Origin of the sequence: Xylanibacter muris, assembly GCF_013166605.1 — a bacterium.
Lineage (GTDB): Bacteria > Bacteroidota > Bacteroidia > Bacteroidales > Bacteroidaceae > Prevotella > Prevotella muris.
In genome coordinates, this window is the sequence record NZ_JABKKF010000001.1 from 1 (window position 1) to 230,686 (window position 230,686).

Sequence of the window (230,686 nt, forward strand, 5' to 3'; positions counted from 1 at the left end):
CTTGTATTCAGCCTTGACAGCCTCGTCAAGGTAAATACGAATAAGGGATGATTCCTCTTCCACACGTACAACTTCAAAATTCGAAAGTATTTCAGATGGCAGAATTAATTGTGCCAATGCCAATAGCCCTTGAGTGTTCATGATGCAAAGGTAGCACTTTTCGGATAAATAAAAGAAACTCCCCCCGGTTTGGCGGATGAGCCGAAAGGAGGGCTCAGTAGAAAATCAGTGGGGGAAAGCAAATAAGTTTGCCAAGCGAAAAAGGGGTCAGCCGATTTTCTACTGCCCCCATATTTTGGGTCAGCCGACAATCGGCCGACACGCAAACCCGCAGGCTCTGAATCAATGGGCTCAACGGAAACGTCCGTTTGTTGCTTTCATCCTCCATGTAGGGACGTGCCTTTGGCACGTGTCAGGCGGAAAAGCATCCTCCAATAAAATAAAGGTATGCATTATCCACATCGCAGACTCTTAATATTACCATACATCTTTCCTTTGACACGTGCCAAAGGCACGTCCCTACATATAGGATGAAGCCCCTCCTAACATCCTCAAAGGGGAGGAAAAGGGATGAAATGTGGAAGTATCAGGTGGATATCCAAGAAACTACCACATGTAGGGACATCGCTTTGCGATGTGTACAATGTAATTGTATGCTAAAAACGGGATTGTTCATTAAGGGATTGTTCCGTTTGACACGTGCCAAAGGCACGTCCCTACTTGAGGATGAAGTCACTCCGGCTTTCTCTCCCCTTTCGGGCAACCAAAAAGGCTTTTACCATATACTAATGTAATAAAAATTCGCAACCTTTCTTTACTTCTCTCTCACTCTTTTTATAACATTCATAAAACACTGATATACAACACGTTAGGAATAATAAAAATCACATTGAAAATGAATGGCCTATTCATTAAACGAGAACAGGCTATTCACGGTCGATGAACATGCCATTCACTGAGCATGAACATGCTATTCATCGCAAGAGAATTTTACATGTATCCTTATATGTAAAGACATTTCAAAAACACACGCTTAACTTTTTGTCGTCAAGACACAAAACAAACACAATCCCATGACACACCGCATAGGAGGATTTCAAATCACGCCCGTATCCGAAATCACTCCCTCATAAACTATATTTCTAAAAAAAACGATATTTTTTCGTTTTTATAAATATATTATATATATTTGCATATAATTATAATCCTTACGTATTTTAAAGAATAATATGCCAGCAATGATTAAAAATAGGATAAGGTCTATACTTACCTGCGGACTGATGATGTTTTCCTGCATCTCGGCACAAGCTGTCATTGGCTACTCCGAACCAAGAACGGTAGTACAACCGGACGGAACGGAAGTAACGCTGCAGCTCTTCGGCGATGAGTTTTATAACTATACTATGACTGCCGACGGCTATACGGTCGTGTTCAACGATATTACCCGGGCATGGGAATATGCCACACTATCGTCCGACGGAAGGATCGTATCCACCGGTCTCAGTGCCGCCGACGGCAAAAAAGCCCCAATGTCCGCAAAGGGCCTGCGCCCGAAACTAACGCAAGCACAAAGACAAAACATACGGGAACACGGCATATACAAACTGAAAACAGGTCAATATGACTATAGTAAGTTTCGCGGCCTTGTGATTCTCGTGGAATACAACGACGCTCCGTTCTCACGCGATGACATCCACAACATATTCGATGAAATGGTTAACAAGCCGGAATACACCGGCTACATGACCGACAACCTCATACCAAGCAAGGTGGAATATACCGGCTCTGTGCGTGACTACTATTATGAAAACTCAAACGGTATGTTCAATCCTCAGTTTGACGTGGTCGGACCGGTAAGGATTGACTATTCGCAGCATTATGCCCGCAAGACATCCGGCGCACAGACCCTTGTGACCGCCGCACTTCGCGCCGCCGACCAAATGGTGGACTATAGCCTCTACGACACCGACGGCAACCGCGAGGTAGACATGGTGTATTTCATCTTTTCAGGCGGAGGTTCAAACTTTTCCGGCAACGACGAGACACTTATATGGCCCCACGCATCGACAGTCATGAATCTTAGTCTCGACGGTGTGTCGTTCGGACGCTACGCATGTTCAACCGAGCTTTACGGTGACCCGTCCAACAAGATCCTTGACGGCATCGGCACAATATGCCATGAATTCAGCCATGTGCTCGGTCTGCCCGACCTATACGACGTTGATTATGAGACAGGAGGCCAGTCTGTGCACCCCGCCAAATGGTCGGTGATGGCAAGCGGCTCTTATCTGAACAAAAGCCGCACACCATGCGGATACTCCCTGTTTGAACGCTACGCGCTCGGATTTGCCTCACCGAAACCAATAACCAAGGCCGGTGAGTACAGCATCACGCCACTCAACGAAGGCATGACACCCGACGGATGCCGTATCAACTCATCAGTGGAAAACGAATACTTCCTTCTCGAAAGCCGCATAAAGACGCGGTGGGACGAGTATCTTCCAGGAGAAGGGCTGCTGGTTCACCGCGTGGACTCCACAAATGCAGCCGTATGGGAAAACAACAAGATTAATGCGACACCGCAACACACATACTATACCCTTCTACGGGCCACTCCCAAGACCGTCCCCACCACAACAGGCATGACAGTGACAGACAGTGACGGAGACCCTTTCCCGGGAAGCGGCAATGTGACGGAACTCAACAACACGACAAACCCATCGCTGCGCTCATGGACAATGTTGTCCACACCTCTTATCCTTGACAACATCACACAAGCCGATGACGGTAGAGTATATTTCAGCATAAAGGCCGACAACGTGCCTACACTCATGGAAGACTTTGCGGCAATGCTGCCGACCACAGGCAATGCACAAGACATACAGGGACGTTTCACGACATGGAATCTCACCAAAGGTGCAAAGATAGAACTTGCGGAAGAAACAGAAGAGACAATGCTGACAACCATAAAAGGCTCTGAGGTGGAATGCGCCGCCATAGACGCAACAGTGGAAAACGTGGCCATACGGGTGAACAACGCCACAACATCGAATGCGATTTTCCGCCTTTATTACTCAACAGGCAAGGGCTCGGCATGGATTCCGGTAAACACCGTCGAAGGCACGGCCAACCCTTCGGTACGTCATGGTGAGACAACAACCATACATTATAATACAGGGTTGCTTGAGAAACCGTCTTTCCGACTGGTGCAATTCACCGGAAGCGCTTCGGCACGCTGCATCGTGGAACGTATGGAAATAGGACTCAAGCCCGGAACAGAATCGGGAATCGACAACACCACCGTAACAGTACATGCAACAGACGATGGGCCGAAATGGTTCAGCATTGACGGACGCCGGATCAACAGCCCCGTCACCCCGGGAACCTACATCCAAGTGAACGGAGGCAAGGCAAGAAAAATACAAATATCAAATAACAAATAAACTCAGAATATACCAGGAACAAGAATTGCTGTCCGAAAAACTGAGGACACGGACGCAATGCTTTCCTGGTTTTTATAATAACCAACGTTCCTCAGCCAATAACAATTATGAGAAGAATCACAACTTCTTGGCTTTTGGTATTAGGCATGCTCGCAACAAACCTGACCGCCTGGGCACAGACAGAAAGACTGTCGGCCGTGGCCGAACTTGACGGCACAGCCGCCAAGGCAGCAACTGCGACAACGGGTTCTAATTCTTTCAAGCTGGAACAGCCTCAAGGCAAGTTCTTGCTGAAAGTGCCGGAACAAAACCTTCTTAATGCCGAAAAGAAAACATCACCGATACTCAAAGGCAGATCGGTGAAGGCAGCCGAACCGCAAACAGCCGACATCAGCGGATACTACGTCGGCACGTATCTGACACTCGCAAGCGGAAGTTTCGACGGAGGCTCTACGATGCAGGTTGTACCTGACACGGAGGGAGACTCGCTGACTATCAAGAACTTCTGGAACGGATGCAATGTACGCGCCCATTACGACAAGACTACGTCAACGGTCACCATTCCACGTCAGTATATGCTGACCGACGAATCGTTAGGGCAACTCGACATTGCCGCAACACAACCAACCGGAGCACCGGACTACAATACCCAGATTACCGGTACCGTGAAATCAGGAGGCATTATCGACTTCACACAGGCATGGTGGGGCATCTATGTTCAAAAGGCAGGAGCCAACAAAGACAAGTTCGTTGCCGCCTACTACAACCTGGCAATGGGCAAACCTAACGGAACGATGATGTACAAGACAGCGTCAGGGCAACAGGCCGGCTACTACGTCATCATCAACCAGACATCACCCAATATGCTGACGGTGACAAACATCTTCAACCGCGGTCTGGACATTGAAGTCAAGCTCAACCGCAACCGCACGGCAGAAATAAACAACCAGGTTGCATTCATCAACGCTTCAGGCTCATGGACAATGATCAAGTGCATCGAGTTTAACGAACAGGGCAACCTTACAAATTATTCACCTGTAATCACCATAGAAGAGGCTGCGGCATCAAACAACAACACCCTCTCATGGACAGACTGGTCAATATTATGTGCAGAGGCAAAATCATTCGCAGGAAGACTGACCGATGCCAGGCTCACGGCTGACACTCCATGGTCTTATCCTGAATTGAGCATAAACGACTTTGAAGGTGAAGGAACCGTTGAGAATCCATATCTTATTTCATCTCTCGACCATCTTATTCTTCTTGCCGACAAGGTGAACAACGACGACAACTATGTCGGTGTTTCCGGCAAACAGACATACACCCGCACATACTTGGGCAAGCACTTCGCCCTTACCAATGACATCGACATGCAGAACTACTCCTTCGAGGCCATCGGAAAAAACTGGAACCAGCGTTTTGCAGGCTCATTGGACGGACGCGGTCACACGATCAGAGGTCTTAACGTAAACGGCGGCGGTGACTCATACGCCGGTCTGTTCGGCATTTGCGACACAACAACCGTCATAAAGAACCTCACAATGGAATCTCCTGTCGTATCAAGCACCTACTTCAGCGCAGGTGCTGTGGCGGCATGGTGCATCGGCTCCATTGAAAACATAACTGTAAACAATCCTAACGTCTCCGGGGCACGCTCGGGCAACGGTGCCGTTGCGGGTATCGTATCCGGCAAGATGGAAAACTGCCACGTCACCGGTGGCATCGTGATGGGAACAGGCTTCCTGGGCGGTGTCGTGGGTGAAGTTCACGGAGGCATCCACAACTGCTCGGCCGTAGGAACAAAGGTCTGCATCACAGGCGACAGCAGCCCTTCCGGAGGAGTTGCCGGAAACATTCTCGATGCAGACGGCTCCGACCTCTATTTCAGCGGTCTGATGACTTATGCAAACCTGGCGAACGACAACGGCCAGATCATCGGAGGTGTTGTAGGTACGCTTCAGAACGTAGCCTTGAGAAACTCATTCTCATCGGGCGTTGTGCGCGGCTACAGCTCACAATCGCAAATCGGAGGCGTTGTAGGTATACTTTCAAGCGGTACGGTTGAAAACTGCTACTCTTCAGGTATGCTCCACTGCTATACAAGAATGGGCGGCGGCATCGTAGGACAGATACAGCTCGGTTCATCAAAACTCACACCGAAAGTTATCAACTGCTACACATCCGCAACTGTCGAAGTGGAGACATACCAGTACGACCGCAACAACTGCTGCGAGGTCATCGGCAAGATATTGGACGGAACAGATCCTGAATTGACAAACATCTACTACGACAAGCAAGTGACAGACTTCGGTTCAATCCGTTTCGGTACCACAACAGCCGAACTGACATCGCCAAACGGCCCGAAAGGCTTCTCTTCAGATGTATGGACATTCACAGAAGGCGCATATCCGCGCATAAAGACACTTGCAGAGACAGAGGCTGCCAAATACAGTGCCTCAGCCGTAGTGATGAGCGCAGGAGACAGCTTCAAGAAAATCTCCAACAATACACCGCTCACAGCTTTGGGCAACACTGTTTTCTGCATCTCAAAAGGACAGAATCTCTACACCGAGGGCCACTATTCAAAGATTGCCGGCAACAATACCCTTGAAATAGGAACGGAATTCGGTACAGACACTCTCTACGTCATCAACGGTGATGTGCAGACATATCATTTCGTAAACATCGCTCCTATCCCATTCGAGGGAGCCGGCACAGCCGAGTCTCCTCTGCTCATAAAGACAAAGGACGACCTCATCAAGCTCTCGGAAGCCACAACGGCAAAACGCCAGACTTTTGACGGAATGTATTTCGCCATGACAAATGACATCGACCTCGAACTTGACCCCGCATTCGACGGAATATGTGCTGACGGCTCGGCCGGCGCGGCATCAATCAAGTTCCAGGGAATATTCGACGGTCAGGGACACACCATCGAAAACGTATTGATACCCAACCGTGTTGTATGGACAAAAGAACCCACTGAAACATCGGCAGGCACTCTTAACACATCGGCATGCCGCACCATGGGAGGTCTTTTCGGCCGCCTCGGTGAAAGCGGTGTCGTTCGTAACCTCAGCATCGGAGCCGGTTCTAAATTTGAAATGTACGGTACTTGCGCGGCGTTCGTGGCGTCACTCGACGGCACAGTGGAGAACTGCCGCAACTATGCCGATGTCACCGGCTACTCATGCTGGGTAGGAGGTATAGCAGGCATGGTGAACAAGGGAGGAAGAATTATCAACTGCTACAACGCAGGAAACATCCGCACCGGATATGCTAATGTAGGAGGTATAGCAGGTTCTACAAACGGAATGATAGAGAACTGTGTGAATACCGGTGACATCTCTGCTTCCGACATCTGCACAAATTATCTGAAACAGCTTCAGCGTGCAGGAGGTATTGCAGGCGGCAGTAACGCGTCTTCCATCAAGAACTGTGTGAACTACGGAACCGTCTACGCACAGAATAACAACGCAGGCGGTATATGCGCCTCTATGGAAGGCACATCTACGGCAGGATCGGCCAATGACAACATCGTCAGCTGTCTCAACCTCGGAAACGTATACTGCGGCAATAAAGCCACAACAGGAGCCATCCTCGGTCTGAAAGGTACGAAAAACGTTGAGAACGTTTACTTCGACGCACAGACAACAGGCATCAAGGCCGGTGCTAACTCCGATATAGAGAATATGAACGGCATTGAGACAGAAATCCTTATCTCCGGCCAGGCCCTCGAAGGTCTGACAACCGAAATATGGGATTATCAGGCCGGCATGTATCCCGCCCTGAAGGCATACGCGGAGGAGACAAAGGTTGCAGCGGCACGTAAGGTCATAGCCAAGGCCGCTACAGGCGATATCTTCACAGAACTCTCAAGCGATGTCGAGCTTGGTGATGGAGCCACATGGACGCTCGCCGACGGCAAGACATTCAAGATTGAGAACGGCAAGCTCATCGTTCCCAAGAACGTTAGTGCAATCGTTGCAGACACTCTCGTGGCTGTAAACGGAGCTGACGTGCGCCGTCCGATGTTCATACAGGCTCTTCCGGCCATGCCTCTCACAGGCGAAGGTACAGCAGAAAACCCGTATCTTATCAATAATGTGGACGAGTGGAACGCTCTCGCGGCATATATGGACAACACCGGCAAGAACCTGAGCGCCAAGACTGTCAGGATTACAGCCGACCTCGACTTCACGGGCAAGACTCCTTCCCGCATAGGAGCCGACGGAATAACAGTAATGGCCGGTACCGTTGACGGTGACAACCACACGATAAAGGGCTTTGAAATCAATTCAATAGCCAATACAAGCTGCGGCCTTTTCGGAACCATCGATGCAGGTGCAACAGTCAAGAACCTCATATTCGAAGGCACAGTAAACGGAACACATACATTTGCCAACCCTGTTGCAGACAAGCTTTACGGAACACTTGAAAACATTGTATCAAACGTTGCCGTGACGACAAACAAGGCTAATGTATCCGGAGTTGTCGGCAATGCCTACACAGGAGCAGTGCTCAACGGTGTCGTATTCAGCGGCTCGATAAAGAGCGGCATGGCATCCATAGGCGGTCTTGTAGCCACCGGTGCCGCAGGAGTGACATACAGCAGCTGCGAGTTTAACGGAAAGATCGAGCAGACCGGATCATACACCAAGGCGACAGCTGTCACCATCGGAGGATTTGTTTCAAGCTCCGGTGCGGCAACGTTCGAGAATTGTAAGAGCAACGGTGAGATTACCGTAGCCACACCTGAATGGGCACACACCGTGGCCGGATTCCTCGGCAATGCGGTAGGCGCCAAGGGCAACGGTCTTTACACCTTCACATCATGCTCCAACGCCACTTCTATCAGTGCGGCAGGAAAGGTTGCCGGATTCATTGCCGGTGGACCCACCTCAAGCTCTGCAGCCGCCAACGCACAGTATGTGATGACGGACTGCCACAACACAGGTGACATATCTGCCGTTTCCACAAAATCACTCAGCACAGGATATCCTACAGCGGGTCTCGTGACATTCTACACACCGGGCTCATCGTTCACACGATGCTACAACACCGGTACAATTATCTCCAACTTCAACGTCTATGCCGGAGGTATAGCAGGACAGACACAGGGTACACCAGGCTCGTCCACAACTCCCGACGAGGCTTCGTTCACCGACTGCTACAACGAAGGATCCATCATTGCCGACGGTAACCAGGGCGGAGGTATCACAGGTGCCGCATCAGGAAAGGTTATCTTCAAGAACTGCTACAATACGGCCGACATCGAAGGCAACCGTATGGTCGCAGGTATCACCTCACAGTTTGCAGGCAACGGCCCGCAGATGATCAACTGCTACAACACAGGTAACATCACCGGCAAGACCGACCGCGTAGGAGGCCTTATCGCATGGGGTTCACCTGTCGACGGTCTCGTAGAGGGATGCTGGAACACCGGTAACGTATCATCGCTCAGCGAAGTACAGTCTACGGTAACGAAAGACAATCCTTCTTATGAGATTGGCGGTCTGGCAGCTAACTCAGGTGCAACATTCAGGAACTGTTACAACGCAGGCAACGTGAAAGGACTTGCACGCGCAGCCGGTCTCGTGGCCACACCTGAAAAGAACAAGACACAGTTCATCAATTGCTACAATGCAGGCAGGATTGACGCTCCGGCAGACTCCTGCGGATCTATCGTAGGCGTATCCATCACCAACGGCAAACAGTGGACTGCCGACAACAAGATGGATAACACCTGGTATCTCGACATCAACAGCAGTGACAACGACGAGGCTTTCGACGCAAAGAAAATCTCTGCCAAGGAACTTGCAGCCCTCGACCTCGGTGAAGGTTTCACCTCACCAGACGACTATACCTATCCCGTAGTGAAGACTGCCGCCGATAATGAGGTTGCATTGTTCCACGCTGCCGAACTAATCCTCGCAGACGACAATACCTTCACTAAGGTGACCAAGGATTTCAACGTGGGAGGAACCCCTGTAGTGAAATGGTCAAGCGACTGCGCAAGCCTCGTGTTCAACGGCAACTCGGCACAGTTTGAGAAGTCTGTATCCGGCACGGTTGTCGTTACGGCCACAGCCGGTGAACTGACAAAGACTTACGAGCTTACCGTAGACTTCACCTCCGGTATCGATGCCATCGGTGCCAATGGTTCTGAAAATGTTGTCAGCCGCAAGTTCTTCAATGCTGCTGGTGTTGAAATAGCTGCTCCGCAGACAGCAGACGGACAGGTTTATATGGTGATTGAGAAACTCAACGACGGAACAACACGTGTGATCAAGATTGCAAACAAGAAATAAACAGCAAACCAAATGCAGAAGCAATTCATTTTGACTATGCTTAGGCAAAACGTTTATTGAAAACAAAATGATCCATAGGGATTATAAACACTCAAAGAGGGGTGGAACTGTCCGGTTCCACCCCTCTTATTTTTAACAACACCAGAATTCTCCCACCATTTCCATTTTCAAGACTGTCAGAAATGAAGTGCACCTTAAAAGTTTTTATTTAACTTTTAAGGTGCACTTCATAAAACATCCACGAGTAGGGACGTGCCTTTGGCACGTGTCAGGCGGAAAAGATCCTCCAATGATTATACCTTAATAATATGTGATTGTTTTCTGCAGAGTCCTTCCACGGATAATGCCATCGCTTTGCGATGTGTATAATAAATCGAGGTGTGTGGTCGTTTACCGCCTGACACATGCCAAAGGTATGCCCCTACATTACATGATTATACACTGGGTCACAGACATTCAAAAAAACGGTTCCAGACTTCGTCACTCAAAAAGTCACGAAAAACTTTTTAAAACGCTATTTCTTTTTCGGCTTCTTCACAAGCTTGTACGCTGCGGTGAGCATTATGTACCGCGGAATGCAATTGTATAAAGTCTCGGTACGTCCCTGTGCGTTTATGACGTAGCGCACGTTCGACAGCTGATGCAGCAGGTCGAACATCTGAAGCTTCGCCGTGAGACATCCCTTGAAAAATGAGCGGGTGAGCTGCGCGTTCCATACAATATCATCGGTGTTCATCTTGCCGCTGCTATAGCCTCTGCGGCTGAACATGTTGATGTCCGTGGCCAAACAGATGCCTGTTCCGGGAACGGTATACTGAATGTTTCCGCCATACTGATAGTCGTATGTGTCTATGCCGTACATGTTATCGAGGTTGCCCCTGCTGTTGCGCATCACAAGCTTCGACACCAAGGCAGCAGAAAACAGTCCGCGCCGATAGCTCAGCTTACCGTTAAGGCGCGTATATATATTCGTCACTTTGCTGAGCACGTCGGCATCCGTATCGTATGCCACGCCGAAATCCACGCTGCGCTCGTATTTCACACTTCCGCTAAAGTCTATCCTGAAACGTTTCCGGCTGTCGAGAGGACACTGCCACCCTCCTTTCAGGCTGCCGCTCCAGCATCCGTTCACATTGTCAGTCATGTAGGTATATGCGCCGGTAAATGAATTGTATGTCGTACGCGTGCCCCAGGCGTTATGAAGAAACAGGAAGTCGAAACCTACATAGAACGAAGCCCCGGTGGAATCATTCGTGAACGTCATCTGCCCGCTTCCCTTATGACGTGTGCGTCTTTTCAGGGAGGGATTGCTGAGCCTCACGGACAGAGGGTTCCTGTCATCCGTGGACGGCATCAGATTAAGGAAATCCGGCTGAAAAACATCAAGGTCATACCTTAGCGATATGGGATTCTTTCCGTATGTATAGATACTTGCGTATGGCTCAAACGCAGTATATGAGCGTTGGGCAACGGTGTCAAGTGCCATGCGCATATAATGCATGCGTTCATCCGTACGTTTTACAGGTATGGTTATGTTCACAGTTCCGTTATCTGAATTTCTCGACAGTCTAAGAACAGCTCTGAAGTCCCGTTCCATGGTTGACACAAACCGGCTGTTGCCGGCATCAAGCACCGACATCAGGGAATCATGCGTTGACGGGAGCAGCCATTGCTCTTCATAACGGTCATCGCCGAGAAGGTCGAGACGATAATGACTGTTGCGGTCTCTCCCATACTCCTGCCTATAAGACAGTCCGGAACCCATTCTCCATCTGCTCGGCAGCACAAATGTGTATTCCGCTTCTCCATAATATGAGTATTTGTCGCTGACAGCCTCAGAGAATGTATTACGCTTGTCTGACTCTCCTGCTGCAGAATAAAAGATATTGCTGGAACCGTATGTTTCATTAGGCTTTCCGTGGAAATAATAGCCGGAAAGATTGAATGAAAGACAGTCGCCCCATTTCAGTTCCTTGAACCAGTACAGATCCTGGCTGATACTGACATGTCTGTTCTTGGACCTGCCAAGCCTGTTGATGCTGTTCATATCCTGTGTTCCTGATGTAGAGTCACGCTGTGACGACTCTTCCCTGCTGCTTCCTCCGTATACAACAGTGTACAACCTGAGCCCTGCCTTTTTCAGGAACAGGCCGTTGCTGATATTGAAGTTGAAATTTCTGCTCCTTGAAGCCGATGAGCTGCCCTTATATATGTTGCCTTCCGTGGCAAACGTCTCCGACATTCTGTTCATCACGTTGTCTGCATCCTTCCATGTCAGAGATACGTTCATATTTTCATTAACACTCTTGTCTTTATCCTCTGTATTAAGGGAAATGCCGGTCTGACGTGTGGCAAGCAGTCCACGGGGCATATCGGAGGGTTTCCATTCTCCATCGCCTCCCGGTCTGCGGTCCTCGTTTACATTGTTCATATTGACAAAAGCCGACACACGGGTATGGTCATCGTAATATAGTCCGAACGCACGTCCCATCCAGCGTTCTTCCGTGCCTGCTCCCATCTCCGAATTCACTATATACCCACGGGCATATTCACGCTTCAAGCTGACATCCATCACATAGTCCTTCTTCTCTATCTCACGTCCTGCCAATTCGCTTTTCTCCGAGGTCTTGTGATATACCCTGACATCCTTCACCGTGAAATACGGCAGGTTGTCAAGCATCATCTTGTTATCGCCCTTGAAGAAATCCTTACCGTTGAGCAGCAAGTTGTCTATCTTCTTTCCGTTGACATAAATGTCACCGTTGTCCTTTATTTCCGCACCGGGCATCTGGCGGATAAGGCCGTCAAGCATCGAGCCTTCTGGCAGGTTGAACGCCGCGGCATCGTATACTACGGTGTCGCCCTTGTATGCAATCTGCACCCTCGTGCCCGTGACCACGACCCCCTCAAGGTCTATGTTTCTCATTCCTTCGTCGTCTTTCCGTTTCATAAGGATGCGCGGTATCTCCATCTGGTATTTCCGGCCCATGTCTTTCAGCTCATAGTCAACATAACAGTCCTCATATCCTTCAAGCGTTGCCTTCAGAATATACTTTGCCTCTATCCGAGGTACAATGAAATTATACCATGAGAATGACCTGGTTTCGCTTGCATAGCATGTAACAGTGTCTATGACAGTGGAGTCACTGCCCATCAACGTGATAAAGGGAGCAAGCTTCCCCTTGGTAAACGCATCGTATGCGTGACCGTAAATCTCGACCGTCTTTCCTTTTTTCTTTTTAGCGGATCCAGTGTCCGCCGATGCCGCAACGGCCGTCAGCATCATGATTATGGCTATCAGCAGTTTCATTTATATGACTGGTATGGTTATATACGTTTATTCCCCGAAAATTTCTTCTATTTTTCTTTTCAGCGGGTTTCCGGTAAGCCCCGACATCACTATACGCCCGTCAGGACCGATAAGGACAAATTCCGGTATTGACGTTATTCCATATTCCTCCAATATCTTGTTTCCCGTCCAACGTCTGAGCGTTGAAAGGTGTGTCCAATGCAGCCCACGCTTCGTCACATAGTTTGTCCAGTCCTTCCGGTCGTTGCTTATTGCAATGCCGATGATGTTAAGTCCCTTGTCGCGATAGCGTCTGTTAAGAATCTTCAGCATCGGGAAGTCTTCACGCGACGGCCCGCTTTCCACCATCCAGAAATCCAGCAACACATAGCCCTTGCCTACATATTCGCTTAAACGGTGTGGCATTCCGGCCGTATCGACAAGCTCCACATCCCTATACATCGTGCCAGGCAGACGTTTCTTCATATTTCTATAGAAATTCCATACAGGCTGCATCGACACGTGTGAGGCGTATGCCTTTGTGCTGTCAAGCAGTGTTGTCAGGTCTTCATATTTCATCACGGGATATTCACGTGCAAGGTAATATGCCGCTATGGGACTGTCCATATTGTCTCTTATGAATCCCCTGACCGTCGCCCCAAAGCTGTCTATAAGCCTGAGCATGCCATCCTCGTCGATGCACTTGGGACTTGTACCTATCATCGAATTATATTTTCTTGCCTCACGCACATAACCGTACTCACGGTTTTGGCACTCGGCAAACTTCATGTTCAGCGGCGAGGCCTCGACCACACGCCGTGTCATATCGACAAATACCGGCACCGTGTCGGCAATGAAAACATAGCTGTTGTTCTCACCGTCGGTTATTTCCATAAACTGACCGGGCATCACCTTATCCTTAAAGCTGAAACTGCCATCCTTGCCGACAGGTATGCTCAGGGTATTATAGTAAGATGAGAAAGAAGACAGCTGCCTGACGGCAAGCGAGGTTGTTCCCGGCATGGCTATGCCGCTCACGCTCCACTCCCTGACATGCTCCGACATCGTATCCGGCAAATTAATCCGTTCATATACAGTTCTTGCATGATAAACGTTGTTCATGAATCTTCTGTTGTTGTTCATCCCGGCATACGGGACAATTCTGACCTTGATTCTACTTCTTATTCTGTGTAAGGCTTGCGACACTATCGTGTTTATACGCCCCGGATTTACACCACTCTCCATCTTTAAGGCTATGGCCTCAATTTCACCATATTGTTTTTCCGTAAGCATACCTGAGAAGTCTGATACAATCTTATTCAGAAAATATACCGCCACATCGCACCCCTGCTCATCATTGTTGTTACGGTTTGTCTCATACATGCCGGCAACATACTTTACCTTCTCACGCATAACAGTGAACTCTGTCGAATCAACCGGCTCCATGTCTTTCATGTTCTTACTCATTCCCGGTATATATGTATCGTTAAGATTGTCTATTCTCCAATGACTGCCCTCCATCTTTATCAGACACCCGTCAACGGCATGACACAATACGGAATCCTTGTCATAGAACACATCCGGCATCCACATCACGGCATAGCATGTACGGAAGTTGTCTGGTCCGCTGAACGTGACGAAACGGAAATTGCAGTCGTCTTTCATCTTATAGTTGAAATTAATACGGCTCCAGTATGTGTCGGGCCACGAGAATGACAGCCATCCGAACGGCGGATTGCCTTCCTCCGGATCATGTGAAAGTATCATCGTACTCCCGCCCGCATTACGCAGGAAAGCCTCATCAAGCTGTGCAAGCGGCTTGGGCATAGGATATTCTCCGCCATTGGATTTGCCGTATACATACTTGAAGTACCATACGTAATGTCCGACACCCGGATGCGACTGCATTGTCTTTATTTCCTTCGACCCTATAAACTTGTCAAACGCCCTCTGCATATCACCGGCATATTTTCCGGCATTCTTGCCCGCCATACAGCAGACTGCCACAGAAAGCAGTGTTATTGTCATTAATACTTTTTTCATATCTATTCGTATTCATTGTCCATATTGTGTGATTCTTCATTCCTTGCCTGCCTTGTAAGGTCGTTGACAATTATCCTGTTCATCAGTTTCTGAAACCGCTTGTCCGCCTTTATTATCTGTTCCACATGCGAAAGATACACGCTGTCGTCAATATTCGCAAGATCATGCTCCATACGGTCTATCAGCATCTCCATGCTGTCTGCCGCAGTCATTTCCGTAGCTTTCTTATCAGACAATTCAGCAACATCCGCAAGCGCTTCAATAGCAATTTCCTTTCCGTCCGAAGCCGTTGCCGCAGCAACCATCCTGACTGCGGCCTTATCCGTTGACGCTTCTGTGCCGGCCATTTCGTCTGCATGAATCCCCGGCTTACGTACTGCAATGATGTCTGTGCCGGCCGTGTTCGCCTCAGTAGATTCAACATGAGTGCCAGACTCCTTGGACGGATGTGTTGCCAGACTTGAGCTTTCAGCCATCTCAGACATCATATCCTTATGTATGCCTTTGTTGCCAAAGTTCATCCAAGCCATAAATACCAGTCCCACAAATACGGCGGCAACAGCCCATCTCATAAATGTAATGCGCATTCTCCGTTTCCGCATTATGCTGTCATATACACCGCTCTCATCTTCACCCTGCAATACCTCTGCATTGTTATCGGCCTTATCAACAGGGAGGGGGCATATTATATCCATCAATACACGCTGCTCTTCAGTTACACCTGTATGCTTCTGCAGCTCATGTTTCAATAGCTCATAAAGCCTGCGCTCCTCATCAAGAGAGGTCTCCCCCGCAAGAAAAAGCTTGGTCAGAAGTTCTATTTCACTTGTTGATTTCATATTTTTCAACCTGTTTTTAAAATTCCACTTGTTTTCTTATCATATCCAGCAGTTTCCGCCTTGCCGTGCTGAGCATCGCGCTTATCGAACGCGGTGACGTTCCGGTGACGGCACTGATCTCCGCAATATCCATACTCATCTCATGACGCATACGGTAAAGACGCTGCTCTGTCTTTGTAAGCCTGCCTATGGCCTGCTCGAGAATCCGCCTGTTGTCATTTTCCTCCAATGTCGTCTGTTGTGCGGTATACGTGCCGGAATAGCCCGCGGCGGTCTTCCTTGTATTCTGTCTGCGCCATTCACTCACACAAACATTCTTTGCCATCCTGACAGCCAATGCCTCTGCTCCAAGCCCGGCATCTATCCTGTCACGCATACCCCATAGCCGCATGAGCACTTCCTGTGCCACATCATCGGCCATGTCGCAGTCGTTGAAGAATGCCTTCCCTATCGAATAAACCTTGGGACGAAGCACATGTATGATATGTTCAAACTCTTTCTCTGTCATAACTCTGTCTTATATACGGACAGAAGACATGTATGTTAAGTTAAACATACATGTTTTTTCAAATATTTCCTAACATAAATCAAAAATACAGCTTTTTAACGAAAATAAGTCATGGTTGTCATACATTTATCCTCAAATGAACGATAAAAGCGACTTCTCAAAACAGGAACTGACACATTCTCAAACCTTTTGACTATAATCGGGAAATTTATGAATATCCCGTTAGAAGTCAGACAACCGCGTATACGCTCCCCAAAGCAACACCCCTGTCTGGGGTGATACCGGCCAACCGAAAGCATTGCCATAACCTGAAAAGGCAGGATAAGATTCAAAGGTATGCGGAATTACAGCAATAAACGGAAATGTTTTATACATACCGGTCTGTAATTCGGAAAAAATATCTAAATTTGCACTGTGATAAACTGCGCCTCAGCCGGTTTTAACCAGCTGAGGGTATTGCCGAGCGCATCATCTTTCATGACATCTGTATAGTAAACATCTATGGTACTGAACTACATCTGGATATCTTTCTTTATAACAGCCTTTGTCATAGCTCTTGGAAGACTTCTATTCATGGGAGACATATCCGTGTTTCCGGCAATGATGAATTCTACATTCCAATCATCAAAGACCGCATTTGAAATTTCCCTCGGACTTACCGGAGTGTTGTCGCTCTGGCTCGGAATAATGAAGATAGGCGAGAAAGGAGGCCTTGTCGACTTCCTCGCAAAAATGCTCAGTCCGGTGTTCATAAAACTCTTTCCCGAAATACCGAAGGGACACCCGGTGACAGGAAGCATATTTATGAACATTGCCGCAAACATGCTCAACCTCGACAATGCCGCCACCCCACTCGGGCTGAAAGCCATGGAACAGCTACAGGAGCTGAACACGAAGAAAGACACGGCATCCAATCCTATGATAATGTTTCTGGTACTGAACACCAGCGGACTGACAATCATACCTGTGAGCATACTCGTATACCGCGCTCAAATGGGAGCCGAACAGCCTACAGACGTGTTCATACCGCTGCTATTGGCCACATTTTTCTCCACACTGGCAGGAATAATCATAACCAGCCTGTATCAGCGCATCAACCTGATAAACCGCACCGTCATCACCACTCTCGGCGGCATGTGCATTTTTGTGGCGGCAATAATATGGGGGTTCAGCCAACTGGACAAGGACATGATGAACACAGTGAGCACAACAGCGGCCAACATTCTCCTGATGACAATAATCATCGGATTCATCATTGCAGGAATGCGAAGGAAAATAAACGTATACGATGCGTTCATCGAAGGAGCAAAAGAGGGATTTACCACGTCAATACGCATAATTCCGTATCTCGTTGCCATACTTGTGGGAATTGGTGTTTTCCGTGCATCCGGAGCAATGACATTTCTCGTGGAGGGCATAAGATATACCGTCGAGGCCTGTGGAATGAACAGCGACTTCATCGGTGCACTGCCAACGGCTTTGATGAAGCCTCTTTCGGGAAGCGGTGCACGCGGAATGATGGTAGACGCAATGAGCACCTACGGCGCAGATTCGTTCGCCGGACGTCTGAGCTGTATTTTCCAAGGCTCGACAGATACTACATTCTACATTCTGGCCGTTTATTTCGGGAGCGTGGGAATACGTCACACGCGTCATGCCGTAGCATGCGGCCTACTTACCGACTTGGCCGGAGTAATAGCTGCGATGGCAGTGGCTTATATGTTCTTCGGATAGTATTATTATAAAGCTAAATAAACGTATTCAACATCATGGCAAGTTTGAAAAGTCTTGCAAAAGACACGGCCATATACGGTCTGTCAAGCATTATAGGGCGTTTCCTTAATTATCTGCTCGTGCCGCTATACACGGCAAAGTTCGCTGCCTCCGAAGGCGGCTACGGAGTGATAACCAACATATACGCATACGTGGCACTGCTGATGGTGATACTCACATACGGCATGGAGACAACATTCTTCCGCTTCTCGAATAAGGAACATGAGAACCCTCAAACCGTATATACCACCATTCTGACGACAATAGGTTGCACATCACTGATCTTCTTTATAGCGGTACTCGCCTTCATCACTCCTATATCACAGGCTATGGGATACGGCGACCACCCGTCATACATCTGGGTGATGGCAGCCACAGTGGCGCTGGATGCCTTCCAGTGCATACCGTTCTCATGGCTCCGGCAGAACAGACGGCCAATAAAGTTCGCTGCGCTGAAGCTGCTGTTCATTATCATGAACATCGTTCTCAATCTGACATTCTTCCTGTTGCTTCCGGCCTTGTATGAAAAATATCCCGAAACCATATCCGCCGTCTATGATCCGACGGTTGGCGTGGGCTATGCCTTTTACATAAACCTGGCATGCACAGCCACCATAACCTTGTTCTTCCGTAAAGAACTCACAGGTTTCAGATATGTCTTCGACAGCCGGATGCTGCGGCGGATGCTGTCATACAGCTGGCCTATACTCGTGCTCGGAATCGCGGGAATACTAAACCAGACCGCCGACAAGATTCTCTTCCCTTATATATATAAGGCACAAGACGCAAACGAACAGCTCGGAATATACGGTGCGGCATCAAAGATTGCAATGATAATGGCAATGATCACACAGGCATTCAGATATGCCTACGAGCCATTTGTGTTCGGAAAATCTGCCGACAAAGATAACCGTGCCACATACGCAAAGGCAATGAAATACTTCGTCATATTCACCCTGATGGCATTCCTGACAGTCATAGGATATATGGAAATACTAAAACACATCATCGGAGCTGACTACCGTGAGGGGCTCAAAGCCGTACCAATTGTCATGGCCGCAGAAATAATGATGGGCATTTATTTCAACCTGTCGTTCTGGTACAAACTCATTGACAAGACGATATGGGGAGCATGGTTCTCCGGAGCGGGATGTGCCGTACTGATAATAACAAACGTTGTATTCGTACCGCGATACGGATATATGGCATGTGCATGGGCCGGATTTGCAGGATATGCCACAGCAATGACACTGTCCTACTTTGCAGGACAAAAATATTATCCGATAAACTATCCATTGAAAGACATGGCCGGCTACATTGTCCTTGCCGGCATATTGTTTGCCTGCATGCAATGGAGCAACTCAAACCTGCCTGTATATGCGAAGCTCGCACTGAACACGCTACTCATCGGGACATTCGCGGCATACCTCATAAGGAAAGACTTCCCCCTGAGTTCGCTGCCCGTGATTGGGAGAAAACTCGGAAAAAGATAACGGACAATCATACATGGAGGTATAAACAGCGTATACACAACCTTTACTTCCCCGTGAAACCCCATAAATATTGAACATTAATCTAAAATAAACCGCAAGCCGAACGCAAAAGCAAAATTCATCCAGACTATGCCGAGGCGGAACGTTTATTCAAAACGAAGTTTAAAATAAAAAACAAAATGAAGAAATCAACATTGATTCTCGCGGCCGCCCTGTCGGTGGCCACTGCAAAGGCAGACGAGGGTATGTGGACTCTCTACAATCTTCCGCAGGCTGTATTCAACCAGATGCAGGCCGAAGGATTCTCAATGCCCTACGACGCATTATACAATGGCAATAACGCCATAAAGGATGCCGTCGTGAACTTCTCCGGCTTCTGCTCGGGAGTGGTAGTATCACCCGACGGCCTTGTATTCACCAACCACCACTGTGGATTTGAAGCTATCAGAAGCCACTCTACGGTGGAACACGACTACATGCTGAACGGATTCTATGCAAAGACATTTGCAGATGAACTGCCCAACAAAGACATGTTCGTGAGCTTCATGGTGAGCCAGAAGGATATCACCGGATATCTCGACAGCCTCGGAATAAACAAGCTTATTCCATCAAGACAGGCAGTATTCCTCGACTCTATCGAGAATGTAATGAGCAAGGACGTGAAGGCAAAGGACTCCACACTGCGCCTCGAGATAAAGCCGTTCTATGAAGGCAACAGATACTACGCCACAACCTACCGCGACTTTACCGACCTGAGACTTGTTTTCACAATCCCGAAATCTATGGGCAAGTACGGAGGAGAGACAGATAACTGGATGTGGCCGCGCCAGACATGCGACTTTTCAGTATTCCGCATCTATGCCGACCCGAAGACCAACGGTCCGGCAGCCTACAGTGAGAACAATGTTCCCTACCGTCCCGCCACATGGGCTCCGGTGTCGCTACAGGGATACAAGGAAGGCGACTTTTCCATGACAATAGGCTATCCGGGCAGCACAAGCCGATACCTGTCGTCATACGGAATACAGGAACGCCGCGATGCAAGAAACGAGCCGCGCGCACAGGTACGCGGAGTGAAACAGGATGTGATGATACGCCACATGCGCGCCAATGAGGCCGTACGCATCAAGTACGACTCTAAATACGCTCAAAGTTCCAACTACTGGAAGAACTCAATAGGAATGAACAAATGTATCGACAGTGTGGGACTCATAAGACAGAAGAGCGAGTTTGAGGGCAAGATACGAGCATACGTGGATTCAACAGGCTATCTTAAAGGCAAGCTGGACTTCAACCTCATGGAGCGTCTTTACAAAAAACGTATAGACATCATTCATGCACGCACGCTCTTCACCGAGACTTTCTACGGAACAAACGAACTCGCATCACGCGCGATACGAGTACACAACGGAATGGAAGTGAAAGGCCCGAAAGACAAACCGTCCAAACAGTATGTGGAATTCAAGGACAACAGCGACAAATGGGACGCGGCTCTCGACAAAGAGGTATACGCTGTTCTGCTGAAGAACTACCGTGACAAGGTGGATGCAAAATATCTGCCGGAGTTCTATAAGACCATCGACACAAAGTTCGGAGGCGACTATTCCGAATACGTGAATTATCTATGGAACAAATCTATACTGATGAAGAAAGGTGCGAAGATATACATAAACAAAAAGAATTTCAACAAAGACCTCGGTGTGGCAATGGGACTCGACATCACTACCATATTCGCAGAACTGACAGCCCCACTTAAGGAAATCACCGATTCCATCGATGTTCAGGAACGTTACCTCTGTGACGCGAAAATACGCATGGAACAGGACATGCCGCACTACAGCGATGCCAACTTCACAATGCGCCTGAGCTACGGACAGGTTGGAGGATTCATGCTTGGTGGCAAGCCATCAGGCTACTATACAACTGCCGAGAGCCTGTTGGCAAAAATGAAAACCGGTGACAAAGTGATCGATTACTTTGCAGAACCCGTAATGCACGAGCTTATGGGCTCGAAGAATTTCGGAAAATATACCGACAAGGAAACCGGCAAGCTTCAATTGTGTTTCCTTACCAACAACGACATCACAGGCGGCAACAGCGGCTCACCGATGTTCGACGGCAAGGGACGCCTCATAGGACTGGCATTCGACGGCAACTGGGACAGCCTCTCCGGTGACATCTTCTTCGACTCAAAACTGGCACGCTGCATCGGAGTAGACATACGCTACATGCTCTACATGATGGACAAATGGGGACATGCCGACAGACTGTTGAAGGAAATAAATGCAAAGTGATAACATTTATATAAAGATTACTGTGAAAAAAACATTTGTTTCATTTCTTTTACTAAGCGTGAGCAGCTCCGTTGCCTTTGCAGGCACGAAGCTGCTCACTTCGCTTTACGACAGAACCGTGACAGACTCCACACTCGTCTATCCCGGAAACTTCCACCCATTACCTCAAGCCGGTGACACTTTCTGGCGCGACTCCGTGCCGGAAACGATACGCAACAGCTATATTGCATACGGAGAAAAATACCTTGGAAAATCATGGCCGGCACTACCCGTCACGGAATTCGCCCGGTTCAAGGGCGACGGTAACCGTACTGGCTACGAGCAACTGTCGTTCAACCGCAGAAGACAACTCGCAGCACTCGTCATGGCAGAAATCACTGAAGGCAGAAAACGTTTCGTGCCCGACATAATAAACGGCCTGCACTGCATTCTGGAAGAGACATGGTGGGGCATTCCTGCACACTACGGCAAGAACATTCCTACGTATGAAGACCAGACTGTAGACCTTTTCAATGCAGAGACCGCGGGTCTTATAGCGTGGACGGCATATATGCTTAACACGGATATAGAGAGCTTCTCACCACAACTGCGCAAACGCATAGACAATGAGATAACACGCAGGATCCTGCGGCCGGCCGCAAAGACAGACTACTGGTGGAAACGTGCCGGAATGAACTGGAACCCGTGGATAGCAAGCAACTGGCTCGCATGCATACTTATATGCGAACATGACCGGAAGCAGCAGACAGAAGGCGTGGCACAGATTATTGCCGCACTCGATTGTTTCATCGATTCCTATCCGGCTGACGGAGGATGCGACGAGGGTCCCAACTATTGGGATCGCGCGGCAGCATCGCTGTTTGACTGTCTGAATCTCCTAAACCTTGCCACAGACGGACGCATCGACGTGAGCGACAATCAGAAAATAAAGGCCATGGCTGCATACGCATATAAACTATATGTAGGAAAGGGACGCTGCGTAAACTTTGCAGACGCCAACATAAACACCATGGCGCTTCAGCTGAACGTGGCCTATCCTTTCGGATTGTATATCGATGACCCCGTCATGAAACAATTTGCCGCATACATAGCACACAAGAAGGATTTCGCACGCCACGCAGCCGAAATATACGACAATAGCGGCAACTGGCCAGCACTTGCACGTGAGCTGTTTCTTATCAGAAACGTAAACGGACTTATAAAAGAAGAACCGCGCGAACCGCTGCTCAAAGACGTATGGCTGCCCGACCTGCAGATTATGACCTCCCGAAGCCGCAATCTGTTCGTGGCCATGAAAGGCGGAACGAATGGTGAAAGCCACAACCATAACGATGTGGGAAGCTTCATCGTATATACAGACGGCTCACCGCTTATTGTAGACCCGGGTGTGGGAAGCTACACGGCAAAGACATTCAGTAAACAAAGGTATGATATATGGTCGATGCAGTCGCAGTATCACAATTTGCCGATAATCAACGGCACAGGGCAGAAAGACGGTAGACAATATGCCGCCTCCGAAGCAAAATATTCCAAAGGACGGCTAAGCATCGACATAGCAAAGGCATATCCGGAAGAAGCCGGTGTAAGACAATGGACACGCGAACTGAAAATGAACGGCAAACATGGTATTGAAATAACCGAGACTTATCTTCTTGACACAATGCGCACGCATCCGCAAATTGTACTGATGTGCGCAATGTCCCCCGACACGTCTGTTCCCGGAATAATAAGGCTTGGAAAACACCGTGTGGAATACGACCCCTCACAACTGTCGTTAACATCATCCGGCATTGATGAGCTTCTTGACGAAAAACTCCGGGGAATATGGTCGGACGGACTATACAGAATTGTAATGACAGTAAAGTCGGAAAAGACAGGAGGCAGAATTAAATACAGTATAAAATAAAAGTATGGGATGTAGCTTTTAATATAAAAAACGTCCGCACCGTGTGGAATACCACTACGTTACGGACGTTTTTTTATATATGTATATGAATTATTTCTTCTTGGGGTTTCTCCTTGCCCATCCCTCTTCCGAGAAATCCGGCTCCTCGCCAATCAGCTCCACATTGTTTCCTTTGAAGAACTGGCGCCAGTCATCCTTACGGCCGCTCTCCGGCACTGTATCCACCTGCTTTCGTCCGCGCTTTTTAGAGCCTTCAACATTATCAGAAACACGCTTCTTCGAACGCTTCACATAAGCCTCTTCACTATTATTGCGGCCACGCTTTCCGCCTCCGGTAGAATTTTTTCGCCCGCCATCACGGCTGTCGGCATCATTACATCTTATCTCACGGCCCTTGTATACAGTTCCGTCAAGAGCGCGCATCACCTTGTCCGCATCCCTCTCCGGCACTTCTATATACGATATCTTGCTCAACAAATCTATATGGCCTATCTCCTGACGCCCCTGCACGTGCTTGTTGACATACTGCATAACCTCGCCCGGATAGAATCCGTCTGCCTTACCTACATTCAGGAACAAGCGCCTATAGCCCTGTTCTGCCTTACGGTGCCCACGTTGCCCGGTTTCACGCTTACCGTTACCTCCGCGCTCTTTCTTGCCGCCACGCTCGGAACGCGACTTGGAAGAAGGCTTCTCTATCTCAGGTGCGTCTGCATAATAGGCAAGGAAACGGCCGAATTCACGGCTTACAATCTTCTTTATGATGTCTTCCTTGTCGATAAACTCAAAATGACGGTTGATTTCCACCATGAACGGTTCTATCTCCTCATCGTTCACATCGACCTTCACAATCTCATCCATAACCTTATAGAGCTGCTTGGTGCATATCTCTTTCGATGTAGGTATGGCACCTTCCACAAAAGCCTTTCCGATTTCCTTCTCAATGGCCCTCATCTTTGACTTTTCACGTGTGTGCATTATCGCAATTGACGTTCCTTTCTTTCCTGCACGTCCGGTGCGTCCGCTACGGTGGGTGTAGCTCTCTATGTCATCCGGCAACCCGAAGTTTATCACATGTGTAAGGTCGTCAACGTCAAGTCCGCGCGCCGCCACATCAGTGGCCACGAGCAACTGTGTAAGATGCTGACGAAACTTCTGCATCGTGAGGTCTCTCTGCTGTTGGCTGAGGTCACCGTGCAGCGACTCTGCATTATAGCCATCATGTATGAGTTTATCGGCCACTTCCTGTGTCTCACGCTTCGTACGACAGAAGATGATGGCGAATATCCTTGGATAATAGTCAACAATACGTTTCAAGGCAAGATACTTGTCCTTGGCGTTAACCATATAGTATATGTGATTTACATTTTCCGCGCCCTCATTGCGGCTTCCCACAACAATCTCTTTGTGGTCATGAAGGTAGCTCTTTGCTATCTTCTCTATCTCGCGGCTCATGGTCGCTGAGAAAAGAAGTGTGTTTCGGTCTTCCGGCACACCTTCGAAAATCTCATTAATACTCTCTGAGAAACCCATGTTAAGCATCTCGTCAGCCTCGTCAAGCACAACATTGTATACGCTGTCAAGTTTCGCAACACCACGGTTCATAAGGTCTATAAGACGACCAGGAGTTGCAACGATTATCTGTGCTCCATGACGCAGTGAGCGTATCTGGTTCTCAATAGACGTACCTCCATATACGGCCACAACGTTGATGCCTTTCATAAACTTGGAAAAATCCTTCAAGTCATCGGCTATCTGTAGACAAAGCTCACGCGTGGGGCTTAATATCAGTGCCTGAGTATCACGGTTCTGCGGATCCACACGTTGTAGAACCGGTATGCCAAATGCAGCGGTCTTTCCCGTACCGGTTTGAGCCAGTGCGATTACATCATTACGGTTACCAAGCAAATAAGGGATTACTTCCTCCTGAACGGGCATAGGATGTTCAAAGCCCAATTCCTCAATGGCTCGGCGAATCTCTTCGCTGACGCCTAATTCTTCAAATGTCTTCAATCTAAAAAATAATATTATTTCGGTTGCAAAGGTACATGAAATAACGGACAACACAAAACAAATAGGCATTTATATTTCATAACAATACAGGATTTTTACATAAAAACAGTACGGATAAATAATCAAGTACAATCAAAAAAACAACAGAAACGTTTTTCGTTAAGCCTGATAAGAAATATTCATACAAGTTTTGATATTACCGTGGCGAGAAAAGGCAGGATGAAACCCAACCTTTCAAAGAAACAACACACGAAGTGCGGAAAATATAACCTTTACATACTGAAACGTAATACCTCATGCCTTCCGATTCAAATCGGAAAGCATGAAAAGACAAGCATCATCGCCTGAAATCTATATTTCAGCAATTGTAAAACACAACTTCTATCAAACACCTAAAAGCATTCTCCGCCAAGCACATCACAGCTCTCATGCCGCAATATCTCCATACAACGGGGCAAGTCATTAGGACGTATTATCACATGAGCCTCATTGCCCTGCGCAAAGGCATACATATATTCGATAAAAATATCGTGGGCAGCAAGTTTTTCCATAATAGCCGACAAAGATCCTGCCACATTGGAACAATTCAAGCACACCACATCAGTAAGCATAACGGCAAAACTGGCCTCACGCAAAACTTCCACAGCTCTGCACGCATCAGACACAATAAGACGAAGTATACCGAAATCTGTCGTCTCCGCCATACTGAACGCATGCATATTAATTCCGTTTCTTGCCAATATCTTGGTGACTTCGTTAATACGTCCGGCTTTATTCTCCAAAAACACGGACAATTGCTTAATTGTCATATCCATAGAATTTTCAGTTCAATTTACGATTGTCTGTCACATGTTTCCCCTTCCCCTGACTACGGGCTATGCTGTTTGGCTCCATCAATTTCACATCGGCACTGATAGAAAGAACGCTCTTCAGTTTATCGGTCAACATTTTTTTCATAGCCAGCATCCGGCCTATATCATCGGAAAAGTAGTCCTGGCGAACCTCCACCTGAACCTGCAAGGTGTCAAGGTTGTTAACACGATTCACCACCAGCATATAATGCGGTTCAAACTCCGGCATCTCCAATATGACGCTCTCCACCTGAGACGGGAAAACATTGATGCCTCGTATAATAAGCATATCATCGCTTCGTCCCATGATACGACCCATACGCACATTAGTCCGTCCGCAGGCACATTTTCCCTCCATCAGCGAACAAAGATCTCTCGTGCGGTATCGCAGCAAAGGCATGCCCTCCTTTGTAAGAGTGGTGAATACAAGCTCTCCTTGCCGGCCATTCGGCAACAGTTCCAACGTATCGGGGTTAATAATCTCGGGGTAGAAATGATCTTCATTGACGTGCGAGCCATGCTGCTCCTGACACTCATAAGATACCCCGGGACCCATTATCTCACTCAAACCATACAGATTATACCCCTTTATTCCCAAACGTTCCTCTATTTCGCGGCGCATATTTTCAGTCCATGGCTCTGCACCGAATGCTCCTACCCGCAAGTCGATATCTTCCTTTGTCAATCCCATCTTATCCATCGTCTCCGCCAGATAAAGCGCATAGGAAGGTGTACAGGCAATACCGGTAATATGCAAGTCACGGATGAGGCGGAGATGCTTCTCTGTGTTGCCCGTAGAGGCTGGTATGACAGTAGCCCCCAAGTTTTCCACACCATAATGTGCCCCTAACCCACCGGTAAAAAGACCATAACCATAACTGACCGAGAAAGTGTCTTTCCGAGTAATGCCGTAAGCAGCCAGACTACGTGCCATTACCTCCGACCAAACAGACAAATCCTTACGGGTATAGCTCACGATAGTGGGATTACCCGTCGTACCCGAAGAGGCATGCACACGAACTATCTCCGACTGCGATGCGGCCTGAAGTCCATAAGGATAGTTGTCACGCAAATCCTGTTTGGTGGTAAACGGCAGTTTCACGATATCCTCTATCGTGCGAATGTCATCCGGATACACGTCCATCGCCTGCATCTTATTCCGGTAAAACGGAACATTATGATACACCAACTCTACCAGCTTATGCAGGCGCTTTCCTTGTAAGCTGCTCATTTCATCGCGGCTCATACATTCTTTATTACTGTTCCATATCATGGTCTGTTCTTATGAATTTAATATAGATAATTCAACACTAATCCTTAAAAAGAAAACTTTAATATAAGGTCTACACATCCCCTGTATAACAAGACACTGTTTCTTCGGATATCTTAAAAACGCGGCTTCACATACCCGCTGACAGCCGTGCCTTGAGACATGGATGCTTACACCGTAAAAGGAACGGTTCCTTTGCGGAATGTCTTTTTAAATGACATTTCAAAACCAACACGGGCCAAAGATAGCAAAAATATCGCAAAAACCGTACGTTCTTATATCATTTTTCATTATTTGTCATACTGAGGAATACAATATTTCCCATATACTAACGGTCAAATACGGAGCAGTGATGTATATTTACATAAAACAACCGTTTCCATTATTTCTTCAAAATGCATACGTATATGAGCGGGTTTACTTATCTTTGTACCAGAATTAACCATATAAACCATATATTTTATGAAGATTTGTGTGTTTTGTTCGGCAAACGACAACCTTGACCCCGATTATTTCAAAATGACAGAAGAACTCGGCAGTTGGGCCGCACGCAACGGACATACCATTGTATTTGGAGGAACGGACATGGGACTGATGGAATGTGTGGCCAAGGCTGCACACGACAACAACGGAAAAACAATCGGTGTGGTACCGTCCAAGGTGGAAGACCGCGGACGCGTGAGCCGACACCTGGACGTACACATACCTTGCGACAACCTTTCCGACCGCAAGACTCTGATGGCCGCACAAAGCGATGTTTTCATTGCACTGCCGGGAGGCATCGGCACTCTCGACGAGATATTCACCGTGGCGGCATCCGCCACGATAGGATATCACGGCAAACCTGTGATCCTTTATAACATGAAAGGATTCTGGAACAGCCTCATCGCAATGATGGACGACCTGACCGAAAAAGGCGTAATGCGCGGAAACTGGAGAAACAATATCAAAGTGGCAGAGACATTCGGGGACATCAAGGAAATTACAGGCACCCTTTGAAATACGGATATACCGCAAAGTATTCCATAATATAAAAACGATACTTTTATGATGAAGAAGTCAATATTCTCTCTATCGTAAAAGTATCGTTTTTATATTTTCTGTCGGTCTTTATTATCTATAAAGCATCACCTGTTCCCATATCCGCCAACAGCAATCAATTTACCTCCTACAACATACATCCCTGCAGGAAGCCCTTTCACAGCCTCGCCACGGCTTACCTGCCTGCGCACACATATTCCCTGAAGAGTATATACATCCACCGAAACGTCTTCACCTGAGATTATATCCTGAACGGACAACGGTTCCGAATAATCATCGGCATTTGTAAGATATACTTTATCGATAATGAGCGGTTTGCCGCCTGTAGACCAGAATCCCACTATATAGACATGTGACGGATCAAACTTCACTTTTGTGCCATCGTCTTTTGTCTTGTAGGCCTCATGCAACTTCACCACCACCTGACGGCTGCCTCTTATGTCGTATGTTGCCGGTTTTGTCCAATAACTGTTCTCATCAAAAAGCCTCAACGAGAAACTGCCCGACTCACTGTTGCCAAACTTCGCCACAAGATATTTATATTCCGATAAATCCACACCGTTATTATATGTCCAGCCTCCAAAACCATATTTTCCGGTTATGAGCGTACGGGTGTTTTCATTGAATGAACCAGTTTCCCATATATTAGGGTTAAACAATGCCGATGTCAGCGGGAATGTAGTGGCAATCACCTTTACCGTGCGTGAGCAGTTGTGGCCGAGAGGCCCCGTATAGCTCACCGTAACAATACTCTCACCGTCTTTCAGTGCCTGCATGCGCCCGTTTACAATACTGACAACACTCGGATCTGTGTTCTCATACTGTGCCGCCATTGTCACGTCCTCGGTATGACCGTCAGCATATACGGCCTTCACGGCAACGGACGAGGATGTGCCGGTGAGAAGCGTCACTTCGTCTCCACCGTCTATGGAAAGTTCTTTCAACGTGAGCGATTCCTCACTATATCCGGTAAACGAATTGTCGTAATAGAAAGACTCATCGTATGCCGGCTCCGTCGAGAACCAGTCAACATCCACATATCCGCCGAGACTTGCCGTCGCATAATTGAATATGGCAAACTTATTGCCTGTAAACACCGTCAGGTTATATTTCATCTCAAACTCATCGCCAAACCTTCTATAATCCGTATTGTCCGTACTATACCAGAATGTGGCTTTGGAGGTATTGTAATCCGTCACGGTACGCAGATATATCACATCACCTTCCACGGCAGGCCCTGTAAGCTCTTTCTTTCCATCGGCCGATGTCACCTGTGATACCCCATATACAATATGTCTTTCACCACCGATAACCTTCACACCTATGAATGCGTAAGGATCCTGAAACACCGCCAGGCCGGCAATATCTCCTTCCAACATAGAACCGGTCTCCATCTTCACCGTTCCGTATGAGCCGGCAAGGTCTTCACCATAGCCCATTATCCTCTGCGTAAGCGTATTCTTAGCCTCATGCAGTGCTCCGGACACACTTGCCGTATGCATTCTGAGATATCCGGCACGCTCGGTAAGCGACCACCTCGACTTATCGGGATTATGATTCCATCCCCACTGCATACCAAGACGGTAATGTCTGAAATTATCATTTGTCGGTAATGAACATATAGGATAATCCCTGCCTACCGACGGCTTCCTGTATGTAGTCACCCCCTTACCATTCTCGCCTATCTCCGGCCATCCGTCTTTCCATGTCACAGGCTGCAGGTTCGGAAGACGTCCGTAAGCGCCACGGTCTGCAAAAAGCATTGTCCACCACTCTCCCGTCTGTGTCTCTACGAGCGCACCCTGATGGATGTTGCCGTCGTCTATCAGTTTTTTCTCTTCATACGGCCCGTAGATGTCTTTCGAACGGAACACAGTCTGGAACGCAGGCCATCCGCCATATGTGGCATAAATATAATAATACCCACCTATCTTATACAGTTTGCTGCCCTCAAGGCCTTCACGGAATGAGAAAGAGGCTACCTCCTTATCACCGCCAGGCACTTTATTGAAGTCTTCGTCCACCTCGGCAATACGGAGTTTGTTAATACCATACACAACGTATGTCTTTCCGTTGTCATCAAACAAAATGCCCGGATCATAGAATCCTTCCTGAAGTTTTTTCATTTCCCAATCCCCGTCGATGTCCGTGGCCGTAAGCAGATAGCCGCCTTCGTCAAGCGTAGAGAACAGCATATAGAACTTGCCGTCATGATACTGGAGAGCCGTGGCCCACTGTCCGTGGCCGTAACGGTTCTGCCCGTTTTCAAGATTATATGCGTCCGACAGCTCTATTCGTTCAAGCGGATTGCAGCAATATTCCCAGTTCACAAGATCACGTGATTTCAAGATTGTTGCTCCCGGGAATATGTGCATCGTTGTGGATACCATATAGAACCAGTCACCGACGCGTATCACATCCGGATCGGGGAAGTCTGCAAATATCACAGGATTGGTGTAGGTTCCGTCTCCGTTATCGCTATGCGACCGGTAAGTGAAATCCGGACGTGGATAATTCTCCGTTGCATAATCGATATACCAATGATATACAGGCCACGGACAGGCCTCCGGATCCGTAAGGAAAGTATATTCCTCCCCTGGAGCGGGAGCCTCGTCCTTGAACTTTGCAAGCCATTCAGGCCCCGTGAAGAGCAGCCAGCTCACATTCCCGGAATCATCCGTGATTTTCTTGAAGTTGGCTCCGAATCCGCTGCCTCCAGCCGTTCCGGTATGTTCCTTACCCCACGATGCATTATACTTCTCATCCGCCCAGTCCATCTCTGTGACACAGATTGGCGCAAAATCGGCCACGGGCTTGACATCATCATCCCATCCTTTCTGGAAATTAGCATAACCGTTGCCGCTGCCAAACCATCCCGGATAGATATGCACTGCATAGCCAATGTTGGAACCCTCGATGGGATTTACCGCATAACCTTTATAAAGAGACTGGTAGCCCAAACCCGGTATCCATAAGATATTATCACATCCCTGAGCACGTATAATGTCAACGATCTTCTGAAAATACTCTTTCAATTTGTCAAAGTGTCCCTGAGACGATGCACCGTAAGTCCCGTCCGGACCAAGAATATTTATCGGTTCATTGGCAAGCTCAAACATGATATTCGGATGATTCCTGAGTTTCGGGTGTGAGGCCACGATCTTCCATACCCGCTGAAGATATAAATGATATGAGTCGTTCACCTTTATTTTCTCCGGACATACTCCCGGCGGACGCATGACAACATATAGTCCCTTTGACACTGCATATTCCGCCATGGGTATGAAGACCTGATCGAGGTATTTCTCAAACCTGACGCTGCTGTAAGCCGAAATGTCGTTCTCACCCGTTGTAGGTTTTCCCGGCACATTAGACCAATACGGATCCATGTGCATACGCACAAAATTCATTTTCCATCCTGCCTTCATTATCTCATCGATAAGTCTCTTGTTATACTTAAGACATCCGGCAACATCATAGTTGGTCCAATACTTGCCATGCTCGTTAAACCAGGGGCTGTATGTCTGTGCAAAACCATGAAGGTTAACAATATTTCCATGGCTGTCCTTAAGATAGCGGCCTTCAACACGCAACCTCGGCATAGCCATGCCTTCCCATGCCCGAAGTTCAGCAGATATAACGAGCAGACACAGGAACATTAAAAAACGGTTTAATGTTTTTTTCATAATGCATATAATATTTTTGTATTCTCCTTGTAAATAATCCAGCATGTAAGAACATTGCTCTGCAATATTACAAAATAAATCCGAAAGACGTATACAGGAAATATTTCCTGTATATGACATAAAACATTTACAAAAACTTATGAAACATTATTTATAACAGAAAAGCATCATCATCCGCTTTCAACCTGTCAATACAAGGAACAAGCCATATTCCTTAACCATACTGCCACGGCCGTTCTTATATTCTGAATTCAAAAACCTTATAAAAATATTTCATTGATATGAAGACAATGTTTGTGTAAAGCCCGTTCCTGCGGCATGCCTTTACATCCTCCTTGGTTATTAGCAGGCGGTTTTTCGCGTTCTTAGTGCTCATTCCTCCCGTACGCATTGTCACGAAGTCTTTCTTTATATATCCTGTCTTTATACGGTGCTTATACAACAGGCGTACCATGAGGTCGTAGTCCGACGCAATCTTGTAGTCGAGCGAGAACACACCGTATTTACTGTACACATCACGCCTTACATAAAATGACGGATGTGCAGGCATAAAGCCGAACCGCAGCAGCCACGGACGAAACACGGCACTTGAGTAATATCGCACGCACTTGTCGGGGTTCTTTTCATTTATGAAGTGTATGTCACCGTATACGGCGTCTGCGTCATTATGACTGAAGAAGCCCGCAATGACGGAAAGGGAATCATCGGAGGTATAGTAGTCATCGGAGTTGAGAATGCCCACCACATCACCAGTAGCCATGCCTATTCCCTTGTTCATGGCATCGTATATTCCCTTGTCCGGCTCGCTTATGATGTGCATTCTGCCTTCGAACATAGGTTCGTAACGCCTTAATATATCCAATGTCCCGTCTTTGGAGCATCCGTCAATAATCAAATATTCTATATCCTTGAACGTCTGCCTGAGCACCGATTCTACGGTGTCGGCTATCGTTGCCCCGCTGTTGTATGTTGCTGTTATAATGGAAATCTTCATGGTTAACCTTGATTGTATGGCCTTACTGTTTGAAAATGCGGAATATATTTCAGTTGTTTCTGACATTTTCCGCCCCTAATATACTCAAATAAAGTTTCTTGTATTCCTCATACGTCTTATCCCAACAAAATCTCTGTGAATTGACCAGACCATCCTTAATTGTCCGCTCCCTGTATTCCGAATCGAAAAGCAGCCTTACCTTCTCAGCAAACTCACAACAATCCTCCGTATCGGCCAACAAGTCTTTATTACCAATAACTTCGGGAATAGACGATCTGTTCATCGCTATTACGGGACATCCGGCTTTTTGAGCCTCAATCACAGGAATGCCAAATCCCTCATACGAAGAGGGATAAATAAGCGCAAAGGCTTTATTGTATATCTGATTTAATTTCTCATCGTCGATAAATCCTAAGTCTGAATAGTTATTTCCTATATAGCTGTTTACAAGCATGATTTCCTTATCCGACAGTCTCTTACCTATAATCAACAGCTTCATATCCACTAATTTAGCGGTTTCCAACGCAATATCAAAATTCTTATATTTGTCGCGCCCGCCAATGAACACCAGGTATTTTTCATCCGTATCATTATATCTAAGCTCTTCATCAAGCATCCTGAATGACTTTCCCACTCCATTATAAATCACCCTTATCTTGCTTTCATCTACCTGCGGAATGAATTTCAGCAGATCTTTTTTTGTATTCTCAGAAATACAAATCACATAGTCAGACTTCCGTATGGAATAACGCTTGCTTATACAATGAACCCATTTGGAAATGCCGTGTCTGAAATACTCATAGGTAAAATCATGCACCGTCAGAATATTTACGGCTTTCCTGTTACGGCAGATCCTGTAATAGGTTGAATGAAATATGAAAGTTGTTTTTGACTTTACCTTCACAGACAGGTATCTCCTGAGTTTCAGCCCTTTTACCTGGCAGTATCTTACTATTCTTGCTGCAGGAATATTGAGTTTGCCGTAATACTTATTTTCTGACGTCGCATCATAATCAACAAAGCCCACATTGTCGTTGTTTTCCAGAAAACGTTTCATCAACTCATACCAGACAACGGATATTCCTCCGGAACGTTGCCAGTAAAAGATAATATTGTCAAATATGATTTTTTCCATAATACATCGTCTAAAAAACAAAAATAAATCTTATATCCCTTTGTTGTATCGAAAACTTTATTGAATAAACAAACAAATAAATCTGTGTCAACAAATAAAGCCACATTCCCTTCCGGCGCATGAGTATCAGGTATGAACGTCTAAGGTCTCTAAATCTGCTCTTTTTTTTCTCAAAACATTCTCCACGCATGTAGAAGTTCAGTGTATGATTCATCCTATAGTCCAAAACAAACAGCTCATTATGCGTAGAGTCATATTTGGACATAAAGTCATTATCCGTAAAATAAAACTTTATTCGTTCATCATAGCCCTCAAATCTTTCTTTCAAGTATTCTGCCTTTATAATCATTCCGCTGTTTATCGCCGTAATGTCCTTACATTTTATGCGCCCTGTCTTTATATTCTTTATATAATGCCCTTTGAATCTTCTCAAGACAGCCGGACTTACTACAGTGTCATTATTATAGATGACAGGAAGAAAAAGGTCTATGTCTTTGTTTTCGCTTATTGCAAGTGAGCATTTCCCGAAGAGTTCCGAATCGAAAACAGAATCATCGTCCAATATTATTAAATACTCCTCACTGCGAAGTTTTTTAATCGTTTCGTTATAAATCTCAGACAAAGGCTTGTTTCTTCCATCGTTATATGCGTATTGATATTCTAATCCCTTTAACATATAATCCAACTTTCTCTTCTGAGTATCGTCTAATTCATTCTTGCTGTTATCACAGACAAGACACCTCATGTTAGTCTTGAACCTGTCATCCGTATTTGCCAACGAGACAATGGTTGAAGACTCTTCGGGATTTTTATTGTATATGACAATTAGAATAAAAAAGGAAGGGATGGTCATTTTTCTTATTTTTAATTTGACATGGTTGTTTAAGGGAATTGGCAACATATATCACCGTAATCCTGTTCTTATCTCACCGCACTTTCATATACTCTTATTATTTCCCGGCCTATGGAATTCCAGGATCTGTCTCCTTTTGAATAATCAAGCCGTATGTTCTCCGACATATTTTCCAGCGTGCCGCCTGTCAGCATCATATCCGCCGCATCTGCCAGTGCCATGCTGTCGCATGGAGCGACAAGCATGCCGTGCCTGCCGTCGTCTATCATCTCATGCAATGCTCCTACCTTGGTGGCAAGCACAGGCTTGTCAAGCGCGAATGCGGACATCACCACACCGCTTTGTGTAGCGTCCCTGTATGGGCAGCAAACAAACTTCGAATGATAAATCAAAGACGAAAGCTCGTTGTTTGTTATAAAACGGTTTATAAAGATTACCTTTCCGCTCCGTATGTAAGGTTGTATATCAAAATCCGGTGTTCCTCTTCCGGCTATCACAAGCTTTATACCGGGATGTTTTTCTATTATCGCATCCATTGCCTCCACAATGTATCTTACACCCTTATACGGAAGTATAGATCCTATAAACAATATATAGTCTCCTTCTGCCAAAGGAGATGTCACGGGAATATTCTGCAAATGAGTATATATACTGAGTCTCGACATTTCCACATCCGAGCTTTTGATATGGTATCTGTTTTCAAATTCCCGTCTCTGGGTATTGTTCAACAATATAAACTTATCTGTGCGTTTAAACGTGGCCCAGCGTTTGAACCTGTCTCTCAGCGTCTCGTCATTTGAATGAGGTATAGGGTCATGTACAGTCATTACAAACGGTTTGCGCAACGTATACAACTGGTAAAACGGATAGTCAAGAGGCCATGTAAGGTGTATCAGGTCAAAATTTCGAGCACATAGTTCTTTCCGCAGCTTATATGCCAATAAGAATGTGCTTGGAGCATAACTATGGGCGACAGGCATGTTTACCACCCTTACCTTTGACAGATCAATATATTGCGAAAGAACTGTCAATGCAGGATAATCCGATGCCTTAAGCACTCCGCATACGTCTCTTATCTCATTGATATCTATTATGCCGCCTTTTTTTGTCCTGTCTGATATTATCAGATAGTATGTTATATCCATTCCCTGACCGATGAGTTCACTGATGAGCGGTGAGTCACAGTCTGAAAAACTTGTAAATGATATGTACGCTATTTTCATTTCTTATTGGAATTAATCTGTTTTATTTCAATGAAGTTCTTGTTAAAAGAATTCATTCTCACCTCGTATGAATCCGCAGTTCCTAACAGCCAGTTTTGATATTCCATGACTTTTTCCGCTGTTGATGTATATGTGTTGAACAAGAATACAAAGCTCATAAAACTAATGAACAGCCGACGGTTGTTCACATAATAACAGCACTTTATCAGATAACCGCAAAGTATCCAGAAAGAGAAAGAGAAAAGTATGCCTATTCGTTTGCTCATTTCCGAGAACTCGCTTGTAAGGTAAGAGCCGACAATGTATATCAACAGGGCATTTATGAATATACGGTTATGTGGTGACATTTCCTTTAGTTTGTCATAATAGAAAAAGACCATCATGGTGATGATAAAACGCTGCAGAAGCATGAAACGTGAGACTCCGAACATTCCGAAATCGGAGTAGGCTTCAATCTTGGCGGCAAGAATCTCGTTGTCTATACCCATTGCCTCCGCAAGTTTCAGCACTATCGCCACATTGGAGAAAAGCACGGCATTACTTACCAGCACCGCTGCAAGAAACACCCATTTGTTTATATTCCTGTTCAAGATGAAATACATTGGTATATAGACGATAGACGAGAAATGTATGCCTGTGGCTATTGCACACAACAGCAGATACCTGCCTATTCTCTTTTCCTCGATATACGGTATGGCGTTCAGGAAAATGAACATCGCCATGGAATTGCGCATAAGGTTTATCGATATTTCAAAACCGTTGAACGCCACGTATGTCGCCAATGCAAAGAGCACGCTGATGCTGTATTTGCTGAAGAAACGCACAAGAAGCGCAGTGTTTATGGCGGTATGCACGAATGCCATGAAATAGTAGTCGTCAAAAAGAGTCTTGCACGTAAGCTCATAGATAAGCCATAGCGGCTCCGAATGCTTGAAATAATCATACATATACAAGTCGCTCCAGCTTATCTTGTCAAATACGACAGCATATAGTGTCCAGTCATGCCATATATAACCTCTGCAACCGAAAAATACCAGAAACACGGCAATGCCGAGATTGGTCAGATTACGGCACAGTGCCTCATCCTCTTTCTTCTCACTGACAATAACCGCCAGGACAAGAAGGAAAATAAAAAATATAAGATATGGAATGGAATATATCATCTGTGTCCTGTATATATACTTTATGTGAACCACAGCCACCCGTGGCAATGATAGTCGAGGTTGGGGTTTCGCGTACCTATCTTCCTTGCCGGTATACCACCGACAATCTCATAGTCGCCCACGTCCTTTGTCACTACGGCTCCTGCCGCTATCACCGCACCGCGTCCTATCGTGACTCCCTGCAGCACGGTACATCCCACACCCAGCCAGGCATAATCCTTTATTATTATGGGCTTGAATATCCCCATGAAATCGTGAGACTGGGCGTCATGGCTGCCGGTAACCACATTCACATTATGAGATATCGAAACATTGTCACCGATGGTAATCCTGCCGCGGGCATCTATAAGACACCCCCTGTTTATGTGGCTGTACTCTCCTATCGTCAGCAGATTGGCATTCATGAAATAGCACTTTCTCATGATAAACGAACCTTTGCCTATTCTCATCTTTCCAAGCCGTAGCAACGGGCGGCGCAGTGTCCAGAAAGGAATATGCGGACAAATGCCGTTTATTACGTACTCAAGTATAAAACTGTATATAAATTCAGTCAGCCTGCTGTTAGCCTTCAACACATTCAGCATCTGCACCAGCATGAACAGCAGCCTTTTTGCATCAAACCTTGAACCGGAAGTGATCTTATAGTTATACCATAGATTCATATAAGGACGGTTCGACACCCCCTCAAGAAGATATTCCTCAATAAACACGTCCGTCTTCCTGAACACAAATCCGTCTTTGTAAAGACGATGAAGCATTTCCCAGTCAAGCGCATAACCCAGCGCCTTCTTCTTTGACACATCATAGAGGTAGCGTTTGTGTACGGATGCCTTTATCAGCGATGAGCCGTGACGGAATGTCGGGGTATAATCCAATCTCGAAACATCACCGTCGGCAAAGCGGTTGTACTTGAACCTGGGATGCACCTCCACGCTGTTTCCGTATATCACGTCGGCCTCAGTGCCTGCAACAGCTTTCATGACGTCTTCCAGCGACTTGTCCGAACAATACATGTCACCACTGTTAAGTATGTTTATCCAGTCGCCTGTGGCATGGGCTATGCCTTTGTTCATCGCCTCATATATGCCACCGTCGGGCTCCGAGCACCAATATGCCACACGGCCGGCATATTCACGGATGATGTCTGCCGTGCCGTCGGTCGAACCTCCGTCTATCACAATGTATTCCTTGTCTTCCCATGTCTGTGAGAAGAAGCTTTCCATTGTCTCGCGGATGTGCCCCACATCGTTATATACCACCGTTATTACGCTTATCTTGTTGCTCATAGTTTCTTTCTTTTTTCATTGCAGACTTACTCGTCCCAAATGCCGTGCGCCCTGTTGTTTGCCAACAACCTGCACTGGTACAGATGAACAAGCGACATAAACAGATACACAACACACATGCTTACGGAAATACCGTAGATGCCATAATCTCCTTTCACAAACAGGCAAACCGTAGCCAGATACATAACCGTGCCTGCAACGGATGTTATTATCTGCACCTTTATCTTATTAAGACCGTTTATCAGATAAGTGACACAGTTGTTGAAATTGAACATACATACGTATGCAAATACAGATACGGATACACCTAATGGAATTTCGACACTGCCGCCAACCCATTTCTTGAAAAACCAGCCGCTTACAGACAATATGAATATGCCCAGCACAACGCTTGCCACCCATAGGAGCACCGATTTTCTGAATATTTTCCTTATCCAGGCATAGTCTCCCTTTACCGCGGCATCGGTATATGCATTCCACAGCGGTGACAGTATTATGGCATATACTATTATCAATATATTGAAAATCTTGTATGATATATTATACACCGTGACCTGCTCCGGACCGCAATAGTGCGATATGAGAATGTTCGCAGAACCGAAAATGACAAGACAACTCGTTATCTGTATGACAAAAAAGCCCAGCCCCTTGCCCACTATATTCCTCGCGGAACCGATGTCTATGCTCCTGATGTCGGGCCTGAGCTGAGGATATCGCCTTATCAGCGGTATTGCAGCGAACATGAACATCAGTGCCGGAATGCCAGTGATTGCCGTCACTATATATATGAGATGAGGCTCTGTAGTCCTTGTGATGACATAGACAACAACAGCGGATACTATCTGGCCTATGAATATTATGAAATCGTTCACCGCATATCTCTGCATGGCGATATACACCATACCGATATTCTTTGTGACAAACTGTATAAGAGAAAATGTCACGGCCACGGCCATGACGCAGGCCAAGGACCTTCCGTCAACGGATTCGGTATTGAAAATATGATTAAGGTCGAGCCTGAACAAGGCCGCCATGGATACAACGCCCATGATGACCGCAATGACGGTAAGAAGAAACATTGCGGTGCTGAAATAAGCCCGAGCCTTCACATAGTCATTGCGCGAGAGAGCTTCGGAAAGATAATTCCTCATACCATTGCCAAGTCCGACATCAAAAAAGGCAAACCAGTACAGAACAGATGTCATGGCCATCCATATGCCATAATTCTCCGAGTCAAGATAGTCTAACGTAATAGGTACCATCACTAAAGAGCAAGCAAGCACACCCGCTTTCATCACGGCGGTTGCCATTGAGTTTCTGACAACAGTCCGGGTACGCCCGTCGAGGGACGACAGTCTGCCCTTGATTTTACGGTAAATCATCTGCCGATATATAATACGATATACTACTCTTTTCTTTTCCCTAAAAGGTCTCTCATGAACAACACCCACGCGGCATCGGCCATGACTGCAAGGAACACTGTCATTATCACAATCATCATCTTCGACATGCCCGATGCCTTATAAGGCATCTTCGCCGACTTGATTACCGTATATGCGGGAGTCCGTTCCTGTATCTTTGCCTTGGCCGACTGCATCTGCACAGCCATCTGGTTCATCAGCGTGAAAGCTGTCTGCATATCGTTTTCAAGCTCATCGCGCCTGGCCCTGTATACCTCAAGCTGCACATCCTGATTGGCATCGCAATAACTTGCGTATGCGTTCTGTGCCTTTTGGTATTTTGCCTTTGCATCGCTGTGCAGCCCTGCATAATAGTCAAAGTCTATGCGCGCCTTCTTCGTACGGTATGCGGTGATGTAGTTCTGGAGACGCTTCTGCAGCGTGTCGGCCATGATTGCCGCCACGAGCGGGTCCTGGTCGGTGACGGATATTGTTATCACACTCGTCTTCTTGTCGACAGCACAGCCTATACTCTGTGAAATGGCCTTGCACATATCGTCTTCCGTTCTTGAAATCTTGAACGGGTCGACCTTACCGCCTGGTTTTCCAACCGTGTCCTTCGGCTTCATCATCTCGGCAAGCCATACCTTGGGATACTGCCAGAAAGCCATTCTGGTGTCTTTTGCAAGATGATTGAAATATGTACGTTCCGTATCGTCTTTCTTCAATCTCACCGGAACAGTGAACAGTGTCTGTATAAAATCATTGGATGTAAGTATCTCGGGATAAATCTCCGGATAGATGGCATCCATGTTTTTTCCCGTGTTGCCAAGGTCTATGCCGAACGATGATGCCATGTCCGCCAAATTGCCCGACAAGCCAAGACCGCCTGCCGACAACTCGGGTGCCAGAACAACGTCTGATGTATATATCCTCGGTGTCGACAGGGCTATTATCACTCCCAATACCATTCCCGCTGCAACGGATATCGCAAGCGGTTTGCGCTCTTTCAGCACTGTCGTAGCCGCAGATATCAAGTCGATTTCTCTTGTTTCTTTTGTCTTTTCCATGTTCTTCAGCATGTTAAACAGATTGCATGCAAATAAATGACTGTATTATTTATTATTAATGCAAAGGTAGCGTTTTTTCCTAAAAAAAATCAGATTTCATACCACTATTTGTTTCTTACGCAACAATTTGCAGTTCTGTTGAAATCAAAGACAGCCGCAGACGTCGGATAACCACATTAAAGACATCGTGTGACAATGTCTGCGATATGCCTTTCTGTATTCAATATATAGAAAGAACGGTGGTATATCAGATTTTATTGCACATCACATTACTTTTGTCAACGGCATCATTCACCGGATCTAAACAAAAGTTGGATTTCATCCATAAAAAACATCACGGCAGTGCATTTTTTTGAAATACTTTTACACTTTAAAGGGTATGTAAAATTCTCTTTCAATGAATAGGCCATTCATGGCCGATGAACATGCCATTCACGAGTGATGAACAGGCTGTTCATTAAGCATGAATGGCATGTTCATTTTCAGCAAACTCTTATCAACTACTAACACATTGAATATCAGCAAATTACAAAGCATTTGAATTTACATTAAAACAAAGCCGGAAAACAGTATGAATTTTTATTACAAACAACTTCCGATAAAAGGACATCGGAAACTGTAATATCCGATTGTGTATGAAATGGAGCTGTGGAAAAACGAACCGCACCACAAGAGTCAGACATAAATACCCCTTGTGGTGCGGTTCATAATCACGGCACTGAACTAATGCTTCTGCATCAATATGCAGTACCTGCTTGCAGAAAATGCCTCACTCTGCCAGAAGCTTCTCTGCCATGGCCTTGCCGAGCGCCTCGCACATGGCAAAAGTCTCGCTATCCAGGCTCTGCCTGATATCGACAGGAGTGCCAACCGGTTCGAAATGCAAACGGGTATCGTTCCATTCCTGTATCTTTGCCACGGCACGGCTCGCCCATCCATGGCTGCCGAACCATCCAAGACAATGATTCTTGATATCACGTCCTGCAAGCTCGCTGAGCAGCACGTCCATCTCGTGATAAAGCCCGGTATTGTATGTCGGAGCACCGACAATAAGCCCACGATAACGGAATACATCGCGGATAATATACGAATGATGAGTCTTTGAAACGTTATACATGACAATGTCTTTCAGACCTGCCTGACTCGCAGCACGCGCAATCACCTCCGCCGCATGTTCCGTATTGCCGTACATGGTACCGTAGCATACCACAAGACCCGGAGCTGTCTCATATCTGCTCATGCTGTCATACATACCGACAACCTTTCCGATATGTTCGTGCCATACAGGACCGTGAGTGGAACATATATAGTCTATCGGCACACCGGCAAGTTTCTTCAAGGCATTCTGAACCGGAGTTCCGTATTTTCCAACTATATTGGAATAATAGCGAACCATCTCGAGCCAGAACGTATCACAGTTTATCTGCGAGTCTATCAATCCTCCGTTGAGGGCGCCGAAACATCCGAAGGCATCCCCCGAGAACAACACATTGCATGAAGTGTCAAGAGTAACCATCGTTTCCGGCCAATGCACCATAGGAGTGAGCACAAACTTCAGCACATGACCGCCAAGTTCAAGCACGTCACCGTTCTTAACCTCAACACAGTTATCATTAACTCCGTAGAAACCTTCCATCATTCCGAAGGTCTTTTTGTTTCCTATAATCTTTATATCCGGATAATACTTCTTTATCAGTGCGATAGAACCGCTATGATCCGGCTCCATGTGATTGATAACAAGATAATCAATCTGACGGTCGCCGATAACCTCATGAATGTTCCTTATAAAAGGCATGAAGAAATCAACTTCCACGGTATCTATAAGACAAACTTTGTCATCGTTTATCAGATAAGAATTGTAAGATACTCCGTCAGGCAACGGCCACAGACCTTCAAAAAGTTCTTTATTACGGTCGTTCACTCCCACATAATAGATTTTATCAATAATCTCCTGCATATTTTTATTTGTTTTGTTTTAGTTCCGCTTTCATACTCTCCCCAAACTCTTTGTCTATGGAGTTTCCGATGCTCTTGCAACAGTTGGCCGAGAACAGTCCGGCACAACACATCAGATTATCCCATTGTTCTTCGGAAAGTCCGGCGATTATCATGTCGCGGGTTATGCCGTAGCGTATAAGGCCATACACAAAACCGGCATTAAAATTATCACCAGCACCGATAGTGCTCACGGTTTCGGTCTTCACCACCGGATATTGTTTCCTGAATCCTCCCTCCGCTCTCAGCTCGACAGGCATCGCCCCCTGAGTATATATAAAGTTTTTGGTGTAGAATGCTATTTCCGAACGGTAGACCTCATCAGGACCGGTTTTTCTGAACATAACCTCAAAATCCTCATTGCTCCCACGCACGATATCGGCATATTCAAAGTTCTCAAGAATGTTTGACGTGACCCTGATCACATCATCGCGGTGCGAGGCACGGAAATTCACATCATAATAGATTATTGCGCCATTGTTTCTCGCATGGTCAAGAAACCCGGCCATCTGAGGGCGTATAACAGGATTTACCGCATAGAAAGAACCGAACATCACAACATCATCGGGCGAAATGTCCGGATAAGTGAAATCCAGTCTGTCATGCGGATGGTCTTTATAGAATATATACTCCGCATCATTATTTTCGTCAAGAAAAGCCAACGAAACAGGCGACTTGCTGTTTGGATAAACACTTATATTGTCGGCATTAACCCCATTTTCCAATAAAAAACTTATAATCCTCCTGCCTACACGGTCATTACCTGTCTCACTTATCAATGTTGCATCGACACCGGCCCGGCCGAGGGATATCAGCCCATTGAACATCGAACCTCCAGGAACAGCCCCGACAGGATTTTCGTTCTTGAATATGATATCCATTATTGTCTCGCCTATACCTATTACCTTGCGCATTTTTCTGATTATAAATAAAGTTCCCGACAGACATTCCGCCTGTTCTTCATGTATATGTTTTCAAATCACTTTTCAGCATGCAAATATCCGAAAAAAAAGGCAAATAACAAACTAAAAAATATTATTTTTGCATCCGCATTATGAATTACAATACCATTACATTGCCCAACGGGCTAAGGATAATACACCTTCATGCCGCATCCCCTGTAGTATACTGCGGTTATGAAATCAATGCCGGAACACGGGATGAAGAGCATGGAGAAGAAGGCATGGCGCATTTCTGCGAGCATATCACCTTTAAGGGAACGGAGAGACGGCGCGCACTGCAAATACTGAACTGCCTCGAAAGCGTAGGAGGCGACCTGAACGCATTTACAAACAAGGAAAGCACCGTATACTATTCTGCGGTCCTAAGCGATCACTTCCAGCGTGCGGTCGACCTGCTCACCGACATTGTGTTCCACAGCATCTATCCGCAAACGGAAATAGACAAGGAAGTTGCCGTGATATGCGACGAGATAGAGAGCTACAACGACTCACCTGCCGAACTTATATTCGACGAGTTTGAAGGGCTTATATTCAAGAACCATCCGCTGGGACACAACATTCTCGGAAAAGCGGAGCAGCTGCGAACATACAAGACTGCGGATGCAAAACGGTTCACATCTAAGTTCTACCGTCCGGAAAACGCAGTATTCTTCGCATACGGAGACATTGATTTCAAAAAGCTCGTATATTTGCTGCGTAAGGCCACCATGGGATTTCCCGAACGCAAACCAATTATCAACAAACACACAGAAACCGTGCTGCCTGTATACGAACCGCAGAACGTCACAGTGGAAAGACATACCCATCAGGCACATGTGATGATGGGAAACAGGGCTTATTCCGTAAACAACGACAAAAGAATTGCATTATATCTGCTGAACAACATCCTCGGCGGTCCGGGAATGAATGCCAGGCTGAACCTCTCGCTAAGAGAAAGACACGGCCTTGTATACACGGTGGAAAGCTCAATGATAAGCTACAGCGACACCGGACTATGGTGTGTCTACTTCGGATGTGACCAACATGACATCAAAAACTGTCTGAGACTCGTACGCCACGAACTGGACAAACTAATGGAGAAACCGATGACAGTCACACAGCTCAATGCCGCAAAAAAACAAATAAAGGGACAGATAGCCATCGCATGCGACAACCGCGAAAGCTTTGCACTCGACTTCGGCAAAAGCTACCTGCACTACGGATGGGAAAAGAACACGGAAAGACTGTTTGCCAATATCGACGCGCTCACGGCAAAACAATTACAGGAAGTGGCCCTTGACATCTTTGCGCAAAATAGGATGACAACGCTCATATACCAATAAAGAATCCCGCAAGGATTACAACCGGGCCATTAGATTCCGGTTGACAACAAAGATGGCTTGCTCATGATAAAAAAGCAAGCCATCTTTAATATTCATCAAAATAATATGCAGCGGAAGGCCTTAATTGCCTTCTGTATTCTCAAGCAGCCCTACCGCCTTCCTCACGATATCGCTATATTCATTCACTATTGCGAAATATTCGCTCATATCCCAAAGGTCACGTGCCACAAGGCCTTTCAACTGCATTTGCAGATAAGGAAGTGTCTGTTCAAGCTCCGCATCATCCTTCGGCTCTATCTTTTGACGACGGGCTTCCGCAAAGATACTGTCCGTAACGGCCTTTGGCACTTCAAAACGTTTCTTGAAGTCATCGAAAGTCTTATATTCCCTTTTCAGTTTCTTGCGATTTTCGTCTATATACCTAAGATTCGCATTTATCAAAATACCCTTGGCTGATATCTGACGGTGGAACTTTGTATATTTGGTAGTATCAAGTGGCACAAAATAATCGGGCATGATACCGCCTCCACCATAAACCACACGGTGCTTACGCAAGGTATAGCATTTGAGCGAGTCTGCAAAATGTATGCTGTCCGCATTCGTAAGCTCGCCATGCTTCAGACGGTTCATCACGTCCATCGCATAATCCTTGCCCTCGCCCTTCACGTATGGCTTCTGGATGCAACGCCCGGCGGGAGTATAATAATGCGCCACGGTGAGCCTTATCATCGAACCGTCAGGCAGGTCTATCGGACGCTGCACGAGGCCCTTTCCGAAAGAACGCCTTCCAACCACCTCGCCACGGTCCTGATCCTGAATTGCTCCGGTCACAATCTCTGCCGCAGATGCGGTATATTCGTCTATCAGCACCACGATACGGCCGTCGCGGAACTTGCCGTTGCCCTGGGCCTTATAGTCGAAACGGGGCGTACGCCTTCCTTTTGTATACACGATAAGATCGTCAGCAGGAAGAAACTCATTGGAAATATTCACTGCTGCCTGCAGATAGCCTCCGCCATTCTCCTGCAGGTCGAGAATAAGGTCCTTCATGCCGTTTTTCTTCAGGTTTTCAAGAGCATCAACAAATTCATTATGCGTGGTGGCTCCGAAATTGCCAATACGTATATAGCCGATTCCCGGACGAATCATATACACGGCATCCACCGATTTGACCGGTATCTTATCTCTTACAACATTAAACGTCAACGTGTCTGAAATGCCGCGGCGCACCACGCCAAGTCTGACCTTTGTTCCCTTTGGGCCGCGCAAACGACGCATAATCTCATCACGAGCCATCTTCACACCGGCTATAGAGGTGTCGTTTACGGTTACGATTCTGTCACCGGCAAGTATCCCCACTTTCTCCGACGGACCTCCTGTAACGGGCTGTATGACAAGCAAAGTGTCTTCCATCATGTTGAACTGAACACCTATGCCGTCAAAGTTTCCGGCAAGAGGCTCATTGAGGGCCTTCACTTCCTTAGGAGTGGAATAAGACGAATGAGGGTCAAGTTTCTCTATCATTCCTCTTATACCGTCTTCTACAAGTTTCTTCTCATCAACACTGTCTACATACAGATTTGTTATCGCCACTTCCGCTATCTGCAACTTGCGAAGAGGACTTTCATTACCCATATCCACATGTATCTGTGCCGTTGCCTCCACAATTGAAAGCAACATGGCTACAGCGGTAATAATCTTTTTCATATCCATACTATAAATATATTATAAGTCTATACAGTCTGTCTCTTCATATACGAAAAACCGTCAGCTTTCAAGCTCTTCAGGACGGTCATCCTCCACTACAAGATTATCTATGATGAAATTCTGCCTCTCAGGTGTGTTCTTTCCCATATAATATTCAAGAAGCTTCTGTACCTGGTCAGTCTTATGAAGCGTTACCTGCTCAAGACGCATTTCCTGTCCTATGAAATTCTTAAACTCATCGGGGGATATTTCTCCCAGACCTTTAAACCTGGTTATTTCGGGATCCGGACCGAGTTCCTCTATGGCACCCACCCGTTCTTCATCACTATAACAATAACGTGTTATGAAATCCGACTTCTTTCCCGTTGTCTGTTTCAGGTCCGCCTCGGCTATTACGGCACGGTTCTTTATCTTCGTACGGCGGTTACGAACCCTGAAAAGCGGGGTCTGCAACACATACACATGTCCCTTTTTAATCAGTTCCGGGAAGAACTGCAGGAAAAACGTAATAATAAGCAGGCGTATGTGCATTCCGTCCACATCGGCATCGGTTGCCACTATCACTTTATTATACCTGAGCGTATCAAGCCCGTCTTCTATGTCAAGTGCAGCCTGAAGAAGATTAAACTCCTCATTCTCATAAACGACCTTCTTTGTCAGCCCGTAGGAATTAAGGGGTTTACCACGCAACGAGAATACGGCCTGGGTGTTCACATCGCGGCTCTTGGTTATGCTTCCGCTCGCGGAGTCACCCTCGGTGATGAATATCGAGCTCTCCTCCTTGCGGTCGTTCTTAACGTCACTGAAATGTATACGACAGTCGCGAAGCTTGCGGTTATGAAGATTGGCTTTCTTGGCGCGTTCCCTCGCAAGTTTTGTCACTCCTGAAATGGCCTTGCGTTCCTTCTCGCTTTCCTGTATCTTCTGAAGCATGGCTTCCGATACATCCGGATGCTTATGGAGATAATTGTCTACCTCGACCTTTATGAAGTCCCCTACATATTTATTGATGCTGACACCGCCTCCCGGCTCCATGGTGAGAGAACCGAGCTTTATCTTTGTCTGACTCTCAAACATCGGCTCCTCCACATTTATGGCTATTGCCGCCACAAGACCGTTGCGGATGTCGGTATATTCGAAGTTCTTTGAGAAGAACTCCTTTATTGTCTTGGCGATATGCTCCTTGAACGCACTCTGATGCGTTCCGCCCTGCGTGGTATGCTGACCGTTAACAAACGAATGGTATTCCTCACCATATTGGTTGGCATGCGTAAAAGCTATCTCTATATCCTCACCCTTTAGATGTATTATAGGATATATCCCGTCGTTTGTCATCGTATCATTAAGCAAATCTTTCAATCCGTTACGGCTCATGATACGGCGGCCGTTATACATTATTGCCAGTCCTGTATTCAGATAGGTATAGTTGCGGAGCATTGTCTCCACAATATCATTATGGAATGAATAGTTGAGAAACAAAGTATCGTCAGGCTGGAAGAAGATATATGTTCCGTTCTCATCCATAGTGTCTTTCGTTGTGTCGCTTATTATCTGTCCGCGTTCGAAAACAACGCTACGCACTTTACCGTCACGGTATGAACGCACTTCAAAACGCGAACTCAGAGCATTCACGGCCTTGACACCAACGCCATTAAGCCCCACACTCTTCTTGAAAGCTTTTGAATCATATTTACCTCCGGTGTTCAATACACTCACCGCCTCCACAAGCTTTCCCTGAGGAATACCGCGGCCATAATCACGCACGGACACACGCAGGCCGGCATCAACACAGACCTCTATACGCTCACCGGCATGCATCTTGAACTCATCAATAGAATTATCAACAACTTCCTTAAGCAGCACATATATACCGTCTTCTGGAAGATTACCGTCTCCCAGACGTCCGATGTACATACCCGGACGGGTACGCACATGCTCCATGTCAGACAAATGCCGGATATTATCATCAGTATATTCCACCTGTAATCCGTCCTGTCTGTATTCTATAATATCGTTTTCGTCCATAAAATAACTAAAGGCATGTTTTAAAATTACACGCAGTTGTTTTGTTAATACTGCCGGAATACTTATTTATATTCCACTAAAGTTTCTTCACATAGCAGCGGCGGCGTTTGTGGTTCTCCGACTCCAGATACTGCCACTGGCTCTGCACATTCTCATTCGTTTCCATTTCAACATGTGTCTCGCCCCACTTGAAACCATATTTCTGATACCATGGAATGAGGTCATAAAACAAAAGGGCATTCGCACCTTTCATACGGTATTCCGGCAAAATACCTATAAGGAGCAAATCAACAATGTCTGTCTTATGAAATTTCAAAGCCCTAAGCACATGCCACCAGCCGAAAGGGAACAAACGCCCGTCGCGACACTTCTGCAAGGCATGCGATAATGAAGGAATGGTGATTCCGACACCTACAAGCTTCCTGTCGGCATTCCAGTCCTCAATCAATGTAATGAGATTCAAATCGGCCATGGGAAGATACATCTTAATGTACTGGTCAATCTGTTTTTGGGTAAGCTGTGAATATCCGTAAAGGTCTTTAAACGTTGCATTAATAACATCAAAAATCTTCTGGCCGTATCCTCCCTCGAATATATCCTTACGGGTAAGCTTCTTTACACGAAGATTATAACGGCTGATGATCATCTCTGCTATCTTGGAAAACTTTTCCGGAATCTTCTCCGGCACAAAAAGCTTATACTCGACATAATCATTGTCTTTTTCCCATCCTCCGATTTTTTCAATGTGCCTGGGATAATAAGGATAATTATAAAGCGTAGCCTGAGTGCCGAGTTCATCAAATCCGAACGTAAGCATGCCTTCCGGATCCATATCGGTAAATCCTAACGGACCGACAATCTCATCCATGCCTTTTGAACGTCCGTAATCCTCAACGGCTTTCAACAGAGCTTCGGATACTTCAATATCATCAATGAAATCAATCCATCCGAAACGTACACGCTTCTGCCTCCAACGCTCATTGGCACTGTTGTTTATTATCGCTGCCACACGGCCTGCCAACTTACCGTCTTTATAAGCAAGATAATACTCCGCATCACAAAAATCAAAAGCGGCATTCTTGTCTTTACTTAAAGTATTCAGTTCGTCATTATATAGATTCGGCACGTCATACTTATCATCCCTGTACAAGTCATAATGAAACTGTATGAACTCTCTCAAGTCTTTCTTATCACTTACTTTTCTTATTATAACTGATGACATTATTGTCTGTTTTTAATACATTAAGAGTGCAAAGATAACGATATATTATCAGAAAAAGAAATAAAAAACAGTAATTTAAGCATTATTGCTTACACATTCACTTAAAAAAACGATTCCCTATAATAAGTATATGACTGCCATCGGAAAGCGTGGTTGCAAAAATATAATCATCACCACCATCGGCTATCCTCAGACGTTTACGTAACGCCGCTACGGATAAAGGGAAATTCCTAACCGTTATGTTTGCCTTCACAATATCTTTCAACACTTCTTTAAGCTCTTTTCTGTTCATTGTAGCTACAGCCCGTATCCTGAAGCTTCGGCCAGGAAAATCCGCGACCAGGCTTTCACCTACAAACAAATGACTATTCACGGCAATCTGTCTTACACCGTATCTTGACTCAATAATACCAAAGCACCCGGCTTTCATCACAGAAGCGTTCGGCTCATAAAGCCACATGCCTTCCATATTCTCCATCAACACTTCACCACGGCATGCTCCCCATTCCTGTGACGTGCCAAGACAATCAGCATAATAATCAACCACACATCCGTCATTTACACAAAACACATGCAACGGCTCTGACACTCCACGCATTATAACAAACAGAAGTTCCTTACATTCATTACCAGCGGAAACAATGTGAACTTCCGTCACGTTATTCCCCAAATCACACACAGCCTTACGCCAGTCAAGCATGGGAGAAAGCTTTATCATCACCATATCTGCCTTGTCAAGAAGCAACGGCATAAGTCCTATGGCATCAGGAGTACAGTCTTTTATGTCATACGTGCGTGCCCCGTTACCGTCACGACGTGCCGGATCAAGATATACCAACGACACATTATCCGCATTACGTATGAATTCCAACCCGTCTCCACATATAATTTCTGCATTGTACAAACCCAATAACGGAAAGTTGTTCTTTGCTATCTTACAAAGAACTTCCTGCCTCTCCACATATACACAACCATCACCGTTTCCGCCGCCTAATGCACCGGCAATAAACGAGAAGTCAACACCGAATCCTCCGGTAATATCGGCAAAAACAATATTACCGGCACATGAAGAGGTTTTACCGGTGACAAGCCGTGCGGCCACAGTCGCCTTATACCGCGCAGATTGTTCTCCGGAACACTGCTCCATTGAAATTCCGGGAGGATATACAATACCTTCAGTATTCCCCCATGACGGAAGTTTGCGCCTTGCAGTCTGCAATCCGGAAATCTGACATAAGGCCTGTTTCATGTCCACTCCTTCCGCTCCGACGTACTTTAAAGCCAGTTGACGCACATCATCACCGGAATGTTTAGAAATGAAATTACGGGTCTGCTCATTCAACAATGCCATACAAATATAATCGTTTTCATCATTTTATGACCTTAAAATATTTCTTTGCCTGGGCCCTTGAACGTAGATTAAAATGCCACCACTCCGTTTTTAACGGCTTAAAACCGGCATATCTCATCACTTCACGCAAAAGCAGACGATTATTATAAGCCTCCATGCTTATTTTCTTTTGCCTTAACAACATTTCCTCTTTATCAATGTGAGACATATAAGTCATATTGTCTACCTTCGTTCCCATAGGTATTGTATCACCGTCAAGACGACACAGTGTTATGTCTACGGCAAGCCCGTAATTATGAAGTCCTCCACCGTTTGCCGGATTACTGACATAAAAACTATGCCCGGTGTTTTTCACTACATCCCACATTTTCTTCTGTATGCTCATCGGACGTGCCGCATCATAAATCTTCAGACTTAAATCCGGCCGCAGTTCCTGCAGACGCTTTTGGGCTTTCACTACAGCACCGGCCGCCAGGGGATGAAGATATGCACGGGTCAAATCGTCATAAAGCACGCGTCCGGTGAAATTATCAGGACGGGTGTACATAAGACTGACTTTTAAGGATTTGTCTAAAGTAAGGACATCAACATAACCGTTGTTTTCCATAGACATCTCTGTTTTTGTAAGATGTCTTTTGCCTTTAAGAGTTTCTTTTATCTGATTCTCTTCCGAATATCTTCCTACAACACTTATGGAAAACACAAACAACATCAAAATTAAAGATTGTATTCTGCACATAAACTATAAATATGATAACACGTATTAAAATATTACATACATAAGCCTCATAAAGCATCAAAGACTGTACATAAGACCTATTCTCGCATCAAACGTATTGGCATTTACATTCTCATGATAACTGTATACTGTCCTACGCAGATAATATGCTGCGGAAAAGTCGAGACTAACATGAGTGCTTAATGAAAACCTGAATGCAGAATTGAAAACCAAAAGCGAGGCATTCCCCTTGTCGCCCTGAGAATTAAGATAAAGAGGGTCTGTATCTTTCAGATTCTTTCCTTCATAGCCTTTCCATGTATATATACGATAGAAATCGGCATTCAATGACAAACTTCCAGTCTTTCCGAATTCCATGAAGGTATTGACTTTGAAACTGAATCCGCTACCCATATTATAGTCACGGTCTATTACATTATAGTAATCGCTGAGAGAACCTCCCAAAAGTATTGCATCAACAAAGATGCGCTGCTCCAGGCTGGTCAGACTTCCTATCTTAGGAAATTTATAAATCAACCCCGGACCTACGGCTGCAGCCTCGGATATCCGGAAAGGAACCTGGCTGCTGCCGTCCTTCACCGGTTGGGAATCATAATAATTAAAGTGCTGATAAAACCCGAATTGGGCTTTCATGTCATTATTGATGTATATAGGAGCACTCCACAAACGGCCTAAAAGATGCATTCCGCTGATCAATGGCTGGTTGGAGCCCATCCCGAAATTGAAATCGGCAGTGAAATAATCATACGGACTGTTTTCCTCATCACTAAAAGGATCACCGTATGCAACGTTGATATTCAAGTAAGGATTTCCCTCGCCACGAAACAACGAGTTGTTATCTGCTATATAACGATAGCCTGCAGCTGCCGAGAATTTCACCGGCAAGCGGTTATAGTCATGATACTTATAATAATCCCTGCGTACCTTCCAGGCATCACCGCTGATGATTCTGTTAATAGCCCTCACCGGACAAACCACCGCACCGACAAACTCTGTAATGAAACGCGGAAGTCCCCGACGACGGTCATCGTATACCAAATCCGATATACGATGGGTTATCTCACCGATACACACTCCTCCTACTGTCGTCGCTATAAGGTCATTTATTGCAGGAGGCTCGGTTTCAAGCATTGTCTCCCACATAAGACTGCCCAAAAAAGAATAAGGCACCGACTCCCAAAAGTTCATACCGTTGCTGCGTGCAGAGTTGAAATAAAGTCCTCCGTGATAAGGATGTGCAAAAAGATTTGTTGAAAACTGATCGTTATCCCATACGAAACCGTTTTTTATATTATGACGTATAGTACTGAAGTTTATCTTGGCAAAGTCTGCATCAAGCACAATCAAATCAAATGCCCACACTCCGGTATTGATTGCCAACGCCTTCAAAGCGGCATTCCACGGATGTTTTTTCTGATTCTCAGGATTGTCAAAGGCATATATGGATTTTCCCGTAGGAGCAAGTTCCGGACGCAAGCCTGACGAAAGACGTAATTCCGACTCCGGTATACCTGCCTCAACGGCCTGTCTCAGATAATGGGAAGCCATACTGTCGACATCCTCGATATTCACCGTATCACTCCCACAAGCCGGCATCTGAGCGGATTCGGGAACAAAAGTGACATCATCTGCCGCATGAATAGCGGCATTTGACAGAAAAACGGATAAAAGTAAGGAAAAGTATTTATACCTCATCATAGTTCTTTTTACATTACTATATGGTTCATATTGATTTTATCGGTTTGACCTCATAAGACGGAACGACACCCCTGCCTCAATAATAGGACGACTACGATAACGCCGCGAATGCCTGTAATACCTTGTATCTCCATATCCGACAGACATGAACGCACCAAAATAGTTGTTTATCCAATATCCACCGTTAATACGTGCCTGAAGCGAATAAAGCCTGTCCGGCCTGTCATCTGAATTTTTCAAGAAAGTCTCAATATGATAATAGCCTATATCACCTCCCAAAGTCCACTTACCGCCTAACTGTATATACTGGCCTACACGATAGAACAATGCTCCGGAAAACTTCTCATCAAATCCCATATAATGTGTTCCAACACCCAGTATCCTGTAAGTGCTCCTGTTTCTGAAACGTACGGCAAGATTTGTTTTCGTCGACGACCCTCCATAAAACATAAGGTCGATACGTGTCTTCGGAGTAATATTCACCAAACCTATCTTGTGAGCCAAAGTATCACGGCTATAGTTAATTATTCCAACCTGAACGCCACGTGGATGGCTCATGCACACATTTACAAATCCCACCTGCGATCCATTAAGTGTATCGGCATAGTTATATGCCGCCACTTGGATGCCACGCATATATGAAGAACAGATATTTGATGCTCCGGAAAACTGGATGCCACGCTTCACCCCCATGGAGATATTTGATATGGCACTTATCTGAACACCCCTGAAAGGAGAAGTGACAGCATTGGTAAGACCTGCCACCTGAATGCCATTGGCCTTATTGGCTATATTTGATACCGTTGCAAGCTGCACACCGCGCATATCTCCATTAACAGATGTCATTATACCGGCAAGCGTGACACCATAGGCTTTGCCATAGCTGAAAGAGGTAAGCCCTCCTATATTCACACCACGCATCTCCTTGTTTGTGAATCCGGTTAACAAACCAAGCTGCACACCGCGCAATGTATCTACGTTTCCGAAAACAGCGAAATTGGAATTACTGTATAAGGATGAATCTGGCTCAAAACGATTGACACCGACTCCGATATTCGGATAACGATGGCGTTCTACAGACTGAGCCATGCTCCCTGCCGTCGAATACAACATAAAGAAAACAACGGTCAGCATAAAGAAAGAATGCCGAAATAAAAATATTATTGTATATCTCCCACTTCTGATAGCCATAACGAATGTTCTGTTTTATATACAAGATAATATAAATGAAAGCAATCAAACTTGATTATAATTGCTTACGAAAAACCTACATGATACAAATATAATGCAGACCAAGTGCAATGAAGTTTTACTCCAAAATGCTTAGGTGCAACTTATCTTATGCAAAGGTATATAAAAAATCGCGATTTTATACGCTATACAAATAAAGAATTTATCTTTTCCTTATAGGAAAAATTATAATCAAACATGAATATAGCCTTATAAAAACATCCAAATGATTGACTGACAAAAAAAGAGGATACCATAAAAAATATGAGTACCCTCTATACTGTGTCAATCACAAAAGATTTTATTCTATATGCCAGACTCTTATTTGGGCTGTGCCGGTATTGTGTCAGCTACAACCATACTGGCAGTTGTTACGGTATCTGGTGCCTGTGTTGCAGGTGCAACTGTTTCCACCGTATCAGAAACCATCTCATTTTCGTTATCTACATAACCACGTCCAGCGAATGCACTACTTACAGCTGTAAGCGCCAATGCAACAATTGTCAAAATCGATAATCTTTTCATAACTGCTTTATTTTAAATAATTGATAATAATGTTGTCTGTCTCACATTAAAAGAATGTGCAACTTGCGTGCCAGAAACGACAGCGGTAATATAACAGATTGAAAATCAACAAGTAACTGATTTTATGCATTTATCACCAATTATAAATAATTGTGGAAATATATGTAGACCATGTGGAAATATTCTACATAAATGTGTGGAATACATCTTTATACGAAAACGCATGTCAGTGATTTATTCCATACTTATCCAACTTATTATACAATGTCTTACGGTCTATGCCCAACAGTCTGGCGGCTTTACTTTTATTACCTCCTGCCGTACTAAGAGCCTCACGTATGTGTGACAGTTCCGATTCCTCATCATAAAGAGGACGTACTGAAAGCGTAGAGGAGGTGATTTGAATGTTAAGATCCTCCGGTCTTATACGGTCGGCTGTAGAAACCAATACCGCACGCTTCACTACATTCCGAAGTTCACGGAGATTGCCAGGCCAACTGTATTTTGCCATAAGCTCCGACGCTTTAGCATCAAAACCAAGTATGTTACGCTCAAGTTCACGGTTTGCCTGCTCAAGGAAGAAATCGGCAAAAAGAAATAAATCGGAACCACGTTCTTTCAAATCAGGCATGCGGATTGTAAACTCATTAATACGATGATATAAGTCTTCACGGAAAGTGCCATTATCTACTGCCTCTGCCAGATTTTCATTCGTCGCACAAATAAGACGAAAATCAACCTCTACCTCGTAATCGGCACCGACAGGCCGTATACGATGTTCCTGAAGAGCACGCAACATCTGTACCTGAACGTCATAACTTAGATTTCCCACCTCATCAAGAAAAAGTGTACCGCCATCTGCCTCAACGAATGCACCACGCTTATCCGATATGGCTCCCGTAAAAGCACCCTTTACATGACCAAAAAATTCTGATGCCGCCATGTCACGCGGGACAGCGCCGCAATCTATTGCCACAAATGGCCGGCCGGTCCTGCGACTGCAATCATGGATTCGGTGAGCAACATGTTCCTTTCCCGTACCACTGGAACCGAGAATGAGCACAGACATCGGTGTTGGGGCGACCAATGCTACATAATCATACAGACGGCGCGAGGCTGTACCGGTGCCGTCAAGAAACTTCTTCTCTTTAGCGGAAGATTTAACGGACGTTGAATCTGCAGGCTTCACTTCCACAGATACCTTTCCTGTATCAGAGCCGGAAGCCTTAAGGGCATCCTTTATTTTTTGCAAAAGAACATCAGGGTGTACAGGCTTGGCTATATAGTCACTTGCTCCAGACTTCATCGCTTGTACGGCATTCTGGACCTCGGCATAATTTGTCATTACTACAAACGGTATTGAAAAACCACGTTTCTGCATCCACTCAAGCAAGAAAAGCCCGTCATGGTCCGGTAAACGTAAATCGGAAAGAACCATGTCTACACCGTCATTATCAAGCAATGTCTTCACAGCAGCAGCCACCGTGCTTGCAGAATTAACCTTAAAACCTTTCTTTATAAGCCACGTTCTCAACATCGTGGAAAAAGTTATGTCATCTTCTACAATTAATATACTACTCATGATTATGGATAAATTTCGACAAAGTTAGAAAATAAATACAATGCCACCGAACTATATTTATATTTTTTCTGAATATATAACATTATTCAAGCCCCGTAATAAAAACACTTATCTCTATGCCACTATATTGTTAAGTTCGGAAAGTATTTTCTCCAACTCAGACAGTATCTTGCAACAATGATCCATGCTTTCCGGAGGAGTGTTTTTCACGCCACGCATTGAGGAAAGTGCACGCAACTGAGGCACAACAGAAGAACCTATCATTGTAAAAACAGGTATCATACGATGGGCAAGCGAAGCCGCTGTTTTCATATCATTACCATACATAGCACTGCGCATCGTGTCTATACTCTGTAAAGTCTGGTCGCGGAACTGACGCAATATAGTCTGCTCTGCCTCAAAATCTCCGTCTGCAAATGCAGTAAGCGCAGCAAAACGGCTGACGGAACAATCATTGGCATCAGGATGCTCCGGAATATCCGGTGTGTCTTTTCCTGCCAGCTTTGTTATTACAGACAACAACATTTTGGTATCTACCGGCTTTGAAAGACGCGCGGCAAATCCTGCCTTCTCAAAATCCGCATCTGCAATACCGTCATAAGCTGTCATTGCCACAACCGGCATATCTCTTTCACCTAAACGCCTTATCAATTCGAAACCATTCATGCCAGGCATCTCTATATCCGTGAGGAGCATATCAGGATTCTGCTCGTCAAGCATGACAAAAAGTTGTTCTATCTGACTACACAGTATTACTTTCCACTTGCCACCAGAGATTCTTCTAAGCATCTCCCCTATAAGCTGCAACTGTATTGTATCATCATCGACAACAGCTATGCGCAATTCACAAATATATGCGGAGGATGCGTCCGGACATGAAGTATCCACCTCATCACAACATGTATTAAAATCAACGGAAGACAAGTCCTGTTCAACTTCCGTCACAGGCAATTTTACAGTAAAAGTGGAACCACACCCGGGAGCGGTATCAAGCACTAAATTCCCGCCAAGAAGATTTATAAGATTACGAGTAATGGCAAGCCCTAATCCCACTCCGTCGATACCCTGCGCACCAGGCAAACGTGTAAATGGCTTAAACACGCGACTACTTTCATCCGCTGACATTCCTTGTCCCGTATCTGTCACCCGAAAACAAAATATATTATCATCCACAGAACCCACAACCGTAACGCTTCCACGAGAAGTATACTTCAATGCGTTGCCTATAAGATTCTCTGCAATCTGCCGTATACGAAACGCATCACCCTTACATACAGCATTGTCGTTCGAAGTATACTCACAAATCAAATCAAGACCTTTCTCCTCCGCACGCAAACGGAAACTCTCCGTACAGTCGCTTAATAACCGGGATGGCGAGAAACTGACCTCACGTACGGCAATACGGCCTTTCTCAAGGAGAGAATAATCCAACAATGCGCCTACAAGTTGCAAAAGATGTTGTGACGACAAAGTTATATTGTGAAGATATTGCCTGCAACGAGGCTCATGTACATGCTGTCTCAATAATTCCGTGAATCCGGTTATCGACGCCACCGGTGATTTTATATCGTGGGTTATCGTAAGTAACAGACGCTCCCTCTGCTCCAAAAGAAGTTCCGCTCGTATACGGGCACGCTCCAAACTTATGCGATAATAAGCAGCAAGACGGCCGTCCCTCCATACAAGAACCGTAAGTATGACAGCCAACAACAATGCCATACAAGCCAGGAATGCCATCTTAATTACTGTTATACGCCGCAGTTCCGAGTCTTTCTCACTCTCCTGTTGCAGCCAATGCTGTTCATCCGCACTGATGCTTGACATTATCTGCTCGGTACGTAATGTCAGTTCCGAACCAACGGCTAACAAAGCTTCCGCCCTTTCCTTGTAACGTGTTATACGTATCTTACGCTGATTCTCCTCATCACGTCCTATATCAACAAGCACCGTTGCAACATCGTCACCGACATTTATATGCCTGGTTATCGTATCACATTCTGTTTTAAGAGTATCAACTTCAATAGATGTTGTGTCCGAGCGTGAACGTCTGAAAACATTTGCCAGACGTTTGAAAAAATTACGTCCGGTCTTTTCCACTACATATGTAACTTTCTTGCCTTCCGTATTCTCTTCCACTCCCGACCGTATCAGCACAGAATCCTTTCCGCTAAGCAGACGCTCCGCCTTTTGCTCATATACATCCAACTGAGGAACATCCTTTACAACACTCAAGAACAAAAGGGTATTCTCACGTCTTTTCTCCAATAATATGCGTAATGAATCTATACGTTGACGCTGATGCGGATCCGAAAGCAGCAACATCATACTGTCTGCATGACAAATAGCCTTGTCTACGGCTTTATCATAACCGTCATAGTCATATAAGGTACCTAAACATAGGGAACGCTCCCTGTTTACCACTTCAAATATACCATGTACAAGTTTGTTCACCGCATTCCAACGTACAGAAACTGTTCTTGACACATCAGCCAGATGAACAGCTGTACGAGTATATCTATATACGAACCATACTGCAATGCCAAGCAACACAATAAAAAAAGCATAGCCAAGCATTACCTTTAAAGGTATATGTGTTTTCTTTCTCATTGCCTCAATTATGATTTATGAATGCATGCAAAATTAACAAAAAAGAAGAAAAACACCAAAATACAACACATATTTACAGCAGAAATACAGTAATCCTATTATATGGATATCAGAAACACCCTGTATCCGTTAATTATGGTTAACAAATAATCGCGCAAAACACATTTTAAAAAACAAGAATAATAAATGTTGTAAATTTATAGCCGGAAACAATAATGTAAATTAATGAAGAAACTATTGAAACAATAAAAACTTTAAAGTATGGTATATTAAAGAAAAACAGATAGCCTGAATATGATAATAAAGACAATACATACAATAAACATGAACTTTTTGGAAGAGTTCGGCATGGCTGATTATTCTAACGGTGATATAATAATAATGGCCGATACTAAAGCCCTTCCACATAATGACTCTCCGTTTCAAATAGACATGATGCTTATCATGGCATGCACAAAAGGCTCTATAAGGTTTGACATCAATGGAGCAACTTATACAGCAAGAAAAGGAGACATTGCGATATTCTCACCCAAGACACTGATAACCAGTCTTAAAGGAACCGATGACTTCAGCTATAGAATTATCGGACTGTCATACAATGCAATACAACATTCTTTGATTGCAAACAAAAAGATATGGAATCTGATGAAATATGTCACAGAAAATCCCATAGTCCACCTTAGTCTGTCAAAACAGGTAATGGCTGAAAGATATTACTCTTTGTTGACATATAAAATGAAACAGAGAGAAACAAAATATCATAAAGAAATGATGAACGCATTACACTTATACATCTTCTATGAAATATATGAGGTGATGGAACCTCTTATTGAAAAGAATACGCCCAAGAAAGAAATACTGAGACAGGGCGACTTTCTCTTCAAGAGATTCATAGAACTGCTGACAATGAGCAAAGGCAAGGAGCGGTCGGTAAACAGATATGCGGAACAGTTATGCGTAACACCGAAATATCTTTCCGCCGTATCCAAAAGGACAAGCGGGAAAACGGCCCTTGAATGGATACATAAATATACTATTGGAGAAATAACACAACAACTAAAATATACCGACAAGACCATAAAGGAGATTTCAGACGGATTGGAATTTCCTAATCTGTCTTTCTTCGGAAAATTTGTGAAATCTCATTTGGGAATGTCACCGACAGAATTCAGAAAGCAGGATAACCTTAAGGAAAGATTCTGATGTCACAAACTCTGCAACTATAAGAATTCCAAATAATAAAATTCCCGGGGTTGTTATTACCTCGGGAATTTCATTATATATGATATCAATTGATCAATCTGCAAGTTTTGCCTTTATGAACTCACGGTTCAGACGCGCAATATTTGCTATCGACTCATTCTTCGGACACTCAGCCTCACATGCACGTGTATTTGTGCAGTTACCGAAACCAAGCTCTTCCATTTTCATAACCATAGCCTTGGCACGTTTTGCAGCCTCTGGACGTCCCTGTGGGAGAAGAGCCAACTGACTTACCTTAGAACTTACGAACAACATAGCCGACCCGTTCTTGCAGGCTGCCACACAGCAACCGCAACCAATACATGTCGCAGCATCCATTGCCTCGTCAGCATCCTCTTTTGGAATAAGGATGGAATTGGCATCCTGAGGCTGGCCGGTACGCACTGTTGTATAGCCGCCAGCCTGAATAATCTTGTCAAACGCAGAACGGTCAACCATACAGTCCTTTATTACAGGGAACGCAGCAGAACGCCAAGGCTCTACTGTTATCACGTCACCGTCATTGAAACGTCGCATATACAGCTGACATGTTGTGGCACCCGTTGCAGGACCATGAGGATGGCCGTTGATATACAGTGAACACATACCACAGATACCCTCGCGGCAGTCGTGATCAAATACAAATGGCTCGTTACCGCCTTCTATAAGTTGCTCGTTGAGAATATCAAGCATTTCAAGGAATGAGGTATCACCTGGGATATCCTTCATCTCAAATGTGTCAAAATGACCTTCTGCCTTTGGGCCGTTCTGACGCCATACTTTAAGTGTGAAACTTATATTCTTGTCCATGATTTATCTAAAATTATTGATTACTAATCAGTTATACAACTCGCAACTTAGTTCTTATAATTACGTGTCTGAACCTTAATTGCCTCATATTCGAGAGGTTCTTTGATAAGTTCAGGAGCTTTTTCATCGCTGCCCTGATACTCCCAGCAACCTACATAGAAGAAGTTCTCGTCGTCACGCTTTGCTTCACCCTCCTCTGTCTGGTACTCTTCGCGGAAATGACCGCCACAAGATTCATTACGTGAGAGTGCATCATAAGCAACAAGCTCACCCATTGTAATAAAGTCACGAAGATGGATAGCCTTGTCAAGCTCTATATTCAAGCCTTCTTTAGTACCCGGAATGAAAAGATTTGTCTCAAACTCCTTGCGTATCTTCTTTATCTTTGCAAGGCCTTCTTTAAGACCTTCCGCTGTACGTCCCATACCTACATGCTCCCACATTACATGGCCAAGCTCCTTATGTATAGAATCAACAGAACGCTTACCCTTTATATTCATCAGACGGTCGATCTCTGACTGAACGGCCTTCTCTGCCGCTTCAAACTCAGGAAGATCAGTAGACAGACGCGGCCATATTTCCTGGTCGGCAAGATAGTTCTGAATAGTATAAGGCAATACAAAATAACCGTCGGCAAGACCCTGCATGAGGGCAGATGCACCAAGACGGTTTGCACCATGGTCAGAGAAATTACACTCACCGATAGCGAACAAACCTGTTATTGTGGTCATAAGCTCATAGTCTACCCATATACCACCCATAGTATAATGGATGGCCGGATAAATCATCATCGGATTATAATACTTCACACCGTTAACCTCATTTGCAAACTCACCGGGGTTGACGTCTGTTATCTCCTCATACATATCAAACAGGTTGCCATAACGCTGACGAACGACATCAATACCAAGACGCTCGATACTCTCCGAGAAGTCGAGGAATACGGCAAGACCTGTATTGTTGACACCGAATCCTTTATCGCAACGCTCCTTGGCTGCACGTGAAGCCACGTCACGCGGTACAAGATTTCCAAATGCCGGATAGCGGCGCTCCAGATAATAGTCACGATCCTCTTCCGGAATGTCACTGCCTTTCTTTGTTCCTGCCTGCAAAGCCTTGGCATCCTCAATCTTCTTAGGAACCCATATACGGCCGTCATTACGCAACGACTCAGACATGAGGGTAAGCTTTGACTGCTTGTCACCGTGTACGGGGATACATGTCGGGTGTATCTGTACATAAGACGGGTTTGCAAAATACGCACCCTTACGATAGCATGCCATAGCTGCTGTACAGTTACATCCCATAGCATTTGTAGAAAGAAAATATGTATTACCGTAGCCACCGGTACCTATTACAACAGCATTCGCAGAAAAACGCTCCAGCTGTCCTGTCACGAGATTCTTTGCTATGATACCGCGTGCACGCCCGTTTACAATAACGACATCTTCCATTTCATAACGTGTATAGAGTTTTACGCGACCGGCATTTACCTGAGCACTGAGAGCAGAATAAGCGCCAAGCAGAAGCTGCTGGCCTGTCTGGCCTTTTGCATAGAACGTACGTGACACCTGCGCACCACCGAAAGAACGGTTGGCAAGCATGCCGCCATATTCACGGGCAAAAGGAACGCCCTGCGCCACACATTGGTCGATAATACTGTTTGAAACTTCAGCAAGGCGATATACGTTTGCCTCACGTGCACGATAATCACCGCCCTTGACGGTATCATAGAAAAGACGATAGACAGAGTCTCCGTCGTTCTGATAGTTCTTTGCGGCATTTATACCGCCTTGTGCTGCAATAGAGTGAGCACGGCGGGGTGAATCCTGGATACAGAAGTTCAAAACATTGAAGCCCATTTCTCCAAGACTGGCAGCAGCACTGGCACCGGCAAGTCCTGTACCTACAACGATAACATCAAGCTTCAGCTTATTCTTGGGGTTCACCAAACGCTGGTGAGCTTTATAATTAGTCCATTTCTCAGCCACAGGGCCTTCAGGAATTCTTGAATTTATTTTTTTATCCATAATTGCTTTATATCTTGATTATGTTTTTACTTAAGCTATAGTCACCTTAGTATTAATAGGCACAGCAAAGGCTTGGCGCAATACCGAACCAGAATGCCAATACTACAACCAGGAACGCCAGCATAAGCAATGTAGTATATACTATGCCGATAACTTTCCAACGATTAAACCAAACCTTGCCATTCCAACCCAATGTCTGCATTGCACTCCAGAATCCATGAGAAAGATGGAACCATATAGCAACAAGCCATACAATGTAAAGAACAGAGAAAAGCGGGTTTGAGAATGTGTCGCTGATATAGGCAAATCCATCTGCCGGATCATGAACGACACTGATACCGGTAACCTCGGCAAACATCATGTTATACCAGAAGTTCCAGAAATGAAGCAACAGTCCGAGCAGCACAACAATGCCAAGGACAAGCATATTCTGGGATGCCCACTCCACCCCTTTAGGCCTTGACGTCACCTCATACTTGGAATTACCACGTGCCTTCATATTCTGCATTGTAAGCAGGAAAGCGTAAACGATGTGAACAACAGCAAGAGCTGCCAGGCCAAGCGTAGCAAAAACAGCATACCAGTTGGCTCCAAGAAATTCACAAATCATGTTGTAACCTTCAGCAGAGAAAAGCGCGACCATGTTCATACAACCATGGAAGGTAAGGAACAGAATCAGCGCAACTCCAGTGACGGACATCACAACTTTTCTACCAATAGATGAATTACATAACCACATAAATGATTGAAATTTAATTATTTAAATGTTAGAATTAAAATTATTCAGACATGGTTTCAAGGCAAAGCAAGCTCTTGAGATAAAACAAGTATCACTACTTGGAAACAGGTATTTAACCTTTACTTTAGAGCGCAAAATTACTATAAATTAATGATAAATCAAAGACTTTTAAGGCAAAAATCAATTTTTATTTTTTAATTTTGCGGCAAAAATATAAAAGCCTGACCTTTAACACCAAATATGCCACAACGAATACATGTCTGACGAATATCCGTCAGAACTACCTGGAGGTTAAAAGCCAAGGCAAGACACAAGTATTATCTAAAAATGATTTTAAACTACGACGTACTGGTTATCGGCGGAGGTCATGCAGGATGCGAAGCTGCGGCAGCTGCGGCAAACATGGGCGCAAAGACATGCCTGATAACAATGGACATGAACAAGATTGCTCAGATGAGCTGCAACCCTGCCGTGGGCGGAATTGCGAAGGGACAGATTGTAAGGGAAATTGATGCTATCGGAGGTATGATGGCAAAGGTTACCGACGCCACCGCCATACAATTCAGGATGCTGAACCTGAGCAAAGGACCTGCAGTATGGAGCCCGAGAGCGCAATGCGACAGAGAGAAGTTTATATGGGAATGGAGAAACATTCTTGATTCAACCGAAAATCTTGACATCTGGCAGGACCAGGCCGACACTCTGATAGTAGAAAACGGCACTGCTAAAGGAGTGCGTACAATATGGGGAGTGGAACTTAGAGCAGGAAGCATAGTGATAACAGCAGGAACTTTTCTTAACGGCCTGTTGCACATCGGACGGCACAAGCAACAGGGAGGACGTATCGCGGAACCGGCAGTACCAAATCTCACAGAGAGCATAACCGCACACGGAATACGCAGCGCAAGGATGAAAACAGGCACACCGGTAAGAATAGACCGCCGAAGCGTACATTTTGAATATATGGAAAGACAAGACGGTGAACAGGACTTCCACCAGTTCAGTTTCATGCCTTCAAAAAAATGCCTTAACCAACTTCCATGCTGGATATGCTATACCAACAGGGCTACTCATGACATGCTGCGCTCCGGATTCGCAGACTCTCCCCTCTACAACGGACAAATAACAAGCATAGGTCCGAGATACTGTCCCTCAATAGAAACAAAACTGAAAACCTTTCCCGACAAAGACATGCACCCGTTGTTTTTGGAACCGGAAGGCGAAAATACAAACGAGATGTATCTTAACGGTTTCTCGTCATCCCTACCCGCAGAAATACAAATTGAAGCTCTACGCCAGATACCCGCATTCAGAGATGTAAAAGTATACCGGCCGGGATATGCGATAGAATATGATTTCTTCGACCCCACCCAACTGAAACATTCGTTGGAATCAAAAATAATCAACGGTCTTTTCTTTGCCGGACAGGTCAACGGCACTACCGGATACGAAGAGGCCGGAGGTCAGGGACTCGTAGCCGGAATCAACGCCGCAATACATTGCAGTGGAGGTGAACCTTTCGTAATGCACCGTGACGAAAGTTATATAGGAGTACTTATCGATGATTTAGTGACAAAAGGAGTTGATGAGCCATACAGAATGTTCACTTCAAGAGCCGAATACCGAATATTGCTCCGACAGGATGACGCTGATGCGCGTCTTACAGAAAAAGCATATAATATAGGAATAGCCAAAAGCGACAGATATAACTGGTGGACTGAGAAAAAGGAAGCAATAGAAAGAATTGAAGAATACTGCAAGACAAAATCAATAAAACCAAAGGATATAAACGGTGCTTTAGAAGCGATTGGTACATCCACACTACGTGAAGGATGCAAGCTGATTGATTTATTGGCGCGTCCACAAATAACCATGAATATTCTCTCTGATATTGTACCGGAATTGAAAAACGAACTTGAACGTCCTGCAAACAGAAAGGAAGAAATAAAAGAAGCTGCAGAGATACGCATAAAATATAAAGGATATATTGAACGTGAAAGAATGGTGGCACAAAAGATGCACCGGTTAGAGAACATAAGAATAAAAGGGCACTTCAATTATAATGAAATGCAACAACTCTCAACAGAAGCACGACAGAAGCTACAGGCTATAGATCCGGATACGCTTGCACAAGCGAGCAGGATTCCAGGAGTGTCGCCAAGCGACATAAATGTAATGCTCGTACTACTTGGAAGATAAATATCAAAAAGCAGACCAGCGTACATATACATAAGAGCAAGCTCCGCGCCCAACCCTACAAAAGTTCCACGTGAAACATTTAAGTAAATTAATTTAATATAACTCATTGATTATGAACAACAAAACACTAATGAACAACCTGCGTTGCATTAAAGATTTCCCGAAGAAGGGCATCAACTTCCGCGACGTCACAACTCTGTTTAAAGACCCGGAATGTCTGCGCATTATGGTGGATGAATTATACGAGATCTATAAAGATAAAGGTATAACAAAAATAGTAGGAATAGAAAGCCGTGGTTTCGTACTTGCATCGGCACTTGCAATTAAATTGGGAGCAGGCGTGGTATTATGCAGGAAACCAGGAAAACTGCCGGCAGAAACAGTACAGGAAAGTTTCACTAAAGAATATGGAGAAGATACGATAGAAATACACAAAGATGCGATTACTTCGGACGACGTAATACTTCTTCACGATGATTTGCTTGCAACAGGAGGCACTATGCTTGCAGCATTTCACCTTGTAGAGAAATTCTGTCCCAAAAACATATTCGTAAACTTTATTATTGAGATCAAGGACGAAGGACTTGACGGAAGAAGCATTTTCAAGAAAGAAACAGAAATAACAACTCTAATAACCGTGTAGAGACACAACACCGTAATTCACACCATAAACCGACCATAAGGTGAATCATCTTCATCGATAATAAGCATACTTGCAGTATCAACAGAAGAGATTCACCTTATTTGTTTATTTTACTTTGTTTGATTCCTGAAAAGAAAGCATTCCCGGCCATCAAAACACGGGAACTTTGTAAACAGGGTATGGAAACAATGTAAATCAATATAACGATAAATCCAAAACCTTTCAGTCATTTCCTCAAAACTACAGTATGGCAAACCATTCGACCATAATCAAACAATTTTCTACATAAACCATAAAGTTTGCAAACAGTACTACAAAGCTTAAATATTGGTATTAGGAAATGCCAGCAAACGAACTTTAAGTGTAAATAAAGAATATTTATCATTCCTCAGGCATATAGTATTACGGATTTTATTTAAATTTGCATTACTAAAAAAAGCGCACAAAAAGAAAAAACACGCACAGGCAAAGCATAAGTTTCACGTGAAACAAAATAATATAAAAACACTTAAAATAAAGTCGTTACGAAGAATGAAAAAAGAAGAAAACGATAAGCGCATTGCATATTTAAAAGGCATCGTAAGCCGACTTCCTGACAAACCGGGAAGCTATCAGTTCTACGATGAAAACAAAGTCATAATCTATGTGGGCAAGGCCAAAAGCCTGAAAAGCCGCGTATCATCTTATTTCCATAGTGAAGTGGACAGATATAAGACAAAAGTTCTTGTAAGCAAGATACATGATATTTCATATACTGTAGTAAACACAGAAGAGGACGCTCTCCTGCTTGAAAACAACCTCATAAAAAAATATAATCCCAAGTATAATGTGTTGCTTAAAGACGGAAAGACATATCCGAGTATATGCATAACAAACGAAATGTTCCCACGCATATTCAAAACAAGAACCATAGACAAGAAATACGGAACTTTCTACGGGCCATACTCCCATTCCGGCACTATGAATGCCATAATAGAGCTAATAAAAAAACTATACCACCCACGTACATGCCGTTTTCCGATAACCAAAGACGGCATAGAGCAGGGCAAGTATAAGGCCTGTTTGGAATACCATATAAAAAATTGCGGAGCCCCATGCATTGGCAAACAATCATTTGAAAGCTACCTCAAAAACATCGCACAGGCAAAAGAGATTCTAAAAGGGAACACACGCACCGTATTAAAAGACATGCGTGAGGAAATGGAAAGACTCTCCCAAGAACTGAGGTTTGAGGAAGCCGAGGAGATTAAACGGAAATATATACTCATAAGCAATTTCGTGTCAAAGAGCGAGGTGGTAAGCCATACTATCGACAATGTTGACGTATTCTCGATAACAAGCGACGGCCAAACCGCATTCATCAACTATATCCACGTCAGCAACGGAAGCATCAACCAGTCATTCACATTTGAATATAAGAAAAAACTCGACGAAACAGACGAAGAATTGCTTTTATTGGGTATAATAGAAATGAGGGAACGGTTCAAAAGCGATTCAAAAGAGATTATCGTACCCTTCGGAATAAACACAAGCCTCGACGGAATAACCATTACCGTACCGCTAAGAGGCGATAAGAAAACACTTCTCGACCTATCCGTAATGAACGGCAGGCAATACAGATTCGACCGCCTGAAACAGGCAGAAAAACTCAATCCCGAACAGAAGGCCGTACGTCTCATGAAAGAGATTCAAGAGAGCCTTAAACTGCCTGAAATGCCTTGTCATATTGAGTGCTTCGACAACTCCAACATATCAGGAACCGATGCCGTGGCGGCATGTGTGGTTTTCAAAATGCTTAAACCAAGCAAAAAGGACTATCGCAAATACAATATAAAGACAGTGGCAGGTCCTGATGACTACGCCTCCATGAAAGAAGTGGTCAGACGCAGGTATACACGCCTGACGGAAGAGTGCCTGCCTCTGCCAGACCTGATTATAACCGATGGAGGAAAAGGTCAGATGGAAGTGGTGAGAGAGGTGGTTGAAGACGAACTGCACCTTAGCATCCCCATAGCAGGACTGGCAAAAGACGACCGCCACAGAACCAACGAGCTGTTATACGGATTTCCTCCAATGGTAGTGGGAATGAAAACAAGCAGCGAACTGTTCCGGCTGCTGACACACATACAGGACGAGGTACACCGCTTTGCCATAACATTCCATAGAGACAAACGTTCAAAGCATGCACTGCACTCAGAGCTTGACGACATAAAAGGCATCGGGCCAAAAACAAAAACGCAACTGATGGCAAAGCTGAAAACAGTGAAAAGAATAAAAGAATCAGACCTGCATACCCTCTCAGAGATTGTAGGACCGTCAAAAGCCGACATAATACATAAGCATTTTAATGAAAAAAGAGAGAAATGAAAGATAAAAGCAAAACAATGATATAATTATTTGAAATAAAAAAACTAATTTTGCATTTACAATCATTGTCTGAAATTCATGCATACAAACAATGCGTATACAGACCATCCCCATAGGATCAAGCTACCCTTAATGCATCATAGAGGCAAAACAAACACACAAAACATAAATGGAAATAAAATGAGAATAGTCATACAACGCGTGAGCCAGGCTTCCGTAGCTATAGACGGGAAAATAAAGTCTGCAATAGGCAAAGGCTATATGATACTCGTCGGAATATGCCGTGACGACACTATTGAAGACGCTGAATGGCTGGCAAAAAAGGTAGCCGCCCTACGTGTTTTCAATGACGACAACGGTGTAATGAACCTGCCTATAACCGACACGGAAGGCGACATACTGGTGATAAGCCAATTCACATTGTTTGCAAGCTACAAGAAAGGAAACAGACCCTCATGGCTGAAGGCTGCGGGACACGAGATATCCATACCTCTCTACGAGACATTCTGCAGACTTCTCGAAAACGAGACAGGAAAGCCTGTATACACAGGCATATTCGGAGCCGACATGAAGGTGGCACTGGTCAACGACGGTCCGGTAACCATCTGCATGGACTCCAAAAACAAAGAATAACATACTATGGAATTATAATATATATGAATAACGAAATTACAATAAAAGAAGCCCAAAGTCAGGTGGACCAATGGATAAAGACGTACGGTGTGCGCTATTTCAGCGAGCTTACAAACATGGCCGTACTCACAGAAGAAGTCGGCGAGATGGCGCGCATAATGGCACGCAAATATGGTGACCAGAGTTTCAAGACCGGTGAGCAACCGGATCTCGGTGACGAGATTGCCGATGTCCTATGGGTGCTTATATGCATAGCCAACCAGACAGGAATCGACCTGACGGAAGAATTCCGCAAGAATATTGAAAAGAAAACCCGAAGGGACAAGACAAGACATATAAACAATCCAAAATTATAACAACCATGACAACAAACCATGAAGGTGAGCACATACATCACCACAACCGCGCCCAGCAAAAGAGCAAATACGAAGAGGCTCTAAGCTGCTATAACACTGATATTAAAGACGATGAAGTACGCGATGCCGTAAGGAGAATCATAGCCGAAAAAGTACATCAGAACGACACTCTTGAAGTAAAGAAATTCCTTATGGGAAGCGTTGAGCTTACATCGTTGAAAACCACGGATTCTGATGACAGCATACTCGCCTTCACGGAAAAGGTAAACGAGTTCGACGCCACCTACCCCGACCTGCCCCACGTGGCCACAATATGCGTATATCCGTGCTTTGCCAAAACCGTGTCTGAGACACTGGAGGTAGACGGAGTGGAAATAGCATGCGTTTCCGGCAGTTTCCCGTCGTCACAGGCTGTAATTGAGGTGAAAGTGGCCGAAACCGCACTTGCGGTAAACGACGGTGCCACAGAGATAGACATCGTCATGTCTGTAGGCAAGTTCCTCAGCGGAGACTATGAGACAGTGGCCGATGAGATAAGCGAGCTGAAACAGGTTTGCGGGGAAAAGAAAATGAAAGTAATTCTTGAGACAGGATGCCTGAAGACAGCAGCCAATATCAAGAAAGCCTCAATCATAGCCATGTATGCAGGAGCCGACTACATAAAGACATCAACAGGCAAGCTCGAACCGGCCGCGACACCGGAAGCGGCATACGTAATGTGCCAGGCCATTAAGGAATACTATGAAAAAACAGGCATACAAGTAGGTTTTAAGCCTGCTGGAGGCCTTAATACGGTGATGGACGCACTCATATACTACACGATAGTAAAAGAGGTCTTAGGCGAGAAATGGCTCACAAACGAGTGGCTCCGGCTCGGAACAAGCCGTCTGGCCAACATGCTTCTCAGTGAAGTAACCGGAGAAGAGACCAAATTCTTCTAAAATACAGTTTAAAACAAGCAATGCCGTCTACACAAAAACAATGACAGCATTTCATACAAAGGCTGCATGCAACAAGACATGCGGCCTTTTTCACGCCCATCCCCTTCTTCAGGGTAAAGCCTACATGCTGCGCTTCACCACATAATCAATATAGGCATTCAGCGACTGCCTTATCACATCATACTTCACATATTTACCAATAAAATCAAGACATAGCGTATGAAACTCGCCCATCTTCTTTTCCGCGTATTCTATACCGCCGTGCTCTTTGGTAAACTCCACCAATACAGCTATCTCCTCCGGGTTCACCGTACGTTGCTTGACCTTATAGGCCAATGCACGCAAAGCATCGTTGCCACCGGAGTTCAGTGCATATATCACAGGCAGGGTAAGCTTTCCCTCGGCCATGTCATTACCTGTAGGCTTGCCTATCTCCCTTGAATCGTAATAGTCAAAAATATCATCCCTTATCTGGAACATCACACCCAGATTCTGACCGAATCTGCCGGCAGCCTCGATTTCCTCGTCACCCGCACCGGCCGAAAGCGCACCTATCACACAACAAGCCTCAAACAGCGCAGCCGTCTTTTGTCTTATCACCCTGTAATATATATCTTCCGAAATGTCAAGATTCTGAATGTTGGAAAGTTGGAGAATCTCCCCCTGTGCCAGTGTACGGCCGAGTTCGGAAAGATATTTAACAATACGGTTATTATCCGTATAGGCCACATGCAGCAATGCTGTAGACAAAAGATAATCTCCCACAAGCACCGCCACCTTATTATTATACACGGCATTCACAGATGCCTGACCGCGCCTCTCACCGCTCTCGTCCACCACATCGTCATGCACCAGACTTGCGGTATGCAACAACTCCAAACCAACCGCAGCATTTTGCGTGACACTGCTTGTTTGCCCGAAATTCCTGGCCATCAGCAATATAAGCATCGGACGCATACGCTTGCCCGCACGCTTACGGATATGCTCCAAAGCCTGGGACAGAAGACCGTCAGTATGCATAAGCGACTGATCAAACAACTTTATAAAATCGCTTAAGTCGCTCTCGATAGGATGTTTTATCAGAGATAATAAGTCCATTTACAATAACTTAACTTCCTTGAACAATAAATTATGATACAAAATTACGCAAAATATTGGGATTTTGGTGGTATTTTTAGTAATTTTACATTTTAAAAGAGATAAAAGTAACTGTTCAAAAATAAATATATGCACAAACTGTTTCTATTAGATGCATACGCCTTGATATACAGGGCATACTATGCGTTCATCAAAAACCCGCGTATAAACTCAAAAGGCATCAACACATCGGCCGTGATGGGATTCGTAAACACACTCAACGAAGTATTGACAAAAGAAAAACCTACACATATAGCCGTAGCCTTCGACCCCTCTGGACCAACATTCCGCCATGAAGCTTACCCTGAATACAAAGCACAGAGAGAGGAATGTCCCGAAGACATTAAAATGTCGGTTCCCATAATAAAAAGACTGTTGAAGGCCATGAACATAAAAATTGTCGAAGTCGACGGATTCGAGGCCGACGATGTGATAGGCACATTGGCTGTCAAAGCCGGGGAAGCCGGTGTGGAGACATATATGCTCACACCCGACAAAGATTACGGACAGTTGGTAAGGGATAACGTCTTTATGTTCAGACCTCGCTTCGGAAATAACGGATATGACACAATGGGACCGAAAGAGATAATGGAGAAATTCAACATATCCACCCCACTCCATATAATAGACCTGCTCGGACTCATGGGCGATGCCTCCGACAATATACCGGGATGCCCCGGAGTCGGAGAAAAGACAGCCGTGAAACTTATCAACGAATTTGGAAGCATCGAAAAACTGCTTGCAGAAACAGACCGGCTGAAAGGAGCTATTAAAAAGAAAATAGAAGAGAACAAGGATAAAATCATATTCTCAAAATTCCTTGCCACAATAAGGACAGATGTGCCTATAGAACTAAACCTCGACGAACTGAAGGTCACAGAGCCAAACGAAGAAGAAACAGGAAAAATTCTTGATGAACTGGAATTCAAGAATCTCAAAGACAAAATCCTTAAAAAGACTGAAAATAAACAAAAAACAGATAATATCCAACTTGATTTGTTTTCTGTTTTTACGACCGACAGGCAGGAAGAACAAAAAAACGCCAGTTTTGAGGACCATAATACGATACCGCACAAATATAAACTGATTGACAATGAGAATGATATGTTGGAAATATGTGATTATTTCATGACAAAAGAATTTCTCAGTTTAGACACGGAAACAACTTCTACTAATGCTTTGGATGCCGAATTGGTCGGATTGAGCTTCTCTGTAGAGGAAAAAGAGGCATTTTATGTTCCCGTTCCGGCAAATCGCGAAGAAGCTCAAAAAATTGTTAATATATTCAAACCGCTATACGAAAACGAAAATATCCTCAAAATAGGACAGAATATAAAATACGATCTGGAAGTGTTGGCAGGATACGGAGTACGCTTGGCCGGAAAAATGTTCGATACCATGATAGCCCACTATCTGATACAGCCGGAACTATATCACAATATGGACTACATGGCGGAAATCTATCTCAATTATAAAACCATACATATCGACGAACTGATAGGCCCCAAGGGAAGAAACCAGAAAAACATGAGAGACATACCCGCAGAGAAAGTCTGCGAGTATGCGGCCGAAGATGCGGACATCACTCTTCAACTGAAAAACAAACTCGAACAGGAATTAAAGAAATACGGTGTTGAGGATTTGTTCTATAACATTGAGATGCCGTTGATGCCCGTATTGGCGGAAATGGAAATGAACGGAGTATGCCTTGACACGGAATCCCTTAAAGAAACGTCAATTATATTGACAACAAGAATGAATGAACTCGAACACCGTATACATGAACTTGCAGGAGAACCGTTTAACATCGCATCCCCCAAACAGGTGGGCGACATACTGTTCAGCAAAATGAAGTTGGTTGAAAAGCCCAAGAAAACCAAGACCGGCCAGTTCATAACAAGCGAAGAGGTTTTACAAAGTATCAAAAGCAAGCACGAGATAGTAGCAGACATATTGGAACACAGAGGGTTGAAAAAACTTCTCGGAACATATATCGATGCCCTTCCCAAACTGAAAAATCCACGTACGGGAAGATTGCACACTTCATTCAACCAGACCGTGACAGCCACCGGCCGACTGTCGTCAAGCGACCCCAACCTGCAGAATATCCCTGTTCGCGGCGAGGATGGCAAAGAGATACGCAAAGCGTTCGTGCCCGAACCGGGATGTAAATTCTTTTCCGCTGACTACAGCCAGATCGAGCTTAGGGTGATGGCTCATCTGAGCGGTGATGAAAACATGATAGAGGCATTCCGCGAAGGTTACGACATACATGCCGCAACCGCTGCGAAAATATACAAGGAAACAATGGACAGCGTCACCCGCGACCAACGCTCAAAAGCAAAAAGAGCCAACTTCGGAATCATCTACGGCATAACCGTATGGGGACTTGCCGACCGCCTCGACATCAGCCGCGATGAAGCCAGACAGCTTATCGACGGATATTTCGAGAACTTTCCGAAAGTAAAGAACTATATGGAACAGTCTAAGGAAACCGCACGCACCAACGGATATGTGGAAACATTGTTTAAACGCCGAAGATATTTGCCGGACATAAACTCCAGAAACGCAACGGTACGCGGATTTGCCGAGCGCAATGCCATTAACGCTCCCATACAGGGAACAGCCGCCGACATCATAAAGGTCGCCATGATAAGGATATACGAACGTTTCAAACGCGAGGGCATACGGTCTAAAATGATACTCCAGGTACACGATGAGCTCAACTTCAGCGTATACCCGGAGGAAAAGGAAAAGGTCGAGAGAATTGTCATCGAGGAAATGCAAAGCGCATTCCCGATGAACGTCCCGCTCGTTGCCGACTGCGGGTGGGGTGACAACTGGCTTGAGGCCCACTGATTCCGATATAAGGATTCAGGCTGTATGCATAAACCCCTCCTAACCTCCCCAAAGGGGAGGGAAAGGGATGGAATGTGAAAGCATCAGGTATATCTGCAAAACCCTGCCACATGTAGGGACATCGCTTCGCGATGTGTAAAACGCTTTTATCATATTTCCATACAACGCCAATGCCTCATACCGAAAACAATGACTATTCACCAGTATTGGAATAAAGCTCGGCCTTGGCAAGCTCGTAGTCGCGTTCTGCCGCAAGAGCCTGCTCCACAGTGTCATAATACATAGATGATTCAACTATATAGTCTACAATAGATATTTGTCCGGCATCAAGAGCCTTGACAAGCAGCTCATTGTTGTTTCTTGCAGAAGCAAGAGTCTCCCGATATCCGTCCATCACACTTTTAAGCCCCGCGGCACGGTCATACAGTTCCTGCAGACGCACATAAAACTGCTCCACGGCATCGGCCTGCCGCGCCTCCGCTGCGGAAACGGCGGCCTTCGCCTGCCTGATCTTGTTTTTGTTTTCCCATAAAGGTATGGATATGCCCACACTTATGCCCTGAAAAGTCTCCTCCATGGTTCTCTCCGACGTATATCCGGCTGAGATATTAGGAAGCCCCTCGGCACGGCTGAGCTTCATCTCTCCCCTGCTCACCTCAGTCTGCTGGCGCACATACTTCAGTGCCGGGCTTTTTGCCTCGGCTGAAGCATACCACGAGTTAAAGTCGGAAGGCATAGGCAAACTGTTGTAACTGCTGTCGTCAAACGCTATGTCGATGCCGCCGTTAAGCCTTCGCAAACCGGCCAGAAGGGCCTTGCGCTCCACCTCCATGCGCGACTTCTCTCCCTTGAGCGAGACAAGGCTGAGCTTTGCCTTATTGTATTCCAGTATTCCGGCATCTCCATTGTCGAGACGTCTCTTCCATGCCGTCTCAAGTTCTGCGGCCCGTGATATGCGTCTGTCGAGTTCTCTGCATACGGCATTATAGTATACAAGCTCAACGCAATAGTTCCTTGCCTCAAGCAATATTGCCTGACGGTCTGCCATATACTGGTATTCCGCAAGACGGTCGCGGCTTTTCGCCATACGCCTTTTCATTCCTGAGACGGTGGCAAAGTCAAACGTCTGCGTGAGTCCAAGGTCCTTCTTCGTACCTATACTGCCCGGACTACCCCACAGATACCCGAACTCCACTTCCGGATTAGGAAGGAATATTCCCGTGCGGTTGCCTATCTGCTGCGCCTTCATGTCGGCACGCAAAGCCTTCAATGTGGTGTTGTTCACGTCTATTTCCGAGACCACAGCGGAGATGTTGTCCTGCGCATTCAACGATGCACATGTAAACACCGCAACAGCAAAACATATAATTGTCTTCATATCATCCTTATCTTTTAAAATATCACACATTCGCTTTTCTCTCCTTATACTCTGCCATATACTGATACATCACCGGAATGACAAACCCGTTAAGCGCCACAGAGCTTATCAGTCCGCCGAGTATCACCTTCGCCATAGGGCTTTGTATCTCGTTTCCCGGCAAGTCACCGCCTATGGCAAGCGGAATGAGCGCCAAAGCCGAAGAAAGAGCCGTCATGAGTATAGGGTTAAGACGGTCTTCCGAACCTTTCATTATACTGTCGTATACTGTCATTCCCTCTGCCCTCAGGCTGTTGTAACGCTCCATGAGCAACATGCCGTTGCGGGTTGCTATACCGAAGAGCGAGATGAAGCCTATTATTGCCGGTATGCTCATTATCCCGCTTGTGACATATACAGCCGCCACACCACCGATAAGCGCAAGAGGCAGGTTGACAAGTATTACCGCAGCCTGCACGAAGCTCCTGAATTCGTTGTAAAGCAGCAGGAATATCACAATCACCGAGAATACTGAAGCTATGAAGATGGTGCGCGACGCGGCCTGCTCACTCTCAAACTGTCCGCCGTACTCTACATAATATCCGTCAGGCAGGCTCACCTCTCTGTCAATCCTCCCGCGGATATCCTCCACCACTCCGCGCAGGTCTCTGCCTGAGACGTTTGCCGACACCACTATCTTCCGTGCCACGTTCTCACGGCTGATGGTGTTAGGACCGGAGGCCGACACCACATCCGCAATGCTCTCCAATGGCACCTTACGCCCGTTGGCGTCCACCATAAGCCTTTGTATGCCGCTTATCGTGCTGCGGCTTGTGTCATCCACCCTCACAGTGAGATCAAAGGCCCTCGTGCCCTCATATACCTGTGAGACGGTCTCCCCGCCCAACAATACATTCACCATACCGGCAAACTGCGGCAAGGTTATCCCATACTCGGCCAGGATGTCGCGCTTGGGCACAATCTTCAGCTGCGGCCTTTCCACCTGCTGTTCCACATTCAGGTCTGCAATGCCCTCTACATCCTCTACCGCTTTCTTTATCTTTCCCCCAAGCTCATACATTTTGTTCAGATCTGTTCCGAACAGCTTTATTGCAATATTGGCTCTCGTTCCCGACAGCATGGCATCTATCCTGTGTGTGATGGGTGCGCCGATCTCTATATTCACTCCCGGGATGGTCTTCATCTTCCTGCGTATCTCCGCCATCACCTCGTCCTTCGACCTCTTCCCGAGCACGAAAGGCGCCTCTATTTCCGAGTTGTTCACGCCAAGGGCATGCTCGTCAAGCTCTGCACGTCCCGTTTTCCGTCCCACTGTCGTTATCTCCGGCACAGAGAGCAGAATTTGTTCCGCGGCACGCCCTATCCTGTCAGACTCCTCGAGCGATATGCCCGGCAGAGTGCTGATGTTTATGGTAAACGACCCCTCGTTGAACGGTGGCAGGAAGCTGCGGCCGAACGAGAGAAACATCGCCATGGCGGCAACAATACATACCGCCACGCTTCCAAGCACCGTCCTGCGATGAGACAAAGCCCGTCCGAGCATTTTTCCATATACGGTTTTCAACCTGATGACAAACAGGGGCTCGCGCCTCACCCCACCGTCACCGGCATTGTCGAGCAGATAACTGCACAGCACGGGAGTAAGCGTGAGGGCCACCACCGTCGATGCGCACAGCGATATTATGAATGTTATTCCGAGCGGCACAAGCATCCTTCCCTCCATTCCTGAAAGAAAGAACAGCGGCAGGAAGCTTGCTATTATTATCATCGTCGAGTTGAGGATCGGCATGCGTACCTCGCGTGAGGCATAGAACACCACGTTAAGAGTGCTGCGCCTCGACTCGGGCGCAAGCATACGGTTTTCCCTCAGACGCTTGAACACGTTCTCCACATCCACTATGGCATCGTCCACAAGAGAGCCTATGGCAATGGCAATGCCTCCGAGGCTCATCGTGTTCACCGTGAGCCCCATCACTTTCAGTGTGACGAGAGCCACAAGTATCGACAGAGGTATCGTTATCAGCGATATCACAGTGGTGCGCACATTCATCAGGAACACGAACAACACTATCACCACGAATATGCCTCCTTCATAGAGCGATCTCGTGACGTTGTCGATAGAGCTGTCTATAAACCGCGACTGACGGAATATATCCGTGCTCACATGCACGTCGGACGGCAGCGTTTTCCGAAGTTCCTCCAGCGAGGCGTCAATCTTTTCCGTAAGGTCGAGCGTGCTTGTGTTGGGCTGCTTGCTCACGGTCATCAGTACTGCGGGCTTTCCCTTGTCCGACGCCAGACCGAGCTTCGGGGTCTTTCCTCCTATTCTCACCTCGGCAATATCACCGACAGTCACGGCCGCACCGCCTCCGGCATCACTCTTCACCACGGCTCGCCTCAGCTCATCCACCTCTGATGTTGACAGCATTCCGCGCACAATATACTCGTTGCCAAACTCATAGAGCACACCTCCGGACGCATTACGGTTCATATCCCTGAGCACAGCAACCGCCTCATCCAGCCCCACGCCATAATGCTTCATCCTGCCCGGACTGAGCATAATCTGATACTCCTTTATGTCACCTCCAATCACCGTCACCTGCGCCACTCCGCCCGTAGACATCAGGCGCGGACGTATCGTCCAGTCTGCTATGGTGCGCAGCTCGAGCATAGATGTGGTGTCGGCCGTAAGACCAACGATCATCATCTCGCCCAGTATCGACGATTGCGGACCGAGTATCGGCTTGCCCACATTCTGTGGAAGCGATGCCGACACTTCGGCAAGCTTCTCCGACACTATCTGGCGCGCACGGTAAATGTCCGTGCCCCAGTCGAACTCAACCCATACTATTGAAAAGCCCGTTGTCGACGACGACCTTACACGACGCACGTCGGTGGCTCCGTTCAGCGCCGTCTCCACGGGGAAGCTCACCAGCCGCTCCACCTCCTCGGGCGCCATGCCTTCGGCCTCGGTCATGACCGTCACCGTGGGGGCATTAAGGTCGGGAAACACGTCCACCTCCATATTCGAGGCCGTATATGTTCCACCGACAACAAGCAACACCGCGGCAAGAAGAACAACAATACGGTTGTTGAGCGAAAATTTTATTATCTTGTTCAGCATATTCTTATCTTTTTTTCACGGATATTACGGATAGTCTCCTGACTTAGAATTCGTTTAGTGTGAGTGTCCGTGGCTCTCCGGCATCACGGCCGACATCGCAGCCAGCTTCACCTGATATGCTCCGCGGACGACAACCTTCTCGCCCGGTTTTAGTCCGGAAAGCACCCTCACGCGCTCTCCGTCACCGTCACCGACCGTCACCTCACGCTTATGATAGTCTTCTGCGCCTTCCCGGATATAGACAAAATAAAGCCCTTGCTCTTCTGTCAGTGCCGACACGGGAACAGACAGCACACCCTCCTGCACATCCGAAAGCAGATACACTTCCACGTATGCTCCCGGCATCACATCGGCAGTATTGTTGAACTCAAATATCACGGGTATATACGGCGATACGCCGCCCGACGCCTTACCATACGACAAAAGCTTCCCGCCCATATTGTCCATACGGTAAACCTTATTGCTGTGCGGCACTGCAAAGTTGGCGTCCTTTATTGAGGCCAACCGCCCGTAGAAACGTTCCGGCACATCGGCCCTGAGCTGCATGCGCCTGTTCTTCGTCACCGTCATCACCGGTTGTCCCACGGAAACATATTCTCCGTTGCCTACCATACGGCTTTTCACGTATCCGCTTATCGGACTGCCCACTCTCACACCCGCAGGTGTCATATTGGCCGCATGCGCCCCGTAAGCCGCACGTGCCTGCTCGTAGCTGAGACGCGCCTGCTCATATTCCTTTTGCGATATTATCCTGTCCTCCACAAGCTTCGAGGCACGCTCATAGTCTTTTTTCGCTGTCTCGTATGCTATCTTTGCCTTTTGCGAGGGATCACCGTCAGTGAGATTTCTCGCAGATATTGTCACGACAGTGGAACCTTTGGCCACAGCCGCACCCTCTGTCATCACGGCCGGCGGATATGATACCACTCCGGCAGATGTGGCTGCCACCACATATTCATCGCCCATGGCAGCCTCTATCTGTCCGCCTGTGCGTATCACCTCCCGGAACTCTCCGGGCGACACAGTCTCCGTCCTCAGCCCTGCGGCGGCCGCCTGAGCCTTTGAGAAATATATCCCCTCATGTGGCACATGCCCTCCTTTCTCGTCACCGCCGGCAGCCACATGCTCCTGATGCCCTGTGCCGGACTCTTCTCCGTCATGACTGTGGCCGCATGACACCAATGCCGCCATAGTTGCCAAAACAAATATATTTAATTTCATTTCCAATGTATTTTTTATGCTTAATCATCATCACTATATCACACACCGCACTCTAACGGTATTGAAAAACTCTAATCAATGAGTTTTATAATTGTTTTCATTTTCGTTGGGAGGTAATGCGGAAAAGAATCTTTCCACCGACAATCCCCGACAATATGTTTGCAAAGATATCAATTAGTATATGCAACCCGGTTGCAAACTTTAAATCCGATGAACGATTCGGGGTAAAAACATATAAGGGGATTCCACTTATTTACGATTATTATTGGTTTATGTTGTAAATATGACATGAAACACGTTTTGTTTGTAATAGAAATTCATAACTTTTCTTGTTACGTTTTCGCACCACTTACCCTATTTTATAAATCATTGATATACAACATGTTACAATAATCAAAAAGTGCACCAAAAATGAACATGCCATTCTCGCTCGATGAACATGCTATTCATCGGTCGTGAATAGCATGTTCATCGAGCATGAATAGCCTATTCATTGAAAGAGAATTTTACAGGCACCCAAATATGTAAAACCATTTCAAATAACACACCGGCAACTTTATCTGAATCAATAATGTGAGCTATAGTAAGATTCAATATGGCTTCAGGCAAGAAAACCTGCGCTATAATAATTTTATTATGAATAATAACAATATTCCGCATCTTTGCTTCCTTTGTATGCCACACTGAAACTTCGACTTGTCTGGATAGGCTTGACAAGGCAAGCAATAAAGTGCGAACTTGTTCGGGCAGTTGTACGGTAGGTTGTCTGGTACTTATACGGTTGACAAGATGCACCGGTTCTGTGATCGGTCATTCGTGGAGGACAGAAGCGTAAAAACGATCGCCACAAATTCGGACTTGACTTTAGAAAAGTATCCCAACGGGATGACAATCAATGCAATAAGCGGACAGACAGGAAATTAAGTTAAAAATATAAAAACACGAAAAACAGCCATGAAATATCTTTGCAATATTGCTTTTTTTAACTATCTTTGAACGCAATAGTCCAACACTACACGAAACCAATAACAACTATATACCAAATAACTTAAAACCAATAGATTATGAAGAAAACAATCATTACTCTTATCATGAGTTGTGCCGTATCCGTATCATACGCACAACTGAAAGTATTCCAAAACGGAAACGTACTGCTGAACTCAGACTGCGACACCGCAAAGTCCGCACTGTCAATTGCCTGCGAAGGGGAAAAGAACTATACAATCAGGTCGCGGACGGACATGAACGGTATAAACTGCGTTGTCGACGGTAACAGCCTCAACTGGGGATTCGGAGGAGACTTCCTTACTTTCTGCGACAATACTAACTTCAGCGTCGGAGTGAAGGGAGAGATACGCTCACAGGGATTCCTGGAAAGAACATGCGGACGCGCATTCGGAGTCATCGGCTCAGCAGGATTCGCAACATCGGGATGGAACTACGGTGTGTTCGGACGACTGGACGGGACTACAAGCGGGGCGGCCGTATACGGAACGACCGACAAGACAGAAAACGGAATAGGGCTAAAAAAGAGATACGCCGGATACTTCAACGGAGAAGTCGGAATTAGCGGAAACCTGAAAGTAAACGGAAGCATCGACGGAGTGCTTATAGGTATGGCCGTTGAGCAGGAAGGGGAAACAAGGATGAACGCAAGGGCAGGAAACGAAACCGCAATGGAGACAGAGACCGTGCACGACAAGCTCACGGGAATATCAGCCGTGGCATACAGGCACCAACTGCCGGCAAAGGCACCGGCAATGGCCGGTGACACAACCCAAACGGTAAGGGGCATCGGAGCAATAGAGGCGCAGAACCTCTCCAAGACACATTACGCACTGTCGGCGGAACAGCTGGAAGCTGTATACCCTGACCTCGTATACACAAAGGAGGACGGAACGAAAGCAATAAACTACATGGAGCTTATACCGCTGCTCGTACAGTCTATCGGTGAGCTTAGCGCAAAGATAGAACAGCTCGAGAATCCATCGGGAAGACAGGCAACGCCGAAACAGCAGGCCGCAACGGCTTGCATAAGCAACTCTTCCATATCGGAGGCTTCCCTCTCGCAAAACAAACCTAACCCGTTTGTCACGTCAACGGACATAAAGGTAAACATCCCGACATCTGCAAACACTGCCATGCTGAACATCTACGACCTTAGCGGGAAGCAGATAAAAGGCATCCAGGTAAACGAACGCGGGGAACATTCCATCTATGTCACTTCAGAAGGTCTCGCACCGGGAATGTATATCTACAGCCTCATCATAGACGGAAAGCTTATTGACACTAAAAGAATGGTTGTAACACAGTAAAATTTTAGCTATGAGAAACTTTATAATATACTACATATATGCATTTTGCGCCATACCTATTATGGCACAAAATACAATACTTTTAAACAATGGCAATAAAATAGATAAAATTGAAGAAACAATTCCTCAACGAAAAATAGAATCTGTTTCTGACGGTGTTGTAATTACATATATATTTGATAAAGCCATATCCATAGAAGATCCAATATACCAAGAAGCATCTATCTTAAAAATAAATGGATTCGGACTTAACGATTCCATTGCAACACCTTCTATTCTTTTCAGATGGGATACTTTCGCCATACCTGCAAATTCTAATATTGCAGTTTCAGTAATAGACAGCTCATTTATCGACTTACCTATTGAACTTGCTCCTGCACGCCCCACCGTATTTGAAAGTAAACATAAAGGGTTTAACAAAGATAATGTGAAACCAATAAATCCTTACACAGGCTTTTTCCCTAAAGCAATCATTTCGTCTTACTATCTAAACAAATACAGAGGACAACCTTTGGCTAATATTTGTATAAACCCATTACAGTATAATTATGAAACTAAAACGACAAGAATATATAAAACAATTAAATATAAAATCACATTCACTACCGATAAGACAAAAAATATAGTACAAACTAAAAGGAGTATAAGTCTTGACGATAACTTTATTAAAAACACTGTTTTAAATAAAGACATTACAAGTCCTTTAAAAGAGATATCTTCCAATTCAACGGATATAACAAAAGATTATCTCATAATATCTGTACCCAAATATACAGATGCTGTAAATAAATTTGCAGAATGGAAAAGGACTTTAGGATTCCGCACCCATGTTTCCATAAGAGATACATGGAGTCCAGAAACAATAAAAGAAGAGGTAAAAAATATTTATGATAACAATGACGCACTATATTATCTTTTAATAGTAGGAGGGCATAATGACGTACCAGCACAACATAGTGAATATAAGACTCCACATTGTACAGACTATTATTATGGTGTAATGGGAGAAGAGAAGAACGCTCTTCCTGATATATATCGCGGAAGACTACTTGTTTCCACTGCAGAAGAAGCAACTATTGTTGTAAATAAAATAATTAATTATGAGAAAAATCCGGTTTTAAATAAAGATTTTTATACCAATGGTCTACATTGCGGTTTTTTTCAAGACAATAACAATGACGGATATGAAGATACAAGATTTATCAAAACATTGGAGGATATAAGATGGTATATGATAGACAACTATCATTTAATAGATGGAAGCTTTGTTTATGAAGCATATTCATCTACAAATCCACAATATTGGAACAATGGGAAATTCTCATTTGGAGAACCATTGCCCTATTATTTGAAAAGGAATAACTACAATTGGGAAGGAAACATTGACGAAATATATGAAAATTTTGATTACGGAGCATTATACGTTGTATATCGTGGACATGGAAATATTGACAGATGGGGGATGCCATCTTTTAGAAATCAAGAAGTGAATCAACTAAAGAATGACAACAAACTACCAGTTATTTTCAGCATTACATGTCTTACCGGTAAATTTGACGACACTACAAGTTGTTTGGCAGAAAATTTCCTCAAAAGAAATGGAGGAGGAGGGGTTGCCGTTTTCGCTGCAACAGAAAATAGCCTTTCTGGGAACAACGATGGTTTGATTTGCGGAATGCTCGATGCAATTTGGCCGACCCCTGGACTTATTCCTGAATTTAGATATCCGTTACCAACACCACCTACGCCTACACCAGAACCAACTTTTCAACTTGGACAAATATTAGAACAAGGATTAAAACGAGGAGAAGAAACTTGGGGAATGAGTCTCGGTGACGCAATAAAATATACAAGAGAAGTTTACCACTGCTTTGGAGATCCAAGTATGCAAATTTACACCCTATTACCAAAAAAATTTACGAACATAGAACTTTTCAAAAATGCAAATTCAATAACAGTAAATACCAATGGAGACATTGCAAATATCGCATTCTACAACAAACTAACAAACAATGTAACAACCTATCAAGGATGCTCTGCCAGTTACACGGGAAACACAGATAACGTTATAGTTTGTGTTTCTGCACATAACAAGATTCCATATATTTATGACCCTACAGACATTTTATATATCCAAAATGAGAATATTGACGGCCCGAAAACTTATAATGCGAATATAATAAAGGTAGGTTCCAATATAACAGACACCAAACAGAATGGAGAAGTAAATTTCAACAGTGGAAAAATAACACTATCCGGCAAATACGTGGAATTAAACGGTGGAACAACAATAAACAAAGGGACAGAACTAAATATTATAACAAAATGAAAACATCAGGACTCTTATTAGCATTACTATCGGCCATGTCGTTTACAGGCATCAAGGCCGACGATACGAACACAAACGATTTCCGTTTGGAAATAACCTATATGTGTACAGATTATTTGGACTGGTTCGTCGCATCCAACTACGAAATGCATTATATTATGGAGGATGTAAGCTTCTTCACAGAAGACGGCAAGACTATAGACGTCAACGGAAAGAAATATCACAAGCTTTACGCAGTCCCTACGGTTTATGATGCACCAATCAACGCACCGCTACGCATGACAGCGGAAGAGGCCATGTACAGGTTTGGAATAAGGATGGAGAACGGCCGGCTGCTCGCCGACTACAACGGCTATATGTCTCTGCTAAAGAACGACAAGACGGGATTCACGCCCCTTGGAGACATCAATTATATTCCATACGAAGTGACCGACGAGGGAGAATTGGTATTGTATGACTTCAACATGAAAACGGGCGACAAATTCCGCAGCGTAGAGGGGCACGACGACATCAGCCTTATAGACATAAAAACGGTAGATATGGCAGAAGGCGACAATAAAAAACTGCTCACATTCAGCAACGGGGCAAAGGTGATTGAAGGCATGGGCTGCATAAACTCACCGGGAATGTTCTTCGGATGGCTCAACCCCGAGACACAGAACGACAACCAGTTTGTGGCAATGAGATATTCGGTAATAACCATGAACGGAAAAGAAACAGTATACTCAACCCCTACAAAAGAGACTGTAAAAGCCACATTCAAGTCGATGCTCGACGGAAAGACACGCTGGAACTTCTACACGGCTACGCTTACCGACAGGAAGCAGATAACCGGAAAGACAGAATATACCATATTTGCAGACAACAACATGACGTCGAAAAACGGGAAAATATACCGCAGTCTGTGCATGACGGGAAACGGGGAGACAAAGCGGTTGCCAGCCATGAGAGAGGAGAACGGCCGGGTGTATGCCGACAGAGAGGAATATATGAGTGTGGCCGGCTCGGGAACGACCTATCCGGCCGTGTTTACAGAATACATACCGTATACGGACAACGAGAGCACAGAACTGACTGTGTATGACTTCAACATGAAGACAGGTGACAAATTGCGCTCGGTGGCCGGCAACGAAGATGTGACAGTAGTGAACGTGAGGGACACTACAACGGCAGACTACAACACGCGCAGGATGCTCATACTAAGCAACGGAACAAGGATTGTAGAAGGAATAGGATGCATCGTATCGCAAACAGTGAAAGAGAACAGCAAGGAAGTTGTCGGAGAAACTGCATTTACAACATTCGGTGATTTCATAAAATACAAAACTCAGGTATATGCCAAAAGCGAAAAAGATGTGATATCCGACATCACAACAGGAATGGATTCTCCTGACATTACAGGAGAAAAAAACAGACAGAAGGAAAGAATATACAACATCAGTGGACAGAGACTTACTCAAAAACCCACACACGGAATATATATCATTAACGGGAAAAAAACAACAGGGAAATAAGGGTAATGTTTCGGTGCATGCCTCTTACATGCACCGAAACACCTACGCCACCGATATTTTAACAAATTGGAAACAATAACAACTATATACCAAATAACTTAAAACCAATATACAATGAAACACCTATTTTTTATATTTACTATATTTGCCAATGCCATATATATGCATGCACAAGGATTCAAACAGGGTTCCCAATGGTCTTACTATCTTCTGGTTGACAATGCAGAAAACACATACGCAGGATTCACCAAATATGAAATAGACGGAACATGCGAGATGAACGGGAAGACATACAACAAACTGTATTCAACAAGATATTTAGGCAACGGACAGTATTCCGACAGGGAGTATGTGCTTGGCCTGCGTACAGAAAACGGAAAGGTGTATGTCTGTCAGGACGAATATAAGAATGTGGGACAGGGAACGGACATATACATGCCTTATCAAACAACAGAAGACAATGAAGTGATTCTGTATGACTTCACACAGAAAAAAGGAGACTTCGTAGGCGTGACAGAAACATGGGGAGAAGATGCAATAGAAGTTGCAAACATTGAAAACACAACATTATTCAACGGTGAGTCACGTAAAAAACTCATGTTGTTTCAAGGATATTGGATTGATGAAAACACACCGGACTACACCATACTCATTGAAGGCATCGGGTGTATAAACAGTCTCGGCCAACTCATCAACTATATCAACGCCATTGACATTCCCACCTACAGACACATGGGAGCATGCCTCAACCTCTACATCGAAGGCAACAGCGTGATATATAAAGCTCCACAATACTCCGGGGACCCCACCCAAGAACATCTCTCATACACCACATACAAGGAAGATCTTTTTTTAAGGACATCGTATCCGGAATAAAAGACATGACAGAAAGCGACAGCATGGGGCAGAATGATTCCAAAGACATTATCTTTGACATTAGCGGAAGAATAGTTTCACAAATCAAGAAAAAAGGCATCTATATACGCAACGGCAAGAAAATAGCAGTGAAATAGAATACACGGAAAGCGTTATTCAACAGCGGCAAACATAACACCTGCCACTAATGATATTTTAACATACCAAATACTTCTTTATACTGATATAAATAGTAACTTTGCAAAAGAATAAAAATAATACGTATTAGAAATGTCATTAAAATGTGGTATAGTAGGACTTCCCAACGTGGGTAAGTCCACGCTTTTCAACTGTCTTTCAAGCGCAAAGGCACAAGCTGCAAACTTTCCTTTCTGCACAATAGAACCAAACGTGGGAGTGATAACCGTGCCTGATGAAAGGCTTACAAGGCTCGCAGAGATTGTGCACCCGGGACGCATTGTGCCGGCAACATGCGAGATTGTAGACATAGCCGGATTAGTGAAAGGCGCATCAAAGGGCGAAGGTCTCGGAAACAAGTTTCTCGGAAACATACGCGAGACAGACGCAATCATACACGTATTGCGCTGCTTCGACGACGACAACATAGTGCGTGAGGGCGGAGCATCGGTAAACCCTGTGGAAGACAAGGAAATAATAGACACGGAGCTGCAGCTCAAAGACCTGGAGACGATAGACAGCCAGCTGGCAAAACAGCAGAAAACGGCTGCCGCGGGAAACAAGGACGCAAAGGTGGCGGTAAGCGTGCTCGAAGCATACCGCGAGGTGCTTATACAGGGGAAAAATGCCCGCACGGTGGAATTTGACAGCAAGGATGAGCAGAAATTCGCACACGACCTGTTTCTGCTCACGGCCAAACCGGTGCTGTACGTATGCAACGTGGACGAAAGCAGCGCAAAGGAAGGAAACGAATACTCACGCAAGATAGAGGAAATAGCAAAGGCCGAGAATGCCGAAATGCTGATTATAGCGGCAAAAACCGAAGAGGACATCGCATCGCTGGAAACATACGAGGACAAGCAGATGTTCCTTGAAGAGCTCGGACTGGAAGAAAGCGGTGTGAACAGGCTTATAAAGAAAGCATACTCATTACTGAACCTCGAGACATTCATCACGGCAGGAGAAATGGAGGTGAAGGCATGGACCTACCACAAGGGATGGAAAGCCCCGCAATGCGCCGGAGTGATACACACCGACTTTGAGAAAGGCTTTATCAGGGCCGAAGTGATAAAATATAACGACTATATACAATACGGCTCCGAAGCAGCAGTACGTGAAGCCGGGAAGATGGGTATAGAAGGTAAGGAATATGTGGTGCAGGACGGTGACATCATGCACTTCAGGTTCAACGTTTAATATCCGTACAACAAACACACAAGACCTATGACACACCTGACAGACTTCATCGTGTGGAATCCCGACCTTACGGCATTCTTCGGAATGCGCTGGTACTCGCTGTGCTGGCTCGTCGGACTGCTCCTCGCCTATCTCATAGTGCGCAACCTGTATAAGCAGCAAAAAATAAAGGAAGAACTGTTCGAGCCGTTATTTGTATATTGTTTCATCGGTATACTTGTGGGAGCGCGCCTCGGGCACTGCCTGTTCTACCAACCCGACTATTATCTGTCTTCGGGAACACATTTCATTGAAATGATTCTGCCGATACACTTCCTGCCGGACGGCGGATGGAAATTCACCGGATATGAGGGTCTGGCCAGCCACGGCGGCACACTCGGACTGATGATTGCCCTGTGGGCATACGTAAAGCGCACAGGTGTAAAGTTATGGACCGTGCTCGACAACATTGCCATCGCAACACCGGTGACGGCATGTTTCATAAGGCTGGGAAACCTGATGAACTCAGAGATAATAGGTAAGGTGACGGACGTGCCGTGGGCCTTCATCTTCGAACGCGTAGACTCTATGCCACGACATCCGGGACAGCTCTACGAGGCCATTGCCTACGCCGCACTATTCTTCATCGGCATGGCATTGTACCGACGGCATCCGGAAAAGGCGGGCACGGGATTCTTCTTCGGACTGTGCCTCGCATACATCTTCACATTCAGATTCTTCATCGAATATACCAAGGATATCCAAGAGGCGTTCGAGGCCGACATGATTCTCAATATGGGCCAGTTGCTCAGCATTCCGTTTATTATAATAGGCGTAGCATGCATGGCTAAAAGCATGAAGAAGACACAATGACTCTTATCAAAAGACTGTTATCGCTGACACTGACCGCCGCAATATGCGGTACGGCCGGTGCACAGCACGGACTTGTGGGTTTCGCCAACTACAGCGACATGGGACTGCAAGGCACTACAGGAGGAGCCGGAGGAAAGACCGTACATGTGACCAAGCGCGAGGATTTATCACGCTATGCCGGAGCCGACGAGCCTTACATAATAATTCTCGATGCAGACCTTAAAGGACATTACGACTACAATGCCAGTCCTAAACAAAAGCATGACGTCATCTCAATAAAAAGCAACAAGACAATAATAGGAGGCGGCAACGGAGCACATCTCGACAGCCTCGGACTTGACATAAAGAACCAAAGGAACATCATCATCCGCAACCTGAAGATAACGAAAGCCGACCCCGATGCAATCTCGTTCAGAAACTCACACCACATCTGGGTGGACCACTGCGACCTTTCAAGCCAAAAGGAAGAACGGGACGAGAACGACGGACTGCTTGACTTTACATACGGCTCAAGCTATCTGACCGTATCGTGGTGCAGGTTTCACGACCACGACAAGACTTCAATCTGCAGCTCGGGAACAAGAAACCTTGCCGACTACGGACGGCAACGGGTGACATATCACCACAATGCCTTCATAAACTGTACGCAACGTAACCCGCGGATAGGCTACGGCCTGGGCCATATATTCAACGACTACAACGAAAGAAACACTCTCTATGCGATAGGTATGTTCGCAAGGGCACGCGTGAATGTGGAAAACTGCTACTTCAAGGACGTAAAATCGGCATTCAACCAAATGTATTCCACCGATTTTGGGAAGAACGATACGTACTGGGGATTTATAAGAAGTACGGGAAACATTTTCGAAAACACAAAAAACAATACAGAGGGCAACAGCAACGGATTTGACGTGTCACAGTATTATCATTACGACTTCGCAATGGACAACGCGTCTGACATACCAGCACTCATTGCAGCAACAGGATGCATTGAAGGTATAGAAAGCGACATCATTCCTTTTCCGGGCGACGGTGCCATAGGCATAACGGACGGCACGAGGATATTCTGCAGCGATATAGAAGGAGCTACTAACTATACATACAGGATAGGAACATCTCCAGACAATATGCAGAATGCCGATCCGGCATCATTCAAGATGAAACCCTCGACAACCTATTACTGGCAGGTGACAATCAACGGAGGAAAGCACGACGGAAAGATTTCCGGGGTGTTCCGATTCAACACGGCAAGCGCCAAAGCCCACTTCCCTACCCCATCGGACGGTGACCGGCATACCGCATTGCGCGAGATAGACAAAGAGGCATCCGCCACACGTTGCATGCCGCTGACCCTGCGGTGGCGCAAGGGATTCGATGCACGCAGCTACACCGTATATATATGCGGAAACAAGAATATGAGCGGAGCCATGATAAAAACGGTTAACACGGAATCATACTGCCCGACGGGACTGAAACAAGGAGAGACGTATTACTGGCGTGTTGACACCAACAGGAAAGACGGCTCTGTGGAAAAGGGTGACGTATGGAGCTTCAAATCTGACATAAGCCATGCCCGCACAGGACGCAACGAGGCTGAACATGCAGTACGCGGAGGACTGTGCTTTCCTGAACGCAATGCCGCTCCGGGATGGATCGCAGCATCAAACGACTCTTGCTGCACAGGCGATCAGGGACCGGGATACATGAGTTTCGTATGGGCCGGGAAGAACGGAACATACGACATCACCACAGCATATTTCGATGAGAAATCAGGTGAGGGAAGCTTCTCTATCTATGTGAACGACAACTGTAAAGACACATGGACTGCCAACGTAAACCGGAATACCATGCAGACACGCACCACACACACCGTGAACCTGAGCCGTGGCGATGAAATAAGACTCGAGTTCAACACCATGAGGAACATGCGGTGCAGGACAGACTATATGGATATAAAACCGGCAGCAAAGAAAACAAGGCATTAAGAAAAAGACTTTTCGGACTATAATGAAATGAGGCGGTTTGTTGTCGGAACCGCCTCATTTCATTGACTATAAAAACTCTTTGACTAAGACTTTCCCCCAACGATTTTCTTTATATCATTAAGTTTGTTAAGAGCCTCCACCGGAGTAAGGTTGTTTACATCAAGCCCGAGAATCTCATCGCGTATCTGGCACAACACAGGGTCGTCAAGCTGGAAAAAGCTCAGCTGCATGCCTTCGCGGCTCTGGGCAATGGAAGAAATGGAACGTGCCGCCCCACCCTGCAGCTTTCCGTCGGCATCCATACCACCCAAACCGCCGACAGCGGCATTATCCGCCTCGAGCTGCTTCAGAATGACCTCGGCACGCTTTACTATACTGCGCGGCATTCCCGCTATTTCAGCCACATGTATACCAAAAGAATGCTCGCTTCCTCCCGGCCTCAACTTTCGCAGGAATATCACCTTGCCCTCATGTTCCTTTACGCTAACGTTATAGTTCTTTATACGCGCAAAATTACGCTCCATCTCGTTAAGCTCATGATAATGTGTAGCGAAAAGCGTGCGCGCCTTAGCCTTGGGATGCTCGTGGAGATACTCCACTATAGCCCACGCGATGGATATTCCGTCGTATGTACTCGTGCCACGTCCTAATTCATCGAACAGCACAAGAGACTTTGAAGATACATTGTTAAGTATATTCGACGCCTCGGTCATCTCCACCATAAACGTCGATTCGCCAAGGGAAATATTGTCGCTCGCACCAACACGGGTGAATATCTTGTCGACCATACCTATACGGGCGCGTTCGGCCGGCACAAAACAGCCAATCTGGGCCATCAGGACAATCAACGCCGTCTGACGGAGCAGAGCTGACTTTCCGGCCATGTTAGGACCGGTGATTATTATTATCTGCTGTTTCTCAGAATCAAGCTCTATATCGTTAGGCACAAAAGTCTCACCCAAAGGCAACTGTGTCTCGATCACCGGATGCCGGCCCTGACGTATGTCAAGAATATCCGACGAATCTATCTCCGGGCGTATATATTTATGCTCCTCCGCAGTTTTAGCAAACGACAGAAGACAGTCTGTTTGGGCTATGACACCGGCATTTATCTGTATCTGAGGGATAAACTCCTGCATTGACAGAACAAGCTCGTTGAAAAGCCTTGTCTCAAGCGAAAGAATCCTGTCTTCCGCCCCAAGAATCTTCTCCTCATATTCTTTCAGTTCCTGAGTGATATATCTTTCCGCATTGGCAAGAGTCTGCTTCCTTACCCACGTGTCAGGAACCTTATCCTTGTATGTATTACGCACTTCAAGATAATATCCGAACACATTGTTATATCCTATCTTCAGACTTGCAATGCCGGTCTCCTCCGTCTCACGTTCCTGTATCTTCATAAGATAGTCCTTGCCGCTATAGGCAATACTGCGCAATTCGTCAAGCTCGTCACTGACACCGCTGCGGATAACGCCACCGCGGTTTATCAGCTGCGGCGGATCGCTTTCCACCTCACGCTCTATCCTCTCACGCAACGATTCGCAAAGGTTCAGCCTCTCTCCCACTCTCTTCAATGCCTCATTGTCGGCATAAAGACATGCCGTCTTTATGGGCTGGATGGCCTGAAGGGCCGTCTTCAACTGGACGACCTCACGCGGAGACACCCTGCCTACGGCAACCTTGGATACGATACGCTCCAAATCACCTATACGGTGCAGTTCCCTGTCGATAAGCTCACGGAAATCCGGCTTCCTGAAAAAATACTCCACGACATCGAGACGCTCCTGTATGGGTTTCTCATCCTTCAACGGGAAAACAAGCCAGCGGCGCAACATACGGCCTCCCATAGGGGATACTGTACGGTCTATCACATCCAAAAGAGACGTCCCGTCCTCCTGCATGGGCTGGATAAGCTCAAGGCTACGGATAGTAAATTTATCCATGCGCACATACTTATCCTCCTCTATACGCGCAAGAGATGTAATATGTCCTATCTGGGTATGCTGCGTCATTTCAAGATACTGCAGTATGGCACCGGCAGCCACCACCCCACTCTTCAAATGATCTACACCAAATCCCTTGAGACTCTTCACACCAAAATGTTTCAAAAGCTTTTGCCTTGCACTCTGGTCGGTAAACACCCAGTCATCAAGCTCAAATGTATAATACCTGTTTCCAAAACAACGCTCAAAATCGGCTTTCCTTCCTTTTACATAAAGCACTTCCTTGGGCTGGATATTTCCAAGAAGCTTCTCAACATAGTCCGCTGTGCCCTCACCGGTAAGAAATTCACCTGTGGAGATATCAAGGAAAGCAACTCCGCATGAACTTTTCCCGAAATCTACAGCGGCAAGAAAGTTATTCTCCTTATAATTAAGCACGTTGTCATTCATGGCGACACCGGGAGTGACAAGTTCGGTGATACCGCGCTTAACAAGCTTCCTTGTCAGCTTCGGGTCTTCAAGCTGGTCGCAAATGGCAACGCGATAACCAGCCCTTACAAGTTTCGGAAGATACGTATCAAGGGCATGATGTGGAAATCCCGCCATCTCCGAGCCTTTTACATTGGCTCCGTTGTTACGTCTGGTAAGGGTAATACCAAGAACTTTCGACGCTGTAACGGAATCCTCGCAATATGTTTCGTAAAAGTCTCCGCAACGAAACAGCAGTACAGCATCAGGGTGCTTTGCCTTAAGCTCAAAGAACTGTTTCATCATCGGGGTAAGACCGTCTTTTTCTTTCTTAGCCATGTACCTCTGATTATAAATATTCCATATTTAAAGCAATGCCTGTATCTCAGCATCAAGGTCTTTTATCTGTAAAGAACGCTTTACAAGATTATTGCCACGGTCGATTATGAAAAACTCCGGTATATTACTGATATTATACACTCTTAACCTTGACGACTGCGCTCCGTCTGCATCACGTACGCTTATCCATGGCAATGCGGATGTCTGCTGTTTCCAGAAGTGCTCGTCAGGATCTAAAGACACCTGATAAAACTCCAATCCACGGTCATGATATTTATTATAAAGCTCACGCAGCATGAGTATACGCTTGGGTGACTCCTTCATGGCAAACAGATGGAAATCAAGCAAGACAACCTTTCCCTTAAGCTCTGTAAGCGATCGAATGTTTCCTTTATTGTCAGGAAGCTGTATGTCTATAAGTCCTGTGGTGGTAACCTTCGCAGGATCTATGGTATTGGAGTTTTGCGAAGAAATGATTCTCTCGTTCTTCAATGCCTCTACCGCAATATTATGCAGGTTGCCAGTACGGAGAGCGTCGGGATAATATGTATCCCAGCAGGTTGCCACTGCGGCAAACACACGTGTGTCGTTCACATCGGCCTGAGGATTAAATATCAGATAGTTTCCAAGAGTCTGGAACAGGGCAAAATAAGATGACGCTGCCTTCGGGTCTTTGAAAATATATTCCGACTTAACAATATTCTTATATTCATACAGCATTTTCTCAAGACTGTCTATTCTTTGCCCACGGCTGAGACCTGTGTTATACTCTAATCCTAACGCACGGTTCTGAAGAGCTATTTGCATCTGCGTCAATTCCTTTATACGCAAACATTCTGACGAACCTTCAATCTCATATCCGGTAGGCATCGTATTATATTCCGCCTTTACCTTTATTGTTTCAGTAGAGTCTACAGACACATTGATTATCTGACCGGCTATTCTCAACCGATAAAAATCAGGAGCTTCCGGTCTTTTGTCCTCAAAAGCAAAAGAGCCGTCCGCATCAAGCTTTACAGAATCAACCGTAACAGGCCCTTGAAGACCCATATTCTCAAAATACAGCACAGAATCCTTTGCACCGGTGATATTTCCTTCCACACGAAACTTCTCTTCTCCGCAGGAAAAGAATGAAAACACAGCCAAAACCATGGCTGCCTTTGATAAAAGATGTCTCATCATTTTTCAAATTTTAGGATGCAAAAATACTGCTTTTTTTTGTCTTTTCAATATATTTTAATGTGAAAGATGTTTTTTACAGATAAAAGCTTTGCCGTTATTGTATTTTTTACTATCTTTGCACCGTTCAGTGGAATGAGGGACTTCGCGAAAGTCCCTCATTTTATTTTAATAACCCCAATAACGCGTATGATAGATAAAAACGTTGTTAAAGAATTAGTAGAAGAGTGGCTGAAGGAAAATGACTATTTCCTTGTGGATGTGATTTTCGCTCCAGGCGACCGCATTATCGTAGAAATAGATCATGCTGACGGTGTATGGATTGAAGACTGCGCGGAACTTAGCCGTTTTATACAAGAACGCCTCGGTGAGGAAGTGGACAACTATGAAATGGAAGTCGGCTCCGCAGGAATAGGACAACCGTTCAAAGTCGTACAGCAATACATCAACTATATCGGAAAAGATGTTGAAGTGATGGATGCGGAAGGCAAAAAGACTCACGGCATACTCAAAGAAGTAAACGAGCCTGAATTTACTGTCACCACAAAGGAAAAACAGCATATCGAAGGCAAGAAAAGACCACAGATAGTGGAAGTAGACAAGACATTTAACATGAATAATATTAAATATACAAAATACTTACTAAGTTTCAAGTAAAGCTATGGCAGCAAAGAAAGAAGAGATAGGTCCAAGCATGATAGAGACCTTTCAGGAATTCAAAGAGACCAAAAATATTGACCGCACCACATTGGTAAGCGTGTTGGAAGAGAGTTTCCGTAACGTTATAGCCAAAATATTCGGCAGCGATGAAAATTTTGATGTCATTGTAAATCCGGACAAAGGCGACTTCGAAATACACCGCAACCGTATTGTAGTGGCTGACGGTGATGTACAGGACGAGAACAAAGAAATATCTCTCACCGATGCACAGAAGATTGAATCTGACTATGAAATAGGAGAAGAGGTGAGCGAGGAGGTCAACTTCAGCAAATTCGGTCGCCGCGCAATCCTTAACTTACGCCAGACATTGGCCTCAAAGATTCTGGAATTGGAACATGACTCTTTGTATAACAAATATAAGGAAAAGGTCGGAACTATTGTAAGCGGTGAGGTTTACCAAATGTGGAAACGAGAAGTCCTTGTCATAGACGATGAAGGTAATGAACTGCACCTTCCGAAAAGCGAACAGATTCCGTCCGATGTTTACCGTAAGGGAGAAACAGTAAGGGCTATAATCGCACGTGTAGACAACGAGAATAACAATCCGCGTATTATCCTTAGCCGTACAAGCCCTCTGTTCCTCGAACGTCTGCTCGAGGCCGAGGTTCCCGAAATAAACGACGGACTTATCACTATACGCCGCATCGCACGTATGCCGGGAGAAAGAGCCAAAGTCGCTGTCGAAAGCTACGATGAGCGTATAGATCCGGTAGGGGCATGTGTCGGTGTGAAAGGAAGCCGCGTACACGGTATCGTGCACGAACTATGCAACGAAAACATAGATGTCATCAACTATTCAAGCAACGTACAGTTGTTTATCCAACGAGCATTAAGCCCGGCACAAGTGTCAAGCATCACTGTAGACGAAGAGAATCACAAGGCTGAGGTATATCTAAAACCGGAAGAAGTGTCATTGGCCATCGGACGAGGCGGAATGAACATTAAGCTCGCATCAATGCTTACAGAATACACCATTGACGTATTCCGAGAAGTCAATGCAGAAGAAGCGGACGAGGAGGACATATATCTCGATGAGTTCTCTGATGAGATAGATCAATGGGTCATTGACTCCATTAAAGCTATCGGTCTCGACACAGCAAAAGCAGTTATTAACGCTCCGCGTGAGATGCTTATCGAAAAGGCAGACCTCGAAGAAGAGACTGTGGACAACCTTCTGAAAGTGCTGAAAGCAGAGTTTGAAGGATAAAAACATTTTAAAGAAAGGAAGAAATCAATCGTATGAGCATCAGATTAAATAAAGTATTACCAGAATTAAACATAGGACTTCAAACGGCAGTTGATTTCCTAAAGACAAAAAAGGAATTGGGCGAGATAAGAGACGACGCCAACCTTAGTACCAAGATTTCCGACGAGCAATATCATGCTTTGGTGAAGGAATTTAAAGGTGATAAGGACATAAAGAACGAGGCGGAGAAAATCTTTGCCAAAAAAGCCAAAGACAAAAAGGCCGAAAAAAAATCTACAAAAGCCGAAGATTTGCTGGGACAACGCCAGCAATTCAAGCCTGTAGGAAAAATCGACCTCAACAGTCTTGGCAAAAAGCCGGAACAGGCATCATCCACACCGTCTGTTGCTACTGAGAACAAACAAGCAAAGGCTGCTGCCGAAAGCCTTGCAAAAGAGAATAAAGCTGAAAATAAAGAAGAGGCTGCAAGCAAATATGAAAGCAGAAACACATCTGCACAGAAAAGCGAAAAGGGACAAACAGCCAATGCTAAAGCCGAAGACAACAAGAAGCAACAGAAACCGGAACAGGAGATAAAAACCCTTAATACAGAACAGCCGAAACAAACACCAAACGAGAAAAAAGAAACAGACACTGTTGCAACGGAACAACCGATGAAACAGGAAGCAAAGGAGTCTCAGGCTGAGACAAAGATATTCACCTTAAAAAGTGAAACGAAACTGGCTCCAAAAGTAAACGTATTGGGAAAAATCGACCTCGATGCCATAAACCAAAGCACGCGTCCGAAGAAGAAAACTAAGGAAGAACGCAGAAAAGAGCGTGAGGATAAACAGGCACAACAGCAAGGCGAACGCAAAAAAAGAGTACGTATAAATAAAGAACGCGTAGACATTGAAGCCGCCGCTCAACAGCAAAGTAACAACAAGAAGAGCAAGAATCGTGGCAGTAACGCAGGAAACAATAACAACAACTCCAATAACCGTCCCGGAAATGACAACAAGCAGGGTGGGGGAAAGCACAACCGCAAAAACCGCAACCAGCCCAAACCTATAGAGGTTAATGAAGAGGATGTTGCCCGTCAAGTAAAGGAAACATTGGCACGGCTTACAAACAAGAGTATAAACAAGAAAGGAGCGAAGTATCGTCGTGAAAAGCGTGAGGCTGTTCAAGAACGCCTGAACGAGGAACTGCGCGAGGAACAGGCAGAAAGCAAGATACTCAAAATCACAGAGTTTGTTACAGTAAGCGAACTGGCAACCATGATGAACGCTCCTGTAAACAAAGTCATCGGTACCTGCATGAGCCTCGGTATAATGGTTTCCATCAACCAGCGTCTTGATGCGGAAACAATCAATATCGTTGCAGACGAGTTCGGATTCAAGACCGAATATGTAAGTGCGGAAGTAAGCGAGGCTATAAGTGTTGAGGAGGACGATGAGAACGATCTGCTGCCACGTGCACCGATTGTTACCGTAATGGGACATGTTGACCATGGAAAGACATCCTTACTTGACCATATACGAAACACCAACGTGATAGCAGGAGAGGCCGGAGGCATCACACAGCATATAGGTGCCTACAATGTGACATTGAGCGACGGACGCAAGATTACATTCCTTGACACACCGGGTCATGAAGCCTTCACTGCCATGCGAGCACGCGGTGCACAGGTGACGGACATCGCTATCATCATCATTGCGGCAGACGACAGCGTAATGCCGACAACCAAGGAGGCCATCGCCCATGCACAGGCAGCCAACGTCCCAATGGTCTTTGCAATCAATAAAATAGACAAGCCGGGAGCAAATCCTGATAAGATACGCGAAGACCTTGCAAACATGAATCTTCTTGTAGAAGAGTGGGGCGGTAAGTACCAGTGTCAGGAGATATCGGCAAAGAAAGGAATAGGGGTTGACGAACTGCTCGACAAAGTACTCCTTGAGGCAGAAATGCTTGACCTTAAAGCAAATCCTAACCGACGCGCTACCGGTTCCGTAATAGAATCATCATTAGATAAAGGCCGCGGATACGTATCTACCGTACTTGTATCCAACGGTACGATTAAAGTCGGTGATGTAGTGTTGGCCGGCACAAGCCATGGACGTATCAAGGCAATGTTCAACGAACGTAACCAACGTATGGAAAAGGCAGGCCCTGCAGAGCCCGCAATCATTCTTGGCCTCAACGGTGCTCCTACAGCCGGTGACCAATTCCATGTGATGGAAACAGAGCAAGAAGCAAAGGAAATCGCCAACAAACGTGAACAACTGCAACGTGAACAAGGTTTGAGAACACAAACCCGAATAACCCTCTCAGACATCAGCCACCGTATTGCACTCGGCTCATTCAAGGAGTTGAACCTTATAGTAAAGGGAGATACGGACGGCTCCGTAGAAGCATTAAGCGACTCCTTCATAAAGATGTCAACGGAAAAGATTCAGGTAAACGTGATACACAAGGCCGTAGGACAAATATCAGAAAACGACGTACAACTTGCCGGAGCATCAGATGCGGTGATAGTAGGCTTCCAGGTACGTCCTTCATCAGCCGCACGCAAACTGGCGGATAAAGAGGGAGTGGAAATCAACACCTATTCCATCATCTACGATGCTATTGAGGATATACGGTCAACAATGGAAGGTATGCTCGACAAGGTGAAGAAAGAGATTGTTACCGGACAGGTTGAGGTACGCGAGGTTTACAGAATATCAAAAGTAGGTACCGTTGCAGGAGCATACGTAACGGAAGGCAAGGTTCACCGTTCAGACAAAGCCCGCCTCGTACGCGACGGTATTGTAATCCACACCGGTGAGATAAATGCACTGAAACGTTACAAAGATGACGTCAAAGAGGTTGCCACCAACTTCGAATGCGGTATAAGCCTTGTTAATTTCAACGATATACTGCAAGGTGACATCATAGAGACATTCACCGAAATTGAAGTCCAGCAGAAGTTATAAAAAACCTCATATACAAGATAAAAGCCTCATAGCCGTTATTTAACAATGGTTATGGGGCTTTTACTTTCTCTCTGCGACACCACTCTCTTAAATAAAGAAAAATGCTTGTATGCCATTTCTTTTTTTAGTAACTTTGCAATCTATATAACCTGCCGTACCCAAGACGATGAGTCTGAAACGGTAAACAAAAATACAATGGAGAATAAGGAGAACAATAAAAACGAGTTTGTTAAAAAAGTTGCGGAACAAAAATATGAATTCGGTTTCACAACAGATGTACATACCGAAATTATAGACAAAGGCCTCAATGAAGATGTGATAAGACTCATATCATCAAAAAAGGGTGAGCCAGAATGGATGCTTGAGTTCAGATTGAAAGCATTCAGATACTGGCAAACACAAGAGCAACCGACATGGGCACACGTACATCTTCCCGAAATAGACTATCAGGACATATCATACTATGCCGACCCAATGGCACAGAAAAACAATCGGAACGAAAAAAAAGAAATTGATCCCGAACTCATGAAAACATTCGACAAGCTTGGTATCCCCCTTGAAGAACGCCTTGCACTGAGCGGTGTGGCCGTTGATGCAATAATGGACTCTGTATCGGTAAAGACAACATTCAAGGAGAAACTTGCCGAAAAAGGTATCATATTCTGCTCCATCGGGGAAGCCATAAGAGATTACCCAGACCTTGTAAGACAATACCTCGGAACAGTTGTACCCTATCGCGACAACTTTTATGCAGCACTAAACAGTGCTGTATTCAGCGACGGTTCATTCGTATATATTCCCAAAGGCATACGCTGCCCAATGGAACTAAGTTCATATTTCCGTATAAACGCAAGAAATACCGGACAGTTTGAACGCACGCTCATCGTAGCAGACGAAGATTCTTATGTATCATATCTTGAAGGATGTACGGCTCCTATGCGTGACGAAAACCAGCTTCACGCAGCAATAGTCGAGATTATTGTAAATGATAATGCAGAAGTAAAGTATTCAACAGTACAGAACTGGTATCCCGGTGATGAAAACGGAAAGGGCGGAGTGCTCAACCTTGTAACAAAACGCGGAGAACTTAGAGGAATAAACAGCAAACTTTCATGGACACAGGTCGAAACCGGAAGTGCCATCACCTGGAAATATCCGTCATGCATATTACGGGGCGACAATTCACAGGCTGAATTCTACAGTGTGGCAGTGACAAACAACTACCAGGAGGCAGACACAGGCACAAAAATGATACATATAGGCAAAAACACAAAAAGTACAATCATTTCAAAAGGAATATCGGCAGGACACAGCCAAAACTCATACAGAGGACTTGTCAGAGCAACATCCAACGCTGACAATGCCAGAAACTACTCGTCATGCGACAGTCTGCTGCTTGGCAGTGAATGCGGTGCACACACGTTTCCATATATGGACATACACAACGATACTGCCATCATAGAACACGAAGCAACAACAAGCAAAATAAGCGAAGACCAGCTGTTTTATTGTAACCAGCGCGGAATACCCACCGAACAGGCCATAGGACTTATAGTAAACGGATATGCAAAAGAAGTGCTCAACAAACTTCCAATGGAGTTTGCCGTAGAAGCCCAAAAACTTCTATCCGTATCACTTGAAGGTACCGTAGGATAAACATCGCAAAAAGAACAGAACATGTCCGACAAACAAGTATATTGATAATACGACATGAAACGGACAACCACTGAAAATATAAATAATAAAGACTATGTTGGAAATAAAAGACTTACACGCAAAAATAGGTGATAAAGAAATATTGAAAGGCATCAACCTCACAATAAACGAGGGTGAGACTCATGCCATAATGGGACCTAACGGCTCAGGTAAATCCACTCTCAGCGCAGTACTCGTAGGAAACCCTCTTTATGAGGTAACGGCGGGAGAGGCCTTATTCCACGGAAAGAACCTTCTTGAAATGAATCCCGAAGACCGTGCACACGAGGGACTGTTCCTGTCTTTCCAATATCCGGTGGAAATTCCCGGTGTATCCATGACAAACTTCATGCGGGCAGCAATAAATGAAAAACGTAAATATGAAGGCAAGGAACCCCTGAACGCCGCGGACTTCTTAAAACTTATGCGCGAGAAACGAAAGATCGTGGAACTCGACAGCAAACTGTCAAACCGCTCCGTAAACGAAGGATTCAGCGGAGGAGAAAAAAAACGCAACGAGATTTTCCAAATGGCAATGCTCGAGCCGAAACTTGCCATACTTGACGAAACAGACTCCGGTCTCGATGTTGATGCGCTGAGAACTGTAGCCGAAGGCGTGAACAAGCTTAAGACTCCGGAAACAAGCTGTATCGTGATAACACACTATGAACGCTTGCTGGAAATAATAAAGCCGGACGTTATCCATGTGCTATACAAGGGACGAATAGTAAAGACCGCCGGGCCGGAATTGGCAAAAGAGATTGAGAAACGTGGGTATGATTGGATAAAAGCCGAACTCGGAGAATAAATATGCACAGCGAAAAACAATACATCGAACTGTATGAGGAATGCAGAGGAATGATAAAAAAACACAGCTCAGAGGTAATGAATACCCTCAGAGACCGTGCCTTTGATGATTTCCGGCGAATGGGATTCCCGTCGAAAAAGACAGAAAGATATAAATACACCGATATAGACAAACTCTTTGAGCCAAACTACGGCTTGAACCTCAAGCGTCTGGATATCCCCGTAAATCCATACGAAGCGTTCCGTTGCGATGTTCCCAACCTCAGCACATCACTATATTTTGTGGTAAATGACGCGTTCTATACAAAAGCTACTCCAAAGACACATCTGCCCGAAGGCGTTATTATCGGATCACTGAAAACAGAGGCAGAAAAAAATCCTGAACTCATTGCAAAATACTACGGCAAGCTGGCCAGGACCGAAGAAGATGCCATCACAGCCTTGAATACAATGCTTGCACAAGACGGCCTGTTGGTATATGTACCAAAAAATGTGATTGTAGACCGTGCCGTACAGGTAATAAACATTCTGCGCTCTGACGTAGACTTGATGGCAAACAGGCGTGTACTCATAATTGTTGAAGACGGTGCGGAAATAAAACTGCTGTTCTGCGACCATGCAGCCGATGACCGCAACTTCCTTACAACCCAGGTTATCGAAGCATACGTCGGAAACAATGCCGGATTAGAACTTTACTGCCTGGAAGAGACACACGCCAAGAATGTAAGGGTCAGTAACCTGTTTATAAGCCAAGAGTCCGACAGCCGCGTAAACCACAATGTAATAACCCTTCACAACGGTGTCACAAGAAACCGTACCGATCTCGTTTTCAACGGTGAGGGAGGGGAGTGCAGTCTGTGCGGATGTGTCATTGCCGACAAGAACCAACATGTGGACAACAATACACTCATCGATCACAAAGTCGGTCACTGCAACAGCCACGAATTATACAAATACGTTCTCGATGACAAGTCAACAGGTGCTTTTGCCGGCCGCATACTTGTACGTAAAGATGCGCAAAAAACCACATCATACGAAACAAACCAGAATATATGCGTAACGAAAGAAGCACGCATGTATACCCAGCCTATGCTTGAAATATATGCAGATGACGTGAAGTGTGCCCATGGCTCTACCGTCGGACAACTGAACGATGCCGCATTGTTTTACATGCGCCAAAGAGGCATCTCGGACAAAGAGGCGAAACTCCTTCTTGAATCAGCATTCATCAATGAGGTCATAGACCGCATGCAGCTCGAACCTCTGCGCGACCGTCTACACCACCTTGTGGAAAAACGGTTCCGCGGAGAACTAAGCAAGTGCGAAGGATGCAAGCTCTGCAAATAAAAGTACAAACAAGGAACACAGCACACTATATGTATGACATTTCCAAGATAAGAAAAGACTTTCCTATACTGTCAAGAAGTGTATACGGCAAGCCACTGGTGTATCTCGACAATGCTGCCACGACACAGAAACCCCTGTGCGTTCTTGATGCCATGCGCGATGAATATCTTAATGTGAATGCCAATGTACACCGCGGAGTACACTATCTCTCACAACAGGCAACCGACCTTCACGAGGCTGCACGCGAGACTGTAAGAAGGTTCATAAACGCACCGTCTGCAAACGAGATAGTATTCACACGCGGCACAACAGAAAGCATAAACCTTGTAGCCTCATCGTTCTGTGACGCATTCATGCAAAAAGGCGATGAAGTGATTGTATCCGTAATGGAACACCACTCAAACATTGTGCCATGGCAGATGCAGGCAACAAAAAAAGGCATAGTTGTGAAAGTCATTCCAATGGACGAAAAAGGCAATCTGATACTTGAAGAGGCAGAAAAACTTTTCACCGGACATACAAAACTTGTTAGCGTGGCTCATGTAAGCAATGTTCTCGGGACTGTAAACCCTATAAAACAGATTACCGCAATGGCACATGCACATAATGTGCCGGTACTCGTAGACGGGGCACAAAGCGCGCCTCATTTCAAAATTGACGTGCAGGACCTCGGATGCGATTTCTTTGTTTTCAGCGGACATAAGATGTACGGACCAACGGGAATAGGCGTGCTCTACGGAAAGGAGGAACTGCTCGACAAAATGCCTCCGTATCAGGGTGGGGGAGAAATGATCGAGAACGTGACATTCGAAAAGACAACATTCGGGAAACTGCCGTTTAAGTTTGAGGCCGGCACACCGGATTATATTGCCACACACGGACTATCAAAGGCAATAGAGTACATTGAGCAGATAGGTATCGACAATATATCCGCCCATGAGCGCATGCTGACAGAATACTGCATGCAACAGATGAAAACCATCGAAGATATGCGTCTGTTCGGAGAATCAGAACATAAAGACGCTGTAGTGTCATTCCTTGTAGGCAATATCCATCATCTTGACATGGGCACTCTTCTTGACCGACTTGGAATCGCTGTTCGCACTGGCCATCACTGTGCCGAACCACTTATGCACCGACTTGGAATACAAGGCACCGTGAGAGCCTCATTCGCATTATACAACACAAAAGAGGAAATTGACGCACTTGTGGCCGGAATAAAGCGCGTCTGCACCATGTTTTGACCCCATCACCCCATTATAATACTTTATGCTTGCACAAAACTATTACACAGGCCTTATAGAAGCCGGATGCGATGAAGCCGGCAGAGGATGCCTTGCCGGAGCTGTGTATGCCGCAGCCGTCATACTGCCGGAAGACTATCACAACAGTATGCTTAACGATTCCAAACAGCTAACATCCAAACGGAGATATGCCTTAAGGGAGGAAATCGAAAAAGACGCTGTGGCATGGGCCGTAGGAACAGTATCACCTGAGGAAATTGACGGCATAAACATTCTCAACGCGAGCATACTCGCAATGCACCGCGCACTCGACAGCCTTAAGATACGCCCGGAAGCAATAATAATAGACGGAAACAGATTCAAGCAATACCGTAACCTTCCACACACCACAATAGTGAAAGGCGACGGTAAATACCTTTCCATAGCAGCGGCAAGCATACTCGCAAAAACTTACCGTGACGATTACATGGACAAGATTGCGCAGGAATATCCCCAATACGACTGGACAAGCAACAAAGGATACCCTACAAAGAAACACAGGACTGCAATAAGGGAATTTGGAATAACACCGTATCACCGTAAAACATTCAATCTTTTAGGTGACGGACAATTGTGGCTGGATTTCTGATTTCACTTTCTCATCTGCAATGCCTTGTTCTCTGCCGCTTCCATAATTTCACGCTCTCCGGGACCCTTGTCGTCAATACCGCAAAGATGCAGAATACCATGAATGATAACACGATGAAGCTCGTCATCATAGTCCTTGCCAAACAACAAGGCATTTGAGCGCACCGTGTCAAGACTTATCACAATGTCACCGTTTATACGGCTTCCGTCATCATAGTCGAAAGTTATAATGTCAGTGTAGTAGTCATGGCCGAGATATTCTTTGTTTATCTCAAGTATTTTCTCGTCATTTACAAACATGTAGCCAATCTCACCCACCTTGCGCCCATACGACTCTGTCACAGACTTTATCCACGCTGTTGTATCACGCTTCCTTATGGCAGGCATCTTCACGCCATCTGAATTATATGTTATCATTGATATATATCTTTATTTATCTTAAATACATCCTGCATAAACCCCACCCATGTCAATGAGGCAAAAACATATCAACATCCTTGCCAAAATGAATGAGCTCTCTCACCATGCTCGAAGAAACACTTTCAAACTCAGGTTCCGAATAAAGCAACAAGGTTTCTATACCCCCTATACGCCTGTTAATATCAGCCTGTTCACGCTCATATTCAAAATCTTTTATGCTTCTCACACCTTTGATTATGAACTGCGCACCTTCACGATGTGCAAAATCTACGGTAAGGTCGCTGTATTGTCTTACCTCTATTCTTGATTCAGCCACATACACATTCTTTATGGCGGCAATCCTGTCCTGAAGGCTTTGCATATACTGCTTACGCTCATTCACCCCCACGCCTATCACTATTCTGTCGAACAACGGCAAGGCGCGTCTCACTATCGCATCATGCCCGATAGTGAACGGATCGAAACTTCCTACAAACACCCCTGTCCTCATTTTTTCCATTTATATCTACAAATTATATCAAATACCACTATATTGTCAGGCATCAAAAAGTCCAGGCTCCATTATATTACCTGAATATGGATTACGTCCGAAATGACGGTAAGCCATTTCCGTAACCATACGTCCACGCGGTGTCCGCTTTATAAACCCCTCCATTATAAGATATGGCTCATATACCTCCTCCACTGTTCCAGAGTCCTCTCCTATCGCAGTCGCAATGGTTGACACTCCCACTGGACCGCCCTTGAACTTGTCGATTATTGTAAGTAATATCTTGTTGTCTATCTCATCAAGTCCGAACTGGTCTATGTTCAATGCCGTAAGGGCAAACTCCGTGATGGCCTTATCTATACGGCCTGTACCTTTTACCTGTGCAAAATCTCTCACACGCCTCAACAGCGCATTTGCGATACGTGGCGTTCCGCGACTGCGACGTGCTATCTCTATTGCCGCATCATCATCAACAGGAACTTTTAAAATACCGGCCGACCGCTTTATTATCCGTTGCAATATTTCGGGTTCATAGTATTCCAGATGAAGGTTTATTCCGAAACGCGCCCTGAGCGGTGCTGTAAGCAATCCGCTGCGTGTCGTTGCTCCAACGAGAGTAAACGGGTTGAGGTCTATCTGTATCGACCGTGCCGACGGCCCCTTGTCTATCATTATGTCTATACGATAATCTTCCATGGCGGAGTAAAGATATTCCTCCACAACCGGAGAAAGACGATGAATCTCGTCAATGAACAGCACATCGTTCTTTTCAAGTGAAGTCAGTATCCCCGCAAGGTCGCCAGGTTTGTCCAGCACAGGACCACTGGTTATCTTGAATCCCACCCCCAACTCATTGGCTATTATGTTGCTGAGAGTGGTCTTTCCAAGTCCGGGAGGGCCATGAAGCAAAGTATGGTCAAGCGGCTCACCGCGATATTTGGCTGCCTCAACAAACACTTCAAGGTTTTCAACCACCTTGGGCTGTCCGCTGAAATCAGAAAACCTCAAAGGCCTAAGCGCGTTCTCAAACTCTTTTTCAGCCGATGATATTCTTTCTTGACGTATATCGAAATCTTCATTCATATTGTTTTACTATATAAAAAAGCCTGCTCATCCGGCATAAAAAACACCGTGAATTGCTTGTTATGGGCAAAGACAGTACGAACCCAACGCAATGAAACTTGTTCTAAATTTCTGAGGTGCCGTCTATCTTTAGTGCAAAGATAATAATTTAAAACGAGAAAGAAAGCAAAACAGAATGCGAAACCGTTGCCATAAATAAAACCTTATCATAAACTATAATGCACATTCTTCAGTCTTTCCCTTGTTTCCTCCATTATTCCTACAAGCTCATCAACGGTACTTGCCCTCAACATTGCTATACGAGTCTGACGGAAGTCCGGAATGCCCTTAAACACCGGACTGGCGGCAAGATGACGGCGGGTATGCAGTATGCCACGATATTCATCAATACGCTCCACGTTTATTCTCAGCTGCTCCTCGAGAATGTCTATTTTATCATCTATTGTTAACGGCAGTTCCTCAACTCCATCAAGCCTTTCTCTCATCTCCTTAAATATCCATGGACGTCCGAAAGTAGCTCTTCCAACCATCACCGCGTCGACACCATACTCGCTAAAGGCCCTTTCCGCCTCCTCTGCCGATGTAATGTCGCCATTGCCTATAATGGGAATACGTATACGCGGATTTCTCTTCACCTCTCCTATCAGCGTCCAGTCGGATTCACCTGTATACATCTGCGCCCGCGTGCGGCCGTGTATCGTGAGCGCCTGTATGCCACAGTCCTGCAATTGCTCTGCAAGCGTTGTGATAACAAGATTCTCACTATTCCATCCGAGACGGGTCTTAACCGTCACCGGAACATCAACCGCCTTCACCACCTCACGAGTTATCTCAAGCATCAAAGGTATGTTCTGCAGCATTCCCGCACCTGCACCTTTTCCTGCAACTTTCTTCACCGGACAGCCAAAGTTCAGGTCTATCAAATCAGGACGGGCCTGTTCTACTATACGTGCAGCCTCAACCATAGAGGCCGTATCACGTCCGTAAATCTGTATGCCGACAGGACGTTCCTCATCACTTATGACAAGTTTATCCACTGTAGACCTTATCGAACGCACAAGCGCCTCTGCGCTTACAAATTCAGTATACACCATTGAGGCTCCGAATCTCTTGCATAAAAGACGGAAACCTATGTCGGTGACATCTTCCATAGGTGCAAGAAAAACCGGCCTTTGGCCGAATTCTATATTTCCAATTTTCATTATCAAGTGTTTTTATTATCCCTTGTAACAATTCCAATTATCTATATCCACACGGTATCATAATGAAGTAATATCGCTGCCCGTATCACAAACTCAGCAGATGATACGTCCCTCCGGCGTATGCCTTCACCACACCCTTCATCTCAAGCCGGAACAGCAGTGATATCACATTGCTTATGACTATGCCCGTCTTTGCACTTATCACATTTGCCTGCAAGTCATTATTACTCTTCAGCAAGTCTGCAATTTTTCTCTCATCATCATCAAGCTCTACAAACAGCTGTCTCTCGATTCCTTTCTGTTTAGCCTCTCCACGAGTTATCTCATCTGTCCATCCGAGTGCGTTTACAATGTCATGTGCCGATGTCACCAACGCTGCCTTGTTATCGCGTATAAGATTGTTGCATCCCTCGGAAGTCTTCACTCCCACAGCTCCCGGATAAGCAAACACGTCATGCCCATACCCTTGTGCCATATCGGCCGTTATGAGACTTCCGCCGCGTTCCTGCGACTCTATGACGACCACCGCATCGCATATTCCCGCCACTATGCGGTTGCGCCTAACGAAATTGACCTTGTCGGCATTTGTCATTGTCATGAACTCGGTAAGCAATCCGCCGTTGCGTACCATAGCCGAGGCCGTTTCCCTGTGTGCTGAAGGATAAAGAGTATCAAGCCCGTGAGCCAACACACCCACAGTACTGTATCCGTTCTCCATTGCCTGTCTGTGGCTTATGACATCCACCCCGTACGCCAGGCCGCTGACAACAAGTATATTATGACTGTATTCACGCAGTCCGGCCATAAGGCTTCTTATCAAGTCACAACCGTATGGCGTACATTTTCTTGTGCCCACCACACTTAGAACCTTTGTACAGTTCAGGTCTGCCGTGCCTTTATAATAAAGAACCAACGGAGCATCCGCACATTCGACAAGCCGCCACGGATAACGGCTGTCAGACATTGTAAGTATGGAAATCCCGTTCCGCCCGGCATAATCAATCTCTGTCTCTGCCCTACGAAAAGCCTCATCCCATTTTTTTAATCCTTCAACAAGCCTCGGTGAGCATTCCGGAAGAACACCAGATATATCGTTACGGTGCTCATATACTGCCATGGCACTGCCCAGCTCACGGTAAAGGGCAAGTGCCGTAGTAAAATTGAAATTACTCAGACGAGTGAGTGCCACGGCATAAAAGGTTTCTTTTTCAGACGTATTCATAAAGTCAAAAACAACGCACGGTCATAATCTTCACTGTTTCCAAGCTTTCCGTCAACAAGACATACAATGTCTATGACACCCTTGAAACAAAGCTTATTGTCTGAAAGCCTGTATATTTCATGATAAAACACATAGCGTATGCCTTCCTTTGTAACATTGAGACATGAACGTAACCCGTCATCACATCTCAACGGTGTTTTATACTGGAGATTCATTCTTGCCACAACCGCATCAACTCCTTTCCTGTGCATGGCTGCAAAGCTAAGCCCGCGCGACTTCAGAAAAAGGTGGCGGGTATGTTCTGTATAGTGCAGATAATTGGCGTTATTTACAATCCCTTCAATATCACATTCATAGTCACGGACCATCATTGTGGTCTCAAATATATAGTCTTTCATCTCTTTAAATATTCATATCCAAAACGACATCTCAGACAGTCTTTCCTGTCGCAATATTCTTTTTTAAGCTGTATAAGCGCCTGGCTGTCACCGGCTGATTCCACATCCATTCCACAGTCACGCCACATACGTATAATACTGTTATTCTCCGCCTTTATACTTTCCAGAAAATCAAATGCACGGTTGCACAGCATTTCGCTCCCGATATGTTTTCCGTATGCGAACAACACCGGCACAACGGTATTTATTATCAGCAGATTAAACGAAAACGGTGAAAGATTCTTTGTGTTTCTTATACTTTCCGAACCGAAAGTATAGTGCGTTTCCCAATATGGGGTGACATGAGTCTTCAATACGTCTGTAAGTTCAGCCATTGTGTTACACTCAATGATACTGCTCAGTCCGGCGGTACGTTCATAGTAGAGATTGGCAAGCTGAGATATACGTATATGCGGAAAATTCTGCGGCCGCAGCCTCATAAACCGCCATATCCTGCTGTCGAGAGGAATGAGACCGAACTTATGTGAGAGGTATTTATATTCGTCTCTCATCTTCATGAGATATCCGTCTTCCATGGCTTCTTTCATATAACGTTCCGACACTGCCGTGTCTGACAGCAGTCCGGCTTGTCCCATAAAAATGGCCTCTATCTGAAATAAATCGTCGCGGTGATGGGCCACGCTGCCCAAAGGCACGTTGAGCGCCCATTGTTCAAATGCGTCACCATTGATTCCAAATCCGAAATTACGCGCCAAAGTGACAAAATACGCATCCTCCCATGAACCGTCTTTCAATTTCACACGATGCTCTATAGCCTTTGTCTTCTGTTCCAAACGCTCTGTCTGGAGAGCTGCCATCCATGAATGCACGGTAAGCCTGCTCAAATCAGGAATTATCCTGTAACATGGCGGATAAGACTCTGTGGCCTGAAGCTGATAGTAATTATCCGCTATCCTCTGAGGAACATCCATCTGCATTTGGGGTATGTACCGCCCTTCTGAGGTAAAAACATCACAGTCTATTGTCTTTGCGACATGAAGAACCACATTGTCGTATGCCTTATCATGATCATGTCCATGAAGATACCAGCCTTTTGAACTGTCATGTATCTCGACATTACCCACCCATACCGTATTGTCAATCCTTACCTTTGCATTGAAAAAATCCGGGCCTGCATTACGGTTGTGAAGTCCGGAATCGATTATTTCAATGCTCTTGCCATCGGTTGTGGTGAGTGCGGCAAGCGGAAACATCCGGTGCTTCCAAGCATAATGCAGCAGTTGTTCCATATTTGTGGGATTTTAACATTTACGATAAACAAAGATAGTGCAAATCGAAGACAATACAAAATAAAAGACACTCCATTCCGTTTTTTTAACTCTAAATCAACGTATTATGGACAAAATTCTGTAACTTTGCAACAGTTTTAATTCGAATTAAATATGAAGATAGCACTAATAGGCTACGGTAAGATGGGAAAGATGATTGAGCAGACAGCCATCAGCCGCGGTCATGAAATTGTTTGTATCATAGACATTGACAACCAAGAGGACTTCAACAGTCCTGAATTTGCATCTGCCGATGTGGCGATAGAGTTCACAACCCCGCATACAGCATACGGCAACTTTATAAAAGCATTCAGTCATAACGTCAAGGTTGTTTCAGGCTCTACAGGATGGATGGAAGAGCATAAGGCCGATGTTGAGCGCATGTGCGGCAAAGAAGGCAAAACCCTCTTCTGGGCAAGCAACTTCTCGATAGGCGTTGCGATATTCTCTGCCGTGAACCGTTATCTTGCAAAGATTATGAACGGTTTTCCTCAATACGGAGTAAAGATGGAAGAAGTACATCATATCCATAAGCTTGATGCCCCGAGCGGCACAGCTATAACTCTTGCCGAGGATATAATAAACAACATCGAACGTAAGGAAAAATGGGTGAAAGGCACTCTTACTGCTCCGGACGGAACAATGTCAGGCAGCGAAAACTGTAATGCCAACGAGATGCGAATAGACTCCATACGCCGCGATGAAGTGCCTGGAATACACAGCGTTTCATACGACAGCGAGGCCGACTGCATCACAATCACACACGATGCACACTCACGCAAGGGATTCGCGCTCGGTGCGGTACTGGCCGCCGAATATACTCAAAATCATGAGGGACTGCTGACTATCAGCGATATGTTTAAATTCTGATTCTACAGTCTGAATACTTTAAACCTGTTATGGAAAAAAAACAAAAACTCAATATGAAAAAACAATGGGCCAAGTTTTCCATTGTAATCATTCTGTATCTTCTGTTTCTTTTATGGCTGGAAAGCTGGCTCGGACTCATTGTCATACCGTTTATATACGATGTATATATCACCAAGAAGATAAACTGGCAATGGTGGAAGGATTCCGACAATCCCGTAAGGACGATAATGTCGTGGATTGACGCTATCGTATTCGCACTTGTCGCCGTATATTTCATCAATCTTTTCTTTTTCCAAAACTATGTAATTCCATCCAGCTCGCTCGAGAAATCACTTCTCACAGGCGACTATCTGTTTGTAAGCAAGATGAGCTACGGCCCACGCATACCGGAAACTCCGCTCACGATGCCTCTCACACAGCACACACTGCCCATACTCGAATGCAAATCATATATAGAATGGCCTCATTGGGACTACAAACGTGCAAAGGGCCTGGGAAAAGTACAGGTGAACGATATCGTTGTGTTCAACTATCCGGCCGGGGACTCTCTTTGTTCCAACATCCGTTATCAGGCCCAAGACTACTATCAACTGTGCTATGGATACGGTTATCAGATTTACTCACTCAATGACAACCTCGACTCACTCAGTGCGATGGAACGTAGGGAGTATTTCAATGTGATATATAATGCTGGTAGAAATTATATAAATGAAAATCCTGTAGAGTTCGGAGAAGTAATAACACGTCCCACAGACCGTCGCGAGAATTATGTAAAACGTTGCGTGGGACTGCCGGGACAGACACTGCAGATAAAAAACCGAATAATATATCTCGATGGGAAAGCCAACAAAGAGCCTGACAATGTACAATATACATACTATGTAAAGCTACGACATTCTCTTTCTGACGAGCTCATGAAAGAACTCGGCATATCCATGGAAGATCTTACAAGCCTTAACACCAACGGATTCATGCCGCTAACCAAACACGCTGTTGCTACACTGGGCAAACGCAAGGACATAGTTGAAAGCATTTCCATTGTGACAGATGCGTCGGAATGGGATATATATCCGCTTAACGGCAACATGCACTGGACAAGAGACAACTACGGTCCTATATGGATACCGGCAAAGGGTGAGAGCATAAAGCTCACATTGGAAAACCTTCCCATATACGAACGTCCTATAAAAGTGTATGAAGGCAACGACCTGCAGGTTAAAGACGGAAAGATATACATCAACGGCAAGCAGGCCGACAGTTATACGTTTAAGATGGACTACTACTGGATGATGGGCGACAACCGTCATAACTCGGCCGACTCACGTTATTGGGGATTCGTTCCTGAAGACCACGTTGTTGGCAAACCTATCTTCATCTGGTGGTCAAGCGACCCCGACCGTAGAGGCATAGACGGTATACGCTGGAGCAGGCTTTTCAGGTTTGTGGATAATATAAAATAGCCTATCACTCTATCTACAAGACCGTTGCCATATCCGGATAAAACTGCTGCTGACCAAAAAAATAATAAGGAATTGAAAACAGCCCTGAATACCATATTGGCATTTGCGGTGGCTATACTTATAATGTTGGCATTCCGCTTTCTGGCGTTCACCATCTATACGGTGAACGGCAGAGAGTTGGAACCGGTATTCAAACAGGGTGACCGCATTATGGTAAACCGCTGGAGCTACGGCTTACGTACCGGCGGAGGACATTCTTTATTTCCTTTCTCCCGCCTTATGCGCAGTAATATAAGACGCGGTGACATAGTTGCTTTCGACAATCCTTCAGACTCTGCCGGAGGTGTGTTCGTATGCCGTTGCAAGGCTTTGCCCGGAGACACGGTGGCAACTCAGTCCGGCCCGTTCATCATACCGGGAAAGGTAAGTTGTGCAAAAGAAGATTATTATTGGTTTGAATCTCTTTCGATAAACAATACTATAGACAGCCGTATGTTCGGCCCGGTACCCGACAGTCGCATAATAGGAAGAGTGGTCACCGTGCTCTACAATCACGATGACAGCTATCCTTTCTATTGCGGATACTCCATACGATGACTTATAAAAACACCTGTTTCTATCTGTTTTCAAATGAAAGCATTATTATCCACAACATATTTCGGCCCCATACAATGGTATCAAAAGCTCAACCGCTACAGCGAAGCGGTGATTGAGCGCTGCGAAAACTATCCGAAACAGACTTTCCGCAACCGTTGCGTAATAGCAACCGCAAACGGAACACAGGCTCTCACAATACCGGTAAGCCGCGAAAATACATCATTAACAAAAGACATCCGTATAAGTGACCACGGCAACTGGAGGCATACCCATTGGCATGCACTTATGAGCGCATACGGTGAGTCTCCGTTTTTCGAATACTATGAAGATGACATCAGGCCGTTTTTCGAACAGCGATGGGATTTTCTCTACGACTTCAACATGGAAATATGCCATAAGATATGTGAACTTATCGATATACGTCCGAATATAATTGAATCTGACATTTATATAAAGAGGGACTTATGTGACAATGCGGATTTCCGTGAATCAATAAATCCGAAACATCCGGAAGATGACCCTGAATTCACACCACACAGGTATTATCAGGTATATGAAGACAGACACGGTTTCATTCCCAATCTCAGCATCCTCGACCTACTGTTCAACATGGGACCAGAAGGTATATTTTATCTTTAGCTTCTCAGAACGGGAAAACCTGAACATCTTATACCTAACATTGGTCCAAACACGATGTTTGTATATATGTTTTTTCATCCGTGATTAGAGATATACCGCTTTTAGCACATGGCAGGCAAAATATATCAAATGACAAATCTAATTAATGGGAATCACACCAAATTGGGATGAAAACACCAACAAAAAGAGGATGTGTCGCATAAATATTCAACACATCCTCTTTCTATAAAAAAACAGAATCTTTATTGAAGATAACTCATCAATACAAATCCTTTGTACTTATATTATCTTTCCACAGATGATCTTTCGGAAACGGTTTTCCGCCCCATGCCTTCTTCTGTGTCCAATCCTCTGCAGGAGCAGTCCAGAAAGGAGCGTCTTCCGGAAGACCAAGAGGCATAAACGCCAGGGAAGCCATATAAAGGCTGCCGTTGTTGGTATACCAATCAGCCAAATCAGGCTGACTTCCACAAAAGCCTATTGTAAGGAAACCTCCGTCATTATAATTGTTCTGACTGTCGAACATACGATGCAGTACAGCTGTCAAAGCCTCCCTCACCTGTCCGCATGTAAGCTCTTTAGGCAAGGTTTGTTTCCATGCCATAAGGGCTAACGGCTGAAGAGCCGCCACACGGTATGTACTTGAACGCCCGAAAACAGGAAACGTGCCCTCCGGAGATATGAAACGCTCGAGAATAACAGAAAAGCGCTGTGCTCTGCGAAGCTCGCGGTCGTAATATTTTTTATAGTCAATGCGTGAATGCTGCTTTCCGTCAATCATGTTCTGAAGGGTTTCAAGATACATGGGATGAAAAACATAGCTTGAATAATAGTCGAAAGCAAAATCCGGACCATCGGCATACCATCCGTCGCCCACATACCACTCCTCAACCTTACGTATGGCTGTGTTAACCCGGAAAATATCGTATGGCGCACCTGTCTTTGCAAGAAAACTCTCTATAGTGGATGAGAATAGAAACCAGTTTGTATAAGGAGGGTCTATACGCCTCAGCCTAGTAAACTCATCTATATACCGCTTCTTCGTCGTATCATCCAACGGCACCCATAATCTTTCATAACCGCGGATAAAACTTTCCGCCAGATAGGCTGCATCTACAAGTGTCTGTCCTTCTTTCCTCCATAAAAGATAGTCGGGTGACGAAGGGTCAACAGCATTCTTATACGAGGCCAAAGCCCATTCCCTAAGTTGTCTGCGCTGTTTTCCCTCTGCCGTATCGTCATCCGGCAGGGCCAGCCATGGAGCAATGCCGGCCATCAACCGGCCGAAACATTCCATATAGGCCACTTTCCTGTTACGTCCGTCCCATGTAGGACTCACCTCAAGCTGCATGTTCTGCTGCAACGTGCCGCGACTCATATTCTCCAAAACCGGCTGTGCCATAGTATAGGCCTGTTGACACCAATATTCACGTGGAGTAAGCTTGGCTTGCTTTTTTGCCGAAACACCTGTAAACGGGATTACCAGCAATAATGATACTAATAATGTATTAAACCGCATAAATTATAAATGTGTATATTTAACTGTTTTAAGTCTTAAGTATTCAAATATCATCAGAAACACATTGTACATTTCCTTAAATCACAAACGTAAAAATCTGCTATTATGCAAAGACAGTGCAAACCGAACGCAATAAAACTTGTTTCAAATTGCCAAGGTCAGTCTATCTTATGCAAAGATAATGAAAATTCCCGATATTTCTATCCGGCAACTTTATATTTCCGAATACTTTTATTCTATTATGACGGTAATGTTCAGATAAATACCTTGGATTTCATCATACCTTTTCTCGCTATGGCAATATTCAAGCAACCTTGATATTGTTAATAGAGCTTACCGAAAACGTTCATTTTCACTGTATTCATCCGGATAGGGGGACGTGACTTCGGCACGTTTCGTATGCATAGACATAAACGTATGATTAAACACTGTACACATCGCAAAGCGATGTCCCTACTTGTGGTTATACACCCAACGTTTCCACACACACTCCCTTTCTCTCCCCCTTTTTTGGGGAGTACGAATGGACTTCTCCTCCGGCTTAATAAAAAACAGCGTGCTTGATAAAATTTTGAAATCTATTTACATTTCAAGTATAACCTAAAATTCACGTTCAATGAACATGCCATTCACGGTCGATGAATGGCATGTTCATCAAGCAAGAATAGGCTATTCATTAAAAGAGAATAGGCCATTCATTTTTAGTACACTTCTTGATGTTACTAACATACTGTATATCAACTAATTACAAAAATCAGCATATTCCATCAAAATCAAGGTAAAAAACTTCACGAATTTTTATTACATAAAATTCATTATACAGTCTTGAAACGTCTTTCGTTCAATACATAATTCTCATATTCATACTCACCATGCCACATATAAAAAATCGTGGCAAGGATTGTCATACTACATCCCTGCCACGAAACAATGTGCCTTAAAACCGGCTTACTTGACTATGATCTTCTTTCCACCTACGATATTGATACCTTTCTGCAGTTTTTCAAGACGCTGGCCTGCAAGATTATATATGGTCTTGTCTGCAGCTTTATCAGCAGTGATTCCGGAAACATCAGATGAACCTGAACCAACAGAGAAATTCTTTATCTCCCACGTACCGGCAGCCTTATCACTGCTTACATATTTGAATCCGACCTTTATCTTCTTGCCCTCATACCCAGCAAGACTTACAGACTGCTTCTCAAACTCAGAAAAACTCTTGCCTTCCGGTATCTCCGGATATGTGATTACAAACTGTTTCCAGTCACCTCCGTCTTCCTTTATCCAAAGAGTGGCTTCATTGGTAACGTCTGCAAAATACTTGCTCACACACTGGTCAAAGCTCAGTGTGCGTACCACTTCAGCAGAAGACAACACAATCCACGGAGACACAAGCCAGCTTTCCGAAGCGATGTTCTTTCCGCTTACGTATGCGGAAGCCTTCATGTATTTAAACTTATCATCGTGCTTCCATACATACGACAAACCTTCACCAAGACTCACATTGTCGAGTGTGAAAGAACCTATGCCAAGCTCGAAAGACTCAGTATAAGGCTCGTTAACTTCAGTCTTTACAGGTTCAAGGACTTTAAGTTCGTAAGAAGCTGTGCCGGCAGCGAACTCATCATTCTCGGCAGTCTTTGCCTCTATCACGACAACACCGGCTCCAACAAGTGAAACAACTCCCGTCTGAGCGTCAACAGTGGCAACATTGGCATCGCCTGATGAATAAACAACATCAGCGGTTGTCTCTTTTGTAAGTGTAGGAGCAGTGAATGCCTCACCCAAAACAGCGGTTACATTTGTTTCGCTGAACTTCAGACCTGCATTCTTCTTTGCCACTGTACCAGACGGCAGGTAAGTCACTTCTATCTTAGTCATACGAACCTGATTTGAAGAGGCTGTAAACACAACAGAAGCCGCATCACCGGTCCATGTTCCAATCTTATCACTATAAGAATATGAACCACCGTTCACTGTAAAACAGCCGGGACCATATTTTGCCGTACCGTTTGCCGTACATGTAACCTCAATTCTCATTATATTGCCAAGAGCAGACTCAACAGTCATTGTCTGGCTTTTATAACAACGGTATTCTTTTCCATTTCCCAAAATACCTTCACCTACAGTTATGGAAATACCGTCTTTTTCCATTTTCACGTTCTTAGCGGCTTCTGCAGTTCCTGCCTTGTCCGTTGTCGCATCGAATGTTACCGTCACCTGAGCACCTGCCATACCGCATATAAGCATAAGCATACTCAATAAAGAATAGCGTAAAGTTTTGTTCATAATTTAAATTTTTATTGATTATAATTCTAATTTTATGCAAATATACGCAAAATATCCATGCATGAAATGCTTCCATATACTAAAAATCCCCCATATTATACTTATTTATATTTTAGATATTTAAAATTTGCACTATACCTTTTTTTTCGTATCTTTGCATAAGATAGGCGGCACCTCAGCAACTTGAAACAAGTTTTCATTGCATTCGGTTTGCACTATCTTTGCATAAGATAGGCGGCACCTCAGCAACTTGAAACAAGTTTTCATTGCATTCGGTTTGCACTATCTTTGCATAAGATAGGCGGCACCTCAGCAACTTGAAACAAGTTTTCATTGCATTCGGTTTGCACTATCTTTGCATAAGATAGGCGGCACCTCAGCAATTTGAAACAAGTTTCATTGCGTTCGGTTTGCGCTATCTTTGCATAACACAAGCCTGCTTCTGTAAAGAAACCGGCACTTTTATCATTATGAGCAAAACAATATCTATAATAGAAACATGGAATATAATTTCAGGGAAATCGAAAAAAAGTGGCAGAAAAAATGGGTAGAACAAAACACCTATCGTGTCATAGAGGATAATAATAAGGAAAAGTTTTATGTACTCAACATGTTTCCGTATCCGTCAGGAGCCGGACTGCATGTTGGACACCCTCTCGGATATATAGCATCCGACATATATGCGCGTTACAAGCGTCTGCAGGGATTCAATGTGCTGAACCCTATGGGATACGATGCCTACGGACTGCCGGCGGAACAATATGCCATCCAGACAGGACAGCATCCTGCCGTAACGACAGTAAACAATATTGCCAGATATCGTGAACAGCTGGACAAGATAGGCTTCTCTTTCGACTGGAGCAGGGAAGTGCGTACATGCGACCCTGAGTATTACCATTGGACGCAATGGGCTTTCCAGAAAATGTTCAACAGCTTTTACTGCAACACATGCGGAAAGGCACAACCTATAGAAAAACTTATCGAACACTTCGAAAAGAACGGAACGGCAGGTCTTGACGTGGCACAGAGCGAGGAACTTTGCTTCACGGCAGAGGAATGGAACACCATGGACGAGACACAGAAGCAGCAGACACTAATGAATTACCGTATAGCATATATAGGCGAGACAATGGTAAACTGGTGTGCAGGGCTCGGAACCGTGCTTGCAAACGATGAGGTGGTAGACGGTGTTTCCGAGCGCGGAGGATACCCTGTAGTACAGAGAAAAATGCGTCAGTGGTGCCTGAGGGTAAGCGCATACGCACAAAGACTTCTCGACGGTCTTGACACTGTCGACTGGACCGACTCACTGAAAGAGACACAACGCAACTGGATAGGCCGCTCAGAAGGTACGGAGGTGGTTTTCTCCGTTAAGGACAGCGATGTGAAATTCACTATATTCACCACACGTGCCGACACGATGTTCGGTGTCACATTCATGGTACTCGCACCGGAAAGCGAATACGTTCCACTGGTCACCGCAAAAGAACAGAAACAGGCCGTCGACGACTATGTGACGGCAACAAAAAAACGTACCGAGCGTGAACGCATATCCGACAGAAAAGTAACCGGAGTATTTACGGGCTCATACGCTGTAAACCCGTTCACGGGAGAAGCGATACCTATATGGGTAAGCGACTACGTATTGGCAGGATACGGCACAGGAGCGATAATGGCCGTACCGGCTCACGACTCACGCGACTATGCCTTTGCAAAGCATTTTAACCTCCCGATAATACCGCTTATCGAAGGTGCAGACATCAGTGAGGAAAGCTACGACGCCAAAGAAGGCATTGTATGTAATTCGCCAAGAAAAGAATGTGCATCCAAGGACGGAGGCTTATGTCTCAACGGTCTTACAGTAAAGGAGGCCATAGCGGCAACAAAGAAATACGTGGCCGACCACAACATGGGACGCATAAAGGTTAACTTCCGCCTGCGCGATGCCATATTCTCGCGTCAGAGATACTGGGGTGAGCCATTCCCTGTATATTATAAGGATAACATGCCTTATATGATTCCTGAAGACAAACTGCCGCTTGAACTTCCGGAGATAGACAAATATCAGCCTACAGAGACCGGAGAGCCACCGCTGGGTCATGCAAGGAGATGGGCATGGGATACGGAAAAAGAAATAGTTGTCGACAAATCCCTTATCGACAACATAAAGGTTTTCCCGCTTGAACTGAACACTATGCCCGGATTCGCAGGTTCATCGGCATATTATCTGCGCTATATGGATCCTAAGAATCCGAATGCCATCGTCGGCAAAGAAGCTGACGAATACTGGAAAAACGTAGACCTGTATGTGGGAGGAACGGAACATGCCACCGGACACCTTATCTATTCACGCTTCTGGAACAAGTTCCTTTTCGACACCGATGTGACATGCATGGAAGAGCCTTTCCGCAAACTTGTAAACCAGGGTATGATACAGGGACGCAGCAACTTTGTATACAGGATAAACTCTGACGACCATTCAAAAGCTCCGGTATTCGTAAGTCTCGGACTGAAAGACTCTTATGATGTCACCCCGATACATGTGGATGTAAACATAGTAAGCGGTGACGTGCTCGATACTGAGGCATTCAGAAACTGGCGTCCGGAATATAACAATGCGGAGTTTATACTTGAAGACGGAAAGTATATTTGCGGATGGGCAGTTGAAAAAATGTCAAAGTCAATGTTCAACGTTGTCAATCCCGACATGATAGTCGAGAAATACGGTGCCGACACACTACGCCTGTATGAGATGTTCCTCGGACCGGTTGAACAAAGCAAGCCATGGGACACAAACGGTATTGACGGATGCCACCGTTTCCTTAAGAAATTCTGGGGACTGTTCTACGCAAACCGTTCCGATGAATTTATGCCGAACAATGATGAGGCAACGCCCGAACAGCTTAAAAGCGTGCATAAGCTCATAAAGAAAGTAACACACGATATAGAGACATTCTCATACAACACATCTATATCGGCATTCATGATTTGCGTGTCTGAACTTGCACAGACAAAATGCCGCAACAAAGAACTACTGAAGACAACCGTGATACTCATGGCTCCGTTTGCGCCTCACATCGCAGAGGAACTGTGGGAAGCATTGGGAGAAAACGGTTCCGTATGCGATGCACAATGGCCTGTATATAATGAGAAGTATCTTGTCGAAAGCCAGATGCAGCTCACCGTATCTTTCAACGGCAAAGCAAGATTCCAGATGCAGTTTGCAGCAGATGCTGACAACAAGACCATTGAGGAATCCGTACTGGCGGATGAAAGAACGGCTAAATATATCGGTGAAAAGAATATAATGAAAGTTATCATCGTACCGAAACGTATAGTGAATGTCGTTATAAAGTAACAGCAAGCCTCGGCATAATCAAAATAAAGTTTGATTATGCCGAGGCTAAACATTTATTCAAAACAAGGTTTAAAATAAACAAGTATAATAAAAAACAATAATTTATGAACAGGCAAATAATACTACGTGAAGCCAAGGACTATTTCAATATAACGTTGGGACTTATGTTATATACCTTTGCCTTTACGGTATTTTTGCTACCTTACGAGATAGTGACCGGAGGTATAGCCGGTATAGGCGCCATAACGTTTTATGCCACCGGTTTTCCTGTACAATGGACTTTCTTCATTATAAATGCTGTGCTGATTGTGGCAGCGTTAAAAGAACTCGGATGGCGTTTTCTGGCAAAAACCATATACGCCACCTTCGCACTTACATTCCTGCTTGACATTGCACAAAAGATTGTAATAATGCCCAACGGGGAATTCTACAAGCTCCTCGGTGAGGGTAACGACTTCATGTCGCTCATCATCGGATGTATGCTCACCGGAACCGCACTTGCCATTGTATTCCTTAACAACGGAAGCACCGGAGGCACAGACATCGTAGCGGCAGTGGTGAACAAACACCACAACATTTCCCTTGGAAAAGTCCTGTTGCTTGTAGACCTCTGTATCATTAGCAGTTGTCTCGCAATAGATACCTTCGGACCGTTTTCAATAAGATGCCAGAAAGTGGTGTTCGGCCTGTGCACCATGTTTGTGGAATGTTCAATGCTCGACTATGTAATGAACTGGCAACGGCAATCCGTGCAATTTCTTATCTTTTCAAAAAAATATCAGGAAATAGCAAACGCCATTGCCATGACGACAGACCATACGATAACCATTCTCGACGGTCACGGATGGTATACAGGAAAGGAAATGAAAGTACTGTGTCTTCTGGCCAAGAAACGGGAAAGCGTACAGATATTCCGCCTTATAAAGTCCATAGATGCAAACGCTTTTGTAAGCCAAAGCAGCGTCATCGGAGTATACGGTGAGGGATTCGACCAGATAAAAGTAAAGATAGACAAAGAAAAGAATAAATGATTACCATGCGTATAGTTTTTGCCACAAATAATAAGAACAAACTCAGTGAGATAAGAAGCATACTGGGCAACAAAGCCGAAGTCCTTTCACTAAGCGACATAGGCTGTCATGCGGACATTCCCGAAACAGGACTGACACTCGAGGAAAACGCCATGCAGAAAGCGGAATATATCTATAATAATTACAATATGAGCGTATTTGCCGATGATACGGGACTTGAAACAGACGCTCTCAACGGAGCACCCGGAGTATACAGTGCAAGATATGCCGGAGGAGAAGGACACGACAGCGAAGCCAATATGACAAAACTACTGAATGAGCTTGCCGGCACGGAAAACCGCAAGGCACGATTCCGTACCGTAATAGCACTGATTCTAAAAAAAGAGGATGCCCCGGCAATGGTTCCCCACGGTCAGGCTACGCTCACAAAAGAATTTGAAGGAATAGTAAACGGAAATATAATAAATGAAAGAAGGGGAGTAGAGGGCTTCGGATACGACCCTGTATTCGAACCGGAAGGATACAACATGACTTTTGCCGAATTAGGTATGGAAATAAAAAACACAATAAGTCATAGGGCAAGGGCCGTAAAGAAACTGACAGAGTTTCTTTCACAATAAAAAACACAGGAAAAACAATAAAACGAAGCTGTATCCCATTATATATATATATCCGAGTATGGAATCCATACCGGATATATAAAATACTAACATAATGAAAGAATATATGAAAAAGGAAACAAACAGTACTCCGGCAATAAGAATCCTTTTATTTTTTCTGCTGTCTATATTTTATGGCACAGTATTGGCTTCAGGAATAGGCACATGGAAAAACTACTTGGCATACAGCGAAATACAACAAATAGAAAAAGCGGGAGACAACCTCTTCGTAATGGCTTCAAACGACCTGTATCAGTATAACATCAAAGACGAAGCAATATATACATACGACCGCACAAACGGGATGAGCGACATTTATATAACAAACATTGCATGGTGCAATGCCGCCGGAAGACTCGTCGTCATATATAAAAACAGCAATATAGACCTTATAAAGACAAACGGCAACATTACCAATCTGTCTGATATATATTCAAAAAACATGACCGTTGACAAAACAATCAACAACATATACATATATTCAAAATATGCATACTTGTCAACAGGATTCGGAGTGGTAAAGATAAATGTAAGCAATGCCGAGGTAAGCGAAACATACATGCTTGACCGAAATATAACATCAGTAGCCGTCAAAGGAGGATTCATCTATGCAAAAGACTCCAATAACGGAGTATTGAAAGCCGCCCTCAATGAAAACCTTATAGATAAAAACAACTGGAACACCGACTATGACACAGATATGAGCATATTCAACAAGGATATGTCTGCTTACAACGAAAACATTGGTCTCGTATCGTCGCTAAAGCCGGAAGGCCCCAAAAGAAACTATACGGGCAAAGTAAAAATCATCAACGGAAAACTATACACAGTCAACGGATTTATAGGTGCAGAGAATCCCGCAACCCTGCAAATGTATGACGGTAACAGCTGGACTTCGTTCGAGACAGACCTGACAGATATTATAGACCACAGGTTTGTAAACCTGCTCGACATAGAGGTGGATCCTAAAGACGAAACCCACGTGTTCGCATGCGGCCAAACCGGACTTTACGAGTTTAAGGACACTAAGTTTGTAAGGGAATACAGCAACTATAACAGTCCGCTCGAAGAGGCATACGACATAAAAATAAACCAAGGACTGACAGATAAGGAAAAAAGAGCATACGTGGAAGTTACGACAATGAAATATGACAACGGCCACAACCTGTGGCTGGCAAATAGCTATGCCGAAAACCACTCCCTTTTCGTAATGCCGCAAGGAAAGACAGAACTCGTATCAAAACATCATGCCAACCTCATGACAACAAATAAAAAGTATTCCATGGCATCGATGTCAAACATGATGACTGACAGAAGGGGAATTATATGGTTCACAAACAACAATTACACAATGCCGGCACTGGCAAAATATTATATACAACAGGATTCATCTGTCGTATATAAACAGGTGATAAACCAAGACGGAACAAAAGCCACGCTGAATGTAGTGCCGGCACTGGCTGAAGATAAAGACGGAAATATATGGATAGGGACAGATGTCGGACCTTTCTATATAAAGTCGACGGATATAGGCAAAAGTCCCGACGACATGACATTCATACAGGTGAAAGTGCCGAGAAACGACGGCACCAACTATGCCGACTATCTGCTCTCAGGAGTATTCATAACCTGTATAGCCGTTGACGGAGCAGGAAGAAAATGGTTCGGTACAGACAACAACGGAGCATATCTCATCAGTGAAGACAATATGACGGAAATCCATCATTTTACAAAAGACAACAGCGGTCTTCTGTCAAACAATGTATCATCCATAGCCATCAACGGTAAGACAGGAGAGGTGTTTTTCGGTACCGACTGTGGGCTTTGTTCATACATAAGCGACGCTTCCGACCCTAATGAGGAAATGGACAAGAATAATGTATACGCCTATCCTAATCCTGTAAAACCTGACTATAACGGCAACATTACGGTTCTCGGACTGAGCTATAACTCTGATGTGAAAATCATAACGGCAAACGGCACACTGGTAGCCGAAGGACGCTCTAACGGAGGAACATTCACATGGAACGGGCTCGATATGAACGGAAAGCGCGTGGCAAGCGGAATATATATGGTAGTGACGGCAAAAGAAGACGGAAGCAAGGGTACTGTATGTAAAATAGCTGTAATAAGATGAAATGACAAAGAAAAGACAAAGATACATAAACCCTCTCACGGTTATATTATTACTGTCGCCATTTATCATTTATGCCCTGTCGAAACTATTGCCTATATCCGATGACTGGACATATTTCACCACACCGTATTATGACTTCGGTGAAGGAGTATACAACAGAATCATACCCCAAATAGGCTACTGGCGTCCGTTCGACGGACTGTTCGGATATGTTTTAAGCCTCAATGACAGTCTGTTCCCTACATTAAACCATATTGCCGTATATTCCGGCCATCTCGGAGGAACAATACTTGTATACCATCTGGCCAGGATATTAGGATTAAAAAGAAGTTCCGGATACATGGCTTCAATATTCTTTTTCATTTCTCCGGGAATGCTCGGCACTGTTCTCGGGATAGATTCCATGAATCAGGTTTACTCACAGCTGTGGGGACTGACTGCCACATGGCTATACCTTAAATCAGACAAATGCAATTATAAAGCGGCATGGATTATATGTGCGCTCATTGCCACACTTGCAAAAGAAAACGGAACAGTATTCCTTATCATTCCGCAGATAATAGCATACGGATTCAACAGGATAAGCCTCAAGACTGCAATGAAAGATTCCGTATATGCGTTGATTGCAATAACAGTATATTTTGCTTTACGCATATACCTTACAGCGGAAACATCGGCCGTTAACGGAGAATACCTCGACAATTCTCTTTTCAGGAAAATAAAAAACATAGGGGTATTCATTGGACTTACATGGTTGCCGCTTGACTATATAAGCCTGGCATATAAGCCTGAACGCAACTATTTTACAGTTGTAATAACACTGTTGCTGTCCATGCCTTTCATAACAGTATTATTCTATCAAAAAAGATATTATGTTATCACAAAGGAATGCCTGTCGCTTATAGTATGCATGCTTATCGCCGCATCGCCGCATCTCGTAACACTGTTCTCCACCATGCACGCATACGCAGGTCTTGGAATGGCCGCACTTATTATATGTTTTCTTACAGACAAGTTCAACACATATAAAACCATAGACAGACTGTTCGCACTGTTCATCCTCTCATGCACGTTCATTGCATGGCATCATTGGCAGAAATCATACGAATCGGGACTGACGGGCAAGAAAATGGCAATGGACATAATTGCCAGAACAGACACACCTGTAAAGAATCTTTGCGTGATAAACGTCATCGGCAACGAGAAGAAGTATTCGTCTTTCTGCGCCATACCGCGTGAAGCATTCGGATGGGGACTGTCACTGAAGCATTATACCGGATACAAATGGCCTGAGAAAATAGACAACATGAACTTCGAAAAATATGACACACTCGAAATAAACCGGTATGCGGACATGATTACCGGACAAGGATTTGAAAGAGTATTAGTGGTTCATGGCGACACCATAGACATAATAAGATAAAACCGCATACAATGGAAAGAGATAAGCAACTTGATGTATACAGGGCGTTGTCTATGATATATATCGTATGCGTGATACATTATGTGTATTGGTTGGATGTGGGCTGTGAGCCGATACGATCGGCATTACTGTTTGAAATGCCTGTCATATTCTTCATTGCCGGTGCGTCACAGTCACTGAAAAAAGATACAGGTAATATTTCTTTTATAAGAATGTTTACGGACAGGGCAAAAAGACTTCTTATACCTTATTATATATACCTTCCGATATTGTATATATGGCTCGCAGCCATGACATTCCTCATACCGGAAAACGGCTGCACGGCAGCGGACATACACAACATAACAACAAAAGACATAATAAAAACCCTTCTCACCGGAGGAAGCACCAATATACCATATTACGGATATACTTGGTTTATATCATGTTATCTCATTATATCAGTATCACTCCCTATACAGAAAAGAATCATTTCCGTTGTTTCCAAACACACATATATCATATTGGCAGCATGCATCATGCTTACGCTTTCATTCATTAAGCTGCCTATAGCCGAGAATGAGATAAAAAACATTCCCTTATACAACTTTTTCTATATAGCAGGATATTTATACTACCGCAACTACTCAATAAAAGCACTATATATAGTAACTGCCATAACATCCGGCATCTGCATTATATGCTTTCACGAAGGCATAATGATACCTATGCAGGACCATAAGTTTCCTGCGGATTTTTATTTTCTCATATTCGGAACGGCATGCCTCGGAATAATTGGCATCTGTCTGAGGAAAATAGACTTACCTTATACAAAAGTGTTGAATATATGGAACACAAAAGGATATACCATATATCTGTATCAAAACATATCGCTATACATGACTATGGCTATCGCATGGCCTATACTTCAGGACATCGAAAACTCAACAATAAAATCCACATCCGCTATTCTTATCATATTTATAGCAAATACACTATTGAGCTATCCGGCATTCTATATGGAAAAAAGAATAAAAAGCATGGTAAATGTAAAATAATAATGTGGAATTTTGTTTCATTCCACCTTTTTCTTCCGTTTTCTTGTTTTTTAGGAAAACAATATTTATCTTTGCATTGTTTTCCACGCCGAGGCTTCTTTAATGATAAAGATAAAAGGGTGGGAAATACATATTTATTAAAAGGCGTTTGCATGACGCTTTGTTCTTGACTGCTGAAACCTGAGAAATTTCAATCTTTTCATGGAACTTAGCAACGGTAGATGCCACGGGTATGATATATATTGATCATTACCACATAATGTCACATCAATTTATAATAAAGTTGGTGTGATAATAATTGTGGTATAATTATATTTTCATATCGGCGTGGGGTCACAGTTGCTCGTTCTGACAAGATGGGCAATCTCAGGGCCTCAGCAGTAGAACGGGTAACAGGTACAGTATCCCGCGCTTTTTATATTTATGGATTAACATTACTTTTTTATTGCTGAATATGGGGATACTATAAGCAACAAAATTCATAAATTAATATGAAAAATTTATTTTTGCTACTTTTAGCCTGTATCAATTGTTTATGGTTGCAGGCTGTGGAACGTATTGCACCTATATTTCCAGACTTTGTGGAACTGGAAAGTGGAAAAGACTATTATCTGTATAATACAGGAAGAGAAAAGTTTCTCACATCAAACGGAACTTCATCTTATGCCTACATAGGAGAAACAGGCGTCCGCACTAATATTCTTTTAGAAGAAGGATTCTATAAAATTAAATTTATATTTAATCAGAAATATCTTTATAGAAATTCTAATTCATTATACATAAATGAAAGTTTTAATAAAAACTATTGCTATTGGGACATTAGAAAAACTGATAATCAGACGTATACAATACAGACACCTCTTGGAAAGAGTTATTATAATGAAAACCAGTATGTCGGAAACAATACTAATAATGACGATACAAAAGTATATCCCAATCTTTCCAATGACAATAACATTGAATGGAAATTTATAGATGGTGATGCCGGTGATATGTATTATGCACGGTTACGCCTATATGATGCATTGGAAGCTATGGACGGAAAAGAATATAATATTGAAAAATTTGAAGAAATATATGCAAATACAAACAGTACCATTGAGGAAATAAACAATGCTGCCGACATTCTCAATAACGCAAATACAATAACTTCTAATTATAATTTTCCTGAATGGAACGACTATCCTATTTTATTCGAATCTTCACCTGATAAAAAATGGAATGCAAATTCTGATAGAATAGAATGTTCAGGTTTAGAATCAGGAACAAGTACTCTTACAGCAACTGTCGTAACAAACAATGATGCAACATTATGTTATGAATTAAATGGCGGAGAAAACTTAAAATTTATAGTAGACGGAAAAGAAAAAAAATCATTTTATTCTAAACAATTAAATCATCAAAGACGCTATTTTTTTGAACTTACTCCCGGTAAGCATATTATTCAATGGACTGCAGAAGAAAGTAATAGCACAATATATTAAAAAAATACAGGAATAAGAAATACTCCATTAATAACAGTGAATCTTCTTGAACCAGGAAGTCTCGGCACAGAAATACTATATAATGTAGATCATATAAAAGATGTGCGGAAACTAAAAATCATAGGTAATATGAATAATGATGATTGGGACAAGATTAAAATGATGAAAGAAAATCTGTTCGCACTTGATTTAAGCGAGACCAACGTAAAAGAAATAGGCAATTCATTCTTTGAATCAGGTTCTGAATGGAAATTTCTTCATTATATAAGTTTACCGGAAGGCATCAGACGTATCGGTAGAGAGGCTTTTTATAATACTTATTTAGATTATATAAATTTTCCTTCCACACTTGAGAGTATAGATTATAATGCTTTTTCTGAAACCAATATAAAATCAGCCATTCTGCCTGATAAATGCTTAAATTTAAGTTCTTATATTTTCAGTAGATGTTATTTTCTTGAAAATACAAAATTACCTGATAGTTTAAAAACTATTCCTGAATTTATGTATCAAAATTGCTATAAATTAAAGAATTTTAAATTACCTGCTGAATTGGAGATAATAGAAAGAAATGCTTTTTATGACTGTTATAATATATGCCTTGATTTTCCTGAAAAATTAAGACGTATTAATAGATCTGCTTTCCAAAATACAAATAAATATGGAGAAAAAACAAATCTTATAATACCTAAAAACGTATCATATATAGAAGAATATGCTTTTTATGGAAGCAACGGATACAATTATGCAGAAATACCTGTAGGATATTCAACAAGTGATAAATATAGAATTTTGCCTTCAAGCATAAAAACTATACGTCTTAATTGTCCTACTGTTGTAAAGGTTTCTCAATCTATTATAGATGATAATCTTCGTCCAAATATAACAATAAAAGTCCCTTCATTCCTTGTCAATTCATATAAACTTGACAGTTATTGGTATGAATTTGGAAAGATAGAAGGCTTTTCTACATCTGAAATAAAAGAATGGGTACTTAACAGCGACCTTGTACTCAACGCTCGTGACAGACTTGACGGAACCCCGTCAATAATAATAAATACAGGAGGAAGCATGAAGATAAACGGAACTGACGGAATGCCTATAGACAGTCTTACAATCAAATCAAATCCAGGGGGCAACGTATACGGACGTATGTTCAGCAATGCCGATGATGTCACGGTATGCGGCAAACTCAACACGGAACTGTTTGTGAAAGAAACAAACAAATGGTATTATCTGTCAATGCCATACGATGTTAGAATCAGCGATATTAAACCTGTTGAAAACAACTCCAAACGGGCAATACGCTACTACGACGGTGGAAACCGCGCGGTAAACGGCGCAAGCGGAAGCTGGAAAAACTTTTCTGACGAAGATATAATACCTGCAGGAACAGGATTTATATTCCAGGCAAGCGAAAAAGGATGGTGGAACATTCCCGCAATGGAAAATGAAACTAAACAATATCTCACATCAAACAACATGTTTGTAAGAGCATTGGCAGCAAACGAATCAGAAAAGAATTCGGACAAAGGATGGAATCTTGTAGGCAATCCATATCAGTGCTGGTATAATATACATAAGCTCAACTTCACTGCCCCAATCACTGTCCGCAACATAAGCAAAAACAGCTATGAGGCATACTCCGTTATTGACGACGACTATGCCTTGGCTCCAAACCAGGCCTTCTTTGTACAGTGTCCTGAAGGGATAACCGATATTTCATTCCCCCTCGACGGCCGTCAGATGACATCTGTAATAGAAAGCCAATCAGGCGCAAAACCTCACGGTACGGCACCTATCGTCCGTACACTTACAGACTTGCAGATAAGCGATGGAACACACACAGACCGCACACGAGTAGTTATAAATGAAAAAGCTCTCACAGGATATGAAGTGACATGCGACGCAGCCAAATTCATGAACGAATCAAATGACATGCCGCAGATATACACATACGACAATGAAGACAATAAATACGCAATAAACGAACGTCCTATAGACAATGGAACGGTAAAGCTCGGATTTATAGCCGGCAACGGAGGATGTTTCACTTTTTCACTCACAAGAAACACTGCATCAAACGTTACTCTAATAGACAATGAGATCGGAACATCCGTAAACCTTATGTCACAGGACTATGTATTTACATCCGATGCCGGAACATGGACTGACCGCTTCGAACTGCGTTTTTCAAACAATGGTACTACAGCCATAAACGAAATGAAAAAAGCAGACATGCCACAAATAGATACTTTCAATGGCGGAATGACCATAACCGGTAATGAAGCGGACATTTATAACATGTTTGGAATAAATGTAGCTCATGCGGAAAGCGGTATCCCCGTATCACTGCCTGCAGGAACATACATTGTAAAAAGCGGAGAGTATAAAGTGAAAGTGATAATATTATAATAAAGAGAATATGCGAATGATAAGATATCTGTCTTTGGCGGTTATGACGGTATTTGCCGTCATTCCGCTATTAGGACAGGATGATTTCAATCCTTCAAGTCCTTCCGAACCCGGTGCTCCGCCAACCAAACTTGTGCTCTTGGCAGAGCCGGCCGACGGAGGAACTTTATATGGAGGAGGAAAATACGTGTCAGAAACAAACATCAGTATAAGCGCATACGCAAAGACCAATTTCAAGTTTGCGGCATGGACTGATACCAAAGGCAATATTATTTCCATCAATTCATCATATATTATATGTAAAGGAACGGATAACGACACGCTTGTAGCACATTTTGATTTCAATCCCGGAAGTCCTGCGGAACCTGTTCCCGGAAGCAATCTTGTATACTACAGACTGGATGTGGAAGCAGGATATGGAGGAAGCGCTTCAGGAGGAGGCCGCTATCAATGCGGAAAACAGGTAAGAATTAATGCAACATGTAATGCAAACTTCGAATTTGCCGGATGGACAAACGATGAAGGCACGTTGGTTTCCATGGAAAAAAACTATAGCTACACAACGAATGCTTTCCCAGAAACCCTTACGGCTAATTTCAAATTCAACCCTAACAGTCCTACCGAGCCTTCCGATCCTATTCTACGTCACAACATAACCGTAGACTGTACGGAAGGAGGCACTGCGGAAAGCAATGCTACTGTTGTCCTGAGCGGCAACAAAGCCTATCTCACGGCAAATCCAAATCCGGGATATCTATTCATCGGATGGTATCTCAATGGCGTTCTCTATACCAAAGATTTGTCTTTTACATACGTTATGGGAAACGAAGACGTGAGCTTCGAAGCTCGTTTTGAATTTAATCCTGAGGCGCCGTCAGAACCTTCACAGCCATCCGACAAGCAATATGCACTGTATCTGATGTCTGAAATAACATTTCCCGGTACGCAAATAGATTGTCCGCTATATCTGACAAGTCTTGCTCCGTTGCACGATATGACATTCCGGCTTACTTTTCCAGAAGAAGCACAACCGGACTGGAACACACTGCAACTTGACGACAAGGCACAAGGATATGCAGTGGAAGTGAACGAGACTGATTCCGCAAATGTATGGCAACTGACCATGACCGGCGGAACAGTGACGGCAGGAAACACAAAACTGTTGAACATAAAGCTCAACGTTCCCGAGACAACAGCCTGCGGCACATCATATCAGGTAAAGATAAACCAGGTATCCGTAACGGAAGAAAACGGAAACACCGTGACTGCCTCTACCAGAAACGGACGTGTGTACGTATATAAGCTCGGTGATAACAACGGTGACGGTGAAATTAATGTGACAGACAAAATGAACACCGTTTTGCATGTTGTGGGAATGACAACAAAAGACTTTATACGTGAAGTGGCGGATGTCAACGAAGACGGAACGCTTGACGTAAGCGATGCTATGGGTGTAATATCCATATTGTTGGATGAATAAAAACATATAAATATGAAAATGAAAAGAATATTACCGATACTTTTCCTGTGCATGCACATCCTTGACATGCATGCTCAGGAAAATCTGCTACAGATAATCCCGCCCGCCAACGGCATTGCCATTGACGACAAAGCCAAGGTATTGGAAATATCGATGAATAATACTTATGATTACCTGGCATTTCAGTTCAGTATCTATCTGCCAGAAGGAATAAAACTGCGCAGTGGAAACAAACCGTTCGGCTCACTTCCCAAACAACGGTTTCCATATACGGAAACTTATGACGAACTGGAAGACGTCACAATAACCGAATTTGCCCATGCCGTGCAGTTCGGACGCCATGAAGACAAGGGATATACTACATTTGCCATAACGCCAAATGACCTTTCATACATAAAAGGCTATAGCGGTACGGTACTGCGAATTTATGTCACCACCGACACTGATATGCAACCGGGCATATATCCCATAAAGTTCAGAAACGTAGTGTTTACCAAGTATGAGAACAAGAAAATGGTATCCGTGAAGGCTCCTGAAGTATCATGCCACATCATCGTAGGCAATCCTTCCATCGGTCATAGTATCGACATGTCGGAATTCACCGGCTATATGCCAAAAGATGTAGGTGCGGCATTCAACGAATGGCTTGCCGGAAAACCTGAAATATCGGAAATCAACCTTACCGGACTTGACAGTACAGGAACACTTCCCAAGGCTCCGAACCCCAATGCCATATACTATGTAAAGGAAGGTTCCGGACTGTATTCGGAATACTCGGAAGCAGACTTGCCAAATATCGTTGCAGGAAACACATGCAATAATCTGTCGCTCACCGACGGCTATCCTGTAAGCATATCAAAATCCTTCACTGCCTGTACGGCATCATATAGCCGCACCGTACTGTCAGCGGGATGGTATACTCTGTATATTCCGTATGCAGCCGATATTCCTGAAAATGTCGAAGTGGAAACATTTGAATCCATAAGCAACGACGGAACATCCGTAATTTTCGTTCCTTCAGAGATTGTTCCAAACGTTCCATGTATATTCAACACAAAATCGACAGAAGTTGAATTTACCTCTGCCAATGCAAACGTGATAGCAACGACGGAACAAGACAATACAGAAATGTTTGTCGGAACATATACGGGAACAGCTCCTGGAGACATCAGCGGATGCTATGCACTGCGAAGCGACGGTTCAGGATTCGGCATTGCCGATGAGACAGCATACGTCACTCCGTTCAGGGCATATATGAAAGCCGAAAGCAATGCGAAGACATTAAGAATCATACACGGCAATACTTCTGAAATTATTGACACTAAATGTACCGGACTGGATATACAGGCGATTCAAGGGGGAAAAGTGCTGATGACTACTGATAAAACACAGGATATAGTAATCTCTACCACAAGCGGACAAACAATTTTCCATGATACACTGTATCCGGAATGTCCATCAAGCATTTCCCTTAAGGCAGGAGTATATATAATAAACAATCAAAAAGTATTAGTAAGATGAAAAAAGAAAAGATATATGTAAAGCCACATATAACGATAATGGAATTGGAAACAGAATCGCTGCTTACATCATTCAGCATAAGCGGCGGAGTGTCCGGTCCTGTAGGAATAAAGTATCACGATCCGGATGGGGATAAATCCATAGAGTATCCTACAATGCATTCGATATGGACCGAAGAATATAGGGAAAAGAACTGGTGTGAATGGTAATACATATATAATGAAATGTGGGGAATTTTGTTCCCCACATTTCATTATATCAGCTTAACTCAAGCATTTTCTTTATAGGCTTCACGGCATCTTCTGCAATATCCTTGTCTACATCAACAGAAGGCCATTCGTATTTGAGAGTATTATAAATTTTTTCAAGCGTGTTCATCTTCATATATTCGCACTCATTACATGAACACGAAGCCCATCCTTCACTTATCTCCGGAGGAACCGGAATAAATCTCTTGTCAGGACATTTGCGCGTCATCTCATGAAGTATTCCTGCCTCTGTGGCAACTATAAACTCATTATCACTGCTCTCTACAGCATATTTAAGCAACACGGCAGTAGAGCCTACAACATCTGCAACCGCAAGGACCGGTCCCTTGCATTCGGGATGAGCAAGAATCTTTGCCGACGGATGATTTTCCTTCAGTCTCATTATTTCCGACACTGAGAAACGTTCATGAACATGACATCCTCCGTTCCATAAAAGCATGTTTCTGCCTGTAACACTGTTTATATATGAACCAAGATTATAGTCGGGACCGAATATAATTTTCTCGTCTTTCGGAAATGTATCGACAATCTGACGGGCATTTCCGCTCGTGACTACAACATCCGTCAGGGCCTTTACGGCGGCAGTCGTGTTTACATAGCTCACAACCTTATATCCCGGATGTTCATCCTTATATTTCTTCAAGTCGGCAGCCTTACATGAGTCGGCCAGTGAACAGCCGGCATTAAGATCCGGAACAAGCACCAGTTTTTCCGGTGACAGAATCTTACATGTCTCAGCCATGAAATGCACTCCGCACATCACTATAATCCTTGCATCGGTCTCCGCGGCTTTACGCGCCAACGCAAGGCTGTCGCCAATGAAATCCGCAATATTCTGTATCTCACCCTGTGTGTAGTAGTGTGCCATGATAACAGCGTTTTTCTCTTCACACATTCTTCTTATTTCCGCTTTAAGGTCTGTACCTTCGGCTATAGGCTCGTTGATATATCCTTTCTCTGTCCACTCGTTTTTCAACATCGTATAAATATATTTATTCTTTTTATTTTTTAATTCAAAAATGAAAATGTTGTATATGATATGCTGTTGATACGTTGATAAAAAAACAGCTCTTTTTCTTGCATATCAAGTAATCAACCCGTGATGTCTGTTTATCATTATATTCTGTTAATGCTTTATTGCTTGAAGTCAGTGATGAACATACGTTATCAACATTTCCACTATGTGATGCAAAATTAATAAGTTTATATCTTTTTCCACCATATTTGAGTTGAAAACTTAATTAAAAGCCAATAATAACCATGTTGATATCCATTTGTCGGGAACATTGTTTTTATAGTGTTTATAACACAATTATTCTATCAATACTTATCAACACGGTTATAAGGATGTTTTCAACACTTTTTGTTGATAAATTGTGTTTTTCATTTTATTTGTCTTATCTTTGTATGTACTTTGTTTATTGCAAAGTTTTTATATTTCAATATACATGATATAGTAATGAGAAAGATAAGAACGGTGGAAATGGTCCGTCTTTCTGTTGATGATTTTAAGAAAGCGGACAAGATGCCTTTGATTGTAGTGTTGGATGATGTTCGCTCAATGCATAATGTGGGAAGCGTGTTCCGTACAGGAGATGCTTTCCGTATAGAGGCAGTGTATATATGTGGTATAAGTGCCGTTCCTCCGAGTGCAGAGATACATAAGACGGCTCTTGGTGCTGAGGACAGTGTGCGGTGGGTGTATTTTAATAATGCCTGTGAAGCTGTTGGAAAGCTTCATGAAGACGGTTATGAGGTTTATTCTGTAGAGCAGGTTGAACACAGCACCAAACTCCAGCATTTTTCTCCTATGAAGGGTAAGCGTTATGCCGTAGTGATGGGCAACGAAGTTAAGGGAGTTCATCAGGAGGTTGTGGATATGAGTGACGGATGTCTTGAAATACCTCAGTTAGGCACGAAACATTCAATGAATGTAAGTGTGACGGCCGGAATAATAATGTATAAGTTTGCAGAATGTCTTATGCTCACAGGTGACAACTGTTGATAACTTTGTTTATTTCATTGTCAATTGTCTGATTGACAATAGTATGATAAATGTGAAACTAATATATAATAATCATATTGATAGGTTTGTCTATGGAAAAATATCAGGCTGACGAACTTCGCTATGAAAACGGCATGAAGTTCAAAAGGTGTGGTCGCAGCGGAGTCTTGCTGCCGAAACTCAGTCTTGGCTTCTGGCATAATTTCGGAGGAGTGGATGACTATGGGCGCAGCAGGGAAATAACCCATTATGCGTTTGACAAGGGGGTGACGCATTTTGACCTTGCTAATAACTATGGTCCTCCTTACGGTAGTGCCGAGGAAACTTTGGGACGTCTTATGGACGACAGTTTCCGGCCGTATCGTGATGAACTGTTTATAAGTACAAAGGCTGGATATGACATGTGGCCCGGACCATACGGCAATTGGGGGTCACGAAAATATCTTATTTCCAGTCTTGACCAGAGTCTTAAGCGTATGAGGCTTGAATATGTGGATTTGTTTTACAGTCACCGTTATGATCCCGATACACCTCTTGAGGAAACCCTTCAGGCTCTTGTGGATATTGTGCGTTCGGGTAAGGCATTATATATAGGTATATCCCGTTGGCCGTTGCATGCTCTTAAAGTGGCTATAAAATATCTTCGTGAACATGATACACCGTTGCTTATTTATCAGGGGCGTCTTAATTTGATGGACAAGTCTCCTTTGGAGGAAGGGATAATAGACGAATGTTCGCGCGAGGGTATAGGCTTTATTTCTTTCTCTCCGCTTGCCCAAGGACTTCTGACAGACAGATATCTCAACGGAATACCTTTTGACAGCAGAATGACAAGAGGAAAATTTCTCCGTAAGGAAATGTTGACAGACGATGTTCTTGCAAGAATAAGACATCTTAATGAAATGGCTGCCCGGCGTAGGGAGACTCTTGCCGAAATGGCTCTTTCATGGATATTGAGTCATGATGCAGTGACCTCGGTTCTTGTCGGAGCGAGCAGTACTGAGCAACTGGAAAAGAATCTTAAGTGTATTGATGCCGGACCTTTTACCGACGATATGCTTGACGCGATGTGATAAAAAAGTCTATAGTGTCAGTCATCGGCCTTAAGATTTTCAACAGATTCCTTATGTGCCGATGCGGCTATGAATATGCTTGCTTCATACAACAGACACATAGGCATGGATACGGCCAGAAGAGTGAACGCGTCTGAAGTGGGAGTTATTATGGCTGCGATTATGAGAATTATCACTATCGCATGTTTTCTGTAGCGGCGCATAAAGGAAGAAGATATGAATCCGAGGCGGGCAAAGAGCCAGGTAAGTACCGGCATTTCGAATATAATACCCATGGAAAGACACATCATTATAAGTGTTTCGATGTATGACTGCAGTGATATCATGTTCGGAACATCTTCTGACACTTGATATGTGCCGAGAAAACGGAATGTAAGTGGAAATATAAGAAAGTAGCTTACCGCCACACCGGTCATGAACATTATATATCCGCTGCCTATTGCATTTATGGCATGTTTGCGTTCGTGAGAATAAAGGGCTGGAGATACGAAGCGAAACAGTTGATATATGATATACGGAGATGCGCATAACACTCCGGCACACATTGCTGTTTTCATGTGTATTACAAACTGTTCGGCCAGTCCGGTGTTTATTAGCTGTACAGAAAAGTCACGGCTGCCGCTTTCACCGAACATGCCGCTCATTTCAAATAAAATCTTATATGTAATGAATCCGTCATCTTTCGGTGCGAGAACGATGGCGAACAGTTCTTCCTTGAACACAAACGCCGCTATTCCGGTCAAGACGGTCACTGCGATAATCCTTATAAGGACATATCGCAGTGCGTCAAGATGTTCCCAGAATGTAAGTCCGTCTGTATCTTTTCTGGCAGTCATTCCTTTTTATCGTCAGGTGTATCCTTTATGTCTTTCTCAATCTCGTTCATTCCATCCTTGAATGAGCGCACACCCTTGCCGATACCTTTCATAAGTTCCGGAATTTTCTTGCCACCGAAGAACAGCAATACAACCAATGCTATAAGTAATACTTCCTGTGCGCCTATACCGCCTATAAACAATAAAACCATTTTATCTATGTATTAAATATTTTATAATAAGCCATCCTCCGAACACTTGCATAAGCATTCCCGGTATGCCTATACGAAAATCCTGCACGGCGTCATATAAATTTCCGAGCATTGCCCATTCAGCCATTGTGCCTGTTGTCTGATAGAAAAGCACTATGGACATCAGTACCGGTATAGATATGTTTTTGAAATGTCGTGCCGCATATCCTGCGCTGACAGCGAGCACTGTTGATTTAAAAAGTATTGCCGGAAGTGCGGAGGTTGCCGGCATACCGAAAAATATGGAATTGACAATAGGTGACGCAACGGCTGTCAGCAGTCCTACACGCCAACCGTATTTGTATGCTGCCACCAATGTGAAGAAATATACTGGCAGCCATATAGCTCCTCCCTGAGGAATTGTGTGAAACATCTGGGGAAGAATAATATTCCCTATTACAAACAAGACTGTTGCAATATATGTTTTCGCACTGTTGAATCCTAATGAGTACAGTTTTATGCTTTTTGTTCTAATCATCTTTATTTATGCTTTCTTATTGTTTCTATAAATTCTTTTATTACAGGAAACATGTCTTTCGGTTCGTATATTCCGTCGCATGCTGTTTCCAAAGGGCATCGTCCCGTTCCTGTTCTGTTTATAATGTGAGGCACTTCCCTGTCAAAATTTATCTCTACGCCTGATGTTTTCAGTAGCATGAGAGCTTGTGAGCTTATGACGTCAGCATATATGGTCTTGACTTTGCCGAGTATCATGAGCGCGGCGGCACCTTTGCCCACCACCTTGTCGGCAATGCTTGCCTTATAGAGATACTCCGGTCTGTTGCAATATATGTCATACAGGTCGGCCACTCCCCTTTGTGTGAAAGTATGTATACCGTTGGCGTTTCTTATTACGCACGAATAGTTACCTTCGTGAAGCAGCGTTTTCAGTTCGTTCATCTGTGATGTACACTTTCCGGTCATTACAGTTTTCCTTGTTTAAGTTTCTCCACATAGTTGTCTATGCGGTGAAGTTCTTTCGGAATGTTTATACGCTGCGGACAATGTGGAATGCATTGTCCGCAACCGATACAGTGGCTGGCCTGCCGCAGTCTTGGAACGCTGCGGTCGTAGCCTATGAGATAGGCCCGGCGTGCCTCACGGTAGTTTTCATCCTGGGAACTTTCCGGAATATTGCCTTCATTGACACATTTGTTGTAATGGAGCAGAATTGCCGGTATGTCTATGCCGTAAGGGCAGGGCATACAGTATTTGCAGTCGTTGCACGGTATTGTCGGAAACTGTATCATCTTATCGGCTGTTTTCTGAAGAAAATCAAAGTCATCTTCATCGAGAGGTTTCAACGGAGAATATGTCTTGAGGTTATCCTGCAGATGTTCCATGCATGTCATGCCGCTCAGCACTGTAAGCACTTTAGGGAATGAGCCTGCGAAACGGAAGGCCCATGATGCCACGCTCGCTTCAGGATCACGTTGCTTTAGCATTGCCATCACATTGTCAGGCACGTTTGACAGACGTCCTCCGAGCAGCGGCTCCATTATCACTGCCGGTATGTCGCGTTTTGACAGTTCGTTGTAAAGATATTCCGCATTGGTATTGGCGGGATTTATCTGTCCGGCATATTTCCAGTCGAGATAGTTGAGCTGGATCTGCACGAAGTCCCATTTATATTTGTCATGTTCTGCAAGCAGGCGGTCAAACACCTTTATATCACCGTGATATGAGAAACCGAGATTACGTATGCGTCCGGCCTTGCGTTCTTCAAGCAGGAAATCCAGAATGCCGTTTTTGATATATCTGTTTTCATATTCCTCCATTCCGTCTCTTCCTCCGCCTATCGCATGCAGAAGCATGTAGTCGATATATTCCGTTTTCAGTTCTTTCAGAGAATTGCGGTACATGGCTATTGATGCCTCGCGGCTCCATGTGTCCGGTGAGAAATTCGACATTTTCGTTGCGATGAAATATTTATTTCTTGGATGGCGTGAAAGGGCTATTCCTGTGGAATGTTCCGAACATCCCTTACAGTATACAGGAGATGTGTCGAAATAGTTTACTCCGTGTTCTATGGCATAGTCGACCATACGGTTTACTGTTTCCTGATCAATCTCGCTGTTGTCTCCTGAGGCGTTTTTTCCGTTTTCAGACGGCAGTCGCATCATTCCGAAACCGAGTACAGACACCTTGTCACCTGTTGAAGGGTTTGTACGCATGGTCATTTTTCCGGATGCTGCATTTCCACTGTTGCTTCCTGTCTGTATGGGATGGTTACCACTACCTTTGCATGCGGCCATTCCTGCCGACACCATTCCTGCCATACCGGCCAGTTTCAGAAACTTCCGGCGTGATATATTATTTTTACTATTGTCTTCCATAATTATTTTATTTACAGTTCACGGTGAATTTCATGTCCCTCAACATATATTGCGCTGAACGGTCGTGCCGGACACAGATTCTCACATGCCCCGCATCCAATACAACGCTCTACATTTACTGCAGGTATCTTTGGAGAATCCGGATTGGCCGCATCAGAAGGAATCATCGTTATGGCCCCTGAGGGACAGTGACGTGCACAATTTCCGCATTCCACCCCGTCTGTCAGTGGTACACAGTTCTTTTTTATCCATACCGCGTGACCTATCTGTATAGATGATTTCATGGCTTTTGTTATAGGGCGTATGGCTCCTGTCGGACATACATTCGAGCATCTTGTGCATTCCGGGCGACAATAGCCCCTCTCGTATCCCATTTCGGGTTGCATAAGTGTGAAGATGTTTCCTGACGGACGCAGCACACCGTTGGGACATGCCGACACACACAGCTGGCATGCCGTGCAATGCTGTGAGAAATGTCTTGTGTTCCATGCTCCCGGAGGAACGATACCTGTTATACGTTCAGGTTTCTGCCTGTCTTCTATTACGGCCAGTCCTCCGTCCACTTTCTTTTGCTGGGCTTTCATTACAGCCGTTGTTGCTGTAAGTGCGGTGAGTGAAAGGAAGTTGCGTCGGCCGGTATCGGCAGATGTGTCTTTTTTATTTATGTCTGCCGGAGATTGTTTCTTTTCGACCGCTGGTTTGTGCCGATAGCTGATGGCAGCCTTACTGCATTTGCCGATACAGTCCATACATGCAACACAACGGCTGTAGTCTATATCATGTTTTCTTACGTCTATGCAGGCAGCCTTGCAGTTTTTGGCGCATAGTCCGCAATTGATACATTTATCTGTATCTATTACCGGTTTTAGCCATGACCATTTCGAGATGAATCCCAAAACGGTTCCTACCGGACATATAGTATTGCAGTATGTACGTCCGTTGCGCCATGCCATTATACATATAATAATGAATGTCACTATTGCTGTTACGAATGTCGGAATGCTTTTTATCCATACTTCCTTTTCATAAAAAGCATAGCTGTCCATGCGTTCTGCGAGATATGCCATTATATTATTGCCGAACTGATATACAGGAGCGAACAGATTGCCGGCAATCCGGCCGTAGGAGCTGTAGGGGGCAATGAGTGCGGCCAGTGATACGAGTCCTGCTGCCATTGCGGCAATGAATCCTAAAAGCATTGCATAGCGCAAGACCGTTTTTGCCGGTGAATAAGAATAGCGGTTTTTCCTTTGTTTCTTTCCCATCCATCCGGCAATGTCCTGCATTATACCGAGCGGACATATCACGGAGCAGTATATGCGTCCGAAGACAGCTGTCAGCAAAAGAAGTAAAATGATAATTCCTGCGTTAAGGGCAAGCACGGCAGGGAGAAACTGTATCTTTGCCATCCATCCCATCCATCGGTGTGCCGTTCCCGTAAAGTCGAGAAACAGCAGTGTGGTGCCGGTGAGGAAGATAAAGGCAAGCAGCAATCTTATTTTACGTAACATAAATATATGGAATTAATTTTTAACTTCGGTGTATGCCGTTTGCAAATTTAAGGAAAAATATCCGTATTCTGTTATATGGAATACGGATATTGCTGTCATTTTCTTGCATTATGTTATTTTCCTGAATCTGCATATTCTGTGTCTGTCACAGGTTCGAGCCATTCGTTGGATGTTTTTTCTCCCGGCACCTCAAATGCAAGATGTGCAAACCAGCTGTCGGCGGCAGCCCCGTGCCAGTGTTTGACGTTTGCTGGTATGTGTATCACTGTTCCTGGCAAAATCTCCTGTACTGGTTTTCCTTCTTCCTGATACCATCCGCGTCCGGCCACGCCTACGAGCATCTGTCCTCCTCCCTTTGTTGCACGGTGTATATGCCAGTTGTTGCGGCATCCCGGCTCGAATGTCACGTTTACAAAAGGAATCTGCGAGTCTGACACGCGTGCCAGCCAGCTTCTTCCGCTGAAATATTTGGCGTATGCGGTGTTTGGCTCTCCGAGGGGAAAAATCATCGAGCGGCGGAATTCCGACATGGCATCATCGCCTTTTATGTCGTCTGCCCATACTTCCTTTGCAAGACGGAATGCACCCCATGCGTTCGGCCATCCGGCATAGAATGCTATATGGGTGAGTATTTCGGATATTTCCTCGCGGGTGACACCGTTTGACTTGGCAAACTGGAGATGATGGGTGAGCGAGGAGTCTGTAATGCCCTTGCCTACGAGCGTGGCTATGGTTATCATGCTGCGGTGATGTGGGCTGAGGCCGGGACGGTTCCATACCTGTTCAAAGAGAACATTATCGTTGAGTTCTGCGAATTTCGGGGCGAATTCGCCCAATTGCGTATGACCGGCAGTCTGTGTTATTTTTTCTTGTGCCATTGTAAACTGTGTGTTAACTGATGATATGAAAAAAAGTATAAAAAGTCTTTTCATGATGTACTGGTGTATTATATTGAGTATATGTCTTTACAGGTTGCAAAGTTATGACGGAAATCATTATGGGAATGTATTCATAATCCTTATATTATTAACATATTTACGGATAGTGCGATTATATGTTTCTTTATTTTGATTTCTGTTTGTCATGAATGAAAGGAGGATGTTGTAAAAATACAATAAGGATATGTGGAAAAGAAAATATTCCCTATCTTTGCATCATGATGAGTAAAGGACATAAAATTATATTGCAAAGGTGGAATTATTTTACCCTGTCGCTTTGTCTGGTGGGAGATATATGGTTGTTTGTAAATACGGTTTTTGACGGTCATACAGGTATTGTCGTATGTCCGTCAAAATTGCTTTATGATATTTCTTGTCCCGGATGCGGTGTGACGCGTGCATGTGTAAGGATTTTGCACGGTGATTTTTCAGGAGGCATTTTAATGAATCCCAATTCACTTGTTATTCTGTTTGGGATGCTTGACTTGCACGTGTTTATGCTTGTGGATTTTATATGTGAAAAGGATTATTTATATAAATGTATAGTAAGACTGGACAGGCTTTTTCAAAACAGGATTATACTTGTTTCTTTTTTTATTTTCGAGCTTATCATAGCTGTCCGCAATAATATTCTTGGAATATGATTTTATTTGTTTTCTCTAATATGATTTCAGAGTGGAATTTGCCATTGAGAGGGGTAAATGACGATATCCATAAAAACGATTGGCAAATGTTAAATGTGTATATAGCCTATATACACTGTGTATGTAGCCCAAATACACTGTGTATGTAGCCTAAATACACTCTGTATGTGGCCCAAATACACTTTTAAGGTTAGCTGTCTGTTTTTCGTATCCATGATTGTTGGGGTCAAGGAAAATGTGTTTTAAAACTGCTGTGTATTCTGTATTATGACATTTTCATGATATGGATATGAGAATGTATCAAAACTAAAATAACCTCTATCATAAGTTACAAATTGTAACTACAGTACCTAAAAGAGTCGTATCAAGCTCTGTTTTGAGTAATGATACGACTCTTCTTTTTGCCTTCAAGGATGTTCAAGTTTCAAATCAAAAGCTCATCTAAGCCGAAATTATGTTTTGACACAACCTCATGTAGGGACGTGCCTTTGGCACGTGTCAGGCGTAAAAACATCCTCCAATAAGTAACCTCTGATATACATTATATATTATATGTTGTTGTATTCTGCATACTCCTTCCACGAGTATGGATATCGCTTTGTGATGTATACGGTGTGTATAATGAATTGGTGTGTGGTTGTTTGTCGCCTGACACATGCCAAAGGCATGTCCCTACCTTGGACAGGGTCTTGCATACCCATCTTATGCTTCCATATTCCCTTCCTTTCTGGAGTTTGGAAGGGCTTCTTCTTTTCAGATTTCTCATTTGACCTGACGAAAAGGTTATTATAAATTGAAGAATACTCCGAATTTCATGTTTATGGCAGGACGGAGTTCTCCTCCCACAAGATATCCTCCGGCATTCAAACCTATTATCCATCCGTTTTTGGTCTGATATTCCGCACCTATTCTTGCGGCAGAGGCAAAACCGTTAAGGGATTTGCTTTGACTTTCAGACGATGCCTTCAGTTCTTCTCCGAAACCGTAACCGGCTAGAATGTCGGCATATATCCATTTGTTGCCTCCGTTGTAGAGATATATTCCCGGTCCGGCACCTATCATATATTCGCGCATGGTGTGGTCGAGCTTAGTTGGCTCACCGGCATAGATACCTTCGTATGTACCGTTGTTTATGCCTCCATGCAACGTGCATGCAGCAAAGAATCTCTCGTTGAATGCATAGCGGCATCCGATGTTGATGTCGTAGCCTGATTTATTGCTCATGTCGTGAAACAATTCATATCCGCCTTGCAGTTCGATGTGAAGATAGCCCGTCTGTGCGCGGCATGTTGCTGCAATCATAAATATGAATATTCCCAATAAAAGGCATGTATGATTGTTGCAGGTTGTTTTCTTTTTCATGACCTGTTGTGTTTTTATTGTGACGGTTATTTTGTTTTAGGATTATATAAATCAGCTATTTTCTGCAACTTGTCAGGCTCAATCTCTTTATTTTCCAACTTGCGGCACAGTTCGGGATCATCGGAAAGATAGTTTATCAGAGATGTGCGCCAATGTTTGCTGCCACTTCCCTGATATCCTATTATCCTTCCGTTTTCATCGCCTTTTTTTCGTGCGATGAATAATATGTTTCCGTTCTGTACGCTGGTGATGGTGAGTGTTCCGTCCTTTGGTATGCTGTATTTATAGCTGCAACAGTAGAATTCAACGTAATCACCCTGTGCCTGTAAGGCCATCCACTGCGGGGAAATTATTTTTTCTTTCTTGGTTGAGAACATTTTATTTGTCACGTATGGATATGCTACGAGATAGTGACATTTATCAGTGTGCGTCTTTTTCCATACTCCGAGCACTGCTATGTCTGTGCTTTTAAGTTTTAGCTTTTGGCCGTCAGTAGTCTTTATACTGAGTTTTTTTGTGTTGCATTTAGGCATTTTTACTCTTCCGGTATATTCTGTGCCGTCTTTCATTACCACTCGTCCCTCTTCTTTGTCTGTAGCGTCTTTTATAACACTGTATATTTGGCAACTGTTAATCAATGGTATGATGAGCATAAAGGGAGAAATGAGTAAGAACTGTCTGATGGAATTCTTTAATCGGTTCATAGGCTTGTTTGTTTTAAATGATTTATAATTAATAAGATATACCATGTATCCGATTGCAAATATATGGAAAAATATTCTAAAAAAGCATTTTGAACATAAATTATAATAGAAAAAAGATATATATTATAAAGACATACATGCATTCCTGTTTTGAGAAATGTGTTTCATATAATTTTGATGTTCCAATTTGTTTTATATTGTAATCATCCAATATATATGGACGTGCTTTTGGCACGTGTCATGCGTATTGTCATTAATGTATGCCTGAACACTGTACACATCGCAAAGCGATGTCCCTACTTGTGGTTATACAGCTAATTTTTTCCCTACACACTACCTTTCTCTCCCCTTTGGGGAGTCGGAGGGGCTTCTTCTTTGTGGGGGTTAGGAGGGGCTTCTTCTTTGAGAAGGTTATGAGGGGCTTCTTTTATCATAAACGTTCCATTTCCAACAGCCATTTTTTCTTTTCCATGCCTCCTGCATATCCGGTGAGGCTACCGTCGGAGCCTATAACACGGTGACATGGTATGATAAGTGATATACTGTTGTGTCCGACCGCCCCTCCGACTGCTTGTGCCGACATGTTTTTTCCCGATTTACGAGCTATGATACCTGCTATTTCGCCATAAGTCATTGTTTGTCCGAAAGGAATAGTGAGAAGAATCTCCCAAATTCTTTTTCGGAAATCCGTAGTTTTCATTAGGAGTGGAGGAATGAAGCCCGGAGATTTTCCGCTGAAATATATGTCGAGCCACCGGCATGTCTGTGTGAACACAGGGAGATTGCGCTCATAATGTTTGCTGCATAGAGTGTCGGCAAAGTATTTCTGCCCGTCAAACCATAATCCGGTAAGTGCTTCACCGTTGCTTGCCATTGTCATTTCACCGATAGGCGAAGTATAGTGTCGGATGTATTCCATTTATGTGTGTTATATTGTTCCGGGTTTCCTTGGGTATTTTTGTCGGCTACAAAGGTATATAAAATCAATGATACTTTCACATAAAACCAAAGATATGGTTAATGATAGACATTTAAAATGTATGGTGTAAAGAAAATTATATTTATATGAAAAAATAATAAGCATAATAAGTGTATAATGAAAAATCCGTATATTTGTCTGTCATGTATTATGGCAGAATTGTTTTTATACGGAACTGTGATAAAAGTTATTTGACAAATGAAAAGATATTCAAGGATATTAAAAATATTTGCTGCCAGGATGAGGCGTTTTCTTATTATGGCAGCCTTGAGAGTGAATTTAGAGAATATATTGTCGTTAGGATACAAGTCAGACATGCCTCAGAAACAACTTGCTGTCGGGTATGCCTTATATGCCGCTCTCGGTGCATTCTTGTTATCACTGCCATTTGCATCTGTTAGTGGCATAAGCATAGTAGACCATCTTTTTAATGCCATGTCGGCATTGTCAACCACAGGCCTTACTTCCGTTGACGTATCGGTAAATTATACTTTTGCCGGACAAATGATAATCCTGTTATTGATACAAATAGGCGGATTGGGTTATATGACACTGTCGTCATTTATAATGCTTGGCATAACCCGTCATCTCGGTTCTGCGAAGAATAATATATTTACCTCTCAATTCTCGTTACCCGATTCGATGTGCGGACAGAGCATGGTGCGTAACATCGTAAAGTTTACATTTTTCTTTGAAGCCTTAGGAATTGTTTTGCTTTATCCATATTTTTTGTTTCATGACGTTGAAAGCCCTTTATGGTCTGCTGTGTTTCATACTATATCGGCATTCTGTACAGCAGGGTTCAGCATATATACCGACAATCTTATGCGGTTCAGGGATGATATATATGTAAATATTGTGATTATGATGTTATGCTATATGGGTGCAATGGGATTTATAATGATGACTGATATAGTGAAAAAGTTCCGGGACCGCAGGTACAGGATAACATTTACTACAAAAATTATTATACGTATAACATGTGCTCTTTCGATGATAAGCACTCTGCATCTTTATTATTGCGAGCCTTCCCTGCAGCAATATGAATGGGGAAAAAGATTCATGATAGCCATGTTCCACTCTGTATCGGCAATGACTACTGCCGGATATAATACGGTAGATCTTTCTCATTTGGTGCCCATATCCATGTTTGTAATGTCTTTTACTATGTATATAGGTGCTTCACCGTCAGGCACGGGCGGGGGATTGAAGTCTACCACTCTTTCTGCCATATATGCCTATACCAAAAACAAACTTGGCTATCGTGGTGACATATCATTGATGAATAATCTTATTCCGTCATACCGTGTTGAAACAGCGCTTACAACTTTTGTCTTATATACATTCGTGTTGTTTTCAGGCATATACCTTATAACAATGTTTGAGCCTGACAGTGCGGATATAATGAAAATAGTTTTCGAGGCGTCATCGGCACTCGCCACCACAGGCCTTACTTCTGGTATTCTTACAATGATAACTGTAGAAAGTAAGATAATACTTATTCTCTTGATGTTTATAGGGCGTGTAGGTGTGATTTCGCTTGGCAATGCCCTGTTAATCCGTTCTCATGAACAGAAACGCATGATGAATGATGATTTAGCCGTGTAGAAGATCCCCTCCGACTCCCCAAAAAAAAGAAGCCCCTCCGACTCCCCAAAGGGGAGAGAAAGGGAGTGTGGGGAAACGTTGGGTGTATAACCACAAGTAGGGACATCGCTTTGCGATGTGTACAATGTTTAGTCGTACGTTAATGCCAATGATTATGACATGTGCCAAAGACATGTCCTTATATGTCGTAACCAAAACTATTCTGCGTGTTTATTCAAATACAAGTATGTGATTTCGGATATGTCTGCTATTATTTGTTCTGTCTCTTCCATGCTGTACTGTGACGATTCTATGAATACTGCTATGGCGTAATGGCTTCCGTCGGGCAGTGATATGAATCCCACATCATTGATGCCCTGCGGGTATCCTTCGGGAGAATCAAAACCGGTGCCTGTCTTATGGCCTATGACTGCATTTGAGTGCATCAATGGTTTTGGCAGACGATTTTGTCCTGTTCGACATGTGTTAAGAGTATGAATAAGAAAATCCTGATAAGGCTTTTGATAAATATTCTCTGTGAAAAGCTTATTTATAAGTATTGCCGCTGACAGCGGATGATTCCAGTTTTCATTACACGCCCCATGCCTTGCAAACATTTCGCGTTCGTTTGCCTTTATGGCAAAGTTCTTTATTCCTATATTCCTGATGTGGCTTTCCGTTTCCTTTATACCTGTTATGCGGTCGAAGAGAATGTCACATGCGTTGTTGTCGCTGTTCTGCAATGAATATCTCAAAAGTTCCGATACGGCCAGCTTCAGCTTCTTTTCTGTATGCGTGTCGCGCATCGGACTGTATGTCTTCTGATGCAGCTCTTTTCTGTTTATTACAATTACGGTGTCAATTGGCGTTCCGTTTTTCTGAAGCGCGTCTGTCACAGCCATAGCCTGATACAGTTTCATCACACTGTTCATAGGATACGGGTAATCATTATTTATACATACGGTGTCGCTGTTTTCCATAATTACGGCTATGCCTATTCTTGCATTACATTTTCTCACGTATGTTTCCAGTTCCTTTTCAAGCGTAGTGTTACCGGCATAGGTTGTTGTTGCCGTTATTGCCATTGTCATAGCGCACAGCAATGCCTTTATAGAGAAAGCTTGTCTTTTCATATATGGTATTATTCAGGATTTTTACATTGTTATACACACTATCTGGACGTGCTCAAGGCACGTCCAGATATGAGTATGTATGAACACAGAAATAATATTGCTTTATATCTGAATATATACGAAACATGTATTATTGTTTCATATCGGAATTTACAAGTTCAAGCAGCCTGTCTACAGCTTCCTCTTCCGGAATGTTCTTTGCCACACATTCCTTTTTACGATAGAGTGATATTTTTCCTCTTCCTGCTCCGACATAACCATAGTCTGCATCGGCCATTTCTCCGGGTCCGTTAACGATACATCCCATGATGGCGATTTTCAGACCCTTCATGTCTTTCGTGGCTTCCTTTATTCGTGCTATTGTTGTGCGCAGGTCGTAAAGAGTGCGCCCGCATCCCGGACAGCTTATATATTCTGTCTTTGTCGTGCGCAGACGTGCTGCCTGAAGAATGCCGAAAGCCGTATCTTCTATTATTTCCGGACATATATCCCCGTTGTTCATCAGCCATATACCGTCACACAGTCCGTCAAACATAAGCGCTCCCATGTCTGCAGAGGCTTCGAGCTGGAATTTCTCCTTATCGGCAGCGTTGTGGGCATACATGCCGCAAAATACAACGGGATTGCTTACACCGGCATTCATCATCTCATGAACGAGCGCGCGCTGCTCTCCGAGACGGTTGCGGTGGTTGCTTATGCAGACAGCCACGATGTCAGGATTGTGGCGCATACATGCGGCATATTCTTCCACGGACACTCCGTATTGCAGCACAAGAAACTTCATGTCAGCCTTTATCTGGCTTATGAACGGTATGGAATTATGGGGGAATATAGGGTATATGTTCAGATGCGGATGAAGTTTTTTCTGTTCCTTATATACCTGAAAGTCGACGATAAATGAGCTTTGCGATACACCGATGCCTTCCGGTATGCTGTTTCCCGCATAGATATAGTCGGCTTTTGACTGCATTATATCCTCTATGCCGTCTTCTTTGCAGTCTGCGGTTCTTATGCTGCTTATGACCACGGGAGGGTTTTCTCCTCCGATATTTCCAATGGCAACGGTTCTTCGGCGTTCCGGGTGAAGATAGTTGAACCCCTTAGCCTCAGTGGCAGGAATGGGAAGATGTCCTGCGCGTTGTGATATATATTCGGTAAGATAGCGTGCAACAGGAATTTCTTTCTCGGGCTCTTCCGACAGAGATACACGTATAGTGTCACCAATGCCGTCGGCAAGCAATGCTCCGATGCCGACAGCGCTTTTTATTCGGCCGTCTTCGCCTTCGCCCGCTTCAGTCACTCCGAGATGCAGCGGATAGTGCATGTCCTCTTCCTCCATCCTGCTTACGAGAAGGCGTACCGACAATACCATAACGACGGTATTGCTTGCTTTTATGGATATGACAACGTTATGAAAATCCTCACGTTTGCATATACGGAGAAACTCCATACAGCTTTCCACTATTCCCTCCGGAGTGTCGCCATAGCGCGACATGATCCTGTCGGAGAGCGATCCGTGGTTTACTCCGATGCGTATCGCCGTATTGTTCATGCGGCATATATTAAGGAAAGGAACAAAACGTTCCTCTATCTTCCTCAGTTCACCGGCATATTCGCTGTTTGTATATTCAATACTTTTGAACGTGCGTGCCGGGTCTACATAGTTGCCGGGATTGATCCTTACCTTTTCCGCATAGAGGGCGGCCACTTCTGCTACGTGAGGATTGAAATGCACGTCCGCGACGATTGGGGCCATATATCCGTCGGCTCTGAGCATGGCGTTTATATTCTTAAGGTTCTCTGCCTCTCTTACGCCTTGTGTGGTAAGTCTCACATATTCTCCTCCGGCGTCTATGATACGTTCCGATTGTGCCACAGATGCTTCCGTATCGTTGGTGGATGTTGTGGTCATCGACTGTATGCGTATGGGATTGTTTCCTCCCAACGGTGTGCCGCCTACGTTTACTTCAGACGACTCACGGCGTTTGTAATTAAACAAGTCGGTCATCAGTTTGTCTTGAAGTTATACTTCACTTCAGCCAGGTCTTTGTTGGCCTTCTCTATCTTTGCCCTCAGTCCGTTTTTGTATGATGCAAGACGTGTTGCAAGCTCTTTGTCGGAAAGGGCCAGCATTTCTACAGCGAGTATGGCTGCATTTTGTGCACCGTTGACGCCTACTGTTGCCACAGGTATTCCCGGAGGCATCTGTATTATGCTGAGCATGGCATCCAGTCCGTCGAGCATACCTTTGATAGGAACACCGATTACGGGCAGGACGGTTGAGGCTGCAATGACTCCTGGGAGCGCGGCGGCCATGCCTGCTCCGGCTATTATTACTTTTATGCCGCGTTCCTGTGCACCGTGGGCAAATTCTTCGACGGCATCCGGTGTACGGTGTGCGGAAAGTGCGTTGACTTCGAACGGAACCTGCATTTCATCAAGAAACTTGCAGGCTTTTTCCATAACAGGCAGATCACTTGTGCTGCCCATAATAATACTTACTGAAGGATTCATAATAATTTTATTTTGTTATTGTTTTAATATTCATTTTATTACATTCCAGAGTAGGGACGTGCCTTTGGCACGTGTCATGCGTATTGTCATTAACGTATGCCTGAACTGACATTGTACACATCGCAAAGCGATGTCCCTACTTGTGGTTGAGTTTTTTTATTTGTATATACATCCAATGTTTCCCTACATGCTCCCTTTCTATCCCCTTTGGGGAGTCGGAGGGGCTCTTTACATTAATAAAATGCCGGCAGCCGATACCGAAAATCCTATACAGAACCCCACAACCACTTGCGACAGGGAGTGCTGGCGCAATATCATGCGGCTTGTTCCCAATATTCCTGCAAGAAGGAATATTATGCACAGCCACCATAAAGGGTTGAAATCGAATATTTCCGCAAAGGCGATAAGCGCTCCTCCCGTTCCTCCTACAGCTGCCGTGTGGGTGCTGATTTTCCACCATGCGTTTATGACGGCACATATTATCTGAACCAACAGGGCAGCGATGAGAATGCTGCCTATGAAATGGGGAATATGCAGTGATTCCATGAAATATATGCATGTGATATAGCATGTTATGGATATTACGTATGGAACCATACGTCTCTCTTTCTGTCCGAGTTCTATCCGTGTCCATCCCTGATGACGTCGATAGAGACGTATAAGGAATGTTGGAATGAGGATGGTGAAAAGATATACGATGGTGAGCACAAATATCTTATAGGTGAAAGGCAACATGCTCAGATAACTTAGGAAGAAGAGTGTCGTCAGTCCGAGAATGGGCAGATAGAACGGTGTGAAGATACCGCTTATGATTTTTGCAACCCATATAATATTTCTTAATCCCATTGCAATTATTATATCGTTGGTTATAATATTTAGAAGCTGTATGGTGTCAGCGTCTGAGGCGTGCTATAGGTATTCCCAATTGTTCGCGGTATTTGGCTACGGTACGCCTTGCTATAGGAAATCCCTTATCTGTAAGCAGTGTCTTTATAGCATCGTCAGACAAAGGATGTTTCTTGTCTTCAGAATCTACGATGTCACGCAAGGCAGTCTTTATCTGTCTTGTGGAGAGCTCCTCACCCTTGTCTGTAACATAGCTGTCGGAAAAGAAGAATCTCAGTGGAAACATTCCCCATCTTGTGAGAGCATACTTGTTGTTGCTCACCCTTGATACGGTGCTTATGGCAAGTCCTGTCTTGTCGGCAATGTCTTTCAGGTTCATAGGTTTCAATGAAGCTTCGTCACCGTCCTCGAAGAAACGGTGTTGCCAGTTTATTATCGCCTGCATGGTTATGGTGAGCGTATTGCGGCGTTTTTTCAGAGCCTCTATGAAATTTTGTGCCGATGCCACTTTGTTTCGTGTGTATAGCAGAGCCTCTTTCACCTGTTTGCTCATGTTCCTGCTGTTGGTTTTGTATTCGTTCATTGTGTCGATGAACGATTGCGACACATGAAGCTCGGGAAGGTCTCCGCTGTTTATTGTGAATGTTATTGTTCCGTCATCATGAGTGTCTATGGTAAAGTCAGGAGTTATTTGCTGCATGTTTTTTCCTGTCACCTCTCCCATCGCCGCTCCCGGTTTTGGATTCAGCCTGCACAGCTCCCGGTTAAGAGTCTCGGCCTGGAGGTCGGTCAGACGCAGTCCTGATTTAATCTTGTCCCAGTGTTTTTTTGTGAACTCGTCGAAGTAGTCTCTTATCACATTTTCCATCAGTTCTTTCAGCCGTGAGTTTTCCTTGCGGCCTATCTGTATAAGCAGACATTCCTGAAGAGAACGTGCGCCAATGCCTGCCGGATCGAAATCCTGAAGTATTTTCAACACATGTTCAAGCTCTTTCGTGCCGGTGTCAATGTTGTGATATATGGCAAGCTCATCGGATATGCTGTCGAGCGGTTTTCTCAGCAGACCGTCATCATCGAGCGAACCGATGATGTATTCCATTATTTCTTTCTGCCTGTCGGTAAGCTCGGTCTCACCCATTTGTTCTTTCAGTGAGTCGTAGAATGAAACGTCATCACCGTATATTATCTCATTATGCTCTTCGGGCGACATGTTGTTTCCACCGTGATAGACAGGCAGGTCCTCGTCGTCGCGTCCTATGCTGTTCAGGGCGTCGTCAAGGGCAGACTGGCGTTCCTCCCTTTCGTTCACGGTAGTAAAATCCTCGTCAGAATCTTCTGCGGAGTGTCTGTCGCTGAAATAGTCATCTGTTTCGTTGTAACTGTCGGGGTTGGCTGTTTCCTCAAGTGCCGGATTGTCATCCATTATAGTGTTTAAATAGTCTGTAAGCTGTGTTACAGGCAGTTCCACCAGCTTGGCGTGCATCATTTGCAGCTGTGTCGCGCTTTGTGTCTGTCTAAGTGCCTGTTCCTGTGTCTGTTCCTGAATCTGACCTTGAGACATAAATGATATGGTGTATAATTAATAAAATGATTTATGATGTTTTGTTTCAGAAGCGTTGTCTCAGTTTCTGAAATATTCCTTGAGCTCTTGTGCATATTCGGTGAGACTTTCGATGCTGCCGTTGCCATAGCGTTGCCATACTTCATGACACGGATATGACAAGGGGTCCGATATGCTGTCTTTATGTGTGATATACGGGTCGCAATGCCGGAATATGCGCATTATCTCCGTCACTCTTGTTGCACTTATGCCTATAAGTTTCGACAGTTCTTTTATTTCCGGTGTTTCCGGAACCATGGTTATCGGTGTCAGTCTGAAATAAAGGTCCAGAATGATTATGAGCATTACCGGTGTTACGTTATCATCGCCTTCCACATGACGGAAATCTTTTTCAAATGTCTCATTGACGTCAACACCGCAGTAAAACTCTTCCGCCATTCCGAATCCGTTCATTTCACGAAGCATTCTGATGGCTCTCGACAAGCGTTTCGGATTATTGACGTATGTGTTCCATATACGTTCTACACGCGGAGTTTCAAGATTGGCAATGACACGCATTTTGGAATGAAGAATCTGAGGATGAATATGCAGCTCAATGCCTAAATCCACCAAAGGTCTGCTGTATATGGCTTTCAGTCCTGCAGGCTTGCGCAGATATAACTGAAGCAACATAAGCCAGTAATCATCCGACCAATTTGTCTGTCTTGCCATGATATTAATAAAATATATACGTAATCCAGTTGCAAAAATACTATTTATTTTCTATATTTGCATCCAAAAGCGACAATTATTTTGTATGAGCCATACGAATGGCCGATAAGCAATATGTCCGGTGTCCGGATTATGTTGCAGTCTGAAAAGGCTTTACAGGAAAGAAAACTTATCACAAATAAAATACAGCAAGATGAAAAAACTATTTGTTTCTTTATTTATCTCATGTCTTGTCTCCGGTTTGCAGGCACAGGCACCGCGTAATGAAATAAAAGAAAACGTAAAACTGTCGGCAAGCAATCTTCTTGCTTATCCTATGCCCAAGAAGCAGCTTACGCCGGCTCCCGATGGATACAGACCGTTTTACATAAGTCATTATGGTCGCCACGGTTCAAGATTTCTTATTAACCCCAAAGACTATACGACACCTATAGATATACTCAGGAAAGCGGAAAGGAATGGAAAGCTCACTCCCCTTGGCACCGATGTGATGAAACGGCTGTGCATGCTTTATGATGAGTCGTATAAGAGACTTGGCGAGCTGACGCCTTTAGGAGCCGTGCAGCACCGCGAGATAGCGAACAGAATGTATAACAGGTTTCCTGAGGTCTTTAAAGGAGATGTCACAATAGATGCCAAGAGTACCGTGGTTATAAGATGTATACTGTCCATGGAGAATGAGTTGCAGGAGTTTGCCCGCCTCAATCCTAAGCTTAACATCATCCACGATGCAAGCGAGCACGACATGTGGTATATGAATTTCAACGACAAGCCACTGTTTAAGAAGCGAATGCCTGAGAAAGCCAAAAAAGCGTATGATGATTTTTGCAGACAATGGGACAGAAGCGAGAATCTTATGAAAAAACTGTTTGCGGACATGGACTACGTGAAAGACAGCGTAGACAGCCATAAGCTTAACTATCACATATTCCATCTTGCATCGGCCATACAGAACTGTGAGTCGAGATACAAAATAACCCTGTATGACCTGTTCAGTGATGACGACTTGTATGCAAACTGGGTCAGAGACAATGCGTCATGGTATATAAACTATGGTCCGAGTCCCTTGAATGGAGGCAGACAACCTTTCTCGCAACGCAATCTTCTAAGGAAAATCATTACGGAAGCCGACAGTTGCCTTGCCCTTCCTGCTCCCGGAGCCACGCTCAGGTTCGGCCATGAGACAATAGTAATGCCGCTCACATGTCTGTTAGGACTTGACGGATATGACCGTCAGATAGACAACCTCGACAAACTGACAGGGAAGGGATGGATTAACTACCGTATATTTCCTATGGGAGCCAACATACAGTTTGTGTTTTTCAGAAGGGACGCAAAGGATAAGGACATACTTGTAAAGGTTTTGCTGAATGAAAATGAAGCGTCGCTTCCGATAAAATCAGATAAGGCGCCATATTATAAGTGGAATGATGTGAGAGACTATTATCTCGATAAACTGGACTCATATAAAGATTAAACGTTATGTAACGTTACTAAATATATATTAAAATAATTTGCGGTATATGTAAAAATTGCGTACTTTGTAATATTATGATGATAATGATTGGGTCATACAACATTAAATTTTAAAAGTCACTATTGGGATATAGATAATCGATAAATATGAAAACCGGTTTTTATGACAAGCATTATAATGTACTTTTGAGTGCAGCCACAATGGTTGGTGATTTTCTTATTTGTGTATTCTTGTATATTCTGTTTATAAAGAAAGCAGGATATTGGGAGTTGCCCGGATTAAGGCAGTCGTTGGTTGTATCTTCAATGCTTTATATCTTTTGCATTTATACAGGCGGTGTGATTCTGTTCAGACGCAATACAAAGAACTACCAGATACCGCTGCTTGTTTTTCGTAACGTGATTTATTATGGTATAGGATATATAATAATAATGAAGCTTGGGCATTTTAGGGTGTTGTCTCCATACGGGCTTTCACTTTTTATTGTATTGCTGGCTGTTTCCTCCACCATATACCGTATGATAATAAGATATTCAGTCCGGATATACCGTTCCCGCGCGGTCAACCGCACTAATGCTATTCTGGTTGGAAGCACTGTCAATAATATGGAGTTATATAGGGAAATGACGGAAGTGTCTTATTACGGATACAATGTGTTGGGGTATTTTGACTATGAGCCTAATCCTGACTTTCCGGAAAAATGTCCTTATTTAGGCACACCGGATGACGTTATAGGATATCTGAAAGAGCATGATGAGGTTGAAGAGCTGTATTGTTGTCTGCCTTCAAAGTATCATGACACGATACGTGGACTCATACATTATTGTACAAACAACCTGATTCATTTCTTCAGCGTTCCGAATCTTCGTAATTACCTGCATAATAGAATGCACTTCTATATGCTTGGCAACGTGCCTTATCTTTCTATCTACAATGAGCCGTTGTCAAGAGTAGAGAACCGTATGATTAAGCGTGTGTTTGATGTTGTTTTCTCTTTAACGTTCCTGTGTACGCTGTTTCCGATAATCTTTATTATCGTGTTTATAATAACAAAGATAACGATGCCCGGCCCGATATTCTTCAGACAGAAACGTAACGGGTTGGACAATAAGGTGTTTTATTGTCTTAAGTTCAGAAGCATGAAGGTGAATGCCGATGCAGACAAGCTTCAGGCAACAAAGAACGACCCGCGTAAGACAAAGTGGGGTGACATTATGCGTAAGACGAACATCGACGAGCTTCCTCAGTTTATCAACGTTCTTATGGGTGATATGAGTATCGTCGGTCCGCGTCCCCACATGCTGATGCATACGGAAGAGTATTCCAAGCTTATAGACAAGTATATGGTGCGCCATTTCGTAAAGCCCGGCATAACGGGATGGAGCCAGGTTACCGGATTCCGTGGTGAGACAAAGGAACTTTCACAGATGGAAGGACGTGTGAAAGGAGATATATGGTATATGGAGCACTGGACTTTCGGTCTTGACATTTATATTATTTATAAGACAATAGCCAATGCCGTAAAGGGTGACAAGGCGGCTTATTAGAATAAACCGCATTGGATATTGCTTTGCGGTGTGTGGCGTCCGGCATTGCGTATAAGGAATAAATTAGGATAAAGTTTGGAAGGCATATATATTGAGTTTCTGCGTTTCTGTATAGACGAAAAGGCGGAGTTAAAGGAAGAATTTCGTGGTATAGACTGGAATTATATGTATGATTTCGGCTATCGCCAGACTCTTTTGGGCGTTTTGTTTGAAGGTGTCAGGCGTCTTCCGCCGGACTATGCCCCGCCACGGCCGCTTCTTATGAAATGGATAGGAATAAGTCAGGCCATAGAGAAGCAGAATATACTTCAAAACAAAAACGTGGCGGCTGTGGTGAGGATGTTTGCCGCAGACGGATTCAGAAGTTGTATACTCAAGGGACAGGGTAATGCCGTTATGTATCCTAATCCGCTTTCGCGTATGCCCGGTGATATTGATGTATGGCTTTGGGGCGGTGACAGGGAAATAATAAGATATGTGAAGAGTAAGGGAGGCGATGGCGGTTTTTGTTACCATCATGCGGAATTTCCTCCTTTTAATAATACAGAGATAGAAGTTCACTACCGTCCGTCATTCATGAATAACCCGCTTCACAACCGTCGTCTTCAGCAATGGTTCCGTGATATGGCAGGACTGCAGTTTGATAATCTTGTACGGTTGCCCCATTCGGGTGACGACGTGGGCGTTGCCGTTCCCGTATTCTCTTTCAATTGTATCTTTCAGATGTCGCATATCTATCATCATCTCCTTCATGAGGGGATTGGATTAAGGCAGCTGCTTGATTATTATTTTCTGTTGAAAAGTCAGGAAAGGCCTGATGCCGGTATAGATAAACTGTTGCGCGGATTCGGCATGTATGGTGTGTCCGGTGCTGTGATGTATGTGTTGAAAGAGATGTTTGCCCTTGACGAGCGCCGGATGGTGGTTCCTCCCGATGAAAGGCGTGGCAGGATGTTGCTTGACGAGATATTCCTATCCGGTAATTTCGGTCATCATGATGACAGGCAGAAATGGATTTACAAGTCACAGGTGAATAGGAATATCGGACGTTTTGTGCGTGATATCCGTTTCTTCGGTCAGTATCCGGGAGAATGTCTGTGGGAACCGTTTTTCAGGCTGTGGCATTTCTTCTGGCGTAAGAATATAGGTCGTTAGGCCTGTTGTTTCTTTACATTTCTTTTGGCATGTATACGGCGACGGTTTTCATTCTTACATAGTTTTCCGATACATACATAAGCCCGTTGTACGGGTTGTCTGTTCCCCATGAGTTTTTCATTATGTAATACCTGGTTCCTTTCCTGTCGCGTCCGATGCCCACTATCGCCATACAGTGGTCGTCGGTGGTTTCGTAGTTTTCAAAATGTTTCTGTCTGATTTCTTGTATATTGTTCTTTCCATAATCTTCATCCAGTTTCGCGATGCCTTTTTCAAATGAGAATCCTGGTTCTGAAATGTCACCCTCCCAGCACACTCCATGGCCTTTTCTCACGGCATTGTCTATGAGTGACATCATGGTGTCGAGCGGTACGTTGTAGAATGTGTTCCGCTCCCAGTTGTCCTCTGTCTCCAGTACAAATCTGTTGTAGAATTTATGGTGTGTGAAACTCGTTATCGCCTCATATTCCCCCGGGGCGCATACGCTTCGTGCAAATTCTCCGGGGGTGTATTCCGCACCATACATAAATACGTGTTCAGACGGATAGCCGAGAGCCCTGTCTATCATGTCATCCACTTTCTTCCCGTAAAGTTTTAACCCAGCCCTGTGTCTTACAGCCGCTTCGGAGAGCATTCTCACCCTGTTGCACAATACAGTATAGTTTATATTCTCTCCATATCCGTAGGAATAGTCCGGCACAGCCCCATGCCGTTCAATCAGGTTTATCAGAGTCTGCCCCATGCCCCGTGTGGTAAATGTAGTCTTTCCTCCTGTAAGATAATAGTTGCGGTAGTTGTCTCTTAAAAGGCTTCTCATCACGTATGCCACTGAAAGGCAGACCGAATCCCCTCTCATTAGATGTTCCGTCTCTATGGCCGACAGCATGGCGTATGCCCAGCAGTTGCAACTCCTTCCCTGATTCCTCACTGGGGTATATTTGTTCATCACATCTATTGTAAACTGTTCTTGTTCATCGCCATGTCCGGGTTTTTCCATTCCGCATCCATGAAATACGATGGTCATCGTCATCATCAGTATTATTCCTGCGTATCTGTTATGTAAGTATGGTGTCATTTTTATTTTAGTCAGATCATAAATCCTGTTTATTATGCAGTGCAAACATAATGCTTTTCCGGCATAATACAAAATCCAGGGTTGTGTTTTTATCTTTGTTGATGCAGTTTGTCTTACGGAAAGCACTGTAATATTGCCATTTCCGTTAGTCATGCCGTGTTGTTTTATTGTTTTAGTGTTTCATTATGGAAATATATAATGAGCGAGGATAAAAGTCATGGGCTGTTTCATGCAGTTGTTAATAGGTTATCAATAACTGTAAAATTGTGTTGTGTGCGCACACAAATATTGACTTAGGTCAAAATAAATATTAAAACAGAAAAAATATAAGGCCAAAATCATTGCAGAATAGAGGAAACTTAATATCTTTGCAACGTAATAAAATATTGTAAATAGTTATTAAGGTATAAGTGACAGATTGTTAGGATATACATTCATTTAGATAGGTTAGTTTTAGTTATTAGGTAAAGATTGTATTATTTGATTAGGTTTTTTAGTTATTTTGGTAAAGTAAGATTGATTAATTCAGGATTCCAAGGTGTTGGACCGAGGGTAAAAAGGATTTGTTGAAAGGGTAACAAAACAACAAGACACAAGATGAACAGGCAAAGCCGGGAGGCTTTGACCTGAAAAGAAAGGAGGATAGTCGAGAAAAATAAGATTCGTTCTTAATGTTTCAAGACTATCATTAAAGAAAACATTAGTATTTTAATATCAGTGCAGCTCCCGGAATTATTTCCGGGGGCTGTTTTTATTTGTGCATACGGTGTATTATTAATATGACACGTGCTAAAGATGCGTTTCCACATTCGGAGGTAAAATCCACCTGTTTTTTATATACCGGATTTCATCCTACCTTTTCTCGTCATGGTAATATTCAAGCAAATTTGATATTGCTCATTTGGCTTATCGAAAATGTTTGTTTTTTCCCTATTTTATGTGTATCCTAAAATAATGAAAACCATAAAACATAATTATTATGACAACAGTCAAGTTGAAATTCCGTCCGTCGGCAGTTGCCGGAAGAGAAGGAACACTGTATTATCAGATAGCCCGTCACCGTGCTGTCAGTTGCGTAAAAACACCGTATCGCATATATCCGGATGAGTGGGACAGCGGTTCCGGTATTATTTGCAATGGGAATGTGAAAAGCCGTATGCCGTTTCTTCAGCTTGTAAGAGACTGTGTCGGCTGGGAATTGAGACAGATAAGAAATGTTGCGTTACTGATGGAAAGGCGTGAGAAAGAATCCGGAGAGACAGTTCTCATGTCAGACATCCTTGCTGCCATACGAAGGATAAAGCCCTGTCAGACGGTGTTTGTTTTCATGCAGTCGCGTATAACCCGTCTTATACGTATGAATCGCATAGGCACGGCAAACACCTGCTCGTCAACATTGCGAAGCTTCATGCGTTTCAGATGCAACGAAGACCTATCCTTTGAATCTGTAACGGCCGAGATGATGGTAATATATGAGAAATATCTTCAGTCGCACGGACTTCTGCGCAACACCACCTCTTTCTATATGCGTACCATGCGCACAGTATACAATCTTGCCGTAGAACAGGGGCTTACTGACGATAAAGATGTTTTCCGCAACGTATATACAGGTTTCGACAAGACAGACAAGCGGGCCATATCATTGAAGGACATCAAGGCAATAAGGCAGCTCGACCTTTCGTTTTCCCGCTCCCTTTCATTTTCCAGAGACCTGTTTCTTTTAAGTTTCTATATGCGCGGAATGCCTTTTGTGGATATGGCATATCTTAGGAAGTCAGATCTCAAAGGCGGTTTCGTGGTATATTGCCGTAGAAAAACCCGCCAGCGGCTAACCATAAAATGGGAATTGCAGATGCAGGCAATCATAGAGCGTTATGCGGGAGAAACATCATCCACACCATATCTTCTGCCGATAATAAGGACGGAGGATGGGATGGAATACCGGCAGTATCAGTCGGTGCTGCACAATGTGAACCGTAGTCTGAAGCGTATTGCGGTAATGGCCGGTTTAGGCATCCCCCTTACAATGTATGTGGCCCGCCACACATGGGCTACCGTTGCAAGGAAAATGAATATCCCCATGTCGGTGATAAGCGAGGGGATGGGGCATGATTCCGAGAAAACCACGCAGATTTATCTTGCGTCCATCGATACATCCGAAATATGCAGGGCAAACAGGCGCATACTCAATAGTTTGCAGTAGGCGGGATGCCGTATGGAAGTATGACATTTAGAAAGCATGAGGCAGTGTTCGGCATACACACCTGATGCTTCCACACTCCCTCCCCTTTTTCCTGGGAGTCTGATGGGCGTCATCCGACATGTAGGGACGTGCCTTTGGCACGTGTCAGAGGAAACATCCATCCAATGAATAAGCTCGGGTGTTGTATACATTGAACACATCGCAAAGCGATGTCCCTACTTGTGTTTGTAATGAAAATTCACATAAAATCCTTTTGTCGTTTTTGGATATTTTTATTTCGCTTTTAATTCATTGATATTCAATATGTTATCACCAAACAAAAGTATGGCGAAAATAAACATATCATTCGTGCGCGATGAACATGCCATTCACGGTCGATGAATGGCATGTTCATCAGCCATGAATAGGCCATTCATTGAAAGAGAATTTTGCATATATGTCATTATGTAAATAGATTTTAAAAAATAAAGAATGGCTCTTGCCGTATTTCTGATACGCGTTTGAAACATTTCTGTGTTTTGCTGCAACTATTTCAGACATATATGAAAAAACAGAGATTGTTATATGTGATTACTGGGAAATATATGACAGCATCTGTCTGTATCTTATTATTATGTTAGCTACGATTTGGACAGTAACCATTCTACAGCTGAGATAATATTGATTTCTGTGTCGGACACTTTCTCTGTCCTTGATTCAGAACAGGCTATTAAAGTAAGATTCTTACAACCTGTCTTTTGTGATGTATCAATAAGGGCGTCAAGTTCACGTGTTAATGTCTTAGGGTGGCTTATGTCGTATGAGACTTGGATAAGTTCGATGACATAGCCTCTTTCCGCAACAACAAAGTCCACTTCTTTTAATCTGGCATTCTGCCGGTAGTAAAATATATCCCTATTCAAGGGAATGTTGCGTCTTTGAAGTTCAAGAAATACGATGTTTTCCAGTCTCCAGCCCAAGTTTTCTGAAGAAAGTATGTTGTGGCGATAGGTAAGCATTCCGGTATCTACTATATATGCCTTATTGTTGCGTAATCGTTCACTGCTTTTATATGAAAATTTAGTCAGAGGAACGATAAGGAAAGCCTGTGCCAAATAATCTATATAATTGCGTATAGTTTTGTCGGAGCCTATCTTCAAGGTTTCGGCCAAGTCTGTCATATTGATGATTTGACCGGCATTATTGATGAGGTGGTTGGCCAATGTCTTTAGACTGTTGGCATTCCGTATATGGAAGCGCGGCATTATATCTTTTGTTATAATAGCGTCAATCAGGCTTCCTACATATCCATGCCTGTCGGATAAAGTGGATAGTTCTGGAAATCCTCCCTCTATGAGGTATTCATCGAGTGTGTTTTTTAGTACGGCAACATTCTTTGTTGTCGGAATATCTGTCCCAATGCCTTTTGATGCGCAATAATCCTTGAAAGAAAACGGATAGAGCCTGATTTCATGGTAGCGTCCCGTTAGATGCGTTGCCAGTTCTGAACTTAAAAGTCGGGCGTTCGAGCCGGTTATGACAATATGTAGTCCTTGTCGGAGTAATCTGTTTATAAATAGATGCCATCCGTCAACATTTTGAATTTCGTCAAAAAAAACATACTTTATGTCATTGCCATACACACGGTAGATCGATTCTAATACAATGTTTAAATCCTCTACCATCAGGTTTGCAAGCCGGTCATCATCAAAATTGATATAGCCGTATGTTATGCCTGCATTACGCAGTGCCATGTGGCAAAGCGTTGATTTCCCGCTTCTCCGTACACCGATTACAACTTGTGCCAATTTATCGTTCAGGGATATTTGTTTTATCTCGTTACGATGTACAAACTCTTCATTTACCACAAAATGAAGTTCTTCTCGTTGGTCAAGTATTACTTTATATATTGCGTTGGAATCCATAATTTGACTAAATAATATTATTGATATAAAGATAGTGCAAACCGAACGCAATGAAGCTTGTTTCAAATTGCTGAGGCACCGCCTATCTTATGCAAAGATAGTGCAAACCGAACGCAATGAAGCTTGTTTCAAATTGCTGAGGTGCCGCCTATCTTATGCAAAGATAATGCAAACTCCGATAAAATGCAAAAAAACGAGCTACAAACTCCGATAAAATGCAAAAATCACACTCCTAAACTCCGATAATTGTTGAGTATGCTATACGATGAAGCACAGAAAAACCCTTGGTCTATCATGAAAATAGCAATATCATGCATATTAAAGTCTTTGCATTGTTTTGTGTTGCGGTAATGTTTGTATGCCCATGTTTTTTTATCAGGTTTACTGATATGTAAGTTTTTGTGATGTGTACATCTCATAATATGAGAAGTACATAGCAATGCAAATATAGATATTTTTTTTTATTTTACATCACTTTTAACAGCTTTTCTTTTCTGCAAACAGTTTTCTTTTTTGTCAGTGTTTATCATTTATATATATTTCATATTTGCATTTGGTTGATTTACAACGTGATTAATAAAGATGTACTTCTCATATTATGAGATGTTAATACAAATGTCATTATAAATGACAATGCAGATTGATTTACTGGTGTTTTTTAAGGTATATATTATGGTGCACCAAATAAATTGCAAAACGGTTTTGCTGTGCTGTTGTGGCACAGCGGATCATACAGACATAGAATAGCAGGAGAGCCGATGCAACTGGATAGTTCAGATTCTCTTTCTATAGCCGATAAGGATAAGGCCGGTGATGATTTGTCAGCTAATCATTTAAGGGACGATATTCAGATAAGGCAACAGCATAACGGACAGGAAATAAAATCCGGTCCGGAAGTAGAGAAGTATAGCAGCATTTCTGGCCGTGAACAGGAAATAATGCCGGATGATGACTGTGACTGGTGCTATCTTTTCATACATCATTCAAAGGTGGATTCCACAGTGAATATATTTCGCGAATATGGAAATTTCAACACCTTTGTACACAAATCCATAAAGTATATCCGCCAGGACAAGCGTATTGTAAAACAGTCGAAGCAAACTGTCAGCGGCCTGATATTTATACAGGGCGATAAGGATAAGATAAAGATTTTTCTTAAAAAAGAATTTCCTCTGCTGCATCTTGTCAACAACTGCAGCACCCATGAGACTGCCGTCATTCCCAACCGGGTCATGCAGCATTTCATGCAGATAGCGGCACTTGTTCCAACGAGGATACGCTTTCTCATGAACCCGCTCAACCATTATTCCGCAGGCAATCCACGGCTCCGCATTACCACAGGCGTCCTTGCCGGTCTCGAGGGCTATCTTATACGAATAGACCGCGACCGCCGCTTTGTCATAGCTGTAGGCGACATGACCGTTGCGATATCCGGAGTACATAAGGAACAATTTGAGAATACTGATGAGTATAGTAAGGTTTTCGGAAAGTCAAGGAGCTGATGGTGTATTAGGAGATTGTGTGGAGTATTCAGATTTTAATTATAAAAAACAGTCACTATATGGATTTTCTAAAGAATTGTGCGGATGGTTTTTTCTCAAACATACTTGGTATTTTATCTGTTGGGGGATATGTTGCAGTTGTACTGGTTCTGCTTAAACTTATGGTTTGTATCATTCGTTTTGATATGTGTAAGTTGGTTTGTAAAATATTCAGGTCAGAAACAGAACAGAATGTTGAAAAAGACAAGAAAGATGAAAGGACAATTGTAACTCAGGAAGTCAAAATATTCAATACCAAATGTGATCAGCCATTGCCTGAAAAACAAGATGATTCTAACACAAACAACACTTCACCCCAAACGGCAGATGTTTGTGAATCGTAGAAAATTTCCGTTGTTGAATCAAATGTGGCAGTGACATATAATATCTTCCACAGTGTAGGGACATGCCTTTGGCATGTGTCAGGCGACAAACAACCACACACCAATTCATTATACACACCGTATACATCGCAAAGCGATATACATACTCGTGAAAGGAGTATGCAGAAAACAACAACATATATATTATCAAGGTATATCAAATGTTACTCACTGGAGGATGTTTTTACACCTGACACGTGCCAAAGGCACGTCCCTACATGTTGGATGAGAAGCCCCTCCGACTCCCCCAAAAAGAAGAAGCCCCTCCTAACCTCCCTGAACTGCACCCCAAAGGGGAGGGGATGTTGAAACATTAGGTGTGTCTGCCCCATTGTAGGGACATCGCTTTGCGATGTGTATAACGTTTGGTCATACGCTTATGTCAATGCGTATGACACGTGCATACATATTGTGATGAATGCGATAAACCCCAACGTCAAGTCAAAAGGGTAATATCAACCCCGTTTGAGTATTATCATGACAAGAAAAGGTGCATGAGTATAAACAAGAACATGAAGCATCTCTCCTTTGACCGTTATAATTCAAAGGTCAAGAGGGTTAACCTACCTGTCCCTTCCTTTGAATACGTACATAAATCCTGGTTTTCAAGCAGACTTGGGTCTGCCACACCGGGTTTTATGATAGGTAGAGACCGTATAATAGAAAAACTCAAGGCATGGCTGGCAAAGGAAAAGACTGACGGAGGCTCATACCTGATAACAGGCTATCGGGGGATGGGTAAGACGAGTTTTGTGGACAGGGTGCTTTATGAATTGGTTGGAGAGACAAACTTGTGGATTGATGGTCTTGGATGTATCTTTCTTGTTATCTTGGCATACAGTATATTCAGACTGTACCGGGATTTTGAGGTATCTTGGATTGTAATACTCATTGTCTCTTTATCCGGAATTATAGCAACGTGTAAGTATTTCTTTTTGAAGGAAAAGTTCAAAAAGTATAAATTCAGAATAAAGACAGGTTGGATTTATATTATGCGTAACAGGCATATCTATGACTTGTGGCCTTTGCTGCTTGCCATGTTTCATGCCTGGAAAAAGCTGACTCCTAAGGAATGGGACAGGATAAATAATCTTGTATACGGTTCGAATGTAAAGGATAAGCGTTATTCCAATATATGTGTTAATGTGAATCTTGGACAAGAGATACTTGATGAGAGAAGTATTTTATGTGTACTGACATCAGAATTGTACAATAAGTACAGAGTATATATGATGTCTCCGGTTGCCAATATAGAATTCTGGATGTTATTTGTGGTTTCGGCGGCTTTTTTGTGGGTAAGCATTGTTGACAGCTTTAATTGTAATTGTGTGGCGGCTGACATGTATAATGTAGCGAAAGGAATATTTTTGACATGCGGTGCATGGTCTGTCGTTTTCTTCCACCAGTTGAGAATCCTTTTCCAATTGAAAAGGCTTAGCAGAAGAATCGATGCGGCATATTCTTTGGAGATTGCAAGTGGAATAGGATATCGCGGGACATCTGTAGGCGGTAAGGGTACATACAATTATCCTATTGCCAATACACGTGACATTGAATCGCAGCTTATAGTCATTCTTGACAGGATAGAAAGATTTCCTGTGCATCCGAAATTTTATTTTGTCTTTGACGAACTTGATAAGATTGAAACATCCTTGAAGGCACAGGAGGCAATGCCGGAGTTTATCGGTGAAAGATATCATCCGGGAGGAGGCACTTCACGTAAGAGGCAGGCTATGGTATTGCATCTGTTGGCCAATATGAAGTTTTTTACTACAACCGCAAAGGCGAAATTCATATTCATAGCCGGTCGTGAGATGTATGACGGATATCTTGCCGATATGACAGACAGAGAGTCTGCAATATCGAGTCTTTTCAACGGAGTGATTTATGTTGAAAGCTTCTGCAAGAACGAGAAGAGCGAGAAAGATGTCATGTATAATGCGGAGACATTCGTTGCGCGTCAGCTGATACCGAAATCGTTTATAGAAGAGAAAGTTATCACCCATTATTTGAAATGCAAACTCACGGATACTGATTATCAGAACATAGATATAGATTTAAAGATGTATTATGAATATCTTGTTCTTATATATACTGATAACTATTTAAAACAAGACTGTATTGACGATGCCGGACGCAGGAAAGCATTTGACGATGCAAGGGCTCGTATTGACAAGGTTATAGGACTGTTGTATCATTTCACGGTGTATCTGTATCATATCAGTAACGGCTCGCCCAAGAAAATGCGCCTTAGTTTTGAAGGTCTTGTCCGTCCGTTGAGAAACAGAAGAGAATTTGTTTTAAACAGGTATGACTGGAAGGAGAAGCATGAAGGAAATGATTTGGACATACACATATCGTCACAATGTAAATATCTGCTTTCATTCGGGGAAAAAGAGCAGAAAGTGATAGGATTTATTCACTACATCACATTTCCTGTTAATCAGATAATAACGGATGCGAACCAATTTGGTGATAAACTGCTTGTATCGGCATCATTCCTGATAAATCACATATACAAGTATCACAGCGGAGGGTTTTCATGGAGGAACATCGAACAGACACCGGAACTTCTGGAAGTATATAAGATACCGGAGTTCAGAGGATTCATACGCTCTATTCTGACATATCTGTTGCAGACACATATCATTCATATTCCATTCGGCCTGTTTCAGTTTAAGTTCAGGAAACAGATTTCTGAAGAAATATCACTGGCATCGAAAATGTCGGAAGAGGTTTCCACCCTGTTTAACTTCACCCGCGAGGAGTCACAGGTTGTAAAGGAACATTACAGGAAAATCCAGCAGGCACATAATAAGGAACTGGCAACAGAGCATTTGGTAAGCCAGCATTCTGTGGCAGGCTTACATCATATAATAGGGGATCTGTTCATGGCTGACGAGGACTATAATAATGCGATTATAGCATATCAGACAGCCTTGTCTGTAATAGATAAGAGTAAGAATAGGAATAATAAACTGTTGGCAAGTTACTACTTACCGTATACACGCAATATGCTGAAGTTAGGACTTGCATACGAAAAAAGAAGAACCCTTGCTGCTGCATATAGTGCATATAGCATACTTACGGGAAAGTTTATTGAGTATGTGGAAAATACGAAAACAGATGTTTCGTCCATAAAGAAGCCTTTCGGTTCGGAAAAATATCGGAAAATAGAAAAGATTTCGTTGATGGAGGATACGAAACTGGTTTATCAGTCTTTGCTTGCCAAGCTTTTTATCAATGAGAAGATGGAAACAGGAGGCATAACAAGGATTAATCTTGATACAGTACTGAAAGAGTTCAGAACATTACGGACACAGATAAACAGTGACGATAAATTTATGCTGTCTGCCGATTTTTATCGAAGACTGGCTGATATCATGTTCTATAAGAACGGGATGATAGGATTTGATATTGATAAGACAAAAACGGATGAATATCTATTTGACACATGTAAGGCAAGGATTGGAAATATGTGGGGAAATAACAGGACGCTTCCTTGTTATGCGTGTAGGTATTACAGAAAAAGCCTGGAGGTTTTATTGGAGAAATTGTTCAATAATGTTGAACATATTGATATGGAAAAGGAAATAAATCCAATAAAAATCTTGCAATTGATTGTGGCTGGAGGCAGCGCGAAGACGATGCGTCAGAACTATATGTTGCAGCTTGGGGAGATACTTGATTGTCTGGGTAACACAATGCTGGCATGTGGAGATATGATGTGTGGTATACAGGATGATAACTCAGAATGCGAAGAGGAAATATCCGTAGAGTTTCTTTGTCTCTTTCTTCATGATGTGCGGATGATGAATGAGAAGATTGATAAGAAGAAAGAATATAAAGAATTTAAGTTACTTAGTGGTGAATATGAAATAAAAGGCAAATTAGAACTTGCTATACTTTATTTTTGGGAAGCATCAGTAACATTCAGGTATGGGCGTGAGCAAAAGAAGACAGCCGGCAGCCTTAAGAAGATACTACGTATAATACAGAATTACCTCAGGGTGGCGGAAGCGAAATCTAAAATACAGTTGAATGAGAATATAGATAAGTATTTGCTTGAATCTGTAAAAAGAAAGGTCACTATCGGAGAATTTCTGAATGAAATAAAGAACCGTATAGTAAAACAGTGTCTTATCAACTTATATTCGCACTATAATTTTATAAATCTCGTTGAAATACAGCGTCTTAAATGGGTATTCTATACCCACATGTATGAGAATATATCATTGAACAGACTGACATTGTTTCCCGATGTTGAGGAAATAATGCTGATATACTATGAAATGATAAGATTATGCGTCGTTCCAGAAAATGAAAAGAACTTTGCGGATGATGTATTGTCTTCGGTGAGAAAGACTCTGAAAGGCAGACGCGGAGAAGACGATTTTGTTTTTTCGTGGAATTCGGTGAGGCAAAGAAACATGGATTTTAATTTGCGCCTTACAGGAATATATAATAATATTGCCTTGGGGGGTATCAGACACGACAATACATCATACGAACGTATTCTGTCACTTAAGTTTAAGGCGGAAATGAACAGATACATTCTGAATATGGCATTTCCTAATAATGAAATAGACAACATAACAAAACGCTCTGAATCCTATATAAAGAGTTTTATAGACGAATTAAAACCCGGTGAGAAAAAAATAGATGCGTCATTCTCATGGAAGTCATTCTTTCCGCATATATATGACAAAGATAACCTTTTGGTGGCAACCTTGCAAGACAGACTGACACTGTTGGAGTTCCTGATAAAGGATTCTATCTATTGTCTGACATACATATTGGAAAGTATCACCCCGTATACATCAACGACACTGTTTACCCATTCATTTATGGGTAGTGTCTATCAGGATTTGAACCAATGGAATGTATTGTTTGACTCCTTATTCAAATACTATAAGGTATTGGATGAAAGCGGAAAACCATTGGATATAAACCGTCCTTCAGACATTGCCAGAAATGAGATATTTAAGCTGTATGATGACTCATGTGTGACTTGTCCTTGTGAATGTTCATATAAAGAATCAGATCCGAAAAAAGTAAAATATATAGAACAGGAAAAAAGCAAGTTAGGAGATGTAAAAAACACTAAAAAAGAGACGATCATCCAGCATTTGTGGCAAAGCCGTTGTCCCTACTATAGCGTGGTAAGTTGTAAAAACAAGAGAAACGAATATGAGAAAGTTAGAGACAAGATGCAAAGCAGCATACCGGATAAGGCTTATTTACATGGAATATATAAAGATATTTTCGGTGTTTGTAATGTCTCAGACCGTTTTTTCAGCAGTGTGCTCAACGCAATCAATAAGCCGAACATACAGTTTCTTCTTACCAATTATTCCGGTGAGATGTCATTGAAGTCTTATCGCAAAGCGAAGGAAGTTCATAGGGAAGGACAGGCATACAAGGATATGATTTCCAGAATGTATTTCCTTGATGATGACCTGAAGAATGATACCGTACAATTTGATTTGTCAATAGAGCGGTTTAAAATCAATAGCGGATATGTGGACCAGAATATAGCCTCTATGCTGAATTTTGTCACAAACTCTATTTATGACATCGAAAGCTTCTGTATAGACAATGAGAGCAGTCTGCCTTTAAAAGACAGGTTCCTTGATATTTTTATTAACGTTGGGGAGAAAAGTGAGTTGTAGGATATGATAAATCTTTAATTGATGATTTTTAATTCTTTTCAGTTTTTATGGCTTTTCCCGATAATATTTATCGGATATTATTTTCTGCAGCTTTTATTTCCTGAATCAATAAGAAAACATGGGCGTATGGCCAATGTTTTATTGTTGGTTATATCATACGGACTATATATGCAATGGAAGCCTGTATTTGCATTAGTATTGCTTGGAGTAACTGTAATAACTTATTCTTTTGCAATAATAATAGAAAAGAAGAAAGCTTTTGGTTGTAAGAAGTATCTTATTTATTCTGGTATTTTGTTGGCACTGTTGCCGTTGTTGATTTTTAAATATGCTAATTTCGTTAACGAAATATTAACGAATGTTGTCGGGGGGGGTAATTTGAAAGGATTAAACTGGGCGATACCTCTTGGCATTTCTTTTTTCACATTTCAAGCTATCGGTTATCTTTGGGATGTGTATTATCGTCGTATCAGAGCGGAACATAATCTGATAGACTATATGTTATTTGTCAGTTTCTTTCCACAGATAATGTCAGGACCGATAAGTAAGGCAAAGGATTTGTTGCCGCAAATAAAGGCTGAGCGTGAGTTTGATTATGGTAAGGCAGTACAGGGCTTGAAGTGGATACTGTGGGGAATGTTTATGAAAGTCGTTTTGGCCGACAGATTAGGAATGTATGTAGATACTGTATTTAATAACTATGAATACCATTCCGGTATTTCGTGTTTTGCGGCAAGTATATGCTATACATTTCAGATATATGCAGATTTTGCCGGATATTCATTAATGGCAATAGGTGTGGGCCGTTTAATGGGATTTGAATTGATAAACAATTTCAACCGTCCTTATTTTTCTGTCAGTATAACAGAATTTTGGCATCGTTGGCATATATCACTCAGCACATGGCTGAAGGATTATATATACATACCATTGGGAGGAAGCCGATGCTCAAAGTTGCGTAATTACTGGAATATATTTGTTACATTTCTTGTCAGCGGTATTTGGCATGGAGCCAACTGGACGTTCGTAATATGGGGTGTTATGCATGGAGTTTTTCAGATATTAGAAAAAGCTTCAGGACTTCAAAAATGCGACCGAAAGTCAGGTGTTGTTATGGCATCAAGAATACTTGTAACGTTTATTTTGGTAAATTTCGCATGGATATTTTTCCGCATGCCGACCGTAAATGATGCGATAGGATATATTATGAGAATATTTACAGAACAGGGGCATTTGTATTCAAATGTAGGAGTAAGTGTGGTTGTTTTTTTTCTTCCATGGATAATGCTTATTGTATCGGAATTTAGGGATGAGTATTTCCCTGGAAAGTTTCTATTGCTGAATAGTAAGTATTCATTTATTAGATGGTGTAGTTATGTGACTTTAACTATTATGATAATACTGTTTGGGGTATTGGACTCCGGACAGTTTATATATGTAAGTTTCTAAAATCAAGTTCGAATATCGTTTTAGATAGAATGAAGACATTCTTAATAAAAATACTTGCAGCGCTTTTGACTATTATAGCTTGTGATGTTTGTTTTGGCTTTACGTTTGATTACTTGCGTGAAAAGGCAAAAGGCGGTGAGACAGGCCGTACAAACTATATTTGTGATAATACAAATGAAGATGTTCTTATAATGGGGTCGTCAAGGGCTGTACATCATTATGATCCCAATATAATAACAGATTCGTTGGGAATGAACTGTTATAATTGTGGCTATGACGGTAATGGCATAATTCTGAATTACGGACTATATAAGATGTTGTCGAAAAGGTATAATCCTAAAGTTATTGTTTATGAGATAACAAGTGCATTTGACCTGTTGAAAGGAGATAACAAACGTTTTCTAAAGATTATGCGTCCGTTCTATAATCGTACAGGTATTGACAGTATTTTCTTCAATGTCGATGAAACAGAAAAGTTTAAGAATATTTCCCACATGTACCGTTATAATACTTCTTTCACTCAGGTTCTTCGTGATAGTTTTGTTCCGAAAGGTAAAAATGATAAAGGTTATAAGCCGAGTGACAAAAGAATGGAATATGAGCCTGTTGTTAACGAAGATTATGATGCTGTATATGAATATGATGATTTGAAACTTTCATATTTGAAGAGATTCATAATAGATTGCAGAAGAAACGGCACTAAACTTATTTTTGTTTTATCTCCGTCTTATAAAAAGACTATTGACAGGGAATTTATGTCGTTATATGATATCTGTAAAGAATACGGCATACCTTTTTTTAATCATTATTGTGATTATAACTTTGTGAATAACAAGGATTATTTCTATGACTCTGTTCACATGAATAGAATAGGGGCAACAAAGTATACAGAACTTATTGTATCGGAATTAAAGGAAGTGTTATGATGAAGCGTTGTGATATATGCTTTGTGTTTCTTTGTTCTGAGTTTAGATAAATATTATAGAATAAAAATTATGGATTCCTTATTTCAGGCTTACCGCACGTTTTTCGGTAAGGGAGATGCGCTGTACCAGCTTTTTTCTCCGTATCGTATTTGTCCTTTAGGTGCACATGTTGACCATCAGTGGGGTTTGGTTTCTGGTTTTGCCTTCGATAAAGGCATTGACTTTTTGTTTTCCGAAACAGAGACCGGCAAAGTTGAGATGTGTTCACTTTCATTTGAGGGGCTTATGACATTCAATGTGCAAAAGCCTGTGGACGAGAAACAACAGAACTGGGGTGACTATCTGCGTGGAGCAGTATGGGCATTGCAGCAGGACTTCCAGTTGAAAAAAGGTATAAAAGGAGTTGTGAAAGGCTCCATGCCTATAGGAGGGGTTTCATCGTCGGCTGCTCTGCTATGCGGTTTCGTGATGGCTCTTGCAAAGGTAAACCATATTGAGCTTGACAAGATGCAGGTGATACATTATGCTTCCGAGGCAGAGCGTAATTATGTGGGCTTAAGGAACGGTATTCTCGATCAGGCCTGTGTGGTGCTTTGTGAATCGGATAAACTTCTTTATCTTGATACCAAGACATCAGAGTATACGCTCCTTCCTTTTGGTGGCGGAACACGTGAATTGCCTTTTGAAATAGGAGTATTTTTCAGCGGTGTTACCCGCAAGCTTACGGGAACTGATTATAACCTTCGCGTATCAGAGTGCAAGACTGCGGCATGGATGCTGCAGGCATACGAGGATATCCCTTTGAGAGAACTTGAGGAAACACGCCTGAGAGACATTGATGAAGAGTTGTTCATTAGGCATGAGGATAAACTTCCGGAGAGATTTATGAAGCGTGCCAGACATTTCTTCACTGAGTGCGACAGGGTGCGTGATGGTGTGGAAGCATGGAAAGCAGGTGATATAAAGAAATTCGGGGAATATATAAACAAGAGTTGCGAAAGCTCGATAAACAACTATGAATGCGGTTCTCCGGAACTTATAGCATTGTATGAGATAATGAAGACAACGGAGGGCATCTATGGCGGACGTTTCAGCGGTGCAGGTTTCAAAGGTGCATGTATAGCCCTGATAGACCCGGCCATGAAAGATACAATCCGGGAGACAATGACAAATAGATATCTGAAGAAGTTTCCACAATATAATGAGACCTTTGAGGTCTTTTTCTGCAAACCGTCAAATGGTGTTGAATTCCTTTGAAATAAAAAATACAGATGAAGAATATTGTAATTGCTGCCGGATATGCCACAAGGCTTTATCCGTTGACAGAAAATTTTCCCAAACCATTACTTAAAATAGGAAACAGCACCATTTTAGGCAGGCTTATTGATGATATAGACCGTATTCCGGATATAAACGAACATATTATTGTAACAAATCATAAATTTGTACATTATTTTGAGGATTGGAAACAGACACTGCAGACACGCTGTCCGGTAACGATTATTGATGATGGTACGGAAAGCAATGATACACGTCTTGGAGCTGTGCGCGACCTTTTGCTGGCCATAGACAGGTGTAGCGTTGATGAGGATATTCTCGTGATTGCGGCCGACAATATTCTCGATTTTTCGTTCAATGGCTTCATTGAATATTTTCATAAGAAGAAAACGTCATTGATAATGTGTCATAACGAACCTCGTCTTGAACGGCTGCAACGTACGGGAGTTATTGCCGTGGATTCAGACATGAAGGTGCTGGAGATGCAGGAAAAACCGAAACATCCTGTGAGTAACTGGGCTGTGCCTCCATTCTATTTATACAGACGTGAGGACCTGCCGCTGATAAAAGACTGTCTTAATAACGGTTGCGGATTTGATGCACCCGGCAACCTTGCCCATTATCTTGCAGGAGTGACAATATTGCATGCATACGAGATGCCCGGCAATAGGCATGATATAGGCAGCATGGACAGCTATAGGGAAGCGTGCGAAATGTTTGGGGGATTGAAATAATAGTTATTTGTTTGACTTTATGCCAAATAAAATCTAATGCAAATATAGTATAGTTTTAAAATAAAATCTATAATTTATGGCGAATTTCGATTTAATGGATTATCTGAAATACAATAAGATTGAGACAGGAATCTATGGTTTTAATAAATTATTATATGGTGGGCTTGTTATTCCACATGATGAAAACCTTTTAATTGTTATTCGTGGAGGTGATGATACAGAAAAGACAGTATTCAGTCTTCAACTTATCTCTTCTATAGCAGAAACTTTTAAACGTGTAGGTTGTGAAAAATACAAACAAATAAATTATTATAGTAATTATTTGGGTAAAAAGTATCTTGAAGATTTATTGCTTGATATACTTATTTCATCAGCCATACAAAAACTAACAATACAAAATGTCAGTCGAAATAATGTATCGGGAAAAATTCTTTCAGAATTCTTTTTCAACATTAACCGTATTATATGCACGGCCGATAATTTAGAATTTAATGAAATATTAAACAACCCTGATAAAATGCTATGTGAAGAAGCATTATACTATAATAATAGAACTAATGCAATTCATATACGTACTAAAAAACGTCAGGATAAAAATATATCTAACTTAGAAAATCTGATTTTCAATCGTAAAGAAGATTCTCTGAATGAGTATATTAAGAATAAAGATCTAAGGAAGGTAGAAGATCTTATTGATACGAGATATGTTAAAACAGATATTGAAGATGTAGATTATTCTATGACATCAATAACAGATAAGATACAAGGATTGTCAAAATCCAAAACCTCCACATTGTTATGCGTAAATATTGTAAAAAGAAAATGCAATAGTTATGGTAATAATGATATGTGTTCCTTAATTGACGAACTTAAGAAATTTAAAGTAAGCATACTTGTTGTCCGTGATGATGTAGACATACCTGAAGAGAGAGCTGATATGATAATATACTTGTCAACGTCTAATGATGGAGGCTTTGATTACAAGCTTAATAATCTTTCAATATATAAAAGCAGATTTCAGTCAACTGCAATAGGAATACACCAATATAAGTGTAGGGATTATGGAATAGAAGTATATCCAAGTCTGCACACTTATTGCCAACAAAGAAGATACCTCCAAAGAGCATTGGTATACACACATTCTGATGTTATATCTGAGACTTTTCAGCAATATTTGAATGATGACAACTTCATACACTCTGACTATAATAGCTATATGGAAGAAAAGGAAACGATAAGCGATGCTTATTTAAGTGCACTGAGTCCGTCTGCATATAAGAATTTTTCAATAGCTCAAGTACTTGATATTGTATTCATAAATCCTATAAAAAACAAATTTTGTAGTGAACAGGGCCAGACATATCAGCAAAAGTTGGAAAACGATTTTCTTTATGGTAATAATGGCGGAATAACAGCAATTATTGGAGAGCCAAATACTTTTAAGCGTTTTCTTACATTTGGCAGTGCATTTAGTTCTGCTCATAAAAAGGAACATACATTATTTCTTTTATTAAATAAGGATTCACGTATGGTTAGAAGGAGGCTGCAATGTCCTGCAAGAAATGGTAAAAGATGCATAAATTCATGTAAGGACTGTTATAAGTATCTCCATTTTATGAATATTGTCCTTGGATGTATCTCTCCAGAAGAGTTTCTTTATTTTCTGATGCAACAGATAGATACGGCATATCCTGATGGAAATATAAAAAGAATTATCATAGACGATTTGCAGGTTGTTGAGTATTGTTTTCCGTTGCTATTTAAGGATCCTTTGTTTATTCCGGCATTAATTGATGAATGTCGGGATAGGGAAATCGCGTTATATATAATGTGCGATAAGAACTGTCAGATGAAAAACAGTCTTAGTGTTTTGGCGGATAATGTCATTTATACAAGCCGTGATGAAAAAGGAAATCTTGATTTATTTGTAGAACGTTATTCCGGATATAATTCTAAACCAAGCAAGATTTTTGCAGGTAAAGTAAGAAAGCCGGAAAATCTGTTCGAATGCTATGAAAAAGGAAGTAGGGATAACCGAAAAACTTATTTTGATTTTGATGCAGATCAAATAGAAAGTTTTGTAAAATATACAATGTCTGACTATTGGAAGAAATAAAAGTTTATGGTTGAAGAAATAAAAAAATGGTTTAATAGTGACAAATATGGCATATCATTATCTTTAATATGTGCCATTATTCCTCTTTTTCCTTGTATTATCAAACTAATATCAGATTTATTTGGTAATAAAGAGACAATATTAAGATGGTACAATCATGATTTTTGGTTTGCATGCAGCCAATTTCTTGTATCGTTAATAGGATTAGGCATTATTGTTTTTATATACAAGCCAGAAGCTTTGAATGAGATATCTGATGAAACATCTGTTACAGATTATATAGAAGAAAAATGTCAAATAAAGCAAACTGTTAACAACAATTCTAAAATGGCATACAATGTTGTAAAATCTACAGTTATGCAATTCTATGGAGTATGGTTTGCAATTTGGTTGATATGGACTATATATTATGGCATTGACATTGTATGTTCTTACAAAGAAATATTAAACAATCAGGCATTAATACATATTAAATATTTTTTTGATTTTTGTAGTAGCACTGCAATGTATAGTGCATATATCATATTAAATGACGTAACAGTAAATATAAGCAGTAGAAGTGATCGTCATTATTCATGCATATTCAGAACAATAACCTTATGTATGTTTATTTTATTTGCATGTATTATTTTTCAAGCGATGTATCTATCAGAGCCTGTTAAATATAGCAAATTCAATATGTATACAAGAATAATATTATGTTTCTTTAGTGCTGTTTCTTTTGTAATGGTTTTAGGAAAACTTAATAGTAATCGTCTCTATATTCCACGCTTTCTTATGTCTTTATTATATATTTATGCAGTATCTCAGGTTTTTTCAATGTTTCTCTTTCCTAAGTTAGAACATCGATGTGAATTGATATATATTGCAGATATTACAAAAAAATGCCTACCATGGATAACATTCTTTGGCAAAATCGTACTACTAATAGTCCTTTCATGGATTTTATATAGTAAACGCCTGATATTTTATATAGTGCATAGTAGCATCTCAATAACAAGCAGAAAAACGGATATACAGGAATTTAACCGATATATGGAATAAGGGGATGCCATAAATAGAGTGCTGACTATTGGCGGTTGATAATTAAATATTAATATTGTGTCACAAATATCGGATAATAACAAACGGATAGCAAAGAATACACTATTTCTGTATATACGCCAGATTTTTGTAATGGTGGTTGCCTTATATACTTCTCGTGTTGTATTGGCAACATTAGGTGTAACAGATTATGGTATATATAATGTTGTAGGTGGAATTGTTACTCTATTTACATTTATAAACTATGCAATGTCCTGTTCAACAACAAGATTTATTACTTTTGCATTAGGAAAGAAAGATGAAGAAGGTGTTAATATCGCGTTCAGTAATGCATTAATTGTTCATAGTATTATTTCTATAATAATACTTATATTAGGAGAAACAATTGGATTATATATATTCAATACCCATATTAATATTCCAGATGACAGGATTTATGCTGCAGGTTGGGTATATCAGTTCTCTATTTTCACGTGCATAATAAATATTTTAAGTATACCATATAATGCATTGATTACTTCTCATGAGAAGATGAATGCTTTTGCATTAATTTCTATATTGGAAACAACCTTGAAATGGGTAATTGTATGGGTATTGGTTGTTTTTAGTTATGATAAACTTATTTTATATGCAATACTAATGTTTGGTGTTGGGGTAACAATACGTATTATAAACCAAGTTTATGCTATAAGAACCTTTAAAAAAGTTCGTTTTTTACGTCCCCAAAATTTTACTATGTTTAAAGAAATGATTGTGTATGCTTTTTGGAGTTTAGTGGGAAGTTCAGCTATGATACTATCTGATCAGGGACAGAATATATTATTAAATATATATTTTGGTCCTTCTGTGAATGCTGCAAGAGGTGTTGCAATGCAAGTTAAATCGGCTGTTGTTGGGCTATGTAATAATTTCAATCATGCCATTACTCCTCAAATTAACAAATCGTATGCTGGTGGTGATATTTTTTATATGCACAAGTTGATTTTTGCAACATCAAAATATACATATTACTTGTTGTTTGTAATGATTTTACCTATAATATTAGAGGCTAAGGTTATTTTAGGTATATGGCTTGTAGAAATTCCAGAAAACACTGTTTTATTTTTACAGTTAATATTGATTATTTCCATATTGACAGCATTGGGTAATCCTTTGTCTAATGCTGCGGGTGCAAATGGGCGTATACGTAATTTTCAGTTAATTGTTGGGGGAATAAATTTATTGTTATTACCTTTTACTTGGTTAATGTTTAAAACTCAAGGAAAGCCAATGCCAGAATGGGCGTTTTATATACAAATAGTAGTTTGTATTATCATGCAAGTAGCAAGAGTTTTGTTAGTTAAACCATTGATAAAGCTATCAATTTGGGAGTATATGGTACATGTTGTAAAACCATGTGTCTGCGTTACTGTATTAGCATCCGTATTGCCTGTGTTTTTGACATTTCTCATGGTTGATGGTTTATTATCTTTAGTAGTAATTACAGTTGTTTCAATTATATCAGTTCTTATGTCAATTTATACAGTTGGAATGGAACAGGTTGAAAAGGATTTTATATTAGCAAAGATAAAAAAACTACAGCATGATAAAAATTGTTGATAAAGGATTTTGTTGTGGTTGTCAGGCCTGTAGTCAGATTTGTCCGAAGCAATGCATATCCTTAAAGGAAGATAATGAAGGCTTTTTGTATCCGATAGTAGATGAGAGTAAATGTATTAACTGTCTATTATGTGAAAAAGTCTGTCCTTTTCAAAATGAGGAAGTCCCAAATGTTCCGAAAAAGGTTTTTGGTGCCTATAATTATAATGAAGAAGAACGAAAAAGGAGTTCGTCTGGTGGAGTATTTATTTTGCTTGCAAAAAAAGTATTGTCGTCTGGAGGTGTTGTTTTTGGAGCAATATTTGATAAGTCATGGAATGTAAAACATGTATATACGGAAAGTATTGAAGGTGTTTATCCTATGTTGCAGAGTAAGTATGTACAAAGTGATATTGGAGTAACTTATAAGGAAGTAAAGATGTTCTTGAAAGCAGGGCGTAAAGTGCTTTATTGTGGGACTCCTTGTCAAATATCTGGATTGAAAAGATTTTTATGTAAGAAATACGATGGTTTATTGACTGTTGATTTTTTGTGTCATGGAGTACCAAGTCCAGGAGTGTGGAGAAAATATGTTGAACGTGAACTTGGACCGTTTGCGCGAAGCGCAACGGCTGGAAAAAATTCAGTTTTGAGTTTGTCTCTAAATACAGTGTCTGATTTATCGGATATTGAGTTTAGAGACAAAACTTATCGCGGCTGGAAAAAATACAGTTTTGTTGTCCGGAGAAAGTTGCCCTCTAAGGGCAACAAAAATACAGTTTTGTTGTCCGATAGTCATTATACAAATCCATATATGCAAGGATTTCTTTCTGATGTTTTTTTACGTCCTTCTTGTTATAAGTGTAAATGTAAAAATGGAAGATCTAGAAGTGATTTGACATTAGGTGATTTTTGGTGTGCAGAGCAAATAGATGAAAATATCGATGATGATAAAGGTTTATCTTTATTATTGGTCAATAATCCGGATTATCAATTACCGATGGGAATATATAAAAAAGAATTTGCTTTTAATAAAGTAAAATATTTGAATGGAGGATTTATAGAATCACATGATTGTGATACTATAAGGCGTTATTTTTTCTATAAATTTTATACATATTTTAAAATAAAGAAATCACTTGATTATTCCATGTTTATGAGTAAAATAATAAAAAAACTTTTAAAGATATGGAAATAGGAATCTTTACATTTTGGTCTTCAAAAGATAATTATGGGCAGATTTTACAAAGTTTTGCTCTTCAATACTTTTTGAATTTACAGGAAAACATAAATGCTGAAGTCATTCGTTATTATTCAACTAAAGAATCTTTATTGACAAGACTAAAAACATCAATAAAGCAGATTTTATTACGAATTTGTCCTATTATAGATAGAAGATTGGCATTAAAATATAATAAAATACAAGAGAGAAGTTTTGATACCTTTAAATGTAAATACATAAATTATTCTAAGAGTATATATTATGGAAGAAATGAATTGAATAAGAATGTTCAAAAGTATGATGTCTTAATTGCCGGAAGTGACCAGGTTTGGTCAATGATGCTTGATAATCCCCAAAATAGTGTATATTTTTTAGATTTTGGTAATAGAAAACAGAAAAGAATTTCTTATGCTGCAAGTTTTGGACTTCGGACTTATCCAAAAGAGTTGAAAGAAAAACTGAAAATACAGCTTGCCAGATTTTCAGCAATTTCTGTTAGAGAAAAAGACGGTGTTTCTATATGCAATGATTGTGGTTGTACTGCAATTCAAGTTTTTGATCCAACTTTACTGTTAGATAAAGAAGTGTATTTGCCATTTATTTTAAGTTCAAGGAAAGAACCATATACATTCCTGTATATTTTGAATGTTAGTAAAGACGATGTTTTTTGGAATAAAATACGATTTTGCATAAAAACAAATAAAATTTTGGGAACAACGGCATCAGGTTATACTTCAGACCAAGTAATTCTTGATGGTGTTGAATATGAAAATTCGACAATCCATCAATGGATGTCAAATATAGCTTATGCGGATACTGTAATAACAACGAGTTTTCATGGTGTTGTTTTTTCAATTATTTTTCAAAAAGATTTTATTTTTATTCCATTAAAAGGTAAATATGCTCAATCAAATAACAGAGTTTTTGATTTGTTATCAAAAATAGAGTTGGAAAATAGAATACTTTTTAATGATTCTTCCATAGAGTGTTTATTACAGAATAAAATAGATTATTCTGTTGTTGAACCAAAATTAAAGTCTTTTCGCAATAAATCTATTGAATTTCTTAAAGAACAATTATTAATAAAATAAGAATATGCTAACACAAGAAAAATACATAAGATCAGTAAAAGGCAGAAAAATAAAAACTCAGAAGTTGTTTGTAAAAATACTTCGATTTATTAATTCTGTTATTCTTATTAAAATAAAGAAAACTCCGGAAAAGGTTCAAGATTATATATATTTAACAATATGTAGAAGAAGTGATTTTGATATGGTTTTGGCATCAATATACTCTTTGTTTAAGAATTCTTCCATATTACCTAATAGGATAGTAATCGTATCAGATGGAACATGGAATCCTCAAGAAGGTGTTTTATATTTTAAAAAACATGGAGCAGATGTAGATTGTGTTAATTGGGATGAGTGTGCTTTTTATTACAAAGAATCATGTCCGTCATTGACAAAATGGGCTCAAGGTCATATTTGGGGTAAGAAAATGTCTGCAATTTTATATTTTTCAGAAAATTCAAGAGTACTTTTTTCCGATCCGGATATATTATGGTATAATACACCATTGACAAATGATGAGTTTTGTAATACAAAGTTAAAGTTATCGATAGATAACTCTCATAACTATGATGATGAATTTATTAAGGCATACAATTATGAGAAGTTATATGCTACAACAGAACCTATTAATTGTGGAGTTGTTTATATCCGAGGTGGTTTGGCATTACTTTCTGAGGATGCGTTGAGGTGTATAGATTATGAGGCGGAACATTGCGGAAAATTTGCAGAACAGACTGTTTTTGCAATAATGGATTTTTATTACAATAATCGTTGGAGTATGGAACAAATAACTTCAGAAATAAGTGATTTATTAAAATCCTTTTTTTCTAAAACAATATTTTATGATAATATGATAGCTCGCCATTATTTATGGAGGTTAAAATGGATTTATTGGAAAGATTTCACTAAGATGCGTTTAAAATGAATTATCTTATAAGTTTAGTAAGGTCACTTAAACCACTTTGCATAGAGCATTGGTTTGTTGTTGTAATTCTTTTATATAGTATAGGAGGATTCATACGCTATAATTTCCTGTCTGGAACAATTGGAAATACTATACCGTTCGTTGGTTTTTGTATTTTGATATGGAGGTTGTTGGCAAGTAGGAAATCTATGCCATTAAGAGGTGTTTCTGCATTTTTTTATTTTATTCTTGTTGTTTGGACGTTATGGCTCACAATTGATATGATATTGTTCACTGATTTTAGAGAAATAACAATGGAATATAAAGGTATTACGACTGTTCTTTTGAATATATCTCAGTCATTGATGTTTGCTCCCAATCTTTTGCCTTTGACAATTTTTTGTATACCGCGTAATCGCAATCTTGATTTCTCCTATATTGTACGTGCTTGTATTTTGATGATGATATTATATATCATCGCATATCCTTTTGCTTTATGGAGTGTTACTAATTTCGCTCTTGATATGACGGCAAGAGCAGGAGAAGAAGGTAATTATAATAGTTTTATTAGTGATGCTTCTATTCATATATCATTGTTGCTTGCACCAAACTTAATGTTGTATTGCCGTGAGTATTTGCCGAGAAAAAAATGGTTGTTCTTTCTCTTGGCTTTTATTGCATCTTTGATCATTACGGTTTATACTGCCCGACGTGGTGGAACCCTTTTCTCTGTCTTATATCTTTTCTTTGCTTGGTTTATATATTCTGTTCATAATAAAAAGGTATCGAAATTTAAAGCAATGTTACTTGCTGTTGTTGTTGTAAGTGCTGCATATTATATTGTTACAGGATTGGCTGATTCTTTTTTCTCTTTGATTTTTGAACGTGGTATAGAGGAAAATCGTACAAATGTTGAAGAGTCTTTCTATGCTGATATGACATCTTGGTATGATTGGATTTTTGGTCGTGGATGGTTTGGGACATATTATGATTTGTCTTTTGATCAATTCCGTATGGGATTGGAAACAGGTTTTCTTACTCTTATTCTTAGAGGAGGATTGTTGTATTTAATACCTTATGTTGCCATTATGTTAATAGGTGCCTTTAATGGGTATTTCCGTTCACGCAATTTGTTTTGCAAATCATTGGGCGTATTGTTGTTTATGAATGTTTGTAGTTTATATCCTTTTGGATGGCCTGAAATGAATTTCACTTTTTTTATATATTGGATTGGAATATGGATTTGTAATCAGCCGAGATACCGAAATATGACAGATATAGAAATAAAACAGATATTTTTTACACACCCATTAATAAGGTAACAATATGTATCATTTAAAATTGAGAGGTTATAATTGTATTGTGCGATATTCCAATAAGCTTTTCTGCTATATCACAACATACTGTACTCTATTGAAAGGTTGGTTGTTGGGTGTCAGAATTGGAAGAAAGTGTACTTTTGAGGGTTTTATCTGTATTAAAAGAACTCCTTTCGGAAGCATATCCATTGGGAATGGATGCAGGTTTCTTTCAAGAGAAACTTCCAATAATATGGGATTGAATCATAGATGCATGCTTTCTGTTTCTCCTGCATATAAAGGTGAAACGGCTATGTTGGTAATTGGAAATGACTGCGGATTTTCTGGAGTATCAATTTGGTGCTTTAAGAATATTTTAATAGGTAATAATGTGCGTGTAGGAGCAAATACTATTATAATGGACGGAGATGCTCATTTTGATGATTCACGCACTGCTCCTCCAGCTTCCATAATTATTGAGGATGGTGTTTTTATTGGTGCAAACTGTATAGTTAAAAAAGGTGTGACAATTGGTGCAAACAGTGTTATAGGAATGAACAGTGTTGTAACAAAAAGTATTCCTTCAAACAGTATAGCTATAGGAAATCCATGTAAGGTAATTAGGCAGATAAATATTTAAAGTTTATGAAGGTACTTTGGTTTTCAAACAGTCCATGTGGAAGTGTAAAGCGTTTCTCTCAAAGGATAACAAGAGGAGGTTGGCTTATATCTCTTGAAGATGAGATAAAGAAGCATCATGATATAGAGCTTAGCGTTGCATATATTTCTCCGAAATATGAAGAACCTTTTGAATATGACGGAGTGAAGTACTACCCTGTATTAAGAGAAAGTTCTTTGAATCCGATTAAACGTATATTTCAAAGGTATAAAAGTTTGACGAGTATTGATGATGAGATTCTTCCGAGACTGTTAGATGTAGTGAAAAAAAGTTGTCCGGATATTATACATATTCATGGTACGGAAGAGAGTTTTGGATTGATACAGAAAGAAATACATGATATACCAATTGCAATTTCAGTACAGGGATTAATAGCACCTTATACTGAAAAGTATTTTTCCGGATATCCAAAGAATATTGTATGTCGCTATGAATCTTTGTTTAATAAAATAAAAGGTGTCGGTGTGAATAATTCATACCGTAACTTTCGCGATAGGTCTCTACGTGAAATGTATTATCTTAATAAATGCAGGTATATAATAGGACGTACTATGTTTGACTATTGTGTACCTTTGCTTGCAAATCCTAATATGAAATACTATCGTGGTGAGGAAATAATGCGTCAGCCATTTTATGAGTCAAAATGGCTTGGAGGCGGTAAGAGAAAACGCTTTACTGTTGTTACAACAATATCAGGCGGGGTTTATAAAGGATATGAAACCCTGCTTCATGCTGCAACCTTGCTTAAGAAGTATGCTGATTTTGATTTTGAATGGCAGATAATAGGTTATGAAAAGTCATCACAGTGGGTGCATATAGCAGAGAAATATAAAAAGATGAACTCGTCAGATGCAAATGTATGTTTTCATGGGCGATGCACAGCAGAGGAAATGGTTGAAATCCTTGTAAATGCGGATGTATATTGTCATGTAAGCCATATAGAAAACAGTCCCAATTCTGTATGTGAAGCAATGCTTTTGGGTTTGCCTGTGATAGCTACAGCTACAGGTGGCACTCAAAGTCTGTTGACGGATGGGATAGAGGGATTTCTTATTCAAGACGGTGACCCATATACCTGTGCTGGTACAATTGTTGAAGTACAACAAAATATGGAGCATGCAAGGTTAATGGGTGAAAATGCACATAAGCGGGCTTGGGAACGTCATAATCCAATAAAGATAGGTAATGCTTTGGTGGAAACATACGGTAATATAATTGAAGATTTTGGAAACAGTGATATTCAGTGAATGTGTTTGCTGATGTACATAATATTTAGCAGATGAATTTATGACAATACATTTTTTTATAGATAATGCTTTTCCATACGGTATGGCAGCAGCAAAGCGCAGACTATGTTATGCAAAAGGATTAATGAATGAAGGGCATTGTATCAATATACATATCTGTCATAAATGCTTTGAACAAGGTGATGATGACGGATTTGCAGAACAAGGAGAATACTGTGGTATATCTTATTCATATATAAATGGTAAATATAAACATAAAAATAAATTTTTGCGTACATTCGATTGGTTTTTATTTGATTATGTAAAAAGTTTCTTTTATGCTTTAAAACGTGTTCATAAGGGTGAGGTTATGTATGTATATCTATATCCTATGTTTATGCAGATTCTGCTCATACTCGTTTCATATATGAAAGGTTCGAAAATTGTAAAGGAAACATGCGAACATCCTATGGCCTTAGGTAATGTAAATTCGAAATGGCATAAGTTTTGTTGTTGGTTTCAGTTTTATTTTGTGATGCCTCGTTATGATGGATTTATAGCAATATCCAGGGAATTGGATAAATTTGTATGTAAGTATAAATCAAAGAGAGCTGAATCTATAATAGTGCCTATACTTGTTGATGATAATGTTGATGGAATTGACTTTAAAAATATAAAGTCTCCATATAATGTACCCTATATAATACATACGGGGACGATGTATGAACAAAAAGACAGTATTTCAAAGATTATAAAGGCGTTTTCACGTTATAAAAAAGAAACAGGGTCTGATTGTAAGTTGGTTTTTACAGGTCCTCATGCAAATGAACGATGTTCATATATTCCTTTGATGGAAGAATTGGGGGTGCGTGACAGCATTGATTTGTTAGGATTAGTAAGTACGGAACAAGTTGCCATACTACAGCACTTTGCTGCCATGACTATAATCTATAAAAGTGACAATCTGCAGACAAGAAACTGTTTTCCTACGAAGTTGGGAGAAATGCTTATTTGTGGTGTTCCTGTGATAACTACTACAATAGGGGACAGTAATTTGTATCTGGAGAATAAAAAAAGTGCATTTATAATGGAACCGGATGATGAAGATGCTCTTGTATTCTATATGAATGAAATACTGACAAAAAGTGATGCTGCAAATTCGATTGGTATGGAAGGAAAACAAGTTGCTGAAAAGTATTTTAATTTGATATACCAAGGTCGTAGACTTGCAGAATTTTTTAATCTGTTATTTTTAAAAGAATATAAAGTGATAAATCGTGTTTTAAAAGCATTTATGTCTTCTGAAGAATATGCAAAAAGGATTGGCGTAAATATCGGTGAAAATAATTTTGTTCCAGATAAAGAAACATGGTCTTCTGAGCCTTATTTAATAACGGTTGGAAATAATTGCCAAATAACAATGGGGGTCAGGATTTTTACCCATGGAGGCGGACAACCTGTACGTGAGCAAATCCCGGATTTTGATGCTTTCGGAAAAGTTGTTATTAAAGATTATGTGTATATAGGAAATAATTCACTTATAATGCCGGGAGTTACTATCGGAGATCATTCTATTATTGCAGCAGGAAGTATTGTAACAAAATCGGTTCCCCCAAATACTGTTGTTGCAGGTAATCCTGCAACAATTGTCTGTTCTGTTAGTGATTATATTAACCGTAATATTTGTTATAATACCCATACCAAAGGTTTGGATAAAGAAGTGAAGAAACATGTATTACAAAGTATGCCTGAAGAAAAGTTTATTGTAAAGAAAATGCTAAAACATGAGCGATAAGCCAAGTTTGGATTCATATACTTAATAAACTTGGAATATAATATAAAAATGAGAATAAATGAAAATAGCAATGGTAACCGACCATCTTTTAAGTGGTGGTAAAGAGCGTAGAATGGTGGAACTTATGAAAGTTTTATCGAAAAATCCGAAATATGAGTTCACTGTTGTATTGTTAGAAGGAAAAGATGATTCTTCGATTGCATATAGAGATATTTTATATTGTCCTGTAAGGTTTGTATACTTAGGACAATATAACCGTAGACAATTAATATGGCAGTTTTATTCTTTATGTAAGAAAGAAAAGTTTGATTTGATACATTTGTGGGCTGCATTGGTGTATGGATATATACTTGCTCCGACCCATTATATGCTGAAAACTCCGATAATAAGTTCTTCTATAACAAGTGCTCGAAAACAAGGTGGAAATAAGTTTCGGATAAATAAATTTACTTATAATTTCTATGATAAAGTTCTCTCTAATTCGAAACAGGCTTTTGTGATAAATGAAGTTCCGGAGGATAAAGCTATTTGCATATATAATGGTTTTAATCCAGAGAGACTACAAATAAAAACTACACCGGAAGAAATTCGTAAAAGGTATGGAATAAAAACATCATTCATAGTATCAATGGCCGGTGAATATTCCAAGCGTAAAGATTATCCATTATTTGTGAATGCAGCAAATAGGGTGTTACAAGCAAATCCGGATGTGACATTCATAGCGATGGGTAGTGGTGATTCTGTGCCATACGAGGCATTGGTAGAAAAAGAATTTAAAGACCGTATTAAATTTGTTGGTCGAGTGACTGATGTTGAGTCTGTATATAATGCGAGTGATGTTGTTGTTTTGGCAACAATGGTGGAAGGGGTTAGTAATGCTATTATGGAGGGAATGTCATTAGGAAAACCAATCGTCTCTACTTACGGTCCTTATGTTGGTACAGCAGAAATTGTAGAGGACAATAGGAGTGGATTTTTAGTAAAGTATCATGATGTTGAAGCATTTGCAGACAGAATCATAAGATTATTAAATGATGATTTGCTTAGAAAGGAAATGGGAGAAAGAGGATGTAGAATTGTGAAGGATAAATTTAATATTAAGCAAATGGTGGATGGATTTGCTATGGTATATGATAATTACGATATGTAATATAAAATTATTTTGTGTACGGTAATTGTGACTATGTATAGTTTCTGTCTATCATAAGAAACTTAAAGTTTTTTAGTTTGATGATTACATGTAGTGATTGTTTGTAAAGTCTTGTATAACAAATATAACGAAAAATATGAATAGATATATAAACGCTTTATTTACGAAGCACAAGAAGAAGCATTTGCCCGGTTTCTTGCAGGGGACGTGGTTTGACGAATGGATGAGTTATGGGTATATAACATTTATCACATCATTCATTCTTCAAGGCATGCTGTATGCGAACTGGAGGGATAATGTAATAAAGATTGGTATGGATATGGTGATAACGTTGGCATTAAGTCTTGTTATTCCATGGTGGGTAGGATTGTTTATCGCGCATGTCATCAACTATTGCATTAACGGACAGGCAGTATGCGTATTTTACCATATACGGGCAGGTAATCTTACAGCCAAACAGTTTTATAATGGTACGGTAGAGATGAAGAAACGTTTGGATTCCTGTAGGTATATAGCTGCGGCTATATCATACGGCTCGCTGTCTACCGGCAAATGGCATCCGTCGTCAGACATAGATATTCGTTTCATTCCAAAGAAAGGCGAGTGGAACTATTGGATGGCCATGATGTGGTCTGTCGGTGAGAGGACAAGGGCATTTTTCAATGGATATCCGTTGGATATGTATGTATTCACAATGAAGCACAGCTATGATGTGATGAGCAAAAAGGAAATCCCGATTATCTTTAAGGATATAGATGATGAACATAAAAAATATTATAAAGAAATAATGGGTTTTGATGAGTTCTGTCACATGTTCAATAAAATGCATTTGCAGGAATGAAAGTAGGACTTCATACGGTGGATTTGTTTCCTGGCCGTGAACGCCTGATGCCTTTCCGCACAGTATTGGAGATGGCAAAGGTGATGAAATCACAAGGTTGGGAGGCTGATGTGCTTAACTCCAGTGTGTCATGTAGTGATGCTGCAGACTTCGAATGGCTGGGTATCAGAGTGGTGCAATGTCCACGTGATTTTGGCGCGCTTAGCGAATGGGTGAACAACAACGGATACGATGTCTTCCTCTTTGCGGCAACTATTCGTGAGGGACTGCGTAATCTTAGTGCTTTTCAGAAAATGACATGCAGAAAGATTGCATACATTCCATCGGGAATTACCCCAAAATGGAATGCTTTTCAATTGTTCCGCCACTATGGCTTGTTTGCCAAGGCTTGGATGCTTGAGGCTGTAACACCCAAAACTTTGATAGCCTATAAACTGAAACAGGCAGGTTTTACAGAGTTGATAACACTTACAGAATATACTTCACAGCGATTGGGAAAAGTTCTGCCTACACATGTAATTTATCCAGGAAAAGATGAGTTCGAGGATATAGAAACAGATGAAAGTATTCTGGTAAAAAATAACCTGAAAGGCGAAAGATTCTATCTCTTTACGGGAGCCCCTGGACAAGTGCGTGGAAGCCAACTATTGTTGAAGGCATTTGATGAGTTTGTTGAGAGTAATAAAAATCTTAATCCAAGAATTGTTTTTCTTATGCGTAATGATGTGGGAGCGCAGTATGATTTGTTTTTTGAGGTATTGAACGGTATGCGCCATAAGAAATGTGTGACTGTTCTTAGAGAACAGCTTACCATTCCACAATTAAAGGCATTTATGAAAGAAGCATACGCGGTAGTTTTGCCGTTTATATGTATTCCTGCGGAAATACCTATTACTTATTATGAGGTGATGTCGTGTGGTACACCGGTTGTTTCTTTTTCCAATGCAGGAACAACGGAATATCTTAAGAACGGATTGAAAATAGCCGGGAAAGTTTCTGTAGGCAATCTGACAAAAGCTCTTTCGGAATTGTGGAATAATAAGGGTGAACGTGATGTTTTGGCGTGTAGGGCCTTGGGAATCATGGAAAAACACCCGACATGGAATGAAGTCGGAAAAGCGTGGATGGATCTGATAATAATGAAGAATAAACAATTGTATGACTAAATATGTAATTATTAGTGGAGTTGACGGTAGTGGGAAGACAACTGTCATCAATAATCTCAAAAAAAAATTAGAGCAAGAAGGCAAAAGTGTGGATTATATATGGATGCGTTATAGTCATTATACAGTAAAAGCAATGAATGCCTTGGCACGTGTGTTGGGACTTTCTGTCAAGGTTCATAATGAAATGGGGGATGTGTGGGAACACCGTCTTTATAAGATGCCATGGTTTTGTAAGTTGTATGTGTGGTGTTCGTACATTGATAATAGAATGGCAAGAAGGAAGGTGATGAAACTTAAATCGGATTATGTGATTTGTGATCGTTGGATAAACGATATACTCATTGATTTAGGTGCGGAATGCCGATTTGAAAATATTTTAGATAGTAAATGGTATGAAAAATTCCATTCCATTCTGCCTGCTCACTCTTATCAGTTTGTGGTTATGCGCGACCGTCAGGCTGTGCTCGATTGCCGTGTGGAAAATCATGCCAATCCCGATTTTCCATATCGTTTTACCCTTTATCAAAAACTAACCAACAAACCGGATGTGACTGTTGTTGACAACTCGGGAACAATTGAAGATAGTGTAAATCAGATTTTGAGAGTGATAAAGGAATAGAATATGAAGGAAAAAGTAGCTTATATTTCTATTATTAATGCAATCGCAATAATCGCTGTTATTATAGGACACTTGGATATTGCAGGAGACAAAAGTGTAGGTACACCTGTAGTGAATGTTATAGAACGTTTTGGAGCATTCCAAATGCCATTGTTTATGTGTGTGTCCGGATTTTTGTTTGCTATGACATCGGGATATAGGAAAAAGTATAGTGACTTGGTAAAAAATAAGGTTATAAGATTGCTTATACCTTTTGTGTGTTTAAGCTTGTTTACGTTTGCATTTAAATTATGCCTGCCTTCAAGTATGCTGAAGCATGAAGTCGGATTTAATGCAGGCTATATCTTTAAGATCTTCTTTATTCCTTTCCGGGGGCCTGTTCCACATTTGTGGTTTGTTATATCTTTATTTACTATTTTCTTGTTTACTCCAATATTGAAGAAAACAATGGGTAAAACAATGTTTATCGTGATGACATTTTTGTTGCTGTCAATGCTTACATTTACCCCCCCCCATTTGAAAATGCTTAATATAGAGATATTTGCCATGGATAAGACTTTATCTATGACGGTGTGGTTTTATTTAGGGATGGTAATGCAATTGAAAAATATGTCAGAAAGATTAGCCTCATGGAAAATAGCAATTGCTACGGGATTTATTTATATATATCTAATCTATTTTGTCGAATTATCTTTGGTAAATAATCTGGTTTGTATGTTGGTTGGTATAGTTTTCATATTTTCTTTATCCAATCGTCTGGCAGAAATGTTACCAAACCTTTTTGGAAGTTGGAGGAACTATACTTACCAGATATATTTGCTACACATGTATCCAATTATGGCTTGTAAGTTCATTTATAGGAAGCATATTATAGTTTGTGATGATCTTTGGTTTTGGCTGATATGGACAGTAAGTCTTTTATCTTCAATTGCATTGCCTACAATTATTGCAAAAACAGGTAAGAATATGCCTCTATGTTTAAGACGATTGATAGGGTTATGAAGCGTATAATAATTGGAAAAAGTATTGCTAATAAAGTAATGATGGTGAGTGTGATATTCCGAACGACAAAACCTTGTGGAGGTGGAGTGTCTACTGTTTTGGAATGCTATGACAGGTATTTTGACGGGCTAAGGCACATTCCTACCTGGAAATATACCAATCCATTGAATAAAGCATGGTATTTTTTTTACCATTGGGTGGAGCTTGTTTTTCTTCTTATCTTTGACAGACGGTTAAAGATTGTACATATACATACAGCGGCAGGCTCATCTTTTAAAAGAAAGATGATTATGGCAAAAACGGCAAGAACGTTTGGTAAGAAAGTTATCCTGCACATGCACGCTGCTGATTTCGTGGAATTTTATGAGACAGCATCAGACAAGGATAAGATTATAAATAATATAAAGGCATGTGACATATTGATAGTTCTTTCTCCTCAATGGAAAGATTTTTTTGTGAAAATCGGTATAGGAGAAAAGAATATTATAATATTGAACAACATTGTAACTCCGCCGTCAGAAGAAGTTTTAAAAAAGAGAATAATACAAAGTCCAAACATCCAGCCACAATTACGTTTTCTTTTCTTGGGATGGCTCGGTAAGCGTAAAGGTATTTGGGATTTGCTTGATGTTATAGTTACTCACCATGAGAATTTAAAAGGGCGGTTTATGCTTCGTTTTGGAGGTAATGAATTTGAGAATGAAATTAAAAAGTTGATAAAGGATAATAACCTGGAAGATGTTGTACAATTTGAAGGATGGGTAAATGGTGAGAAGAAAGTTGAACTTCTTGAATGGGCAAATTGTTTCATTCTTCCATCATATAACGAAGGACTTCCCATTTCTATTCTTGAGGCCATGAGTTATGGAATGCCTGTTGTGTCAACTCCTGTCGGAGGAATTACGGAGGTTGTCAAGAATGGGGAAAACGGTGTGATTGTAGAGCCTGGTAATAAAGAACAGATCTGGAATGCACTGAAACATTATTTGGATAATCCGGAAGCTATTGCGGTTGAAGGTAGAAAAAGCTTGGATATTGTAAGGTCATATACTCCTGACTTTGTGTTGAATGATTTAAAAAAAATATACGAGGATTTGTTATGAAGGTATTGATTTGTGGACATCGTTCGTATGCAGCCCGCAATTTTGTGGAAAAACTGGAAGAAGCAGGACATGAGGTATGGTGTTTTTCCAGGGGAGAATTAAAAGAGAAAGGGCGTGTGATAACAGGACCGGTTGTAGAAATGGATTCCAATCCTTTTCTGAAAGACAAGCAAATGGATGTTGTTGTTAATTTTATTCTGTTAGACGGTAAATCCATAGAAGAAAACATTGAATATATTGATGCTCTGTGCAGATGGTGTAGGCAAGTCGGGGTTAAACGTATTGTTCAGATGAGCAGTATCTCCGTTCTTCCCAATCAAGAAGTATTTATATCTGAGAAAACACCGATAGATATCCATCCGGAATTGAAAGGAGGATATGGAATGATAAAGATTGCTATTGATAACAGACTATTGGAGTGGGAAAAAACTTCAAGTATCCCGGTTGTTATGATGCGTCCGGGATTTATAACAGCTAAAGACAAGAAGAATGCTTTGGCAGGTATAGCAAAATTGTTGCCTGGTGGATTTGCGGTATTGATGGGTAATAGCAAAAGTACACTTCCTTTGATTGATAGGGATGTGCTTCAACTTGGATTAAAAAATGCGATAGAATCAGATAATCCTTTGAAGGTTTATCTGATGGTAGAGAAAGGTGTGAATACAAAACAAGCATACTTGAAAACACTTGTCCCTTATGCAACAGTCATTCCTTTGCCAAAAGGAATGGTTATGTTTTTTGCCCATATACTAAAGGTTATAGGTGTTTTTGATGAAAGGAAATTACAAATGGTTGCTGGACAATTTAAAGTTCAATATTTTGACACAGAAAAAACATTTCACAAAATACATGGTTGATATGAAAAAGATTGCAATAATAGGTTCCGGTGCTTACGGTAGCTATGCTGTAAGTTTGATTAATGAGTTGCATCCTGACTGGGATATTCATATTTATGATGTTGGTGATGAGGAAATAAAAGACCAAGACACAATGGGATTGTATTCGGAAGTTGTTGGTAGTCCATACGAGGCTTTGACTAAAGGACGGTATTTTGGTTATGGAGGAGCTACTGCTAAATGGGGTGGGCAAATCCTGACATTTTCCGATAATGATTTTAAAAATCCTAATCGTTATCAAAAAGAAATAATAGAATTAAATAAGAAATATAAGCAGAATATTTTCAAAAAAGTTGGCATTGAGAATAATTATCCTGAACAACAAATAGGTGATGGAATGTTTACCAAAACTGGAGTTTGGTTAGATTATTTCTCGCGTAATCTGTTCAAGAAGTTTAATGTTGCTTCTTGTAAAAATGTGACGTTACATCCACATCATAGAGTAAGCAGGGTGTTTTTTGACGAGAAACATATAACAGGCTTTGAAGCTATTCATGACTTTAAGACTGTAAAAATAGATGGATATGATTATTATTTTTTGGCAACTGGTGCTTTTGAGACATCACGGATATTAATGATGAGCGGTATACAGGACAAAACCTGTGTGGAGTTTAGTGATCATATAGTAAAGAAAGTATATCGTATCAAGAATGGAACAAGAGTCGGTCCTGTGGATTTTCGTTTTCTTATAAAGAAGTTTTCGTTTATAACTACACGTATTATTGGAGAGAAAGACGAAACCTCATTTTTTCTCTATCCTGTATTCAATGCGGAATTTCCTTTCTTCAAGAATTTAAAACAGTTCCTTTTTGGAAAAAAAAGTTTTGCAATTGTTGGTGCAATATTGAAAGATATTCCTTCGTGTATGGCTTTTGCATGGCAGTTCTTTATCAGACATAAGCTTTATGTATATAAGAACGAATGGTATCTTTGTCTGCATTTGGAAAATCAGAAAGGAAATGGAAAAATGATGTTGTCTCAGATGTTGGATAAGTTTGGACAACCAGGATTGGCAATTGATTTTCATATCGACAAGGAAACTGAGGAGCGTTTTAATCAATTGAGTGACGACTTTGAAAATCATCTTAAAAAATGGGGAGTGAACTATGAGCGTTTGCAAGAGAAGGTGCATACAGAAAAGTTTGAAGACGAATATCATCCTTTTGGCATTTATTCTGATTTTATATCTGTAGACGAATACTTTAATCGATTTGATAACATGATTGTAATTCATAGTGGTGTTCTTCCAAGAGCCGGTGGTATAAACTCTACAGCTGCGGCTTTTCCATTATTGGAAGAATTCATTAGAAACAGAATGGTGTAAAATGTTGTATTAAGATGAAGAGACCAAAAATATGTATGGCATGTTGTCCAGGAGGACATTTTGCAGAATTGCGGCTTGCCACCAAAGATATAGATGAGAGCAAGTTTGATATTTATTGGCTTATGTTTAAGTCGGAACATCTGAGTGAGTTTCTGTCAACGAGAAAACATCATTTTGTAATGAATGTTATTCCGGACAAGAAGTGGACTTGGGTGGTAAATGCCTTACAGTCGCTTTGGTACCTGATGAAGGAACGACCTGATTGTATTATCTCAACAGGCTCAGGAATGGCCTATCCGTCCATCTTTTTCGGAAAGTTTTTTTTGAAATGTAAGGTCATTTATATTTGTTCTGCTGCCGATGTAACATCACCGTCAAGAACACCGGAAAGAGCGTACGGTCACAGTGACCTTTTTTGTGTACAATGGCCGGAAATGATGAAGGTTTTTCCAGATGCTAAATATATAGGAGTGTTATGATTTTATTCAGTTTAGGTACGCACAATCAGGATTTCAGCCGTATGGCAAAAGCTGCCGATGATTTTGCTGCGACAACACATGAGCGCATAGTAGTGCAGTCGGGATATACTCATTATGAGTTCAAACATGTGACAGAATATTTTGATTTTTGCCCAAAGGACAAGATGCAATTGCTTATGGACGAGGCGGATATTCTTGTGTTGCAAGGTGGATGGGGCGGTATCTGCGAAGCCGTAGATAAAGGTAAACGTATTGTTGTCTTGCCACGTCGTAATGGACTGGAGCATGTGCATGACCAAGGACAAGTGGCAAAGAAGATGGATGAATTAGGGTGTGTTATTTGTTGTATGGATGAGAAAGATTTGCCTGTCATGATAGAACGGGCAAGAACATATAATTTTAAGCCTTTGCATAGAGGAAGTGCTAAAATTGTGGCAGATACGTTGATGGAATGGTTTTATAATAAATAGAAACTAAGGTTATGGATATTAAGATTTTAGTTGCAACACATAAAAAGGCTCACATGCCTTTAGACAGTATGTATTTGCCGGTAAGAGTAGGTAATTCTTTGGCAAAAGATGATTTTGGATATACCGGTGATGATTCAGGAGATAATATTTCAGACAAGAATCCTTTTTTCTGTGAACTTACCGCTTTGTATTGGGGTTGGAAAAATGTAAAGTCTGAATATATTGGTTTGGCTCATTATCGTCGGCATTTTAGTTGTCGTAAGGGAAAATGGAAATATTCCCTTATTCTAACGAAAGAAGAGGCAGAGAAATATTTGGAAAAGGTGGATGTGGTATTGCCAAGAAAGCGAAGATATTTCATAGAATCGTTGAGTTCTCATTATAAGCATACCCATGATTTGGAACATCTTGAGCTTACGCGGGAAATTATGCGTAAGCAATGTCCGGAATATGTGCAGATGTTTGATAAGGTAATGCAACATACTGGTGCACACATGTTTAATATGATGATTATGAAGCGGGATGTTCTTGATAAGTATTGTACTTGGCTGTTTGGGATACTCTTTGCCTTGGAAAAAGAGGTTGATGTTACCAATATGCCTGCATTTGACGCACGTCTTTTTGGCCGTGTAAGTGAACTTTTGCTTGATGTGTGGTTGAAACAGAATAATATTAAATTCTTAGAGACTGGATTTGTGCAAATTGGGGATGAGAAATGGGGAAAGAAGATAACCGGTTTCTTGTCTGCTAAGTTTGGAGGAAAGAAGTATGACAGGAGTAAATAATGATATGAATTTGCAACACGTTTATATTTATAAAACGGTTTGATATATCATTGATAAGAGAATATTTATTATTCGGCAATAAAGTAAATAGACGTTTTCAATAAATCTAATGAGCAATGTCTGGTTTATCATGATTGCCATGACAAGAAAAAGTATGATGAAATCAAACAATAAGCGTCTTCAATTTTTGGATATATCCAAAGGTATTGGTATGATGATGATTGTATGGATGCATATATGGGGGAATAGGCCAAACGGATTTACCCCCCCCGAAATGTTAAATAATTTTATCGTTAGTATATATGTACCTTTATTCTTTGTTCTTTCTGGATATCTTATAAAACTTGAATTTTTAGATATAAAGAAAGAGATATGCAAGAAAACAATATCGCTTTTAAGACCATTTGCTGTGATGTATTTATTCTCTTTTGTTTCTTCTTTCTTTTTAAATGTTGTAGGTTTTGGAGTAAAGCATGAATTCATGTGGGATAATATATTTAATGTTGTATATAGTAAGACTTTTTTTAATGGACCATTGTGGTTTCTGCTTTCGCTATATTGGGGATTTGTGATTTTTTACGCTATAATATGGATAAGTCGGTCAAAAGAAATGATTATGGCATTATTGTCATTAGTTGTTGGATGTGTTGGTTTCTATCTTCATAAACTGGATATAACACTTCCGTTTTTTATAGGACCGGGTTTGGTCGCGTCTCCGCTATTGGTTTGTGGTTATTTTACAAGGAAATATATCGGCAATTTTTTGATTGGTAACAGATGTCTCACTGTTGTTACCGTATTGGTCGGTTTTGCCATATTTGCTACATTTCGTACAGGGATGAGTATGCAAAATAATTCATATGGCGGGTTTTATCTGTTATTTTTGCTGTCTGTCTTTGGTGGATCCATTATGGTGCTTAGTGTTTCAATGTTGACAGAACGTTGGCTGTCATTTGTCGGTTATTGGGGAAAATACTCGTTGGTTGTACTTTGCTTTCATAATTTTGTTTTGATACCTATTGCTAAAATTGCAGGGGTTATTATTCATCAGCCTATTATGTGGGCATTGTGTACTTTTTGTATAATATATGCTGCTTTTCTTGTCGTAATTCCATTTATTTCAAAAACATGTCCATTGTTCTTTAATATCAAAAAGTAAAAAATAAATGGATAAAATTTTATTTCCAATGCAATATTCTCTTAATCAGAAACAGTTCAAAATGAATGGACGTATGTGTTCTCTGTATGAGATAGGAAAAAATATGTCTGATGTTCAGTTGCAACAGGTTGCGCATGCCCTTAACGAAAAGGGGATGGATGTAATTAGAATAGAGTTCTATGAATATACGGACAATGATACGATGCGGCATCTTTTATTGACAATGAAAGATGGACGGAAACTGCGGTATTTTGAGCTTGAAAAGGAAATGATAGAACAGGTGTTTATGGAAATAGTGGCTGAGGCCGGAAAGATATAGAAAGTGTTGAGGCGGAGAGTTTTCTTTTCTTAATAAAATCTTCTTTTCCAATAAAAACTCCCGTCTCTTCACTTTTGTTTTTTTATAAAAGTTGCTTCTGCATCTGGTTTGCTGTTTATTTTAAATAGTTTTTCCCTGAAATAAAGAGATTAATAGGCAATAAGTATTGCTTTTATAAAATAAAAACAGTATATTTGCAGGGAATTATACGTATTAACGGACAAATGTATGAAGCCAATAATATTCAATCAAAGAGTGACAGTATTCACCAATTCGTTTATTGGTTATTCTGATACGCGTAAAGATATAATCATTTCCAAATTGGGAAATATTGGGGAAGTGGGTGTGTTGCAGCCGAATTTTGTTATGGTTGGCCCCCAACAGATCATTTCTCCGAATCAGATACCTTTGAATGCTCCCTGGTTTGTTAGATATCGTGATATAAGGATAGAATTTCAGCCCAATAAAATAGATATTGTAAGTGGTTTGTTTATAAATACGGAAGAAGACGAAAAGAAACGTGTGAATGAATTGACAGAACTATTGAAGGGTATAAATGAAGCTATATCAATAGGCAGTATTACACGCATGGCGTATTCTCCTTCTTTGGGACTTGAAAGTGTTGATGATAATTCTATTGCCGGTTATTGGAATTCAATAATCGGAATACCGGATTTACCTAATTCTTACAAACAAGAAAAGGCGATAAGGTATAATGCTCCTTGTGAACAAGATTTAGGCATGCATCAGAGCCTAAAGATAAATAGAGTGGTTACAATAACAGAAGGACAACGGACGGAGGCAAAAACTAATCCGACAAATGGCAAAATTGAGAATAAGACAATAGAATGTGTGATTGTGTCTATTGATATTAATACGCATGGAATAGACGGGAATTATTCTATTGATGATGTAAATGCATTTTGTAGTAAAGCATTGACTTTGGAACGAGAGTTGATAGCCGTAATAAATAACAAATAAATTGTTTGGCAGATGAAAAGTACTATATATAGTATGGCATTGACTGCTACCACACTTACAACATCTCCTTTTATTGCAAGTGAGGGTTCGTCTATTCAAGGAGACACGTACCCCTATGATAGTTTTATTAAAAGTCAGGAAACTGTTACAAACCGAAATGTTGTTGACTACAGGCAATATCTGAACTCTATAATGATAATGCAATCGTTTCGTGAGAGATTGGCAGATAGAAACTGCTCCTTGATATCAGATGTAGAGCATGTTCTTTCTAAAATCAGTGAGAAATGCGGCTGTTTTGACATAAAGGAAGTATATGCAGACTATAGCCCATTGACCAATGCTATTCGTATAGATATGGTTATTGACAATGATTTTCTTCTTATTGTAAGAAAGAAGATTGAAAAAGGTGAAGACAATGGTATTGCTGTATCTTTGTCAAAAGGAGATGATGATTATCTTGTCGATTATCTCGATTTGGATTGTCTCACAGAAGAGGTAAATTATTGCATTAAAGGATAGATTGGATGTGCGAATACCCTATAAGAATTTTACCAAAGAAACAATATGTCAGGCGCATAAATGTAGATGATTTGCATACTAAATGCTTGAAGTCGCTTTTGGTAAGAAGATTGGATTTTGATGGAAATCCATTTCATTATATAGGTGGACGCAAACTATTGAATGAAGGGGTTGTTAGTGATGATGTATTAGATTGGTCGACAAACTTGCTCGGTGGAGAATTTAAAATAGAAGATATTTTATGGAAACAGAAGGGAGATGGAATTATAGAATGGAATGAGGAAGATGTCGATATTTGCGATTATGATGAATGTTATGAACAAATGGCACAAGCAAATAGTGTTTTCATAACTGTAAATTGTCTGCATAAGACTATTGTACCATATAGGAGAAAGTTTGGAAGTAAAGGTGATTTAGAACAGTATGCAGAAAAGACACATGATATTGATAAGGAAATTATTGAGCAATATCATGCTGGCTATGAGCCTGAATGTCATGCAACAGTTACCGTGGAACATAAGCCGACAAAGTTGAATTATTGGCACATGACAATAGAGATTACTCCACGAGATCTTACAGAACCAATGCCTCGTGACGGTAAAAAGAATAAAAGTGTGAAGAAGAGGGTAAAGGAAGCATTACATTTGCATATTATAAAAAACTTGATATGTGAGGAACCTCGTAATGTGGAGGATATCCCTAAAGTTTTATATCTAAAACAAGAGTAAGCTCACTTTTATTCTGTTTTCAAGAAGTGTCTCTTTTTTGATATCAAAATTTGAATTTTGTCTTGCGGATAGGACAAAATATTCGTAAATTTGTCCTACCGACAAAACAAAATGAATAATTTAACGTATGTTTATATATAATATCAATGAAAAGGCCTGGTAACAGGCAGAAAATAGTATTTTTGAATTAATAAAACTGATATAGGCAATGAAGAGATACGACTATCTGATTGTAGGAGCCGGACTGTTTGGAGCTGTGTTTGCGTATTGCGCACGAAAGGCAGGAAAAACATGTCTGGTGATAGACAAGCGTCCTCATCTTGGAGGAAATATATATTGTGAGAACATTGAGGGGATAAACGTGCATAAGTATGGGGCGCATATATTCCATACCTCAGATAAGGAGGTGTGGGATTTTGTAAACTCCATTGTGGAGTTTAACCGTTATACAAACTCGCCCGTGGCTAACTTCAAGGGGAAGCTGTATAACCTCCCTTTTAACATGAACACTTTCTACCAGATGTGGGGAGTCATGACACCGGATGAGGCAAAGGCAAGAATTGAAGAGCAGAAAGCCGAAGCTTTGGCCATGCTTGACGGACGCGAGCCGGCAAACCTTGAGGAACAGGCCCTGACGCTTGTGGGCAGGGATATTTATGAGCGTTTGATAAAGGGTTATACGGAGAAGCAGTGGGGACGCCCGTGCACGGAGCTTCCAGCCTTTATCATCAGGCGCCTTCCGGTGAGGATGGTGTTTGACAATAACTATTTCAACGACAGCTATCAGGGCATACCGATTGGGGGATACAACAAGCTTATAGACGGATTGCTTGAAGACACTGATACCATCATCAGCACGGATTTCTTTGAACTTAAGAGGCATGAGACAGTTGAGGATGACGGCACAAGGACAATTGCGTTTCCCGATGGATGCATGGAGGCTATAAATTATGACAGGCTCGTGTTTACCGGAAAGATAGACGAGTTCTATGATTACCGGTATGGCAAGCTGGAGTACCGTACGGTGCGTTTTGAGGAAGAGGTGCTTGATACACCGAATTATCAGGGGAATGCTGTTGTGAACTATACCGAGCGTGAGGTTCCGTATACACGTGTGATAGAGCATAAGCATTTCGAGATGTTCGGAGAGGAGATAGGGAAATGTACCAGAACAGTCATTTCAAAGGAATATTCTACAGAATGGACTGACGGCATGGAACCTTATTATCCGGTGAACAATGAAAGAAACAACCGGCTTTATCAGAAGTATAGGGAACTGGCCGACAAAGAGACAGACGTTATATTCGGCGGACGTCTTGCAGAGTATAAGTATTACGACATGGCTCCGATAGTGAAGAAAGTGCTGGCAATGTTCAAGCAGGCCTGATATAGCCTGTAAATACAAAGAATATGTATAAGGCGGACATTGTTGTTCCCGGCTGAATAATTATCACATCCTTCATATTCCGATTGTTTGTCGGGGTATGAAGGATGTTTGTTAAGTCCTTCTGACTCTTCCAAAAAGAAAAAGCCCCTCCAACCCGCCCCAAAGAAAGGGGAGGGTTGGAGGAAAATTCCGAATCTGCGATGTAGATAATACATACCATTATCTATTGAAAGGATGTTTTTCGCCTGAAATAGGCCAAAAACACATCCCTGATCTTTGATGAGTATCTTAAACCTAAACCGTTAATTATAGAGTGTAAGATCCTATGTACGGTTTGGGTTTAATACAAACACAATGAATAGTTTGGCTTAATTCATATCCAACTGTCACGGTGATGCCATGGTGTGTTCGGCATTGCCTGTTCCTTAATATATTCTTATGACTTCATCTATCCGTTTATATGATTATCAACGGCAGATGCTGCAACGTATTACCGAAGCTTTTGACACATATCGTTCGGTGATGGTGCAGATGCCGGCCGGTACGGGAAAGACACATCTGTTGGCCGGTGTTATATCAAAGGAGGTCGTTTCCGGGCAGGTTTGGGTTATTGCCCACCGCCGTGAGCTTGTGGCACAGATAGAGGACACCCTGCGGCGTTATGGAATGTATACGGATGACGGTACGGGGGTGCGCGTGATGTCGGTACAGTGGCTTTCACGTCATTGGGATGATGCAGGTGGGCCTCCCGAGCTTATAATCATTGATGAGGCTCACCATTCTCTGGCTGTTTCGTATAAGGAGTTGTGGCGTAGGTATCCGGACGTCAGGAAGCTTGGTGTTACCGCAACTCCGTGTAGGTTGAGGCGGCAGGGATTCACGGGATTGTATGAGGTGCTGCTTCAGTCGTGGAGCATCAACAGGTTTATTGCCGAAAGCCGCCTGTCGTTGTATGACTATATTTCGATACTTCCAGACAGCGATGACCAGAAGATTGTCGACTCATTGGAGAGGCGCGGGGCTGACGGTGACTTCTCTTTGAAGGAGATGAGCGCCAAGCTTGATGTCATGCCCACTATAGGAAGGCTTTTTGATACTGTAGAGAGATATGTTCCGAGCAGGAAGGGTATAGTGTATGCGATAGATATTGCCCATGCCTTGCATATTGCCGGGTATTATACAGCCCATGGCATTAATGCAGTGGAAATATCGAGTAAGACACCGGCTGCAAGGAGAAAGGAACTGACAGACGGCTTCAGGCGCGGAGATATTGACGTGCTGGTGAATGTGGATTTGTTCGGTGAAGGGTTTGACTGTCCGGATGTGGAGTTCATTCAGCTGGCGCGTCCTACATTATCGCTGTCAAAGTATCTGCAGCAGGTCGGACGCGGTATGAGGTCGGCTCAGGGGAAAAGCCACTGTACGATACTTGACAACGTGGGGCTTTACCGTCTGTTCGGACTGCCTTCGGCCGATCGCGACTGGCAGGCAATGTTTGAGGGACGTATGCCGGGGAAAGGTAAGGTGTCAAGGAATGGTGACAGCCTGCTGGTTCAGGCAATGGCTGTAGGCAGACAAAGGCAGGAGACGGATGATGAGCGCACGCGTATGGTTACGCTTCTCACCCATGAGAGCCATGAAGACAACATCATGGTGGACTATGGATACCGAGTTGTCGGGAATGTAGGTCGGATGGGGGTTGCTGGTCTTGACGGGACAGAGGTGCTGCCTTGTGTATATGATACGGTGGAGCTGTGCGGGCATGGACTGGCATTTGTGAGTTCCTCAGGAAAAACGGGAGTTGGCGGACTGTGGGTAGATCTTACAAATGGAATTACGTTTGCCAGACGTCCGGAAGTGATAAGGAAGGATTTTCTTGAATTGTGCAGTTCGGACGGCTTCAGGTTTTATCCCCGTGTCATGACGCGCATGATGACCGGTGATACATATATCACCAAGACTGCCGTTGAAGGCGAATGGGGGGTAGGTATAAGGTTTCGCAATCTGTATGTAGAGAGGCTGAATCCACGTAAGGTTTACATTTTTAAGGAGAAATATCGCGGCAGTAGTCTGTTTGAGGATGAACACGGAAGCCTTTTCTTTAAGCGGGATGAGTGTATGCCATTGGCTGTCATAACGGAACAGGAGTGGAAAATGATGAAGATGCAGAATGACACCGAGGCAGATGTGGAACGGCTGAGACTGGAAGAGTTTATCTGTGGAAGGAATTATAATGTGCGGGGAGTGTTCTTTGACGGAAATGAAAATATATGCGATTTTAATGAACGCTCTGACCTTCGTGTCACTCACTCTCCGGAGACCGGCCTTTATGGGCTTGGCAAGGTGTTGTCAGGAAAGGGAAAAGAGAGGCTTTTGATGTTGCTTGATGAACAGTGGGCGTATATTTCGCCTCCGGCTTTCGGTATACGGATATGCCGGAAACAGGACGGTAGGTATGTGGTGAAGGATGACGGGTATTATACTGATGACAATGTGATAGACCGTGAGTTTTATTTTGCCGGGTTTATGGACGGTGGCTTTCTGCATCTTGTAGAAGCCACGCCTGAAAAGGCTGAGTATTGGGTTGATTTGAAGACACAGTTCCGGCATGATTCCATACCGGTTGTAGAGAAAGCAGGATTTCTCGAGCTTGTGAATGAGGGGAAAATGTGTTTTGTCCGTAACCGTAAGCAGCTCCGTGGGTATCCGTTTGCCAGGGATGACATTAGAATGGGGGTCGGTGTATGTTTTATAGGGAAACGGATTGTTTTTCCGAAAGAGAAACTGTCTGTTTTCCGTATAGTGAACCGTTGTGCTGACAACCGCCATTATGTGATAACCGGAGGCGACGGGACGGCTTCACGCTTTTACGATATGTATTACGACGGTGAGCACGTTCCGAGCGTTGTCATGCGGAGATAATGGTGCCGCTATTTTGCCCGAGCGGCTCCTGACAGCATCACAGGAATATAAAAAATGTATAAAAACAGTGTTTGTGTCATATTTCAAACAGATATTCTCCGTATCTTTGTAATCAAATGAATAATGAATACACTGTAGCGATGATGTTTAATAAAATTGGAATAGAAAGGTTCAGAGGCATAGGAGATGTTTCCATTAGTGGCTCCAGGCAAATGTTATAGGAGTTGTTATGTCATAATATGTAGAATGTAATCCAAACTAAAATATACAGAAATGATAGATGAGATAATAAAGTATAACCGTGAGTTTGTTGCATCGGAAGGATATCGTAAGTTTGCAACTTCCAAATATCCTGATAAGCGTATTGCGATAGTCACCTGTATGGATACCCGTCTTGTTGAGCTGTTGCCTGCCGCTCTCGGAATAAAGAACGGTGACGTGAAACTGATAAAGAACGCAGGAGGAACAATCACAAATCCTTTTGACTCTACAATGCGTTCGCTTCTTGTGGCAGTGTATGAGTTGGGAGTTAACGAGATAATGGTGATAGGGCATACCGGTTGCGGTGTGCAGGGAATGAATGCCTCTGAGATGCTTCATATTATGCGTGAGCGCGGAGTGAGTGATGAGCATATCACGTTGATGCGGCATTGCGGCATAGACCTTGACAGCTGGCTGCATGGGTTTGAAGATACGGAGGAAGCCGTCCGTGAGACGGTTGATCTTATAAGGAATCATCCTCTTATGGCGGCTGATGTGAGGGTCGGAGGATATATAATAAATTCTGAGACAGGAGCGCTTGAAATAAAAGTGGGGGCAGTTTGATGAACTACCCCCATTTTTAATATCATAGCATTTTCAGACAATAATCATCAGTTGTGACAGGCATTCTCTGTTATAACGGAATACTGTCATAAATGGGAATACAATGAATGGTTTGATACGCCCTTATTATTTTATGGCTCTTGTCGTTTCGGCAATGCTGAAGTATGTCTTCTTTTCTGCGTTCGGACGTATTACGGTGAAGTAATTGCTGCCAATGTCTATCGTAATGCCGCATTGTTCATTATCGCGGTCAGTTGTTTCTATGGCATATCTGCGTAATGCTTTCCGCAGCATCTTTCCTGCTGTAGAGTCTGTCATTCCTGTTATGTGTATGGTCTGCGTTGTTGGGCGGTTGATACGGAAAATTCCTGTATCTGAGTCGAAGCAAACCCCTCGTCCGGCAAAGAACGATTCCAGGCTGCCGTCCAAGGCAAGGTCTTCGGGAGAGCCTGTGTGCATGTTGTTTTTACCGTTGGCGTTCATAAGCCATACGGTGTCCGCCATCTGCAGTGCAAGTTCAATATCGTGTGTGGAAAGAAATACGGTCTTTTCCGTATCGTGGCTTACGCGCTGCAGCAGTTCCATTGTTTCCACCTTGCTTGGATAGTCGAGAAATGCCGTCGGTTCGTCAAGATAGATTATCGGTGTCTGTTGTGCCAGCGCCTTTGCAATCATTACTTTTTGTCTTTCTCCATCGCTGAGTGAAGACACTTTACGGGTGATGATGCCGGTAATGCCCACCATTTCTGCGGCTTTGTCTATGATTTCTTCGTCTTCGTTTTTGAGCCTGCCCCAGAAGCCGGTGTACGGCATGCGTCCCATGGCTATCATTTCCCTTACTGTCATATTCGTCACTTCCGGTTTTTCTGTCAGTACCACGCTTATGAGCCGTGCTCTTTCATGTTCGGAATAGCTGTCGATGGCATGTCCGTTTATTATGATGTCACCGTCAAGTCTCGGCAGAAAGTATGACAGTGTGCGCAGAAGGGTGGATTTGCCTGTCCCGTTTTGGCCGAGCAGGCAGGTAAGTTCCCCTTTTCGTATTGTGGCACAGATATTTTCCGATACTGTTTTCGTGCTGTGTCTGTGGCGGTAACCGATGGAAAGATTTGTCAGTTCTACATTCATTTCAAAAGTTTTCTGTATACGTTCATCATGCATTCGGCAAGCTTGTCGTCCGTAAAGTTTTTAATGTATTCATATCCTTTTTCGGCCATTTCTTTTCTAAGTTTGCCGTCTTTCCATATTTTGGCAATGGCCACGGCCATTGCATGCGGATCATCAGGATCAGTGTATATGGAATATGGACCTCCGGCTTCCTCGAGGCATGACCCTGTGCATCCTATTGCCGGAACTCCGGCAGTGAGGGCCTCGAGCATCGGAATGCCAAACCCCTCAATCCGTGAGGGATATGTGAATACCGTGGCCATCCGATAGAATGCCGGCAGGTCGGTATATGTCACGTGGTGTCGGAAGATAAACCGGTCGGAAAGGCCGTTGTCTGACAGATATGCTTTAATCTTATCGAGATATTTTGTGGGTTTTCCTACGGCCACAACCTTTATTTCTTCGGCAATGCCGCTGTTTTCAGACTCATTGTTCCATGTCGTGATGTCGGCAATGGCTTGTGCCACAAGCATCAGATTCTTGCGTTCTTCGATGCTTCCTACGAATAGTACATATTTGTCCGGCAATGCGTATCTTTTCCTCACATCGTCAAGAGTCTCTTGTCTTATCGGTTGCCCGAACAGGGGATCGCATCCCTGATATACCACGGTTATCTTGCTTTCGGGAGTTCCGTAATAGCGGATAATCTCTTGTTTTGTGTATTTGCTTACAGCGATCACGTGGTCGGCCTTTAGGCATGCGCGGCGGAACTTACAGTCATATATCCACCTGTCTATAGGTTTGTAATATTCCGGTGTGTGCTTGAATATAAGGTCGTGTATGGTCACGATGCTTTTGCATCCGGATTTTTGTATGTTCAACGGCAGTTCGTTGCTCAGGCCGTGATAAATGTCTGTCTTTTCTGTCCGGATATCTGCGGTCATGCCCCATATTCTCCATACGGCACTCAGTTTGCGCCATATAGGATTGGCTGGAAAATGAAGGATAAGTTTTTTCACGGTTGGTATTTCGTGAAGAAACGGTGTGCGTGAGCGTTTGGGGATGAACAGATGATATTCGTGCGAAGGGAATCTCTCCGAGAGTATTCTTAGTACGAAACGGCTGTAGTTACCCAGTCCTGTGCGGTTCTGTGCCGCGCGCTTTGCATCGAATCCTATTTTCATCTGTTACGGTGTTTTTTTATTTTGATATGTGTGTGCAAAGATAGTATAAAAATATAAATCAGGCAATATTTTTATTCTTGCATTGCCGCTATGCTGTTCCATGTATGATTATATACACAACAATACAATAATATATACTTCAGTTATTTTTTTTCATTACTTTCCTCTAAAGAAAAATCATTTCTTTATTGCCGGTGTAAAAACTCATGCTTTTTATGTACTTTTGCATGAGATAAAATGATAGATGTGCCACAGTGTTGATTGTATACGTATTCTGTCAAATATAAAATAAACTGCAAGTTGAAAGCAGAGGCAAAATTCGTTTTTGATTATGCTGAGGCGAAGCGTTTCTTCAAAACAACGTGAAAATATAAAAAGAACATGAGGATATTATTATTGTTTTTCTATATCGCGATGGCGGCAAGTGCCGGTGCACAGAATGTAGACAAAATGTATGAAGAATTCATGCAAGTGCCTGATTCAACGCGTACAAAGGTATGGTGGTTCCACGGCGAGAACATTACAACGGAAGAAGGTATCACAGCTGATCTTGAGGCTTACAGGCAAGCCGGAGTAGGCGGTGTGGTTTATTACGATCAGCAGCATGGGCCTGGCACTCCTGATGCTGCACCGGCTATGAGTCAGGAGTGGTGGAGTATGTTGAAACTGTCGGCAAAGGAGGCTGCGCGTCTCGGACTGTCATTTGAGGTGAATATCTCCAATGGATACGTTTGCGGAGGGCCTTGGATAACACCGGAACTTGGCATGCAGGCCCTATACAGCCGAGACACCCTCGTGCATGGCGGGACACACTATACCGGTGATGTGCCAGTGCCTGACAGAAAGGATTGGCGCAGTGTTGCCGTGCTGGCCATACCGGTACGGAAAGGATATCATGAAACGGTGGAATGCCTGCCAAACGGATTTACCACAACTGCTCCGACAACAGTCTTGCTCGCTGCTTTCGACAAGCCGTTCACAGCACGTTCGCTGTCTTATCGTTCAAACGGCTACAGCAAAGGAGCACAGAGTATCATGAATGAGCCGTGTGATCCGCAGGACGACTTTTGCGGCAACAATTTCACGCTGTTGCCGCCACTTGGCGAATTGGAAGCCAGCAACGACAGCCTTACGTGGCATAAGGTAGCCACATTAAAACCATGTTATAGAATGCAGTCGTTGAGGAAAAACTTCACAATAAGCTTTCCGGCAACGGAGGGGCGGTTCTTTCGCCTGAACCTGCACGGATGGTGGAATGCCGATAACAAGACAATAGCTATGATTGGCGACAAGCCGGCAACAGGCGAACTGAAAATAATCAATGTCGAGTTGTCGGCACGTGCCGCTACATACGGGTGGGAGGAGCGTGCGGCATACTGCACGGAATATATACGTCATACGCAAACCCCGGACTACAACGGCAACGAGGTTGTAAGGCATGAGGATATTGTTAATATTACCGCAAGCGTGGATGCGCAGGGAAGACTGGACTGGCATGCACCAAAGGGAACAGACTGGAAGATAATACACTTCTTCTATGCACCGACAAGGGGACGCACAAAGCACGGGCGCAAGAACCTGCTCGGCCTGGAATGCGACAAGCTTAACGCGCATGCGGCGGAAATCCACTGGAACAACTATGCTGGGGTGATAATAGATTCGCTGAAGGCTGCCGGATATCCGCTGTCCGGAATATGTATGGACAGTCATGAGGCCGGAGCACAAAACTGGACACACGACTTTCCTGAACTGTTTCGCGGGAAATGTGGATACGACATCATTCCTTTTCTTCCTGCCATGCAGGGATATATAGTAAATTCTGTGGAGGAGACGGAAAGTTTCCTGCATGACCTGCGCAGGACAATTGCCGACGGCATTAACGACCGCTATTTTTCCACACTGCAGCGGATGGCCGCACAGGCAGGAGTGCATTTCACAGCACAGGCTATGGGAAACGGACAGAGTATCTGCTCCGACAATCTTGCGGCAAAAGGACGGGTGGAACGTCCGCAGGGGGAATTCTGGACACGGATGCACAACGGAGCATACGACATCAAAGAGGCGGCATCGGCGGCCAACATCTACAGAAAGCAGATAGCATCGGCAGAAGCATACACCGATTTCAACTACAACAACACACCGGGAGAAGTCAAGGACGAAACAGACATGGCTGCGGCATTTAGGGTGAATGAACTTGTGGTCTGCGCATCTGAATCACAGCCATGGGTGCATTCTCCCGGATCGTCCGGTCCGTTCAGAATAAATACGGGATATAACCGCGACTATGCCTTGAACAGGTGTAACCCCATGTGGCCGCTGTCGCGGGGATTTTGGGACTATCAGGCGCGCAACAGCTATATGATGAGACAGGGACGTCCTGTTGTTGACATCATAGTATATGCAGGAGACGAGGCTCCAATGAAACTGCTGGCACATAATTTGCCGGATATTCCGGAGGGCTACGACTTTGACGTCTGCTCTACAGACGGACTGATGCATCTTGACGCTTCGGCCTATCGTATGCTTGCCATAGAGAAAACAGCCGTGGTAAGCCCGGAATCAGAGAAGCGCATCGAACAGCTGAAAGAACAGGGACTGTGCGTGTTTGATAACCGCACTATGCCAGACAATGGCCTCAGACAAAAGCTTGACGAAGCCGGTATTTTACCGGATTTGGGAATCAGGAGTAGGGAAAGTGCCACCGACAGGGTGTTTTTTGCGCACCGGAAGACCGGTGAGGCCGACATATACTTTCTTGTGAACCATTCGAAGAGCCGTACATTTGCCGACACCGTGGCGTTACGGACCGGCTATCCTGAGGCAGAATGGTGGAGTGCAATTGACGGCTCACGATGCAAGCTTAATGCAATCAGCACGCCACACGGGCTGAAAGCAGTGTTGAGGATGCGTCCTGATGAGGCAGGGTTTATCGTGGCACGACGGAAAGCCGCTGCAGGATTGGAGGAATACGCCGGCCGGGCAGAGGAAACGGTGTCTTCAATAGAAGGTCCGTGGACTGTCACATTTGACACTCTTTTGGGAGGGCCGAAATTGCCGGTTGTCTTCAATGAGCTGACTGACTGGACCAAACATGAGAATCCAGACATAAAATACTTCTCTGGTCTCGCCAAATACGAGAAATCCATAAGATTCCGTATGCCCGGCAAAAAACAGGATACCGCATACAGGAAAAAACTTCTGCTGCGTCTCCCGGAAATAAAAGGTATCGCACGTGTTTACATAAACAATAAGGATGCCGGCACTGTATGGTGTACACCGTGGGAGGCGGATATTACAGGACTGATGAAAAACGGCCGGAATGATATACGTATCGAGGTCCGGAACTCGTTGGTCAACCGACTTGTTGGAGACAGTCTGCTTCCTGAACAGGAACGCCGAGTATGGATGTACACACAGCTGTACGACCGGAAGAGCCGGCTTGTGCCTTCCGGACTCATAGGCAGCATATTATTGGTGGAGAGGTAATGCATTTTTCCGTCTTTGCCACTGTTTATGTAATAAAAATTCGCAAACCGTTATCGCTTCATTGTTCGCATCTTTTATAAATCCTGTAACAGGCTTATATACAGTGTGTTAGTTGCAGACAAAAAGTGTGCCAAAATGAATGGCCTGTTCTCGCTTGATGAACAGGCTATTCATGGCTGATGAATATGCTATTCATTGAGCATGAACATGCCATTCATCGAAAGAGAATTTTACAAGTATCAAAAATGTAAATAGATTTTGATTTTTTCATTATACGTGAGTTTTTTGATAAATTAACAATGCTGTATATCTAAACATATTGGTTTTATGTTCTAAGACGTGTGATAAGTGCCATTGACACGTATCACACGTCTTGCCGTTTAATTATCATAAAAACCGCTGTATAATATCGCAAAGCGATGTCCATACGTCTGGCAGAGCCCGAGAAATATCATTGCCAATCAAGCTTGCCCAAAACGTTTTTTACGTATGCTCAGTCCTCCTCGGGTGTAAAGTCATCCTTGCCAACACCGCAAAGGGGGCATACCCAATCGTCTGCAATATCTTCAAAAGCTGTTCCGGGAGCAACGCCATTCTCTGGATCTCCAATTTCCGGGTCATAAACATAACCGCAGGTCTCGCAAATATACTTCTTCATAACTACCTGTATTTATAGATTAATAATATGTTTTGTCATCGCAAAAATAGCCGGTTTGTTTAAAAGCACAAAACAAATTAAGATTTTTATGTACAACATACTGTACGTTTATGAAAAATTTGTTTTTATCGGATAAAAGTACTACCTTTGTCGTTTAGATTATTAAGAACGAGAAATAATAGACATAATAGATAAAGATGGAGAAAGTGATTCTTACAGGCGACAGGCCTACAGGTAAATTGCATCTCGGACATTATATCGGCTCTTTGCGCCGTAGGGTTCTTTTGCAGAATGAAGGTGATTACAAGAAGATGTTTGTATTCATGGCAGACGTGCAGGCTCTTACCGACAATGCTGACAATCCGGAGAAAATACGTCAAAACCTTGTGGAGGTGGCTCTTGACTATCTTGCCGCCGGCCTTGACCCGGAGCGTTGCACGCTTTTTGTGCAGAGTCAGATACCGGAGCTTGCCGAGCTTACCACATACCTTATGAACCTCATCACTGTGTCGCGTGTTCAGCGTAATCCTACAGTAAAGACAGAGATTAAGATGCGTAACTTTGAGGCAAATATTCCTCTTGGCTTCTTCTGTTATCCGGTGAGCCAGGCAGCGGACATAACGCTGTTCAAGGCAACGACGGTGCCGGCAGGCGAGGATCAGGAGCCAATGCTTGAGGTGACGCGCGAGTTGGTGAGGCGTTTCAACCAGACATATTCAGAGGTGCTTGTGGAGCCGAATATCCTGTTGCCAGAGAATGCCACCGCCCGTCGTCTGCCAGGTACGGACGGAAAGGAAAAAATGAGTAAGAGCCTTGGAAACTGCATTTATCTGAGTGATTCGGCAGATGCGGTATGGCAGAAAGTGCGCTCGATGTATACAGACCCCGACCATCTGCGTGTGGATGACCCCGGAAAGGTTGAGGGAAACGCCGTATTCACCTATCTTGATGCTTTCAGTACAGACGATGATTTTGCCAATTTCTGGCCTGAGTACAAGAATCTTGATGAGTTGAAGGATCATTATCGTCGTGGCGGATTGGGTGATATGAAGTGCAAGAAGTTCCTTAACACGGTTATCAACAATATGCTTGAGCCGATGCGTGTCCGTCGTCATGAGTTTGAGCAGGACATTCCCGAGATTTTCAACATCCTGCGCAAGGGTAACGAAGCGGCGCGCGAAACCGCGGCCCAGACCATGGACGAGGTACGCAAGGCCATGCGCATAAACTATTTCGACGATACTGAGCTTATCCAGAGCCTCGCCGACAGGTTTGCTGGTAAATAATTATGAACATGGGAAGAAAATTATCAATAACAGCAATATTTTTTCTATTGCTTATTTCGGTAGCGGTATCTGCCGTTGAAAATTATCCATATAAAAGCGATTATCTATGGTATGCTGTGCCTGATCATAGTGATTGGCTATATAAAACAGGAGAGACTGCATATATAGATGTCATGTTTCTAAAATATGGCATACCGCAAAACGGTATGATTGAATATGAGATTGCTGATGACATATTGTCACCGGACGTTTACGGTAAGGCCGAATTGAAAAACGGGAAGGTACGTATAAAGGTCGGTACATCTGCGAAACCAGGTTTTCGTGATGTAAGGATGAAATTGAAACTTGACGGTACAACATACAGGCATCATGTGAAAATAGGTTTCTCACCTGAGAGAATATTACCATATACAAGCCTGCCGTCTGATTTCAATGATTGGTGGCAAGAGAATCTTAAAGAGAATGGAATGCTTCCGTTAAGCTATACTAAAGAGCTTTGCACATCGCTATGTACCGATCTTGTTGACTGTTATCTCATAAAGTTGAAAACAGACAAGAGTCATTATATGTATGGCTATCTGATGTGTCCGAAGAACATGAAAAAGGGCTGTCATCCTGTTGTGCTCAGTCCTCCGGGAGCAGGAATAAAGGCAATTCGTGATCCGCGTTCACGTAATTATTATCCTGAAAACGGATGTATAAGGTTTGTTGTGGAGATTCACGGCATAAATCCAAATGCTCCGGAAGAGGTTTATAACGATATACGCAGTGCTTTTGACGGAAGGGTTAAAGGCTATCTGTATCAAGGGCTTGACAGTCGTGAGCATTATTATATGAAACATGTATACCTTGGACTTGTGAAATGCATAGATTTACTTACCTCGCTTCCTGAATGGGACGGGAAGAATGTTGTAACCCTTGGTGGAAGCCAGGGAGGAGGTCTGGCGCTTGCTGTTGCCGGACTCGACAAAAGAGTCACCCATTGTGTTATAAACCATCCTGCTTTAAGCGATATGGCAAGAGGTAAGATAGGTGAGGCAAGCGGTTATCCGCATCCGTCAGAGAAGGAGGGACTGCTCACTGATAACCATGTAAAGACAATGGCGTATTATGATGCGGTGAATTTTGCACGTAACATATCCGCCAAGACATTTATGACATGGGGGTTCAATGACAATACATGTCCTCCAACGACAAGTTTTGCTGTGTGGAATATATTGAAATGTGATAAAGAGAAACTGGTTACACCAATTAATGAACATTGGACTTCTGACACCACAAACCGCTTGCAGCTTGATTGGATATTGAAAAATTTGAGATAGCGGACTGGGGCGGATGTTGTTTTGTCTTTATTATGAAGGCATGTGGCATAGGTGATTCCAAAGCCGGACATTGTACACATCGCAAAGCGATGTCCCTACTTGTGGATGGTTGCTCATCAAATTTATAGAAAACGTTGGACTTCTTCCCACTTTTTCTCACCATGGCAATGTTCAATCAAGCTTGATATTGCTCATTTTACGGCTCACCCGAAATTTCTTGGGGGTATGCATAAATCTTAGCCAGTCTAAAGAGGAAGAATTTCTCATCCACTACTCCTCTTAATGCGGTTCTGAACTGTTTGATTTTCGCGTTAAAGGATTCTGCCGCCGCATTAGAGGATCTTTTATTATAAAAGTTAAGGATATCATCATAATGCTCATAGAAGGTTGCTGCAATCACATTGAAAGCATGAAAGCCTGCCTCTTCCACTTTATTATACCATTTAGCCATACTCAATCTTGCCGCATCTTTGATTGTATTTTTGGCAAGAATCATTCTGAGTGAATGACATAATCCATACGCCTGTCCCAATTCCGGATATTCCTTAAAAAGAATTCTGGCTCTTTGTTTTTGTGCTGGAGTCCATTTTTCGGAGGATTTAAACAGCAGATGCCGGCTTCTTGCCAACAGTTCTTTCTTTGAATCTCCATTTTCATATCTCATAGGCACATATGATTCCCCTTTCTGCTTTGCTTCTTCCATCTCATCATTGGCTTCCTGGATTGCGTCCCAGCGGAGTTTGATACGCATTTCCTGCACTGCATCGCAAGCTAATTTCTGGATGTGGAACCGGTCTATTACACGAGATGCCTTGCGGAAACAGGAGCGGACTATTTTACGCATTGAGTCCGATAAGTCAAGTGTCACTTCTTCTACGCTGTCCAACAGGTGTTCGGGAATATGGCGTAAAGCCGCTATGACCGTCTCTGACTTCGTCCCTGCAACAATGGCGACAAGGCACATCTCACGACCATGCCTGTCCCTGTTGGTCACTATTATATAAAGGTCGCCATTGGACAGGGAAGTCTCGTCAATAGCCAGATTAGGTCCAATGTTCCCAGGAAAGACAAGCCACTCTTCCGCATGGCTCAACTCTTCCCAATTACGATAACCGCTTAGCACATCCTTGTACTGCTTCTCAAAGGTAGATGCGTCAATATGATAGAAATCATCAAGCGTACGGCAGGTCACCGGGGATGTGTCCATACGTTTCTTTAAAAAAAAACCGCAAACTCCTTGGAGTAGCGGGTGCCTTCGGCGGCTATTTTAAGAGGTAGAATAAAACTCTTGCCGGTACGAATATCAACCCATTTACGGCGTCGGAGCAAAAGGATTACTTTGTGGTCGCGGATGGGGAAATCGGTGATGGAAACCGCAGGAATAAAACCTTTGGATTCAAAGTGGACATCATTACGTAATGTATCGTACATCTTTTCATCAAGATGAATGTAAATCTCGGTATCGGTACTTTCTACCTTACTTATATCAAACGAGGAAAGGACTTCGCTTGGTAGTACTATTTGAGCTAAAGATATTAATGCTGCTTCTGTCATATTGCAAAAGTAATCACTTTAAAGAATGTTACAAATAGTTATCCCCAAGAAATTTCGGGTGAGCCCATTTGGCTTTTAGTCTTAATTGCAATAAAAAAAACTGCATGGAGCGCAAACCGTTTGCGCTCCATGCAGTTTTTTAGTATAATGGAATATTTCAAACCGTCATGGAATTGACGGCAGTAATGTTATTTTTCTCCGGTAGTTTCATCCTTGCTGTCCGGATGAATTATTTTCTTTACCGTTTCACCTATTGGCAACTGGTCGAGCACACCGAGGCTTGGAGCCACGGTTTTCACAAGGCCGTTGAGGAAGTTGCCGGTAGTGCCTTCGCCTCCGTCGAATACGGTAACGTTGCCGAGCTGTATCTTTTCGAAAGCTTTTACCTGTTCGCCGGCTATTTCCTTCCACTGGTCAACCATCTTATACTGGATGGCTATCGACGGGTTGAGCTCTGCCGCCTTCACCATGGCCTCGAAACCGTCAGCCTCTGCCATCAACGACATTTTCTTACCCTCGGCTTCTGCCTCAAGCTTAAGTCTTATAGCCTTTGCCTCTGCTTCTGCCTGTGCGAGAGTGGCCTTTGCCCTTGCCTCTGCCTCGCGTATCATCTTTTCTGCAACGGCGTCTGCCTGGAGAATGGCCTCCTGCTTCGCAATTTCTGCCGGTACGATTTTTTCTGCTTTCAGCGATGATTCCACTTTCAGTGCCTTTGCCTCTTCCACCTCTTTCTGGGCTTTCTCGCGTGCGGTCTGTACCGCCGCCTCGGAGCGTGCAGTCGCCTCACCGGCTTCTTTGTCGGCGTTTGCCTGGGTCACAGACAACTGCGCATTGGACAGGGCGATCTCTTTCTGAGCCTCGTTGCGTCCGATGGCCGCCTTTTTCTTTGCGTCAGCCTGCTTTATTTCCATATCAGAGTTGAGTTCGGCTATGCGGCTTTCTTTCTCTGTATTGGCCTGTTCGACGTTGATGTTTTTCTGGGCTTCGGCCTTTGCCACCTGAGATTCTTTCTCGGCATTGGCTTTTGCCACCATTGCGATACGCTCCTTATCGGCTTCGGCCACGGATATTTCCTGTTCCTTGCGTGTGGTTGCGATGGCCACTTCCTGGTCTTTTCTTGTCACGGCAACGCTGGTTTCGCGTTCACGTATCTGGTTGGCAATCTTTATTGCTCCGAGTTTTTCCTGTTCCTCAATATTTGCCTGAGCTTCGTTCTGAGCCTTGCTTTCTGCCTCCTTACCGAGGTTTACTATATAGTTTGCCGCATCACGTATATCGCTGATGTTGATGTTCATCAGGTAGAGACCGAATTTGCGCAGCTCGGTATCGATGTTGTCCTTTACCTTGGAAAGGAATTTGTCGCGGTCAGAGTTCAGTTCCTCAATTGTCATGTCGGCAATCACCAGACGCATTTGTCCGTAGACAACATCGGTGATAAGGTTTTGCTTGTCTTCGTATGACAGTCCGAGCATACGTTCGGCTGCGTTCTGCATCACTTCCGGATCGGTGCTGATGGCTACGGTGATGGTCGTCGGTACATCCACACGGATATTCTGTGCGGACAATGCTCCTGTGAGCTTGCAGTCTATCTGCATAGGCTTCATGGAAAGGAATTCGTATCCTTGGATGATTGGCCATACGAAAGCCGCTCCTCCATGGTAAAGCTTTGCGGATTTGGCTCCGCCTGTCTTACCGTATACAACGAGTACCTCATCACTTTTACATTTGCGGTAGCGCGAGAGGATACCTATAAATGTAAGGATAACGACAACTACAAGAATTGCTGTAATAATTAAAATGTTCTGGTCCATAATTGTTATTTTTATCACTAACCTATGTAATAAGTATTGTTTTTGTAACCCTCTATAGTCACTTTTTCATTTGTGGCATAGTCTTTTTTTCCTGAGCCTGATACTACGTCGAGTTCCCTTATTGCTCCGTCACGTTCCGTATGTATTATATAGTTTCCGTTTCCGCGGTTTGCATATATATATCCGCTGCGTCCTACAAGCTGGTTTGCATTCTCCGGTTTTCTTATTTTCTGCAGACGGAAAGCCAGGATATACAGATACCATAGTATAAATACGAAGACTATGCCCACAAGGAATGCACCGATATATGACACCCATGATGCTCCTTGAATGAGGAAGCGTGTCCATCCGAAGCCTATCAGGAAATGTATAAGCCCCTTGAATGAGAACACGCTGCTAACGTCGGTATCGGCGGATGCATCCGAGTCTACGTCAACATCCACATCTCCGAAGAAAATGGAAATAACGAACTGCAGGAGAAACACGCCTGTAGATACAAGTGCAATGATGAGAAATATTCTGGAGGTATCCATTGTAGTATTTTTATTGTTTTGTTATAGGTTGTATGATGAAGCTGAAAGTCTTGTCGCCTTTTCCTACGCGGTATTGCGGCAATGCACGTGCTCCGTTGGCGCTCCAGCTGTCTATTCCTCCTACTCCGGCCTGCACCTTGTCGATACACATATTGGTGTATTCCGATTTGGGCACTTGCTGTATATGGCGTTGTTTTTTGTGCTCGCCTTCGTCAAGATCGCTGATTGCATAGTGGACTGCGCTTGCAGAGAACGGGGCTTCCGCCTCAATCTTGAATCCGAAGCCGTTGGCATCGGTCTGTTCCCACCAACGGATATCACACATATTTCCGCTTTCCTGCGGACGTATGTATGGGAAGAACATGCCGTCTGCAGTGTTTTTATATATGCCTATGAATTGTGATTCGCAGCGGTCAGAGTAGTTTTCTATCGGTCCTCTGCCGTAGTATCTGCTGTTGTCCATGTTATATGGAAGTTCCATAAGCATGCCGTACCTGAACATGTCGTAGTCTTTAATAGTCGAGTCGACCGTCATCTGCTGTGTAACGTGCAATGTTCCGTTGCTGTAAATCTCATATTCCAGTGTCAGCAGTGCCTTTACTTCCGGCATCTCATATTCTGCTGTCACTTTAGACTTCCCTTTGTCCGTCTTTATTGCCTTCAGTTCCATTTTCGGGTTTTTCCAGGCTTTGAATTTCCTTTGCAGACCGGCTCCCATATCATTGTCGGTCACGGCACGCCAGAAGTTGGGTCGCAGTGTTCCGCCTTTACCGAGAAGTTCCCTGCCTTTCACTGTGTATCGTCTGAGCAGTCCGTCTGTTTTTCTGAACTCCATACAGAAGTCATTGCCGTTAGAAACCCTCAGTATTCCGGTTTCCTTGTCGGTATTGAATGTGATGCCGTTGTTTTCCGATGGCGTGAATATGTTTCCCCATTCTTCGTTTTCCGACACTTTGAGCTGACGTCTTGCCACAATCTGTCCGGCTTCCATCAGCGGCTCTGCTTTTTTCAGTCTGAATTCTATGTTCAGCATCACTTCGTCGTCATCGTTTACTTTGGCAAGATCGTAAGGCAATGTTATGTTTGCAGTTTGTTGTGGTTCTATGCTCAGGTGTGTGTCTGTTCCGTTCTGGCGTTCCACACCGTTCACCAGTATTGCCCATGATATACATATATTGTCGAGGTTGCGGAATGAGTTCTCGTTATATACGCTTATTATGCCTTTCTTCAAATCTACCGGCTCTGCCCATATATTCTGATAGTAATAGCCCACTTCGTAAATCTGTGGCGACGGCTTGCGGTCGGTGGTAATGAGGCCGTTGCAGTTGAAGTTGTTGTCGCTCGGATCGTATGTGTTGTAGTCGCCTCCGTATTTGTCTATCTTTGTTCCTTTTGCGTCTGTTCCGTGTAGGGCCTGGTCAACGAAATCCCAGATGAATCCTCCCTGATATTTCGGATAGCGTCTTACCGCATCCCAATACTCCTTGAACCCTCCTGTTGAGTTGCCCATTGCATGGGAGTATTCGCATTGTATCAGAGGTTTGTTGTCTGAAGGTCTGTTGCTTTCGGCATAGTTTATGCATCCGGCCTGGCTCATATACATCGGGCAGAATATGTCGGTGTTCGCTCCGTTATGAGCCTGTTCGAATTGTACGGGTCTGCTTGGGTCGGCATTCTTGATCCACTTGTATGCTGCGGTGAAGTTTTGGCTGTCCGCCGTCTCATTGCCGAGTGACCATACAATCACGCTCGGATGATTGAAGTTTGATGCAACATTGTTTATGTTTCGTTCCAATATTTGTTTGGCAAATTTGGGCTTCTTTGCCTCGGATGTATTTTGGTATCCCAGACCGTGGGATTCCTGATTTGCCTCGGCGCATACATACAGTCCGTATTCGTCGCACAGTTCATACCATAGCGGATCGTCTGGATAGTGGCATGTGCGTACTGCGTTTATGTTGAACCGTTTCATTATCCTTATGTCCTCAATCATGCGTTCCCTACTGACGATGTATCCTCCGTCCGGATCCATCTCATGCCGGTTTACACCTTTTATATATATTGACTTGCCGTTCACGAGCAGTTGCGAACCGGATATTTCCACTTTCCTGAAACCTACCTTTTGCGGGATTACCTCTACAATTTTGTTTCCCTGCTTTACCGTTGTCGTCAGTGTATAGAGGTAAGGGGTCTCCGCTGTCCATGTGTTAGGCTTTTTTATATTCATCACGGTGTTTGTCTCGCTGCCGCTTCTTACGTTTGTGTTGAGTGATGCCACGATGTTTCCTGCGGCATCGGTAAGACGGTGCTCAATGCGTGGCTTTCCGGTCACTTTCATGCTTATCTTAAGTTCACCGTCGGTATAGTCGTCTGTCAGGTCGCCTGTGATGCGTATGTCGTCCACATGGGTCTTTTTGTTACGGCTGTACAGATAGCAGTCGCGTGCCACTCCGCTTAGTCTCCAGAAGTCCTGGTCTTCGCAATATGAGCCGTCACACCATCTGAACGTCTGGAATGCAATAAGGTTCTCACCCTTTTTTATATATGGGGTTATGTCAAACTCTGCCGCCACCTTGCTGTCTTCCGAATATCCTACATATCGTCCGTTGACCCATAAGTAGATGTTTGACGTCACGGAACCGAAATGTGCTATCACCTGTTTTCCGTTCCATGATTGCGGTATGTTTATTGTGCGCCTGTATGAGCCTACGTGATTGTCTTTTACCGGCACTTCGGGTGGATTTGTATTGAAGTGTCCGCGCCAGCCATAGCCCACATTGACGTATACCGGGTCGCCGTAGCCGTTCAGTTCCCATAATCCCGGTACCGGCATGGTTTTCCATTCGGAGTCGTTGTATTCGGTTTTGAAGAAGTCTGCGGGACGTTTGTCAGCGTCTGCTGCCCAGTCGAATTTCCAATCTCCGTTTAGTGTTATGTAATTCACCGATGCCGTCTTGTTGTTCTTTGCAGCTTTGTCCGATTCAAAGGCAAAGAAGTTTGTATGGTTCATAAGACGGTTTACCTGGTTCACGTCAAGATCGTGCCATTCGGTGAAGTTCGGTTTGTTGTTTGTCTGTGCATTCATATTGCCGGTAAACCAGCATGATGATGCCGTTGCTAAAAGAAATGCAGTCGATAAAAGTGTTTTTTTCATATAAATATATGATTATTATTGTTGATTGTATTATTTTGAGATTCCAAAATTAATGTTTAATATTGATAATTCCAAGCATTTGAAAGTTTTTCTTCTTTATTTTTCATAAAATCGTTTTGCTGTATCTTAATCATTATGGATGTCTTCAACGGATACGGATGTTGTCAGGCAGAATCTTATTCCTGCCGGAATAACAATAAAACAAGCAACAGTAATTTATGGCAGTGAATCTTGTGAGAGAGTTTGTACAAAAGATGTTGCAGATCCGGTAAGATGAGAACAGAGACGGAGCGGATAGTGTTGTGTTTATCATTAATAATCTGCAAGTTTCCATATCCAATGATACGGAAACTTGCAGATATATCCAGGAGTTTCAGAATTTATTGATAATCAGAGGATAAAACACTTCTTAAAAGGCGAAGATTTTTATCTTAGGGAGATTTCCCATATCTTTTTAAAAGCGTCTGATTCTGATTACCGGCATTATGCTGTTTGTGTTCTTTTCCGGCAGGTATACGGTCATGGCGTCTGCCGTGCGTTCGAATTTCACTTTGCCGTATCCGAGGAGTTCGATTTTGGAAATCTTTTCCGGATACAGTTCGCTTCCCTTTGCAAGAGAACGTATGGTCATCTTACGGTTTGCCGGCCATGCGAGAGCTGTTGCATATATATGTTTGTCTGTTTGTGTGAAGCGTATCTCGTCTGCTCCGGCTTTTGTATACTGGCCGTCGTTGAATCCTTGTGCGTTTATCTTGATGTCGGAATTGGCAATCGGTCCCTCACCGAATATTTTCCATGGGCGTGTGCCGATGATGCTTTCCTTGTTTATTCTCATCCATTCTCCGAATTCCTTCAGGATTGCAATTTCCTTTTCATCGGGAGTGCCGTCGGCCCTCAGCGGTACAGACAGCAGCATGTTTCCGTTTTTGCTAACGATGTCTACGAGCAGCTTTGCCACTGTGGCTGCATTCTTATATTTTCCGTTTTGGTATACCCCGTTGTTGTAGTGCCAGTTGCCAAGACAGTTGCAGCACTGCCATGGCTGTTCCATAATCTTATTTGGCGCTCCACGCTCCACATCCCATACGAGGGCCTTTTTCTGGCTGTCGGTCAGAATCTTTCCGAACACCACGTTTTTGGTTTTTGCCCGGTCGTCCTTGCCTTGCAGTCCTTTGTTGTACATGTGTGCGGCAATCTTCATGCCTGCATCGCTCACCGGATAGAAAGGAAGCACGGTTACGTCGAAATAGATCAGGTCGGGGTTGTAGCGGTTGATGGCATCGAGCGTACGGTTGTAGAAGTTTGTCACGTATGCCTGTGTCGGCAGTGCCGCACCGTTTTCCCATCCCCATTGCCTGTGTATACTGCCGTTATCCCATGTATTGTCGGAAAAGTCGTGTGACTGTGCGTAAAGCTTTTGCGGGTCAAGTCCTTTCCACCATTTTTCCGTTCCGTCGGCATTTGGTCTGTATCCGTCTTCTTTTGTGAGCCATCCGTCGTATTTCACTCCGATCTTATCGCCTTTCAGGTCGAAACGGCGGCTTGGTTCATACCATGTCCATGCATGGTCGGCATGGAATGATATGCCGAACGGCAGTCCTGCCTTTTTGGCCGCCTTGGCCCATCCGTCGAGAATGTCCTTATGCGGTCCTATTCTCATAGAGTTCCATTCCTGATATTTTGAGTCCCAAAGGTCGAAATTGTCATGATGGTTGCCGAGGGCGAAGAAATACTGTGCGCCAACGGTTTCCTTATAGAATCTCACAAGTTCCTCCGGATTCCAGTTTTCGGCCTTGAACAGTGGAAGAATGTCCTTGAACCCGAATTCACTCTGATGGCCATAATGTTTTCTGTGGTACTCATATTTTCCGTTTCCTTCCATATACATCTCACGTGCCATCCAGTCACCGGAACCTTCAACACACTGAGGCCCCCAGTGTGCCCATATTCCGAACTTTGCATTGCGGAACCATTCCGGCACTTCGTATTCCTGGAGCGACTCCCATTCCGGTGTGAAACGCCCTGTTGCC

General features: G+C 42.9%; 168 protein-coding genes and 1 pseudogene (1 of these 169 cut by a window edge). 94 read left to right on the plus strand and 75 right to left on the minus strand.

The window, feature by feature from the left end:
- The first annotated feature begins 1,238 nt into the window (after positions 1 to 1,238).
- Both HPS56_RS00005 and HPS56_RS00010 read left to right on the plus strand, forming a co-directional pair.
- Complete coding sequence (locus tag HPS56_RS00005; RefSeq protein WP_172271903.1) at positions 1,239 to 3,443, plus strand: M6 family metalloprotease domain-containing protein; 2,205 nt, start codon at positions 1,239 to 1,241, stop codon at positions 3,441 to 3,443.
- 107 nt (positions 3,444 to 3,550) lie between these two features.
- Positions 3,551 to 9,754, plus strand: a complete 6,204-nt coding sequence (locus tag HPS56_RS00010) for a hypothetical protein (protein WP_172271906.1) — start codon at positions 3,551 to 3,553, stop codon at positions 9,752 to 9,754.
- Positions 9,755 to 10,268: 514 nt separating this feature from the next.
- On the opposite strand, the gene HPS56_RS00015 is transcribed toward HPS56_RS00010, so the two are convergent.
- The 5 genes from HPS56_RS00015 to HPS56_RS00035 all read right to left on the minus strand — a co-directional run bounded on the left by HPS56_RS00015 (position 10,269) and on the right by HPS56_RS00035 (position 16,808).
- On the minus strand, positions 10,269 to 13,064 hold the full coding sequence (locus HPS56_RS00015; RefSeq protein ID WP_172271909.1) for a hypothetical protein: 2,796 nt from the start codon (positions 13,062 to 13,064) through the stop codon (positions 10,269 to 10,271).
- Between the two features lie 27 nt (positions 13,065 to 13,091).
- A complete protein-coding gene (locus HPS56_RS00020) occupies positions 13,092 to 15,086 on the minus strand; it encodes a peroxiredoxin family protein (protein ID WP_172271912.1) in 1,995 nt (664 codons plus the stop codon).
- 2 nt (positions 15,087 to 15,088) lie between these two features.
- Positions 15,089 to 15,925 (minus strand): hypothetical protein, encoded by an 837-nt coding sequence (locus HPS56_RS00025; protein ID WP_172271915.1) that lies wholly within the window; start codon positions 15,923 to 15,925, stop codon positions 15,089 to 15,091.
- Between the two features lie 16 nt (positions 15,926 to 15,941).
- Complete coding sequence (locus HPS56_RS00030; RefSeq protein WP_172271918.1) at positions 15,942 to 16,433, minus strand: RNA polymerase sigma factor; 492 nt, start codon at positions 16,431 to 16,433, stop codon at positions 15,942 to 15,944.
- 222 nt (positions 16,434 to 16,655) lie between these two features.
- Positions 16,656 to 16,808 (minus strand): hypothetical protein, encoded by a 153-nt coding sequence (locus tag HPS56_RS00035; RefSeq protein WP_172271921.1) that lies wholly within the window; start codon positions 16,806 to 16,808, stop codon positions 16,656 to 16,658.
- Between the two features lie 126 nt (positions 16,809 to 16,934).
- Between HPS56_RS00035 and HPS56_RS00040 the strand changes: the two genes are divergently transcribed.
- The 4 genes from HPS56_RS00040 to HPS56_RS00055 all read left to right on the plus strand — a co-directional run bounded on the left by HPS56_RS00040 (position 16,935) and on the right by HPS56_RS00055 (position 23,899).
- Positions 16,935 to 18,167: a nucleoside recognition domain-containing protein gene (locus tag HPS56_RS00040; RefSeq protein ID WP_172271924.1), complete on the plus strand. Its 1,233-nt coding sequence runs from the start codon at positions 16,935 to 16,937 to the stop codon at positions 18,165 to 18,167.
- Between the two features lie 35 nt (positions 18,168 to 18,202).
- Positions 18,203 to 19,699, plus strand: a complete 1,497-nt coding sequence (locus HPS56_RS00045; RefSeq protein ID WP_172271927.1) for an oligosaccharide flippase family protein — start codon at positions 18,203 to 18,205, stop codon at positions 19,697 to 19,699.
- A gap of 179 nt (positions 19,700 to 19,878) precedes the next feature.
- Positions 19,879 to 21,993, plus strand: coding sequence for a S46 family peptidase (locus tag HPS56_RS00050; protein WP_172271930.1), 2,115 nt, complete (start codon positions 19,879 to 19,881; stop codon positions 21,991 to 21,993).
- Between the two features lie 22 nt (positions 21,994 to 22,015).
- Complete coding sequence (locus tag HPS56_RS00055) at positions 22,016 to 23,899, plus strand: heparinase II/III domain-containing protein (protein ID WP_285822052.1); 1,884 nt, start codon at positions 22,016 to 22,018, stop codon at positions 23,897 to 23,899.
- Between the two features lie 90 nt (positions 23,900 to 23,989).
- Here HPS56_RS00055 and HPS56_RS00060 read toward each other — a convergent pair whose 3' ends face one another.
- The 3 genes from HPS56_RS00060 to HPS56_RS00070 form a co-directional block, all read right to left on the minus strand.
- Complete coding sequence (locus HPS56_RS00060; RefSeq protein WP_172271936.1) at positions 23,990 to 25,912, minus strand: DEAD/DEAH box helicase; 1,923 nt, start codon at positions 25,910 to 25,912, stop codon at positions 23,990 to 23,992.
- 392 nt (positions 25,913 to 26,304) lie between these two features.
- Positions 26,305 to 26,721 (minus strand): ACT domain-containing protein, encoded by a 417-nt coding sequence (locus tag HPS56_RS00065; RefSeq protein ID WP_172273062.1) that lies wholly within the window; start codon positions 26,719 to 26,721, stop codon positions 26,305 to 26,307.
- 13 nt (positions 26,722 to 26,734) lie between these two features.
- Positions 26,735 to 28,036, minus strand: a complete 1,302-nt coding sequence (locus HPS56_RS00070; protein WP_172271939.1) for a phenylacetate--CoA ligase family protein — start codon at positions 28,034 to 28,036, stop codon at positions 26,735 to 26,737.
- A 459-nt stretch (positions 28,037 to 28,495) separates the two neighbouring features.
- On the opposite strand from HPS56_RS00070, the gene HPS56_RS00075 reads away from it, so the two are divergent.
- On the plus strand, positions 28,496 to 29,032 hold the full coding sequence (locus HPS56_RS00075; RefSeq protein WP_172271942.1) for an LOG family protein: 537 nt from the start codon (positions 28,496 to 28,498) through the stop codon (positions 29,030 to 29,032).
- Between the two features lie 128 nt (positions 29,033 to 29,160).
- Here HPS56_RS00075 and HPS56_RS00080 read toward each other — a convergent pair whose 3' ends face one another.
- The 11 genes from HPS56_RS00080 to HPS56_RS00130 all read right to left on the minus strand — a co-directional run bounded on the left by HPS56_RS00080 (position 29,161) and on the right by HPS56_RS00130 (position 44,793).
- Positions 29,161 to 32,760: a family 43 glycosylhydrolase gene (locus HPS56_RS00080; protein ID WP_172271945.1), complete on the minus strand. Its 3,600-nt coding sequence runs from the start codon at positions 32,758 to 32,760 to the stop codon at positions 29,161 to 29,163.
- A gap of 238 nt (positions 32,761 to 32,998) precedes the next feature.
- Entirely contained in the window at positions 32,999 to 33,754 is a 756-nt protein-coding gene (locus tag HPS56_RS00085) for a glycosyltransferase family 2 protein (RefSeq protein ID WP_172271948.1), read from the minus strand.
- Positions 33,755 to 33,803: 49 nt separating this feature from the next.
- Positions 33,804 to 34,889, minus strand: a complete 1,086-nt coding sequence (locus tag HPS56_RS00090; protein WP_172271951.1) for a glycosyltransferase family 4 protein — start codon at positions 34,887 to 34,889, stop codon at positions 33,804 to 33,806.
- A gap of 10 nt (positions 34,890 to 34,899) precedes the next feature.
- The gene (locus HPS56_RS00095) at positions 34,900 to 35,790 is read right to left on the minus strand and encodes a glycosyltransferase (protein ID WP_349665789.1); all 891 of its coding nucleotides are present in this window, start codon (positions 35,788 to 35,790) and stop codon (positions 34,900 to 34,902) included.
- Between the two features lie 20 nt (positions 35,791 to 35,810).
- Complete coding sequence (locus HPS56_RS00100; RefSeq protein WP_172271957.1) at positions 35,811 to 36,965, minus strand: glycosyltransferase family 4 protein; 1,155 nt, start codon at positions 36,963 to 36,965, stop codon at positions 35,811 to 35,813.
- Positions 36,962 to 38,128 carry an EpsG family protein gene (locus tag HPS56_RS00105; RefSeq protein WP_172271960.1) on the minus strand — a complete coding sequence of 389 codons (1,167 nt, stop codon included), beginning with the start codon at positions 38,126 to 38,128 and terminating at the stop codon, positions 36,962 to 36,964. Before HPS56_RS00105 ends, HPS56_RS00100 begins: the two co-directional genes overlap by 4 nt.
- Positions 38,129 to 38,148: 20 nt before the next feature.
- Positions 38,149 to 39,414 (minus strand): glycosyltransferase, encoded by a 1,266-nt coding sequence (locus HPS56_RS00110; RefSeq protein WP_172271962.1) that lies wholly within the window; start codon positions 39,412 to 39,414, stop codon positions 38,149 to 38,151.
- Between the two features lie 26 nt (positions 39,415 to 39,440).
- Positions 39,441 to 40,796, minus strand: coding sequence for a lipopolysaccharide biosynthesis protein (locus HPS56_RS00115; RefSeq protein WP_172271965.1), 1,356 nt, complete (start codon positions 40,794 to 40,796; stop codon positions 39,441 to 39,443).
- A gap of 23 nt (positions 40,797 to 40,819) precedes the next feature.
- Positions 40,820 to 41,884 carry a GumC domain-containing protein gene (locus tag HPS56_RS00120; protein WP_172271968.1) on the minus strand — a complete coding sequence of 355 codons (1,065 nt, stop codon included), beginning with the start codon at positions 41,882 to 41,884 and terminating at the stop codon, positions 40,820 to 40,822.
- A gap of 769 nt (positions 41,885 to 42,653) precedes the next feature.
- Positions 42,654 to 43,841 (minus strand): FprA family A-type flavoprotein, encoded by a 1,188-nt coding sequence (locus tag HPS56_RS00125; RefSeq protein WP_172271971.1) that lies wholly within the window; start codon positions 43,839 to 43,841, stop codon positions 42,654 to 42,656.
- A gap of 4 nt (positions 43,842 to 43,845) precedes the next feature.
- Positions 43,846 to 44,793 (minus strand): carbohydrate kinase family protein, encoded by a 948-nt coding sequence (locus HPS56_RS00130; RefSeq protein ID WP_172271974.1) that lies wholly within the window; start codon positions 44,791 to 44,793, stop codon positions 43,846 to 43,848.
- Between the two features lie 140 nt (positions 44,794 to 44,933).
- Between HPS56_RS00130 and HPS56_RS00135 the strand changes: the two genes are divergently transcribed.
- Positions 44,934 to 46,163: a M16 family metallopeptidase gene (locus HPS56_RS00135; protein ID WP_172271977.1), complete on the plus strand. Its 1,230-nt coding sequence runs from the start codon at positions 44,934 to 44,936 to the stop codon at positions 46,161 to 46,163.
- 120 nt (positions 46,164 to 46,283) lie between these two features.
- Here HPS56_RS00135 and HPS56_RS00140 read toward each other — a convergent pair whose 3' ends face one another.
- From HPS56_RS00140 to HPS56_RS00185, 10 genes are all read right to left on the minus strand, one after another.
- Positions 46,284 to 47,843: a S41 family peptidase gene (locus tag HPS56_RS00140; protein ID WP_369800256.1), complete on the minus strand. Its 1,560-nt coding sequence runs from the start codon at positions 47,841 to 47,843 to the stop codon at positions 46,284 to 46,286.
- A gap of 87 nt (positions 47,844 to 47,930) precedes the next feature.
- On the minus strand, positions 47,931 to 49,895 hold the full coding sequence (locus HPS56_RS00145) for a DNA topoisomerase IV subunit B (RefSeq protein ID WP_172271983.1): 1,965 nt from the start codon (positions 49,893 to 49,895) through the stop codon (positions 47,931 to 47,933).
- A 76-nt stretch (positions 49,896 to 49,971) separates the two neighbouring features.
- Entirely contained in the window at positions 49,972 to 51,117 is a 1,146-nt protein-coding gene (locus HPS56_RS00150; protein ID WP_172271986.1) for an N-acetyltransferase, read from the minus strand.
- A 97-nt stretch (positions 51,118 to 51,214) separates the two neighbouring features.
- Entirely contained in the window at positions 51,215 to 52,468 is a 1,254-nt protein-coding gene (locus HPS56_RS00155; RefSeq protein ID WP_172271989.1) for a THUMP-like domain-containing protein, read from the minus strand.
- Between the two features lie 19 nt (positions 52,469 to 52,487).
- Positions 52,488 to 53,180, minus strand: a complete 693-nt coding sequence (locus HPS56_RS00160) for a M15 family metallopeptidase (protein WP_172271993.1) — start codon at positions 53,178 to 53,180, stop codon at positions 52,488 to 52,490.
- 84 nt (positions 53,181 to 53,264) lie between these two features.
- Positions 53,265 to 54,905 carry a DUF3943 domain-containing protein gene (locus HPS56_RS00165; protein WP_253952342.1) on the minus strand — a complete coding sequence of 547 codons (1,641 nt, stop codon included), beginning with the start codon at positions 54,903 to 54,905 and terminating at the stop codon, positions 53,265 to 53,267.
- A gap of 36 nt (positions 54,906 to 54,941) precedes the next feature.
- Positions 54,942 to 55,994 (minus strand): LA_2272 family surface repeat-containing protein, encoded by a 1,053-nt coding sequence (locus HPS56_RS00170; RefSeq protein WP_172271996.1) that lies wholly within the window; start codon positions 55,992 to 55,994, stop codon positions 54,942 to 54,944.
- Positions 55,995 to 56,456: 462 nt separating this feature from the next.
- Positions 56,457 to 56,660, minus strand: a complete 204-nt coding sequence (locus HPS56_RS00175) for a hypothetical protein (RefSeq protein WP_172271999.1) — start codon at positions 56,658 to 56,660, stop codon at positions 56,457 to 56,459.
- A gap of 226 nt (positions 56,661 to 56,886) precedes the next feature.
- Positions 56,887 to 58,245 (minus strand): sigma-54-dependent transcriptional regulator, encoded by a 1,359-nt coding sequence (locus tag HPS56_RS00180; RefSeq protein WP_172273068.1) that lies wholly within the window; start codon positions 58,243 to 58,245, stop codon positions 56,887 to 56,889.
- A gap of 111 nt (positions 58,246 to 58,356) precedes the next feature.
- Positions 58,357 to 60,849 carry a hybrid sensor histidine kinase/response regulator gene (locus tag HPS56_RS00185; RefSeq protein WP_172272002.1) on the minus strand — a complete coding sequence of 831 codons (2,493 nt, stop codon included), beginning with the start codon at positions 60,847 to 60,849 and terminating at the stop codon, positions 58,357 to 58,359.
- A 294-nt stretch (positions 60,850 to 61,143) separates the two neighbouring features.
- Between HPS56_RS00185 and HPS56_RS00190 the strand changes: the two genes are divergently transcribed.
- Positions 61,144 to 62,052 carry a helix-turn-helix domain-containing protein gene (locus tag HPS56_RS00190; RefSeq protein WP_172272005.1) on the plus strand — a complete coding sequence of 303 codons (909 nt, stop codon included), beginning with the start codon at positions 61,144 to 61,146 and terminating at the stop codon, positions 62,050 to 62,052.
- Positions 62,053 to 62,145: 93 nt separating this feature from the next.
- Here the strand turns inward: HPS56_RS00190 and HPS56_RS00195 are convergent, their stop codons facing one another.
- The 3 genes from HPS56_RS00195 to HPS56_RS00205 are packed head-to-tail and all read right to left on the minus strand — an operon-like array spanning position 62,146 to position 65,670.
- A complete protein-coding gene (locus HPS56_RS00195; protein WP_172272008.1) occupies positions 62,146 to 62,901 on the minus strand; it encodes a succinate dehydrogenase/fumarate reductase iron-sulfur subunit in 756 nt (251 codons plus the stop codon).
- Between the two features lie 47 nt (positions 62,902 to 62,948).
- Positions 62,949 to 64,931: a fumarate reductase/succinate dehydrogenase flavoprotein subunit gene (locus HPS56_RS00200; protein ID WP_172272011.1), complete on the minus strand. Its 1,983-nt coding sequence runs from the start codon at positions 64,929 to 64,931 to the stop codon at positions 62,949 to 62,951.
- Positions 64,932 to 64,983: 52 nt separating this feature from the next.
- Entirely contained in the window at positions 64,984 to 65,670 is a 687-nt protein-coding gene (locus HPS56_RS00205; protein ID WP_172272014.1) for a succinate dehydrogenase/fumarate reductase cytochrome b subunit, read from the minus strand.
- 327 nt (positions 65,671 to 65,997) lie between these two features.
- Here HPS56_RS00205 and mnmG point away from each other — a divergent pair, with 327 nt between their 5' ends.
- From mnmG to deoC, 6 genes are all read left to right on the plus strand, one after another.
- The gene (gene mnmG, locus HPS56_RS00210; RefSeq protein ID WP_172272017.1) at positions 65,998 to 67,869 is read left to right on the plus strand and encodes a tRNA uridine-5-carboxymethylaminomethyl(34) synthesis enzyme MnmG; all 1,872 of its coding nucleotides are present in this window, start codon (positions 65,998 to 66,000) and stop codon (positions 67,867 to 67,869) included.
- A 112-nt stretch (positions 67,870 to 67,981) separates the two neighbouring features.
- On the plus strand, positions 67,982 to 68,512 hold the full coding sequence (locus tag HPS56_RS00215) for an adenine phosphoribosyltransferase (RefSeq protein WP_172272020.1): 531 nt from the start codon (positions 67,982 to 67,984) through the stop codon (positions 68,510 to 68,512).
- Between the two features lie 531 nt (positions 68,513 to 69,043).
- Positions 69,044 to 70,879, plus strand: coding sequence for an excinuclease ABC subunit UvrC (gene uvrC / locus HPS56_RS00220; protein WP_172272023.1), 1,836 nt, complete (start codon positions 69,044 to 69,046; stop codon positions 70,877 to 70,879).
- Between the two features lie 180 nt (positions 70,880 to 71,059).
- Positions 71,060 to 71,512, plus strand: coding sequence for a D-aminoacyl-tRNA deacylase (dtd, locus tag HPS56_RS00225; RefSeq protein ID WP_172272026.1), 453 nt, complete (start codon positions 71,060 to 71,062; stop codon positions 71,510 to 71,512).
- A 35-nt stretch (positions 71,513 to 71,547) separates the two neighbouring features.
- The gene (locus HPS56_RS00230; RefSeq protein WP_172273071.1) at positions 71,548 to 71,868 is read left to right on the plus strand and encodes a nucleotide pyrophosphohydrolase; all 321 of its coding nucleotides are present in this window, start codon (positions 71,548 to 71,550) and stop codon (positions 71,866 to 71,868) included.
- 5 nt (positions 71,869 to 71,873) lie between these two features.
- The gene (deoC, locus tag HPS56_RS00235) at positions 71,874 to 72,809 is read left to right on the plus strand and encodes a deoxyribose-phosphate aldolase (RefSeq protein ID WP_172272029.1); all 936 of its coding nucleotides are present in this window, start codon (positions 71,874 to 71,876) and stop codon (positions 72,807 to 72,809) included.
- A gap of 120 nt (positions 72,810 to 72,929) precedes the next feature.
- Here deoC and HPS56_RS00240 read toward each other — a convergent pair whose 3' ends face one another.
- Positions 72,930 to 73,907 (minus strand): polyprenyl synthetase family protein, encoded by a 978-nt coding sequence (locus HPS56_RS00240; RefSeq protein ID WP_172272031.1) that lies wholly within the window; start codon positions 73,905 to 73,907, stop codon positions 72,930 to 72,932.
- A 129-nt stretch (positions 73,908 to 74,036) separates the two neighbouring features.
- On the opposite strand from HPS56_RS00240, the gene polA reads away from it, so the two are divergent.
- On the plus strand, positions 74,037 to 76,805 hold the full coding sequence (polA, locus tag HPS56_RS00245; protein WP_172272033.1) for a DNA polymerase I: 2,769 nt from the start codon (positions 74,037 to 74,039) through the stop codon (positions 76,803 to 76,805).
- 193 nt (positions 76,806 to 76,998) lie between these two features.
- Here polA and HPS56_RS00250 read toward each other — a convergent pair whose 3' ends face one another.
- The 3 genes from HPS56_RS00250 to HPS56_RS00260 are packed head-to-tail and all read right to left on the minus strand — an operon-like array spanning position 76,999 to position 82,528.
- A complete protein-coding gene (locus tag HPS56_RS00250) occupies positions 76,999 to 78,183 on the minus strand; it encodes a TolC family protein (protein WP_172272035.1) in 1,185 nt (394 codons plus the stop codon).
- A 22-nt stretch (positions 78,184 to 78,205) separates the two neighbouring features.
- Complete coding sequence (locus tag HPS56_RS00255; protein ID WP_172272037.1) at positions 78,206 to 81,307, minus strand: efflux RND transporter permease subunit; 3,102 nt, start codon at positions 81,305 to 81,307, stop codon at positions 78,206 to 78,208.
- A gap of 54 nt (positions 81,308 to 81,361) precedes the next feature.
- Complete coding sequence (locus tag HPS56_RS00260; RefSeq protein ID WP_172272039.1) at positions 81,362 to 82,528, minus strand: efflux RND transporter periplasmic adaptor subunit; 1,167 nt, start codon at positions 82,526 to 82,528, stop codon at positions 81,362 to 81,364.
- A 1,064-nt stretch (positions 82,529 to 83,592) separates the two neighbouring features.
- Between HPS56_RS00260 and HPS56_RS00265 the strand changes: the two genes are divergently transcribed.
- From HPS56_RS00265 to HPS56_RS00295, 8 genes are all read left to right on the plus strand, one after another.
- Positions 83,593 to 84,843 (plus strand): T9SS type A sorting domain-containing protein, encoded by a 1,251-nt coding sequence (locus tag HPS56_RS00265; RefSeq protein ID WP_172272041.1) that lies wholly within the window; start codon positions 83,593 to 83,595, stop codon positions 84,841 to 84,843.
- 10 nt (positions 84,844 to 84,853) lie between these two features.
- Positions 84,854 to 87,172 (plus strand): C25 family cysteine peptidase, encoded by a 2,319-nt coding sequence (locus HPS56_RS00270; protein ID WP_172272043.1) that lies wholly within the window; start codon positions 84,854 to 84,856, stop codon positions 87,170 to 87,172.
- Positions 87,169 to 88,686 carry a hypothetical protein gene (locus HPS56_RS00275; protein ID WP_172272045.1) on the plus strand — a complete coding sequence of 506 codons (1,518 nt, stop codon included), beginning with the start codon at positions 87,169 to 87,171 and terminating at the stop codon, positions 88,684 to 88,686. The genes HPS56_RS00270 and HPS56_RS00275 overlap by 4 nt, the downstream gene beginning before the upstream one ends.
- A gap of 114 nt (positions 88,687 to 88,800) precedes the next feature.
- Positions 88,801 to 89,562, plus strand: a complete 762-nt coding sequence (locus HPS56_RS00280; RefSeq protein WP_172272048.1) for a hypothetical protein — start codon at positions 88,801 to 88,803, stop codon at positions 89,560 to 89,562.
- Between the two features lie 5 nt (positions 89,563 to 89,567).
- A complete protein-coding gene (locus HPS56_RS13450) occupies positions 89,568 to 89,699 on the plus strand; it encodes a hypothetical protein (protein ID WP_256372596.1) in 132 nt (43 codons plus the stop codon).
- Positions 89,700 to 89,832: 133 nt separating this feature from the next.
- Entirely contained in the window at positions 89,833 to 90,936 is a 1,104-nt protein-coding gene (gene ychF / locus HPS56_RS00285; RefSeq protein ID WP_172272051.1) for a redox-regulated ATPase YchF, read from the plus strand.
- Positions 90,937 to 90,963: 27 nt separating this feature from the next.
- On the plus strand, positions 90,964 to 91,788 hold the full coding sequence (gene lgt / locus HPS56_RS00290) for a prolipoprotein diacylglyceryl transferase (RefSeq protein WP_172272054.1): 825 nt from the start codon (positions 90,964 to 90,966) through the stop codon (positions 91,786 to 91,788).
- Positions 91,785 to 93,773, plus strand: coding sequence for a pectate lyase family protein (locus tag HPS56_RS00295; protein WP_172272057.1), 1,989 nt, complete (start codon positions 91,785 to 91,787; stop codon positions 93,771 to 93,773). The genes lgt and HPS56_RS00295 overlap by 4 nt, the downstream gene beginning before the upstream one ends.
- Positions 93,774 to 93,856: 83 nt before the next feature.
- Here the strand turns inward: HPS56_RS00295 and mutS are convergent, their stop codons facing one another.
- Positions 93,857 to 96,523 carry a DNA mismatch repair protein MutS gene (gene mutS / locus HPS56_RS00300; RefSeq protein WP_172272060.1) on the minus strand — a complete coding sequence of 889 codons (2,667 nt, stop codon included), beginning with the start codon at positions 96,521 to 96,523 and terminating at the stop codon, positions 93,857 to 93,859.
- 27 nt (positions 96,524 to 96,550) lie between these two features.
- Positions 96,551 to 97,702, minus strand: a complete 1,152-nt coding sequence (locus HPS56_RS00305; protein ID WP_253952343.1) for a TlpA disulfide reductase family protein — start codon at positions 97,700 to 97,702, stop codon at positions 96,551 to 96,553.
- A 189-nt stretch (positions 97,703 to 97,891) separates the two neighbouring features.
- On the opposite strand from HPS56_RS00305, the gene rimP reads away from it, so the two are divergent.
- From rimP to rnhB, 8 genes are all read left to right on the plus strand, one after another.
- A complete protein-coding gene (gene rimP, locus HPS56_RS00310; RefSeq protein ID WP_172272066.1) occupies positions 97,892 to 98,359 on the plus strand; it encodes a ribosome assembly cofactor RimP in 468 nt (155 codons plus the stop codon).
- Between the two features lie 4 nt (positions 98,360 to 98,363).
- On the plus strand, positions 98,364 to 99,629 hold the full coding sequence (nusA, locus tag HPS56_RS00315) for a transcription termination factor NusA (protein WP_172272069.1): 1,266 nt from the start codon (positions 98,364 to 98,366) through the stop codon (positions 99,627 to 99,629).
- A 32-nt stretch (positions 99,630 to 99,661) separates the two neighbouring features.
- A complete protein-coding gene (infB, locus tag HPS56_RS00320; protein ID WP_172272072.1) occupies positions 99,662 to 102,589 on the plus strand; it encodes a translation initiation factor IF-2 in 2,928 nt (975 codons plus the stop codon).
- 195 nt (positions 102,590 to 102,784) lie between these two features.
- The gene (sufB, locus tag HPS56_RS00325; RefSeq protein WP_172272075.1) at positions 102,785 to 104,245 is read left to right on the plus strand and encodes a Fe-S cluster assembly protein SufB; all 1,461 of its coding nucleotides are present in this window, start codon (positions 102,785 to 102,787) and stop codon (positions 104,243 to 104,245) included.
- 94 nt (positions 104,246 to 104,339) lie between these two features.
- Entirely contained in the window at positions 104,340 to 105,092 is a 753-nt protein-coding gene (gene sufC, locus HPS56_RS00330) for a Fe-S cluster assembly ATPase SufC (RefSeq protein WP_172272078.1), read from the plus strand.
- A 2-nt stretch (positions 105,093 to 105,094) separates the two neighbouring features.
- Positions 105,095 to 106,438: a Fe-S cluster assembly protein SufD gene (gene sufD, locus HPS56_RS00335; protein ID WP_172272081.1), complete on the plus strand. Its 1,344-nt coding sequence runs from the start codon at positions 105,095 to 105,097 to the stop codon at positions 106,436 to 106,438.
- A 29-nt stretch (positions 106,439 to 106,467) separates the two neighbouring features.
- A complete protein-coding gene (locus HPS56_RS00340) occupies positions 106,468 to 107,682 on the plus strand; it encodes an aminotransferase class V-fold PLP-dependent enzyme (protein ID WP_172272084.1) in 1,215 nt (404 codons plus the stop codon).
- 25 nt (positions 107,683 to 107,707) lie between these two features.
- On the plus strand, positions 107,708 to 108,310 hold the full coding sequence (gene rnhB, locus HPS56_RS00345) for a ribonuclease HII (RefSeq protein ID WP_172272087.1): 603 nt from the start codon (positions 107,708 to 107,710) through the stop codon (positions 108,308 to 108,310).
- Between the two features lie 2 nt (positions 108,311 to 108,312).
- Here the strand turns inward: rnhB and ybeY are convergent, their stop codons facing one another.
- From ybeY to HPS56_RS00380, 7 genes are all read right to left on the minus strand, one after another.
- Positions 108,313 to 108,726 (minus strand): rRNA maturation RNase YbeY, encoded by a 414-nt coding sequence (gene ybeY / locus HPS56_RS00350; RefSeq protein WP_172272108.1) that lies wholly within the window; start codon positions 108,724 to 108,726, stop codon positions 108,313 to 108,315.
- 52 nt (positions 108,727 to 108,778) lie between these two features.
- Positions 108,779 to 109,219, minus strand: a complete 441-nt coding sequence (gene coaD, locus HPS56_RS00355) for a pantetheine-phosphate adenylyltransferase (RefSeq protein WP_172273074.1) — start codon at positions 109,217 to 109,219, stop codon at positions 108,779 to 108,781.
- Between the two features lie 45 nt (positions 109,220 to 109,264).
- Complete coding sequence (gene ruvB, locus HPS56_RS00360) at positions 109,265 to 110,302, minus strand: Holliday junction branch migration DNA helicase RuvB (protein ID WP_172272111.1); 1,038 nt, start codon at positions 110,300 to 110,302, stop codon at positions 109,265 to 109,267.
- A 206-nt stretch (positions 110,303 to 110,508) separates the two neighbouring features.
- Positions 110,509 to 111,504, minus strand: a complete 996-nt coding sequence (gene dusB / locus HPS56_RS00365) for a tRNA dihydrouridine synthase DusB (protein WP_172272114.1) — start codon at positions 111,502 to 111,504, stop codon at positions 110,509 to 110,511.
- A gap of 85 nt (positions 111,505 to 111,589) precedes the next feature.
- Positions 111,590 to 112,726, minus strand: a complete 1,137-nt coding sequence (gene dprA, locus HPS56_RS00370) for a DNA-processing protein DprA (RefSeq protein ID WP_172272134.1) — start codon at positions 112,724 to 112,726, stop codon at positions 111,590 to 111,592.
- Positions 112,723 to 113,124, minus strand: a complete 402-nt coding sequence (locus HPS56_RS00375) for an acyl-CoA thioesterase (RefSeq protein ID WP_172272137.1) — start codon at positions 113,122 to 113,124, stop codon at positions 112,723 to 112,725. Before HPS56_RS00375 ends, dprA begins: the two co-directional genes overlap by 4 nt.
- On the minus strand, positions 113,121 to 114,413 hold the full coding sequence (locus HPS56_RS00380; protein WP_172272140.1) for a DUF2851 family protein: 1,293 nt from the start codon (positions 114,411 to 114,413) through the stop codon (positions 113,121 to 113,123). Before HPS56_RS00380 ends, HPS56_RS00375 begins: the two co-directional genes overlap by 4 nt.
- A 153-nt stretch (positions 114,414 to 114,566) precedes the next feature.
- Between HPS56_RS00380 and dapB the strand changes: the two genes are divergently transcribed.
- The 4 genes from dapB (at position 114,567) to HPS56_RS00400 (ending at position 118,018) form a co-directional block, all read left to right on the plus strand.
- The gene (gene dapB / locus HPS56_RS00385; RefSeq protein WP_172272143.1) at positions 114,567 to 115,322 is read left to right on the plus strand and encodes a 4-hydroxy-tetrahydrodipicolinate reductase; all 756 of its coding nucleotides are present in this window, start codon (positions 114,567 to 114,569) and stop codon (positions 115,320 to 115,322) included.
- Positions 115,323 to 115,375: 53 nt separating this feature from the next.
- Positions 115,376 to 116,782, plus strand: a complete 1,407-nt coding sequence (locus HPS56_RS00390; protein ID WP_253952344.1) for a S26 family signal peptidase — start codon at positions 115,376 to 115,378, stop codon at positions 116,780 to 116,782.
- A 72-nt stretch (positions 116,783 to 116,854) separates the two neighbouring features.
- Positions 116,855 to 117,379, plus strand: coding sequence for a signal peptidase I (lepB, locus tag HPS56_RS00395; protein ID WP_172272149.1), 525 nt, complete (start codon positions 116,855 to 116,857; stop codon positions 117,377 to 117,379).
- 33 nt (positions 117,380 to 117,412) lie between these two features.
- Entirely contained in the window at positions 117,413 to 118,018 is a 606-nt protein-coding gene (locus tag HPS56_RS00400) for a WbqC family protein (protein ID WP_172272152.1), read from the plus strand.
- Between the two features lie 259 nt (positions 118,019 to 118,277).
- Here HPS56_RS00400 and HPS56_RS00405 read toward each other — a convergent pair whose 3' ends face one another.
- Together HPS56_RS00405 and HPS56_RS00410 are read right to left on the minus strand one after the other, a co-directional pair.
- On the minus strand, positions 118,278 to 119,537 hold the full coding sequence (locus HPS56_RS00405; protein ID WP_172272155.1) for a DUF2264 domain-containing protein: 1,260 nt from the start codon (positions 119,535 to 119,537) through the stop codon (positions 118,278 to 118,280).
- 948 nt (positions 119,538 to 120,485) lie between these two features.
- Positions 120,486 to 121,826, minus strand: a complete 1,341-nt coding sequence (locus HPS56_RS00410; protein ID WP_172272158.1) for a choice-of-anchor J domain-containing protein — start codon at positions 121,824 to 121,826, stop codon at positions 120,486 to 120,488.
- A 499-nt stretch (positions 121,827 to 122,325) separates the two neighbouring features.
- Here HPS56_RS00410 and leuS point away from each other — a divergent pair, with 499 nt between their 5' ends.
- The 11 genes from leuS to HPS56_RS00465 all read left to right on the plus strand — a co-directional run bounded on the left by leuS (position 122,326) and on the right by HPS56_RS00465 (position 138,580).
- On the plus strand, positions 122,326 to 125,184 hold the full coding sequence (gene leuS, locus HPS56_RS00415; RefSeq protein WP_172272161.1) for a leucine--tRNA ligase: 2,859 nt from the start codon (positions 122,326 to 122,328) through the stop codon (positions 125,182 to 125,184).
- Between the two features lie 104 nt (positions 125,185 to 125,288).
- Positions 125,289 to 126,215: a YitT family protein gene (locus HPS56_RS00420; protein ID WP_172272164.1), complete on the plus strand. Its 927-nt coding sequence runs from the start codon at positions 125,289 to 125,291 to the stop codon at positions 126,213 to 126,215.
- Entirely contained in the window at positions 126,212 to 126,835 is a 624-nt protein-coding gene (locus tag HPS56_RS00425; RefSeq protein ID WP_172272167.1) for a non-canonical purine NTP diphosphatase, read from the plus strand. The genes HPS56_RS00420 and HPS56_RS00425 overlap by 4 nt, the downstream gene beginning before the upstream one ends.
- Before the next feature lie 106 nt (positions 126,836 to 126,941).
- A complete protein-coding gene (gene porZ / locus HPS56_RS00430) occupies positions 126,942 to 129,011 on the plus strand; it encodes a type IX secretion system anionic LPS delivery protein PorZ (protein ID WP_172272170.1) in 2,070 nt (689 codons plus the stop codon).
- Position 129,012: 1 nt separating this feature from the next.
- Positions 129,013 to 130,434, plus strand: coding sequence for a hypothetical protein (locus HPS56_RS00435; RefSeq protein ID WP_172272173.1), 1,422 nt, complete (start codon positions 129,013 to 129,015; stop codon positions 130,432 to 130,434).
- Between the two features lie 11 nt (positions 130,435 to 130,445).
- Positions 130,446 to 131,471, plus strand: a complete 1,026-nt coding sequence (locus HPS56_RS00440; protein ID WP_172272176.1) for an acyltransferase family protein — start codon at positions 130,446 to 130,448, stop codon at positions 131,469 to 131,471.
- A 491-nt stretch (positions 131,472 to 131,962) separates the two neighbouring features.
- The gene (locus HPS56_RS00445; RefSeq protein ID WP_172272179.1) at positions 131,963 to 132,955 is read left to right on the plus strand and encodes a hypothetical protein; all 993 of its coding nucleotides are present in this window, start codon (positions 131,963 to 131,965) and stop codon (positions 132,953 to 132,955) included.
- A gap of 162 nt (positions 132,956 to 133,117) precedes the next feature.
- On the plus strand, positions 133,118 to 135,370 hold the full coding sequence (locus HPS56_RS00450; RefSeq protein WP_256372599.1) for a leucine-rich repeat domain-containing protein: 2,253 nt from the start codon (positions 133,118 to 133,120) through the stop codon (positions 135,368 to 135,370).
- 16 nt (positions 135,371 to 135,386) lie between these two features.
- Entirely contained in the window at positions 135,387 to 136,850 is a 1,464-nt protein-coding gene (locus HPS56_RS00455; protein WP_253952346.1) for an InlB B-repeat-containing protein, read from the plus strand.
- Positions 136,851 to 136,868: 18 nt separating this feature from the next.
- Positions 136,869 to 138,371 (plus strand): hypothetical protein, encoded by a 1,503-nt coding sequence (locus tag HPS56_RS00460; protein ID WP_172272184.1) that lies wholly within the window; start codon positions 136,869 to 136,871, stop codon positions 138,369 to 138,371.
- Positions 138,368 to 138,580 (plus strand): hypothetical protein, encoded by a 213-nt coding sequence (locus HPS56_RS00465; RefSeq protein WP_172272187.1) that lies wholly within the window; start codon positions 138,368 to 138,370, stop codon positions 138,578 to 138,580. Before HPS56_RS00460 ends, HPS56_RS00465 begins: the two co-directional genes overlap by 4 nt.
- 49 nt (positions 138,581 to 138,629) lie before the next feature.
- Here the strand turns inward: HPS56_RS00465 and nadA are convergent, their stop codons facing one another.
- A complete protein-coding gene (nadA, locus tag HPS56_RS00470; RefSeq protein ID WP_172272190.1) occupies positions 138,630 to 139,619 on the minus strand; it encodes a quinolinate synthase NadA in 990 nt (329 codons plus the stop codon).
- A 480-nt stretch (positions 139,620 to 140,099) separates the two neighbouring features.
- Here nadA and HPS56_RS00475 point away from each other — a divergent pair, with 480 nt between their 5' ends.
- Entirely contained in the window at positions 140,100 to 140,645 is a 546-nt protein-coding gene (locus HPS56_RS00475) for an RNA methyltransferase (protein ID WP_172272193.1), read from the plus strand.
- A 92-nt stretch (positions 140,646 to 140,737) separates the two neighbouring features.
- Complete coding sequence (locus HPS56_RS00480; protein WP_172272196.1) at positions 140,738 to 141,718, plus strand: aldo/keto reductase; 981 nt, start codon at positions 140,738 to 140,740, stop codon at positions 141,716 to 141,718.
- Between the two features lie 17 nt (positions 141,719 to 141,735).
- Here HPS56_RS00480 and tatC read toward each other — a convergent pair whose 3' ends face one another.
- From tatC to HPS56_RS00515, 7 genes are all read right to left on the minus strand, one after another.
- Positions 141,736 to 142,554, minus strand: a complete 819-nt coding sequence (tatC, locus tag HPS56_RS00485; protein ID WP_172272199.1) for a twin-arginine translocase subunit TatC — start codon at positions 142,552 to 142,554, stop codon at positions 141,736 to 141,738.
- Positions 142,551 to 142,745, minus strand: a complete 195-nt coding sequence (locus HPS56_RS00490; RefSeq protein ID WP_172272202.1) for a Sec-independent protein translocase subunit TatA/TatB — start codon at positions 142,743 to 142,745, stop codon at positions 142,551 to 142,553. Before HPS56_RS00490 ends, tatC begins: the two co-directional genes overlap by 4 nt.
- A 1-nt stretch (position 142,746) precedes the next feature.
- The gene (locus HPS56_RS00495) at positions 142,747 to 143,259 is read right to left on the minus strand and encodes an ECF transporter S component (RefSeq protein ID WP_172273080.1); all 513 of its coding nucleotides are present in this window, start codon (positions 143,257 to 143,259) and stop codon (positions 142,747 to 142,749) included.
- A gap of 5 nt (positions 143,260 to 143,264) precedes the next feature.
- A complete protein-coding gene (locus HPS56_RS00500; RefSeq protein WP_172272205.1) occupies positions 143,265 to 143,684 on the minus strand; it encodes a DUF1893 domain-containing protein in 420 nt (139 codons plus the stop codon).
- 23 nt (positions 143,685 to 143,707) lie between these two features.
- A complete protein-coding gene (locus tag HPS56_RS00505; protein WP_172272208.1) occupies positions 143,708 to 145,120 on the minus strand; it encodes an aldo/keto reductase in 1,413 nt (470 codons plus the stop codon).
- Positions 145,121 to 145,131: 11 nt separating this feature from the next.
- Positions 145,132 to 146,631, minus strand: a complete 1,500-nt coding sequence (locus HPS56_RS00510; protein ID WP_172272211.1) for a 4Fe-4S binding protein — start codon at positions 146,629 to 146,631, stop codon at positions 145,132 to 145,134.
- Positions 146,632 to 146,744: 113 nt separating this feature from the next.
- On the minus strand, positions 146,745 to 147,563 hold the full coding sequence (locus HPS56_RS00515) for a carboxymuconolactone decarboxylase family protein (RefSeq protein ID WP_172272214.1): 819 nt from the start codon (positions 147,561 to 147,563) through the stop codon (positions 146,745 to 146,747).
- A gap of 227 nt (positions 147,564 to 147,790) precedes the next feature.
- Between HPS56_RS00515 and HPS56_RS13485 the strand changes: the two genes are divergently transcribed.
- Positions 147,791 to 148,213, plus strand: coding sequence for a DUF2752 domain-containing protein (locus HPS56_RS13485; RefSeq protein ID WP_353477697.1), 423 nt, complete (start codon positions 147,791 to 147,793; stop codon positions 148,211 to 148,213).
- 786 nt (positions 148,214 to 148,999) lie between these two features.
- Here the strand turns inward: HPS56_RS13485 and HPS56_RS00525 are convergent.
- The 3 genes from HPS56_RS00525 to HPS56_RS00535 form a co-directional block, all read right to left on the minus strand.
- Complete coding sequence (locus tag HPS56_RS00525; RefSeq protein WP_172272220.1) at positions 149,000 to 149,575, minus strand: outer membrane beta-barrel protein; 576 nt, start codon at positions 149,573 to 149,575, stop codon at positions 149,000 to 149,002.
- 26 nt (positions 149,576 to 149,601) lie between these two features.
- Positions 149,602 to 150,279: a hypothetical protein gene (locus tag HPS56_RS00530; RefSeq protein ID WP_172272223.1), complete on the minus strand. Its 678-nt coding sequence runs from the start codon at positions 150,277 to 150,279 to the stop codon at positions 149,602 to 149,604.
- 430 nt (positions 150,280 to 150,709) lie between these two features.
- Entirely contained in the window at positions 150,710 to 151,198 is a 489-nt protein-coding gene (locus tag HPS56_RS00535; RefSeq protein ID WP_172272226.1) for a methylated-DNA--[protein]-cysteine S-methyltransferase, read from the minus strand.
- 258 nt (positions 151,199 to 151,456) lie between these two features.
- Here HPS56_RS00535 and HPS56_RS00540 point away from each other — a divergent pair, with 258 nt between their 5' ends.
- Positions 151,457 to 152,866 carry a TrkH family potassium uptake protein gene (locus tag HPS56_RS00540; protein ID WP_172272229.1) on the plus strand — a complete coding sequence of 470 codons (1,410 nt, stop codon included), beginning with the start codon at positions 151,457 to 151,459 and terminating at the stop codon, positions 152,864 to 152,866.
- 197 nt (positions 152,867 to 153,063) lie between these two features.
- Here HPS56_RS00540 and bla read toward each other — a convergent pair whose 3' ends face one another.
- From bla to HPS56_RS00570, 6 genes are all read right to left on the minus strand, one after another.
- On the minus strand, positions 153,064 to 153,978 hold the full coding sequence (gene bla, locus HPS56_RS00545; RefSeq protein ID WP_172272232.1) for a class A beta-lactamase: 915 nt from the start codon (positions 153,976 to 153,978) through the stop codon (positions 153,064 to 153,066).
- Between the two features lie 130 nt (positions 153,979 to 154,108).
- Complete coding sequence (locus HPS56_RS00550; protein WP_172272235.1) at positions 154,109 to 155,986, minus strand: 4-hydroxy-3-methylbut-2-en-1-yl diphosphate synthase; 1,878 nt, start codon at positions 155,984 to 155,986, stop codon at positions 154,109 to 154,111.
- Positions 155,986 to 156,492 (minus strand): 5-(carboxyamino)imidazole ribonucleotide mutase, encoded by a 507-nt coding sequence (gene purE / locus HPS56_RS00555; RefSeq protein ID WP_172272237.1) that lies wholly within the window; start codon positions 156,490 to 156,492, stop codon positions 155,986 to 155,988. The genes HPS56_RS00550 and purE overlap by 1 nt, the downstream gene beginning before the upstream one ends.
- A gap of 228 nt (positions 156,493 to 156,720) precedes the next feature.
- The gene (locus HPS56_RS00560) at positions 156,721 to 157,338 is read right to left on the minus strand and encodes a phosphatase PAP2 family protein (protein ID WP_172272240.1); all 618 of its coding nucleotides are present in this window, start codon (positions 157,336 to 157,338) and stop codon (positions 156,721 to 156,723) included.
- 46 nt (positions 157,339 to 157,384) lie between these two features.
- A complete protein-coding gene (gene rpoN / locus HPS56_RS00565) occupies positions 157,385 to 158,899 on the minus strand; it encodes an RNA polymerase factor sigma-54 (protein ID WP_172272243.1) in 1,515 nt (504 codons plus the stop codon).
- Positions 158,900 to 158,959: 60 nt separating this feature from the next.
- Positions 158,960 to 159,610 carry a hypothetical protein gene (locus tag HPS56_RS00570; protein WP_172272246.1) on the minus strand — a complete coding sequence of 217 codons (651 nt, stop codon included), beginning with the start codon at positions 159,608 to 159,610 and terminating at the stop codon, positions 158,960 to 158,962.
- A gap of 193 nt (positions 159,611 to 159,803) precedes the next feature.
- Between HPS56_RS00570 and HPS56_RS00575 the strand changes: the two genes are divergently transcribed.
- The 3 genes from HPS56_RS00575 (at position 159,804) to HPS56_RS00585 (ending at position 163,789) form a co-directional block, all read left to right on the plus strand.
- Positions 159,804 to 161,087, plus strand: a complete 1,284-nt coding sequence (locus HPS56_RS00575; RefSeq protein ID WP_172272249.1) for a histidine-type phosphatase — start codon at positions 159,804 to 159,806, stop codon at positions 161,085 to 161,087.
- Between the two features lie 146 nt (positions 161,088 to 161,233).
- Complete coding sequence (locus HPS56_RS00580) at positions 161,234 to 162,634, plus strand: undecaprenyl-phosphate glucose phosphotransferase (protein ID WP_172272268.1); 1,401 nt, start codon at positions 161,234 to 161,236, stop codon at positions 162,632 to 162,634.
- Between the two features lie 75 nt (positions 162,635 to 162,709).
- Positions 162,710 to 163,789, plus strand: a complete 1,080-nt coding sequence (locus HPS56_RS00585) for a nucleotidyltransferase family protein (RefSeq protein ID WP_172272271.1) — start codon at positions 162,710 to 162,712, stop codon at positions 163,787 to 163,789.
- Between the two features lie 13 nt (positions 163,790 to 163,802).
- On the opposite strand, the gene HPS56_RS00590 is transcribed toward HPS56_RS00585, so the two are convergent.
- The gene (locus tag HPS56_RS00590) at positions 163,803 to 164,864 is read right to left on the minus strand and encodes a C1 family peptidase (RefSeq protein WP_253952348.1); all 1,062 of its coding nucleotides are present in this window, start codon (positions 164,862 to 164,864) and stop codon (positions 163,803 to 163,805) included.
- A gap of 979 nt (positions 164,865 to 165,843) precedes the next feature.
- Here HPS56_RS00590 and HPS56_RS00595 point away from each other — a divergent pair.
- On the plus strand, positions 165,844 to 167,067 hold the full coding sequence (locus tag HPS56_RS00595) for a tyrosine-type recombinase/integrase (protein ID WP_172272274.1): 1,224 nt from the start codon (positions 165,844 to 165,846) through the stop codon (positions 167,065 to 167,067).
- A 620-nt stretch (positions 167,068 to 167,687) separates the two neighbouring features.
- On the opposite strand, the gene HPS56_RS00600 is transcribed toward HPS56_RS00595, so the two are convergent.
- Positions 167,688 to 168,971: an ATP-binding protein gene (locus tag HPS56_RS00600; RefSeq protein ID WP_172272277.1), complete on the minus strand. Its 1,284-nt coding sequence runs from the start codon at positions 168,969 to 168,971 to the stop codon at positions 167,688 to 167,690.
- A 689-nt stretch (positions 168,972 to 169,660) separates the two neighbouring features.
- On the opposite strand from HPS56_RS00600, the gene HPS56_RS00605 reads away from it, so the two are divergent.
- The 36 genes from HPS56_RS00605 (at position 169,661) to HPS56_RS00780 (ending at position 212,561) form a co-directional block, all read left to right on the plus strand.
- Positions 169,661 to 170,473 carry a hypothetical protein gene (locus HPS56_RS00605; RefSeq protein WP_172272280.1) on the plus strand — a complete coding sequence of 271 codons (813 nt, stop codon included), beginning with the start codon at positions 169,661 to 169,663 and terminating at the stop codon, positions 170,471 to 170,473.
- A gap of 59 nt (positions 170,474 to 170,532) precedes the next feature.
- Positions 170,533 to 170,856, plus strand: a complete 324-nt coding sequence (locus tag HPS56_RS00610) for a hypothetical protein (RefSeq protein ID WP_172272283.1) — start codon at positions 170,533 to 170,535, stop codon at positions 170,854 to 170,856.
- 677 nt (positions 170,857 to 171,533) lie between these two features.
- Entirely contained in the window at positions 171,534 to 176,567 is a 5,034-nt protein-coding gene (locus HPS56_RS00615) for an ATP-binding protein (protein ID WP_172272286.1), read from the plus strand.
- A 126-nt stretch (positions 176,568 to 176,693) separates the two neighbouring features.
- Positions 176,694 to 178,016, plus strand: coding sequence for an MBOAT family O-acyltransferase (locus HPS56_RS00620; RefSeq protein WP_253952349.1), 1,323 nt, complete (start codon positions 176,694 to 176,696; stop codon positions 178,014 to 178,016).
- 29 nt (positions 178,017 to 178,045) lie between these two features.
- Entirely contained in the window at positions 178,046 to 178,942 is an 897-nt protein-coding gene (locus HPS56_RS00625; RefSeq protein WP_172272292.1) for a hypothetical protein, read from the plus strand.
- A gap of 69 nt (positions 178,943 to 179,011) precedes the next feature.
- Entirely contained in the window at positions 179,012 to 180,199 is a 1,188-nt protein-coding gene (locus HPS56_RS00630; RefSeq protein ID WP_172272295.1) for a GHMP family kinase ATP-binding protein, read from the plus strand.
- 14 nt (positions 180,200 to 180,213) lie between these two features.
- Positions 180,214 to 180,954, plus strand: coding sequence for a sugar phosphate nucleotidyltransferase (locus tag HPS56_RS00635; protein WP_172272298.1), 741 nt, complete (start codon positions 180,214 to 180,216; stop codon positions 180,952 to 180,954).
- A gap of 76 nt (positions 180,955 to 181,030) precedes the next feature.
- A complete protein-coding gene (locus tag HPS56_RS00640; RefSeq protein WP_172272301.1) occupies positions 181,031 to 183,070 on the plus strand; it encodes a hypothetical protein in 2,040 nt (679 codons plus the stop codon).
- 6 nt (positions 183,071 to 183,076) lie between these two features.
- Positions 183,077 to 184,114 carry a hypothetical protein gene (locus tag HPS56_RS00645; protein ID WP_172272304.1) on the plus strand — a complete coding sequence of 346 codons (1,038 nt, stop codon included), beginning with the start codon at positions 183,077 to 183,079 and terminating at the stop codon, positions 184,112 to 184,114.
- 57 nt (positions 184,115 to 184,171) lie between these two features.
- Positions 184,172 to 185,713 (plus strand): oligosaccharide flippase family protein, encoded by a 1,542-nt coding sequence (locus HPS56_RS00650; RefSeq protein WP_172272307.1) that lies wholly within the window; start codon positions 184,172 to 184,174, stop codon positions 185,711 to 185,713.
- A complete protein-coding gene (locus tag HPS56_RS00655) occupies positions 185,697 to 186,890 on the plus strand; it encodes a Coenzyme F420 hydrogenase/dehydrogenase, beta subunit C-terminal domain (RefSeq protein ID WP_172272310.1) in 1,194 nt (397 codons plus the stop codon). The genes HPS56_RS00650 and HPS56_RS00655 overlap by 17 nt, the downstream gene beginning before the upstream one ends.
- Entirely contained in the window at positions 186,881 to 188,005 is a 1,125-nt protein-coding gene (locus HPS56_RS00660; RefSeq protein WP_172272313.1) for a polysaccharide pyruvyl transferase family protein, read from the plus strand. Before HPS56_RS00655 ends, HPS56_RS00660 begins: the two co-directional genes overlap by 10 nt.
- A 4-nt stretch (positions 188,006 to 188,009) precedes the next feature.
- Positions 188,010 to 188,909, plus strand: coding sequence for a hypothetical protein (locus HPS56_RS00665; protein ID WP_172272316.1), 900 nt, complete (start codon positions 188,010 to 188,012; stop codon positions 188,907 to 188,909).
- Complete coding sequence (locus HPS56_RS00670; protein ID WP_172272319.1) at positions 188,906 to 190,210, plus strand: hypothetical protein; 1,305 nt, start codon at positions 188,906 to 188,908, stop codon at positions 190,208 to 190,210. Before HPS56_RS00665 ends, HPS56_RS00670 begins: the two co-directional genes overlap by 4 nt.
- Before the next feature lie 4 nt (positions 190,211 to 190,214).
- Complete coding sequence (locus tag HPS56_RS00675) at positions 190,215 to 190,826, plus strand: acyltransferase (protein ID WP_172272322.1); 612 nt, start codon at positions 190,215 to 190,217, stop codon at positions 190,824 to 190,826.
- A 5-nt stretch (positions 190,827 to 190,831) separates the two neighbouring features.
- Positions 190,832 to 192,112 carry a glycosyltransferase family 4 protein gene (locus HPS56_RS00680; RefSeq protein ID WP_172272325.1) on the plus strand — a complete coding sequence of 427 codons (1,281 nt, stop codon included), beginning with the start codon at positions 190,832 to 190,834 and terminating at the stop codon, positions 192,110 to 192,112.
- A gap of 82 nt (positions 192,113 to 192,194) precedes the next feature.
- On the plus strand, positions 192,195 to 193,886 hold the full coding sequence (locus HPS56_RS00685; RefSeq protein ID WP_172272328.1) for a glycosyltransferase: 1,692 nt from the start codon (positions 192,195 to 192,197) through the stop codon (positions 193,884 to 193,886).
- A 58-nt stretch (positions 193,887 to 193,944) separates the two neighbouring features.
- A complete protein-coding gene (locus HPS56_RS00690; protein WP_172272331.1) occupies positions 193,945 to 195,036 on the plus strand; it encodes a glycosyltransferase family 4 protein in 1,092 nt (363 codons plus the stop codon).
- A 136-nt stretch (positions 195,037 to 195,172) separates the two neighbouring features.
- Positions 195,173 to 195,877 carry a nucleotidyltransferase domain-containing protein gene (locus HPS56_RS00695; RefSeq protein WP_172272334.1) on the plus strand — a complete coding sequence of 235 codons (705 nt, stop codon included), beginning with the start codon at positions 195,173 to 195,175 and terminating at the stop codon, positions 195,875 to 195,877.
- Positions 195,874 to 197,043, plus strand: coding sequence for a glycosyltransferase (locus HPS56_RS00700; RefSeq protein WP_172272337.1), 1,170 nt, complete (start codon positions 195,874 to 195,876; stop codon positions 197,041 to 197,043). Before HPS56_RS00695 ends, HPS56_RS00700 begins: the two co-directional genes overlap by 4 nt.
- Positions 197,036 to 197,662 carry a nucleoside/nucleotide kinase family protein gene (locus HPS56_RS00705; RefSeq protein WP_172272340.1) on the plus strand — a complete coding sequence of 209 codons (627 nt, stop codon included), beginning with the start codon at positions 197,036 to 197,038 and terminating at the stop codon, positions 197,660 to 197,662. The genes HPS56_RS00700 and HPS56_RS00705 overlap by 8 nt, the downstream gene beginning before the upstream one ends.
- A gap of 3 nt (positions 197,663 to 197,665) precedes the next feature.
- Positions 197,666 to 198,664 (plus strand): acyltransferase family protein, encoded by a 999-nt coding sequence (locus tag HPS56_RS00710; protein ID WP_172272343.1) that lies wholly within the window; start codon positions 197,666 to 197,668, stop codon positions 198,662 to 198,664.
- On the plus strand, positions 198,661 to 199,767 hold the full coding sequence (locus tag HPS56_RS00715; RefSeq protein ID WP_172272346.1) for a glycosyltransferase family 4 protein: 1,107 nt from the start codon (positions 198,661 to 198,663) through the stop codon (positions 199,765 to 199,767). The genes HPS56_RS00710 and HPS56_RS00715 overlap by 4 nt, the downstream gene beginning before the upstream one ends.
- Positions 199,764 to 200,624, plus strand: coding sequence for an NAD-dependent epimerase/dehydratase family protein (locus tag HPS56_RS00720; protein WP_172272349.1), 861 nt, complete (start codon positions 199,764 to 199,766; stop codon positions 200,622 to 200,624). The genes HPS56_RS00715 and HPS56_RS00720 overlap by 4 nt, the downstream gene beginning before the upstream one ends.
- Before the next feature lies 1 nt (position 200,625).
- Positions 200,626 to 201,987, plus strand: coding sequence for a hypothetical protein (locus tag HPS56_RS00725; protein ID WP_172272352.1), 1,362 nt, complete (start codon positions 200,626 to 200,628; stop codon positions 201,985 to 201,987).
- A gap of 14 nt (positions 201,988 to 202,001) precedes the next feature.
- Positions 202,002 to 202,466, plus strand: coding sequence for a glycosyltransferase family protein (locus tag HPS56_RS00730; RefSeq protein ID WP_216655741.1), 465 nt, complete (start codon positions 202,002 to 202,004; stop codon positions 202,464 to 202,466).
- On the plus strand, positions 202,463 to 202,936 hold the full coding sequence (locus HPS56_RS00735; RefSeq protein ID WP_172272355.1) for a glycosyltransferase: 474 nt from the start codon (positions 202,463 to 202,465) through the stop codon (positions 202,934 to 202,936). The genes HPS56_RS00730 and HPS56_RS00735 overlap by 4 nt, the downstream gene beginning before the upstream one ends.
- Positions 202,937 to 202,947: 11 nt before the next feature.
- Positions 202,948 to 203,721, plus strand: coding sequence for a DUF4422 domain-containing protein (locus HPS56_RS00740; RefSeq protein ID WP_172272358.1), 774 nt, complete (start codon positions 202,948 to 202,950; stop codon positions 203,719 to 203,721).
- Between the two features lie 154 nt (positions 203,722 to 203,875).
- A complete protein-coding gene (locus HPS56_RS00745) occupies positions 203,876 to 204,880 on the plus strand; it encodes an acyltransferase family protein (RefSeq protein ID WP_172272361.1) in 1,005 nt (334 codons plus the stop codon).
- A gap of 7 nt (positions 204,881 to 204,887) precedes the next feature.
- Entirely contained in the window at positions 204,888 to 205,199 is a 312-nt protein-coding gene (locus HPS56_RS00750; protein ID WP_172272364.1) for a hypothetical protein, read from the plus strand.
- Positions 205,200 to 205,427: 228 nt separating this feature from the next.
- Positions 205,428 to 206,180, plus strand: a complete 753-nt coding sequence (locus tag HPS56_RS00755; protein WP_172272367.1) for a hypothetical protein — start codon at positions 205,428 to 205,430, stop codon at positions 206,178 to 206,180.
- A 12-nt stretch (positions 206,181 to 206,192) separates the two neighbouring features.
- Complete coding sequence (locus HPS56_RS00760; RefSeq protein ID WP_172272370.1) at positions 206,193 to 206,699, plus strand: hypothetical protein; 507 nt, start codon at positions 206,193 to 206,195, stop codon at positions 206,697 to 206,699.
- A 5-nt stretch (positions 206,700 to 206,704) separates the two neighbouring features.
- Positions 206,705 to 207,427, plus strand: a complete 723-nt coding sequence (locus HPS56_RS00765) for a hypothetical protein (RefSeq protein WP_172272373.1) — start codon at positions 206,705 to 206,707, stop codon at positions 207,425 to 207,427.
- Between the two features lie 208 nt (positions 207,428 to 207,635).
- On the plus strand, positions 207,636 to 208,814 hold the full coding sequence (glf, locus tag HPS56_RS00770) for a UDP-galactopyranose mutase (protein ID WP_172272376.1): 1,179 nt from the start codon (positions 207,636 to 207,638) through the stop codon (positions 208,812 to 208,814).
- Between the two features lie 438 nt (positions 208,815 to 209,252).
- A complete protein-coding gene (locus HPS56_RS13490; protein WP_172272379.1) occupies positions 209,253 to 211,736 on the plus strand; it encodes a DEAD/DEAH box helicase in 2,484 nt (827 codons plus the stop codon).
- A gap of 273 nt (positions 211,737 to 212,009) precedes the next feature.
- Entirely contained in the window at positions 212,010 to 212,561 is a 552-nt protein-coding gene (locus tag HPS56_RS00780; RefSeq protein ID WP_172272382.1) for a beta-class carbonic anhydrase, read from the plus strand.
- 126 nt (positions 212,562 to 212,687) lie between these two features.
- Here HPS56_RS00780 and HPS56_RS00785 read toward each other — a convergent pair whose 3' ends face one another.
- Complete coding sequence (locus HPS56_RS00785; protein ID WP_172272385.1) at positions 212,688 to 213,689, minus strand: ABC transporter ATP-binding protein; 1,002 nt, start codon at positions 213,687 to 213,689, stop codon at positions 212,688 to 212,690.
- Positions 213,686 to 214,852 carry a glycosyltransferase family 4 protein gene (locus HPS56_RS00790; RefSeq protein ID WP_172272388.1) on the minus strand — a complete coding sequence of 389 codons (1,167 nt, stop codon included), beginning with the start codon at positions 214,850 to 214,852 and terminating at the stop codon, positions 213,686 to 213,688. Before HPS56_RS00790 ends, HPS56_RS00785 begins: the two co-directional genes overlap by 4 nt.
- A gap of 381 nt (positions 214,853 to 215,233) precedes the next feature.
- Here HPS56_RS00790 and HPS56_RS00795 point away from each other — a divergent pair, with 381 nt between their 5' ends.
- Positions 215,234 to 218,338 carry a glycosyl hydrolase gene (locus HPS56_RS00795; protein WP_172272391.1) on the plus strand — a complete coding sequence of 1,035 codons (3,105 nt, stop codon included), beginning with the start codon at positions 215,234 to 215,236 and terminating at the stop codon, positions 218,336 to 218,338.
- Between the two features lie 493 nt (positions 218,339 to 218,831).
- Here HPS56_RS00795 and rd read toward each other — a convergent pair whose 3' ends face one another.
- Positions 218,832 to 218,996 carry a rubredoxin gene (rd, locus tag HPS56_RS00800; protein ID WP_172272394.1) on the minus strand — a complete coding sequence of 55 codons (165 nt, stop codon included), beginning with the start codon at positions 218,994 to 218,996 and terminating at the stop codon, positions 218,832 to 218,834.
- Between the two features lie 197 nt (positions 218,997 to 219,193).
- On the opposite strand from rd, the gene trpS reads away from it, so the two are divergent.
- Both trpS and HPS56_RS00810 read left to right on the plus strand, forming a co-directional pair.
- A complete protein-coding gene (trpS, locus tag HPS56_RS00805; protein ID WP_172272397.1) occupies positions 219,194 to 220,282 on the plus strand; it encodes a tryptophan--tRNA ligase in 1,089 nt (362 codons plus the stop codon).
- A complete protein-coding gene (locus HPS56_RS00810) occupies positions 220,282 to 221,604 on the plus strand; it encodes an acetylxylan esterase (protein WP_369800257.1) in 1,323 nt (440 codons plus the stop codon). Before trpS ends, HPS56_RS00810 begins: the two co-directional genes overlap by 1 nt.
- A gap of 196 nt (positions 221,605 to 221,800) precedes the next feature.
- Here the strand turns inward: HPS56_RS00810 and HPS56_RS00815 are convergent, their stop codons facing one another.
- The 6 genes and pseudogenes from HPS56_RS00815 to HPS56_RS00840 form a co-directional block, all read right to left on the minus strand.
- Complete coding sequence (locus HPS56_RS00815) at positions 221,801 to 222,811, minus strand: ISAon1 family transposase (protein WP_172272403.1); 1,011 nt, start codon at positions 222,809 to 222,811, stop codon at positions 221,801 to 221,803.
- Positions 222,777 to 223,158 (minus strand): annotated as a pseudogene (locus HPS56_RS00820) (ISAon1 family transposase N-terminal region protein). Before HPS56_RS00820 ends, HPS56_RS00815 begins: the two are co-directional and overlap by 35 nt.
- A gap of 188 nt (positions 223,159 to 223,346) precedes the next feature.
- Entirely contained in the window at positions 223,347 to 224,969 is a 1,623-nt protein-coding gene (locus HPS56_RS00825; protein WP_172272406.1) for a flotillin family protein, read from the minus strand.
- Positions 224,970 to 224,986: 17 nt separating this feature from the next.
- A complete protein-coding gene (locus HPS56_RS00830) occupies positions 224,987 to 225,502 on the minus strand; it encodes a hypothetical protein (RefSeq protein WP_172272409.1) in 516 nt (171 codons plus the stop codon).
- Positions 225,503 to 225,512: 10 nt separating this feature from the next.
- Positions 225,513 to 228,656, minus strand: a complete 3,144-nt coding sequence (locus tag HPS56_RS00835) for a glycoside hydrolase family 2 TIM barrel-domain containing protein (protein WP_172272412.1) — start codon at positions 228,654 to 228,656, stop codon at positions 225,513 to 225,515.
- Positions 228,657 to 229,110: 454 nt separating this feature from the next.
- Positions 229,111 to 230,686: the 3' portion of an alpha-L-fucosidase gene (locus HPS56_RS00840; RefSeq protein WP_172272415.1), read on the minus strand. 98 nt of this gene lie beyond the right edge of the window; 1,576 of the gene's 1,674 nt are visible here — the last part of the coding sequence; its start codon lies off the right edge, out of view; the stop codon is at positions 229,111 to 229,113.

Coding starts and splice junctions, on each gene's coding strand:
- HPS56_RS00005 (WP_172271903.1), top strand. CDS start 1,239: ATGATTAAAAATAGGATAAGGTCTATACTTACCTGCGGACTGATGATG.
- HPS56_RS00010 (WP_172271906.1), top strand. CDS start 3,551: ATGAGAAGAATCACAACTTCTTGGCTTTTGGTATTAGGCATGCTCGCA.
- HPS56_RS00015 (WP_172271909.1), bottom strand. CDS start 13,064: ATGAAACTGCTGATAGCCATAATCATGATGCTGACGGCCGTTGCGGCA.
- HPS56_RS00020 (WP_172271912.1), bottom strand. CDS start 15,086: ATGAAAAAAGTATTAATGACAATAACACTGCTTTCTGTGGCAGTCTGC.
- HPS56_RS00025 (WP_172271915.1), bottom strand. CDS start 15,925: ATGAAATCAACAAGTGAAATAGAACTTCTGACCAAGCTTTTTCTTGCG.
- HPS56_RS00030 (WP_172271918.1), bottom strand. CDS start 16,433: ATGACAGAGAAAGAGTTTGAACATATCATACATGTGCTTCGTCCCAAG.
- HPS56_RS00035 (WP_172271921.1), bottom strand. CDS start 16,808: ATGTATAAAACATTTCCGTTTATTGCTGTAATTCCGCATACCTTTGAA.
- HPS56_RS00040 (WP_172271924.1), top strand. CDS start 16,935: ATGGTACTGAACTACATCTGGATATCTTTCTTTATAACAGCCTTTGTC.
- HPS56_RS00045 (WP_172271927.1), top strand. CDS start 18,203: ATGGCAAGTTTGAAAAGTCTTGCAAAAGACACGGCCATATACGGTCTG.
- HPS56_RS00050 (WP_172271930.1), top strand. CDS start 19,879: ATGAAGAAATCAACATTGATTCTCGCGGCCGCCCTGTCGGTGGCCACT.
- HPS56_RS00065 (WP_172273062.1), bottom strand. CDS start 26,721: ATGACAATTAAGCAATTGTCCGTGTTTTTGGAGAATAAAGCCGGACGT.
- HPS56_RS00070 (WP_172271939.1), bottom strand. CDS start 28,036: ATGATATGGAACAGTAATAAAGAATGTATGAGCCGCGATGAAATGAGC.
- HPS56_RS00075 (WP_172271942.1), top strand. CDS start 28,496: ATGAAGATTTGTGTGTTTTGTTCGGCAAACGACAACCTTGACCCCGAT.
- HPS56_RS00080 (WP_172271945.1), bottom strand. CDS start 32,760: ATGAAAAAAACATTAAACCGTTTTTTAATGTTCCTGTGTCTGCTCGTT.
- HPS56_RS00085 (WP_172271948.1), bottom strand. CDS start 33,754: ATGAAGATTTCCATTATAACAGCAACATACAACAGCGGGGCAACGATA.
- HPS56_RS00090 (WP_172271951.1), bottom strand. CDS start 34,889: ATGGAAAAAATCATATTTGACAATATTATCTTTTACTGGCAACGTTCC.
- HPS56_RS00095 (WP_349665789.1), bottom strand. CDS start 35,790: ATGTTGCCAATTCCCTTAAACAACCATGTCAAATTAAAAATAAGAAAA.
- HPS56_RS00100 (WP_172271957.1), bottom strand. CDS start 36,965: ATGAAAATAGCGTACATATCATTTACAAGTTTTTCAGACTGTGACTCA.
- HPS56_RS00105 (WP_172271960.1), bottom strand. CDS start 38,128: ATGATATATTCCATTCCATATCTTATATTTTTTATTTTCCTTCTTGTC.
- HPS56_RS00110 (WP_172271962.1), bottom strand. CDS start 39,414: ATGAGCAACAAGATAAGCGTAATAACGGTGGTATATAACGATGTGGGG.
- HPS56_RS00115 (WP_172271965.1), bottom strand. CDS start 40,796: ATGATTTACCGTAAAATCAAGGGCAGACTGTCGTCCCTCGACGGGCGT.
- HPS56_RS00120 (WP_172271968.1), bottom strand. CDS start 41,884: ATGGAAAAGACAAAAGAAACAAGAGAAATCGACTTGATATCTGCGGCT.
- HPS56_RS00125 (WP_172271971.1), bottom strand. CDS start 43,841: ATGCAGGAGATTATTGATAAAATCTATTATGTGGGAGTGAACGACCGT.
- HPS56_RS00130 (WP_172271974.1), bottom strand. CDS start 44,793: ATGCGCAAGGTAATAGGTATAGGCGAGACAATAATGGATATCATATTC.
- HPS56_RS00135 (WP_172271977.1), top strand. CDS start 44,934: ATGAATTACAATACCATTACATTGCCCAACGGGCTAAGGATAATACAC.
- HPS56_RS00140 (WP_369800256.1), bottom strand. CDS start 47,843: ATGTTGCTTTCAATTGTGGAGGCAACGGCACAGATACATGTGGATATG.
- HPS56_RS00145 (WP_172271983.1), bottom strand. CDS start 49,895: ATGGACGAAAACGATATTATAGAATACAGACAGGACGGATTACAGGTG.
- HPS56_RS00150 (WP_172271986.1), bottom strand. CDS start 51,117: ATGTCATCAGTTATAATAAGAAAAGTAAGTGATAAGAAAGACTTGAGA.
- HPS56_RS00155 (WP_172271989.1), bottom strand. CDS start 52,468: ATGGCATTGTTGAATGAGCAGACCCGTAATTTCATTTCTAAACATTCC.
- HPS56_RS00160 (WP_172271993.1), bottom strand. CDS start 53,180: ATGTTGTTTGTGTTTTCCATAAGTGTTGTAGGAAGATATTCGGAAGAG.
- HPS56_RS00165 (WP_253952342.1), bottom strand. CDS start 54,905: ATGATGAGGTATAAATACTTTTCCTTACTTTTATCCGTTTTTCTGTCA.
- HPS56_RS00170 (WP_172271996.1), bottom strand. CDS start 55,994: ATGGCTCAGTCTGTAGAACGCCATCGTTATCCGAATATCGGAGTCGGT.
- HPS56_RS00175 (WP_172271999.1), bottom strand. CDS start 56,660: ATGAAAAGATTATCGATTTTGACAATTGTTGCATTGGCGCTTACAGCT.
- HPS56_RS00185 (WP_172272002.1), bottom strand. CDS start 60,849: ATGAGAAAGAAAACACATATACCTTTAAAGGTAATGCTTGGCTATGCT.
- HPS56_RS00190 (WP_172272005.1), top strand. CDS start 61,144: ATGATAATAAAGACAATACATACAATAAACATGAACTTTTTGGAAGAG.
- HPS56_RS00195 (WP_172272008.1), bottom strand. CDS start 62,901: ATGGACAAGAATATAAGTTTCACACTTAAAGTATGGCGTCAGAACGGC.
- HPS56_RS00200 (WP_172272011.1), bottom strand. CDS start 64,931: ATGGATAAAAAAATAAATTCAAGAATTCCTGAAGGCCCTGTGGCTGAG.
- HPS56_RS00205 (WP_172272014.1), bottom strand. CDS start 65,670: ATGTGGTTATGTAATTCATCTATTGGTAGAAAAGTTGTGATGTCCGTC.
- mnmG (WP_172272017.1), top strand. CDS start 65,998: ATGATTTTAAACTACGACGTACTGGTTATCGGCGGAGGTCATGCAGGA.
- HPS56_RS00215 (WP_172272020.1), top strand. CDS start 67,982: ATGAACAACAAAACACTAATGAACAACCTGCGTTGCATTAAAGATTTC.
- uvrC (WP_172272023.1), top strand. CDS start 69,044: ATGAAAAAAGAAGAAAACGATAAGCGCATTGCATATTTAAAAGGCATC.
- dtd (WP_172272026.1), top strand. CDS start 71,060: ATGAGAATAGTCATACAACGCGTGAGCCAGGCTTCCGTAGCTATAGAC.
- deoC (WP_172272029.1), top strand. CDS start 71,874: ATGACAACAAACCATGAAGGTGAGCACATACATCACCACAACCGCGCC.
- HPS56_RS00240 (WP_172272031.1), bottom strand. CDS start 73,907: ATGGACTTATTATCTCTGATAAAACATCCTATCGAGAGCGACTTAAGC.
- polA (WP_172272033.1), top strand. CDS start 74,037: ATGCACAAACTGTTTCTATTAGATGCATACGCCTTGATATACAGGGCA.
- HPS56_RS00250 (WP_172272035.1), bottom strand. CDS start 78,183: ATGAAGACAATTATATGTTTTGCTGTTGCGGTGTTTACATGTGCATCG.
- HPS56_RS00255 (WP_172272037.1), bottom strand. CDS start 81,307: ATGCTGAACAAGATAATAAAATTTTCGCTCAACAACCGTATTGTTGTT.
- HPS56_RS00260 (WP_172272039.1), bottom strand. CDS start 82,528: ATGAAATTAAATATATTTGTTTTGGCAACTATGGCGGCATTGGTGTCA.
- HPS56_RS00265 (WP_172272041.1), top strand. CDS start 83,593: ATGAAGAAAACAATCATTACTCTTATCATGAGTTGTGCCGTATCCGTA.
- HPS56_RS00270 (WP_172272043.1), top strand. CDS start 84,854: ATGAGAAACTTTATAATATACTACATATATGCATTTTGCGCCATACCT.
- HPS56_RS00275 (WP_172272045.1), top strand. CDS start 87,169: ATGAAAACATCAGGACTCTTATTAGCATTACTATCGGCCATGTCGTTT.
- HPS56_RS00280 (WP_172272048.1), top strand. CDS start 88,801: ATGAAACACCTATTTTTTATATTTACTATATTTGCCAATGCCATATAT.
- HPS56_RS13450 (WP_256372596.1), top strand. CDS start 89,568: ATGACAGAAAGCGACAGCATGGGGCAGAATGATTCCAAAGACATTATC.
- ychF (WP_172272051.1), top strand. CDS start 89,833: ATGTCATTAAAATGTGGTATAGTAGGACTTCCCAACGTGGGTAAGTCC.
- lgt (WP_172272054.1), top strand. CDS start 90,964: ATGACACACCTGACAGACTTCATCGTGTGGAATCCCGACCTTACGGCA.
- HPS56_RS00295 (WP_172272057.1), top strand. CDS start 91,785: ATGACTCTTATCAAAAGACTGTTATCGCTGACACTGACCGCCGCAATA.
- mutS (WP_172272060.1), bottom strand. CDS start 96,523: ATGGCTAAGAAAGAAAAAGACGGTCTTACCCCGATGATGAAACAGTTC.
- HPS56_RS00305 (WP_253952343.1), bottom strand. CDS start 97,702: ATGAGACATCTTTTATCAAAGGCAGCCATGGTTTTGGCTGTGTTTTCA.
- rimP (WP_172272066.1), top strand. CDS start 97,892: ATGATAGATAAAAACGTTGTTAAAGAATTAGTAGAAGAGTGGCTGAAG.
- nusA (WP_172272069.1), top strand. CDS start 98,364: ATGGCAGCAAAGAAAGAAGAGATAGGTCCAAGCATGATAGAGACCTTT.
- infB (WP_172272072.1), top strand. CDS start 99,662: ATGAGCATCAGATTAAATAAAGTATTACCAGAATTAAACATAGGACTT.
- sufB (WP_172272075.1), top strand. CDS start 102,785: ATGGAGAATAAGGAGAACAATAAAAACGAGTTTGTTAAAAAAGTTGCG.
- sufC (WP_172272078.1), top strand. CDS start 104,340: ATGTTGGAAATAAAAGACTTACACGCAAAAATAGGTGATAAAGAAATA.
- sufD (WP_172272081.1), top strand. CDS start 105,095: ATGCACAGCGAAAAACAATACATCGAACTGTATGAGGAATGCAGAGGA.
- HPS56_RS00340 (WP_172272084.1), top strand. CDS start 106,468: ATGTATGACATTTCCAAGATAAGAAAAGACTTTCCTATACTGTCAAGA.
- rnhB (WP_172272087.1), top strand. CDS start 107,708: ATGCTTGCACAAAACTATTACACAGGCCTTATAGAAGCCGGATGCGAT.
- ybeY (WP_172272108.1), bottom strand. CDS start 108,726: ATGATAACATATAATTCAGATGGCGTGAAGATGCCTGCCATAAGGAAG.
- coaD (WP_172273074.1), bottom strand. CDS start 109,219: ATGAGGACAGGGGTGTTTGTAGGAAGTTTCGATCCGTTCACTATCGGG.
- ruvB (WP_172272111.1), bottom strand. CDS start 110,302: ATGAATGAAGATTTCGATATACGTCAAGAAAGAATATCATCGGCTGAA.
- dusB (WP_172272114.1), bottom strand. CDS start 111,504: ATGAAAATTGGAAATATAGAATTCGGCCAAAGGCCGGTTTTTCTTGCA.
- dprA (WP_172272134.1), bottom strand. CDS start 112,726: ATGAATACGTCTGAAAAAGAAACCTTTTATGCCGTGGCACTCACTCGT.
- HPS56_RS00375 (WP_172272137.1), bottom strand. CDS start 113,124: ATGAAAGACTATATATTTGAGACCACAATGATGGTCCGTGACTATGAA.
- HPS56_RS00380 (WP_172272140.1), bottom strand. CDS start 114,413: ATGGAACAACTGCTGCATTATGCTTGGAAGCACCGGATGTTTCCGCTT.
- dapB (WP_172272143.1), top strand. CDS start 114,567: ATGAAGATAGCACTAATAGGCTACGGTAAGATGGGAAAGATGATTGAG.
- HPS56_RS00390 (WP_253952344.1), top strand. CDS start 115,376: ATGAAAAAACAATGGGCCAAGTTTTCCATTGTAATCATTCTGTATCTT.
- HPS56_RS00400 (WP_172272152.1), top strand. CDS start 117,413: ATGAAAGCATTATTATCCACAACATATTTCGGCCCCATACAATGGTAT.
- HPS56_RS00405 (WP_172272155.1), bottom strand. CDS start 119,537: ATGCGGTTTAATACATTATTAGTATCATTATTGCTGGTAATCCCGTTT.
- HPS56_RS00410 (WP_172272158.1), bottom strand. CDS start 121,826: ATGAACAAAACTTTACGCTATTCTTTATTGAGTATGCTTATGCTTATA.
- leuS (WP_172272161.1), top strand. CDS start 122,326: ATGGAATATAATTTCAGGGAAATCGAAAAAAAGTGGCAGAAAAAATGG.
- HPS56_RS00420 (WP_172272164.1), top strand. CDS start 125,289: ATGAACAGGCAAATAATACTACGTGAAGCCAAGGACTATTTCAATATA.
- HPS56_RS00425 (WP_172272167.1), top strand. CDS start 126,212: ATGATTACCATGCGTATAGTTTTTGCCACAAATAATAAGAACAAACTC.
- porZ (WP_172272170.1), top strand. CDS start 126,942: ATGAAAAAGGAAACAAACAGTACTCCGGCAATAAGAATCCTTTTATTT.
- HPS56_RS00435 (WP_172272173.1), top strand. CDS start 129,013: ATGACAAAGAAAAGACAAAGATACATAAACCCTCTCACGGTTATATTA.
- HPS56_RS00440 (WP_172272176.1), top strand. CDS start 130,446: ATGGAAAGAGATAAGCAACTTGATGTATACAGGGCGTTGTCTATGATA.
- HPS56_RS00445 (WP_172272179.1), top strand. CDS start 131,963: ATGAAAAATTTATTTTTGCTACTTTTAGCCTGTATCAATTGTTTATGG.
- HPS56_RS00450 (WP_256372599.1), top strand. CDS start 133,118: ATGAAAGAAAATCTGTTCGCACTTGATTTAAGCGAGACCAACGTAAAA.
- HPS56_RS00455 (WP_253952346.1), top strand. CDS start 135,387: ATGATAAGATATCTGTCTTTGGCGGTTATGACGGTATTTGCCGTCATT.
- HPS56_RS00460 (WP_172272184.1), top strand. CDS start 136,869: ATGAAAAGAATATTACCGATACTTTTCCTGTGCATGCACATCCTTGAC.
- HPS56_RS00465 (WP_172272187.1), top strand. CDS start 138,368: ATGAAAAAAGAAAAGATATATGTAAAGCCACATATAACGATAATGGAA.
- nadA (WP_172272190.1), bottom strand. CDS start 139,619: ATGTTGAAAAACGAGTGGACAGAGAAAGGATATATCAACGAGCCTATA.
- HPS56_RS00475 (WP_172272193.1), top strand. CDS start 140,100: ATGAGAAAGATAAGAACGGTGGAAATGGTCCGTCTTTCTGTTGATGAT.
- HPS56_RS00480 (WP_172272196.1), top strand. CDS start 140,738: ATGGAAAAATATCAGGCTGACGAACTTCGCTATGAAAACGGCATGAAG.
- tatC (WP_172272199.1), bottom strand. CDS start 142,554: ATGACTGCCAGAAAAGATACAGACGGACTTACATTCTGGGAACATCTT.
- HPS56_RS00490 (WP_172272202.1), bottom strand. CDS start 142,745: ATGGTTTTATTGTTTATAGGCGGTATAGGCGCACAGGAAGTATTACTT.
- HPS56_RS00500 (WP_172272205.1), bottom strand. CDS start 143,684: ATGAACGAACTGAAAACGCTGCTTCACGAAGGTAACTATTCGTGCGTA.
- HPS56_RS00505 (WP_172272208.1), bottom strand. CDS start 145,120: ATGGAAGACAATAGTAAAAATAATATATCACGCCGGAAGTTTCTGAAA.
- HPS56_RS00510 (WP_172272211.1), bottom strand. CDS start 146,631: ATGTTACGTAAAATAAGATTGCTGCTTGCCTTTATCTTCCTCACCGGC.
- HPS56_RS00515 (WP_172272214.1), bottom strand. CDS start 147,563: ATGAAAAGACTTTTTATACTTTTTTTCATATCATCAGTTAACACACAG.
- HPS56_RS13485 (WP_353477697.1), top strand. CDS start 147,791: ATGAGTAAAGGACATAAAATTATATTGCAAAGGTGGAATTATTTTACC.
- HPS56_RS00525 (WP_172272220.1), bottom strand. CDS start 149,575: ATGAAAAAGAAAACAACCTGCAACAATCATACATGCCTTTTATTGGGA.
- HPS56_RS00530 (WP_172272223.1), bottom strand. CDS start 150,279: ATGAACCGATTAAAGAATTCCATCAGACAGTTCTTACTCATTTCTCCC.
- HPS56_RS00535 (WP_172272226.1), bottom strand. CDS start 151,198: ATGGAATACATCCGACACTATACTTCGCCTATCGGTGAAATGACAATG.
- HPS56_RS00540 (WP_172272229.1), top strand. CDS start 151,457: ATGAAAAGATATTCAAGGATATTAAAAATATTTGCTGCCAGGATGAGG.
- bla (WP_172272232.1), bottom strand. CDS start 153,978: ATGAAAAGACAAGCTTTCTCTATAAAGGCATTGCTGTGCGCTATGACA.
- HPS56_RS00550 (WP_172272235.1), bottom strand. CDS start 155,986: ATGACCGACTTGTTTAATTACAAACGCCGTGAGTCGTCTGAAGTAAAC.
- purE (WP_172272237.1), bottom strand. CDS start 156,492: ATGAATCCTTCAGTAAGTATTATTATGGGCAGCACAAGTGATCTGCCT.
- HPS56_RS00560 (WP_172272240.1), bottom strand. CDS start 157,338: ATGGGATTAAGAAATATTATATGGGTTGCAAAAATCATAAGCGGTATC.
- rpoN (WP_172272243.1), bottom strand. CDS start 158,899: ATGTCTCAAGGTCAGATTCAGGAACAGACACAGGAACAGGCACTTAGA.
- HPS56_RS00570 (WP_172272246.1), bottom strand. CDS start 159,610: ATGGCAAGACAGACAAATTGGTCGGATGATTACTGGCTTATGTTGCTT.
- HPS56_RS00575 (WP_172272249.1), top strand. CDS start 159,804: ATGAAAAAACTATTTGTTTCTTTATTTATCTCATGTCTTGTCTCCGGT.
- HPS56_RS00580 (WP_172272268.1), top strand. CDS start 161,234: ATGAAAACCGGTTTTTATGACAAGCATTATAATGTACTTTTGAGTGCA.
- HPS56_RS00590 (WP_253952348.1), bottom strand. CDS start 164,864: ATGACACCATACTTACATAACAGATACGCAGGAATAATACTGATGATG.
- HPS56_RS00595 (WP_172272274.1), top strand. CDS start 165,844: ATGACAACAGTCAAGTTGAAATTCCGTCCGTCGGCAGTTGCCGGAAGA.
- HPS56_RS00600 (WP_172272277.1), bottom strand. CDS start 168,971: ATGGATTCCAACGCAATATATAAAGTAATACTTGACCAACGAGAAGAA.
- HPS56_RS00610 (WP_172272283.1), top strand. CDS start 170,533: ATGGATTTTCTAAAGAATTGTGCGGATGGTTTTTTCTCAAACATACTT.
- HPS56_RS00615 (WP_172272286.1), top strand. CDS start 171,534: ATGATAGGTAGAGACCGTATAATAGAAAAACTCAAGGCATGGCTGGCA.
- HPS56_RS00620 (WP_253952349.1), top strand. CDS start 176,694: ATGGCCAATGTTTTATTGTTGGTTATATCATACGGACTATATATGCAA.
- HPS56_RS00625 (WP_172272292.1), top strand. CDS start 178,046: ATGAAGACATTCTTAATAAAAATACTTGCAGCGCTTTTGACTATTATA.
- HPS56_RS00630 (WP_172272295.1), top strand. CDS start 179,012: ATGGATTCCTTATTTCAGGCTTACCGCACGTTTTTCGGTAAGGGAGAT.
- HPS56_RS00635 (WP_172272298.1), top strand. CDS start 180,214: ATGAAGAATATTGTAATTGCTGCCGGATATGCCACAAGGCTTTATCCG.
- HPS56_RS00640 (WP_172272301.1), top strand. CDS start 181,031: ATGGCGAATTTCGATTTAATGGATTATCTGAAATACAATAAGATTGAG.
- HPS56_RS00645 (WP_172272304.1), top strand. CDS start 183,077: ATGGTTGAAGAAATAAAAAAATGGTTTAATAGTGACAAATATGGCATA.
- HPS56_RS00655 (WP_172272310.1), top strand. CDS start 185,697: ATGATAAAAATTGTTGATAAAGGATTTTGTTGTGGTTGTCAGGCCTGT.
- HPS56_RS00660 (WP_172272313.1), top strand. CDS start 186,881: ATGGAAATAGGAATCTTTACATTTTGGTCTTCAAAAGATAATTATGGG.
- HPS56_RS00665 (WP_172272316.1), top strand. CDS start 188,010: ATGCTAACACAAGAAAAATACATAAGATCAGTAAAAGGCAGAAAAATA.
- HPS56_RS00670 (WP_172272319.1), top strand. CDS start 188,906: ATGAATTATCTTATAAGTTTAGTAAGGTCACTTAAACCACTTTGCATA.
- HPS56_RS00675 (WP_172272322.1), top strand. CDS start 190,215: ATGTATCATTTAAAATTGAGAGGTTATAATTGTATTGTGCGATATTCC.
- HPS56_RS00680 (WP_172272325.1), top strand. CDS start 190,832: ATGAAGGTACTTTGGTTTTCAAACAGTCCATGTGGAAGTGTAAAGCGT.
- HPS56_RS00685 (WP_172272328.1), top strand. CDS start 192,195: ATGGCAGCAGCAAAGCGCAGACTATGTTATGCAAAAGGATTAATGAAT.
- HPS56_RS00690 (WP_172272331.1), top strand. CDS start 193,945: ATGAAAATAGCAATGGTAACCGACCATCTTTTAAGTGGTGGTAAAGAG.
- HPS56_RS00695 (WP_172272334.1), top strand. CDS start 195,173: ATGAATAGATATATAAACGCTTTATTTACGAAGCACAAGAAGAAGCAT.
- HPS56_RS00700 (WP_172272337.1), top strand. CDS start 195,874: ATGAAAGTAGGACTTCATACGGTGGATTTGTTTCCTGGCCGTGAACGC.
- HPS56_RS00705 (WP_172272340.1), top strand. CDS start 197,036: ATGACTAAATATGTAATTATTAGTGGAGTTGACGGTAGTGGGAAGACA.
- HPS56_RS00710 (WP_172272343.1), top strand. CDS start 197,666: ATGAAGGAAAAAGTAGCTTATATTTCTATTATTAATGCAATCGCAATA.
- HPS56_RS00715 (WP_172272346.1), top strand. CDS start 198,661: ATGAAGCGTATAATAATTGGAAAAAGTATTGCTAATAAAGTAATGATG.
- HPS56_RS00720 (WP_172272349.1), top strand. CDS start 199,764: ATGAAGGTATTGATTTGTGGACATCGTTCGTATGCAGCCCGCAATTTT.
- HPS56_RS00725 (WP_172272352.1), top strand. CDS start 200,626: ATGAAAAAGATTGCAATAATAGGTTCCGGTGCTTACGGTAGCTATGCT.
- HPS56_RS00730 (WP_216655741.1), top strand. CDS start 202,002: ATGAAGAGACCAAAAATATGTATGGCATGTTGTCCAGGAGGACATTTT.
- HPS56_RS00735 (WP_172272355.1), top strand. CDS start 202,463: ATGATTTTATTCAGTTTAGGTACGCACAATCAGGATTTCAGCCGTATG.
- HPS56_RS00740 (WP_172272358.1), top strand. CDS start 202,948: ATGGATATTAAGATTTTAGTTGCAACACATAAAAAGGCTCACATGCCT.
- HPS56_RS00745 (WP_172272361.1), top strand. CDS start 203,876: ATGATGAAATCAAACAATAAGCGTCTTCAATTTTTGGATATATCCAAA.
- HPS56_RS00750 (WP_172272364.1), top strand. CDS start 204,888: ATGGATAAAATTTTATTTCCAATGCAATATTCTCTTAATCAGAAACAG.
- HPS56_RS00755 (WP_172272367.1), top strand. CDS start 205,428: ATGAAGCCAATAATATTCAATCAAAGAGTGACAGTATTCACCAATTCG.
- HPS56_RS00760 (WP_172272370.1), top strand. CDS start 206,193: ATGAAAAGTACTATATATAGTATGGCATTGACTGCTACCACACTTACA.
- HPS56_RS00765 (WP_172272373.1), top strand. CDS start 206,705: ATGTGCGAATACCCTATAAGAATTTTACCAAAGAAACAATATGTCAGG.
- glf (WP_172272376.1), top strand. CDS start 207,636: ATGAAGAGATACGACTATCTGATTGTAGGAGCCGGACTGTTTGGAGCT.
- HPS56_RS13490 (WP_172272379.1), top strand. CDS start 209,253: ATGACTTCATCTATCCGTTTATATGATTATCAACGGCAGATGCTGCAA.
- HPS56_RS00780 (WP_172272382.1), top strand. CDS start 212,010: ATGATAGATGAGATAATAAAGTATAACCGTGAGTTTGTTGCATCGGAA.
- HPS56_RS00785 (WP_172272385.1), bottom strand. CDS start 213,689: ATGAATGTAGAACTGACAAATCTTTCCATCGGTTACCGCCACAGACAC.
- HPS56_RS00790 (WP_172272388.1), bottom strand. CDS start 214,852: ATGAAAATAGGATTCGATGCAAAGCGCGCGGCACAGAACCGCACAGGA.
- HPS56_RS00795 (WP_172272391.1), top strand. CDS start 215,234: ATGAGGATATTATTATTGTTTTTCTATATCGCGATGGCGGCAAGTGCC.
- rd (WP_172272394.1), bottom strand. CDS start 218,996: ATGAAGAAGTATATTTGCGAGACCTGCGGTTATGTTTATGACCCGGAA.
- trpS (WP_172272397.1), top strand. CDS start 219,194: ATGGAGAAAGTGATTCTTACAGGCGACAGGCCTACAGGTAAATTGCAT.
- HPS56_RS00815 (WP_172272403.1), bottom strand. CDS start 222,811: ATGGACACATCCCCGGTGACCTGCCGTACGCTTGATGATTTCTATCAT.
- HPS56_RS00825 (WP_172272406.1), bottom strand. CDS start 224,969: ATGGACCAGAACATTTTAATTATTACAGCAATTCTTGTAGTTGTCGTT.
- HPS56_RS00830 (WP_172272409.1), bottom strand. CDS start 225,502: ATGGATACCTCCAGAATATTTCTCATCATTGCACTTGTATCTACAGGC.
- HPS56_RS00835 (WP_172272412.1), bottom strand. CDS start 228,656: ATGAAAAAAACACTTTTATCGACTGCATTTCTTTTAGCAACGGCATCA.